The organism is Achromobacter sp. PD1 (assembly GCF_048541815.1).
Taxonomy (GTDB): domain Bacteria; phylum Pseudomonadota; class Gammaproteobacteria; order Burkholderiales; family Burkholderiaceae_B; genus Achromobacter; species Achromobacter bronchisepticus_A.
On the sequence record NZ_CP183349.1, the window covers coordinates 4,927,193 to 5,156,649 of the forward strand.

Genomic DNA, 229,457 nt, shown 5'->3' on the forward strand with positions numbered 1-229,457 from the left:
CTGCGGCCGTCGATGAGGTGGTGCGCCGCAACGAGTGGCTGACTTCCATCTTCGGAGAGCCTAGCTCCGATCACGGCCGCAACCAGGCGTGGTTTGAATTCTGCAGCCAACTCGGCGAGCTCCTGAACCTTGACCTTGTCGGCTTGCCCGTACGCAGTTGGGGAACCGCGGCAGGCCACGCCATAAGGATGGCGGCGCGTTTGACGGCACGCAGTGAGATCGTGGTCGTGCGCGCTATCGATCCCGAACGGCTCTCGGTCATCCGCAACTATTGTGAGCCCCCCGAGATGGCAAACCATATTGCCATCCGTCTCGTCGACTATGACCCCACCACCGGCGCCATCGACCTGGATGATCTGCGCGCCGCGGTCAATCACCAGACCGCCGCCGTTTATTTCGAGGTGCCCTCCTATCTTGGAGTGATCGAGCCTCAGGCGGCCGCCATTGCCGCTATCGCTCGCGCCGCAGGGGCTGAAACAATCGTCGGTGTCGATCCGATCTCGCTCGGCGTGCTCGCCTCGCCGGCCGACTACGGCGCCGATATCGTGGTGGGTACCATCCAGCCGCTGGGCGTTCACCTGCACGCGGGCGGCGGTCTCGGCGGCTTTATCGCATCGCGCGACGAACCACGCTACGCCGAAGCGTATCCCACTCTTTTCATCAGCATTTCCGAGACCTTGAAGCCGGGCGAATATGGCTTCGGCCTGGGACTTTTCCACCAGTCATCCTATGGCCTTCGCGACAAGGGTAACGACTGGACCGGACATTCGGTCTACATGTGGGCGATCGCCGCCACCACTTATATGGCGATGATGGGTCCGGAGGGGTTCGTCGAGGTCGGCAGACTGATTCTCCAGCGCGCCCATTATGCCGCGCAGCGTCTTTCCCAAATCGAAGGGATTCGCATCCATTTCCCATCGGGCTTCTTCAAAGAGTTCATCGTCAATGTCGACGGTACCGGAAAGACCGTCGCACAAATCAACCGGGCACTTCGCACATTGGGCATTTTCGGCGGCAAGGACCTGCAGGCGGATTTTCCGGAACTGGGCGAAAGCGCCCTCTTCAGTGTGACCGAGATCCATACCCTGTCCGACATTGAGCGCCTGGTCGGCGCCCTGAAAGAGGTAACCAAGAAATGAAAACCAAGCCGAAGGAATACCACGCTCCCGTCTGGAACGAGCCGGTCATTATGGAAATGGGCCACCCCGGACGTAGAGGAATGCTGTTTCCGCCGATCGAAGGTGAAATTCAGGACCAGGTCGGGGATGCTGACGACCTCATCCCGTTCGCGCTTCGTCGTCTGGACAAGCCTGCCCTTCCGGAAATGTCCGAGCCAGAGGTTTTGTACCACTATCTCCGACTCTCGCAGCAGACGCTCGGCATGATGGGCACCAGCCTATTCGGAACCTGCACGATGAAGTACAACGCGCAAATCAATGAACAGATGGCATGGCGCCCGGAGCTCACTCAACTACACCCACTCCAGCATGAAGACACCATGCAAGGCGCGTTGGAGATCGTGCACAACATGGATCTGATCTTGCGCGAGCTTTCGGGCATGGACCAGTTCGTATTTCAAGCAGGTGGCGGCGCCGAGGCGGCATTCACTCATTGCGCTGTGACGCGCGCCTACCATGCCTCTCGCGGGGAACTGGAACAGCGTGACGAGATCATCACGACAATCCAGACCCACCCCTGCAATCCGGCGACAGCGGCAGCAGCTGGATTCAAGGTCATCACGCTGATGCTGGATGAAAATGGCTATCCGTCGCTCGACGCGCTGAAAGCAGCAGTTTCCAACCGCACCGCCGCCCTGATGGTCAACAACCCCGACGACATGGGTGTCTACAACCCTGAGATAAAAGAATGGATCCGCATTGTGCACGAGGCCGGTGGCCTTGCCTTCTACGACGCTGCCAACTTCAACGGCACCATGTCGAAGGTTCGAGCCCGGGAAATCGGCTTCGACGCCTGCATGTTCATGCTGCATAAGACGTTCGGCGCACCGAAAAGCGGTGTCGGCGGCCCGGCCACCGGGGCCTATGGATGCACCGCCGAGTTGGCGCCCTTTCTTCCCAGGCCGCTGGTGACGCATGAAGGTGGCCGCTATCACCTCGATCATGATCGGCCTCAGAGCGTCGGCAAGATCCGTGAGTTCTGGGGCAACGTGCAGGTCATCCTGAAAGCCTACGCCTGGGCCCGTGCGATGGGCGCCGATGGAATAGCGCAAGCATCCGACATCTCGGTCCTGGCCAACAATTACATGGAGAAAGGACTCCTCGCGATACGCGGCGTCAACAGATCTCATTCTGAATCGAAGATACCGAGACTGGAAATGACGCGCTACACCCTGGAAGAGATGAAGGAGGACACCGGTGTCGACGTTCATGACGTCCAGAATCGAATGACCGATTTCGGTATCGACGCCATGTGGACCAGCCACGAGCCCTGGCTGCTGCCCGAACCATTCACGCCGGAGGCGGGCGAGATGTATGGCAAAGAGGCGCTGGACCGCTGGATTGCAGTTCTTGCCCAGATTTCTGAGGAAGCCTATTCCAATCCGCAAATCGTCAAGTCCGCGCCGCACAATCAGGCGATTCACCGCTTGAAGCCTGGCGAAACGGACGAGCCCGGCAAGCGCGCCATGACTTGGCGTGCATTCAAGAAGAAGCGCTCCCAGCCAAGTTGACATTCGGATTCCTTGCGCGCTGATCATGCTCGCTGCCATCCTCTCGGACCTTTGTTGCGCATGAGAGATCAGAGCGATGGCGCCGGGCGATCCCGGCGCCATCCAGGACGCTGGCATCCTTGACACCGACCATCTACCAATCTGAATCGAAATGAATCCTCGCAGATAGAGCCTGCCTTTGTGCCCCACGGATGGTTAAGAAAGCCACACCCATACTGAGTCGGGAATCTCTACTCCTGATCCGGGCTACTTCGCGGTTGAGATCACAACTCTACAGTTGCAAGAAACACGGGACGGTGCACGTTCCCATTGAAAACGAGATTGGCAGTGCTCGAGGGCAGGTTGTGTTGCGCAGGTACGCGATGCGAGCCAAACTGCTCGCGGCCTTTCAACGATTCACTTACGAGTTCGCCGAACTACAGTGGGTTGAGGAAGGCAACCCCGTCCGCTTTCGGCCAGAAGTAGCCCTTCGAGCTGACTGATCCTGGCCGACTGCGGACTTCCGTGGCCGTCTGCATAAGCAACCTTGACATCAATTCTGCAGAGCCGCAGGCTTTTGCAGCCAACAGCTTGAGTTAGAGGGTGCGGCAACCTCCCCCTCCCGCCCTGTTATAACTCGGCGCCTGCAGTTGGAGATTTTGAACCGGTTCGAATAGCGCTGGCTCGCGCGAGTTGGGGCTGGGCGGCCGCCAGGATAGACCTATCCTGCCATCTGCTCCCGCACGGCTGCCAGGATTTCTTCGGAAAGCGCCGGGTTGCCCGCCGCCGTGGCGCGGGCGAGGGTCAATGCGCCAACCATGCTGCAGAGGGTCGCGATTGCCTGCGTGCGCCTGGCCGGGTCATCTCCCTGGAGCTCACTCATGAAGCGTTGGAAGTTGCTTTCCACGCCCTGCGCAAAGACCTCTGACATTTCCGGCCCAGCCCTGGCAACGTCTGCCGCCAATGCCGCAACGGGGCACCCCTCTCCGGGGTGATCGCGGTGGAACGTGGAAAGATAGCCATATACCAGTGCGCGGAGTCCGCCTGCAGATGCGCCATCCGCCTCTGGAAACTCCGATCCCTCTTGCGGCGTAATCGTCCACTCAAACGCGCGCGTGCATGCCTCGCGAGCGAGGGCATCCCGGGACTCGAAGTGCCGGTACAGCCCGCCATGGGTCAACCCTGCATCGCGGGTGATCTCGGCCAGGCCCACGCCATCCAGGCCCTTTTCTCGATAGAGGCGTGCGGCGGCGTCCACGATTCCTTCGCGGTTCTTGGCGGCCTGTGTTTTGCTGACTTTCATGGGTTAGATGATACCCCTCATCAAAATTGATTTATGATTACGATCATCATCAATAAAATTACACTCAGCCCGTCGCAAGAGCTGGGTTCAATTGCGGAAGGTGCGGCATGGAACGTCGGGTAGTCATCACCGGTTTGGGCTTGGTGTCCCCTCTCGGATGCGAGGTAGAGCTGGCCTGGCAACGCTTGCTGGCAGGCCAGTCCGGAATACGCGCCTTGGATGCGGCGGTTGGCGAAGGCACCGGCGTTTCCATCGCTGGCCGGGTGCCAAGCCAGGAGGAAGATCCTCAAGCCGGGTGGAGCCCCGAAGTCGTCATCCCGGCGAAAGAGCTACGCCGCATGGACCGCTTCATCGCATTTGCGTTGGGCGCGGCGGATCAGGCCCTGGCACACGCACAGTGGCGCCATCCAACCGCCGAGCAGCAGGAGCGCGCAGCGACCATCATCGGCTCCGGTGTGGGCGGTTTCAGCACCATTGTCGAAGCAGTGCGAACCACGGATGGCAAGGGGCCGCAGCGCTTGTCGCCTTTTACCGTGCCGGCTTTCCTGGCCAATCTGGCGGCGGGACAGGTGTCGATCAGGCACCAGCTAAAGGGTCCGTTGGGAGCACCGGTGACGGCTTGTGCCGCCAGCATTCAGGCCATTGGCGACGCGGCACGCCTGATTCGGAATGACGAAGCCGACATGGCGCTCTGCGGCGGCAGCGAAGCCACCATCGACAAAGTGGCGTTAGGCAGCTTTGCGGCGGCCAAGGCGGTGAAGACCCATTGCGACGGCGAGCCCGCGAAGGCTTCCCGCCCGTTTGACCTGGCCCGAGACGGCTTTGTCATGGCCGAAGGCGCGGGACTAGTGGTGCTGGAAGCGCTGGATCATGCGTTGGCTCGCGGTGCGAAGCCGCTGGCGGAAGTCGTGGGCTACGGCACTTCCGCCGATGCCTATCATGTCACTTCCGGGCCGGAAGATGGATCCGGCGCCGCCCGATCGATGCGCGCGGCGTTGCGGCAGGCACGGTTGCAACCCCATGACATTCAACACCTGAATGCTCATGCAACATCCACGCTTGTCGGTGACCGAGGAGAGCTGGCGGCCATACGCCAAGTGTTTGGAGCAGGCTCTGGTCCCTCCATCACGGCCACGAAATCCGCCATGGGCCACATGCTTGGCGCCGCTGGCGCGGCCGCCGCGATTTTCACTATATTGGCCTTGCGTGACCAGATTGCGCCACACGTGCTCAACCTGGACCATCCAGATCCGTTGGCAGACGGCCTGGACCTGATCGCTGGAAGTGCGCGCGCTCATGCCATGGAGCATGCCATGCTCAACGGATTTGGCTTCGGTGGCGTCAATGCGTCGTTGGTTCTCAAGCGGTTTTCAGCCTGAGCCCTATCTCGCGGGCAGGCTCCCCTGCCCTGGATCACGCCCGCCTGGCGCACCCGCCCCAAGAAAGCTCAACGCCGCCCCGGCAGCATCCGCACCAGCGTGTTGTCCCGAAACACATAGTGATGCAACAGCGCCGCGGCGGCATGCAGCCCCACCAGGAAATACCCCACCGTAGCCAAGGTCTCATGCAGTTCCTTGACCTGATCCGCCAAGGCCTTGTCCGGGCTCACCAGCGCCGGCACCTCCAGGCCAAACAACGGAATGGGCTTGCCCCCGGCGCTGAGCGTCAGCCACCCCAGAATCGGCGTGACGATCATGAACGCATACAGCGCGTAATGCATCAGCCGGGAAAGCACGTCCTGCCATCTTGGCATCGGCGGACGCACGCTTGGCGCAGTACCCGCAGCCAGCCGGATGACCAGCCGCAGCACCACCAGCCCGATCACACACAGCCCGAGCGAGAAATGCAGGGCCTTGATGTTGTTGTACAGATCAGTGCCTTTGGTGGCCAGCCCGCGCAATTCCATACAGGCGTAGACTAGTGCCAGCACCACGAGCATGAGCCAGTGCATGGCGATCACGAGGCCTGCGTACTGAGTATCGGAGTTCTTGATTTTCATGTTTCTTCCTTGTCGTCAAAACGCCCTACGCACAGCCTGGTTCGAGATTCACCCTGCCCTCGGCGCCCTGCGTGGACGCGTCGGAAGGTCTCCAGGGATCAACATGGGTCATCACGTTCAGTACACGATGCCGCTGCATGACGCGCTGGCGCGCTTGCACGGCGATCTTGTGGCCTTCCTCGACAGTCAGCCCGGCGTAGATTTCCAGGTGAGCGTCGACCACGATCATATCCCCCATTTTTCGGGTGCGCAGATCGTGCACGCCTTGAATACCCGGGGTGTCCATCAGGGTGCGCTGGATCGCCGCGGCTTCGCCTTCGTCGATGGCACGGTCCAGCAGGTCGTGCAAGGCGTCCCAGCCGAAGCTCCAGCCCATTCGGGCCACCATGAAGCCCACGATGGCCGCGGCGATCGGGTCCAGTATCGGGTATCCCAGCAGGTTGCCGATGATGCCCAGGCCCACCACCAGCGACGAGGCCGCGTCGGAGCGCGCGTGCCAGGCGTTGGCCACCAGCATGCTGGACTTCACGCGCTTGGCCACGGCCAGCATGTAGCGGAACAAGACCTCTTTGATCACCAGGGCGCCACAGGCCACCCAGAGCGCGATTAAGTGGACCTGCGGGATCGCGTCGGGCTGCTCCAGCTTGGTCACGGCGGACCACAGCATGCCGCCGCCGACCACCAGCAACAGTACGCCAAGCGCCAGGGATGCCGCGGTCTCGTAGCGATAATGGCCGTAGGGGTGGTCCGTGTCGGCTTCTTTCTGGCCATGCCGGTTGGCCAGCAGCACGATGAAGTCGGCGATCAGATCGGAAGAAGAATGAATACCGTCCGCGATCAGGCCCTGGGACTTGGAGAAAATGCCGATGATGATCTGGGCGGTGGCGAGCACTACGTTCACCCCCACGCTCACCCAGGTGCTGCGGGCGGCGGCGGCGGCGCGTTCGGCCGGGCTGTGTTCATCGTCCTCCGGGTCGTCCGGCGGAGGCTGAAAGGCGGTCATGGTTCATGCTCCCGTTTTTGCAATCTAGCCTTGCGGCGTTCGGGCCAGAAGCATAAGCACCGAAACCTGAACGGATGATGAACGTGGGCTTCAATTTCGCGGCGGCGCCGGACGGGAGGCCCCACAACGGATTTGCCTTGACTTGCGCCCTAGCGCCCATTTCACTGCCTCGAGCCACAGCAAGCCCAGCACGGTCAGCCCTGCTGCCGACAGGAGTATCCACGGCGTTGGCTGCTCGAACACAAACAGGCGGCTCACGGGAGAGATGCCCAGCACGCGGGCCAGGAGCAGCACGGTGACCGCGCTGATCCGGGCGGCATAGCGGTTACCGGCATCTCCCGTGCGCCAGGAGGGGCCCGTCAGGTTGCGATTGGCGTAAATGAGCCCCAGGTTGGCAAGCACCAGTACCGTGAACACCATGGCGCGGGCCATGTCTTCGGAATTTGCCACCACTCGCGCGCCGGCATACAGGGCCAACAGTAGAACCAGCAGGCCGCACCCCTGCCACAAGCCATGGGTCAGTATGGCGCGGTCGAAAAGGCGGGCGTCCGCGCGGCGCGGCGGCTCGGTCATGGCATTCGCTCCAGCGGCTCGGCTTCAAATACAATCGCGCAGGCGGGGTCGATGATGAGCTGCAGAAATAGGATGTGCACCGGCATCAGCAGCATGGGCCACCCCAGCAATACCGGCACCAGCGACAGGCCCACGATGGGCACGTGCACTGCCACCCCGGACACAATGGCCTTGCGCAGCTTGGCGAACACGCGACGGCCATGGCGCACCGCGGTGACGATGGAGTCAAAGTCGTCGTTCATCAACACCAGATCGGCCGCCTCGCGCGCCACCTCGGTGCCGCGCGCGCGAAAGGCTTGTACCAGGCGTAGCTTCCGCGCGGGCTGCAGCCGTCAGAACACCCGGGTGGCGGACAAGCTCTCCCGCAGGGCGGCGTCGCCAAGGCTCGCCAGCTCTTGGCAGGTCATCGGCGGAGCGTTGGTGTCAGGGCCAGCCTGACGGGCGATGGCGACGGCAGTGGCCGGATGGTCTCCGGTCATCATCCCCCGCCGGATACCGGCTGCCTGGCAGGAAACGATGGCGCTTGGCGAGGAGAATCGCAAACGCTTCGTCCGGCACACACTCAAAGTTGATCGCGTAACCTTCCTTCGTGCTGATCATCATGTTGTTCGAGCAATACTTGGGCGTAGATGCAACTGCTTTGATGGCAAGTGCGAAATGTTCGCTATCGAGCACGCGTCGACGAATGAACGGGATGGGGATGCGGCCAAGAACCTGGCCGGCATACCCTACTCCCTCAAAGACAATATTGATGTGACGACTTGGCGGACGACCTGCCATTCGAGTGCCCGGCAAGATGTCGTCGCTGACAAAGACAATGACGTTTTCTCGGCCCTGCGTGCCGCTGCGGCGGTCCTGATCGGCAAGAACAGCCTGCACGAACTGGCCACTGGCGGACCTTCACTGGACCTGCCTTGGCCACCCGCGCGCAACCCCTGGGACTCGGCGAGACACCCGGGGTGGTTCCTCCAGCGGGTCAGCCGTCGCGGTGGCCGCTGGCATGGCCTACTTTGCCCTGGGTACGGATACCGGAGGGTCCGTGCGCCACCCGGCCAGTGCATGCGGCATATACGGCTTCAAGCCTACCTTCGAGGCTATCTCCACCACCGGCGTTGTTCCGCTCTCGGGAAGTTGCGACCACGTTGGCGTGCTCTGCCGGTCCGCGCACGATCTTCCTTTGATCACGGGCGAGATCGCGGCACGATCGGCCGAGCGGCAGGCCTATCAGGCGCTTACGCTGACTACATCGAGGGGATCACCGCGCGGAGCGGTGGTTGTCGCTGTAAAGCGTATGCATCGCTAATGCGGCAGTGGGAGGAGTGGACATCAGGCGCTCCGGATTGAAAATTCAGTAATGAGAATTACTAATATTTTTCCATCAAACATGCAGATTTTGGCAAGCCGCGCCTAAGTGGCCGCTATGGGCGAAGGTTATTTGAAAACGTGTACTGGTCAAAGCCGCCTGCAATCTAGATCTCCCAGATCGTCGCAGGAACGATTCTCTTGAGTTCGGCAAGGGGTTGAGGCCCTCGATCTCGCCAGTAAATCGCGCTTTCGCACAGCCTCAGGCAGTAGAGAGCATCGAAGAAAGCCGGCGTCCGGCCATAAACGGCTTATACCCCTGACCGTATCCCGCGTCGCCCCGGTTTCCCATATTCCCATGACATACGCGTGGGGAGTATTCACAGAAGAAAACTGCGCGAAGCCGCATCATCTGCGGTACTTGGTGCGCAGTTCATCTAACGACGCGGACACCTGACGCAATACCGACCCCCAGGCTCGCGGCGCTGGCTGGCGAAAAAGGCGCATAGTTGGATACCAAGGCGAATCGGCGCGGCCGCGCAGCCAGCGCCAGTCCGGCGCAAATGGCAGCAGCACCCATACGGGGCATCCGAGCGCGCCGGCTAGATGAGCGGGCGAAGAGTCCACGGTCACCAGCACATCTAGCAGCGTAATGATTGCCGCGGTGTCGTCGAAGTCGCGTATGTCTTCGCGCAGCCGCAACAGCGACATGACCGCAGGCGGCCAGCCGGTTTCGGCGGCCGCCGGGCCCATTTGCAGGCTAATGAAGCTCATGTCCGGTCGCGCCAGTGGCGCCAAATCGGCCAGCGTCATGGAGCGTTGCGCGTCATTGGGATGGCTGGGCCGGCCGGCCCACACCAGCCCGATCCAGGGCCGGGGCAACGCCGCCAGGCGCGCGCGCCAATGCGCTACCCGTTGCGGATCCGCGCGCAGATAGGCGATGCTGACGGGCAGATCGTGAAGGCGCAGTCCCAGGGCCAGCGGCAGGCTCATCAGCTCGCAGTGGCAATCGAATGCGGGCGGCACGGTGCCTGCGGGAATGATCAGGTCGAAACCGCCGCTGCGCGCGGCCAGCGCATGGCAGGCGGCGTTGACCTCCAGGATGACCCGGGCCCCGCTGCGCGCGCGAGCCAGGGCCACCAACCGCAGGAACTGGAACGTGTCGCCAAAGCCCTGTTCGTCGTGGATCAGCAAAGTCTGGCCCGCGATGGCCTGCCCTTCCCAACGCGGCTGCTGCATGGGGCGGCCCCGCATCACGGTATGCGGCATCTGATAGCGGAAGCGGTATTCGCGCCAGCCGGTCTCGAATTCGCCTTGCAGCAATAGCACTTCGGCCAGATCGAAACGGGCCCCCGCATCGCCTGGCGTGGCCGCCACTACCCTTTCCAGGATGACCCGCGCCTCATCGTCCCTGCCCAGCGCGCGCAGGGCCGCGATCCGTTGCCGCCAAAGCGCAATCGGACCGGTGCCGTCCGCCAGCGCCTGTTGCAGCAATGCGTCGGCGTCCGCGTGGCGCCCGGCCAGCAACAGGGTCTGAGCCTGCGCGTGCACGGCCTGAAAGGGCGCCAGCGCCGCCGGTTGCTGGGTGGCCGCGTACGTCGCTTCGAGGCTGGCGAGGATCTGGTGGGCTTGGGGCATCAGCGGGTCGACGTCGATGGCGCGCCGGACCGCGGCCAACGCCGCCTCATATTGGCCTTCGTCGCGCAGAAGCGCCGACAGGTTGCACAGCGCCAATACGTAGCGCGGGTTCAGCGCCAGTGCATGCTGGTAGTGTCGCAGCGCCCGCGCGTTGTCGCCCAGGAGCTTGCAGGTGTTGCCCAGATTGTTGTGGGCTTCGGCGCTCTCCGGCAGCAGCGCGGCAACGCGTTGCAGGCATTGCAGGCTGGCGGCCAGTTGGCCTGCTTCCTGAAGGATGATGCCCAGGTTGTTCCACCCCTCGGCCAGATACGGGTCCACCGCCACGGAGCGCCGCGCCGCCCTTTCCGCTTCGTCGAGCAGGCCTTGCTGACGGCACATTTCGGCCAGGTTGCTGCAATAGAGGGCTGGCGCGGATGCGGGCCGGCAGGCCACCCGCAGGTGCGCAATGGCCAGGTCGGCCAACCCATAGGCATGCGCGATCACCCCCAGCAGATGCCGTGCGTTGGGCTGGTCTGGCGCACCTTGGAGGATCCGCAGGCAAAGCTGCTCGGCTTGGGGCGCCTGGCCCGCATTCCAATGCGCGTGCGCAGCCTGCAACGCCGCCGACAGCGTCAGCGGGGGAACAGCCGGATCGTTATGCTTGCCCACGTAAACAGCTCCACGGCGCTCAGGCGCGGCCAGAAAAGCGCAATTATCGCCGTAGAGCGGCAACGTGGTGCCAGACGCAAGACGGTGGGGCGCCGTGCCCAGGAACAGCGTGCTGGCCGCCCGCGCCAGGGGAGGTCGCCCGGCAAAATCGCCGAAATAGGCGGCAAATTTCCCCGTTTTCTCTTGATCGACGGCATCGTAGACAAGTTACTAATTGACCCGGATTCACCCCACACATCAGCCGTCATTCCAGAAGCTTTGGTGCGCCTCTCTTGTGCAGGCGCGCTTTGGGGCCCGCGCTCGCCGCCGGCACACTGCCCGTGCACCCAGGAATGCCGCCATCGCCCCTGGAGAGCCCCGTTTTGAATCACACTTACCGGCTGGTATGGAATCGCAAGCTGCGCGTCTGGCAAGCGGCATCGGAATTGGCGGTGCAAGCGCGCGGCGGACGCTCGTCGTCGGGCGGGCGGGTCAGCGCGCGCGCGCCGCGCTATGCCTTGAGCGTGGCGCTGGCCATGGGGCTATCCAGCTTGAGCGCAGCGGTTCAGGCCACCTGTTCGCTGGTCGGCAGCAATGCCGTGTGCACCGGCGCCGCCAATCCGCTGTTTCCCGGCTACGCACTGGCTATCGACGGCACCGTCACGGTGGAGCAAGGCGCGACGGTAGGCGTTATACCGGGCGCAGGCGGCACGGCGATGAATCTGACCGGCAGCACCGTCACGCTGACCAACTCGGGCTGGATCGACCCGACCATCCTGGGCCCCTCTTCGGTCGTAGCGGCCGGGGTGGCCATGGGCAATGGTTCGGCCAACACCCTCAGCATCGTCAACACCGCGACGGGCACGATTGGGGGTGTCGTGGGGGGGGAAACCAGCCTGCCCGACCTGTCCAGCCTGGCCATCGCCGTGCACAACGGCGCGGGCGGCACTACCCGCCTGAGTAACGCAGGCTTGATCCGTAGCGACCCCCGCTCCGGACTGGGCATGGCACGCGCGGATATGCCGGTGATCGCCGCCTACGGCGGCGGCCAGGTGATGTTCGAGAACCTGGCCTCAGGAACCATCATCGGACGCATCGCGCTGGAAGCGGTCGCCACGTCCGGCCTGGGCCACAGCGTCGCCAATGCGGGCACGATCGTCGGGGGCATATCGTTCGGCCAGGGAAGCAACAACACTTTTACTGCCGTCTCGGGTTCGACGGTGTTGCGCGCATCGGGCACGGCGATGGCGGACCTGCCTGTGGACACAATTCCAGGGTTGGTCTTCGCACAGCCTGGCAGAGTCGATGGCGGCGCGGGGGCAAACAACACCCTGGTGCTGCAATCGGTGTTGCCGTCTGCCGGCACGGGCAGCGGCGCGGGCGGCTCCCCGACCGAAATCTCGGGGGACATGTACGTCAATTTCGACAATCTGGTAATCAATAGCGGCACCTGGAACCTGACCGGCCCCGCCGTGGTGGGCAGCGCCGTCACCCTGAACAGCGGCCTGGCCAATATCACCAACAACGACGTGCTTGGCAGCGCGCAGATCACGGCAAATGGCGGCACCATCACGGGCCCGGCCAGCGGCCTGCTCCTGGACAACGATTTTGTGCTTGGCGCCGGTGGCCTGACCCTGGCGGGCAACAACGACATACTGCTGGACGGCACGATTTCGGGCTCGGGCGGCTTGACCGTAGCAGGGCCGGCCGTGGTCGTCATGAATGGCGCCAACACGTACACCGGCCTGACCACCATCCAGTCCGGCTCGGCACTGGATACCGGCACGCAAAGCGTGCGGGGTGACATCCTCAACAATGGCTACCTGATGTTCCGGCAAGACACGAACGGCACGTATGCCGGAGACATCTCCGGCGCCGGCGGCTTGGGTAAGTCTGGAACCGGCACCGTGACCCTGACCGGCGCAAACTCTACCGGGACCTCAGTCTCCATCATGGCGGGCACGCTGGCGATCGGCACCGGGGGCAGCTTGAGCGCCCCGGCGGTCTCTCTGTCCATGGGTAGCACCCTGGACCTGTCCGCCGCAGGCAACCAGACCCTGGGCGCGCTCCAGGGCAATGGGGCCGTCCAGCTTGGCGCCAGCACGCTGACCTTGGGCAGCAACGCCAGCTACAGCTTCTCGGGGATCATATCTGGCGCGGGTTCGCTGATCAAAACCGGCACGGGCACGCAGACGCTGTCGGGGGCCAATACCTTCGGAGGCAGCGTGGCGATCAGCGGCGGCACCCTGGCGCTGGGCGCGGGAGGCAATCTGGCTCCGGCGGCAGGCGTTACGGTGAACGCGGGCGGCACGCTCGACCTGTCCGCCGGTGGTAACCGGGCCCTGGGATTGCTCTCGGGCTCGGGCACGGTTGCGCTGGGCGCCAATACGCTGACCCTACAAACGGGCAACTTCGCGGGCACGATCTCGGGCACTGGCGGCCTGGACAAGGCCGGGCCCGGCGCGCTGACCCTGTCGGGCATCAACACCTACACCGGCCTGACCCGGGTGCTGATGGGCGGCACCCTGATGGCGAATGGCACAATCGGCGGCAGCGTCGCGGTGCAGGACAACAGCACACTGAGTGGCTCGGGCCGCATCAACCAAAACGTCACGCTGACCGGCGGCGTGCTGCAAGCCACGCAAGGCCAGACGCTCACAATCGGCGGCAACCTCCTAATGGACGGCGCCAGCCGCGTCAACGTCAGCCTGGGCGCGGCCTCGACGGGCGCGCTCGTTCAGGTGGCTGGAGACCTTGGCCTGAACGGCACGCTGAACGTTGCCGACCAGGGCGGCTTCGGGGCGGGGGTGTACCGGCTGTTTGACTATAGCGGCACACTGACCGGCAACACCATGAGCGTCGGCGCCACGCCCAGCGGCATCGACGCGAGCGACCTGCGCCTTCAGACCGCCGTGGGCGGGCAGGTCAACCTGCTGTCGACCGCCGGCGCGACGCTGAGCTTCTGGGACGGCTCCAACGCGGCGCAGCGCGACAATGGCCTGATCGATGGCGGCACTGGCGCATGGCGCGCCGATGGCATGAACTGGACGGATGGCGATGGCGCGATCAACGGCCGGTTCCAGCCCAACCCGAACTTTGCGGTGTTTCAGGGCGCTGGAGGCACGGTGACGGTGGATGACACCGCGGGCGCCATCGGCGTGACGGGCATGCAGATCGCCACCGATGACTATCGCATCGAGGGCGACCCGATCGCGCTGCAGGGCGCGGGCGGCGAAAGCATTATCCGCGTGGGCACGGGCATGGCCGCGAGCGCCGGCATGCGCGGCACCATCGCCTCCAGCCTGAGCGGCGCCAGCACGCTGGTGAAGTCGGACTTCGGCACGCTGGTGCTGACCGGCAACAACACCTATACCGGCGGCACCGAAGTCCGCCAGGGCACGTTGTCCGTGTCCGCCGACGCCAATCTGGGTGCGACGGCCGGCAGCATCACGCTCAACGGCGGGACGCTGGCCACGACCGCCAGTTTCGACAGCGCGCGCGCGGTGTCGCTGCTACAGGACGGCGTCATCGATGTCGACGCGGGCACCACGCTGGGCCTGCAAGGCAACATCAGCGGCGCGGCCGACCTGCAAAAGCAAGGTGCCGGCACGCTGACGCTGTCCGGCGCCAACACCTACGGCAACACGCGCGTAGAGGCCGGCACGCTGGCGGGCAACGCCAGCGCCATCCGGGGCAATCTGCAGAACAATGGCACGGTCGTATTCGAAGAGGCCGCCGGCGCGTCTTACGCCGGTCAACTGACGGGCACGGGCAGCCTGGTAAAGATCGGCGCGGGCAAGCTGCAATTGCTGGGCGACAGCCAGGCATTCGCCGGCCAGACCCAGGTGGAGGCGGGCACGCTGCGCGTGGCCGACGCGCTGGGCGGCTCGGTCAGCGTCACGGGCGGACGCCTGCAAATCGATGGTCTGCTGCGCGGTAATGCGGCCGCCAGCGGCACCGGTGCCATCGCGGGCGCGGGCACCATCACGGGCAACGCCGCACTGACCGGCGGAGTGCTGGAAGGCGCACAAGGGCAGATGCTGACCATTGCGGGCGACTTGTCGCTGACCAACGCCAGCCAGGTCAATGTCGCACTGGGCAGCGCCCCAAGCGGTGGCCTCTTCAGTGTGGGCGGCGATCTCACCCTGGCCGGCAGCCTCAACGTCGCCGACCAGGGCGGCTTTGGCGCGGGCGTCTATCGCCTGTTCGACTATGCCGGCAGCTTGACCAACAACAACTTGGTCATCGGCAGCGCCCCTGCGGGCGTGGACGTCGATGCACTGACCGTGCAGACGGCCGTTGCCGGCCAGGTCAATCTGGCCTCGACCGCCGGCGCCGCGCTGGGCTTCTGGGATGGCGGCAACACCGCGCTGCATGACAACGCCGTCGTCGATGGAGGCGGGGGCACATGGCGCGCCGACACCCTCAACTGGACCAGCGTGGACGGCACGCTCAATGGCGTGTTCAAGCCGAACCCGACCTACGCCGTGTTCCAGGGGCAGGCCGGCACCGTGACGGTCGATGACACGGCGGGTGCCATCGGCGTGAGCGGCCTGCAGATCGCCACAGATGGCTATCGCATCCAGGGCGACTCGATCACGCTGCAAGGAGCGGGCGGCGTCAGCATCGTCCGCGTGGGGACGGGATCGATCGCGGATGCGGGCATGACCGGCACCATCGCGTCGTCGCTCGAGGGCCACAGCACGCTGACCAAGACCGATTTCGGCACGCTCGTCCTGGCGGCGGACAACACCTACACCGGCGGCACCGACATCCGCCAGGGCACGCTGTCCGTGTCGCGCGACGCCAACCTCGGCGCGGCCTCGGGCGGCCTGATGCTGAGCGGCGGCATGCTGACCACGACGGCCAGTTTCGACACCGCACGCGCCGTCAAGGTCTCTGCCGCCAGCGGCCTCGCGGTAAGCGCCGGCAGCACCCTGGGCCTGGGCGGGACCATCACCGGCAATGGCGAACTGACCAAGTCGGGCGCGGGCACCTTGCGCGTCTTTGGCAACGGCAGCGCGTACACCGGCAACCTGCTGGTCGAGGCAGGCACGTTGGACATCGAGTCGGCCGCCACGCTGGGGGGCTCCCTGGCGGTGTCCAGCGGCGCGCAACTGCAAGGCGCGGGCCAGGTCGGGTCCACCACCCTGCGCAGCGGCGCCATCCTGGCTCCAGGCAACTTGGGCGGCGTCCTGACGGTGGCGGGCGACCTGACCCTGCTGCCGGGCTCCATCTACCAGGTGGCGGCGGATCCCGCGTCGTCGGCCAGCGCGCGCGTGGCTGTCACGGGCGCCGCCAATCTGGCCGGCTCTGTCGTTCATATCGGCCCCGAGGGCGGTTTCGACAGCACGCGGCAATACACGATCCTGACGGCGGGCGCCATCAATGGCCAGTTCGACACCGTATCGTCCAAGTACGCCTATCTGGATCCCACGCTGCAATATGCCGCGCAAAACGTCACGCTGCAACTGGAGCGCAAGCAGGTGCCGGTCAATCCTGTCGACCCCGCCACGCCGCCACGCCCGATCTCCTTCGCGGATGCGGCGCAAAGCAGCAATCAACGCGCCGTGGCCAATGCGCTCGACAGCCTGCCCGCCGGCAACCCCTTGCATGAGTATGTCCTGACCTTGCCCGAAGGCGCGCCGCCCGCGGTCTTCAACAGCCTCTCTGGCGAAGCGCACGCCAGCGTGGCGTCCAGCCTTATGGGGGCCAGCGCCGCGACGCGCGCGCTGCCGCTGTCGCACCTGCGCGCCAACCTGAACGCCGGCATGCGTGCGGGCGCGCCCACGGCACAGGCCGGCGGCACCTTCCCCGCCTCCGCCCTGCCCTCATCCAACGCGCAGCCTGCCTGGGCCGAAGTGGTGGGCAATTGGCAAACGCTGCAAGGCGATGCCAACACGGCGCAGGTCCGGCAGCATACGGGTGGCGTCTTTGCGGGCGTCGATCACGCCGTGGGCAACGGCTGGCGCCTGGGAGGCGCGCTGGGCTACACAGACAGCAAGATCCGCGTCGATGGCCGCGCATCGCAAGCCGACGTGTCCGGCTACAGCGCCAGCGTGTACGGAGGCAAATCCTTCGCAGCCGGCGCGGGCAAACTCAACCTGCTGGCCGGCGCGGCCTACACCTGGCACGACGTCAGCACCGAACGCCATGCCACCGTGTCCGGCATCGAGCAGAAGCTAACCGCGGATTACGGTGCCAGCACGGCCCAGCTCTTCACCGAACTGGGTTACGCGATGCCGCTGTCCGAACGCGCCAGCATCGAACCATTCGCCGGCATTGCCTGGAGCAATCTGCGCTCGCGCAGCTTCTCGGAATCTGGTGGTTCAGCCGCGCTGCACGGCCAAAGTAGCAGCGACAAGCAGACCAGTTCCACGCTGGGTCTGCGCGCCCAGACGGCCTTCATGCTGGGCCGCGCCGAAGGCCGCTTGCACGGCACGCTGGGCTGGCGCCACGCCTTCGGCGACGTGGCGCCTCAGTCAACCCTGGCGTTCGACGGCGGTCAGGCCTTCACCGTGTCCGGCACACCCATCGCGCGCAACGCGGCGCTGGCCGAGCTGGGCGCCGAAGTGGCCATGTCCGCCAACGCCGCGCTGGGCCTTTTCTACAGCGGGCAATATGGCGGCGGCAATCGAGAACACACTGGTTCCTTGACCGTGCGCTGGCGCTATTGATTCAGGGGAAAGACAAGGAGAAAAGACACCAAGGGCGCCGTCCTTTGGCGGTCATCCATTGATCGAGGTGCGGCAAGGTTCAATCTTCGACTGAAGAAACGTTCCCCGTCGGGCCGGCAGCGATGGCCCAGATGCGCTTGTAGTCAGCATGCCGCGCGCCGTCAAGCCCCTTGCCGTTCTAGTGAATCGTCCCGGCTTTCGCGGAGGCCATTTGGATAAATTAAACCGGCCTCGTCGACAGGCTTGCCGAGTTGGTTGCAGCTCTTGGCCTAAGCCCCATTTGCAGGCCCACGCTAGTACCGCAATACTATTGCTAGCGTTATCGAAAGCGCGCACCATCGCCCTTCCGCCCACCATTCTTTTGGAGGAACGGCAATGCATCGTGATGACATCGAAAAGCTCGGAGCGCAAGCTGCTCGCGACGGCTTTACTTTGTAGGATTGCCCTTACTTACTATCGGGCAACCGAAATGCCTGCCCACACTGGCGAAACCATTCCGAAATGGCGAGAAAAGGTTCAGGCATGGGAACGCGGCTGGCGAAAGCGCAGCGCGGTCGTATTAGTGGCCGCCCAAGCGAGTGCATATTTCAGTCACCGCGCAGATCTCCCTGCAGATAATCCTCCGACCCGTGCCAGGGTCCGGCAAGCCGACGCCCCAACGCTAACCAGTCGGTCACACTCTTCCTCGCGCACTTTCGGTTTGACCGCCACGATGCAATCGGCGAACTCTGTTAACACCCTCCCCCAATCGTCAAGGTTGCAATAAGCAGTAGGCGACCATTTTTGCAAGAAGCTCGTCTCGTAGCATTACGAACACCTCTGAGTTGTCAACCATGCACACCGCGGCAATTCGGATGCCCGAGTACGTCGATATTCGACTGGCGTGCCCACATCGCTGCAGCGCCATGGTGCACGAGCACCTCTATTCATTAATGATTGGGAACAGCACTTGCTGAAAGACACGTTCTTACAAGGAGGATTCGCATGTCAGACGATCTAACGAACCGGGGCGGCCAGGACCGCGCGCGTATCAATGTGAACGAAGATCACGAACTACGCTACTGGACTAAAGAATTGGGGGTGAGTGAGCAGCGGTGGAAGGAGGCCGCCAACGCAGCTGGTGTTTCCGTCGAGGCCGTCAAGAAGCATCTCGGGAAATGACCCCTGGCGGCCAAAAGTGGGCAATCAGCAGGCAGACTGCCGTTCAGTAATCTACTCATCACCTTTTGTGCGCGAGACCAATCCGCCTCAATGCTTCTGCGTCCGGCCATTTCGGTGCCTCCCAATACCTGCGAAGTCGATTTCTTACGGAAGGTAGGGTGAGCGGCGCGTCGAACCTAAAATCGACCACTTCGACACCATTTTCCATACACAGCCGTCGCTTCAACTCGTCACGCGCAACGACACGAAGATGAGCTTCTTCTCCACCAAAAACAGACAGGGGTCGGTAGTGCTGTTCTCCCTGGTGCTCTATCGCGAGCCTAAGCTCTGGAAGATAGATGTCGATACGCATCCTTCCCAGCCACTCTGGCGATGCTTCTCGAAGTACCTGACTGTCGGGAAAGATTTCTCTGATGAGACCGTACAGAGCTGACTCACGTTGCCACCGACTCAAGCCAAGGATGTGCATAATTTCAGCTCTGGCGGTCCTCTCGTCCACGCCAAGATCGAACATAACCTGGTCGATGTAGCACTCGAAATTAGTCTCAACACTCGCACCATATCTCTCGTCTTCAGGTGCTACACGAGACACACAGAGGTGGCATAGACCCTCCTTGTATACGCATTCAGCGAAATAACGAGTCAAGAAAACACCGTCAGCATCAGATCGCGTCGCAGAGGCGGTGTGATAGGGCATTGAGCATGTGCACAGGAATCGCTTACCAGTAAGCATGTGATCGAATGAGACTGCTCGATGCCCCCTCGAGCCAGTTACTTGATCAAAATTTGCTATCAGAGGTTGAGGCGGAGTGTCCAGGGAGAGGCGGTCCAATATGGCTTGAGTCACCTCTTTTCCGAGCTTGATGTGATTGATCCTCAGCACGTGATTCATTTGGCGCTTCAGCTGTTTTTTTTTTGAGCAGGAAGATTCGCGAAATGCCACCACCGTAAATGATCGGCACCAGATCCATGCTCGACGAAGCAAGATCAACATCGTCAAAGCTGTCCTCTGGCCTCGTTGCGACTGTGATTTCTGGATACCAGGTCTCATGGTTCGTCCCCAGCAACGCTGGGAGCGAGGCGAATCGCTGCTTGAAGTACATCGAGTGAATTTTGACAGAAGGCGGCTTGATGAGAATGTCCGAAAAGGTCTCCATAAAGCACTGGCGTAGGAGAACCTCAAGCGCACGCTCAATAGCAAGAACTGGCGTCATCCCCGGCGTTCCCAGATCCTGTACAGCTGGATCAACTAGTCTCAATCCATCGAGCAAAACTCTTGCCATCGAATCGCCCCTAGTTTGGTAGATACTTTGGAGGCAAATTCTATCAAGTGAAAAAGAAATCCAACCTCCCCGCTTCTGATGGCTGATTTCGGTCTGTCGCCACAGGCAGCTTTGGGTCGCAATCCGTCTTTCGAAACCGCTCTACAAGACGCGGGCGAATCGCGCGCGACGATAATAAATTTGGGTTGAAATGGTCTATTGCTCATCGGTGCTCGCCGAAGCACCACGTAGCGCCTACATCCCATCGAAAATTGATCTGCTCATTGACTTTGATCAAGTCATTCGAATGCAATCGAGCCAAAGTGAACGGGGAAACTTGATATGGGGCCTTCTCACTTTTTTCCGCCCTTTAGGAGATATCAATGCCTACCCCGAATACGACTGCTGATTTCACTGAAAATAGCATCGGCCAGGACGTTGAAGGAATACTTCAACGCCTCGGAAACAGTGCGGACGAGCAATCAGAGATGCTGAAGACGAAAGCGCGCAGTGCGCTAACCACGTTAAGAGAACTCGAGCGCAGCACAGAAGCGCGGATTCAGGCGGCGGGCGAGCAGACTCAGAGATTTGTTCATGAGAAACCTTGGGTAGCTATCGCCGTGGCAGCCGCCACGGCATACGCCCTTGGCGCGCTATTTCGTCGACGCGGCTAAATGCATACCCAACCCCCTGAGTAACTCGGTCCACACCGATTTCACAGTATGTCCAGTGCGGCTACAGCACCGAGAGATCTACTCGGGAGATATGCATGCTTCGATCGATTAGCCGCATCGCCGATAGAGCCGTCGCGTACTTCTCAATGGAGATGGCTCTGAAAAAGGGAATGGCGACTTATGCAGGCGGGCTCGGCATCCTTGCCGGGGATGTCATGCGCTCGGCGGCGGATCTCAACCTGCCGATAGTCGGCGTGACGTTGGCCAACCGAGCGGGCTACTTCAAGCAACTTCTTGGGCCGTCAGGGCAACAACAGGAAGCTCCCGATGCATGGAGTCCGGAGCGGTATGCAACAGCGCTGGGGACCAAGGTCGTGGTCCAACTTGAGGAGAGGTCTGTATGGATAGGTGCATGGCTTTATCAGGTGGCCAGCCGTAGCGGCGCCAGCGTGCCGGTCATCCTGCTCGATACCAATCTGCCGGAGAACGGCATCGAAGACCGGACGTTGACTGATCGTTTGTACGGCGGCGATGCAGCCTACAGGCTAAAGCAGGAAGCGATCCTTGGAATTGGCGGAGTACGTATGCTGCGGGCGCTCGCGATGCACGTGGTCTGCTTTCATATGAACGAAGGTCATTCTGCCTTGCTGGGCCTAGAGTTGCGGCGCAGCAGGGAACGAGTGCGATGCGTATTCACCACCCATACGCCTGTTGACGCCGGGCATGACCGGTTCCCATATCCGCTCGTCAGCCAGGTACTCAAGGACTATTTTTCCCTTGATGAAATGAAGCAACTGGCAGGCAAGGATCAACTGAACATGACCCAACTGGCATTGTCGCTAGCCGATTATGTCAACGGAGTGGCGCGCAGGCATGCCGAAGTCTCGCAAGGGATGTTCCCCACCTACAAAATCCGTGCCATTACGAATGGCGTACATCCCTACACATGGACCAGCGAGCCGATGCGCAGTCTATACAATCACCACATTCCGGATTGGGATCAGCGTCCAGAGCGTCTCATGCACGCGGACCAGATCAAGTCAGCCGATCTGTGGGCAGCCCATTTGGCGGCCAAGGTAGCTTTGCTCCGCACCATCCGGGAGCGGGGTGGTCCGTCGATGAATCAGGATCTTCCGATCATAGGCTTTGCGCGCCGCATGACTGCATACAAGCGAACCACTCTCATTTTCCGCGAAGTCGATCGATTGAAGAGCATCGCCGCTAAGTATCCCTTCCAGATCGTGTGTGCGGGCAAGGCGCATCCTCGCGATACAGAAGGAAAACAAGACGTGGAGCAATTACACCGGCACGCTGCGGCCTTATCCGGCACGATAGACATCGCGTTTCTGGCAGACTATGACATGGATCTCGCCCTTACACTGGTTTCAGGTTCTGACCTGTGGCTGAATACACCACTACCGCCACTGGAGGCTTCAGGGACGAGTGGCATGAAGGCGGCATTCAATGGGGTTCCAAACTTGAGCGTGCTTGATGGTTGGTGGCAGGAGGGCTGCATCGAAGGCGTTACCGGCTGGGCAATCGGAGACAATACGGACACAAATGATGAAAGCCACGCCGCAGCTCTGTACGACAAACTTGAGCGCGTCGTCCTGCCGTTATGGCATGAGGATCGCGAGGGGTGGATTTCGGCAATGAAAGGCGCCATCGGGCGCAACGCCAACTACTTCAACAGCCACCGTATGATGCACCAGTACGCGGCGGAGGCCTATCTTCTTTGAGCCACGGCAGGCTGTGTCCCTTCGATAATTTTTAGCACGAACCGCTGAGCGTGCGGATCACGCGCTCGGACGGCAGCGAGAAGTCAACCTCAATGCCCAGGGCCTCGCGGTTGAAGTCGTCGATCACGTTGAATACGCGAATGCTGCGCCCATCGGCAAGCTGGTCTTGCATGAAGTCCATCGACCAGACCTGGTTCACGTTGGTCGGCACGGTCAGTGGCTCAGGCGTCTGCCTAACCAGCCGTTTGCGCGGCTTGATCCGCAGGTTCAGTTCGAGCTCTCGATAGATCTGATACACACTCCCATGGTTCCAGCCGAAGCCTCAAACATTGCGTAGGTACAGGAAGCACAGACCAAAGCCCCAGTTGCGATGGTTGTCCGTCAGACGTAGCAGCCAGTTGGCAATCTCCTCGTTCTCACCGTCCGCCTTGGCGACGTACCGAAAACAATTCTGGCTGACTCTGAACGCCTCGCAGGCCATCCGAATCGATACGCCGCGTTCCTGCACGGCGAGATGGCCTCACCACTTTTCTCCTAGCGCCTCCGTCACGATCTCGGCCTTGAGCTTCTCCTCGACGTACATCTTGCGCAGCCGAGCGTTCTCGGCCTCCAGCTCCTTCATGCGCGCCATCAGCGATACGTCCATGCCGCCATACTTCCAACGCCACTTGTAGAACGTAGCCGAGCTGATGCCCAACTCTCGGCACAGCTCTGGAACGGCAAGACCTGCCTCCACGCGCTTGATGGCTTCAATGATCTGGCTATCCGTAAATCTCGACTTCTTCAGGCGGTAGAACTCCTCCACGAGAAAATTCTACTTCTGACCTCATCGCTTTTGCGGGGGGATTACCAGGGCATTTAGGCGATTGGCGGTTTGAATCGCCCCAGTCCTCGAGGCTGGGGGGGCTTGTCGCCGCGTGCAGCACGATTACGTGCCCTTCAGAAGGCAGCGCCATCTCACGTACCAAAATAGCTGCACGCCAGGCGGCCTAGTATCGATACACTATTGCATCCACATGTAGGTGTTTCTACAATTCGCTTATCCACCTTTTGGAATGGTCGCGAGATGATCGATGATTTCCGAAAGCAGGGAGCAGAGGCCGCGCGAAACGGAGCGAGGTTGTTGGATTGCCCACTACTTAAGCCAGAAGCAATGCCGGGCCATACGGGAGAATCGCCGGTAATCTGGAGGTCTAAGTTTGAAGCCTGGCAAGCCGGATGGATCGCAGAAACCAAAAATCTACGGCGGGAGAGTCCCGAGTCACGTCGCTCGTAGGAAACACCACGCTACGGTGCAGCGAAGCGTCCCCCCACACCGACATCGCAACCTGCTTACCCTTGCATTCTTCTGGGAGAGTTCCGCCCCAGATGGCGCCTGCAGTCCGCCGTACGGCCTAGCTGAATCGCCCCGGGTTTCCTAGACACCAGAAGCAAACTCAGGCAGTCTAATTCGAAGATAGTCTTAGGCGATAGCCCTTGGTGCATTACGACGCGCCAGCTCAGCCAGGCAGTCGCGACGCCGCTAATCATCGCAAAGACACTGTAGAAAGGTTAGCCCAAGTCGCTAAACATGCTGGTTCCCTCTGACAACCGATCCAATCCGGATTCAAACGGACGCCCGGTGTATCGGTACTGATGTTGCGTAACAGTTCCGGCTCATGCCCCGCGGGCGGCGTATCGGCGAGATACAGTGCTGTGCCTAGCTCTATTTGATCGCACCGTATGAACTGCGCACGCCTATTTCATTTGTTCTTGAGCGGTCCAATCCCCCAAAAAAACAGCTGCTAATCTGTTGCCAGAATTGGAGCCATCCTGGAAGTGGTTTAGTAGTTCAGACAACTCGTGTTCGGACCCTGCGCCAAGCCTTAGCAGAAATTCATTTACCTCTATGCGTTGCGCCGACGCGGCTAGACTAGCGAATCTCCAACACTCCAACACCCATGCATCCTGAGCCTGAATCGCCGCCGCAGCATTGGGGGCAAGTCCGATCCGCGCGAATGCGACGCGACAGCATTCATGCTCCGCGCCCACTCGCTCTAAACCGCGACGAATGGCTGCTCCAAACCGACGATTCCAATCTTGCATATTGGGCCCCTGGAGTCGCTGAATATCGTAGCCAACCTTTCATTTATTTGCACATAGAAAATTCACCGGCATCCTGTAAAGCGACACACCGCGGCGCCCCCGGTTAGGTGGGACGACGCGATAAAGGTCTGTTACGAGAAGACTTCAACTGCTGGGAGCAAGTCAGAGTCAATAAATATTGGCCCCTTTGCGGCAATCCTTCTTGACTTTTATCAAGGCGAAATCGCTCTCCGCCCCAGATGTGCAGGCATCGCCGGCATTGCGGACCGTGGGTACGCTGTCGGCGGATTTGTCGCCTTCGCTGCGTTTCCGGAGGGCTTCGGCCAGCGCATGGCATTGTTGACTCCCGTCAATCACGGGGCGTTCCAACGCCTTAGACTGAAAACAGCGCCCAGCATCGCAATGGTCCCGAGGATCCTGCCATGACAAGCAAGAAAGGTCTGCCATGTCTATCGTCAATGCCGACATCGCCGCCGTTTTCAGTGAAATCGCCGATCTGCTCGAACTTCAGGGCGCCAATCCGTTCAGGGTCCGCGCCTATCGCAATGCGGCCCGCACATTGAGCGAGCTCGGCCAAAACGTCCGGACGATGCTGGAACGCGGCGACAAGCTCGACGAGCTGCCGGGCATAGGCCCTGACCTGGCAGGGAAGATCGCCGAAGTGGCGGCGTCCGGAAAATGCGCCCTGTTGGAACGCCTGCGCCGGGAATTGCCGCAAGGCATTACCCTTCTGCTGGAAATTCCTGGCCTTGGTCCCAAACGGGTGCGTACCCTGCACGACGAGTTGGGCATTGAAACGCTGGAGCAATTGCTCGCCGCCGCGCGTGAAGGCCGGATATGCACGGTGCACGGCTTCGGCGAAAAGACGCAAAAAATGATCCTGGAAGCAGCACAGCGGCACTTTGTGCAGGACCGCCGCTTCAGGCTGCCGATGGCTGCCCAGGTAGCCGAGGCGCTTCTGGCCGAGCTCAAGGCCGTTCCCGGCGTGAGCCAGGCGCAGGCGGCCGGCAGCCTGCGGCGCATGCGGGATACAGTGGGCGATCTGGATCTGCTGGTGGCGGCCAGCGCCGGCAGTCCGGTGATGCAGCGCTTTGCCGCCGGCAACGGCGTCGCACGTGTCCTATCCAAAGGGTCCACCCGAGCCAGCGTGGTCCTGGAAAACGGTCTGCAGGTGGACCTGCGCGCCGTGGCATCGGCGAGCTTCGGCGCCGCCTGGCTGTATTTCACCGGATCGAAGGCGCACAACATCGCGCTGCGGCGGCTGGCGCAGGACGCCGGTTTGAACCTCAATGAATACGGCCTGTTCCGTGACGGCAAACGCATCGCGGGATCCACCGAGACATCGGTGTACGAAGCCCTGGGCCTGGACTTCATCGAACCGGAGTTGCGCGAAGACCGTGGCGAGATCGAGGCGGCCCGCAAACATCGCCTCCCCAACCTGGTGCAATTGGCCGACCTGCGCGGAGACTTGCATACACACAGCAAAGCCAGCGATGGTATCGACTCGCTTGAACGCATGGCAAGCGCGGCGCGCGCCCATGGCCTGCAGTACCTGGCCGTGACCGAGCATTCCCAGCGCCTGGCGCTGGCGCACGGCCTGAATGCCGGACAGTTGGCACGCCAGATCGACCAGATCGACAGATTGAATTCCCGGCTGGAAGGCATCGTGCTGCTCAAGGGCGTGGAAGTCGATATTCTCGATGATGGGTCGCTCGACCTGCCCGATAGCATTCTTGGCCGGCTGGACCTGGTAGTCGGCGCGATCCATCATGGTTTCGACTTGCCCCGCGAGCGCCAGACCCGACGCCTGCTGAAGGCAATGGATCATCGCCATTTCAGCATCCTGGCGCATCCCACGGGCCGCCTCATCAACGAAAGGCCGGCGTGTGACATCGACCTGCCACGGGTGATCGCCAAGGCCCGCGACCGGGGTTGCTTCCTCGAATTGAACGCGCATCCGGCGCGACTGGACTTGGACGACGCCGCCTGCCAGATCGCCCGCGGCGAAGGTGTGCTGGTAAGCATAAATTCCGATGCCCACAGCGCCTTGGAGTACGACAACCTGGCATGGGGAATAGGACAAGCCCGGCGCGGCTGGCTAAGCGCAAAGGATGTCTTGAATACCCGAACGCTCGAGGAACTGCGCCCCTTGCTGGCAGCCACCATGGGGCGGAGCGCCTGACTTCACCCGTCAAGAAAACGGAGCACGAATGCCGCGGTTTCTTCGGCGGGGCCGCCAGCATCAATATGCGTCCAGCGCTTCACATCGCGTTGCCTGTCCAATTGTGTACGCACAATGCGCTCATTGGCGTCCGAAGGGTCATTCGTGCGCTGACTGACCCGGGTGAACAATTGGGCAGGCTGGGCTTCAAGCCAAAAGCCGCCAAACGGAACCATCGCGCGGGCCGCGCATTGTTCAATGCGCTCGCGGCAGTCCTCCCGCTCGAATACGGCGTCGGCGATCACCGCGCACCCGTCTCGCGCCAGATGCTCCGCGCGCGCGGCCTGCTCCGCATAAACCTGCTCGGACAGATCAGCCCGATAGGCTTCCTCCGGCAGCTTCGACTCCGCCGGCACGCCGCACAGGCGCTTGCGGATGCGGTCGCTGGACAATACGCGGGCGCCCGGCGCGGGACCAAGCGCGTGCGCGATAGCCGCTGCCAACGACGATTTTCCCGATCCGCTGAGCCCGCCAATGGCGACCAGCCTCCCTCTGCGTCGCTCCAGGCAGGAAAGCCCCGTATCGAGATACCCCAGGGTCTCAGCCAACAGAGACTCTCGCGTCCCTCCGGCGGACTCCGCAGCCTGAGCAGCCAGAACGTGGGCGCGGATGACGGCCCTCAAGGCCATGAACAACGGCATCAGGACCATTCCGCCTTCGTCATCGCTCACATCCAGATAACGGTTCAGCGCCAGGTTGGCATACCCCGGGAATCCCCGCGACCAGAGATCCATGATCAGGAAGGCCAGGTCATAAAGCACATCGATAGTGGCCAGCGCATCATCGAACTCGAGGCAGTCAAACAAGACCGGCGCCCCGTCGATCACGCAGATGTTGCGCAAATGCAGATCCCCGTGGCAATGCCGCACCTTTCCAGCCGCCGCGCGCCTTGCCAGCAACGGCGCCTGCTTCTTCAATTCGCTGCGTAGCCCAGCGCAAAGCGCCTCGATCTTCCCGCCAGGCAATGCGCCTGACCCGATGAGAAGCTTCTCGGTCACGGCCAGAACCTCGGCCAGCGCCGCAGGCGTATCCACGCCGCGCACTATTCGCGCACGATCATGGAATCCGGCAATCACGCCTGCGGCGCGTTCAGCCAGTGCTGCTGTCATCATTCCGCGCTGCACCACGCTCTCCAGCAGGGCGTCGTCCGGAAACCGCCGCATCTCCACCACGGCATCGATCATTTCTCCGGAGCCATCGAAGGCCAGATTCCCGTCGCGGTCCCGCATGATGCGCCGGACCGCCAGATACAACTCAGGCGCGGTGCGCCGGTTCAGTTCCAGTTCCCGCTGGCATGCCGCCAGGCGCCGCGACGCGGTGGACAGGTCAATGTACGGAAACCGCACGGCCCTCTTCAGCTTGTAGGCGCGTGCTCCGGCAAGCACAATGATGGAGATGTGGGTATGTATCGTGACGATATCGCCCGCCGGCACCCCGTGGACATGCGGACTTGTCAAGAAATCCAGCGTGGCGGCCTGGCTCTCAGCGTTCAACTCGACGCGCTCCCATGTCAGCCCCCCGTGGCAACGGTCTCGCCGCCCGACTGCAACTCCGCTTCGCTTCGCGGGTCGACATCGCTATAGCCCGGCAGGGAAAGTTTCCGGAGCTTCATCCAGATTCCAGATATCGCCCCATTCGAGCGGTTCTACCGCCCGCGTCTGGTCAAAATGCAGCACGCAGTCAAACTGCTGCGGCAGGCAAGCATAAAAGTAATGGCTGCTCCGTTCGGTTTCCGGCCGGTAGATGACGCCGATGGCGCGTTCCAGCCGGCGCCTGGACAGCGCCTGCGCCAGGTCCCTGTCTCCCTTGAAGGCCAACATGAAGCGTCCGATGCCCGTTTGGTGAAAGAGGGTTTCATGGCTGCCAGGAAGCGCCGGCAGCACGCGCTTTCGCTCGGCCGGCGCGTCCCAGTCGCTCGCGGCCGTCACGCTTCCCTGATAGGTCGTCATTCCCACCAGAAACGCCTGATCGCCATAGGACTCCCGCGCCAACTGTCCCACCGTCAACTCGCCCGCCAACCCGACATCCGTCGCGCGGGCATCGCCCACATGGGAATTGTGTTCCCAGACGACGATCCTGGCCGGCATGCCGTCCTCCGTCCGAGGCAAGTGCCGGGCGAGCGCGTCCAGGGTTTCCATCATGTGCCGGTCCCGCAAGTTCCAGGAAGACACGCGCCGGTCGAACATGGTGCGGTAGTACTGCTCGGCGTTCGTGACAAGGCGCGCATTCTGCTGCGCATAAAACAGCTCATCGCTCGCCGCGCGGCCGTCGCGTTTCACATACTCGGCGGCGCGCGCGTTGAGTTCGTGCATTTGCGCGATAACGGCATCCTGGCATGAGGCCGACAAGCCATAGCTTGTCGAGTATCCATAGCGCTCGCTGCTTCTGCCGAAATGGTCGAAACAGGCATAGCGCGCGCGAGCCTGGCGCGCGGCTTGCGGATCGACTTTATCAAGGTACCGCAGCACCTCCGAGATCGACGTAAACAGGCTATACAGATCCAGCCCATAGAAACCGACGGGTGGCAAGCGGGAGGGCAGGGATTCGTTGTAGCGCCGCAGCCACTCGATGAACCGGACGACTTCGGTGTTCCGCCACATCCAGGTCGGGAAGCGCTTGAAGCCCGCCAAGGCCTGTTCGCCGGACTTGTCTTCGCCCTGGCCGCGCAGGTACCGGTTGACACGATAGGCATCGGGCCAATCGGCCTCGACCGCGACGGCGGAAAATCCCTTCTCGGCGATCAGGCGTTGAGTAATGCGGGCGCGTTCTTCGTAGAACTCGTGGGTACCGTGGCTCGCTTCCCCGATCAGCACGAAGCGCGCGGCTCCGATCCTTTCGAGAAGGACGTCATAGTCCTCGATGCTTCCCGTAAGCGGCCGCGCCGCCGCCATGACCCAGGAAAGCGGGGAGGCATGCGCATCGGGTTTCGTTTCCATGACATCTGCCTTGGCCCCGATACGGGGCATCAATCGCTATGCGGTGCAGGCAGGGTCATCCATGCGGCCAGCGGATGGTTGCGTTCTGCCTCTTGCAACAGACGGATGACCTCGTCATCTTCGGTCTGCTCGAAATCCTCGTACCATTGCCCCACGCCATAGAAGGGCGATGGCGTGCTGATGCAAATCACTTCATCCGCCTCGCCCGTCAGCTCTTGCCGGGCCTCGGCCGCGGCCACCGGCGCCGCGACCACCACCCTTGCCGGCTTCTTCTTGCGCACGGACTTCAGGGCCACGCGCATGGTCGAACCCGTCGCCAGGCCGTCATCGACCAGGATGACAACCTTGCCCCCCAACTGCAACGGCGGCCGCCCGGCCCGATACAGCGACTCACGGCGCTCCAACTCCTTGCGCTCGCGCATGACGATAGGCTCGATAGCCCTTGGCGGAACTCCATATGCCTCGATAGCCTCATCCTGAAACACAGACTGATCGCTGCTGATCGCGCCTATGGCGTACTCAGGATAGCCGGGCATTCCGATCTTGCGCACCAGGACTACATCGATCGGAGCATTCAAGGCGGCGGCAACTTGAAACCCTACCGGCACGCCGCCACGCGGCAACGCCAGCACGATCACATCCGGACGGCCCGCATATCTCATCAACTGCCGAGCCAGCAACATTCCGGCCTCTTGCCGATTCTTGAAGCGAATGTTCATCGATGCACCTGCGTTGGATCATGGTGTTCATACCCTATCTCCAGCTTTCGACTGATGCTTGACCGGCTTTCGACACAGATTCGCGTACGAGCAACAAGGGAACGGCCACGCCGCGCGATATGTTCTGAGCCCGATAGTTCATGGGTATGCGGCGAACGTCGTGCAACCGGTGCGCCCCAATCACGATCAAATCTGCCCCCCAGGACCGTGCCTCGGCCGCCAGGCATTCCTCGAACGATCTTTCGCCTGCCTCGAAGAGAGCGCTGTCCACGGGAATGCAACTCGCGCGCACCCTTTTTGCCGCATTCCGAAGCATCTCTGCGGCATGCTCACGCGACAGCCTCCGGATTGCCGCCGGGGAGTGGCAATTGGTGCCAATTCCCAAAGACGATGGCAATGCTTCGACGATACAGATAAGCCGGATGACCGCGTCATGGATAAATGCCATGCGTACTGCCTCATTCAACCCCGATTCGGAAGTCGAACTGCCGTCGATAGATATGAGAATCCGTCTATACATGGCCGGAATGATCAGAGAATGAATCCAGGCGCCTGTGGGGTTGCGCATCGGTCTTCGCCGCTCTCAGTTGAAGAGCCCGCCGTTCCCAGCTTAAGACGACGAGGCGTCGCAGCATTGACTTCCGTCAATTAGGAGCGATCCCATTGGCGCATACTAATTCTTCATCGTGGAATCCGGGATCAGCATCATGAGAGCTCTATCCCCTGCCGAAGAATGCACGGCCAACGCACCCGTCGACGCCCGCAGTCCAGATCCATTTCTTCTGCCCAAGCCAGGAATCGAAGGCGGCATGACCTTGCGGGAGGCTCTGACGTTGCGCCGCTCGATCCGGAGCTACGCGGAAACGCCCCTGCCATTGCAGCAACTCTCCGATCTGCTCTGGGCCGCCTGCGGCGTGAATCGCGAGAGCGGCGAGCGCACTGCGCCATACTGGCGGCATCGCATCGTGCTGGACCTGTTTGTGCTGCAATCCGCCGGCGTATCCATTTACGACCCGCCGACGCATGCGTTGGCGCCCTACATGAAAGGTGATTTGCGCGCCCTGGCCGGGCAGCAGGATTTCGTCGGCCGCGCTCCACTGGAACTAGTGTATGTGGCTCGCGGCGAAAAAATGGTCGATATCACCGCCATCGAACGCCAGCTCTATGCTTCGGTCGATGCCGCGTTCATCGGCCAGAACGTCTATCTATTCTGCGCGTCGGCGGGATTGGCCACGGTGTTTCGCGGCGCCGTCGACAAGAGCCGGCTCGCCCGCGCGCTTCAATTACCCGACACCGACTTCGTGACATTTGCCCAAACAGTGGGCTTCAGCGATGGGAAGCCCCCGCCTCCATGAGGAAAATTCCATGAACGATCAATCCCAACATAGACAACCTATCGCCGTCATCGCCGTTGCCCCGAACGGCAGCACATACAGAATTGAACGGCGCAGCCAGTTTCGCTCGAACCGGGCTACGCCCGATACGTACTTCTACTGCTGCCTCCCAGACGGTCAGGTCGTCGACCAAATTGGGACAGGCATTTACCAACTTCCCGACGGGACCATCGTCAGAACGCGAAGGCGTAGAGGCACACATCCGGATGGGGCGTCACAGTAAATGGGCGATAGCAAGCGGACCCGAAACTTCCTTTAACGGTTGCCAATTTTGACGTGGCATTTACACGGGACAATCACTTAGAGAACCTCACAGTAGACGGCACGCCACACGGAACACGGCACTTTTCAAGTTATCTTTTCTTCCGATTGGAGATTAATCATGAAAGACGAAGATCTTCGCCATCAGGTCCTGGACGCGTTGGAATTCGACCCGCGCATCGATGCTACCGGCATCGGCGTGGCTGCATCCGACGGTGTTGTCACGCTAACCGGTCATGTCGGTACATTCAGCGAAAAATATGACGCCGAGAAAATTACGGCACACGTGAAGGGGGTCAAAGGGATCGCGCAGGAAATCGAAGTCCGAACGAAGTACGAGCAAGGTAATTCAGACGACGAGTTGGCTAAACGCGCCCTCAATAGCATTGGATGGAACTCCTCTATTCCCGACAACAAAGTGCAGGTTAAAGTACAACAGGGGTGGGTAACATTGAGCGGAGAGGTCAGCTGGAACTTCCAAAGGGCCGCCGCCGAAAGCGCCGTTCGACGCCTATCAGGGGTAAAAGGAGTCGCAAACCTGATCAAGCTGGATGGCAACGTGCGGATCAGCGATGTCAAAGAACGCATTCAGAATGCGCTGAAGCGCAGCGCTGAATTGGAGGCAAATGATATTCAGGTTGCCGTGCGCGAAAGGAAAGTCACATTGACTGGAAAGGTGAGAAGCTGGTCCGAAAGGCGCGCCGCCGAACAGGCGGCATGGAGCGCACCAAGCGTGATAGCAGTTGAGGACAAGCTCACAGTCAACTGACTATATGTTCTCCACCGGCACGGTCGGCCATCGCGCAGTAGCAGGCCGGCCGCAACCAGTCAGAGCCGTTATCTCGACGAACGCCAAGGAAGGTTCCGAGCGGATCGGCTTTAGGCATCGCTCCCTTTTTGTTTCTGCAATGCGGAGCCTGACCGGGTCGGCGCGAAGGACTTGCACCTCCTTCCGCCGCTACGCACAGCTTCGGATACGATCTGATGAATTCCCAGTCAAGGTCCATGTCGGCTTGGATTGTCACTGCTCAAATTGCACCAGGTCCACACCCCCGGCGCCCTACTGCTGGTCCGGAGGGGCGCAATGTCGTGAGCTTCCCTATACCGGGATGGAGATTTTTGATTGACTGCAATGGGTCGAATGCAGTCGACTAGAACACCCATCCTTCGAGCTCTGATCACCGGAAAAACCTAGCTGTCACTCCGCCTCCGGCAATTGCTTAGCAGTCTGGCTTGATATCGCACTCTTTCGACAAGTTCCGTTATGCTCAGCGAGAGAGAAGGACACCGTCGCTCCCCCATTTGATCGCCATGTTGCCTTGACGCAATGCCACGCAGCGCCATCGCTCCTCACTCTAACCACAACTCCGGAAACATGTATGAGCACCTCTCCCATGATGACAGCGGAAGAGCTTATGGAACGCTTCTCTTGGCAGTTCAAAGCGGGGCCCCGAATTTGTGGCAGCGTCCCACCGTCGTGGAACGGCGTACTGTTCGATCTCATGCTCGCAGTTGAGAACTTTCTTTCGCCCGATGAGCAAGAGCGATTCTGGTGGACCGACATCAAAGAGAAGCGCGGTGAGCTACGTGCCTACTATGTCAACGACAACGAGGAGGACAAAGAGAGGGAAGTTGCGTCTCTCGTGGAACATGCCGAGAACCGCGTGGAGCAGACTCTTCCGAAGGAGGGAATGCGTCTTTTCTCCCCCTATCGTTAGATCGCTTCTTTGAACGAAACACGCGATCGGAGCACAACCGCATTTTTGATCCTTAGTGCGCATTCACACATACCTAGCAACACCTCCTACTGCCCACGTCGCTGTTCCTCAAGAATGTCTTCTAGGGTTCGCCCATGCCCCCGTTTCACCACTTTTAGGTCGTAGCCGGCGGCCGCAAGTAGCCGAACCAGGACCATCACGCTCATATCCCCCCGCGCGACTGTTTCCATGCGAGTGACTGTCGTGCGTGCTACACCGGCGCGATCGGCGAGTTCGCTTTGCGATAAACCACAGTCCCTTCGGATAGTCTTCAACATATCCGCCACGTCACCTAATGTCGTCATTTTGTAGCCCCAGGGCATCAGAAATGAGCTACCTCCCTGCTTTTGTAGCCCAACAGGCACAAGTGCGTCGACCCGCCGCCGCCAATTTGGTGTCGAAACACGGTCCTTAGAAACTCCGGCGGTCTCGCCCCCGCCCGGGTATTCGGTAAATCAACACTGAAGACAGGCCAGCCGCATCATCCCGCGTACCAACTTAGACGGATTTTTCGTCATTTGCTTCAACTTAGATGATTCGGGCGCAGGCGTTTTCATCATTAGCGATTTCCAAAGTTCTCGGCATGGGCAAGCCCTTTTGGCCTGAATTTCTTTGTTTGCAAACTCCTTCTTGCATCAACCGGCCGAAGATCCGCTCCAGGCAGGCTTTTACACATTTGTTACGTTTCAAGTTCGTTGAGCAAACTTGCATCTTCAATGAACTTCTACAACTGTGTTGGCTCTTGAGGCACAAAGAGTTCCAAACTCAATGGCAGAAATTCCAAACTCAATGAAATTCGACAGCTACCCGCAAATATGTAACAGCCCTGCCCTCCCCCCTTGAACCCTAGAACATCATCCCTATAATTAGCACTCGACACCGGTGAGTGCTAACAAGCGTTCCCGGGCCTAACCGATCATTTCCTTCTCTTTTTTGCAACAGGAGTTCCTCATGGCCTTGCGTCCCCTGGGCGATCGCGTGATCGTCAAACGCCTCGAAAACGAGCGCAAGACTGCATCGGGCATCGTTATCCCCGACAGCGCCGCTGAAAAGCCCGATCAGGGTGAAGTCGTGGCCGTCGGCCCCGGCAAGAAGACCGAAGACGGCAAGATCCTGCCGGTCGACCTGAAGGCTGGCGACAAGGTGCTGTTCGGCAAGTACGCCGGCCAGTCCGTGAAGGTTGACGGCGAAGAGCTGCTCGTCATCCGCGAGGACGAAATCCTCGCCGTGGTCCAGTAAACCCCGCCTCAAACGAATTTTCGAAGGAAGCTAAGAAATGGCTGCCAAGCAAGTACTGTTCGGTGACGACGCCCGCGTGCGCATCGTCCGCGGCGTGAATGTTCTCGCCAATGCTGTCAAGACCACCCTGGGCCCCAAGGGTCGCAACGTCGTGCTGGAGCGCTCGTTCGGCGCCCCGACCGTGACCAAGGACGGCGTGTCCGTCGCCAAGGAAATCGAACTGAAGGACAAGTTCGAGAACATCGGCGCCCAGCTGGTCAAGGACGTTGCCTCCAAGACCTCCGACAACGCCGGTGACGGCACCACCACCGCCACCGTGCTGGCCCAGGCCATCGTCATGGAAGGCCTGAAGTACGTTGCCGCCGGTTTCAACCCGATCGACCTGAAGCGCGGCATCGACAAGGCTGTCGCCGCCGCCGTCGCTGAACTGAAGAAGCAATCCAAGCCGGTCACGACCAGCAAGGAAATCGCCCAGGTCGGCTCGATCTCCGCCAACAGCGACACCTCCATCGGCCAGATCATCGCTGACGCGATGGACAAGGTCGGCAAGGAAGGCGTCATCACCGTCGAAGACGGCAAGTCGCTGGAAAACGAGCTGGACGTCGTCGAAGGCATGCAATTCGACCGCGGCTACCTGTCGCCCTACTTCATCAACAACCCGGACAAGCAAGTTGCCGCTCTGGAAGATCCGTTTGTCCTGATTTTCGACAAGAAGATCAGCAACATCCGCGACCTGCTGCCCGTGCTGGAACAAGTTGCCAAGTCGAGCCGTCCGCTGCTGATCATCGCTGAAGACGTCGAAGGCGAAGCCCTGGCCACCCTGGTTGTGAACAACATCCGCGGCATCCTGAAGACGACCGCCGTCAAGGCTCCTGGCTTCGGCGACCGCCGCAAGGCCATGCTGGAAGACATCGCCATCCTGACGGGCGGCACGGTGATCTCCGAAGAAACCGGCATGTCGCTGGAAAAGGCCGGCCTGGCTGAACTGGGCCAAGCTAAGCGCATCGAAGTGGGCAAGGAAAACACGACCATCATCGACGGCGCTGGCGACAGCAAGTCGATCGAAGCTCGCGTCAAGCAAATCCGCGTCCAGATCGAAGAAGCCACGTCCGACTACGACCGTGAAAAGCTGCAAGAACGCGTGGCCAAGCTGGCCGGCGGCGTTGCCGTGATTCGCGTTGGCGCTGCCACCGAAGTCGAAATGAAGGAAAAGAAGGCTCGCGTCGAAGACGCCCTGCACGCCACCCGCGCTGCAGTGGAAGAAGGCGTTGTGGCTGGCGGCGGCGTTGCTCTGCTGCGCGCCAAGCAAGCCATCGCTGACCTGAAGGGCGACACGCCTGACCAGAACGCCGGCATCAAGCTGATCCTGCGTGCTGTGGAAGAGCCGCTGCGCACCATCGTCACCAACGCCGGCGAAGAAGCCAGCGTGGTCGTCAACACCGTGCTGAACGGCAAGGGCAACTACGGCTACAACGCCGCGACCGGCGAGTACACCGACCTGGTCGAGCAAGGCGTGCTGGATCCCACCAAGGTGACCCGCACCGCCCTGCAGAACGCCGCTTCCGTCGCCAGCCTGCTGCTGACCGCCGAAGCTGCCGTGGTCGAACTGGCCGAAGACAAGCCCGCTGCTCCGGCCATGCCCGGCGGCATGGGCGGCATGGGCGGCATGGACTTCTAAGTCCCGCCATCCTTGCAAGGCCTCCCCGGCTCCGGCCGGGGAATGCAGTATCCCGAAAAACCCCCGGTCCTTCGCCCCGGGGGTTTTTCTTTTTCCGCAACGCGGCCTCGCCAAAGAACACGTTTGCGCACAATCTGCGGGTTTCGCCGCAGCGCATGCGTCCCTACAATGAAGGCTCTCCCAGAACGAGCCGAGTCCCATGCGTTTGCCCCCGACCCTGTTGCGCGCCCTGCGTCCGTCCGAAATCGGCGGGCTGTTGATGGACTCGGCCAAACAGTGGTCCACCCATCGCGCGTCCAGCAAGGGCGCGGCGCTGGCGCTGTACATGGTGTTTTCGCTGGCGCCCATGCTGATCCTGGTGATCGCGGTGGCGGGCGCGTTTTTCGGCGAAGATGCGGTGCGCTCGGAGCTGTTCTCGCAGCTGCGCGACCTGACCGGCGAGCGCGGCGCGGAAGTCATCCAGACGGTGCTGGCCAGCGCCCATGAATCGGGCAAGGGCTGGATCGCCGCGCTGATCTCGATTTTCGTGCTGATATTCAGTGCCACCACGGCCTTCGCGGAACTGAAGGCCAGCCTGGACGAACTGTGGGAAGTCTCCGCGAACCAGAAAAGCGGGCTGCACAGCATGGTCCGCAGCCGCATGCTGTCGTTCGGCCTGGTGCTGGTGCTGGCGCTGTTCCTCTTGATATCGCTGACGGTGAACGCCGCTCTCGGGGCCGCGCGCGGCTATTACGGCGATCTATGGACGGCTTCGTCCTTCGCCCTGGTGGCGGAGTGGATCTCCAGCCTGTTTTCCTTCTCCATCGTGGTGGCGCTGTTCGCGGTCATCTACAAGCTGCTGCCCAGCGCGAAGATCTCGTGGCCAGACGTGATTCCGGGCGCCATCGTGACGGCGGCGCTGTTCCTGGTGGGCAAGTGGGGCATCGGCGTCTATCTCAGCCGGGGCGCGGCGGTGTCAGCCTATGGCGCGGCGGGATCGCTGATCGCGCTGTTGCTGTGGATCTACTATTCGGCGCAGATCTTTTTCTTCGGCGCGGTATTCACGCGCCAGTTCGCGCTGCGCTTCGGCCGGAAAAGCGCGCCCGCGGCGGAATCGACACCCGCAGCGGACGCCTGAACCCGACGCTCTCAGGCGGCGTCGTCCTGCGGCTCCAAGCCCGCCATCAGGCGCAGGCATTTCAAGAAGACCGGCCGCAGATCTTCTGGGATGGGCGCCAGCACCTCCGCCTCCACGGCGGCATCCTGCGGCAGGATGCGCGCCAACAGGGCAATGCCCTCTTCCGTGATCTCCAGCGCATAGGCGCGCCCGTCCTGGGCCGAACGCTTGCGGCGCACATAGCCCTTTTTGGTCATGCGCGCGATCATTTCAGCGAAGGAATTGCGGTCCAGCGCGATCAGTTCGGCGATGCGGTTCTGGGTCGCTCCCGGATTCTGGTAGACGGTGATCAACAACGCCTTCTGGCGCGGGGTCAGGTCTTCGTCGGGAAAGGCCTGGGCAAACAGGGCTTCGGCGCGGAAGTGGGCCCGGCGCAGCAGATGCGATGCAACCTGGGTCAGGTCGAATGCCTGCAGGGCCTGGGCTGCGGCCTGCTTGGCGGGGATACGTCGGGATGCAGCAGTCATCGGGCTTCCAAGGAATGGGTGTCAGCGGTCATGACATGGCGCCGCAATGCCATAAGATAGCTCACGCCCCTTTCAGACTTCATCATGTCCTGCCTTTCCGGTAGTCGGTCAACCCCACGCCGGTATGGCGCTTGAAGAACTTGCCCAAATAGGAGGCGTCGGCGAAATGCAGTTCCTCGGCAATCTGCTGCACGGATTTCCTGGGCTGGGTAAGGCGCTTTTTTATCTCCAGCACGACCTGCCTGTCGATCAGCGTTTTGGGCGCGTCATTGAAGAATCTCCTGCTCAACTGCGACAGGTAGTACGGAGTGATGTGCAGCAGTCCTGCATAGAATGCCACGCCGCGCTGTTGCACGCAGTGCTGCGAGATCAGCTCCCAGAATTTCCAGCAGACCGCTTCCGATCTGCTGAAGTCATTCCTCATGCCGGCCCCAAGGCCGTCTGTCTTTTCACAGATCCACAAGAACAGGTTCTGGACATGGTTGACGATCATGGTCCGCTGGTAGGTGACGCACTGCTCATGGATCAGCGCCGCCTGGCCTTCCCAGGCCTTTGAATACTCCGGCGACAGCTTTTCGGCAGCGAAGAACGGCGAACGGCTCAAGAAGGAAAACAGGCTGTTGGGCAGGGCGTGCGCAATCTCCGCAGCGATGGACCGGTTCATCAAATAGCAGGCGCATGAATAGTCATCCGACTTGCGTTTGATGAGCGCGATGGAATCTTCCGCCAAGACCAGCAGATCGTTTTTCTTCATCCGGTGCGGCTTGAAGTTCACTTCCCACTCGGCGCTGCCCTCGCGGCAGATCAACACCACCACATACGCCAACGCCAAGGGGTGACCCACCTGTGCGTCGAAGCTATTGAGGCCGATGGCCAGGTCTTCGATGCCTGTATCCGAGAGTTGAGAGAGTGTTTTCATTTACGCTGAAATATTAAATTGTCACCCATGAATTCCCGCAATTTTGTTTTCAAAATTACCTAATCTACTCAACTCTGTCTATTATCAGTTGCGCCCTCGGATCCTAGAATTGCAGCTGCTGTTTTCATTGCTGAAAGGAAGGGAAATCATGCTGCGCACCGAACGCCTCATCTTGCGGCCCTGGCACACCGACGACGCGCCGAGCCTGTTTGAGTATGCATGCGACGAACGGATCGGCCCCGCCGCGGGCTGGCCTGCTCATACAAGCGTCGAACATAGCCGGGAGATCATCCAGACGGTTTTTTCGCGGCCACTGGCCTATGCCTTGACAAAGAAGGAAGACAACACCGCCATAGGCCTGGTGGCGTTGCTCATGGGGAAGGACAGCAATTTCGACATTGCCGACGACGAAGCCGAAATCGCGTATTGGATCGGCGTACCGTTCTGGGGCCAGGGGTTGATTCCTGAAGCCGTCAGGGCACTGATGCGCCACGCGTTTGAAACGTTGAACTTCAACGCGCTATGGTGCGGCTATTTCGCCGACAACGAAAAATCGCGCAAAGCCCAGGAAAAGTGCGGCTTCAAGCACCATCACACCGAGGAGAACAAGTTCAATCAGTTCATGAACGACTATCGGACGGAGCATGTCAGCCGCATCGGCAAGGAAGAATGGCAGACCCTGACGGCTTCGGAATCGCATTGACTTGAGACGGGGCGCTGTCTATGATCCAAAATATAGTACGTATACGTATTTATTTTGCATCCCGACCTGGCCCTGCACATGACGATCCGACAATTGCGCAACTACATCGACGGCCGCTTTGAAGACGGCGCGTCCACCTTCGACAAGCACAGCCCGGTGGACGGGCGCCTGATCGCCCAGGTCCACGAAGCCAACCGCGATCAGGTCGACCGCGCGGTGGCGGCGGCGCACCGCGCCCTGCCCGCCTGGGCGGGACTGCCGGTAGCCGAGCGCACCGACCATCTGCTGGCGCTGGCCGACGGCATCGCGCGACGCTTCGACGATTTCCTGCAGGCCGAGATCGGCGACACCGGCAAGCCGGTGGGCTGGGCCGGCAAGATCGACATTCCGCGCGGCGCGGCCAATTTCCGCGCCTTCGCGGAACTGGCTCGCACGCTGGACATGGAAAGCTACATGACGGACACGCCGGATGGCCGCCAGGCGCTGAACTACGCCTACCGCAAGCCGCTGGGCGTGGTGGGCGTGATTTCACCCTGGAACCTGCCGCTGCTGTTGCTGACCTGGAAGGTGGCTCCGGCGCTGGCGTTCGGCAATACGGTGATCATGAAGCCGTCCGAAGTCACGCCTTCCACGGCCACGCTGCTGGCCGAAGTCGCGCATGAAGCCGGGCTGCCGGCCGGCGTGCTGAATCTGGCGCATGGTTTCGGCCCGGACTCGGCGGGCGAATTCATGACCACGCATCCGGATATCGACGGCATTACCTTCACCGGCGAATCCGCCACGGGCGCGGCCATCATGCGGGCGGTGGCGCCGGGCGTGAAGCCGGTGTCCTTCGAGCTGGGCGGCAAGAACGCGGCGCTGGTGTTCGCCGATGCGGATTTCGACGCCGCGGTGGACGGCGTGACGCAATCGGTGTTCGCCAATTGCGGCCAGGTCTGCCTGTGCACCGAGCGCGTCTACGTAGAACGCCCGATCTACGAGCGCTTCGTCGCCGCGCTGGCGGCGCGCGCCGACGCCTTGCGCATCGGCTGGCCGATGGATCCGGCCACCGAGATGGGACCGCTGGTGTCGCGCGAGCATCGCGACAAGGTGCTGTCGTACTTCGCCCTGGCGCGGGAGGAAGGCGCGACGGTGGTGGCCGGCGGCGGCGTGCCGGTATTCGGCGACGCGCGCGATGAAGGCGCCTACGTGCAGCCCACGATCTGGACCGGCCTGCCCGAGACCGCCCGTTGCATCAAGGAGGAAGTCTTCGGCCCGGTCTGCCACGTGGCGCCCTTCGACACAGAAGAAGAAGCCATCCGCCTGGCCAACGACACGCGCTACGGCCTGGCCGCGGCCGTCTGGACGCAGAATCTCACGCGCGGCCACCGCGTGGCGCAGGCCATGAAGGTTGGCCTGGCCTGGGTCAACTGCTGGTTCCTGCGCGACCTGCGCACGCCGTTCGGCGGCAGCGGCCTCTCGGGCATCGGCCGCGAAGGCGGCCGCCATTCGCTGCATTTCTATACCGAACCGACCAATGTCTGCATTAAGCTCTGACCCACCCCACGCAAAGGAAGATTCGATGAACCCACCCCAGCCCGGCGTCAGCGCCACCGTCGTCGCAGGCAAGGCCACGCCGCGCGGCAAGTATCCGCACATCAAGCGCGCCGGCGATTTCCTGTATGTCTCCGGCACCAGCTCGCGCCTGCCCGACAACCGCATCGCGGGCGCCGAGGTCGATGCGATGGGTACCGCCACGCTGGACATCCGGGCGCAGACGCGCGCCGTCATCGAAAACATCCGCGACATCCTGGCAACGGCCGATGCGACGCTGGCCGACGTGGTCGAGATCAGCACCTTCCTCGTCAACATGAACGATTTCGGCGGCTACAACCAGGTGTATGGCGAGTACTTCGACTCCGACGGCCCGGCCCGCACCACCGTCGCCGTGCATCAGCTGCCGCATCCGCAGCTGCTGATCGAGATCAAGGCGGTCGCCTACAAGCCGCAGGCGCGCTAGCGGCGCATGTCGGACTTCCGCATTACGCCCAACGCGCTCAGCCGCAAGCTGAAGCTGCACCAGTTGCAGGTGTTCGAGCGCGTGCTGGCGTGCCGTTCACTGTCGCGCGCCGCCAGCGAATTGCATCTGACCCAGCCCACCGTCACCAAGGCCATCCACGAACTGGAGACCTTCTTCGGCGCGTCCTTGTTCGACCGCTCCAACCGCGGCGTGACGCCGACGGAGCTGGCCGTGGTGCTGGGCCGCCGGGTCCAGGCCATGATGGCCGAGATCCGCTACATGGCCGACGACATCGATGCGGTGCTGGGCGGGGCCAGCGGCCATGTGGTGGTGGGCACGCTCATCGCCGCGTCGGCCAAGCTGTTGCCCGAGGCGATTGCGCGCCTGATGACTGCGCACCCCGGCATCCAGGTCAGCGTGCGCGAAGGGCCGACCTCCCAGCTGCTGCCAGCGCTGGCCACGGGCGATCTGGACATCGTGGTCGGCCGCTTGCCCGGCGCCGACATGGCATCGATCTCCGGCGTGGCGGTGGACCACCACAAGCTGTACCGGGAAGAGCTGTGCCTGGTGGCGCGCGCCGCCCATCCCCTGGCCGGCGCGCCGCCCGCGCCGCTGGCCGCGCTGACCGATCACATCTGGATCCTGCCCGCCTCCAGCTCGCCGCTGCGCGCCTCGATCGAGCGCAGCTTCCTGGACGCCGGCCTGCGCCTGCCGGCCAGGCATGTCGAATCGCTATCGCTCCTGACCAACATCGGCGTGCTCATGCACAGCGACGCGCTGGCGCTGCTGCCCTATGACGCGGCGGCGCCGTTCCTTGCGACGGGCATGCTGGCCCGCCTGCCCACCAACGCCTTCGGCGCATTCGGCGACGTGGGTTACTCGGTGCGTGCGGACCGCCCGCTGACGCCGGCCTGCCAGCGCCTCGTGGACCATCTGAAGCAGATCGCGGCGCAGCGCGCTGAAACCGTCGGCTGACAGGTGGATCAGGGTTATCCCGCCATAGACAAGCCGCATACCCAACGGCGTAATTTCTATTGTGCAGGCCCGCAAGGTCCCGCCTAGACTGCGGGCTATGGGGCAGCCCCGGTCCGCCCCCAGACTTCCGGAGATCCGCATGCCTGCCTATGGCCCGCCGTTGAATTTCCAGCGCTGGATAGACGACCACGCGCATCTGCTCAAGCCGCCGGTCGGCAACCAGCAGATCTGGCAGGACGCCGACTTCATCGTCACCGTGGTCGGCGGCCCGAACCACCGCACCGACTACCACGACGACCCGCTGGAAGAGTTCTTCTACCAGCTGCGCGGCAACGCCTGGCTGTCGCTGTGGGTGGACGGCAAGCCCGAACGCGTGGACCTGAAGGAAGGCGACATCTTCCTGCTGCCGCCGCACGTGCGGCATTCGCCGCAACGTCCGGAGACCGACAGCGCCTGCCTGGTCATCGAACGCCAGCGCCCGGAAGGCCTGCTGGACGGCTTCGAGTGGTATTGCCCGCAATGCCGCAGCCTGGTGCACCGCGTGGAGGTGCAGCTCAAGAGCATCGTGACCGACCTGCCACCGCTGTTCCAGGCCTTTTATTCCAGCACCGAGAAACGCACCTGTCCCAGTTGCGGCGAGATCCATCCGGGCAAGGGGCATGCGCCGTCCACGCAGGCGGCTCCGGCCTAGAGGCCATTTCAGCCAGCCCGATCTCGTGGCACGCCGCCGCACGCCCGACCGACTTTTTTCTTTCGCACATGACCCAAAAAATCGATATGCACGCGCACTTCTTCCCGCCGATCACCCGGCAGGAAGCGGCGGCGCTGGACCCCGTCAACGCGCCCTGGCTGCGTCTGGACGGCGGCGGCTCGACCGGCCAGATCATGGCGGGCGAACGCCCGTTCCGCCCGGTGGACGCCACCTTGTGGGACCCGGCCCTGCGCCTGCAGCAGATGGACCGCAACGGCGTGGACCTGCAGATCCTGTGCGCGACGCCCATCATGTTCGGCTATTCCTATCCCGCCCAGGCAGCGGCCGACTGGGCCGCCCGCATGAACGACCTGGCGCTGGAGCATTGCGCCCATGCGCCAGCGCGCCTGAAGGCGCTGGCGCAAGTGCCGCTGCAGGATCTGGAGCTGGCCTGCAAGGAAGCGTCGCGCGCCCGCGCCGCCGGCCACCTCGGCGTGCAGATCGGCAACCACGTCGGCCCGCGCGACCTGGACGACGAGACCCTGGTGCAGTTCCTGATCCACTGCGCCAACAACCACATCCCGGTGCTGGTGCATCCCTGGGACATGATGACCGACGGCCGCATGAAGAAATGGATGCTGCCGTGGCTGGTCGCCATGCCCGCCGAAACCCAGCTGGGCATCCTGTCGCTGATCCTGTCCGGCGCGTTCGAACGCATCCCGCGCAGCCTGAAGCTCTGTTTCGCGCACGGCGGCGGCAGCTTCGCCTTCCTGCTGGGCCGCGTGGACAATGCCTGGCGCCATCGCGACATCATCCGCCAGGACTGTCCGCAGCTGCCCTCTTCCTACACCGACCGCTTCTACACCGACAGCGCGGTGTTCGACCCGCGCGCGCTGCGCCTGCTGATCGACGTGATGGGCGAAGACCGGGTGCTGCTGGGTTCCGACTATCCCTATCCGCTGGGCGAGCAGGAAGTGGGCAAGCTGGTGACGCACGCCGGCCTGCCGCCGGAAGTGCAGCAGAAGATTCTGAGCCGCAACACGATGGAATTCTTCGGTCTGGTCCCCTGACGCTTCTTGCGTAGAGGGACGGCTGCGATCAAGCCTGGGCCTCCGCCGGCGTGAACGGCGGCGGAGCAAGCCCCAACCTGGCGCTCCATTCGGCCATTTCAGCCTTCAAGGCCGGCGGCACCGGAATCCCCGCGGCCTGGCGCTGCGCCTGCGAGGCCAGTTCCGGATCGCCCGGCATGCGTGGCGATCCGGGCTGTTCCGCCAGTTCGGCCGCCATGCCCGCCGCCACGGCGGCCAACGTCGCGCCGCCCGCAAACCGGGCGGGATCGATGACGATGAAGAACGCCCCGAGTTCGCGCGGACGATCCAGCTGCTCGTACATGGGACCGATGTGCGGTCCATGGGGATTGCCGTTGAGCGGCCCGCACAAGAGTTCGACCATCATCGCCAGGCCGTAGCCCTTGTGGCCGTAGTCGCCGCCCAGCGGCGACAAGGCGCGGACACGCTCCGCGTCGGTCACGTTCCGCCCCTCGGCATCCAGCGCCACGCCAGCGGGCAGTTCGGCGCCGTCGCGACGCGCGTTCATGACCCGGTTCCACGGGATTGAAGTCGTCGCCATGTCCAGGCACAGGGGCTCGCCATCCCGCCTGGGGAAAGCGAAGGAAATGGGATTGGTGCCGAAATATGGTTGCCGGCCGCCGAACGGCGCGGCAATGGCGTCGGAATGCGTGTAGGCCATGCCGATCAGCCCTTGCCGGGCGGCCGCGCGCGTGTACAGGCCGATGGCCCCGCAATGCGACGAATCGCTGACGCCGACCGCGCCCACGCCCGCCTCGCGCGCCAGCGCCATGGCCGTCTGGCTGGCGCGGTGCGCCACCACGATGCCGTGGCCCCTGCCGCCATGCACCTGCGCGGTGGCCGGCCCGCTCTGTTCGATACGGATTTGCGGCCGCGCCAGGATCGAGCCATGGACGACGCGGTTCAGATAGTGCGGCAGCCGCGCGATGCCATGGGAATCAATGCCCCACAAACTGGTCTGCGCCAGGCTGGATGCCAGGCAGCGGGCATCGTCTTCGTTGAAATCCAGACGCCTCAAGCACGCCTCGCCCCATTGCTGCCACTGCGCCGCGTCCACGCATTCCCGCCTTGCCATGCTGTGCTCCTTGTGGATGCCGGCGCGCCGCCAGCAGTCAAGCGGCCGGCACGGGCTGCGCGGAACCTTGCCGGGCCGCGTCCCGCTCCAGCGCCTCCAGCGCGCCCAGCACGCCGAGCGTCCGCAGACGTTCCAGCTGCAGGGCCAACGCCTCGACAAAGACGGGCTTGCTGCCCAGGTCGCCGAAAACAGGCCGGAATCCCGCCATCACCGTGGCGCGCCGATGCGCTGCCTGGGAGGGAGCCGAAGCCGTTGCGGCGACCTCGGCGCGCGCCAGCAATTTGGCAAGCGCGCCTGCCAGCGGATCCTGGATGGCATAGGCGTTGCCCTGCTCGTCGTATCCGCGCAAGTAATGCAGCCAGGCGGCCACGGACATCGCCAGCCGGTTGAAATCGTCGCCCCGCTGTTTGCGGTCGCGGATGGCGGCGAGCAGGCGCTGCGGCACCTTCTGCGAACCATCCATCGCGACCTGCCGGGTGAGGTGCGGCAGCGCCGGATTGGACACGCGCGCCAGGAAGCGCTGGCGATATTCATCCAACCCCGACTCCGGAACGCCGCGCAGCGTGGGCGCGAGTTCCAGCCGCATCATGTCGTCGACGTAGCGGCGCAACACCGGCGTGGCGGCGGCCTCGCTATTGGTGCGCAGGCCCAGCATCGAACCCAGGTACGCGAATGCGGAATGCGGCGCGTTGACCATGCGCAGCTTGAGGCGCTCGTAGGGCGCGGCGTTGCGTACGAAGCTCGCGCCGGCCGCGTCCCAGGCGGGCCGGCCGGCGGCAAACTTGTCCTCGATGACCCAGTTCAGGAAGGGTTCTCCCACCACCGGCCAGGCGTCCTCGAATCCCAGGCGCTGCGCCACGCGCGCGCGGTCTTCGTCCTGCGTGCCCGGCACGATGCGGTCCACCATGGAGTTCGGAAAGGTGCAGTGGTTGTCGATCCATGCGGTCAGGCCCACGTCGACCCGCAATGCGAACGCCAGCACCAGGCTGCGCAGCGTGTCGCCGTTGGCGTGCAGGTTGTCGCAAGACAGCAGCGTGACGGGAGGCAGGCTGCGTTCGCGCCGCAGCGCCAGGCCGTACACCAGCATGCCGATGGTGCTGCGCGGCCTGACCGGATGCGCGAGGTCGTGCACGATGTCCGGGTCGTCCCAACACAAGTGGCCGGTGGACGGTTCGTGGCTGTAGCCCTTCTCGGTGACGGTCAGGCTGACGATGCGGGTCTGGGCGGAGGCAATGCGCTCCAGCACCGCCTGGGGATCTTCCTCGGCCACCACCACCCGCAGCACCGACCCGATCACCCGCAGCTGTTCCCGCAACTGCCCGTCCGCGTCGGCGTCGCGCAGCGCCAGGGTGTACAGGCCGTCCTGCGGCGTCAGCGCGTCGCGCGTGGCCGGGCTGCGCAGCGAAACGCCCACGATGCCCCAACTCAAGTCCCCGCTGGCGGCCATGGCCAGGTCCGTCACCGCCGCCTGATGGGCGCGGTGGAAAGCGCCTATGCCCAGATGCACGATGCCGGGCGTGACCCGGCTGCGGTCATAGGCGGGAGATTCCACATCCTCGGGCAGATGCGCCAGGGACTCCGAGTTCAAGCGTTCGAGCATGGATTACCAGTGCCATAGTGCGCCATCATGCGCCTGCCGGTTGACCGGCAGGTAGGCGCGTTGGTAGGGATATCTGGCGGCGAGCTTTTCGTCGATGTCGACACCATGGCCCGGCGCGTCGCCAGGGTATAGCATGCCTTGGTTGAAGCTGTAAGCATGGGGAAACACCGCGTCCGTTTCGTCCGTGTGCCGCATGTACTCCTGGATGCCGAAATTCGGCACCCACAGGTCGAAGTGCAGCGCCGCGCCCATGCAGGCCGGCGACAGGTCGGTGGCGCCATGGCAGCCGGTCCGCACCTGATAGAGCGCGGCCAGATCGGCGATGCGGCGCAGATGCGTGATGCCGCCCGCATGCACCACCGTGGCGCGGATGTAGTCGATCAGCTGGTTCTCGATCAGGTCCTTGCAATCCCAGATGGTGTTGAAGACTTCGCCCACCGCGATCGGCGTGACCGTGTGCTGGCGGATAAGGCGGAAGGCTTCCTGGTTTTCCGCGGGCGTTGCGTCCTCCATCCAGAACAGGCGGTAAGGCTCCAGCGACTTGCCCAGGCGGCCGGCCTCAATGGGCGTGAGCCGGTGATGCACATCATGCAGCAGGTGGGTGTCCCAGCCCACCGCATCGCGCACCCGCTGGAACAGGCGCGGCGCGTGGTCCAGGTATTTTTCCGTGGACCAGTCATGTTCTGACGGCAGCGAGCCGTCGGCGGGTTCGTAGAACATGCGGCCGCGCCCCACCCCGTAGACCGAGTTCAGGCCCGGCACCCCGCTTTGCGCGCGGATGGCCAGGTAGCCCATTTCGCGGTAGCGCAGCACCTCGTCCACGGTTTCGTCGATGTCGCGGCCATTGGCGTGGCCGTAGACCATGACGCCCGAGCGGCTCTTGCCGCCCAGCAGCTGGTACAGCGGCATGTTGGCGGCCTTGGCCTTTATGTCCCACAAGGCCGTGTCCACGGCAGCGATGGCGGACATGGTGACCGGACCGCGCCGCCAATATGCGCCGCGGTACAGGTACTGCCAGATATCCTCGATCTGCTGCGGATCGCGGCCGATCAGGCAGGGAATCACGTGCTCGGTCAGGTAGGCCGCCACGGCCAGTTCGCGGCCGTTGAGCGTGGCATCGCCGATGCCGTACAGGCCTTCATCGGTTTCGATCTTCAAGGTGACGAAGTTGCGGCCGGGGCTGCAAACGATGACACGCGCTTGGGTAATCTTCATGGATGGTCCCGTGGAATGCTGGAAACTCCCGGACGGCGCCGGGCGCCTACATCACCGCGCCCAGTTGCCAGGGCACGAACTCGTTCTGGCCGTAGCCATGTTCCTCGCTGCGCGTGCGCCGGCCCGAGGCCGTTTCCAGCATCAGACGGAATATGCGCTCACCCATCCCGGCCACGCTTTGCGCGCCGTCAACCACTTCGCCGCAATTGATGTCGATATCGTCGGACTGCCGCTGCCACAGCGCCGTGTTGGTCGACAGCTTCAAGGACGGCGCGGGCGCACAGCCATAGGCCGAGCCGCGGCCGGTGGTGAAGCAGATCAGGTTGGCGCCGCCCGCAACCTGGCCGGTGGCGGACACCGGGTCGTAGCCCGGCGTATCCATGAACACCAGCCCGCGCGCGCGCACGGTTTCGGCGTATTCATACACGTCGGCCAGGCGGGTCGTGCCGCTCTTGGCGATGGCGCCCAGGGACTTTTCCAGGATGGTGGTCAGCCCGCCCGCCTTGTTGCCGGCCGAGGGGTTGTTGTCCATTTCCGCGTCGTTGCGGGCGCAGTACTCCTCCCACCAGCGCAGCCTGGCGAGCAGCTTGGCCGCGACTTCGGGCGTGGCGGCGCGCCGGGTCAGCAGGTGCTCGCCGCCGTAGATCTCCGGCGTCTCCGACAGGATGGCGCTGCCGCCATGGCGTACCAGCAGGTCCACCGCGGCGCCCAGCGCCGGGTTGGCGCTGATGCCCGAATAGCCGTCGGACCCGCCGCATTGCAGGCCCACGGTCAGCAGGCTTGCAGGCACGGGCTGGCGCTGGACGCGGTCGGCCTGCGCCAGCATGGCACGCACCAGTTCGATGCCATGCTCCACGGTCTTGCGCGTGCCGCCGGTCTCCTGGATGTTGAAGGTATGCAGCAAGCCGCTCTCGCGCAGTCCTTCCTGCTCCATCAGGCCGCCGATCTGGTTGGTTTCGCAACCCAGGCCCAGCACCAGCAGGCCCGCGAAATTGGGATGCCTGGCGTAGCCGCCCAGCGTGCGGCGCAAAAGGCGCAGGGGCTCGCCCTCGCTGCCCGTGGCGCAGCCGGCGCCATGCGTCAGCGCCACCACCCCGTCCACGTTGGGATAGGCGGCCAGCGCTTCCGGATGGATGTCGCGGCGGAAATGGTCGGCAATGGCGCGCGCGGCGGTAGCCGAACAGTTCACGCTGGTGAGGATGCCGATGTAGTTGCGCGTGGCAACGCGACCGTCGGCGCGCACGATGCCGTCGAACTGCGCGGGCGCGTCGACGTAGTCGGTGGCGCGCGCGTCGGCGCCCACGGCGTAATCGCGCTCGAAGTCGGAGAACTCCAGGTTATGCGTATGGACATGCGCGCCAGGCGCGATGTCGCAGCGCGCCACGCCGATGATCTGGTTGTAGCGCCGCACCGGCTCGCCTGCGGCGATGGCGCAAGTCGCCACCTTGTGCCCTGGCGGCACCAGGCCGCGCACGACGACGTCTTCGCCGGCCAGGCGCGTGCCGCCGGCCAGCTGGCGTCTGGCGATCACCACATTGTCCGCCGGGTGGATGCGTATGACCGCGGTATCGGTTTCAGACATGAATGCCTCCTGGCGTTCTCGCGCCGCTAGCCGTCGATCAGCGCAGGGTCCCAGGCGTGCACGCGCTGCCGCTGCTCGCCCAGGCCGGCAATGCCCAGTCGCATCTCGTCGCCGGCCTTCAAGTACACGGGCGCCGGTTTCTGGCCCATGCCCACGCCCGGCGGCGTGCCGGTGCTGATCAAGTCGCCCGGGTACAGGGTCATGAAGCGGCTGACGTAGGACACCAGCTGCGCCACGCCGAACACCATGGTGCGCGTGCTGCCGTTCTGATAGCGTTTGCCGTTGACGTCCAGCCACATGTCCAACGCCTGCGGGTCGGCGATCTCGTCGGCGGTGACCAGCCACGGGCCGACCGGGCCGAAGGTGTCGCAGCCCTTGCCCTTGTCCCAGGTGCCGCCGCGCTCGATCTGGTATTCACGTTCGGACACGTCATTCACCACGCAATAGCCGGCCACGTGGTTCATGGCGTCTGCCTCGCTGACGTAGCGGGCCCGCTCGCCGATCACCACGCCCAGTTCCACTTCCCAGTCGGTCTTGACGGACTCTTGCGGCAGCACCACCGGATCGTTGCAGCCGACCACGGCCGAGGTCGGTTTCATGAACACCACGGGCTCGGCCGGCACTGGCAGGCCCGACTCCGCTGCGTGGTCGGCGTAGTTCAGGCCGATGCAGATGAACTTGCCCATGCCGCTCCAGGGCGGCGCCAGGCGGCCCGGGCGATCCACCAGCGGCAGGCTGGCCGGGTCCAGCGCGCGCAGCGGCGCAAGGCCCGCGCGCGTGAGCGTGGCGGCGCCTATGTCCGGCAGGACCGCCGACAGGTCCCGCACCTGCCCGCGGGCGTCCAGCATTCCGGGCTTCTCCGCGCCCTTCGCACCATAGCGCAACAGTTTCATCGCATGTTCCTCATGTGTAGTGAATGTTCAGTTGGACCAGCCGCCGTCGATGACCTGGGCCGTGCCGGTGGTGAAGGCGGACTCGTCGCTGGCAAGGTACACCGCCAGCAGGGCGATTTCCTCCGCGCTGCCGATGCGGCCCATGGGTTGGCGGGCGACGAAAGCGGCCTCCACCGCGGCCAGCGTCTGCCCGCCGGCGCTGGCCTGCGCTTCGATGCGCTGGCGCAGCGAAGGCGATTCCACCGTGCCCGGGCAGATGGCGTTGCAGCGTATGCCCTGCCCGACGTAATCCGCCGCCACGGACTTGGTCAGCCCGATCACCGCCGCCTTGGTGGCGCCATAGACGCAGCGGTTGGGCGCACCCTTGATGCTGGACGCCACCGAGGCCATGTTGACGATGGAGCCGCCGCCACGCGCCAGCATGCCGGGCAGGCAGGCGCGGATCATGCGGTACATGGATTTCACGTTCAGTTCGAACGAGAAGTCCCAGGCTTTTTCGTCGCAGTCCAGGATGGTCCCGGCATGCACGAAACCGGCGCCGTTGAACAGCACGTCCACCGGTCCGGCCTCGGCGGCCAGCGCGCCGATGGCGGCGGCGTCGGTCACGTCCAGCGTGCGGCGCCGGCATCCCGCCAGCGTCTCCAGCGCGCCGCCGTTGATGTCCAGCGCCAGCACGTCGGCGCCTTCGCGGACGTAGGCCTCGGCCACGGCGCGGCCGATGCCTTGCCCTGCGGCGGTGACGATGGCGGTCTTGCCTTGCAGCCTTCCAGTCATGACGTCTTCCTTTTTACTTGGCCATGCCCATGACGCCGGGCAGCCAGAGCGTGATCTGAGGGATATAGGTAATGGCGATCAGCGCCACGAACAGCGGCACCAGCCACGGCAGGATCGCAACCGTGGTCCGTTCCACCGACAGCTTGGACACGCGCGCCAGCACGAACAGCACCATGCCCATGGGCGGATGCAGCAGGCCGATCATCAGGTTCAGCGTCATGATCAGGCCGAAATGGATCGGATCGATGCCCAGCTTGAGCACGATGGGCAGCAGGATCGGCACCAGGATGGTGATGGCGGCAATGGTGTCGATGAAGCAGCCCACGATCAGGATCAGGACGTTGGCCATCAGCAGGAACACCCACTTGTTCTGCGTCACGCTGAGAATGCCGTCGGTCAGCGCCTGGGCCGCCTGGGTGGTGGTCAGCAGCCACGCGAACACCGAGGCGGCGGTGACGATGAACAGCACCGAGGCCGTGGTCTCGATGGTGTCGAAAGTCGCTTTGGCCAGGGTCCGCAAGGTCATGGAGCGATAGCGCACCAAGCCCAGGAACAGCGCCCAGATCACCGCAGCAACGGCGGCCTCGGTGGGCGTGAACCAGCCCAGCGTCATGCCGCCGATCAGGATGACGGGGGCCATCAGCGCCATCACCGCCGAGAAGTTGTAGCGCCAGTCCAGCGCCAGCAGCACGGCAAAGGCGATGCCTGCGGCCAGGTTGGCCGACACGCCGGCCTCGGTCATCAGCCAGATCGCCAGCGGGAAGGCCAGCACGATGCCGACTTCCAGCCCGGCGGCGCCCAGCCGCTTCCAGTCGAAGGACACATCGCCGCCCCAGTTGTTGCGGCGCGCGTAATAGGCCACGGTCAGCATCATCAGCACGGTCAGGACCGCGCCGGGGATCAGGCCGGCCAGGAACAGCGAGCCGATCGACACGTTGGCCATCATGCCGTAGATGACGAAGGGCAGCGACGGCGGGATGATGGGCCCCAGCGTGGCCGAGGCAGCCGTCACGCCCACCGCGAACTCGGTCTCGTAGCCATGGTCCTTCATGGCCTTGATTTCGATGGTGCCCAGGCCCGCGGCGTCGGCGATGGCGGTGCCCGACATGCCCGCGAACACCACCGAACCGATGATGTTCACCTGCCCCAGGCCGCCGCGCATCCAGCCCACCAGCGCCACGGCGAAGTTGTAGATGCGGCCGGTAATGCCGGCGATGTTCATCAGGTTGCCGGCGAGGATGAAGAACGGCACGGCCAGCAGAGGAAAGGACTCCACCCCCGCGATCATGCGCTGCGCCACCACCACGTCGGGCACGCTGCCCGAAATCAGCACGAACAGCAGCGATGCGCCCGCCATGGCCACCGCCACCGGCAGGCCGAAGATCATCAACAGCAGAAAGGTTCCGATCAGTATGCCCATGTCTCGCTTCCGGTTGTCGTTGTCGGATTCCGGGGCTGCCCCGGCTAGTCCTGCGACTCGTAGGCCGCGGGGTTTTCCAGGATGGAGTAGCCCTGGCGCCAGTTGCAGACGGACACCTGCACCGAGCGCAGGAACATCAGGACGAATCCCGCCAGCGCCATCCAGTAGACATAGGCCTTGTTCCAGAACAGCGTGGTCATGGGCTCGTCGCCCACCAGTACGATGTAGCGGTAGGTGAGCCACACGGCATAGCCGAAGAACGCCGTGCGCAGCAGGTCGATGATGGTAGCCAGCGCGCGGCCGACGGGGCGCGGCAGGTAGCGGTACAGGAAGTCCACCTGGATGTGGCGGCAGGCGCGCACGCACATGGACGAGCCGATGAACACTACGCCGATCAGGCAATAGACGGCCAGTTCCTCGGTCCAGGCGTAGGAGTCGTTAAGCACATAGCGCGAAAAGAACTGCAGGAAGACCAGCAGCGCCATGACCCAGAATATGCCCAGGCAGATCCAGTCCTCGGGCTGGTAGCCCGCCAGGCTGACCTCGTGGCGGTCGGCTTCCTCGAAACTCTGGACGATCTCCTGCGCCGTGGCGGGCGGCTGGTGCCCCGCGGGATGGACAGGGTTGCTGCTGGCGGCCGCCATCACGGCGGCCTTGGCATCGGAATGCATGGCGTTCCCCTTGTGCGGAATCGGACGGGTCGATGCGGGGCCGCCCGGGCGGCCCCGGGCGCGCTTACTTCACGGCCTGGATCCGTTCCCAATCCGATTTTTCGTAGCCGTACTGCTTGAACGGCACTTTCTCCAGCACGGTGTCGCGGAAGTCCTGGACGTTCACCTCCGCCACGTTCAGGCCGCGCTTGCGGAACACTTCGACCATTTTCTTCTCGCTTTCGGCGACCTCGGCGGAAGCCTTCTCGGCCGCCTGCTGCGCCACTTCGGCGAAGATCTTCTTGTCCTCGTCGGACAGGCTCTTCCACAGCTTGCCCGAGATCACCGTGTTCAGGTGATCGACGATATGGCCCGTGAGGATGATGTTCTTCTGCACTTCGTAGAACTTCTTGGCCTCGATGGTGGTGAGCGGGTTCTCCTGCGCCTCCACGGTCCCGTTCTGCAAAGCCAGGTAGACCTCGGCGAAGGCGATCGGCGCGGTATTGGCGCCGCAGGCGCGCGGCATGGCCAGATAGGCGGCCACGTCAGGCACGCGGATCTTCAGGCCTTTCATTTCGGAACACTTGGTGAAGGGCCGGTTGGACGTGGTCTGGCGCGTGCCGTAGTAGGTGGTGGCGACGATGTGGTTGCCGCTTTTCTCGTCGTAGCCGCGCGTGAGTTCCTTGTAGATATCGCTCTTGGTGTAGGCGATCAGGTGCTCGGGATTGCGGAAGATGTAGGGATAGTAGGTGACGCCGATGCGGGGAAAGCTCTTGGCCGCGAAGCTGGAGCCCGAGATGATCATGTCCACCGTGCCCAGGGTCAGGCCCTGGTTGATGTCGTTTTCCTTGCCCAGCTGCGAGGCCGGGTATACGTCGATCTGGTAGCGGCCGTTGGTGCGCTTGCCGATTTCCTGCGCCGCCCAGACGGAGGCGGTATGGAAGGGTTCGGATGTTTCGTACACGTGGGCCCACTTGAGCTTGGTCTGCGCCATTGCGCTGCCGCTGGCGGCGAGCGCCAGGGCGGCGACCAGCGCCTTGACGGCGTTGCCTAGGTTCATGTCGTCTCCTCGTTGTTTTTTGAATGCCCGGCGTGGCGGCCCATGGTGAGCCGCCAGCGGGTCACGCTTCAACTACAAGTTGCACCTTGGTACTGCGACTGCGATCCGCCGCCAGCTCGAAGGCCTCGACCGCCTGCGACAACGGCAACTGCGCGCTCATCAGGGGCCGCACGTCCACCTTGCGCGTACGCAGATAGGAGACGGCCCAATCGAACTCCACGCCCGCGCGGAACGCGCCGACGTAGTCGAGCTCCCGCGCCATGATGTTGTTGGCCGGAAACGCGATGCCCTCGGCGGGCAGCGTTCCCACTTGCACAATGCGGCCGCCGCGCCGCGTCGCCGTCAGGCAGGTCGCCAGCGCCGCAGGGCTGCCGGCGGCCTCGATGCTGATGTCGGCGATATCGGCCAGGTCGGCGGGCGCGAGCTGGTCGCTGCGTACGGCCTCGTCGGCGCCGACCTGACGGGCCATGTCCAGCGGCCGGTCGGCCACGTCCGCCACCGTCACGTGGGCCGCGCCCGCCAGCCTGGCGGCGAGCACGGTCATGCAGCCTATGGTGCCGCCACCCGTGACCAGCACGCGCTTGCCCATCATCGGACCGGCCCGGTTGACGCCATGCAGTCCGATGGACAGCGGCTCGGCACAGGCGATCTCGCCCAGCGTGACGTCCGCTTCCGGCACCGGCGTGAGTTGGCGTTCGCCCATCACGAAGCGCTCGCGGAACATGCCTTGCACGTGCGGATAGATGCTGGCGCTGCCGAGAAAGCGCATGCTGCGGCACAGATTGTCGCGGCCGGCACGGCAGTAATCGCAGCCCCCGCAAGGGTGGGAAGGATTGATGGCGACCTTCATGCCCGGCGCTACCGACTTCACGGCATCGCCCGTGCGCAGCACCACCCCGGATGCCTCATGGCCGGGAATCAAGGGTTCGCGGATGACGAAGGCGCCCACGCGGCCATGCAGGAAATAGTGCAGGTCGGATCCGCAGATGCCGGCTGCGCCCAGCCTCAGCTCCACTTCGTGCGGCGCCAAGGGCGCGACTTCGTCCGGTTCCAGGCGCAAATCGCGCGCCCCGTGGATGCGACAGGCCAGCGTCATGACGACTTGCTCCTTGGCATTGCGGACGGCCGTAAGGCGCTCATGGTTCCGCCTGCTCCCGGCTGTCCAACGGCAGGCCGGACGCGTCCGCGCCGGGCCAGCTTGCGGTAAGGCGGTCATGCGAGCAGGCCAGATGGTGGTGCATGGCGGCGCGCGCGCCGCGGTCGTCGCCGGCGCGGATGGCGTCGATCACCTTGCGATGTTCGGCGATGGCGGCCTCCCAGCTGGAAGGATTCTCGAAATAGTCGCCCAACTTCACGGACAGCGGATTGTGGCGCTCGTCGAACAGTTCGCTCACCACGCGCACCAGCACGGCGTTGTTCGCCATTTCGGCGACACGCAGATGGAACAGCCGGTCTCCGCGGATCGGCACATTGCCGGCCAGCGCCTCGTCTTCCATGGTGCCGACGGCTTCGGCCAACCCGTCCACCAGAGCGGGCGTATTGCGCAACGCGGCCTGTGCGGCCAGTTCACCTTCGATCACCTGGCGGGCGCGTATGGTTTCCAGCGGGCTTTCGGCGGTCAGGCTGGCGCGCGGCCCGCCCGCCAGGCTTTGCACATAGACGCCCGAACCCATGCGGACTTCCACCCAGCCTTCGACCTCCAGCGCGATCAGCGCCTCGCGCACCGAAGGGCGCGATACGCCGAGCTTGAGCGCGAGATCGCGCTCGGGCGGCAAGCGCGCGCCGGCCGGAAACTCACCCGACTCGATCAGCAGGCGAAGCTGGTCGGCGATCTGGCGATACAGGCGGCGGGGTTCGATGGTCTGGATGGGCATGGACTGCGGGTGTACCGGTGGACAAGTCAGGCCAAAAGGTAAAGTGGCCTTACCAATTGACCAAATCTTGCGCCGGTCCCGGATGCGTCACAATTAGGGTTTGCCCAAAGATGCGCGCGATGGCTTCGCGGGCAATGCATATCTGTTAAAAAGCCGCCACACCCAGCCCATTTTCCGTACCCATGTCACAGAATCCGCATCATTCGCCCTACAAGAGCACCGGCGGCCTGCGCCGCATCCTGAATGCGCTGCGCTACTCCCTGCAGGGCCTGCAGGCGGCCATCAAGTACGAGGCGGCTTTCCGCCAGGAGCTGGCGCTGGCCGTCCTGATGATCCCGGCCGCGTTCTTCCTCGGCCGCACCACGGTTGAAGTGTTTTTCCTGGTGGGCACGGTGATCATGGTGCTGGCGGCGGAGCTGCTGAACTCCGCCATCGAGGCGCTGGCCGACGCGCTTTCCGTCGAATCGCACCCGCTCCTGGGGCGGGCCAAGGACCTGGGCAGCGCCGCCGTGATGTTGCTGCTGATCTTCGCCGGCACGGTCTGGGTCGGCGTGGCCATCAGCCGATTCGTCATGCATTGACACGGCTAGTCATCTCCTGGGAGATGCGCCGCTATTTATACTGGAAGCCATGATGCCTAGATCGACGCCCGACTCCTCTGAGCGCATTGTCATCGTCGGCGGCGGCGCCGGCGGCCTGGAATTGGCAGCCAAGCTGGGCCGCGTGCATGGCCGGCAGCACATCACGCTGGTCGACAGCCGCCCCTTCCATATCTGGAAGCCTTCGCTGCACGAAGCGGCCGCCGGCACGCTGGACATCCACCAGGAAGGCCTGTCCTATCTGATGCTGGCCCACATGAACGGGTTTTCGTTCGCGCAGGGCCGCCTCGAACACATAGACCGCGAGCAGCGCCGGATCACGGTGGACGCCGTGAACGACGCGCAAGGCCAGGAAGTCCTGCCGCGCCGCGAACTGGCCTACGACACGCTGGTGCTGGCCCTGGGCAGCACGTCCAATTTCTTCAATACCCCTGGCGCGGCGGAACACGCGGTCACGCTGGACTCCACCGAGAACGCGGAGCAGTTCCGCCTGACCATGCTCAAGGCCATGGCCCTGGTGGACCAGGCCAAGGTGCGCAATCCTTCGGCCCGGCTGGATCTGGTGATCGTGGGCGGCGGCGCCACGGGCGTCGAGCTGGCGGTGGAGCTGGTCGAGGCCAGCCACGTGGTCAGCGCCTACGGCCTGCCGAATTTCCGCGCCGAACGCGATCTGGCCATCACCCTCGTGGAAGGCGCCCCGCGCATCCTGTCGGCCCTGCCCGAGAAAATCTCGGTCGCGGCCACCAACCGCCTGACGGAACTGGGCATCCGGGTGGAAGCGTCCTGCCGGGTCTCGGAAGTCACCGCCGACAGCGTCAAGACGGCCGACGGCCGCGAATTCCCGGCCCAGCTATGCATGTGGGCGGCGGGCATCCAGGGCCCGGCCCTGTTGGCCGACCTGGACCTGCCGCTGAACAAGGTGGGCCAACTGGAAGTCAATGAACGGCTGGAAACCGCCGATCCGCACATCCTGGCGCTGGGCGACTGCTGCGCCGCGCCGTGGCGCGACGGCCGCAGCGTGCCGGCCCGCGCCCAGGCCGCGCATCAGCAGGCGGACTACCTGGCCAAGAAGCTCACCGCGCGCCTGCGCCATACGCCCGAGCCCACCGCGCCCTACGTCTACGAGGACCACGGTTCGCTGGTGTCGCTGGGCCAGGACGCCGGCGTCGGCAGCCTGATGGGCAAGCTCGCCGGACGAGGACTGTTCGTAAGCGGTACACTGGCACGCCTGATGTACATGAGCCTGCACCTGATGCACCACAAAGCGGTGCTCGGCATCTCGCGTACCGCCTCCCTTGCCCTGGCCCGCCTGCTCATGCGGCGCACGCGCCCGCGGGTCAAACTGCACTGAACTCCCATGAATTTCCTGCAAAAACTCGAACACGCCTGGACCACCAGCAACTCGCTCCTGCAAGTCGGGCTGGATCCCGATCCGCAGCGCTTCCCCCGCGAACTGCAGGACAAGCCGGACGCCATCTTCCAGTTCTGCCGCGACATCGTGGACGCCACCGCGCCCTATGCCTGCAGCTTCAAGCCGCAGATCGCCTACTTCGCCGCGCACCGCGCCGAAGACCAGCTGGAAGCGCTGTGCCAGCACATCCGCGAAAAGCATCCCGACCTGCCCATCGTGCTGGACGCCAAGCGCGGCGACATCGGCTCCACCGCCGAAAACTACGCCCGCGAAGCCTACGAGCGCTACCAGGCGCACGCGCTGACGGTCAGCCCCTACATGGGCCTGGACTCGGTCGAGCCCTATCTGGCGTGGCGCGACCGTGGCGTGATCGTGCTGTGCCGCACCTCCAACCCCGGCGGTTCGGACCTGCAATTCCTGAAGATGGACAATGGCGAGCCGCTGTACCTGCACGTCGCGGGCCTGGTCGCCGACAAATGGAATGCCAACGGCCAGTGCGGCCTGGTGGTGGGCGCGACCTTCCCGAATGAGCTGGCCGCGGTGCGCGCACGCATCGGCGACGCGGTGCCCCTGCTGGTGCCGGGCATCGGCGCCCAGGGCGGCGACATCACCGCCACCGTGAACGCGGGCGCCAACGCGGCCCGCAGCGGCATGATGATCAACTCGTCCCGCGCCATCATCTACGCCAGCGGCGGCGACGACTGGCGCGAGGCCGCCGGCACGGCGGCCAAGGGCCTGCGCGACGCGATCAACGCGGTGCGCTGATCCGGCACGGGGGCCTCGCGCCCCCAACCGCGCAAGCCCAGTCCTTCAGCGCCGGTTGACCGGCGCTCCCAACAATTCCAGCAGCCCGCGCAGCGCGTAGTCCACCGCCGCCTGGCGCACTTGCGCGCGGTCGCCCGGGAACACGTGTGTGACGGCGCGGCTGCTGATGCCTTCGCCCGAACGCTGCGCAAAGCCAAAGCACACCATGCCCACCGGCTTGCCCGGCGTCGCGCCGCCCGGCCCGGCGATGCCGGTCGTGGACACCGCCACATGCGCGGCGGGGGACGCCAGCAGCACGCCGTTGGCCATCTCCAGCGCCACCGGTTCGCTGACGGCGCCAAAGTGATGCAAGGCATCGGGCGACACGTCCAGTTCAGCAACCTTGGCTTCGTTGCTGTAGGTCACGAAGCCGCGCTCGAACCAGTCGCTGGAACCGGCCACCGCCGTCATCGCCCCGGCCAACAGGCCGCCGGTGCAGGATTCCGCCGTGCCCAGCATCCAACCCTTGCGCCGCAGCGTTTCGCCCAGCCGTTCGGCCAGCGCCAGCGAGGTGGCTTGCGCCAGCTGTTCGGCCGACAGATTGGGCCGGGTGCTTTCTTGTTGTCCGTTCATCCCAAGACTCCTGTGCGCACGACCAGCGCCATGATCAGCAGGGCATATCCGGCCGCCACGATATCGTCCCACATCACGCCGAAACCGCCCTTGATGTGGGCGTCGAAGAACTTGATGGGAGGCGGCTTGACGATGTCGAACGTGCGGAACAGCACGAACGCCAGCGCCTGCGGCAACCAGCCCGCGGGCGTCAGCCAGAGCACGAGCCAGAACGCCACCATCTCGTCCCAGACCATTCCGACATGATCCGACTGCTGGAGTTCACGGCCGACGCGATGGCAGGCCCAGCAGCCGTATAAAAATGCCAGCGCCAGGAATGCGCCGATCGCCCAGTCCGACGCGGCGGGTGCCGCGGCGACCCAGATTGCCCAGGCCAGCAGCGTGCCCCAGGTGCCGGAGGCCGGCCGGATCAGGCCGCTGCCGAAGCCGAACGCGATGAGCCGGCCCGGATCGCGGCAGACCCAGGACAAGGGCGGGTAGGCAGTCCGGGCGCGGTCGCGCATGGAGGTAGGACGGTTGTCGGTGGACGGCATGGGTATGCGGGTTGGGACGCGGCGGATCAGGCCGCGGGAAAATGATCGAAACCGGCCGGCAGGTCGTTCAGGGGCTGGCCCTGGCCGTCCAGCACGGACAGGCCCGGCTGCGCCTGGATCTGCCCCACGCGCGTCACGCGCGCGCCGGCCGCAGCCGCCGCCGCAAGCACGGCCTCGCGCCGGGAGGCGGGCGCGGTAAAGCATAGCTGGTAGACGTCGCCGCCACCCAGCACCGCGCGGCGCAGCGGCGCTTCTTGCAGGCCAGTCAGGGCGGGTGACACGGGCATTGCGGCGTAATGCAGCGTGGCGCCCACGCGGCTGGCAGCCAGGATATGGCCCAGGTCCTGCAGCAGTCCGTCGGAAATGTCGATGGCGGCGTGGGCGATGCCACGCAAGGCCAGGCCCAGCGCTACCTGAGGCTCAGGCCATTCCAGCGCGCCGCGCGTCGCCGCGAGCAGCGCCGCATCGGCAGGATACTGCCCGTCCAGCAGGCGGTAGGCCACGTCGGCCGCCCCCAGCTCTCCGGATACCCAGATGTCGTCGCCAGCCTGGGCGCCATCCCGGCGCAATGCCCGCCCGGCAGGCACGCCGCCGAACACGGTGACGCTGATGGCAAGGTCATGCGCGCTGCGCGTCGTGTCGCCGCCGATCAGCGGGCAGCCATGGGCGGCGGCCAGCGCGTGGAAGCCTTCGGCGAACGCCGCCAGCCAGGGCTCGTCCAGCCGCGGCAAGGCCAGGCCCAGCACGCAACCGATGGGGCGCGCGCCCATGGCGGCCAGGTCGGACAGGTTCACCGCCAGGGCCTTGTGCCCCAGCGACTTCGGATCGACATCGGGAAAGAAATGGCGGCCTTCCAGCAGCAGGTCCGTGCTGGTGGCCACCTGTTCGCCGGGAGGGACCGGAAACAGGGCGCAATCATCGCCCACGCCCAGCAGGCCGGCAGGAGCCGCGCGGGTGAAATAGCGCGCGATCAAATCAAATTCGGACGCCAAGGCAACTCCGCAGTCCGGCACGGCAGGCCGGCATTGAAACCCACGGGGGCTTGCCGCCCCCACAAATCATGCGGCGCGCCCCGCAACTCGGAAGAAACCCCAACCCACTCCTCGCGCGGCAAGACCTCGCGGCAAGAAACAGGTGCCCCCCCAATCCGGGCCGCGCGGATCCGGCTCCGCCGGTCCGCAGCGGCGCCCCCCTGGGGGGGAAGCGCGCAGCGCTTCGGGGGGGGGGGGAATTACCTCTTATTGACTTCGTGGGCGCGCACGTCGGCCGCCAGCTTGTCGAGCACGCCGTTGACGAACTTGAAACCGTCGGTGCCGCCGAACGATTTGGCCAGTTCGACAGCTTCATTGATGGCGACCTTGTACGGCACTTCGACATGATGGATCAGTTCGAAGCTGCCGATCAGCAGGATGCCATGCTCGACAGGCGACAGTTCGGCCAACGGACGGTCGACGTAGGGCGTGAAACGCTGGCGCAGCGCGGGCGCTTCGCGCAGCACGCCATGCAGCAAGGTCTTGAACCACTGCGCGTCGGCCTCGGAAAAATCCTCGGTGTCGCGCAGATGGGCGTCGATCTCGCCGGCGTCCTGCGTGCCCTCGCCGCCGCGCAGCAGCCACGCGTACACGCCCTGCAGGGCGAATTCGCGTGCACGGCGGCGCGCGCTGCGCGCGTTGGCGCGGGCCTGCGCCGCGCTATCAGCGCTGGTCGTCGTCTTCTTCGTCGTCAAAATCTTCGTCCTCGTCTTCGTCGTCTTCGTCTTCTTCCTCGGGCTCCAGGGCCGCCACCAGGTTGGCCATTTCAACGGCCACCTGGGCGCAATCGCGGCCCTTGCCGGCCGCGCGCGCCTGCGCCTGCTCGTCGGTATCGACGGTCAGCACGCCGTTGGCGACGGGGATGCCGGTTTCCAGGGAAATACGGGTGATTGCCGTGGCCATTTCATTGCTGACCACTTCAAAGTGATAGGTCTCGCCGCGGATGACCGCGCCCAGCGCGATCAGGGCGTCGAATTCAAACGTTTCGGCCATGTGGGACAGGGCCACGCCCAGTTCCAGGGCGCCCGGAACGGTGGCGACCATGACGTCGCGCTCGTCCACGCCCAGTTCGGCCAGTTCCTTCAGGCACGCTTCGAGTTCGGCCTGGCCGATTTCCTCGTTGAAGCGGGCGCGTACGATGCCGATGTGCAGCCCTTCGCCGTTCAGGTCGGGGGTAAGGATGTAAGGGTTCATAGGTCGGCCTTCAGTGTGTTGCGGGAGTATTCGGAGGGTCGCAATCGTAACCCGTAATGGTGAGCGAGAAGCCCGCCATGCTGGGCATCTTGCGCGGGCGGGCCAGCAGCTTCATCTGGCCCACGTGCAGGTCACGCAGAATCTGGGCGCCAATCCCGTAGGTACGCAGGCCGTAGCGGTCGGCATTGCCGGGGTTGGCCTGGGCCTTCGGATCGTTCCAGCCAGCGATCTGACCAAACAGGTGTTCCGTGGACGACTGGCAGTTCATCAGCACCAGCACCCCGGCGGGTGCGGCCGCGATGGCCTGCAAGGCCTGCGCCACGCCCCAGCTATGCGGGCTGGCGCCAGTGTCCAGCACGTCCAGCACGGAGGCCGGCTCGTGCACGCGCACCAGCGTCTCGGCGTCGGGAGTCACGTTACCATGCACCAGCGCCAAATGGGCGGAGCCGGTGGCGGCGTCTTCATAGGCCACGGCCTCGAATTCGCCCCAGGCGGTCTGCATCGTGCGCTTGCCCACCCGCTTGACGATGGATTCGTGTTCGCTGCGGTACTGGATCAGGTCGGCGATGGTGCCGATCTTCAGGCCGTGTTCGCGGGCGAACTGCACCAGGTCCGGCAGGCGGGCCATGGTGCCGTCGGGCTTGAGGATTTCGCAGATCACGGCGGCGGGCGTCAGGCCGGCCATGGCGGTCAGGTCGCAGCCCGCCTCGGTGTGGCCGGCGCGCACCAGCACGCCGCCGGGCACGGCGCGCACCGGGAAGATGTGGCCGGGCTGGACCAGGTCAGCCGGCTTGGCATCGCGCGCCACCGCCACCTGGATGGTGCGGGCGCGGTCAGCGGCCGAAATGCCGGTCTCGACGCCTTCGGCGGCCTCGATCGACTGGGTGAAGTTGGTGCCGTAGCGCGTCCCGTTGCGGGCCGCCATCAGGGGCAGATCGAGCTGGCGGCAGCGCTCTTCGGTCAAGGTCAGGCAGACCAGGCCGCGGCCGTGCGTCACCATGAAGTTGATCGCTTCGGGCGTGACGAATTCGGCGGCCATGACCAGGTCGCCCTCGTTTTCACGGTCTTCCTCGTCAACCAGGATGACGATGCGGCCGGCGCGCAGCTCGGCGATGATCTCGGCAACCGTAGCGATGCCGAAGGATTCCGGCTCGGAGCCGGGCAAAGGGGACAACTGGACGGACATGGCGGGCACGTAAACCAGGCGGGAAAGCCCGGATTTTACCGCTCCTGGAGGCGGAACCCCTATCCGGCCCTGCCAGCCCCGCCAGCCGGGGGTGTCCGGTAAACTTTCGCCCGGAGACCACCCCTTAAAAACCGAGCCAAGGAAACCCCACATGCAAGCCCTTGCGGCCATGCCTTTGACCGTCGCGGCGGCCGTCCGCGTCGTGCTGACCGACATCGACGACACGCTGACCACCGAAGGCCGCCTGCCGGCGGACGCCTATGCGGCGCTGGAACGCCTGGAACAGGCCGGCATCCAGGTCGTGCCCATCACCGGCCGCCCGGCCGGCTGGTGCGACCACATCGCCCGCATGTGGCCGGTGCGCGCCGTGGTCGGCGAAAACGGCGCCTTCTATTACGCCTACGACCGCCAGGCCCGCCGCATGACCACCCACTACTGGACCGACGCCGCCTCGCGCCAGGCCAGCCGCAGGAAGCTGGACGCCATCCGCGACCGCGTCCTGGCCGAAGTGCCCGGCGCCGCCGTGGCCAGCGACCAGGACTACCGCGTGGCCGACCTGGCCATCGATTTCTGCGAGGACGTGCCCGCCCTGCCCGATTCCGCCATCAGCCGGATCGTCCAGATCTTCGAGGAAGCCGGAGCCCAGGCCAAGGTCAGCTCCATCCACGTCAACGGCTGGTTCGGCGACTACGACAAGCTCACCATGACGCGCACCATGTTCCAGCGCGAGTTCGGCGCGGACGTGGCCGGCGCCCTGGACAGCACCCTGTTCATCGGCGACTCGCCCAACGACGAGCCCATGTTCGCCTACTTTCCGATTTCGGTCGGCGTGGCCAACATCCAGGCCCAACTGCACCGCCTGACCCACCGCCCCGCCTTCGTCGCCGCCCACCATGGCGGCGCGGGCTTCGTCGAAATGGCCGACCGGCTGCTCGCCGCGCGGTCCACCCAAGCACAGCCGGCCTGAGGTCCGCACACCGTGGCGACATCCCCTTCCGCTTCCTCCCCGGCCGCCAACGACGGCCGCCGCAGCATCCAGTCGATCGAGGTGGGCGTGCCGCTGCTGGCCGCCCTGGTCGACGCCGGCAAGCCCCTGACCCTGCGCGACCTGGCCGCGGGCGCCGGCATGACCTCGGCCAAGGCGCACCCCTACCTGGTCAGCTTCATCCGGGTCGGCCTGGTGCAGCAGGACGCCATCACCGGCCAGTACGAGCTCGGCCCCTTCGCCCTGCAGATGGGGCTGGTCAGCCTGCAACGCCTGGACCCGGTGCGCGTCGCCATGCCGGAGATCGCCAAGCTGCAATCGGAGATCGGCCACACCCTGGGCATTGCCGTGCTCGGCTCGCACGGCCCCACCATGATCCACATGACCGAGGCCAGCTACCCGGTCCACGTAAACATGCGCAAAGGCACGGTGATGTCCATGCTGCACACGGCCACCGGCCTGGTGTTCGCGGCCTGGCTGCCGCCCAAGGTCAGCGAACACTACATCGCGCGCGAGGAAGGCGACACCGCCGTCATCGCCAGCACGCCGCCCCCGCGCAAGGCCTCCCGCGCCAATATCGAGGCGCAGCTGGCGGACATCCGCGTGCACGGCATGGCGCGCGCGCTGGGCAACCCGCTGCCGGGCGTGGACGCGCTGTCGGTCCCGGTTTTCGACAACACCGGCAACATCGTCCTGGCCCTGACCAGCCTGGGTCCCACCGGGCTGTTCGACGTGGCATGGGACGGCGCCATCGCCCGGCCGCTGCTGGCCTGCGCGCAGGAAATCTCGCGCAAGCTCGGGCACCGGAGTTGACCGGATGAAATTCGCGCAAAAACGAACATAAATCGAACAAAGCGAACAAAAGCCGAAAAGAAACACAGGGACTTTCCCGAGTGCGTCCCCTCCTCTTCCATGTTTGAATTCAGGTTGAATTAAGTGACACGTCACACAAACAAAGAAAGAGGAGACACAAGATGCAAGCTCTGCGCCTGCTTCAAGCGGCTACGCTGGCCGCCTTCGCCCTGGGTGCGTCCGCCGCGCAAGCCGCCGACGCCTGCCCCAACCGCGGCGACCTGGACCAGATGTACTGCGACGCCAACAAGGACCTGGTGGCCGACACGCCCACCGATCCGGCCAAGCTGAAGACCCCGTCCACCCTGGTGTTCACCTACACCCCGGTGGAAGACCCGGCGGTCTACGAAGACATCTTCAAGCCCTTCACCAAGCACCTGTCCGAATGCACGGGCAAGCGCGTGGTGTTCTATCAGGTGCAAAGCAACGCCGCGGAAATCGAGGCCATGCGCTCGGGCCGCCTGCACGTGGGCGGCTTCTCGACCGGCCCCACCGCCTTCGCCGTGAATATCGCGGGCGCAGTGCCGTTCGCGGTCAAGGGCTATGCCGACGGCTTCCAGGGCTACAACCTGATTGTCATCGTCAAGAAGGACAGCCCCTACCAGAAGCTGACCGACCTCAAGGGCAAGAAGCTCGCGCACACCGCGCCGTCCTCGAACTCTGGCCACATGGCGCCGGTGGCGCTGTTCCCCAAGGAAGGCCTGACCCCCGACAAGGACTACAAGGTCATCTTCTCCGGCAAGCACGACCAGTCTGTCATGGGCGTGAACTCCGGCGACTACGACGCCGCGGCCGTGGCCTCGGACGTGTTCAAGCGCATGGTCGAGCGCGGCCAGGTCAAGGAAGCCGACTTCCGCGTGATCTACAAGAGCGAGAAGTTCCCGACCTCGTCGTTCGCCTACGCGCATGACCTGGAGCCCAAGTTCCGCGACCAGATGCTCAAGTGCTTCTACGACTACCGCTTCCCCGCGGAAATGTCCAAGGCCTTCGACGGCGCCGACCGCTTCTATCCGGTGACCTACGAGAAGGACTGGGCCATCGTGCGCCAGGTCGCCGAATCGGGCGGCGAAAGTTTCAACCGCGCTGCCTACGACCGCGAATCCGCCAAGAGCAAGAAGTAATTCCGTATGACGACGTCGCTACGCATTTCCGGCCTGGTGAAGGAATACCGGGCCGGCCGGCCGGTACTCAACGGCATCGACCTGCAGATCGCGGGACAGGGGCTGACCGCCATCATCGGCCCCTCGGGCACCGGTAAAAGCACGCTCCTGCGTTGCATCAACCGGCTGATCGAACCCACCAAGGGCGAGATCGTGCTGCAGTCGAAGGACGGGTCCGTGGACCTGGCCCGCGTGCGCGGCGCGTCGCTGCGCCGCGCGCGCCGCCGCATCGGCATGGTGTTCCAGGAATACAACCTGGTCGAACGCCTGACGGTCATGGAAAACCTCCTGACCGGACGGCTGGGCTACACCTCCGCCGTCAAGGCATGGATGCGCCGCTTCGAGCCCGAGGACATCCAGCACGCCTACAAGCTGCTGGACACCGTGGGCCTGGCGGGTTTCGCCGACCAGCGCGCCGATGCGTTGTCGGGCGGCCAGCGCCAGCGCGTGGGCATTGCCCGCGCGCTGATGCAGCGCCCGCAGCTGCTGCTGGCCGACGAGCCCACCTCCTCGCTGGATCCCAAGACCTCCGTCGAGATCATGGAACTGCTGTCCGAGCAGGGCAGCGCCACCGGCATTCCCGTCATCGTCAACATCCACGACGTCGAACTCGCCCGCCGCTATGCCACCCGCATCGTCGGCATGTCCGGCGGCCACGTGGTCTATGACGGCGACGGCCAGGGGCTGGACGCCGCCATGCTCAAGACCATCTACGGAGGCGAGTCTTGGCTGGAATGATCCAACCCAAGGGCGCCCGCCCCTTCGCCATGTCCGGGCGCGCCAAGGCCGGCGTGCTGTTGCTGCTGGCCTACACGCTGTACGCGGGCGCGCAACTGGACTTCAGCTGGGCGCGCTTTGAAACCGGCATGGGCCACGCGTCCACCTTTCTTGCGCGCATGTTTCCGCCCAACTTCGAAAAGCCCGCCACCTTGTGGAAGGGCATCGCGGAAAGCCTGGAGATCGCGGTACTGGCCTCGGTCCTGGGCATCATCATCGCCCTGCCCATCGGCTTGCTGGGCGCGCGCAACATGATGCCCACCTGGGTATCCTGGCCCGCCCGCGCCATCGTGGCCCTGTGCCGCGCGCTGCACCCGGTCATCGTCGCCATCCTGTTCGTCAAGGCGGTGGGCTTCGGCGCGCTGGCCGGCATTCTGGCGCTGACGGTGGCCTCGGTCGGCTTCATCGGCAAGCTGTTCACCGAAGCCATCGAAGAGATTTCGTTGAAGCAGGTGGAAGCCGTGCGCGCCACCGGCGCCTCGTTCGCCAACGTGATCATCTTCGGCGTGCTGCCGCAGGTGTTCGCCCGCTTCATCGGCTTTGCCACCTACCAGTTCGACTCCAACCTGCGCAACTCCACCATGGTGGGGATCGTGGGCGCGGGCGGCGTGGGCGGCACGCTGTTCTCGGCGTTCCAGCGTTTTGACTATGACTTCGTCAGCGCCATCCTGCTGACCCTGATCGCCATCATCATGCTGGGCGAAATCCTGGCCGGCTTCGTGCGCGCGGTGTTCCTGGACAACCTGGGTTTCGACCGCATCCTGCAAGGCCGCTTCGCGGGTGCGCGCGGCCTCGGGGGCAGCGCAACGCCGGTCAAGCGCCGTGCGGAGGTGGACGAATGAACGCCCACGCTTCCACCTTCAATCCGGCGGGTTCGCCGCGTGTCTGGCAGCGCTACAGCATGGGCCAGCGCCTGCTGCGCTTTGCGCTCTACCTGCTGGTGGTCGCGGCCATCGTGCAGGCGATCCGCGGCGTCGAGATCATCCCGGAGTTCCTGTACGACGCGCCCGAGCAGATGGCCGACCTGTTCCGGCGCATGTGGCCGATAGACTGGGCCTACTACCCGGAAGGCGTGCACGGCGCGCTGATCGAAACGCTGCACATCGCCACGCTAGGCACCATCCTGTCCGTGGTGATGGCGGTGCCGGTGGGCTTGCTCGCGGCCAACAATCTCACGCCCAGCAAAACCGTCAACATGCTGGCCAGGTTGATCCTGGTGTCCAGCCGTTCGGTCAACTCGCTGGTGTGGGCGCTGCTGTTCATCGCCATCTTCGGGCCGGGCGCGCTGGCCGGCACGCTGGCCATTGCGTTCCGTTCCATCGGCTTCGTCGGCAAGCTGGTCGGCGAAGCCATCGAGGAAGCGCAGCGCGGCCCGATCGAGGCCGTCACCGCCACCGGCGCCAGCAAGGCATCGGTGATCTGGTATGCCTACTGGCCGCAGATCCGCCCCGCCTTCTGGTCCATCGTGCTGCTGCGCTGGGACATCAATGTGCGCGAATCGGCCGTGCTCGGGCTGGTGGGCGCCGGCGGCATCGGCATGGCGCTGGACACCGCGCTGAACCTGTTCCAGTGGGACCGCGTGGCCCTGGTGCTGGCCGCCATCTTCGCCGTGGTCGTGGTGGCCGAAATCATCATCACCCAGGTCCGCAAACGCATTCTCTGACGCGTCCGCGGATCCCTACAGCGTTCCTTTGCTCCGCCCGGACACCGGGCGGTTTTTTTTGCGCCGACGAATCAGAACCGCACGCTCACCCCCGCCCTGACGCCGTGGTCCTGCGCCCCGCTTGCGAGCTGCCCTTGGTATGACAAATCGAACGACACCTTGCGCGACACCTGCACATCCAGCCCCGCCTCCAGCACGGCGCTGTTCTTGGCGATGGGCACGCCAGCCACGGTAAAGGCATCGCCAGCGGAGAATGCCTGGGTCGCTGTGGGCTTCAAATCACCGAAGGCGTAGCGCCAGCCCAGCGATCCCCGGGCCGTGGCTTGCGCGCCGCCCAGCTCGAACCCGGACATGACACGCGAGCCGAGCGTCGTGTAGGTGGTCTCGGTGGTCTGGCTGCTTGCGCGCAGCGCCGCTGCGCCGCCGCTCTCGTTGTAGCCGTCGGTCTTGAGATTGACGTAAGCCAGGTTGGCGAACGGCTCGAACGCGGCGACGCTAGTGTCGATGCGATAGCTGAGGTCGGCAAAAGCCTGGACCGTGCGGCCATCGTAATTGGCCTTGAGGCGGTCTGAGTAACCCGGCATGGAAACCGAGCGCCGGGTGGCGATGTCGTGCCAGCTATAGGCCAGCCCGCCGCGCAGGCCCAGCGCGCCCCATTGGCCGCCGCCATAGGCGCCGAGATGGTAGTTGTCGCTGTCGCCCGAAGACGCGCGGTCGCGCACATCGAAATCCGTGCGGGTGTAGCCCGCCATCAGGCCCAGCCGCCAGGCGTCGGACACTGGCGCATCCGCGCCCAGCAGAAAGCCACCGGTCGAGCTCTTGACCTGGGCGGCATTGCCGTCGCCATCGGTCTGGCGCCAGGAACCCAGGCCCTGTATCCAGCTGGCGGGTCCCATTGCTGTTGCCGGAGCCAGGCGGGCGCCGCCCCCGGCGGACGCCAGCACCGGCGCCGCCGAAGCGCCGACCGCGCCTGCGGCCGAACGCAGGCGCTCGTTGGCGGCGTCGCGCACGTAGCGGCTGTCCTCCAGCAGCACGGTCTTGGCCGATGCATGGATTTCGCCGGATAGCTGGTCGAAGCTGGAGCGCAGCAGGTCTTTGTCGTCCGGCAGCACGGCGATCGCATCGTATAGCCCATTGCCCGCCGCCATGCCGATGCTGTCGATGGCGCCCGCTGCGGCGTGCTGGTTGCGCGTGTTGGCGGCCGAAGCCATTGCGGTGCCGTTGCGCGTCAATTCCAGCGAGACGCGGCCGGCGCCGTAGTCATAGCCAAGTTTCGGCGTCAGGAAGGCATAGTCGGAGGTCACCGTGTCGAAGCGGCCGGACAAGGTGCCATCAGCCGCCAATATCGTGTAGACGGAACGCAGCCCGTAGCCGCCGCCGATGCCGATATGCGCGACGGAGCCGCCATTGATCGTGGCATTGCCGGTGACATGGATGAGATCGGCATCGGCGCCCTGCGGATTGGTTTCCACGGCGTAGCGCGCGCCATTCTCGATGACAAGATTGCCATCGACAGTCAGCGTGCCGATGGAATTGCCCGGCGCCAGCGTGCCGCCGGCCGCCACCGTCACCACCGAGCCGACGCCCGAGCCTATGGTCCCCCGACCTCCGAGCACGCCGCCCTGGCCGATGGTGAGCGCGCCGCCCAGCTTGCCGTTCAAGGCCAGCCGGCCGCCCAGCACCGTGGTGCTGCCGGTAAAGCCCGAGCTGTCGCCGGTCAGCCCCAGCGTGCCGGCGCCGTTCTTGACCAGCGCGCCGCCGCCGGAGATGGCGCCGCCGAACGTTGCATTCGCGCCTTGGTCGAACACCAGGGTGCCGTTGTTATCGACATTGCCCCGGATCGACCCGGCATTGCCGATCAGCGCGCCCTCCTGGATCTGGGTGTTGCCATAGGCGTTGCCCGCGTTGTCCAGCCGCAGCGTGCCAGCGCCGGTCTTGATCAGGTCGGCATTGCCCGAGACTGCGCCGACCAGCCCCAGCGTCGCGCCGCCAGCCACCTCGAAGCGTCCGGCCTGGGTCAGCGTCATGGTGCGCGCGGTATCGAATGACGCCGATGCCGCCAGCGTGCCGCCGCTGAAGGCCACACCGCCAGACGCTGCTCCCAGGTTCGCATCGCTTGCGACCTGCAAGGTGCCTGCGGCGATCGTAGTGCCGCCGCCATAGCTGTTGTTGCCGCTGAGAACCAGCGTACCGCCGCCGCTCTTGGCCAGCGCGCCTGCGCCCGAGACCGCGCCGGTCAGGCCCAGCGTGGCGCCCGTGGTCACGTCGAATCGCCCCGACTGCGCCAAGGCGACCGTGCGCGCGATGTCGAAGGTGGCCGTGGCCGCGAGCGTGCCGTCGCCGAAGGCCAGGCCGCCGGCCGTTGCCCCCAGGTTGGCGTCGCGGTCGATCTGCAGCGTGCCGCTGGCAATCGTCGTCCCCCCGCCGTGGCTATTATTGCCGCTCAAGACCATCGTGCCCGCGCCGCTCTTGACCAGGGCCCCCGCGCCCGACACCGCGCCGGTCAAGCCCAGCGTGGTGTCCGCCGCGACGTCGAAACGTCCGCTCTGCGCCAGCGTGACGGCGCGCGCGGAGTCGAAGCTGGCGGTGGTCGCCAGCGTGCCATCGCCGAAACGCAGCCCTCCGGCGGCAGCGCCCAGGTTGGCATCGCGATCGACCTGCAACGTGCCGCCTACGATGGCCGTGCCGCCGCTGTACGTGTTGGCGCCTTGCAGCACCAGCGTGCCAGCGCCGGCCTTGGTCAAGCTCTTGCCGTCCCAACCGGCGGCGGCATTGGCGGCCTGGTCGGAAAGCGGCACCCCCAGCGTGAACCGGTTCGACGCATCGGCCAGCGTGAAAGTGCCATGGGCCAGGTTGTTGTTGGCGGTCCAGCTCAGGCCGTAGGTGGCGAGGTACTGCTTGTTGTCCGCGGACTTATGCGCGTTGACGGTGAGATAGTCGACCTCTCCGGTAAAGCCGCCCACGTTGACGGCGCCGAAATCACCGTCGATACCGCCAGTGGGCGCCTCGATCAACACGGTGTTGAGCCCGCTCTTGTCGGCGATGCCGCTCAGCCTGAACACTACGCCATCGCCCAGCGTGACCTTGTTTGCCTGCAACAACGGGCTGCCCGTGCCGGCCATCAAGTCCAACACGGTGCCGTCGGCCATTTCCACGTCGCTCGTGACCGCCAGCGTGGCGCCCCGATGCACCGCCAGTGTGCTGCCGGCGCCTGAGACATTCAGGTTGCCGCTCAGGGTGTTGGCCGCGCCCGTGGCGCCATCGCCGTACTGCAAGACCCCGCCCGTGACAGCGGCCGAACCTCCCAACTGGCCCAGCACCACCAGCTTGCCACCCGACACCGTGGTCCTGCCCCGGAATGAGCCATTCGCGCCCGTCAGCAACGTGGTACCGGCGATCTGGTTCAGACTATGTGTACCGGCGCCTGTGCTCAACAGCGGCGTCGAAAACGTGTACGCGGGCTCGGTATGGTTGAAGTTCACGGTGGCAATGCCGGCGCCGAACTGGATCGCGCTGGCGTTGAGCGTGCCGGCGCCTACGGCCGGCTGCCCAGCCGCCGCGCCGATATTGATCGTGCCAGTGGTGGGAAAGATAAAAAACCGGTCCTGCGCCAGCGAAACGGTCCCCCCACCGTTCGCGCCGACGTTGACAGCGCCGCCTTGCGCGATCGTCAGGGTGCCCGCCCCCAATCCCGTACCGAACCCCAGGATCATCGCGCCGCTGTTGTCCCAGATGGAGCCGGCGCCACGGACAACGACGCTGCCGTTGCCACCCATGCTGCCCACATAGCTGTCTTTGTTCGAGACGAAGCCCCCCGCCTCGATACTCAGAATGCCCCGACCGTACACATCGCCCACCCTGAGCTCGCCGCTATTGGTCCAGGCCGAGCCGCGTCCCGACACCAGGAAGACGCCGCTGCCGTCCTCCTCGCGCCCGACGACGCCATCGACGCTGGTCACATACCCACCCGTCAGAATCGAAACGCTGCCCATCCCGCCTTCGGTGCCAACCAGCAGCGCCGCGCGATTGCTCCAGAGCGAACCGACATCGGAAACCGTCACTTTCGCCGCTCCGTTCTGCTGAGCAGCCACCGTTGCAAACTGGTTCGAGACCGTGCCGTTACTGGAGATGCTCAGCTCTCCGAGTCCGGCGCCGCCGACAAAAAGGTTGTCCGTCAGAGCCCAGGTCGAGCCGGGGCTGAACACGCTGACCCCAGCCGTGGCGCCGGGAGCTTGCCCGGCATCGATACGTCCTTCGGTGGTGCCCAGAATGTTGAGAATCTGCAGGTTCCCACCCGTGACCGTGGTGTTGCCGACGAAGCCTGAACTATTACCTGACAGCCGCGTGGAGCCAGCGTAGTGATTGAGCTGATGCGTGCCTGCATCCCTGCTGACCAGCGCCGCGCCGAAGTCGTGAAAACTGTTGGTGTTGAAGTTCAGCGTACCCGTGCCCGCGCCGAACTGGAGTAGCGACGTCGCCAGGAAGCCAGCGCCCACGGGTGCAGCGCCAGGAGCCGCGCCGATGTTGATCGTGCCTTGAGCCGAGGCCGAGTCGGCCAGAATCACCGTGTAGCCCGACGCTATCGTCACCTGGCCGCCGTCGGCGGCGGTCAATGTTCCTACACCGGATATGCCCACATATAGCGGGGCGAAGGCCACCAAATTTGGACCTGAGTAGTAGGGTGCGAAAGTAGTATCGCCGGTAAGGGTGACCATCGGCCCCGCCTGCGCTTGGCCGGCCGCGCCCAGGGCCGCCAGCAGCATCGCCATGAAGGGCAGGCGTCTGCGCGCGGATCTGCTTGCATGGCGGCCGCCCTTGCCTTGCCCACGGACGTGCTCGCTTACAACTTGCCACAAGCCCGCGCTACGGTTGAAGACAATGCGATACGTACGGTTCATGGCGCTCTTCTGTAATCGTGGCCCGCTCGGGCTGACGCCATGCGGACGCGTGTGGAATCGGATGGCGCGGGCCGCGTAACCCGCCGATTACAATTAGAAAAGCGATCCGTAACCATGCATATCACTGAAACTGGGTAATTTCAGAGTGCATATCCGCTCAAGCACACGCGGCCGCCAATGCGCCAGTCCGCTGCTCCGGCCCAGGATCCGCGCGCCCTTCGCCCCAGTTGTTGATGCGCCGCAAACGCGTCTATGCTCCATGTGAAATAAATATGACCGGTCATCAAATCGCCCTCCCCGTTTGATTAAGATCTCGGCTTTTGCCGTTGGACGCCCGCCGCCATGTCGGAACAGGAATTGAAACTGCACGTGCCCGCGGCTTCGCGCCAGGCGGTGCAGCGAGAGATCAAGCAGCTTGAGGCGACCCGCATCCGCCTGCACGCCATGTATTTCGATACGCCGGAACGCGAGCTTGCGCGTGCGCGCATCGCCATCCGGCTACGCCAGGAAGGCCGCGACTGGGTGCAGACGCTGAAGATGCCTGGCATCAACGCCATCACGCGCATCGAACTCAACCACCCACGGCCGGGTCCGGTGCTGGACCTGTCGGTGTATGCCGGCACCGAGGTCGAGGCCGCGCTGGCCGCCGTCAAGGGCGAACTGGGCCTGCGCTATGAAACCGACGTGCAGCGGCTGCTGCGCAAGGTCCGCACGCGCTACGGCACGGTGGAGCTGGCCTACGACACCGGCATCCTGCGCGCCGGCGCGTTGGAGCTGCCCATCTCCGAGCTGGAATTCGAATTGGTGTCGGGCCGTCCCGCCGCCATCTTCGCGGCGGCTCGCGGCTGGCAGCGGCGCCACAGCCTGGTGCTGGATCCGCGCAGCAAATCCGAACGCGGCGACGCGCTGGCCCAGCTGGCGCAGCGCCTGGCCGATGCCGACGCGATTCCCGGCGATGATCTCGAAGCCCGCCGCGCGCAAGCCATTGCGCAATTCTGGGCGCCGCGCGGCGCCGCTTCGGTCAAGCTGCGCGAAGACATGACCGCGCCCCAGGCCATGGCGCGCATCGCCGCGGAATGCCTGGACCAGATCGCGCGCAACGCCGCCGTGCTGGCCGAGGTCGACACCGAGGGCGTCTACCGCGCCGGCAACTCCGAACACGTGCATCAGTTGCGCGTGGGGGTGCGCCGCCTGCGTTCAGCCTGGAAGCTGTTCGACGGCTGGATCGCGCCGATTCCCGACGCTCTGCTGCAAGGCGTGCGCACGCACTTCGCCGCCTTCGGCGCCAACCGCGACCAGGACGTGCTGAACGAAACGGTGGCGCCCGCGCTGACGCGGGCGGGCATGCCTGTGATCCCCATGGAAGCCGCGCCCCCGGAACAGGACGCGCGCAGCATCGCCGGCGGCAAGGCCTTCCAGGCCTGGATGCTGGACCTGCTGGAATGGAGCCTGGACGTGCCGCCAGCCCTGCCCGCCGTGGACAACCAGGCCATCGCCAACGGCACGCCCAGCGATGCCGCGCCCGAACCCGCCATCAAGCTGGAGGGCGGCGTGGCCGGCCCCAGCGTCAGACCCACCATCATTCCGATGTTGGCGCCCGAGCCCGATCCGCAACGCCTGCACAAGCAGCTCGCGCGGCGCCTGCACCGCTGGCATAGCAAGGTGGCCGACCAGGGTACACAGTTCGCGACGCTGGACATCCCATCGCGCCACGAACTGCGCAAGCGCGGCAAGCGCTTGCGCTATAGCCTGGCGTTCGCCGAATCGCTGCTGCCCGCCGGCAAGCTGCGCGGCTATCGCAAGCTTCTGTCGCGCGTGCAGGACGTGCTGGGCGAAATCAACGACCTGGCGGTGGCCAAGGACTACTACGAGTCGTGTACCGCCACCCACCCGCAAGCCTGGTTCGCCCTGGGCTGGATCAGCGCGCGCCTGGAAGAACTGGCCGACGACGCGCAGAAAGCGTTCGACGACCTGGCCGCCAGCAAACCGTTCTGGAAGTGATGCGGGCTTGAATGCAAAAGGGACGGCATGCGCCGTCCCTTTGTTGTTTCCGGCGCATGCGCGCCGGGTCCCCGGGCCTCAATCCGCCAGCAAAGCCCCGGCAAATTCGTCGGCCACGAAGGGCTGCAGGTCTTCCAGGCTTTCGCCCACGCCGATCCAGTACACCGGGATCGGGCGCACGCCCTGGCTACCCGCGGCCACGGCGGCCAACGTGCCGCCCTTGGCGGTGCCGTCCAGCTTGGTCACGACCAGGCCGGTCAGATTGATGGCGGCATCGAAGGCGCGGATCTGCGCCAAGGCGTTCTGGCCGGTATTGCCGTCCACCACCAGCAGCACCTCGTGCGGCGCGGCGGCATCCGCCTTGCCGATGACGCGGCGGATCTTCTTCAGCTCTTCCATCAGGTGCAGCTGCGTGGGCAGGCGGCCTGCGGTATCCACCATCACCACGCCCATGCCGCGCGCGCGGCCGGCATTGACGGCATCGAAAGCGACAGCCGCCGGATCGCCGCCGTCCTGCGAGATCACCGTCACGTTGTTGCGGCTACCCCATTCGATGAGCTGCTCGCGCGCCGCGGCGCGGAAGGTGTCGCCCGCGGCCAGCAGCACGCTGGCCCCCTGGCGCTGGAAGGTGTGGGCCAGCTTGCCGATCGAAGTGGTCTTGCCGGCGCCGTTGACGCCGGCGATCATGACGACCAGGGGTTGCGTGCGCTTCAGATCGAAGGCGCGCTCCAGCGGACGCAGGTGGTCGGCCAGCAACTGGCGCAGCGCCGCCTTGACCTTGGCGGGGTCTTCGATGCGTTCCTTCTTGACTCGCGCGCGCAGCGCGGTCAGGAGCTTTTCGGTAGCCTCAAGGCCCGCATCGGCCATAATGAGCGCCGATTCGAGTTCCTCGAACAGGTTCTCGTCGACCTTCACGCCGATGAAGATGCCGCCGATGCTCTGGCCCGTACGCGACAGGCCTTGCTTCAGGCGGGACAGCCAGGAAGCCTTCTTGGGGGCTTCAGCGGCGGGCTCGACGGCGGGCATGGCCGGAGCCGCAACCGGCGCAGGCGCGGCGGCCGGGGCAGGCGTTGCCGCCACTGGCGCAGAAACCGCGACAGGCGCGGGAGCCGCTACCGGCGCAGGCGCTGGCGCCGAAACAGGTGCCGGTGACGCTGCCTGAGCGGGTGGCGGCGTAAACGCTGCGGGTGCAACCGGCGCGGGCGTTACTGCTGGAGCCTCGTGCGGCGCAGCAACTGGCGCAACAACCGGCGTTGCAGCCGGTGCGACGGCGGCCTGTTCGATGCTGGGTTCGCGACGCGGTTCGGCGGCCACGGGCGCCGACGGCGCGGGAGTGACCGGGACGGCGGCGGGCTCGGCAGGCGCGGCTACGGCGTCTGCGGCCTCCGGCGGCGGCGCGGGTTGGACCGGCGCGGCGGGCGGAGGGGATTTTTTCTTGAAGAAGCGGCTAAACATGGGTAACAAGTATATTCGTATCGTCGGGGGCCAATACAGACGCACCCCCATTGCCGTGCCCGACGTGGAGACGCTGCGCCCCACGCCCGACCGGGTGCGCGAGACGCTGTTCAACTGGCTCAATCACCTGTGGGGCGGCGAGTTTGCCGACAAGCAGGTGCTGGATCTGTTCGCCGGCAGCGGCGCCCTGGGCTTCGAGGCGGCCTCGCGCGGCGTGGCGCATGTGCAGATGGTCGAGCGGGACAAGACCGCTGCGTCCGCGCTGCGGACACTGCGCGACAAGCTCAAAGCCGACATGATACGCATCCATGTAGGCGACGCCATGCAGGTCGCTGAACGCATGGATGCGTCCCGATTTGACCTGATCCTGCTGGATCCGCCCTTCGGCCAAGGCTGGCTGCCGCGCCTGTGGCCGATTCTGCCGGGCATTCTGACCGAGCATGGGCTAGTCTACGTAGAGGCGGAAAATCCCATCGAAGCCCCCGAAGGATTCACGATCTTGCGGCAGGACAAGGCAGGCGCGGTCCACTACCACCTGCTGGAATTTGCTGCATTGCGCAAATAGGTCAATAATCCGAGCTTCGGAGGATGGTGTACACCACTTATAACGGTACGGAGCTCCTATGATCACCGCTGTATATCCCGGCACTTTCGACCCGCTGACCAGAGGCCACGAGGACCTGGTCCGCCGTGCCGCCACGCTTTTCGACAAAGTCGTGGTGGGGATCGCGATTAGCCGCAACAAGAAGCCCTTCTTCAGCATCGACGAGCGCGTGGAAATCGCGCGCGAAGTGCTGGGCCACTATCCCAACGTGGAAGTGCAAAGCTTCGGCGGCCTGCTCAAGGACTTCGTGCGCGACCAGGGCGGACGCGTGATCGTGCGCGGCCTGCGTGCCGTGTCCGACTTCGAGTACGAATTCCAGATGGCCGGCATGAACCGCCACCTGCTGCCCGACGTCGAAACGCTGTTCATGACGCCCTCGGACCAGTACCAGTTCATCTCCGGCACCATCGTGCGCGAAATCGCACAGCTGGGCGGCGACGTGAGCAAGTTCGTGTTTCCGTCGGTCGAGCGCTGGCTCCAGGAAAAAGCCAAGGAACGCCGCGAACAGTCCTGGCCGGGCTGAGCCCCGCCGGGCAGGTATTGCTCCACCCTCGAAGGGCGCGCAAAGCGCCCTTCTTGCGCTGCGCAGCCCGGGGCGGACGGCGGCGGTACAATGCGCTCAGCCCTACCCGCCCCATACCGCAGCCCGCCATGGCCCTGACCATCACCGAAGAATGCATCAATTGCGACGTTTGCGAGCCCCAGTGCCCGAACGAAGCAATCTCCATGGGCGAGGACTATTACGTCATCGACCCCGACCGGTGCACCGAATGCGTGGGCCATCACGACGAGCCTCAATGCAAGGTCGTGTGCCCCGTGGAGTGCATCGAGCTGCACCCGCAATGGAATGAAGGCCAGGAACAGCTCATGGCCAAGTACCGTCGGCTGACCGGTGCCGCATGAGCGACGCCGCGCAGTCCAGCATCAACCTCCCTCCTTCCCCCCACCACGCCCGCCGCGACCTGTCCGCATCGGCCATCGCCGCCGGCCTGGTCGCCGTGCTGGTCAGCTTCGGCGGCACCGCCGTGCTGATGGTGCAGGCTGGCCACACCGCGGGCCTGGATTCCGCGCACATCGGCTCCTGGATCGGCTCGCTCAGCCTGGCGTTCGGCCTGGGCGGCGCCTTGTACAGCCTGCGCACGGGCCTGCCCATCGTCATGGCCTGGTCTACTCCCGGCGCGGCCCTGCTGGTCACCGCGCTGGCCGGGGTTCCGTTCAATGAGGCCATCGGCGCCTTCATCCTGGCCGCCGCGCTGACGCTGGCCTGCGGCCTGTTCGGCTGGATCGACCCCATCCTGCGCCGCATCCCCGGCGAAATCGCCGCGGCCATGCTGGCGGGCGTGCTGCTCAATTTCGGCATGGGCGTCTTCAGCAACATCAAGCAGCAGCCGGCGCTGGTGCTGGCGATGTGCGCCGCCTATCTGCTGTGCCGGCGCTGGGCGCCGCGCTACGCGGTGCTGGTGGTCATGCTGGTGGCCATCGCCATCGCCTTCGGCCTGAACCTGATCCAGCTGGACCTGCTGGACTGGCGCCTGACCGAATTTGTCTGGACCACGCCCGCCTTCAGCGCGCAGGCCGCGGTCAGCCTGGGCATTCCGCTTTTCGTGGTCGCGATGGCCTCGCAAAACCTTCCTGGCCTGGCCATCCTGCAAGCGGCCGGCTACCAGCCGCCCGCCTCGCGCCTGGTGGCGGCCACCGGCCTGCTGGGCCTGCTGGCTGCGCCCTTCGGCGCGCACAGCGTCACGATGGGCGCCATCAGCGCGGCAATCTGCACCGGCCCCGAAGCGCATGCGGACCCGTCCAAGCGCTACATCGCCGCCGCCACCTATGGCCTGGGCTATGTCGTGCTGAGCGTCGTGGCCGGCGCCGTGGCCGTGTTCTTCCAGGCCTTGCCCGCCGCCTTGCTGGCCGCGCTGGCCGGGCTGGCGCTGCTGGGCACCATCATGGGCGGCATGGCTGCAGCCATGGCCAACCCGCAACGCCGCGAAGCCGCGCTCATCACGCTGCTGGCCACGGCATCGGGCTTCAGTTTCTGGGGTATCGGATCGGCCTTCTGGGGCCTGCTGGCAGGCCTGCTGGCCCACGCGGCGTTCGAATTCAAACGCTCTGGCGCAAAGGCCTGAGCGGCCCTTGCGCCCGGCCCCTTCAGGCCGGCCAAGCGGCCACGGGCGTGTCGGGGTGTACCTTCATGATGCGGCAAGGCACCTGCACGAAGTTGGAAATCCAGGCCGCGGCCAGCTCCCCTTCGTCGATCACATCGACTACCTGCTCGCCCACCTTCATGCTGTAGCGCACGCTGTCGTCGTCTTCGATGACGTCCAGCGGAATGTCCATGCGCAGCATGCCAGGCGCCTTCAGCACCAGATAGCCCAATCGCAACTCGACCGAGACCTCGGCCAGCCGCGGACACAGGGCGCGGTTCAGCCACTGCCCGGAATCGTTGGCGACCAGCCATTGCCGGTGATAGCCCGCGGCCTCGGCCTGCGCGGTCACGCCGCACTCGGCCACGGGTTGGAAGTTCTCGGCGTTCATTTGCCCAGCAATCCCTTCAAAGCCTTGTCGACGGCCGCGCCGCCCTTGCCCTTGCCCATCACCGCTTCGCGCAGCTTGTTTTCCAGGCTGCGCTGGAGTATGCCGCCTATGGCGTCCTTCCAGAGCACAGTGTAGGTCGGCTTGTCGAACGGCCCCTTGACGTGCACGGGGATGGTGACGTCCTTCAGGTCTATCAGCTCCTTGCCTTCCGGATCGGCAGCCGGATTGACGACGCGGGCGCGCGCCACCAGGTCCAGTTCGCTCTTGACGAAGTCTATGGTGGCCGGGTCGCCCTGCGTCACGCGCAACAGCGGTGACACCACGTTCAGGCGCTTGACCGCGGCCACGCCCTTGGCGAAGGCCAAATCGGCGTCCATCTCGGAGAATTCCGTCTGCTTGCTGGTGTCGGAGGCGACGGTTTCGTTCTGCGACTCAGGCTTGAAGGCGGCCTTCAGTTCGCGCAGCGTCTGCGTCAGGTTGATGCCCTTGACCGCGCCATCGCGCAGGCGCAATTGCATCGTGCCGCCCAGACCGCTCTTCATGGCATAGGCGTTGGCGCCCGCCGTCTTCAAATCCAGCGCCAGGCTGCCCGTGCCGCTCAACACGTTCTGGCGCGCCAGGTCCATCAGGAACGGTTCGATGGCAATGCCGGCCAGCGACATCTTGGTGGCCAGCTGGTTACCCTGCGCGGCATCCACCGACAGCGTGCCCGCCAGCTTGCCGCCGTACAGGCCGGCAGTCAGGCTGGAGATATCCAGCTTGCCCTTGTCCAGCTTGACCGCGGCGCCGACGTCATCGGCCTTCAGGCCGCGCACGACCAGCTTGCCGACCTTGATCGTGCCGTTGACGCTGGGGCCGATCAGCGCCGACAGGTCGATCGTATCGTCGGCAGGCTTGGCGGGCGCAGGAGCCGGCTGAGCCGGCTTGCCGTCTTCCTTCTTGGCTTCCGCAGGCTGCTTGGGCGCCGGCTGCGCAGGCGTTGCCGCCGCGGGAGGCACCAGCTTGTCCAGATCGAGCGTGTCCACCACCAGCGCAAAATTCACCTTCGGCGCATCGCTCAGCTTGGTGATGTCCGCGCTCAGATCGAACTTGCCGCCTTCCAGCACGGCGTTGATTTTGCTGGTGGCCTGATCCTTCAGCAGATCCACGGTCGCGCTGCCGATCACGGGAATCTGCAGGCTGCCCTTGGGCAGTCCCGGATCGGTAATGTTGACGTCGCCGCGCAGGCCGGACAAGCCGCCGCTGCGCTGCAGCAGGTTCAAGGACAGCGGCGAAGCGAAGTTCAGCTTGACGATCCGTTCCCCGTTCTTGGACGTGCTGTCCAGCTTGGCTTCCTTGATTTCCAGTTCGCCGGCATTGCCGCTGATGCCGTTCAGGCCGAAGCTCGCGTCCAGGCCGCTGATGCGCACACGGCCGGTCAGCGCCTCTCCCGTGGCCGAAGCCGGAGAGATGTTGAGCGCGGGCGCGTCCACGGCGAATTCGAAGGGACCGTCGGCCATGCCGCCCTTGGCGCGGATGGCGAGCTTTTCGATCTGCAGCTGGCTCTTGTGCGGGTCGATCGCCAACTTGGGGATGGCCACGCTGGCATCCACATTGGTCGCGCGCGCGGCGGGATCCGTGACGTCGCCCTGGAAGACGATTTCCAGACCGGCAATATCCAGTGCCGACTTCTGGCCGTTGAAGGCCAGGTTGCCGCGCATGGCCAGGCTCTTGGCCTCGGCGCCCGGCAGCTTGCCGTCCATGCGCAGGTCCAGCTTCTGCGCGGCGTAGCGCTTGGCGGACGGGTCCAGCGTCAGCAGGGCCTGACCGGTCAGATTGGCGTCCACGCGCGGATCGCCCCCTTCGACGCGCGCGGTCATGCGCACATCGAACGGCTGATTGAAGGTGACGCGGCCGGTGTTGGCGTTGATCTTGGTGACCGCCACCGCCATGCCCGAGATCTCGTCCTGCAACTGCACCTGGCCGTCCTTCAGGTCAAGCCCGGCGATGTCGATCTGCATGTTGTTGCGCGGCTGCGGTAGGTTGCCGTTGGCGATGGCCTGCACCGCGCTCTGCGCCGCGCCCGCCAAGGCTTCAGCCGGATTGGCCGGCGCCGCCGTGATCGGAGCGGTGCCGCCCACGAGATTGCTGAAATTGAAATGACCCTGCTTGTCCCGCACCACACGGGCCTTGAAACCGGTGATGGCCACATGGTCGACGACAAAGCTGTTGGACAGCAGTGGCCACACGGCGACCGCCAGCCTGGTGCTATCGATGGAGGCGAATGTCTCCGAGCTGTTCGGCTCGGACAGCGACACGCCCTGCACCGACAGCCCGATGCGCGGGAAGAGCGACAGCTCGATCTCGCCGTCGATCGTCAGCGTGCGTTGGTAGCGTTGCTGGACAAGCTCTTCCAGCTTGTACTTGTACGCGTTGGGGTCGAATGTCAGCAAGAAGATGGCCAGGCCAACGACGGCCACGACAACCAACACTACCAGGCCTATCAAAATGCGCTTGAACCACGTTTTCATTGCTGCCCCGTCGGTACCTCGACTGGAAATCCTTGAATGCCGTCCGCGGCGCGAGGCGCGCGGAAGGTGCTTTAGCTGCGGAAAAACCGCCAGGCCCATGTAGCCACGGCCTTTCAGGGCGTGCCCGCTCTCTTGCCGAGCCTGGGGCTGCGGCGCCAAAAATGGGATCTGCCAAGGAAGGCTTGATGAAGACGCCAGCCGAGCCAGCGTACAGATAGCGCTATCGTAACAAATCGGGCCGGCTTCGCGCAGATGGCCGGGCGAGGCAACACAAAATCAACACTATCGGCATCAATGCCGCGCGTCGAAATCCGGCCTCGGACCTGACAACTTTCTGTCTCGCGGATTGTAGGGCTAGAATGATTGATACATCAATCATTGATAGATCCAACAATGTCCGCCCCCGCTACAGGCACCCCTCACTCGCCCGGCCAGGTGCTTCCTTTCCGCCAAACCTTGCTTGCCATGCTGGGCATGTGCTTCGTCATGATGATGGTCGCCATCGATCAGACCGTGGTCGGCACCGCGCTTCCGACCATTGTGGCCGAACTCAAGGGCTTCGAACTGTATGCATGGGTAGCGACGTCTTACCTGCTTACCTCCGTCATCACCGTGCCCATCTTCGGCCGCCTGGGCGACTACTACGGGCGCAAACCATTCGTGGTGGCGGCCATCGTGCTGTTCACCCTGGCCTCGGCGCTATGCGGCGCGGCCGACAGCATGTTCACGCTGGTCCTGGCGCGGGCGCTGCAAGGCATAGGCGGCGGCATGCTGGTAGGCACGGCGTTCGCATCCATCCCCGACCTGTTTCCCGATCCCCACGTGCGGTTGCGCTGGCAGGTCATGCTCAGTTCCGCCTTCGGCATCGCCAATGCCATCGGCCCGACCCTGGGCGGCGCGCTGACCGAGCACTACGGCTGGCGCTCGGTGTTCTACGTCAACCTGCCCATCGGCATCCTCGGCCTCTGGTTCGTCGGACGCCATCTGCCGCACCTGCGCAACCACACGACCGGCCGCGTGCGGCTGGACTGGCAGGGCGCGCTGCTCATCGCGCTGGCGCTGGGCGGCCTGCAGCTACTGGTCGAGCTGCTGCCCAAGGAAGGACTGAGCGCATCCATCATGCTGCTGGGTGTGGGCAGCGCGGCGGCCTTCGCCCTGCTGTTCTGGTGGGAACGGCGCTGCCCGCACCCGCTACTGCCCCTGGATATGTTCCGCAATCGCGGCTTGGCCATGCTCTTCACGCTGGCCCTGCTGGTGGGCGTGACCATGTACTCGCTGCTGTTCTACGCGCCGCTGCTGCTACAGGGCGGCTTCGGGCTGTCGCCCCAGGACGCCGGACTGCTGATCACGCCGATGGTGGTTTTCATCACCGTGGGCAGCATCGTCAACGGCCGCATCATCACCCGCATCCGCAATCCCAACCGCATGCTGTACGCGGGTTTCATCCTGATGGCGCTCTCGTGTCTGGGCATTGTTACCACCCATAGCTATACGTCACATGCGCTCATCGCCGCATACATGCTGATGGCCGGGCTGGGCATGGGCTTCATCATGCCCAACCTGACGGTCTTCGCGCAGCAGACCGCCGGCCGCAGCCACCTGGGCATCGCCACCGCGCTGCTGCAGTCCCTGCGCATGATAGGCGGCATGCTGGGCACGGCGATCGTCGGCACCATGGTCAGCCACAGCTATTTCAGCGGCGTCGAATCCACGCTGCGCGGCGCTTCCGCGCGCTGGCTGCCCGAGCTGAACGATCCCCAGATGCTGGTCAATCCCGCGGCCCAGACGCAGTTCCTGGCACAATTGGCGCATCAAGGCCAGGACGGAACCTCGCTGATCGAGATCGCGCGCGTCGCGCTCGTCGGCGCCATCCACGAAGGGCAGCTCATTGCCCTGGCGGTTGCGGTGTTCGCGCTCTGGTGCGTGCGGCGCGTGCCGCCGGTCCAGTTGATCCGCCCCTCCAAACCAGAGCCGGCCGGCGTCGGAGAATAGCTTTTGCCCAAACAACAACAAGGCTTGCAGGTCATCCAGCACATGGGACAGGCCTACCGCGGCATGCAGAGCGCGTTCAGCAGCACGGTTGGCCACGCCCTGCCCCGCTGGCGCATCCTGCTGGCGCTGCATGAGTGCGGCCAATGTTCGCAGAAGCATCTGGCCGAACGCTGCCGGCTCGATCCGGCATCGCTCACACGGCAGCTGCAGGCCATGCAGAAGCTGGGCTGGATCGCGCGCGCAGTGGATCCGCAGGACAACCGTCTGACCAACGCCAGCCTCACGCCGGCCGGCCAGGCCGTGGTGGACGAAGCCTTGCCCAAGCGGGCGGCCTTCTTCGAAGAATCGCTCAAGGGGTTGTCGGCCGCGGATATCGATACGTTGAATCGCGTGCTGAGCGTGCTGGAGGCGAACTTCCTGCGGGCGGCGGATAAGACGCCGAACTAGAACCCACTGCGCCGCCATAAGAAGCGCGGTATCGGCCCATAGCAAAACGCGATTCGCGAGCCATCAGGATCATCCAGAATACAAGCCGTTTCCCGACATAAAAACAAAGAGGCGGCAATGGATTCCGTGTATTTGGTGGTCACCCTGGGCGCGGTCATCGCGGGCTTCGTGCAAGGTCTGTCAGGCTTTGCCTTCGGCCTGGTGGCGATGTCGTTCTGGGCCTGGGTGCTGGACCCGCGCCTGGCTGCGACGCTCGCGGTATTCGGCGCCCTGGTCGGACAGATCCTCGCCGCCATCACCGTGCGCCGCGGCTTCGATCTGCGACGATTGCTTCCCTTCGTGATCGGCGGTCTGTTCGGCATTCCGCTGGGTGTGGCGCTGCTGCCGCGCCTGGACATGGATTGGTTCAAGACCATACTCGGCATCCTGCTCGTGATCTGGTGCCCCGCCATGTTGTTGGCCAAGAATCTCCCGAAGATCACCGCAGGCGGGCGCGCCGCCGACGCGGCCGTCGGCATGGCTGGCGGCGTGCTGGGCGGCATCGGCGGCTTCACGGGCACGCTACCCACCTTGTGGTGCACCCTGCGCGGATTCGACAAAGACGCGCAACGCGCCATCATCCAGAACTTCAACCTGTCCATGCTGCTGGTGACCATGGGCACGTACTTGGCCAGCGGCATCGTCACGCGCTCCATGTTGCCCATGTTCGCCATCGTCGCCGCCGCCATGCTGGTGCCGGTGCTGCTGGGCGCCGAGCTTTACATAGGCGTCAGCGAGGCGCGCTTCCGGCAGATCGTGCTGGGCCTGCTGACGGCTTCCGGAGTCGCGTTGCTGGCCTCGGCGGTGCCGCGGCTGCTGGAGCGCATGGCATAGTTCCGTCCGTACCCGCAGCAATACGGACCCAACAATGCCCATGAAGCCCGACCGCCGCTACCTCGTCGTCCAGGCCCACGCCAGCGAGTTCCCCAACCCCATGCTGGTGCGCAAGGGCGATCGCGTCGCCGTCGGCGAACGGTACGATGGCCCCGAGGGCTGGCCCGACTGGTATCTGTGCACGCCAGCGGACCAGCAAGCCGGCTTCGTGCCGGCGCAATTCCTGGATCGCCACGCCGACGGCAGCGCCACGATGCTGGAGGATTTCACCAACAAGGAACTGGATGTCGCGCAAGGCGAAATACTGCGCGGAGAACGCGAATTGAATGGATGGGTGTGGGTGGTCAGGCTTATTGGTGAAGAGGCGGGCTGGGTGCCGCTTGAAAACCTGCGTCTGTGCGATCACACCATCTGCTGATGCGGTCCAACCCGGTCGCTGCCAGTCATCCCGCTATTCACCGCATGATTTGCGGCGAATAGCCAGCCTATTCGCCGCGACCGATCATTTCTCGTCCCTCATGCCGTTCTCGCAAAGCCCTTCCTGAAGCGGCGCGCATTGCTCTTGACGCCTCACCATGAAAAACACCCCAAAGATCGGACCAGGGTCCAATCTTTGGGGCGCTTCTCGGAATGTGCGGTTTCTCTTAGACGTTGAACAAGAAGTTCATCACGTCCCCATCCTGCACGATGTATTCCTTGCCCTCCGCGCGCATCTTGCCCGCTTCCTTGGCGCCCTGCTCACCCTTGTAAGTGATGTAGTCGTCGTAGGAAATGGTCTGGGCGCGGATGAAGCCGCGTTCGAAGTCGGTGTGGATGACGCCGGCGGCCTGGGGCGCGGTGGCGCCGATCGGCACGGTCCAGGCGCGCACTTCCTTCACGCCGGCGGTGAAGTAGGTCTGCAGGCCCAGCAGCTTGAAGGCGGCGCGGATCAGGCGGTTCAGGCCGGGCTCTTCCATGCCCATATCCGACAGGAAGGCCTGGCGGTCGGCGTCATCGAGGTCGACGATTTCGGATTCGATGGCGGCGCAGATGGCGACCACCGGCGCATTACGCGCGGCGGCGAATTCGGTCAGGCGGTCGAGCAGCGGATTGTTGGTGAAGCCGTCGTCGGCCACGTTGCCCACGTACATCGCGCGCTTGGCGGTGATGAAGCAGAGCTGGGCGATGTCGGCCTTTTCCTCGGTGGACAGGTCCAGCGCGCGGATCGGCTTGGCTTCGTTCAGCTGGGCCACGCACTTTTCCAGCACGGCCACGATGCGCTGCGATTCCTTGTCGCCCGAGCGCGCCGTCTTCTGGTGGCGTTGCAGCGCCTTTTCGGCGGTCTGCAGGTCGGCCAGGGCCAGTTCAGTTTCGATGACTTCGATGTCGGCGATGGGATCGACCTTGCCGGCCACGTGGATCACGTTGGGATCTTCGAAGCAGCGCACCACGTTGACGATGGCGTCGGTTTCGCGGATGTGCGAGAGGAACTGGTTGCCCAGGCCTTCGCCCTTGCTCGCGCCGGCCACCAGGCCAGCGATGTCGACGAATTCGACGGTGGCGGACAGGATGCGTTCGGGTTTGACGATTTCAGCCAGCTTCTGCAGACGCTGATCCGGCACTTCGACCACACCGACGTTGGGTTCGATGGTGCAGAACGGATAGTTCTCGGCGGCGATGCCGGCGCGGGTCAGAGCGTTGAAGAGGGTCGATTTGCCTACGTTGGGCAGGCCGACGATGCCGCATTGCAGAGCCATGGGAATCCTGTGTAAGTACGGTATTGATCGTTAACGTTCTAGTTTACCCCGGCTGGGCGCTCAAGCCCCGCCGGCCGCGCCGCCGTTGCGGCCCCGGTTAGGCTGCGGCGGCGGGACCCCAGCGCATGATGATCCAGATCATCAAAATGGGGCCGGCATTGAAAGCGGAATGCAGCAATATGGCTGCGCCGATGCCGCGGCGCACGCGCATCCAGCCCAGCACGAGGCCCGTGAGCCATTGCGGCAGCACCAACAGGGGCAGCAGCCAGTAAGGCGTCTTGCTGTAGACGAAGTTGGTCAGGTGCACCGCCGCGAAGGTCAGCGCGACCAGGTGGAACACCAGGCCGTAGTGCTTCAAGTAGTAGCGCCGCCAGGTCGTATCCCAGCCTTGCAGCGGTTCGGCGCGCTGACGCGCGCCCCAGCATGCAAGGATGACAAATGCGGCCAGCAGCAGAGCGGTCCAGACCTTGGGGCCCCATAGCACCACGGGCACCATCGCCGGAATCAGCCACAGTGTCTGCTTGGGGCGGCGCAGACCATAGCGGAACAACATTTCTTCGACCAACGGCGCCCAGATCACCGCGGTCAGCCAGGGGATGTTGGCGGGATCGAGCCGGTGCGTGACGCCGCCCAGCCCGGCCGCAGCCACGGCTACAGGCCCCAATGCAAACAGGTTCACGGCCCACAGCAGCGCGGCCCAGGCCAGCAGTCGGCCCGGCCCCATGCCCGGCCACCAGTCGGCCACGAGGCCGCTCGCGGCAGCACGCCCCGGCAGGCGCGAAGCCGGATGCGGATGGCGGATGAAGCGCCAGAAATCCGCGACTTCGCTGCGAAAGCGCAGCTTTCCGCCAGACACTGAAGCCGATTGCCGCTGGTCCGTCATCAGGCCTCGTTGCCGCTATGGAGTTGGCGTGTCGCCAGCGGGAAATCGCCAGCCAGCATGGCTGGCACCACGGCGCGGCACCGGTCGATGACCGCTTCGATCTCTTTCTGTTCCTCGCGGCGCGGCGGATGCAGCACGAAGTCCGCCACCTGCTGGGCCAGGCCCAGCGTGCGGGGATGGCCGATGCCGATGCGCAGGCGCCAGAAGTTGGGGCTGCCCAAGGCCGCCTGGATGTCCTTCAAGCCATTGTGGCCAGCGTGGCCGCCGCCCTGTTTCAATTTCACCTGCCCCGGCATCAAGTCCAGTTCGTCGTGCAGCACCAGCACCTGCTCCGGCGTCAGCTTATAGAAGCGGCCCAACGCGCCGACCGCCTGGCCGGAACGATTCATGTAGGTATTGGGCTTTAACAGCAGCACGTTGTCGGCGCCCAGGCGGGACTTGGCCACCATGCCGAAAAAGGACTTCTCCAGCGCAAAAGAAGCGCGCAAGTCGTCCGCCAGATGGTCGGCCAGCCAGAAGCCGGCGTTATGCCGGGTCGTTTCGTAGTCGGGGCCGGGATTACCCAGGCCGACGATGAGGCGTATAGGAGTAGACATGATGGGGGTGTTTAAACCAAAAAACCCTGCGCATGCAAATGCACACGCAGGGTTTCGGGTACCAGCCGCGGAAAGCCCGCAGGCTTTCCGGCGGAACTTAGGCGGCCGGAGCTTCGGCAGCGCCTTCGTCGGCGGCAGCGCCGCCCTTGACCACGGCCGTGGCGGCCAGCAGCGGGTTGGCGTCACCGCCGTGGGGCACGTACGTCACGCCCTTGGGCAGCTTGATGTCGGCCAGGTGGACCGATGCGCCAGGCAGCAGATCCTTCAGGTCCACTTCGATGAACTGGGGCAGCGCTGCCGGCAGGCAGGTGATTTCCAGTTCGGTCAGGACGTGGCTGATGATGGCGCCGCCCAGCTTCACGGCCGGCGAGACTTCAGCGTTGATGAAGTGGAACGGGACCTTGGTGTGCAGGGCCTGGTTGGCGTCCACGCGCTGGAAGTCCACGTGCAGGACTTGCGGCTTGTAGGCGTGCCATTGAACCGAACGCAGCAGGACTTGCTCTTCCTTGGCTGCGCCTTCCAGCGCCATTTGCAGAATCGACGCGTGGAATTCTTCCTTGCGCAGGGCGTGGTAGATCTCGTTGTGGTCGAGTTCGATGTTCAGGGGGGCAGCCGTACCGCCATAAACGATGGCGGGAACGCGGCCCGCGCGGCGCAGGCGGCGGCTCGCACTCGAACCCTGGACGCTACGCGCAGTGGCATTGAATTTCATGGAAAACTCCAAAAACAATAAATGGCGAAGAGGCTTCGCCGATTAATGCACGGCACGCGAAATGCGCGCCGTGTTGGTTGCCCCTTGCCGCGACCAGCAAGGCGCAAAACTCTGTATCCGGACTACCCGTCCGAGGGGACGCCGCGTCTTAATCGACGAACAGCGAGCTGACCGATTCCGCGTTCGAGATACGCAGGATGGTCTCGCCCAGCAGCGCGGCGCACGACAGCTGGCGGATCTTGCCGCTGGCCTGGCCTTGCTCGGAGAGCGGAATGGTGTCGGTGACGACCAGTTCGTCCAGTTCCGACGCTTCGATGCGGTCGATGGCCCCGCCCGACAGCACGGGGTGCGTGCAATAGGCGTAAACGGCGCCGGCGCCGCGGTCCTTCAGGGCCTGCGCCGCCTTGCACAGCGTGCCGGCGGTGTCGACCATGTCGTCCATGATGATGCAGGTGCGGCCGTCGACTTCACCGATGATGTTCATCACTTCCGACACGTTGGCGCGCGGACGGCGCTTGTCGATGATGGCCAGATCGGCTTCCAGCTGCTTGGCCAGCGCGCGGGCCCGCACCACGCCGCCGATGTCCGGCGACACGACGACCAGGTTCGAGAAATTGCGGCGCCAGATGTCGCCCAGCAGGATCGGACCCGCGTAGATGTTGTCCACGGGGATATCGAAGAAACCCTGGATCTGGTCAGCGTGCAGGTCCATCGTCAGGACGCGGTCGACGCCAGCCACTTGCAGCATGTTGGCCACGACCTTCGCCGAGATGGCCACGCGCGCCGAGCGCGGGCGGCGGTCCTGGCGGGCATAGCCGAAATACGGAATGGCGGCGGTGATGCGGCCAGCGGAAGCGCGGCGCAGGGCATCGACCATCACCATGATTTCCATCAGGTTGTCGTTGGTGGGAGCACAGGTGGGCTGCAGGACGAAGACGTCCTTGCCACGCACATTCTCGTTGATCTCGACCATCACTTCGCCGTCCGAGAAGCGACCGACGGTCATCTTGCCCAGGGACATATCGAGGTGGTTGACTACGTCCACGGCCAGCCGAGTGTTGGCGGTGCCCGTGAAAATCATGAAGCTATCGTTTGCCATGATGGATGATGCGATGGTCGTTTTAAGACACTAACGAGGTGATGCGAGGTGATGCACCAGCGGATCCGGAAAATAAAAAAGCTGCTGAACCCGGGCCAGTGTCTTACAGGCGTGTTCAACAGCTTTTTTATGTATTCGGTTGGCTGGGGAGGAAGGATTCGAACCTTCGCATGCCGGAATCAAAATCCGGTGCCTTAACCAGCTTGGCGACTCCCCAACTATCTTGCAATCCAATTCCGCAACGGATGTTCAGCTAACCCAGTACATGCCTGCACTAACCGAAACCGTGGATGCGTTTGGCTGAATGTTTTATCAGCGCCGCGCATTATAGCGGATATTTCTGCTTCTGCCAAAACGGCTTCGGAGAGTTCGGAAAATTCGGCGAATAAACACGCACCAGATCCCGACATGCGAACTGGGTTTCCATGAAGGACTCCCTGTTCAGCAAGCCACCGCGATGCCCCAAGCACTTCTGGGTAAAGACGGTAGACCACCGGCTCCAAATCATTCCTGCCGAAGCGGGAATTAGGCGAAGCAAGAAAGACCGCTATTGTGATGGAAGAAGAATCCCTTGTCAAATCGGGTGCGGAAAATATTTGTGGCGTGGGCACGCTGGCGTCCGGCTGCGCCACCAGATACGCGCAATCCGGCAGCGTCACCGCCGTCAGGTCTTCGCCGACGCCCTGGGCGAATGCGGACTGGCCGAAGACAAACACGGGTACATCGGCGCCCAGCGGCAGCGCAAGCGCCATGAGTTCGCGCCGCGACAGCCCGGTGCCCCACAACCTGTTCAGCGCTATCAGCACCGAGGCGGCATCGCTGGAGCCTCCGCCCAGCCCTCCGCCTTGCGGTATGCGCTTTTCCAGGCCGATCTGCACGCCCTGCTTCGTGCCCGTGGCCCGCTTGAGCGCATGCGCGGCGCGCAGGGTCAGGTCCAGTTCTTCCGGCACGCCCGGCAGTTCCTGGGCGCGGCTGATGACGCCATCGGCGCGCACATCGAAATGCAAGGTGTCGCACAGGTCGATAAAGCGGAAGGCGGTCTGCAGCAGGTGATAACCGTCGGCGCGCCGGCCTACGACGTGCAGGAACAGATTGAGCTTGGCGGGAGCGGGTACGTCGTAGAGAGTCACGGCTGAACGAACAAAAAAAAGCGGTCGCCCGATTTTACCGGGCGACCGCTGATTCCGGGCCACGACGGCCCGCTATTCAAGGCTGATTGACGACCAGGCGCAGCATGATGCGCCGGCCCGGCTCCAGGCGTTCCAGCACCAGCAATTGGGGACCTAGCGTGTCGTAGCGCGAGAGCCGCGCGCGCCAGCCGCCCTGCTCGAAAGCCGCCGGGCGGCCCAGTTCATCGCGCGACACTTCGGTCGCTTCGGGCGTGGCGGCCAGCTTGCCGCGCAACCAGTCGCGCAGCCCGGACACGGGCATGCTGCTGCCCAGCGCTTCCGCAGCCAGGGCATCAGGGTTGTCGGCGACCAGACGGGTGCCGTCGGCCTTGGTCAGACTGGCCGCGCCGGGCCGTCCTTCCACCCGCGCCTCGGTCGAGCCCAGGGGATTGGTCAAGTCCAGCACATAGTGGCGGCCATCGTCAGACCACGAGAAGCCGCCCTGCACGGCGTTCTGCTTGCCGCTTTCCTCGTTGACCGTGATGGCGAAGCGGCCGATGCGCGAGAACGCATCGGCGCTGGCGCCTTCAATCGGCTTGGGCGTGGTGCAGGCGGCCAGCGTCGCCGCCAGCATCGCCATCAGGAACCAGCGCAGCGGCGCGGCGGCGCCGAGCGCACGTTGAAACACTGCGGTCACAGGCTGATCCCCAGGCGCTTGGCAACGTCCTGAACGGTCTTGTTCTTGGGATCCTTGGACACCGCGGCGCGCAGCAATTCGACGGCCTGGTCGCGCTTGCCCTGGGTCCAGAGGACTTCAGCCAAGTGGGCGGCAATGTCGGCTTCCGGACGCACGCTGTAGGCGCGCCGCAGGTAGTCGGCGGCGGCCGCCGAATCGCCCATGCGGTACTTGACCCAGCCCATGCTGTCGAGGATGAACGGATCGTTGGGCGCAAGCTCCAGCGCTTGCGTGATCAGATCCAGGGCCTCGGGCAGGCGCTGGTTGTGGTCGGCCAGGGTGTAGCCCAGCGCGTTATAGGCATGCGCATGATCCGGGTCCAGCGCGATGACCTGCCGCAGCATGCGTTCCAGGTCAGCCAGGCGGTTCTGGCGCTCGTACAGCATGGCCAGTTCGTATTTGATCTCGACCGTGTCGGGGAGCGCCTGATCGGCCGCTTCCAACACCGACACCGCCTGCTGCACGCGGTCGGCGTCGCGCAGGATCTGGGCCTTGGTCAGCACGCCCAGCGTGCGCTCTTCCTCGTCCTGGGGACCGGCGGCGTCGATCATGGCGAGCGCGTCGTCCACGCGGCCGCTCTTGGCGCGCAAGGCAGCCTGGCGCATGCGCACCGAGTAGCGCAACGTCGGATCGTCGATGCGGCCCAATTCGGCAATGGCGTCGTCGTATTGCCCCTGGTCTTCGGCGATGCGGGCCAGCAGCACATGGGCATCGGCCGCGGCGGCGCCGGCGTCGGTCGCCCCCGGCACGGTAGCGCGCTGGCGCTGCTGCTGCACGTCCAGGTACTGCTGCAGCAGGTTCTTGGCCTGCGGCAGTTGCCCAGCCTTGTAGGCCAGCTGCGCCTGCATGAACAGGAGGTCGAAATCTTCCGGGGAACGGCGCGACATGGCCTGCAATTCAGACAACGCGCCGTTGTAGTCGCCGCTGTCGGCCAACTGGCCGGCCAGCATCAGGCGCACCTTGCGGGAGTTGGGGTTGCGGGCGATGTAGGCGCGCGCCTCGGTCTGCGCGCGCTGCGGGTCCACCTTGTAGCCGTATTCCAGCACGCGCAGAGCCGCGGGCTCCGACTTGGGATCCGCCGCCAGGGCCGCTCGGGACTCCTGCGCGGCGCGGGTGTAGTCGCCAGAGGCGGAAGCCACATCCGCCAACGCCAAGTGCGCGGCCGGCAGCTTGCGCACGTTGTCGCTCAACGATTCATCCAGGATGCGCAAGGCCAGGCGGCGGTCGTTCAACCGGCTCAACACGGCCAGCGCCTGGCCAATGGCGGCCGGCTTGTCGCGCGAGGAATCGATGCGGTTGCGCAAGGCCTGCGACAGACCCTTGGTCTGGCCGTTGGCCGCGGCCAGCGCCAGCTCGGTGGAACTGGCCTCGACGTCATTGGGAGACAGGCGCGCCCAGACCCGGGCCGCGTCCAACGCGCCCGGCAGGTTACCGCCGGCCAACTGGAATTCCAGGGCGCGGCGGGCCAGGCGTGGATCACCGGTATCCCGCGCCAGGCCCAGCATGGTGGTCGCCGCGGAACCGTACATACCGCGCTGCGCGGCGATCTCGGACGCGAGCACGCGATAAAAGATGTCCGCGGTCAGCGAGACATAGGGCAACTGCCCGGGGCGCAGCCGGATGACTTCGGTTTCAGGGTGGCGGCTCTGGGGCGCCATCCTGGGCCCGGTCGCATCGCGCGTCCGGCTGTCGGCGGCCTGGGCCGGCGGGGTCAATATTGCTGCCAGCGCAAGCGCTAGCGCGGCGATCCCGATATTTATAGGTTTGAAAGACGACTTCACGCGGCCCGTCCGGTTGATGGCACAATCTTCGTACACGCAATTAATGATCTTACACTGGCTCATGCCGGAACTGCCTGAAGTCGAAACCACGCGTCGGGGAATCGACGCCGTCATCACCGGCCGGACGCTGACGCGGCTGGTCATCCATGAATCCCGCATGCGCTGGCCGATCCCGCAGGATCTGCCTGCGCAGGTCGCCGGCCGCGCCGTGCTGGAATGCGCGCGCCGCGGCAAGTACCTGCTGCTGCGGTTCGAACACGGCACCCAGATCGTGCATCTGGGCATGTCGGGGTCGCTGCGCAGCGTCGCGTCTGGCGAATTCCTGCGCAAGCACGACCATGTCGAATGGGTCTTCGAGCAAGCGGTACTGCGCCTGCACGACCCGCGGCGCTTCGGCGCGGTGCTGTGGCACCCCGAATCCGACGGCCCCATAGAGGCCCATCCCCTGCTGGCCAAGCTGGGCATCGAACCCTTCGACCCGCGCTTCGACGGCGCCTGGCTGCACCGCCACTTCAAGAACCACGGCGCTGCCATCAAGCAGGTGCTGCTTGCCGGCATGGCGGTGGTGGGCGTGGGCAATATCTATGCGTCGGAAAGCCTGTTCCGCGCCCGCATCAATCCCAAGACGCCGGCCAACAAGCTGTCGCCGGCCCGCTGCGAACGCCTGGCCGAGATGGTGCGCGCCACCCTGGCCGATGCCCTGACCTCGGGCGGCAGCACGCTGCGCGACTATGTCGGGGCCACCGGCGAGCCGGGCGCCTACTTCGAGATCCACGCCGCCGTCTACGAACGCGAGGGTCAGCCCTGCCGGGTCTGCGCCACCCCGATACGGCGCATCGTCCAAGGGCAGCGTGCCACCTACTACTGCCCGAAATGCCAAAGGAATTGACCGCTGACACCGCTGAAATCCGCGGGAAATCCCTGTAAAAACAAGACCATTTGTTTATAGCAAACGTATTGCACGAAAACTAACGCCGGGCTATATTCCTTCCACACACCCTATTCCTATAAAAGTGGAAGGAGCCTCCATGAGCAAGCAATTCGCCTCGCACGCCGACCTGGACGACAAGGTCGTCTCGTTCGAAAAACTGTCCGACAACGCCTATGCCTACACGGCCGAAGGCGACCCCAACACGGGCGTGATCATCGGCGACGAGGCCGTCATGGTGGTCGACACCCAGGCCACCCCGGTCATGGCGCAAGACGTGATCCGCCGCATCCGCGAAGTCACGGACAAGCCCATCAAGTACATCCTGCTGTCGCACTATCACGCCGTGCGCGTGTTCGGCGCGTCGGCCTACAACGCCCAGGAAATCCTGGCCAGCCGCGACACCTACGACCTGATCGCCGAACGCGGCGAACAGGACAAGGCCAGCGAGATCGGCCGTTTCCCCCGCCTGTTCCGTAACGCCGAATCGATTCCGCCTGGCCTGGTCTGGCCGACGATGACGTTCAAGGGCGAAATGACCGTCAACCTGGGCAACCTGGAAGTCAAGCTGCTGCAAGTGGGTCGCGGCCACACCAAGGGCGACACCATCGCCTGGCTGCCCGAGCAGAAGATCCTGTTCGCCGGCGACCTGGTCGAATACCAGTCCACCCCCTACTGCGGCGACGCCTACTTCCGCGACTGGCCCAGCACGCTGGACGCGCTGTCGAGCTTCGAAGCCGAGAAGATGGTGCCGGGACGCGGCCCCGCCTTGAAGAACGCCACTGAAGTGCGTCAGGGCCTGGCCGGCACGCGCGCCTTCCTGACCGACCTGTACGGCGCGGTGAACCGCGGCGTGGCCGAAGGCAAGGACCTGAAGACCATCTACCGCGAGGTCTACGACTTCATGAAGCCGCGCTACAGCGACTGGGTGATCTTCGACCACTGCATGCCGTTCGACGTGTCGCGCGCCTATGACGAAGCCACCGGCTACACCCACCCGCGCATCTGGACCGACAAGCGCGACCTGGAAATGTGGGCGCAGCTGGAAGGCTGATCCCCGCCGGGCCGCCAACGGCCCATCCAAGCAGCAACCGTAATCGCGCGCCGCAAGGCGGCGCGCGGCTTCGCGACATAAAAACAATATGACCCACACAGGAGACAACAGTGGGAGACATCGACTTTCAGGCGATGGAATTCGCCTATGAAAAGCACGCCGACCAGGCCGCCAGCGAGCTGGCGCGCCATCAGGTGGTGGTGGTGGGAGCCGGCCCGGTCGGCCTGACCACGGCGCTGGACCTGGCGCGCCAGGGCGTGCGCGTGGTGGTGCTGGACGACGACTTCCGCCTGTCGACCGGCTCCCGCGCCATCTGCTTCTCCAAGCGCACGCTGGAGATCTGGGACCGCCTGGGCGTGGGTCAGCGCATGATCGACAAGGGCGTGTCCTGGAACGTGGGCAAGGTCTTTTTCCGCGAGCAGGAAGTCTGGCGCTTCGACCTGCTGCCCGAACCCGGCCACCGCCGCCCGGCGTTCATCAACCTGCAGCAGTACTACGCCGAAGGCTATCTGTACGAGCAGGCGCGCCAGGAACCCAATATCGATCTGCGCTGGAAGAACAAAGTTGTCGGCCTGGAACAGCGCGATGACGGCGTGGTCCTGAACGTGGAGACCCCGGACGGCGCGTATGCCTTGCATGCCGACTGGTTGATCGCCTGCGACGGCGCGCGTTCGCCGGTGCGCAAGCTGATCGGCCAGGAAAGCCATGGCCGCATCTTCCGCGACCGCTTCCTCATCGCCGACGTCAAGATGCAGGCGGACTTCCCGACCGAGCGCTGGTTCTGGTTCGACCCGCCCTTCCATCCCAACCAGTCCGTGCTGCTGCATCGCCAGCCCGACAATGTCTGGCGCATCGACTTCCAGCTGGGCTGGAACGCCGACCCGGTCGAGGCCGTCAAGCCTGAAAACGTGCTGCCACGCATCCGCGCACTACTGGGCCCCGACGCGCGCTTCGAGCTGGAATGGGTCAGCGTCTATACCTTCGCGTGCGAACGCATGGACAAGTTCCGCCACGGCCGTGTCGTCTTCGCCGGCGACTCCGCGCACCGCGTATCGCCGTTTGGCGCCCGCGGCGCCAACAGCGGCGTGCAGGACGCGGAGAACCTGGCCTGGAAACTGAAGCTGGTGCTGGCCGGCCAGGCGCCCGAGACGCTGATCGACAGCTACGCCGTCGAGCGCGAATACGCCGCCGACGAGAACATCCTGAACTCCTCGCGCGCCACCGACTTCATCACGCCCAAGAGCGACATCAGCCGCAACTTCCGCAACGCGGTGCTGAACCTGGCCAAGACCCATCCGTTCGCGCGCTCGCTGGTCAACAGCGGCCGCCTGTCGCTGCCCGCGACCTACGCCGGTTCACCGCTGAACACGCCGGACACCGACGCCTTCAGCGGCCGCATGGTGCCGGGCGCGGTCGCGCTGGACGCCCCCGTGAACGCGCAGGATTGGTGGCTGGCGCAGCTGGACGGCGAATTCGTGCTGGCGCTCTTCTGTGGCGACTCCCTGCCCGACCGCGAGACGTTGATCGCCCTGCAGGCCCTGCGCATGGCGCCCGTGCCGGTGAAGGCCGTGCTGGTCGCCAGCCCGCAATGCGACCTGTCCGCGCTGCCCAAGGAACTGGCTTGCGTCACGGACCGCGAAGGCTGCCTGGGCAAGCGCTATGACGCGCAAGCCGGCACGGCTTACCTGATCCGCCCCGACCAGCACATCACCGCCCGCTGGCGCGCTTTCGCCGCCGGCGCCGTCACCGCGGCCGTCAGCCGCGCCACGGGCCGCGCCTGAACTTCGAGATGACTCCATCATGCTGATTACCGAAACCAACCTGGTCTCGCCGGACGACTTCTACGAAGCGCTGATCGAGACCCACCGCGACCTCACCAACGAGCAGAGCCAGGAGCTCAATGCGGCGCTGATCCTGCTGCTGGCCAACCACCTGGGCGACATGGAAGTGCTGCGCGAGGCGCTGCGCCAGGCGCGGGCGTCGGTGGCGCCGTAGTTCCGTTCACGCCCCGACCGCGAACGTATTGACGATCAACGCGCGCAGCCACTGGTTGCCGCCATCCCGGTCCACCCGGCGCTGCCAGTACATATTGGTCTGCAGCGCCGGCACTCTTATCGGCGGCGTGATGTAGCGCAGGCCGAACGGCGACGCGGCGCTGGCGGCAAGTTTTTCGGGCACGGTCGCCAGCAGGTCGGTCGCGCTGACGATATAGGGCACGGCCGAAAAATGCGGCACGCTGAAGTGCTCAGCCAGTTCGACGCCGGCGCGTTCCATGGACTGATTGACCTGTCCATAAGGCGCCGCGCGCGACACGATGAGGTGGCGTTCGGCCCGGAAGGCTTTGAGGCTCATGCCGGCGTGCGCCGTCGGATGCGCCTGCCGGAACAAGGTCGCATAGCCCTGGCGGAACAGCATGCGCTGCAGCGTACCCGCCCCCATTTCATCAAAGGCGCCGATCGCCAGATCCACCCGCCCGGCCTCCATTTCCCGCGGCAGGTCCGGTCCCTGCACCCGCACTGAGTCGATACGCACCAGCGGCGCCACCTGCACGCAGACTTCCATCAGGCGTGGCATGAAGTGGATCTCGCCCACGTCCGTCATCGCCACCCGGAAGCGGCGCGTACTGGTGGCGGCATCGAAGACGTCCTGGTCCTTCAGAGCCTGCGACAACATGGTCAACGCCTCGCTGACCGGCCCCGCCAGGCGTTGCGCGCGCGGCGTGGGCAGCATGCCCTGCGCCGTGCGCACGAACAGATCGTCGCCGAATGCTTCGCGCAAGCGGCGCAGCGCGTTGCTGACAGCCGGTTGCGACAGGTCCATGCGCCGCGCCACGGCCGAAAGATTGCGGTCCTCCAGTAGATGCTGGAACAACAGCAGCAGGTTCAGATCGACATCGCGCAGCTCGGCCATACACCCCCCCTACTATTCACAAAATTTATAGTCTCTATTTTTACATTCCCATAGCCGTAGCGGGGATTTTTTCCGACAATGCCATATGGGCTCCGGACCCCTTCCGGACGAGCCACCCGCACCAGGCCGCGCGGCCAAGCACCGCGCCGCCGCTCAGGAGGAATCCATGGAACTGCAATACCAGACCGGCTTCGGCAACAGTTGCGCCACCGAAGCCCTGCCCGGCGCGCTACCGCTGGGCCGCAACTCGCCGCAGCAATGCCCCTATGGCCTGTACGCCGAGCAGTTGTCCGGCACCGCCTTCACCGCGCCGCGCAGCGAAAACCGCCGCTCCTGGCTCTACCGCATCCGCCCCGGCGCCCAACACAAGCCGTTCGAGGCCTTTGACGGCGCCGCCGGCTGGCAAAGTACCTTCGGCCAGGGACCCGTCACGCCCAACCAGCTACGCTGGAGCCCGCTGCCGATTCCCGCCGCCCCCACCGACTTCCTGGAAGGCGTGAAGACCTGGGGCGGCAACGGCGGCCCCGACGAACTGAGCGGCGTAGGCATCCACCTGTACGCGGCCAACCGCTCGATGCAAGGACGCTACTTCTACAACGCCGACGGCGAACTGCTGCTGGTGCCGCAGGAAGGCCGCCTGCGCCTGGCCACTGAACTGGGCCTGATCGACCTGGAACCCCTGGAAATCGCGGTCATCCCGCGCGGCGTGCGCTTCCGCGTCGAACTGCTGGACGGCAGCGCCCGCGGCTACATGCTGGAGAACTTCGGCGCGGCCATGCGTCTGCCGGAGCTGGGCCCCATCGGCTCGAACTGCCTGGCCAATGCCCGCGACTTCAAGACCCCGGTGGCCTGGTACGAAGACCTCGAAGGCGACTTCGAACTCATCGCCAAGTTCACGGGCGGCTTCTGGCGCGCATCCATCGACCATTCGCCGTTGAACGTGGTGGCCTGGCACGGCACGCACGCGCCGTACAAGTACGACCTGCGCAACTTCAACACCGTCGGCTCCATCAGCTACGACCATCCGGACCCCTCGATCTTCACCGTGCTGACCGCGCCGTCGGACACCCCGGGAACGGCCAACATGGATTTCGCGATCTTCCCGCCGCGCATCCTGGCCATGGAAAACACCTTCCGTCCGCCCTGGTTCCACCGCAACATCGCCAGCGAATTCATGGGCCTGATCCAGGGCGTCTACGACGCCAAGGCCGACGGCTTCGCACCGGGCGGCGCCAGCCTGCACAACTGCATGAGCGGCCACGGCCCCGACGCCGAGACCTTCGAAAAGGCCTCCCACGCCGACACCAGCAAAGCCCACTACATCCGTGACACGATGGCGTTCATGTTCGAGACGCGGCGCGTCATCCGCCCCACGGAACAGGCGCTGGCCTCGGTAGAATTGCAAGGCGACTACTACCGGTGCTGGCAGGGCATCGCCAAGCATTTCGACCCCAGCAAGGCGTGACGCGCAGACCTCCTGCTTTCCACGCCCGCGGCGATGAGCGCAAGCTCATCGCCGTTTGGCATTTGTAATTTCCGGCGCCTGGCGCCCGGCCACCGCATAACCACACTGAAAGAGACACGCAGCCATGACCACCATCAACGAAACCCACGACCCGTCCCTGAAGAGCTGGATCGCCAGCGCCAACACCGGCGAGTCGGATTTCCCGGTGCAGAACCTGCCCTATGCCACCTTCCGCCGCAAGGGCACGACGGAACCGTTCCGCCCCGGCGTGGCCATCGGCGACCAGATCCTGGACCTGGCCGCGCTGGCCGCCAAACAGCCCTTCGAAGGCCTGGCAGCCGAGGCCTTGGCAGCGTGCGCCACGGACAGCCTGAACGCCCTGATGGCCCTGGGCCAAGCCCACTGGAGCGCCCTGCGCCTGGCGCTGTCGCGCGCGCTGCGCGAAGGCGCTGCCCTGCGCGCCACGGTCGAGCCGCTGCTGGTTGCGCAAGCCGACGCCGAATACGCCACGCCCGCCCGCATCGGCGACTACACCGACTTCTATATCTCGGTGCACCACGCCACCGCCGTGGGCAAGCAATTCCGCCCCGACAACCCCTTGCTGCCGAACTACAAGTGGGTGCCCATCGGCTATCACGGCCGCGCCTCCAGCATCGGCGTGGACCAGAAATTCCCCCGCCCCGTCGGCCAGACTCGTCCCGCCAATGAGGGCGAGGCGCCGCAATTCGGCCCCTGCGCCCGCCTGGACTACGAACTGGAACTGGGCATCTTCGTCGGTACGGGCAACGCCCAGGGCGACCGCATCCCCCTGGCCGACGCCGAATCGCACGTGTTCGGCCTGTGCATCCTGAACGACTGGTCGGCGCGCGACATCCAGGCCTGGGAATACCAGCCCCTGGGCCCCTTCCTGGCCAAGAACTTCGCCTCCACGATCTCGCCCTGGGTCGTCACCATGGAAGCGCTGGAGCCGTTCCGCACGCAGTGGATGCGCGGCCCGTCCGAACCGCAGCCCCTGCCCTACCTGGCATCCGACGCCAACCGCGCCAAGGGCGCCTTCGACGTGCAGATGGAAGTGTTGCTGACCACCGAGAAATCGCGCGCCGACAAGCAGCCGCCCGCCTTCCTGTCGCGCAGCAACTTCCGCGATGCCTACTGGAACGTGGCGCAGCTGATCACGCATCACACCGTCAACGGCTGCAACCTGCAACCGGGCGACATGCTGGGCACCGGCACCCTGTCCGGCCCGCAACCCTCGGAAGCCGGCTCGCTGCTGGAACTGAGCAACGGCGGCAAGAACCCGATCGACCTGCCCTGGGGCGAAAAGCGCACCTTCCTGCAGGATGGCGACCAGGTCATCATCCGTGCCGAATGCGTGAAGGCGGGCTATCCGCGCATCGGCTTCGGCGCCTGCTCCGGCACGGTGCTGCCCGCCCGCGCCTAATCCGCGCCGGCGCCTGCCCTGGCGGGCGCCGTCAACGCCTCGATCTCATCGTCCTTGGCCTGCCACTGCTGGCCCAGCCAGTGGTGGAAGGTCGTGCGGAACGCCTTGTCGCCGGAGTAGTTGCCTTCGCAGAACTCCGGCGGCACCGGCAACTGCCGCATGCGCACCAGCACCCGCCCCGCACGGCCGCAGGCCAGATCCCAAAAGCTGGGCGCGCCCTCCGGATAGGCAATCGTCACGTCTATCATCGAGCGGAAACGCTTGCCCATCGCATTCAACGCCACCGCCAGCCCGCCCGCCTTGGGCTTGAGCAGATGCCGGTACGGCGATCCCTGCGCATCGCGCTTGGCAGGACTGAAACGCGTCCCTTCGGCGAACACCATCACGCTGGTCGGCACCAGTGAAAACTTCGCGCAGGCCCGCCGCGCGGTCTCCTGATCCTGCCGCCCCAGATCCGGATTGCGGCGCAACGCCGCCTTGCCGTGGCGCTTCATGAACGGAAAATCCAGCGCCCACCACGCCAGCCCGATCACCGGCACATAGATCAGTTGCTGCTTCAGGAAGAACTTCAGCAACGGAATACGCCGGTTCAGCGACTGCTGCAACACGAAGATATCCACCCAGGACTGATGATTGCAGTTCACCAGATACCAGTCCGCATAGCGCAGTCCGTCATTGCCCTGCACATCCCAGGACACATCCTGGATCCGCGCCAGCCATCCGGCGTTGCAGGACACCCAGGCCGTGGCGATACCGTTGAGCACGGGATCGATCCCCCGCCTGACCGCCGCGAACGGCAGCAGCAGCTTCAACAAGGCCAGCGGAAACAGAAGCAGGCACCAGAACACCGTGTTGAGCGCCAGCCAAACGGTACTGATCACACCCGTCACCCAGGCGAAACGCCCGCGCGGCAACGGCAGCACGCGGCGGCGCGGCAGCACGCGAATACTAGATTTGTTTGATTGGGCAGCCGCAGCACGGCCTGCCCCGGAAGACGATTCAGGAAAAGTCATGCGCCAGTTTCCTACCTTCACAAAAAATCCGACTTGCGCAGAATCAAGCCGCGGTCAGCGATCAGCGCACAGTCCCACCACCCAAAACAACACAGCGCAAGACGCCGCGTATGCTCGATTGGGCCGCCCGGGCGGCCTAATCGAGCGGGCACCGCAAGATCTTCCACCGCCCCGCCGCCCGCGGCAAGCATGCCAAGCACACCACCCGTCCCTGCGACCGTGAAGTTTCAAACACCGAAGCTTGGGGCGTTGGGGGCCTGGGGCGCGCGGGGCGTCGATAAGCCCAAGGGAATCCGTAGGGAGCCGAAGGCGTACGAGGATGACGCAGGGGAAGTCCGGAGCGAAGGCTCCGGACCGCAATCGTTGCCCCGCGCACCCCAGCCCCCCGACGCCCCAAGCGTCTTAAGAACCAGCATCATCCCGCATAAAGCGCCACCATCAAGGCAACCGATACCGCTCTTCCCGATACGCCCAACTAGCCCACAAAGCATGCGCCAAGGCCTCTTCCGAGAGCCGAGGATCCAAAGGCTCCACCGGCGCATAAACCTCATCCCGCCCCACAGGCGCCGCCTCATACCTGAACTGCCGCGGCGCCTTCGAAGGCTCCAGCACCAGCAACTGATCCCCCTGCAGATAGCCGAAATTATCCGCGTACTGCATCATCGCCCGATTCGGATCCCGCTGCGTCAGATCCACGCCCAGCATGGGATTCACGTTGTCCAGTCCCATCAAGGACAACATGGTAGGTGCCATGTCGATCTGGCTGACCAACCGTTCATCCTGCCGAGGCGCAATCCCCGCCCCCAGAATCAGCGCGGGAATCTGGAAATGCCGCACCGGCACCGGAATGGAGCCATAGACGCGCGAATCGTGATCCGCGATCACCAGGAAGACCGTGTTGTCCCAGTACGGCGCCTCGCGCGCCTTGTCGAAGAACTGCCCCAGCGCCCAGTCCGCGTAACGCACCGTGTTATCCACCGTGGCCGGATCTCCCACCGGCTTGATGCGCCCTTCCGGATACTCCCACGGCGAATGATTCGACACCGAGAACGCCAGCGTGAACACCGGCTTGTCGCCATCCGCCCGCAGCAGCCGGTCCACCTGGTTGAACATGTCCTCGTCCGAGGCGCCCCACGACCCTTCGAACACTGGATTCACGAACTTGGGACGGTCCACGATTTCGTTAAAGCCGTTACCCAGGAAAAAAGCCCGCATATTGTCGAAGTGCGACTCGCCCCCGTACACGAAGCGCGAATGGTAGCCATGCTTGCCCAGCACCTGCGCCAGCGTGAAGAAACCCGTCTGCGAACGCGGCAGCTTCACCACCGCGTCAGCCACGCTGGGCAGGAAGCCCGCCGTGACCGCCTCGATGCCCCGCACCGAGCGCGTGCCCGTCGCGTAGGCGCGGTGGAACATCCAGCCCTCCTTGCCCAGCCGGTCGATGTTGGGCGTGAGATCACGGCCGCCCAGGCTGCCCACATACTGCGCGCCCAGGCTTTCCTGCAGGATGATCACCAGGTTCAACGGCTTATCCGGGCGCGCCATCGCCTTCTGCTCATGCAAGCTGGGATACCGCGCGTCCAGCGGCGCGCCCGTCAGCCCGGCCTTCTCGCGCACGATGGCATTCATTTCGTCCACCGCCATCTTGGGATACATCGCTGCCGACGAACGCTCATCGCGCATGCGGTAGGCGGCGTCGAACACGCTATACAGCGAATTCAGCGCCAGCGCATTGACCATGGCGTCGGAACTGTAGGCGACCTTGGCCGGATTGATCGGACGATGCTCCAGCGTGCCGCGCGCGCCCAGGAACACCAGCGCCAGGATCACGAACGACGCCAGCGGCCGCTTCCACCACGACATGAACGGATCGCGGGCGCGGGTGGGAAACAGGCGGACCGACAGCCAGGCCGCCAGCGCCAACACGACAAAGGCCGCCAGCAGCACGCCCTTGTAGCCCTGCCACAGCATCGAACCGACTTCCTTCGGATTGAGCAGATAGATGAAATAGAGCCGGTTGGGCCGCGTGTCGTATTCCGCGATGAACTGCGGCGTGGAGACCTCCAGCAGCACATACAGCATCCACCAGACACGGAACCACCAGGCGGTGATGCGGGCGGCCAGCGGCCGATGGCCGAACCAGGGCGAAAACACCGCCGGCAGCGCGATCACCATGGACATCAGGCAGACGTCGATGCGCAGGCCGCCCAGCAGCAACGGCCCGAGCCCGCCTGCCGCCTCCACCCGATCCCACATCCAGAAGGCCAGCGCCAGCCGCGACAGCGTCAGCAGCGCCAGGACCGCAATGATGAACCGCAGAGTCAGACGGCGCATGCGTACACCCTCCCCTGGCGTCGCAACGCCTGTTCAGATGAAAGAATGCCGCTGTATATGCCGAGCAGAGCCATGCCGCCTCGTGGTTCGAAGTTTGAAAACGCGCAAAGGTTAACGCGGTTTGGGACGAGCCTTCGGCCGCGCTTACTGCGCGCGCCGCAGCCGTTCGCGGCTGTTGCTCAGATGCGTGCGCATGGCTGCGCGCGCGGCTTCCGCGTCCTGGCGCTGGATCGCGCCGTAGATGTCTTCGTGCTCGAGGTTCACCCGCGCCAGATAGGCGGCACGATCCTCGTGCGCAAACTTCGCCGAATTGATCCGGGTGCGCGGAATGATGGCCGAACCCAGATGCGACATCAGGTCCGCGAAGTAACGGTTGTCCGTGGCTTGCGCGACCAGCAGATGGAATTGGAAATCCGGCGTGACGGTGTCGCCGTCGTTCTCCAGTGCGCTCTTGAAGGCTTCCAGTGCGCGCCTCATCTCATGCAGCTGCTCCGGGCTGCGCCTGGCCGCGGCCAGGCCGGCAGCCTCGCTTTCCAGGCAGATACGCAGCTCCAGCAACACCAGCACGTCGCGCACCGTGGCGATGTCGGCGGGATCCACGCGGAAATCCCCGCCGCCGCGAGGCTCCAGCGCATACGTCCCCACGCCATGATGCGTCTCGACCAGGCCCGATGCCTGCAGCCGGGACAGGGCCTCGCGCACCACCGTACGGCTGACGCCGAACTGGCGCATGATCTCGGATTCCGTCGGCAACTTGTCGCCGGGCCTGATGTCCCCGCCACGGATACGCTCCGTGATGCTCTCGACCAGCCCCTGAGCCAGGTTCCGGGGACGACGCCGCGGCGTGACGGGAGTATCGGCGGGAACATTCATTGGCAAGGATCCGAAAGCAGTTGAGCGCGGCCCGGGACCGAGCGTCGCTGCCCATTGTACTTTGGGCCGGGTATCAGGCCCGCGCGCCAGAATAGCGCCAGCGACGCGCAGCGCGCCGATGTTTCGCCCGTACCAACCGACCCGGGCATCCCGCGACTAACGGTTCAAGCCCGCGGCGGTGGGACGGGCCACGATGAGGGGATAGAAAAACAGGGCCGCCAGGAACCACATCAAGGTAGCGGACCAAAGCGTCTGGCTGAGAAAATGGGCGCCTTGCAGGATACGCACCGTGGAAAAACCCACTCCCCCCGCGATACCCACTGCCAGCCCCCACCAGCGCCACGCCGGACGCCCCAACGCCCAGCCCACGAAATACAGGGTCAACATCGAATAGCCCGCGCCAGCATGACCGCTGGGCAAAGCGCCACCCCCCGCAGCCCGCACCCAGGTCCACCAGAACGACGGGTAAGGGGTATAGCCGCCCAGGGAGTCCAGATCATAAGGGCGGGGCAGCGTCGTGTAGTGCTTCAGTTGATTCACCAGCACCTGCCCCGTCAGGCAGGTTGCCGCCAGCGCCAGCGCCGGTCCGCGCCATGGCCGCCAGGCCGGAATGCGATAGCTTGCCGCCGCCACGCCCACCGCGGCCAGTCCTATCCCGATAGGCAGGGCCAGCACCATGCGATGCCCGATCAGATCCAGCCAACGGTTCAGGCGCAGCGGAAAATCGTCCAGCGCCGGATCGAACAGCGCGCGAGCGATTCGCATATCCAAGCCCGAGACATTGGCCCACCATGCCAGGCAGGCCAGCGCAAGCGTGATCGCAAAGACATGGCTCAACAGATACGAGGCCGGCGTCGGCTTGCGCAACGCGGGCGGCGATAGGGGCGGCATGGTGGCGACAGGAGGTCCGTCAGGCAAACGGGCAGCTTAGGCCGCCGACAGTCAAACTTTCGTCAAATTTGACCTTGCGCCCCGCCGGCCGCCGCCATCGCGTGTCCCTCATCGGCCTCGAAACGCAGCGTGAAACAGGTTCCGCGCTGCTCGCCTTGCCGCGAAGAATCGACCGTCAGCGACCAGCCCTGCATGTCGCAGACGCGCTTGGCGATCGCCAGCCCCAGCCCGCGCGCCGTTTCGTCGGGGCTGCCCGCGCCGGAATCCCGCATGCGGCCGCTGTAATAGCGGCGGAACAGGAAAGGCAAGTCGTCGGCGGCAATGCCCTTGCCATCGTCGCGCAGCTCCAGCGCGCCGTCGGCGGTCACGCTCGCGGTCAGCGTCGCCGGCGCGGCGTGCTCCACCGCGTTGCGGATCAGGTTGCGCAACACGGTCAGCAAGGCATAGCGATCCAGCATGCGAACCTGACCGGCGGCGATCCGGTTTTCGAAACCAAGCCCAGCCAACCCTGCCTGGGCTTCGTAGCCGCGCCAGGCGTTGTCCATGCATTCGCTGAGGTCGACGGACTCCGCCGGGCGCAGCTCATCCCGCGCCATGGAGCGTGCGCTCTCCAGCGACACGATCACATCGTCCACGTTGTCCACCACGCGGGTCAGGCGCTGGCGTTGGTCCGGGGTCAGTACCTGGGTCAGCAGCATCAACTCGCTATCCGAGCGGATCGCGGCCAAGGGCGTGCGCACCTCGTGGCTGAGATTGCCCGCGAATTCGCGCTCGCGCGCAATCGACCTGTCCACCTGGTTCTGCACCCGGTTGAAGGCCTCTATCAGCCGCCCTGCCTCATCGTCGCGCGTCACCGCCAAGTCGGGCGCCCCAGGCGCCCAAGTGGCCAGCCGGTCGGTCAGGTCCAGCAGCGGCCCGACCGCGATGGCGGCCACGCGCCGCGACAGCGCATAGGCGCCCACCACGCAAATGGCGCCCACGCCCAGCACGATCAGGCCGAAGTCGTGAACCCGCCCTTCGTTCTCGGTGGCGTCGTAAAGCAGGTACACCTTGCCTCGCGCCGTTTCGGCCACCATCACATGCCAGGTGTAGGCGCCCGGTTCGACCAGATGCAGGCCGCTATCCAGGGCATCGATTTCCTGGGGCATGCCAGTGGGCCGCTTGCCGTCCACACTGACCCAGGCGCGCATGGAGCCGCCCAGCTCGCGCACGCCTTCACGGGGCAGAAAACCGTCGCTGACCTGCGCATGCTGCACCAGCCGGTCCATTTCGGTATTCAGAATGTCGTTGACCAGATCGTCTTCCATCTGGTCGAAAGTGAGGTAGGCCAGCAGGGCCAGCGCCGTCACGAACAACGCCACGGTTCCGGTCAGCGCCCACACCACCCGCTGGGTTAGCGTACCCCCGACCGACGCCGCGGAAATGCCGCTCATCTGGCCGCTCCAGCTTCCAGCGTCAGGCGCCAGCCGGTCCCATGTATGGTTTCGATGCCATCGAAGCCGGCATCGGCCAAGGCGCGGCGCAACAGGTGCACCTGGCTGCGCAGCGCGTCCGAGGAAGGCGGTTCGTTGCCCCACAGCATGGACTCCAGCTCCTCGCGCGAGACCACCCTGCCAGGATCGCGCAACAGCGCTTCGATGATGAGGCCGGCCTTGCGCGTGAGATGCACGGGAGTGCCGTTGACCGACACCGCGCGGTTGCGGGTGTCGTAGGACAGCGGGCCGAAAGCCCGCACCGAATCCACCGTCGCCCCCTTGGAGCGCTGAATCAGCGCAATCAGGCGCGCCTCGACCTCAAGCAGCGCAAAAGGTTTGGTCAGATAATCATCAGCGCCATGCGAGAACCCGACCAGTTTGTCTTCCAGGCTGTCACGCGCCGTCAGCATCAGCACCGGAACGTCGGCGCGCATGTCGTTGCGCAGCGTATGCAACACGGCGTTGCCGTCCATGCCCGGCAGGCCGATGTCCAGGATCAGGGCATCGAAGCGCTGCTCCCTCAGCCGCTCCAGCGCGGCCGGCCCCGAATAGGCGGCATCGGGCAGGAAGCCGCGCGCTTCCAGGAAGGTGTACAGGTTGCCGGAGATCACCGGATCATCCTCGACGATCAATACCCTGCAATTCGCGCCCGCCGCGGGACTGGTTGCCATGGTTGCGATTCCCTTTCGTGCGCGGCGCCCTAGGCCCGCAATACCTTGCCCGGATTCATCAGCCCTTGCGGGTCCAGCGCTCGCTTTACTCTGCGCATCAGGTCCAGTTCGACAGCGCTCTTGTAGCGCGGCAGCTCGTCGATCTTGAGCTGGCCCACGCCATGCTCCGCGCTGATCGAGCCATGGTGCGCATGCACGCTGTCGTGCACCACGCCGTAGATATCGCTTTGCAACGCCAGCAGCTCGGCCTCGGTCTGCCCCGGCGCATGGGCCACGTTGTAATGCAGATTGCCGTCGCCCAGGTGGCCGAAGATCACGTGGCGCACACCCGGAAAACGCGCCTGCAGCAAGGCGTTGGTCTTGTGCACGAAGCCGGCGATGGCAGAGATCGGGATGGACACGTCATGCTTGACCGACTTGCCCAGCTCCGCCTCGGCCAGCGGGATGCTCTCGCGCAGGTGCCACAGCGCCTTGCTTTGCGTCACGTTCGCGGCGATGGCGGCATCGTTCACCAGCCCGCTTTCCATGGCCTCGCCCAACACGGTTTCGAATCGCTCACGGGCGTGCTCCTCGCTTTCACTGTCGGACAGTTCCAGCAGGGCGAACCACGGGGACGCGGCGGAATCTCCCTCGAACGGCAAGCGTTGTTGCGGGAAGAGCCGCACGACCGCCTGCAGGCATGCCCCGCTCATCAGCTCAAAGCCGGTCAGCGCGGCGCCAAAACCCGCGCGGGCGCGCGACAGCAGCTCGACCGCTTGGTCGATACCGTCCAGCGTCAGCAATGCCGTGCACGAAGCCACCGGCCTTGGAAACAGTTTGAGCGTGGCGGCGGTGATGATGCCCAGCGTGCCTTCGCTGCCGATGTACAGGTCGCGCAAGTCGTAGCCGGTGTTGTCCTTGCGCAAGCCACGCAGGCCGTGCCAGATCTCGCCTTCGGCGGTCACGACCTCCAGGCCCAATGTCAGTTCGCGCGTGTTGCCGTAGCGCAGCACCTGCGTGCCGCCCGCATTGGTCGCCAGGTTGCCGCCTATGGTGCAACTGCCTTCGGCGGCCAGGCTCAGCGGAAACAGCCGGCCGGCCGCGGCGGCAGCCTCCTGCACCGCTTGCAAGACGCAGCCCGCCTCCACGGTGATCGTGTCGTTGTCGGTATCCAGCGCGCGCACCGCCGTCAGGCGGGTGGTGGACAGGATCACCGCGCTGCCGGACAGGTCAGGCGTGGCGCCTCCGCACAAGCCTGTATTGCCGCCTTGCGGCACCACCGGCACGCCATGCCTGGCGCACAGCTTTACGGCCGCCGCCACTTCCTCGGTCGACCCGGGACGGATCACCGCCAGCGCGACGCCTCGATAGCGGCGGCGCCAGTCCAGCACGTAGGTGTCGGCGTCCGTGCCCGTCAGCACGTGGGAAGCGCCCAGAAGGGACTGTAGATCGCTCAGCAAGGTCATATGCGCGGCCAAGTAGAGCCTGGATGCATCCAGGCCAGGGATGTGCCGACTATTGTAGGGGTTGAAATGCCCCCGGGTCGCCACCAGGCGGACCCGCGCAGCCCGCCGCCAGGACAGATCAGCCGACCGCCTGATCCAGCCTCGCGCCCGTCAGCCCCGAGCAATAGGCCCGAGAGGCAATGCGGTTCATGAGAAAAGCGCGGTCGACGCCTGCGGGGCCGGGCATTTCCGATAGGGCGCGGTAGGCACGGCGCAGCACCTCGCCCCGGGTCGCGCCGCACACCAGCAAGCGCGTGCATGGCAGGCGACGGTCCACGCAGCCGTCGATGCGCACTTCCAGCGCATGGGCGGCGACGGGTTCGCAATCGGCTACGGCCGTGCCCGAATGGGCCTGCGCCTGGGCGTCGATCACGCGGAACACGCCGCTGCGATCGTCCAGCGCGAAAGCGACGGTACCCATGCCCTGCCAGCCGCGGTCCCGCGCCACGTCGGCGGCGACGGTGCGCAGCGCGCTTTCCATCGAAGCCGGCAGATGCGGCGCCGGGGATTCGGCGATCAGAACCCGGGCGTCGCGCCATACGCAACGTTCCCAGGCCCGGCCCGTGGCCAGGCCGCCCGCCTCGGAAACGAACACGTGGATGTCGAGCCGGCGCTCGCGGCCTGCGGCTGGTCCGGCGTGATCCGTGGGCGGACCCCGCCGGTTTGAGGCGCCCCTGGATGACATGACAGTAGAAACTTTGGCGCCCATGGCCCCTCCCGGTCTTTCTGCTTGCATAGCAAGCGTATCACCTTCGGACGACGAGCAAGTTTTATGCCACGCCCAGCCTCCCCTGCAAGCCCTGGAGCGCGGCCGGGCGCCGCACCGTAACCAGGCGTTGACGTCCGCGCAGGCACCAGATCAGGGCAGACGTCCCGCCGAGGTGCAAGGACGGAAAAAGCCCTACGCCGTCTGCCGGATGAAGGGGGAGCGCCAATGGGGGATAATTCCGGTTTAATCTCCTGCCAGCCGCCTTTTGGATACGAGGGTTTACCAGCAGACCCCGGCAGAATGAGCGCTGCAACTCTCATCAAGGAATCGCTGTGGGCGACAACACGCAATTTCCGGGCTCGGTGTTCAAAGCCTATGACATCCGCGGCACCGTGCCCGATCTGATCGACGCGCGCTTTGCCCGAGCCTTGGGCGTAGCGCTCGCCGCCCGTGCGCGCGACCAGGGCATACAGACCCTGGTCGTCGGCCGCGATGGCCGTCTGAGCAGCGAAATGCTGTCAATAGCGCTGCAGGAAGGCATGCTGGAAGGCGGCGTGGATACTCTGGACATCGGCATGGTACCCACCCCGCTGGTCTATTTCGCCGCCAACGTCATGCAGACGGGATCAGGCGTCGCCATCACCGGCAGCCACAACCCGCCCAAGTACAACGGCTTCAAGATGATGATGGGCGGCCGGGCGCTCTACGGCGAGGACGTGCAGGCGCTGGCCGCCAGCATGAACGGCCCCGCCAGCGCCCCGGCGGCGCGGCCCGGCGTGCGCCGTCAACTGGACCTGGTGGCGTCCTACATCGCTCGTGTCGCGTCCGGCATCAAGCTGGCGCGGCCCATGAAAATCGCGATCGATTGCGGCAACGGCGTGGCCGGCGCGGTCGCCCCGGCGCTGTTCCGCGCCCTGGGCTGCGAAGTCACCGAACTGTTCTGCGAGGTGGATGGCACCTTCCCCAACCACCATCCCGACCCCGCCGAACCCAAGAACCTGCAGGACCTGATCAAGTGCGTGGCCGAGACCGACTGCGAACTGGGCCTGGCTTTTGACGGCGACGGCGACCGCCTGGGCGTGGTGACGAAATCGGGCCAGATCGTCTGGCCGGACCGCCAACTGGTGCTGTTCGCCCGCGACGTGCTGGACCGCAATCCGGGCGCCACCATCATCTATGACGTGAAGTGCAGCCGCCACGTCGGCCTGTCGGTCGAAGCCGCCGGCGGCGTGCCGCTGATGTGGAAGACCGGCCATTCGCTGGTGAAGGCGAAGCTGGCCGAGACCGGGGCCCCGCTGGCCGGCGAAATGAGCGGCCACATCTTCTTCAAGGAGCGCTGGTACGGGTTCGATGACGGACTCTACACGGGTGCGCGCCTGCTGGAGATCGTGTCGCGCGACGCCGATCCCTGCGCCGTGCTGGAAGCCCTGCCGCAAGACGTTTCAACTCCAGAGTTGAAGCTGGAAATGGAAGAAGGCCAGCCTTTCACCCTGGTCCAGGCCTTGCAAGACCAAGGCCAATTCCCCGCTGCGAACCGCGTGATCACCATTGATGGCGTGCGTGCCGAGTATCCAGAGGGCTTCGGCTTGGCTCGCCCCTCGAACACCACCCCGGTCGTCGTGCTGCGATTCGAAGCGCAAACGTCTGCGGCGCTGGAGCGCATCCAAGCCGACTTCCGACGTGAGCTGAGCAAGCTCGCCCCGCAAGCCAAACTGCCTTTCTGAACTCCATGTCTCTATCGAACAGCCCCGCCTGGCAAGCGTTCATCACGGCCACGCGCTCCGCACCCAAGACCGGCGCCCAATTGCGCATCATCAATGCTCCCGGGTTGCGCCTGGACTTGAGCGCGCAGGCGTATTCGCCGGAGCTGGAGAATGCAGAGGCCGCGCTGCTGACACAACAAGGCTTCGAGGCGGCCCGGGCTTGCCTGTTCGACGGCGGCAACGCCAACTGGACCGAGGAACGCCCCGCCTGGCACACCGCCCTGCGTGCGGCCCAACCGCCCGCCAAGGTGGCCAAGGCCGTGCTGACCGAGCGTGAGCGGATGCGCGAATTCGTGCGGCAGGCCGACAAGGCCGGGCGCTATGGCTGCGTGCTGCACCTGGGCATAGGCGGCAGCGACTGGGGGCCGCGGCTGGTCACGCGCGCCCTGCGCCACGGCGGCGCGCGGCGCGAAGTGCGTTTCGCCTCCAACGTGGACTCGCATTCGGTCGCGGACGCGATGAGCCGCCTGGATCCGCACGATACCCTGGTCATCGTCGCATCCAAGTCGTTCACCACGACCGAGCCGCTGGCCAATGCCGAGGTCGCCATGAACTGGCTGCGCGATGCCGGCGTGGCGGATCCGATCAAGCAGGTCGTGGCGGTCACCGCCAACGTCGAGGCGGCCTTGAACCTGGGCATCCTGCCCGATCACATCTTCCAGATCTGGGATTGGGTGGGCGGACGCTATTCGCTTTGGTCCGCGATCAGCCTGCCGGTCGCGCTGGCGCTGGGCACCGACTGCTTTGACCAGCTACTGGCGGGCGCCGCCGCCATGGACGAGCATTTCCGCACCGCGCCCATCAAGGAAAACGCGCCCGTCCAGCTGGCGCTGGCCGGCGTCGTGAACCGCAGCGTGCTGGGCTACGACTCCCTGGCAATCACGCCCTACGATTCGCGGCTTTATCACATCGTGCCCTGGGCCCAGCAGCTGGAAATGGAATCGCTGGGCAAGGTCGCCACCGCCGATGGCAGCCCGGCCGGCGTGCCCACCGGCCCGGCCGTTTGGGGCATGTCGGGCACCGATTGCCAGCACACCTTCTTCCAGTGGCTGCACCAGGACACCCGGGGCGCCCCCGTCGACTTCATCCTGTGCGAAAAACCCGACCACGCCTACGCGCGGCACCACGAGCTGTTGATCGCCAACTGCCTGGCGCAGCGTTCCGCGCTGCTGCGCGGCAAGTCCTTCGAGGAAGCGCTGGCCGAAACCTCGGCTATTGAAAGCGACCCAGACCGCGCGCGGCTGCTGGCGCTGCACCGTGTCCATCCGGGCGGCCGGCCGTCCTCGCTCATCGTGCTGCCGCGCCTGGAGGCCTATACGCTGGGCGCGCTGCTGGCGCTGTACGAACACAAGGTGTTCACGCAGGGCGTGGTCTGGGGCATCAATCCCTTCGACCAATGGGGCGTTGAATTCGGCAAGGCCCTGGCCAAGGGCATCATGCATGAGTTGAATTCGCAGCAAGCCAGCCAGCAGGATCCTTCCACCCGCTACTGGATCGACGCGATCACGCGCCGTCCTTGAGCGCTAGCCGGCGCCTCCCCGGCGCCGGCGCTGCCGTATCAGGCGCTGAGCGCGTCGTAGATTTCCACGTGGATGCGCGCCACGCGCTCGATGTTGAACTCGCGCTCGGCCAGCGCCCTGCCTGCGGCGCCCATGGACTGCCGCAAGACCGGATCCTCGGCCAGACGCGCGATGGCGTCCGCCAACGCCTGCGCGTCGCGCACCGGCACCAGCAGTCCCGTCTCGCCGGGTTCGATCGCATCGCGGCAACCAGGCACATCGGTAGTCACGACCGCGCGCGCGCAGGCTGCCGCCTCGATCAGCGACTTGGGCAGACCTTCACGATAGGAAGGCAGCACGGCGATATGCGAGGCGGCGTACAGCGCGGCCACGTCGGAGCGTTCGCCCAATGCGCGCACGCAGCCTTCCCGCTGCCAGGCATCCACATCGTCCTGCGTCGCCGAGGCCGGATTGCCGGCGTCCACGCCGCCGACCAGCTGCATCGTGACAGGCAAGCCACGCTCGCGCAGCAGCCTGGCCGCCTGCACGAATTCCTGCACGCCCTTGTCGCGCAGCAATCGGGCCACCATGGTGACCACGACCGGCGGCGCCGGCGGTTCGGGCTGGGCCCGATACGCATTCAGGTCCACGCCCGCGCCCCGGATCATGACGACCTGGGCGTCGCGCACCGCACCCAGCGACTTGAGCAAATCGCGGTCGCTGGCGTTCTGGAAGATCACGCGGCTATTGGGATGGCCCAGCGCCAGCCGGTACAGGCGCGCGACCACGGCGCGCACCAGCTTCATCTTCAGGGAATTGGACAGGAACACAAAGCCCAGTCCGGAAATCGCCGCGACCATGCCCGGCACGCGCGTCAAGCGGGCAGCGATGCCGCCATAGAGCACGGGCTTGATCGTGACCAGATGCACGATCTGCGGCCGCAGGCGGCGGAACAGCCGTATCAGGGCCAGCAGCGTACCCAACTCCTGCAAGGGATGCTTGCCGCTGCGCGTCATGGGTATGGCGTGATGCGTTATGCCCAGCGCCTCGATGTCCGCCACGGCCGGACCGTCCATCGTGGCGACATGCACCTCGTAGCCCGCCTGTTGCGCGGCCAGCGCCACCGGCACGCGGTGCGACATGAAGAAGGCCGGATTGTTGACGACAAACAGCAGGCGGCGCCCTGCGCTCATGCTTTGACTCCTGAGATGCGGCGCCACACCGCGATATAGCTTTGCACCATGCGCGCCAGGTCGAAATTTTCCAGCACGCGGGCGCGGCCCGCCTCGCCTGCACGCGTACGGCCGCGCGAGGCCACTTCGCACAGGGCTGTTTCAATGCCGCGGGCTAGCGCCTCGGACTGCTCCGGCGGCACCACCACGCCGGCATCGCCAACGATAAAGGCCGCGTCGCCCACGTCCGTCACGACGCAGTAGACGCCGCAGGCCATGGCCTCGGCTACCACGTTGGGAAAGCCTTCCGCGCAGCTGGACAGGACATGCAGGTCCAGCCCGTTCATTGCGGCGGGCACGTCGTCGCTGGGACCCGCCAACACCAACCGGTCGCGCAGGGCCAGCCTGTCGATCAAGGCCGCCAGCTCGGTGTTTGCGGTGTCCATGCCGCGACCTATCAGCACGCAGCGCAGTCCCGCGTCGCGTCCATCGCGTACCAGCGCGGCGATGGCGCGCAGCAGGTTGGCGTGGTCCTTGAGTGGATCCCAGCGGGCCACGCAACCGATGGCCGGCACGTCCTGCGGCAAGCCCCATTGGGCGCGCACCCGCTGCCGGGCCTCGTCATTCGGCGCATAGCGCGACAAGTCATAGCCGTTGGCGATCACCACCATGCGTTCGCGGTCATAGCCTTTGTCGGCATGGCGCTGCGCCGACTTCTGGGCGGCGCATACGATGGCCTTGGGTATGCGGCCGGACAGCAGCGCGCACGCCCGCAGCACCAAGCGGGCCGAACGGCTGCTGCGCTCCAGGTGTTCGCCCGAATTGCGTATGCCCCAGGCGATGGCCCGCACGCCTGCCAGGCGCGCCGCCAGGCCGCCGATCAGATCGGCGTGGTACATCCAGGTCTGCACCGCGTCGGGACGCGTCGCGGCGATCAGCGAACGCAGCGCCATGAAACCGCCCAGGCTGACCCGCCCGCGTTTCATGCCCAGCGCATGCACCGCGACGCCTGCCGCGCACAGGCGCTCGCCATAGATGCCCTCGTCGGTCAGCGACACGATGACATGTTCCACATCCGCCCCGGGATAGGTCGCCAGGCGGAACAGCACGGATTCCGCCCCACCCTGCCCCAGGCCGGTGATGATGTGCAGGACACGCAGCGGCCGAGCGCTCATTGTCCCTCCCGCACGGCATCGAACAATTCATCCCATTCCGCCAGGACGCTGGCCAGCGCATAGCGCTGGCGCACCGCGGCGGCACCGCGCAAGCCCAGTTGCTGGCGCAGGGAGGCGTCTCCCAGCAGACGGCGCAGGGCCTCGCGCAGGTCATCTCGATTGCCGGCGGGCACCAGTAGAGCGTCCTCGCCGTTGCGCGTCATCTCGCGCGGCCCGCTGGGGCAATCGAACGCCACGCAGGGCAGGCCCAGCGACATGGCTTCCAGCAGCACATTGGGGAAGCCTTCCACCAGCGAACTCAGCACGAAGGCCTGGCCCCGCGCAAGTTCATCCCAAGGCGCCTCGGTGCGGCCAGGCAAGCTGATGCGCGACTGCAGGCCCAGGCGCGCGACCTGCTGCTCCAGCGCGCCGCGCTCGGGGCCTTCGCCCCAGATGCGCAGATTCCAGTCCGGGAAGTCGGGCGCCAATTGCGCGAACACGTCGATCAGCAGGTCAAACTGCTTGTCGGTGACCAGGCGTCCCATCGCCAGCAATTCGCGGGGACCGCCGTCTTCACGCTGCGGCACCAGCGGCGCATCCAGCAAGGGCGCCGGCAGCGGATTGGGAATCACGGCCAGGCGCTTGATGCCGGGCACCTGCCGGGCGAACGGGCCAGCGGTATCCTCCGCCTGCACCGTCACCATGTCGGCGCGGGGATACAGGATGCGACGCAGCTTGCGCCACACGGTTCCCGTCGTGGTTTCGGCCACCGGATTGGTACGCTCGCAAACAATCAGCGGCACCTTCAATCCCAGGGAAGCCAGTATGGCGGCCACATTGACGTTGGTCAGGAAGGACACCACCACGTCTGGCTTCGAATCGCGGATGTGTTTGCGCAGCGCTAGCAGACGCTTGAATGCGGCCTTAGCCCCCGATGCGCGCGTGCCTGCCAGATCCGCCAGCCAGGCCAGTTCGACCTTGTCCGACAGCGGATAGAAGCAGTTGCCCTTGGACGAGTAGGTGGGCGTCAGGATGACGGAATCCCCGCGCTCGGCCCATGCGTTGACCAGCGTGGCGGCGACCCGTTCGGCGCCGCCCGCGTGCATGGAACTGACCAGCATCAAGATTTTCATGCGTCAAAGACTCCCAACCGATCCTCCCTGCTCCTTGTCGCCGCGGTAGCGGTCAAGCCAGGCCTGCATCATCAACACGCCCCACAGATGACTGTCCCAATTGCGATGGCCCGACGTATGCTCGCGCCATTTGCGCAGAATGGGTTCGGGCTCGAACCAGCCCTCCTGGCGCAGGCGCGCCGGGTCCAGCAGCGCATCGGCCCATTCGCGCAGCGGGCCGCGCAGCCATGCGGCCAGCGGAACGGCGAAACCGCGCTTGGGGCGGTCCACCAACGCCTGCGGCACATGGCGGTGCAGCACCTGGCGCAGCAGCCACTTTCCCGTGTTGCCGCGCACCTTGTATTGGTGCGGCAGGCTCCAGGCGAACTCATATACGCGGTGATCGATCAGCGGCACGCGCGTTTCCAGGCTGACGGCCATGGCGGCGCGATCCACCTTGACCAGGATGTCGTCCGGCAGGTAAGTCACCGTGTCCAGCTTCATCATGGCTTCGAACGTGGAACCCTGCATCGCCCGGGCGAACTCGGACACCGGTTCCACGCCGCCCTTCACCACGCTGGAAGGATCGGCCCAATACGATACGAAATGGCGGTAGAACTCGCCGCGCGTATCGGTGCGCAGCAGTTCGCCCAGCTTGCCGACCTTGCCGCGCCAGGCGCCGCGCCCGGGGAGATGGGTGGACGCGCTCAACAGCGCGCCGGCGGGCTTGCGCAGCAGCGCCGGGACGCGCTCGCATTGCTGCCACCAGTTGTTCACGCGGAAATAACGCGAATAGCCGCCGAAAAGCTCATCGCCGCCATCGCCGGACAGCGCCACGGTGACGTGCTGGCGTGCCATGCGCGTGACCAGCGAGGTCGGAATCTGCGACGAATCCGCGAACGGCTCGTCGTACATGTCGGCCAGCGTGGGCACCACGGCCAGCGCATCTTCCGCCGTCACGTACAGTTCGGTATGGTCGGTGCCCAGATGCGTGGCCACCGCCTTGGCATGCTGCGCCTCGTCGTAGCCCTTCTCGTGAAAGCCGATAGCGAAGGTGCGCACGGGCTGCGAGCTCTGCGCCTGCATCAAGGCCACGATGGTGGACGAGTCGATGCCGCCGGACAGGAAGGCGCCCAGGCTCACGTCCGACAGCATCTGGCCGCCAACCGCCTTGGACAGCACGCCTTCCAGCGCGTCGGTCGCCTGCGCATCGGATTCGAACGACAGCAGCGATTGCGCCGAGGTGTCGGCGGCCTCGCGGGCCGACCAGTACACGCGCGGCTCGGGCATGCGGCGGCTGCGGGTATCGTCGGCCGTGAATTCGACCCAGGTACCCGGCGGCAGCTTGGCAATGCCCTGGTAAATCGACTGCGGCGCCGGAATGTAATTGTGCCGCATGAACGACGCCAGGGCGTTGCGGTTGAGCTCGCGGCCGAAACCGGGAATCGGCATCAAGCCCTTGAGTTCCGACGCGAACACCAGTTCGGCGCCTGAGTAGCCGTAGTACAGCGGCTTCTCGCCCATGCGGTCGCGCGCCAGCATCAGCTTGCGCGACGCGCGGTCCCACAGCGCGATGGCGAACATGCCCACGGCGGCCTGCAAGGTGGCTTCGATGCCCAGGGCGGTAAAGCCCGCCAGCAGCGTTTCCGTATCGGAATGGCCGCGCCAGGACGGCGCCAGCGCCGATTGCTCGAGCTGCTTGCGGATGTCCAGGTGGTTGTAGATTTCGCCGTTGAACACCATGACATAGCGGCCGCAGGCCGACGTCATGGGCTGATGGCCGGCCTCGGTCAGGTCCAGGATCGCCAGGCGCACATGCGCCAGCGCCAGTTCGGCCTCGGGGTCTTCCCAGAAACCATTGCTGTCCGGCCCGCGGTGGCGGATGCGGCGGCAGCTTTCCGCCAACACACGTTCCTTGTTCCCGACAGGGCCCCAAATCCCGACTATTCCGCACATGATGAAGTTCTCGTTGTCACTGTAGCAACAGCGTGACGCGCGGCCTCAACGGCCGGTTCCGCGCACGCCGTCAAAAAGTTCCTGCCATTTCTCCAGCACGCGCGCGGCCGAAAAACGGTCGCGCACGTCGATCGCCGCCTGCGCCATGCGCGCGCGGTCCGCGTCATTGCGCATGACGGCGTCCAACGCCTTGCACAACGCGGGCACGTCGCCATTGGGGCGCACCAGCACGCCGTCCACGCCTTCGCGGATGATCTCGCGCGGCCCCGTGTCGCAGTCGAACGATACGGCGGCCAGCCCGCTCGCCATGGATTCGAGCAGGGTATTGGACAGCCCTTCGAAGCGCGAGGTCAGCACGTACAGATCGGCGCTTTCATACCAGTCGCCAACGTTGCCCGCTCGCCCCGGCATGAAAACCCGCGACGCCAGACCAGCCTCGCGCACTTGCGCCTCCAGGGCGGGCCGCTCGTCGCCCTCGCCCAGGATAACCAGATCCCAACCGGGATGCGACGCCGCCAATTGCGCGTAGGCCTGGATCAGCAGGTCGAAACCCTTGTCGGCGTGCAGACGGCCCACCGCCAGCAGGCGCTTGCGGCCGTCGCCCGACACCGGGGTCAGAACCGGTTCGGCTCGCGGCAGGGGAAAGTGTACCGGGTTGGGAATGACGGCCAGCTTGCTGCCCGGCACGTGCTGCGCCAGCCAGTCGGCGGTGCCGCGGGTCAGCGCGACCACGCTGGCCGCTCGCGGATACGTCAGCCTTCGCAGGCGCTGCCAGAAGCCCGACAGCGTCTGCGAAGGCGGATGCGTATGTTCGGTGGCGATCACCCGGCAGGACAGGCCCGCGCAAGCCAACACCGACAGCACCGACGCCGTCGTCATCATGCCCAGCACGATGTCCGGGCGGAACGACTTGATCACGCGGCGCAAGGCGCGCACCCGTTGCACATTGCTCCAGATGCCGCGCAGACCACCGCCCTCGCCCGCCGTATGCAGGACCTCGCGGCGCACCTTGGGGTGCAGCGTGTAGACGTCGCCCTCTGCGCTGGCCTGCGTCACCACCATGACTTCCCGCCCCATGTCCGCCCAGTGCGCGCTCAGGTCCGCAGCCACGCGTTCCGCGCCGCCGCCATGCAGGGAATGTATGAACAACAGGACGCGCGGCGCCGGGCCGGTATCGGTCACGGGCATTCAATCGGCCTCTTTGGGTTCAACTTTGCGCATCGCCACCGCCAGGTAGCAGGCAAAGGACAACAGATACATGAGGCTGGTCGCCAGCATGATGCCGGCCGCGCCCATCCTGGGCGCCAGCACGGTGTTCAACACCGCCTTCAGGGCGAAATTGGCGACGGCGATGGCTGCCATCACACGATAGCGGTTCTGGCTGGCCAGCAGTTGCACCAGGATCAGCACGCCAAAATAGAACGGCAACTGCAGCAGCCCCCAGCGGAACACATGCGCCACGGCCTGGGTATTCTCGGCGGTGAAGGCGCCGCGCTGGAAAAGCACGGACACGCCCCACGGCGCCAGCATCCAGCCCACGGCGACGGCAACAGCGCCTGCGGCCACCATCAGCACCGACCATTTGAGAGCCATGCCGCGCGCACGAGCGGTATCGCCCCGCGCTTGCACATCGGCCAGCACCGGCAAGGCCGCGCGCCCCACTGACACGGCGCCGATCCCCAGCACCAGCGACAACAGCCGGCTGGCGTAGCCCAGCGTGGCGTTGGCGTTCGCTCCCAGATTGGCGGCGGCGTACTGGTCCAGCGGACCGACGAAACTCATGGCCACCTGGCCGATCAGCATCACGCCCGCGGCGCCCAGCAGTTCGGGCCAATGCGGCGATTGCAGCGTCAGCCGGGGCGCGCCCCAGAAACCGCCATCGGCGCGCGCCGCCAGCCAAGCCAGCCAGACGGTCTGGATCGCGTAGCCGACCAGCGTGCCCCACAGCAGCGGCCCGACGCCGTCGGCGCTGGCGGCCAGCATCACCCAGGCCAGCGTCGCCACGGCCGGCACGCTGTCCAGCAGGGTATTGACGTGTCTTTCCTGCGCCCGCAGCCGCGCAGCGCTGATGCCGGCGACGAGCAGCAGCGCCGACACCGGCGCGAACGCGGCAAGCAGCTGGCCTGTCATGTCGCTCACGCGGGCCGACAAGCCCTGGCCCAGCACGCCGACCACCTGCGGCCAGGCGAACCAGGTCAGCAGCGCCAGCGCAATGCCTGCGGCCGCCACCCAGCCCTGCAGTTCGCGGATGAACAGATTTCTTTCGGCGGCATCGGCGCGGCGCAGCCGCACGAGCACCGGGATCAGGACCACCGACAGCACGCCCACGATGGTGACCGGCAGCCAGGTAGCCATGGTCATCGTGAACTGGTAGGCGTCCACGGCGTCGCTGACGCCGTAGCGGTACGCCACCGCCATCTCCTTGATGGCGCCGGCGGCCTTGCCCAGCAGCAGAAACACCGCCACCCGGAAGGCGCCCTTGAAGATGCGCTGATGGTCCGGGTGGATGCTGCCGAGTTTTCTGACGAGTGCTTTCAAATCAACGCAGGAATTGCGTGTACCAGGGCATGGCCACTTCCAGGCCTTGCAGCACGGTGTGCGTCGGCTCGTAGCCCAGCAACCGGCCCGCCTTGCTGACGTCCGCCTGCGAATGGCGCACGTCGCCGGCGCGGAAGTCGGCGTAGACCGGCTTCTTGCCATAAGCCACGTCTTGATTGCCCAGGGCTTGTACCAGGAAGCCGAACAGTTGGTTCAAGGTGCTGCGGCCGCTGACCGCCACGTTGTAGACCTGGTTGCGGCCTTCCGGCGCGGCCATGGCCGCGAGAATGTTGGCCTGCACCGCGTTGTCCACGAAGCAGAAATCGCGGCTGGTCTCGCCGTCGCCGTTGATGGTGACGTCTTCGCCCTGGATCATCGCGGCCGTCCACTTGGGGATCACGGCCGCATAGGCGCCGTTGGGATCCTGCCGCTTGCCGAACACGTTGAAGTAGCGCAGGCCGACCGACTCGAAGCCGTAGGAGCGCGCGAAGACGTCCGCGTAGAGTTCATTGACGTACTTGGTGACCGCATACGGCGACAGGGGATTGCCAATGTTCTCCTCGACCTTGGGCAAGGCCGGGTGGTCGCCATAGGTCGAGCTCGAGGCCGCGTAGACGAAGGATTTGACTTCGGCATCGCGCGCCGCCACCAGCATGTTCAGGAAACCGCCGATGTTCACCTCGTTGGTGGTGATCGGATCCTTCAAAGAGCGCGGCACCGAACCCAGCGCGGCCTGGTGCAGCACGAAATCGACGCCCTGCGCCGCGCGGCGGCAGGCTTCCAGGTCACGGATGTCGCCTTCGATGAAGGTAAAGCGCGCCCACTGCTCGGGCGTGACCGAGTCGCGCACCTCGTCCAGGTTGTGCTGATGGCCGGTGGCGAAGTTGTCCAGGCCGGTCACGGTCTGGCCCAGCTTCAGCAGGGTCTCCAGCAGGTTCGACCCGATGAAACCGGCGCAGCCGGTCACCAGCCATTTGCGCGGCGCGGCCGACAGTTCCTTCTTGATGGTCTCAAAGCGTGTAGTCATGGGCAGTCCTTACAGGCGCAGATCGGATTCGGAAGGCGAAAGCACGTACTTCAGGTCATACAGGATGTGCTGCGCCTTGCCGAGCTTGCGGATGCCTTCCGCGCCCATCGCCTTGAACTGATTGTGCGCCACGCCCAGGATCACGGCGTCGTACTTGCCTTCGTCGGGCTTGGCCACCGGGGTCAGGCCGTATTCGTGCATGGCTTCTTCGGGATCGACCCACGGGTCGTACACGTCGACGTCGACGTTGTAGTCGCCCAGTTCCTTGACGATGTCCACGATGCGCGTGTTGCGCAGGTCGGGGCAGTTTTCCTTGAAGGCCAGGCCCATCACCAGCACACGGGCGCCCTGCACGTGGATGCGGCGCTTGGTCATGGCCTTGACCAGTTGCGACACCACGTAGCTGCCCATCGAGTCGTTCAGGCGGCGGCCCGCCAGGATGATCTCGGGGTGGTAGCCGATGGATTGCGCCTTGTGGGTCAGGTAGTACGGATCCACGCCGATGCAGTGGCCGCCGACCAGGCCCGGACGGAACGGCAGGAAGTTCCATTTGGTGCCGGCTGCCTGCAACACGGCTTCGGTGTCGATGCCCATCTTGTTGAAGATCAGGGCCAGCTCGTTGATCAGCGCGATGTTCACGTCACGCTGCGTGTTCTCGATGACCTTGGCAGCCTCGGCCACGCGGATGCTGGACGCCTTGTGCGTGCCGGCGGTGATGATCTGCTTGTACAGCTGGTCGACCAGCTCGGCCACTTCGGGCGTCGAGCCGGAGGTGACCTTCTTGATGGTGCTGACGCGGTGGTCCTTGTCGCCCGGATTGATACGCTCGGGGCTGTAGCCGGCATAGAAATCCACGTTGAACTTCAGGCCCGACACGCGCTCCAGCACCGGCACGCAGTCTTCTTCCGTGGCGCCAGGATAAACGGTGGATTCGTAGATGACGATGTCGCCGCGCTTGAGCACGGCGCCGATGGTCTCGCTGGCCTTGACCAGCGGGGTCAGGTCCGGCTGCTTGTATTCGTCGATGGGGGTCGGCACGGTCACGATGAACACGTTGGCCTGGCCCAGCACGCTGCGGTCCGCCGTGTAGCTCAGCTGGGTTGCTTCCTTCAGCTCTTCATCGCTGACTTCCAGCGTATGGTCGTGGCCCGCCTTGAGCGCGTCGATGCGACGCGTATTGATATCGAACCCGATGACCGAACGCTTCTTGCCGAACTCCACCGCCAGGGGCAGGCCGACATAGCCCAGGCCGACAACAGCGAGTTTCACATCCTGAATTCGCAACATAACTCTCCCTTCACCGTAGAACGATTACGGCATTTCAAATATGGTCGGGTAATTAAGAAAAGATTACCGAGCCCCCGGCGGCAGCCGCCGGGGCGCCCAAAACTAATCGGAAGTCCGCAAAACGGATGGCAGCAGCAGCCAGCCTGGCCGGCGCCAGGACACGAGCCGCGAATACAGCCAGATATAGACGGCGGCGAACACCACCAGGCTGGCGCAAAGCGCCCAGGCGTTGTCCCACCAGATGGTCGCGGGCACCAGGCCGATCAGGGCCAGCACCCACATGTAAGGCGAGGCCAGCGCATTGCACAGCGCGGGCACCGCATGCCGCCGGCCGCGGCTGAACGTGACCCGCACCAGACGGCGGAACACCAGTTGGTGCAAGTGCAGCGCATCCGGCTGGTCCACGGGCACGCCGCGCTTGAAGCGCCGGCGCCAGATCGAAAAACCGGTTTCGAAGACGGGATAGAACAATACGGCCAGCGCGTAGAACGGCGACACCGAAGGATTGCGCACCACCAGCAGCACGGCCAGCTCGGCCAGCATGAAGCCCAGGAAGTACGCGCCGCCATCGCCCAGGAACACGCGCCCGAATGGGAAGTTCCAGACCAGGAAGCCCAGCGTGGCCGAGGCCAGCGCCGCCGCCACCAGGAAAATCGGCACATCGCCCACTTGCAGCGCCACCAGGCTGATCGAGACGGCCATCAGCGTGGCCACCATGCCGGCCAGGCCGTTCATGCCGTCAACGATATTCAGCGCGTGCGTACAGCCGCCCACCGCGAACATGGTGAACAGCAGCGACACCGGCCAGAAGGACAGCACGTAATCCACCGGCGCCATCCCCACGCGGCTGACGCCGCCCAGCAGCCACCAGGCGATCGCGGCCGACAGGAAGGCAGCCAGCAGGCGCTTGCTGGCGCCGATGTCCTTGGTGATGTCTTCGAGCAGGCCTGCCACGAACACGGGCAGCGCCGCAACGAACAGCGCGGGCCACAGCCAGGTCAGCGTCATGTTGCTGGGTCCGAGGACCAGCAGGCCCGCCAGCGTACCCGCGAGCACGGCCAGCCCGCCGACGCGAGGCGTGGCGCGGGAATGGTTGGCTTGGGGCTTGTTGAGGTCGCTGTCGCCGGTGAAGGCGCCATGCCAGCGCTCCGACGCCACGATGAGTCCCCCCACCATGAATGCGACCACGCAAATGTACAGCCAGGTCACCGAGTCACCTCTGGTTGGTCTATCGAGACAGGCCCGCCATTATCGGTGGCAGGTGTAACGCCCATATATGGGAGGAATAAGGAAGTGCAATTCACCGGCACAGAACGTAACGCATTGCGCCATGTCGCCAGTCCCAGGCAGAAACTGTCATTTGGCAGGATCGCCAAGGCGAAACCGCGCAGGCGCGGAAATAGGGGTTTCATGGAACGATTGTAGAACTTTCCGCCCTGACGCACGCGAAATATCCAAGGGAAAACGCGAAGGCCGCCCTCTGACGGAAGTGCCAGGCAGGGCTACAGGCGATACTCCGCCACAGCTAAATGGGGACACATCAAAAACATCGAAAAAAAAGCCCGAGATCGTGAGATCTCGGGCTAAATCCACCAAAGGAGGAGGGTGGAGGAGACAACCGTGGCATGTTGGGAGCTGGCCTTCCGCTCGCTACGCTTTCGGGGTTTTGCACCGCGCCGACTGCGTTTCAACATCCGATGTATGAATAGTACCGAGGTTTTTTGTGCGATGCAAGAATTTTTTTAGCCTGTCGCGCAAGAGATTTTTCGCGTTGCAAATTTGCCGCAAAGTCCTGGACTCCCCTCTGGAAACCCGCGCCAATCAATGGCTATTCCAAAAACAGGGTTTTTGCCAAATGGGTAAACCCGCCCGGGGCTTACCCTAGCCTCTATCGGGTTATCCCGCTCTGGATTTTGCACCGAGATGGTGCGTCCGGCACCAACTTGCAGCTATTTTTGCGCATTGCAACATTTCACGTTTCAGGCGTATCAGACCCAGTAAGCGGTGGTCGTCATGACCTTCGACATGGCCCGCATCGCGGCCTTTACCGGCGCCGGCAAAGGAACACCGCCCGCCGCTTCCGCGCTGGCGCGATGCTGCGCCTCGTCCTCTTTCATCTTCTGCACGATCTGGCGCGAGCGCTCGTCCTGCACCGGCAAGGTGCGCAGATGTTCTTCCAGATGCGCTTCGACCTGCTTTTCGGTTTCCGCCATGAAACCCAGGTTGCGCGGCACGCCGGCGTAGCTGGCCAGCACGCCAAGTGCAAACGAACCCGCGTACCAAACCGGATTCAGCAGGCTGGGGCGGCTGCCCAGTTCCGTCAGCCGCTGATTGCACCAGGCCAGGTGGTCCACTTCCTCGGAGGCCGCGTTCAGCAGCAGGGCCCGGGGCGCGGGCTCTCGGCATACCGAAGCCTGGCCCCGGTACAGCGCCTGGGCGCAGACCTCGCCCACATGATTCACCCGCATCAGGCCGGCCGCGTGGCGCTTTTCCTGGGCCGACAGGGCTTGCGGCGCCTCGTCGGCAGTGGCCGGATACGGGCGGCCGGCAGTGGCGCTGCCGGACAGCACCCGCAACGCGCGGTCGGCCTCGGCCAGCAGCGCATCCACGGGGCTGATGCGGCGCAGGAAGGAAACGGGGCTGGGGCGGGACAGAGCGGTGGACATGGGGAAACTCCTCGGCAAGGCTGGCACGCACACCCCTGATGCGGGGCGGGGCTCTCATGCCCGGAATTGTACGCAACAGGTATCATCAGCCATTGACAGCGCTCAAGCTCAAGGACACGACAATATGGAATGCACGATCGACTGGGGCGGCCCGAACGGCATGCTCTTCACCGCCAGCACCGGCAGCGGCCACGTGGCCGTCATGGACGGCGCCGTGGACGGCGGCGGGCACAATCTGGCCCCCCGTCCCATGGAAATGCTGCTGGCCGGTACCGGCGGCTGCACCGCCTACGACGTGGTGCTGATCCTCAAGCGCGGACGCCACGCCGTCAGCGGCTGCAGCGTCAAGCTCCAGGCCGACCGCGCCGATGCCGACCCCAAGGTCTTCACCCGCATCCATTTCGCCTTCACCGTCACCGGCCGCAACCTGCCGCGCGCCGCGGTCGAACGCGCAGTGCAGCTGTCGCACGAAAAATACTGCTCGGCCTCGGCCATGCTGGAGAAAACCGCGGCGCTGACCTTCTCGGTCGAGATCGTCGACACGCAGGAAACGCCCGCCGCGGCCTGAACCGCGCCCGCGTGGTGTAATTCGTCTATCCGTAACTTATAAGAGCCGCCGCGATCCGTTCGCGGCGGCTGTCTGCGTCACCCGCCGGGCGAGCGTGCGCAAGGACCGCCATGAAACAATACCTGGACCTCGTTCAATCCATCCTGGACACCGGCGCGTGGCAGGAGAACCGCACGGGCATACGCACCCTGAGCATGCCGGGCGCGTCGCTGCGCTTCGACCTGCAGAAGGGCTTCCCCGCTGTCACCACCAAGAAGCTGGCCTTCAAGTCCGCCATCGGCGAAATGGTGGGTTTCTTGCGCGCCTCGCGCAGCGCGGCGGAATTCCGCGAGCTGGGCTGCAAGGTCTGGGACCAGAACGCCAACGAGAACAGCCAGTGGCTGGCCAACCCGTACCGCGAAGGTCCCGACGACCTGGGCCCGGTCTACGGCGTGCAATGGCGCCAGTGGCCGGCCTACAAGATGCTGGACGCCAGCCGCTCGGCGCAGATCGCCGACGCCCTGTCGCGCGGCTACGCCAAGGTCGCCGATCTGGAGGAAGGCGGCGCGCCCAAGGTGCTGCTCTACAAGGCGGTGGACCAGCTGCGGCAATGCCTGGACACCATCCACGAACGGCCGGGCGACCGCCGCATCCTGTTCCACGGCTGGAACTGGGCGCAGATCGAGGAAATGGCGCTGCCCCCCTGCCACCTGCTCTATCAATTCCTGCCGAACGCGACCACCCGCGAAATATCGCTGTGCCTGTACATCCGTTCCAACGACGTCGGTTTGGGTACGCCATTCAACCTCACGGAAGGCGCGGCCCTGCTGCATCTGGTTGGCCGACTGACCGGCTACACGCCGCGCTGGTTCACCTATTTCATCGGCGACGCGCACATCTACGAAAACCACCTGCCGATGCTGCGTGAGCAACTCACGCGCGAGCCCTACGAAGCGCCCACGCTGGTGCTGTCGGACCGCATTCCCGATTTTGCGGTCACCGGACGCTACGAGCCCGAATGGCTGGAGAAGGTGGAACCAGGCGACTTTTCGTTGTCGGGCTACACCCATCACGCCCCCCTCACCGCCGCCATGGCCGTGTAGACAGTGGCTGCCTGCGCGCCCTGGGCCGCAGGTGAAGATTGGTGAGCTTCTGGAAGCGCGTTTTCGGTATAACCCATCCCTTAGCCATGGGCGCGCGTCCAGAAATGCCCGCGCGCCATTGCTTCCGACCGGCACCTGCCGCGCCGTGCCTGTCGCTCGCAGCGAAACCGGGCCGTTTGCCCGGCAGCGCCGTCCGCAGGCGTTGCTCAGCCGCACTCCCCTTCCCAAAAAGAGAGCACGTGTATCACCAGCGTCGACCGCCGAATTCTGTCTTGCGACCGACTTGCAACCATAGACTACCAATTGAATTGATATGAAGCCCGCGCGGCGGCAGCATGCGCCAAGGACAGGACCCTACCAATGCTCGTCGGAACTTATAACCCTTCGCTCGTCCTCGTATCTCTAGGAGTCGCCATCCTGGCGTCCTACACGGCGTTGGGCATGGCCAACCGCGTCAGAGCCTCGAACGGGTTGCCCAGCGCGCGCTACTGGCTGGCGGGCGGCGCGTTCGCGATGGGCGTGGGCATCTGGTCCATGCATTTCGTGGGCATGCTGGCCTTCAGCCTGCCCATTCCCATGGGTTACGACCTGCCGCTGACCGTCCTGTCGCTGGTCATCGCCATCGGCTGCTCCGCCTTCGCCCTGTGGACCGTGAGCAAGGACGAGCTGCCGCGGCGGCGGCTGGTGATCGGCGCCCTGCTCATGGGCGCCGGCATCGCGGCGATGCATTACCTCGGCATGGCCGCCATGCTCATGGAGCCCGGCATTGTCTATGACGCCAAATGGTTCGCACTGTCCATCGTGATTGCCGTGGCCGCCTCCGGCGCGGCGCTATGGATCACCTACCGGCTGCGCCACGGCGGCTCCCGCGTGGTCTGGTCGCGGCCGCTGGCGGCAGCGATCATGGGCATCGCCATCGTCGGCATGCACTACACCGGCATGGCCGCCGCCGGCTTCCCCGCGGGCAGTATCTGCATGGCGGCCAACAGCGGCATTTCGGCCGGCTGGCTGGCCATCGCCGTGACCGCCGTGACTCTGAGCGTGCTGGCCATCGCCCTGCTGGTCGCGGTGCTGGACAACCGGCTGGAGGCGCGCACCTCGGCCCTGGCTTCATCGCTGGCCGAGGCCAATGAAGAACTGGTGCAACTGGCGCTGCACGACACGCTGACCAAGTTGCCCAACCGCATCCTGCTGGAAGACCGGCTGGAGCAGGCGATCGAAAGCGCCAGCCGGCGCAAGGGCTATTTCGCGGTGCTGTTCTTCGACCTGGACGGCTTCAAGGCGGTCAACGACGCGTACGGACACCACACCGGCGACGCCCTGCTGATCGACCTGGCGCAGCGCATCCGCCAGACCTTGCGCACACAGGACACGGTGGCGCGCCTGGGCGGCGACGAGTTCATCGTACTGAGCGAAGTGGTCGAACCCACCGACGCGGCCAATGTGGCCGACCGTCTCATCGACGCCATCGCCCGCCCCGTCACGGTCTACGGGCATGAGGTGATGGTGACCTCGAGCGTGGGCATCGCCATCTATCCCAACGACGGCCAGGACACCCACGCCCTGCTGACCAACGCCGACGCGGCGATGTACCACGCCAAGCGCCTGGGCGGCACTGGCTACAGTTTCTTCGAACCGTCCATGAACGCGGACGCGCACGAGCAGATCGAACTGCTGCACGACCTGCGCCTGGCGCAGGAACGCAACCAGCTCGTGCTGCACTACCAACCCAAGTACGAAGCGCCCGCAGGCCCGATCATCGGCGCCGAGGCGCTGCTGCGCTGGAACCATCCGACCCGCGGCCTGGTTGGCCCGGACCAGTTCATTCCCACGGCGGAAAAGACCGGCCTGATCCTGTCCATCGGCGAATGGGTGATCAACGAGGCCTGCCGCCAGATGCGTGAATGGATCAACGCTGGCCAGGGCCACTGGACCATCGCCGTCAATATTTCAGCGTTGCAGTTCGCCCACGCCAGCCTGGTGGAAACGGTGCGCTCGGCCTTGGAACGCCATGGCGTGCCGCCGGCCTGCCTGACCTTGGAAGTGACCGAATCCACCGCCATGCGCGACGCCGAAGCCAGCCTGGCGGTGCTCAAGCGCCTGTCGAACCTGGGCGTGACGATTTCGATCGACGACTTCGGCACCGGCTATTCCAGCCTGCTCTATCTGAAGCGGCTGCCGGCCACCGAGCTGAAGATCGACCGCGGCTTCGTCAACCAGCTGGAAAACGACAACGAAGACGCGGCCATCGTGTCGGCCATTGTCGCGCTGGCGCAGCAGCTCAACCTGCGCATCGTGGCGGAGGGCGTGGAAACGCCGGCGCAGCAGAAGTTCCTGACCGGCCTGGGCTGCGATTCGCTGCAGGGCTTCCTGCTGGGCAAACCCATGCCCGCCACCGAATTCCTGGAACACGCGGTCGACTGAGCGGCCGGCGCGGCGCAAGCCGCCGCGCAAATTTGCTACGCTTGCCGTAGCCAACCGGCCGAACCCCAACCGTCCCGACCCCGCATGCCCGCCAGCCTTACCCTCATCGTCGCCTATTCCACCAATCGCGCCATCGGGCGCGACAACGCCCTGCCCTGGAAACTGCCGGGCGATCTGGCGCATTTCAAGCGCAGCACCCTGGGCCACCCCATCATCATGGGCCGCAAGACCTGGGACTCGCTGGGCCGGCCGCTGCCCGGCCGCAGCAACATCGTGATCAGCCGCAATCCCGATTTCAGCGCCGCGGGCGCCATCGTGGCACCGTCGCTGGAAGCGGCGATCCAGGCCTGCGGCGACATCGACGCGGCCTATGTGATCGGCGGCGCGCAAATCTACGCGCAAGCCCTGCCGCTGGCGCAACGCGTGCTGGCCACCGAAGTCCGCGCCGAGGTCGAAGGCGACGCCTTCTTCCCCTTGCTGCCCGCCTTTCAATGGAAGGAAACGGCGCGCGAAGCGCAGCCGGCCGAAAACGGCTACGAATACGATTTCGTGACTTACGAGCGGCAGTGACTCAGGCGGCCGCCCCGGCGTTCCGCATGAAACGCCAAAGGGCCGGCGCTTCCGAATAGGCCACGTTGAAGCGCACCCAGGGCGTATCGGCCTCGTCCGCCTCGAAGTAAGACCCGGGCGCCAGCCAGATGCCGTCTTTCAGCGCCAGTTCCGCGAGTCCGTTGGCGCCGCGTTCGCGCCATTGTCCGGCCACCTTGGCCCACAGGAACAGGCCGCCTTGCGGCCTCCCATAGATCTCGAAACCATGCTGCGCCATCAGCTCGCCCACGCCAGCATGGGCCTCCGCCAGCCGTTCGCGGGTGCGGGCGATGTGGGCGCGGTAGCGGCCCTCGCGGATGACCTGGTGCACGATGCGCTCCATGATCTCCGGCGAGGTCAGGCCCACCGCCATCTTGGTGCGCGCGATGTCGCGCGCCAGATCGCGGTGCGCCACCACATAACCCACCCGCACCGACGGACTGATGACCTTGGAGTAGCCACCCAGGTAGACCACGCGCCGCGCCCCGTCCAGGGCGGCCAGCATGGGCGTTACGCCGGGCGCGAGCTCGCGCGAGATATCGTCTTCCACCACCCACAAGCCGTGCCGCTCAGCCGCCTGCAGGATGCGGAAGGCATTGGCCATGCTGATGCTGGCGCCCGACGGGTTCTGCAATGCGGTGTTGACGACCAGCGCCCTGGGCCGGTGGCGAGCCACCACCGCTTCCAGCGCCTCGCAGTCCAGCCCGTCCGGCGTGCGCGGCACGGACACCGCGCGCAAGCCGGCCAGACGCAGCATCTGCAGCAGATTGGCATAGGCGGGCTGCTCCACCACCACCGTGTCGCCTGGCCGCAGCAAGGTGCGTATCACCATGTCCAGCCCATGCGTCACGCCCTGGGTCAGCACGACCTGCGAGGCCTCGACCTCCATGCCCTGCGCGCTCAGGCTGGCCGCGATGGTCTCGCGCAGTGGCGCATAGCCATAAGGATGCCCGTAGTTCGCGATACGCATGGCCGGCACCCGCCCCATGTGACGCAGGGCCATGTGCAGCCCCTCCTCGTTCAGCCATTCGCCCGGCAGCCAGCCGCAGCCCGATTTGATCGGGATGGAATGGTCCGCGAAGATGTCCGACAGCAGCCAGCCGGCGTTCAGGCGCGGCGGCTCCCAGGACGGCGGCTGGACGGGGCGCGCCGGCGCGTCCGGCGTCGCGACCCGATAGCCCGCGCCCGGCCGCGCCGCCAGCCAGCCCAGCGATACCAGCCTGCTGTAGGCGCTGGCCACGGTGAAGGTGCTGACCTCGTAGAGGCGCGCAAACTCGCGCACCGAAGGTAGGGACATACCCGGACGCAGTGTCTGTTCTTCGATGGCGCGCAGGATGGCGGCGACCAGCTGCTCGACCAGGGTCGGCGCCTGTCCGCGGCCACGGGCGCGGTTGGGCTGGAAATCGATCACGGAGATAACTGTACAGTTGTGTCGTTCATAACTATACAGTTAGCCGCATTTGCGCGGATCGTATATTTTCATTCCCATCCGGACGCACCAGAATCGTTTCAATCCCGCTGGCTGCACAACCGTCGCCCAAGTCCAGCGCTTGTCCGTCCCCTGGAGCCGCCATGAACGCCCCCGACAAACTGCCCGACCTGTCCCACCTCTGGATGCCCTTCACTGCCAACAAGCAGTTCAAGGCGCACCCGCGCATGCTGGCGACCGCCAAGGGCATGTACTACACCTCGACCGACGGCCGCCAGATCCTGGACGGCACGGCCGGCCTGTGGTGCGTCAACGCCGGCCACGGCCGCGAGGAAATCGTCGCCGCGATCGCCAAACAGGCAGGCGTGATGGACTACGCGCCGGGCTTCCAGCTGGGCCACCCGCTGGCCTTCGAAGCCGCGACCGCCGTCGCCAGCCTGATGCCGCAGGGCCTGGACCGGGTCTTCTTCACGAACTCGGGATCCGAATCCGTCGACACCTGCCTGAAGATCGCCCTGGCCTATCACCGCGCCCGCGGCGAAGGCCAGCGCACCCGCCTGATCGGCCGCGAGCGCGGCTACCACGGCGTGGGCTTCGGCGGCATCTCGGTGGGCGGCATCTCGACCAACCGCAAGACCTTCTCCGGCGCGCTGCTGCCCGCCGTGGACCATCTGCCGCACACCCACAACATCGAGCAGAACGCCTATTCCAAGGGCCAGCCGGCCTGGGGCGCTCACCTGGCCGACGAACTGGAGCGCATCGTCGCGCTGCACGACCCGTCCACCATCGCCGCGGTCATCGTCGAACCGATGGCAGGTTCGACCGGCGTGCTGATCCCGCCCAAGGGCTATCTGGAAAAGCTGCGCGAAATCACCTCCAAGCACGGCATCCTGCTGATATTCGACGAAGTCATCACCGCCTATGGCCGCCTGGGCGCCGCCACGGCATCCGAGTTCTTCGGCGTCACGCCGGACATCATCGCCATGGCCAAGGGCGTGAGCAACGCCGCCGTGCCGGCCGGCGCGGTCGCGGTCAAGCGCGAAGTGCATGACGCCATCGTCAACGGCCCGGCCGGCGGCATCGAGTTCTTCCACGGCTACACCTATTCGGCGCACCCGCTGGCCGCCGCCGCCATCCTGGCCACGCTGGACATCTACCGCCGCGAAGACCTGTTCGGCCGCGCCCGCAAGCTGTCCGGCGCCTTCCAGGACGCCGCCCACAGCCTGAAGGGCGCGCCGCACGTCATCGACGTGCGCAATCTGGGTTTGGTCTGCGGCATCGAGCTGGCGCCGCGCGCCGGCGCTCCCGGCGCGCGCGCCGCCGAAGTCTTCCAGAAGTGCTTCGACAACGGCCTGATGGTGCGCTACACCGGCGACATCATCGCGATCTCGCCCCCGCTCATCATCGAAGAGGCGCAGATCGGCCAGATCTTCGAACAGATCGGCCGCATCCTGAAGGAAGTCGCCTGATCGTCCGCCGCCCCGCGAGGGGCGGTTTTTCGCCTGGGCGGCCGACGGCCGCCCTGTGGCATTTTTCAAAGCCCCAGATTCGAGCGTTCCCATGAAGAAGATCCCGCATTTCATCAATGGCCAGCACTACGACGGCCGCAGCAACCGCTACGCCGACGGCTTCAACCCCGCCACCGGCGAAGTCACCGCTTCCATTCCGCTGGCGTCGAACGACGAAGTCGCGCTGGCCGTGGCCGCTGCCAAGGCCGCGTTTCCGGCCTGGTCCGAAACGCCCGCGCTCAAGCGCGCGCGCATCCTGTTCAATTTCAAGGCGCTGCTGGACAAGCACCAGGACGAACTGGCCGAACTGATCACGCGCGAACATGGCAAGGTCTTCTCCGACGCCAAGGGCGAGGTCACGCGCGGCATCGAAATCGTCGAATTCGCCTGCGGCATTCCGCAGCTGATGAAAGGCCAATACTCCGACCAGATCGGCGGCGGCATCGACAACTGGAGCATGCGCCAGGCCCTGGGCGTGGTGGCCGGCATCACGCCGTTCAACTTCCCCATGATGGTGCCGTGCTGGATGTTCCCGGTGGCCATCGCTTGCGGCAACACCTTCGTGCTCAAGCCTTCCGAGCGCGATCCCTCGGCGTCCGTGCGCCTGGCCGAACTGCTGGCCGAAGCCGGCCTGCCTGAAGGCGTGTTCAACGTCGTGCACGGCGACAAGCAGGCGGTGGACGCGCTGATCGCGCATCCCGACGTCGAAGCCCTGTCCTTCGTCGGTTCGACGCCGATTGCCGAATACATCTATGCCGAAGGCACCCGTCGCGGCAAGCGCGTGCAGGCGCTGGGCGGCGCCAAGAACCACATGGTGGTCATGCCCGACGCCGACCTGGACCAGGTTACCGACGCGCTGATGGGCGCGGCCTACGGCTCGGCCGGTGAACGCTGCATGGCCATCTCGGTCGCCGTGGCGGTGGGCGACGTGGCCGACAAGGTCGTCGAACGCCTGACGCCTCGCGTCAAGGCGCTGGTGGTCAAGGACGGCATGCAGGGCGATGCCGAAATGGGCCCGCTCGTCACCTCGCAGCATCGCGGCAAGGTCGTGGGCTACATCGAGGACGGCATCGCCGCCGGCGCGACGCTGGTGGTCGACGGCCGCGGCCTGAAGGTGCCGGGCAACGAAAAGGGCTTCTTCCTCGGCGGCACGCTGTTCGACCACGTCAAGCCCGCGATGAACATCTACCGCGAAGAAATCTTCGGCCCGGTGCTGTGCGTGGTGCGCGTGCCGGACTTCGCCTCGGCGGTCGAACTGATCAACGCCCATGAATTCGGCAATGGCGTGGCCTGCTTCACGTCCGACGGCGGCGTGGCGCGCGCCTTCGCGCGCCAGATCAAGGTCGGCATGGTCGGCATCAACGTGCCGATTCCGGTGCCCATGGCCTGGCATTCGTTCGGCGGCTGGAAGCGCTCGCTGTTCGGCGACCATCACGCCTACGGCGAAGAAGGCATCCGCTTCTATTCCCGCTACAAGAGCGTGATGCAGCGCTGGCCCGACAGCATCGCCAAGGGTGCGGAATTCACGATGCCTGTGGCGAAGTGAGCCCACCCCCGAAGCGCTGCGCGCTTCCCCCTCAAGGGGGCGTCGCTGCGGACCGGCGGAGCCGGATCCGCGCGACCCCGCTTGGGACGATCTTGCCAGTTAGTTGCGTTGTGCCCGTTTGCAGCGGGAACTGAAATGGGCGCGGCGTAGCCGCGTCTTCCTCATATCAAAAACGACAAGGGGAATCCTGATGCGCATCGGGATAGGCGGCTTTCAGCATGAAACCAATACGTTCGCGCCTTCGCGCGCGGCGTGGGAAGATTTTGCCGAGAAAGGCGGCGGCTGGCCCAAGCTGGTCAGCGGGCCAGCGATGTTCCAGGCGGTGGCAGGCGCCAACATACCGGTGGCGGGCTTTATTGAAGCCATGGGACGGCACACCTTGCTGCCCACCACCTGGGCCGCGGCCAGTCCTTCGGGACCGGTCACCAAGGATGCGTTCGAACGCATCAGCGCGATGATCCTGCAAGGCCTGTCGCAGGCGCTGCCGCTGGATGGCGTCTACCTGGATCTGCACGGCGCCATGGTCACGGAGCACCTGGACGATGGCGAAGGCGAACTGCTCAAGCGCGTGCGCGAGCTGGTGGGTCCGGACGTCCCCGTCGTCGCCAGCCTGGACTTGCACGCCAACGTTACCCGCGCCATGGTGCGCCACGCCGACGCGCTGGTCTGCTACCGCACCTATCCTCACATCGACATGGCCGAAACCGGGCAGCGCGCAGCCGAATTGCTGGCCAGGCGGCTGGCAGGCGCGCCGCGGCCTTGCGTGGCCCTGCGCGCGCTGCCCTATCTGATTTCACTGTGCTGGCAGTCCACCGATATCGAACCCTCGCGCAGCCTGTACCAGATGGTGGGCGACATCGAAACGCGCGGCGCGCTCAGCCTGTCGTTCGCCACGGGTTTTCCCGCAGCCGACTTCCCCGAGTGCGCCCCCACGGTGTGGGCTTACGGCGCGACCCAAGCCGAAGCCGACGCCGCTGCCGACGAAATGGCGCGCGCCGTGCTCAACGCGGAACGCGACTTCGGCGGCAAGCTCTACACGCCCGACGAAGCCGTGCAGGAAGCCATGCGGCTGGCGCGCGACGCGCACAAGCCCGTGGTCATCGCCGACGCGCAGGACAACCCGGGCGCGGGCGGCAGCTCGGACACCACTGGCGTGTTGCGCGCCCTGATTCGGCACGATGCGCGCGACACCGCCATCGGCCTCATCGTCGACCCCGCGGCCGCGCTGGCCGCCCACCGCGCGGGCGCTGGAAACAAGGTACGCATTGCATTGGGTGGACACTCGGGTATTCCCGACGATGAGCCGCTGGACACCGAGTTCATCGTCGAGAAAACTTCGGATGGACGCTTCGATACGCACGGCGCCTTCTATCGCGGCTTCCATATGGACCTGGGCCCCAGCGCCTGTCTGCGGATCGGCGGCGTACGCATCATCGTCGCCTCCAACAAGGTGCAGATGGCCGACCAGGAGATGTTCCGCTTCGCCGGCGTGGAACCGCAGCGCGCAGCGATCCTGGTGGTCAAGAGCTCCGCCCACTTCCGCGCAGATTTCACTGGCATCGCGGAAAAGATCCTGGTGTGCGCGGCCCCGGGTTCCATGCTGATGGATGCGGCAAAACAACCATGGACACGGTTGCGTCCCGGCATCAGAATGGCGCCTTGCGGACCTGTCTTTTCCGGCGGGTCCGCTACCGCCTGAAGCTCGCACGCCGCCACCGCGCGGCGGACCAACGACGCAGCGGCGCGATGGCGCCGCTCACTACGCATCAAGGGGAACATTCATGCTGAAGTACGTCCGAGCGGCCGCGCTGGCCGGCGCCACCATGATGATGGCTCACGGCGCCTACGCCGAGACCGTCATCAAGTCGGTGATGCACTCGCCTCTGCGCCTGACCGACCCGCACGCCACCACCGCGTACATCACGACGTGGCACGGCTACATGATTTACGACACCCTGCTGGCTACCGACGCCGACAACAAGATCCAGCCGCAGATGCTGGAAAAGTGGGAAGTCTCCCCCGACGGCAAGACCTACACCATGACCTTGCGCGACGGCCAGAAATGGCATGACGGCAAGCCGGTGACGTCCGAGGACTGCGTCGCTTCGATCAAGCGCTGGGCCGCCGGCGACGGCATGGGCCGCACGCTGCTGAAGTTCACCGACAAGATCGAAGTCATCGACGACAAGAACTTCCGCATCGTCATGAAGGAACCCACGGACCTGGCGCTGCGCGCCCTGTCCAAGCCCACCGGCACCGCGCCGTTCATGATGCCCAAGCGCATCGCCGAACAGGCCATCGGCCAGCCCATCACCGACATGACCGGCTCGGGTCCGTTCAAGGTCATCGAATTCAAGCCGGGCGTGAAAACCGTCTACGCCAAGAACGCCGACTACGTGCCGCGCAAGGAGCCCGCCAGCGGCCTGGCCGGCGGCAAAGTCGTCAACGTCGACAAGGTCGAATGGGACGTCATGCCGGATGCGCTGACCACCGCCAACGCGCTGCTGGGCGGCGAGATCGACTTCGTCGAGCAGTTCCCCTATGACCTGCTGCCGATGATCGAAGGCAACAAGGATCTGAAGGAAGAGTCGCTCAGCCCGGTCGGCTACTTCACGATGTACCGCTTCAACTTCAAGTACCCGCCCTTCAACAACAAGAAGGTGCGCCAGGCCGCGATGTACGCCATCGGCCAGGAAGACGTCATGAAGGCGCTGGTCGGCAATCCGAAATACTGGAAGACCTGCGCCTCGCTGTGGGGTTGCGGCACGCCGCTGGAAAGCGACATCGGCAAGGACATGGTGGTGCCGTCCAACATCGAGAAGGCCAAGGCGCTGCTGAAGGAAGCGGGCTACGACAATACGCCCATCCTGGTCATGCACGCGACCGACGTCGGCACGCTGTCGGCCCAGCCGGTGGTGATGGCGCAGGCGCTGCGCAAGGCTGGCTTCAACGTCAACCTGGCCGCGATGGACTGGCAGAGCGTCGCGACGCGCCGCGCCTCGAAGGCTGCGCCCGCGGAAGGCGGCTGGAACATCCACAACACCAACTGGTACGCCACGGACGTGATGGACCCGGTCCGTTCCGCCCCGGCCGCGGCCAACGGCGACAACGCCTGGTTCGGCTGGCCCGACTTCCCGCAGATCGAAGAGTTGCGCACGAAGATGGCGCTGACCTCCGACCCCGCGGAACAGAAGAAGATCGCCGAGGAAGTGCAGCGCATCGGCATCGATGAAGGCCTGTACGTGCCGCTGGGCCAGATGTCCGTGCCCACCGTCTACTCGACCAAGCTCTCGGGCCTGGTGCACGCGCCGGTGTTCGCGTTCTGGAACGTCAAGAAAGCCCCTTGATGGGCAAGTAGTTCAGGGGGAAATACATGCTGGCATTTGTCTCACGCCGGCTCCTCGCGACCATCCCCGTTCTGGTGATGGTCGCGGTGGTGGTCTTCGCGATATTGCGTTTCAGCCCGGGAGATCCGGCCATCATCATGGCGGGCGACGGCGCCACGCCCGAGCGCATCGTCCAGATACGCCAGACGATGGGCCTGGACCAGCCGGTCATCAAACAGTTCTTCATCTGGGGCGGCAAGCTCCTGCAAGGCGACCTGGGCACCTCGCTCATGTCCGGCGTGCCGGTCACCAAGCTGATCGGCCAGCGCCTGGAACCGTCGCTCAGCCTGGCGGTGCTGACCTTGGTGTTCACCCTGCTCGTCGCCATTCCGCTGGGCGTGCTGGCCGCATGGCGCCAGGGCAAGCTGCTGGACCGCGCCGTGATGGGCTTCTCGGTGCTGGGATTCTCCGTGCCGGTCTTCGTCACGGGCTACGTGCTGATCTGGCTCTTCGCCATCAAGCTGGGCTGGTTCAACGTGCAGGGCTACGCGCCGCTGGCCAAGGGTTTCTGGCCTTACCTGCACCGCCTCATCCTGCCGTCGCTGGCGCTGTCCACGGTCTACGTGGCTCTGATCGCGCGCATCACGCGCACCAGCGTCATCGAGGTCATGGGCGAGGATTTCATCCGCACGGCGCGCTCCAAGGGCCTGGGCGAAACCGGCGTGCTGCTGGGCCACGCCCTGCGCAACGCCGCCGTGCCCATCGCCACGGTGGTGGGCCTGGGCATCGCGCTGCTGATCAGCGGCGTGGTCGTGACGGAATCGGTGTTCAACATCCCCGGCCTGGGCCGGCTGGTGGTGGAAGCCGTGCTCGCGCGCGACTACCCCGTCATCCAGGGCCTGACGCTCTTCTTCGCGTTCGTCTACGTGTTCATCAATCTGGTTGTCGATTGCGCCTACACGGTGTTCGACCCGCGAATCAGGTATTAACGCCATGCAAACGCCAACCGATGCCGCCGCGCAAGCGGCCGCCGATCTCCCCGGAGGCGGCACGCCCCAGGCTACCGCCTGGCGCCAGATCCGCCAGGGACTCAAGAGCTGGCCCGTGATGCTGGCGCTGATCGTGCTGGTGGCGGTCGTCGCCATCGCGCTGTTCGCGCCGCTGCTGGGTACGGTCGACCCCACTTCCATCAACCCCGGCGCGCGCCTGAAGCCGCCCTTCTCCGACTACTTGCTGGGCACCGACGCCTTTGGCCGCGACGTCTGGTCGCGCGTGGCCTACGGCGCGCGCATCTCGCTGATCGCGGGCCTGGGCGCGGCGCTGGTCAGCGTCGCCATCGGCCTGGTCATCGGCGTGATCGCCGGCTGGTTCCGTTCGCTGGACGGGCTGATCATGCGCACCATGGACGCCATCATGGCCATCCCCGGCATCCTGCTGGCGATCGCCCTGGTGTCGGTCACGGGCGCCAGCATCACCACCGTGCTGGTCGCCATCACCATCCCGGAAATTCCGCGGGTGGTGCGGCTGGTGCGCGGCCAAATCCTGACCGTGCGCGGCGAACCCTATGTCGAAGCCGCGCTGGCCCTGGGCACGCCGCTGCCGCTGCTGCTGTGGCGCCACATGGTGCCCAGCACGATCGCGCCGCTGACGGTGCAGGGTACCTATGTGTTCGCCTCCGCCATGCTCACCGAAGCCATCCTGAGCTTCCTGGGCGCGGGCATCCCGCCCGAGATCGCCTCCTGGGGCAACATCATGTCCGAAGGACGCATGTACTTCCGCATGCTGCCCGGCCTGATCCTGTTCCCCGGCCTGTTCCTGTCGCTGACCGTGCTCAGCGTGAACATCCTGGGCGACGCCTTGCGCGACGCGCTGGACCCGAAAATGGTGCGCAGGATCTGATGCCGATGACCTATTCCCCCACTCCTCCCGCAGGCGATACCTCCACCGCCATCCTGGCCATCCGCAACCTCTCGGTGGAAGTCGCCGGCGCCGGCAACCGCGTCGTGCGCAACCTGAGCCTGGACGTGCACGCCGGCGAAACGGTATGCGTGGTCGGCGAGTCCGGCTCGGGCAAATCCGTCACCTCGCTGGCCGTCATGGGCCTGCTGCCGCCCGGCGTGCTGGGCGTCAGCGCCGGCTCCATCCGCGTGGAAGGCGAAGACGTGGTCACCGCCACGCAGCGCCGCCTGCGCGAGATGCGCGCCACGCGCATGGCCATGGTGTTCCAGGAGCCCATGACCGCCCTGAACCCCGTGCACACCGTGGGCAAGCAAGTCGACGAGGTGCTGCGCCTGCACCGCAAGCAGATGTCGGCCGCGGACCGCCGCGCCAAAGTGCTGGACATGTTCCGGTCGGTGCACCTGCCCGACGTCGAGCGCATCTTCGAGGCCTATCCGCACCAGCTGTCGGGCGGCCAGCGCCAGCGCATCGTCATCGCGATGGCGCTGATCCTGGAACCCAAGCTGCTGATCGCGGACGAGCCGACCACGGCGCTGGACGTCACCACGCAGAAGCAGATCCTGGCGCTCATCAAGGAACTGCAGGTCAAGCACCAGACCGCCGTACTGTTCATCACCCACGACTTCGGCGTGGTGGCCGAGATCTCCGACCGCATCGTGGTGATGAACCGCGGCGACCTGATCGAAAGCGGCACGCGCAACGAGATCCTGGCCGAGCCCAAGCAGTCCTATACCCGCCGGCTGGTGTCGTCGGTACCCAGCCTGGTGCCCTCGCGCCGCGAGGCGCCGGCCGGCATGCCGGTGCTGCACGTCAAGGGCCTGGGCCGCACCTACGGCACCAAGAGTTCGCTGTTTTCGCGCCAGGCTGCGCGCAACGTGATCGCGGCCGCCGACGTCAACCTGACGCTGCGCAAGGGCGAGATCCTGGGCATCGTGGGCGAGTCCGGCTCGGGCAAATCCACCGTGGCGCGCTGCATCGTGCGCCTGATCGAACCCACCGCGGGCCACATGATGATGGGCGGCGAAGACCTCAGCACCTTGTCCGGCTCGGCGCTGCGCCCGGTGCGCCGCCGCATCCAGATCGTGTTCCAGGATCCGTACCGTTCGCTGAATCCGCGCCGCACCGTCGGCGAATCCATCATCGAGGGCCTCTTGAACTTTGGCGTGGCCCGCGAGCAAGCGCTCAAGCGCGCCGGCGAAACGCTAAGCGTCGTGGGCCTGAGTCCCGACGCGATGAACCGCTATCCCCACCAGTTCTCCGGCGGCCAGCGCCAGCGCATCTGCATCGCGCGCGCCCTGGTCATGGACCCCGAGATCCTGGTGGCCGACGAGGCCGTGTCCGCCCTGGACGTATCGGTGCAGGCGCAGGTACTGGAATTGCTGGAACAGGTGCGCCAGCGCACCGGCGTGGGCGTGCTGTTCATCACCCACGACTTGCGCGTGGCCGCGCAGATCTGCGACACCATCATGGTGATGCAGCGGGGCAAGGTCGTCGAGACCGGCTCCGCCGAAACCGTGCTGACCGAACCGCGCCACGAATACACACGGGCCCTGATCGACGCCGCCCCCGGACGCGACTGGGACTTCCGCAACTTCCGGCCGGTCGCGGCCGGCCTGGGCCACGCCGCCGCGCCCTGAAACGCGCGCAGCCTGTACACACACTGGAACCGCAATGCCGCAACCGCATGAACTGTCCGCCGTGGAGCTGCTCCAGGCCTACCGCGACAAGACGCTCTCGCCCGTCGAGGTCACCCGATCCGTGCTGGACCACATCGCGCGCTGGGAACCGCAGCTGAAGGCCACCTACGCGCTGGATGCGGACGGCGCTCTGGCGCAGGCCCGCGCCTCCGAAGCCCGCTGGATGAAAGGCGAGCCGCTGGCGACCGGCGGGCACACGCTGGACGGCGTTCCCGCCACCATCAAGGAAAACATCGCCACGCGCGGCGTGCCGGTGCCGCTGGGCACGGCAGCGACGGAATTGAAGCCTGCCGCCGCCGATGCGCCGCCAGCCGCCCGCATGCGCGAGGCCGGCGCCGTGCTGCTGGGCAAGACCACCATGCCCGACTTCGGCATGCTGTCCTCGGGCCTGTCCAGCTTCCATGAACTGACCCGCAACCCCTGGGATCTGACCAAGAACCCGGGCGGCTCCAGCGCCGGCGCGGGCGCCGCGGCGGCCGCCGGTTACGGCCCGCTGCATATCGGCACCGACATCGGCGGCTCCGTGCGCCTGCCGGCGGCCTGGTGCGGCATCGCCACGCTCAAGCCCAGCCTGGGCCGCATCCCCATCGACCCGCCTTTCATGGGCCGCTGCGCCGGCCCCATGACGCGTACCGTCGCCGACTCGGCGCTCATGATGGGCGTGCTGTCGCAGCCCGACGCGCGCGACCATATGAGCCTGCCTTACCAGGACTTCGACTGGCTGGACCTGGAACTCGACCTGCGCGGCCTGCGCATCGGCCTGCTGATGGACGCGGGCTGCGGCCTGCCGCTGGATCCCGAGATCCGCGCCGCGGTCGAGGCCGCAGCCCGCGCCTTCGAAGCCGCCGGCGCCATCGTCACGCCGATGCAGCCCTGGATGACGCCGGACATGCTGGAAGGCGTGGACCGCTTCTGGCGCACGCGCTCGGCCGTCGACCTGTCGGCCTTGCCGCAGGCGCGCCGCGACAAGATTCTGCCCTTCATCCGCACCTGGGCGGAAAGCGGCGGCGGCCAGTCCGGCGAGGCCGTGTTCCGCAGCTATTACGAAACCATGAACGTGCGCGCCAAGACGGTAGCGGCTTGCGCGCCCTACGACTACGTGCTTTCGCCCGTGGCCCCGGTGGTCGCCTACAACGCCGAATGGCCGTCGCCCACCAACGAGGTCGCGACCACCATGCACCACATCGGATTCACGCTGCCCTACAACATGAGCGAGCAGCCCGCGGCGTCCGTCAATTGCGGCTATACCAAGGCCGGCCTGCCCATCGGCCTGCAGATCGCGGGCGCGCGCTTTGACGACCTGGGCGTGCTGCGCATGGCGCGCGCCTGGGAAGCCATGCGGCCTGAACAACACCCCTGGCCCCAGCCGCCGCGCGCGGCCTGACCGATCCTCAACAGCAAACCCACAGGAATTCCCATGCGTTGGCTTTTGGCAATGATCAAGCACGAGACGAATACGTTTTCGCCCGTGCCTACCCCGCTTGAACGCTTCTTCCGCGGCAATCCCGAGATCCTGGCCGGCGAACGCGCCATCAAGGCCTACGAGAACACCGACAGCGGCCTGGGCGGCTATATCGAAGTGGCGCGGCGCGAAGGCGCCGAGATGGTCGTGCCCGTGGCGGCCGAGTCCTGGCCCAGCGGCCCCGCCAGCGCCGAAACCCACGAACGGCTATGCAAGCTGGTCCTGGACGAGGTCCAGCGCGGCGGCTACGACGCCATCCTGCTCGACCTGCACGGCGCCATGGTCGCCGAAGGCGTGGAGGACGCCGAGGGCGACCTGCTGCGCCGCCTGCGCGAGATCGATCCGCACACGCCCGTGGCGGTGACGCTGGACATGCACGCCAACATCTACGACGACATCGTCAAACACGCCACGGTCATCACGGGCTTCCATACCTATCCGCACGTGGACATCCGCGCGGCCGGCCTGCGCGCCGCGAACGTGATCGCGCGCACCCTCAAGGGCGAGATCAAGCCGGTCATGTCCTGGGCCAACAAACCCATGCTGCCGCACATCATGTGCCAGGGCACCCACGCGGCGCCCAACCAGCCGCTACAGGAACGCTGCAAGGCAATGGAAGCCGGCGGCGTCCTGGCCGCTTCCGTCTTCGTGGGATTTCCGCACGCCGACATTCGCGAAGCCGGCCTGAGCGCCGTGGTCTGTACCGACGGCAACCTGGCCGAGGCGCAGCGCCACCGCGACGAGCTGCTGGACCAAGCCTGGAACGGCCGCGCCGACTGGGTGTTCCACCCGGAGCCGCTGGCGCCCACCATTGCCCGCGCCAAGGCCATCGAACAAGGCCCGGTCGTGCTGCTGGACCACTACGACAATACCGGTTCCGGCGGCACCATGGACACCACCGCCGTGCTGGCGGAAGTGCTGCGCCAGGAACTGGAGAACGTGGTCTTCTACGCCATTTGCGACCCGCAGGCCGCACTCGAGGCGGCTGCCGCAGGCGTGGGCCAGACCATCACGATCCAGCTCGGCGGCAAGCTGGCCATGCCCGCCATCAAGGAACCCAGCGAGCCGCTGGAGGTCACCGGCCGCGTCAAGCTGGTGTTCGACGGCGTCTACCTGAACCGCGGCCCCATGTACCGCGGCGTGCGCAACGACACCGGCCTGACGGTCGTGATCGACACGGGCCGCGTGGAAATCGTGGTGGTTTCCCGTCACCAGGAGCCGTTCGACATCAATTGCCTGCTGTCGGCCGGCATCGATCCGCTGCAAAAGCGCTATGTCGTGCTCAAGAGCCGCGTGCACTGGCGCGCGGGCTTTTCCGACATGGCGACGCAGGTCATCGAATGCACCGGCGTGGGGGTGACCACCTCGGACTACGGCCAGCTTGATTTCAAGCACGTGCGCCGGCCCATCTATCCCCTCGATCCGATGTAGACCCGGCCGCAGCGCCCACCCCAGAAAGCCGGCGCAACTGCGCCGGCTTTCATTTTGAAATCTTCTGTAACGGTGAGCGCCCTCAGATGACCATCGGCCTCGGTATACTCGCCGCGGGCCTTACAGGCCGATGAATACGTGTATTCCGATGGCGGGCGTCAACGTCCGGCGGCCATAAGCAGCCGCGGTTCACCGGATATGACTCGATAATCAACGATACAAGCAGAACGATGAAAAAGAGCGTAGCGATCACCCTGGGCGTGGTCATAGTGGGAGCGGGAAGCTGGGTCGGGGCCACGTGGTACACCGGCAAGCGCATCGAGGAAAGCTCGCAGCGCCACCTGGCGGAAGCCAACGAAAAGCTGGCCAAGATCACGCCTCTGTTCGGTCTGCGCATCGATCAGCTGAAGTACGAGCGCGGCCTGTTCTCGACGCAGGCGCGTTATGGCGTGTCGCTGGTCAAGGGCGACAAGGTCGCCGAAGACCTGCCCAAGGGCATGATCGAGTTCGACGCATCCATCGAACACGGCCCCTTCCCCAAGAGCGCGCTGGCGCGCGGCGCCATCGCGCCCAAGCTGGCGTTCACGCACGCCGAGCTCGCCAAGACCGAAAACATCAAGGAGCTGTTCGAGCTGACCAAGGGCGTCGCGCCCCTGAGCGCCGACACGATCATCAGTTTCGGCGGCTTCGCCACCTCCACCGCCAATATCGCCCCCGTGCAGATCACGCACGAAGGCAACGCCGTCAATTTCAGCGGCATGGCGATCAACGGCACCTTCGACCGCGCGCTGCAGGCCGTCACGGCGCACGCCCTGATGGAAACGCTGTCGGTGGATGGCGAAAAATCGGACGATCCCATCAAGATGCTGGTGTCCGGCCTGACGATGGACGTCAACAGCCGCATGGGCAAGTTCGGCCTGTCCATTGGCGACTCCAGCGTCAAGCTCAAGCGCATCGACGTCACCCGCCCTGGCGACGACGTCAAGGTCTCGCTGGACAACCTGGGCTACGGCGTCAAGCTGGCCGAAGACGACAAGAACGTCAACGTCGAAGCCACCTACCAGACCGGCAACATCACTCTGAATGACGTGGCCTTGGGCAACGGCCAGGCCGTGATCAAGCTCGCCAAGCTGGACGGCGCCGCCATCAAGCAGCTGTCGGACACCTACAACCAGATCGTGCGCCAGTACATGCTGGGCGCCAGCGACGAAGGCCTGAAGGACGAGCAGTTCGACGCCGTGCTGGAAAACGCCGGCAAGCTGCTCAACGGCAACCCCACGTTCAGCATCGACCCGATCAGCTGGAAGACCGACAAGGGCGAAAGCAAGCTGACCTTCGCCCTGGACCTGACCAATCCGCCCAACGTCAAAGACCTGACGCCCCAGGAGATCATGGTCAAGGCCATCAAGCAGATCGATGCCACCCTGGTCATCTCCAAGCCCATGGTGCGCGACCTGATCGTACAGTACGCCGTCAAGAAGCAAGGCTTGACCGCGGAGAAGGCCGCCGAGGAAGCCGACGACCAGATGCGCTCGATGTCCGGCATGGCTGAAATGCTCAACGTCGGCAAGAACGACGGCGACAACATCATCGGCAAGTTCCACTACGCCGATGGCATGGGCGACCTGAACGGCCAGAAGATCCCCGCCGACGAACTGTTCTCGGGCCTGCTGGGCGCGACCGGCATGGACGACGACATGGACGGCATGGAAGAGGAAGGCGAACCGGCCGAAGGCACGGAACTTGCCGCGCCCTCCGACACCGCGTCCGTGGCCGGCTACATGCAGGACTTCGACGTGGACACCGTGACGACCATGCTGGACGACATGGTCTACAACCCGCGCAAGCAGGACGGCGACGAAGGTCCCGTCCTGATCCTGGATCCCCGCGACACCGGCGCCAGCGAGCTGCGCGTCGACTTCCTGTGCAACGACTTCACCGAGAAGTGCCATGACCTCGTCGTGACCGCGACCTACAGCAGCAAGAAGCCGGTCTCGCTCAAGGCCATCAACGCCTGGAACCAGGAATACCGCTGGACCCGCGCCTACCTGGACGACAAGAACCGGGCCGTGCTGCAGATGGACATGAACTCGGAAGGCGGCATCGGCAAGGAAAACCTGCAGATCATGCTCAACACGTTCTTCAGCATCGCGGAAGACTTCTCGGTGGCCAGCAAGGCCGCGCCGGCGAAGTAAGCCTCGGCTGACGCAAGACAAAAAAATCCCCCATCTTTCGGATGGGGGATTTTTTTTGCCTAGGGGCCCGGCTCTCGCCGGGACTCGCGGCCCACGCTCAGGCGTAGGCTTCGATCGGCAAGCAGGCGCAGACCAGGTTGCGGTCGCCGTAGGCGTTGTCCACGCGGGCAACCGGCGGCCAGTACTTGGCGTCGCGCAGCGAAGCCACCGGGTAAGCGGCCTGCTGGCGCGGGTAGTCGTGCAGCCATTCCTCGGCCAGCAGCATCTGCGCGGTGTGCGGCGCGTTCTTCAGGACGTTGTCCTCGGCATCGCGCTCGCCGCGCTCGACCTGGGCGATTTCTTCGCGGATCGAGATCATCGCGTCGATGAAGCGGTCCAGTTCGGCGACGCCTTCCGATTCGGTCGGCTCGACCATCAGCGTGCCGGCAACCGGGAAGCTCATGGTGGGCGCATGGAAGCCGTAGTCCATCAGGCGCTTGGCGATGTCTTCGGCGCTGATGCCGCTGGTTTCCTTGAGCGGACGCACATCGAGGATGCACTCGTGCGCCACGCGGCCATTGCGGCCCGCATACAGGACCGGATAGTGGTCGCGCAGGCGGGTCGCGATGTAGTTGGCGTTGAGGATGGCGACTTCGGTGGCGCGGCGCAGGCCGTCGGCGCCCATCAGCGAGATGTACACGAACGGAATCGGCAGGATGCCGGCCGAGCCGAACGGCGCGGCCGACACCGGGCCGACCTTGGCGTCGCCGGGCAGCTTGCCCTGCTCGTTCACCACGCCCGGCAGGTACGGCGCCAGGTGCGCGCGCACCGCCACGGGACCCACGCCGGGGCCGCCGCCGCCGTGCGGAATGCAGAAGGTCTTGTGCAGGTTCAGGTGGGACACGTCCGAACCGAACTTGCCCGGCTGGGCCACGCCCACCATCGCGTTCATGTTGGCGCCGTCCAGGTAGACCTGGCCGCCGGCCTGGTGCACCAGATCGCAGATCTCGGTGACGGCTTCCTCGAACACGCCATGGGTCGACGGATACGTGATCATCAAAGCGGCCAGCTTGTCGCCGACCTGTTCGATCTTGGCGCGCAGATCAACCAGATCGACGTTGCCGTTGGCGTCCGACGCCACCACCACCACGTCCATGCCGGCCAGCTGCGCCGAGGCCGGGTTGGTGCCGTGCGCCGACGACGGGATCAGGCAGATGTTGCGCTGATGCTGGCCGTTGGCCTGATGGTAGCCGCGGATCGCCAGAAGGCCCGCGTACTCGCCCTGCGCGCCCGAGTTGGGCTGCAGGCTGATGTTGTCGTAGCCGGTGATCTCGCACAGCGCGGCCGACAGGCGGTCGATCAGTTCGTTGTAGCCCTGGCTTTGCGAAGCCGGCGCGAACGGGTGGATCAGCGCGAACTCGGGCCAGGTGATGGGGATCATCTCGGCGGTCGCGTTGAGCTTCATGGTGCACGAGCCCAGCGGGATCATGGTGCGATCCAGCGCCAGATCCTTGTCGGCCAGCTTGCGCAGGTAGCGCAGCATGTCGGTTTCCGACTGCACGCTGGAGAACACCGGGTGCGTCAGGATCGCGCTTTCGCGCGCCACGCCGGCGGGAATGCCGCTGGCGGCGGCCGCGTCCAGGGCGTCGATGTCGAGCTCGACGTCGTCACGTTCCAGGCCGGCGGCGAAGACATTGACCAGCGCTTGCAGGTCGGCCACGGTCACGGTCTCGTCCAGCGACACCGCCAGGCGGGCGCCGTCGACGCGGCGCAGGTTGATGTGCGCGCAATCGGCGGCGGTCAGGATGGCCGGCGTCGCCGCGCCGGTTTCCAGCAGCAGCGTATCGAAGAAGGTGTCGTTGACGACGTTCACGCCCAGCTTGACCAGCTCGGCGCGCAGGATGGCGGTGCTGCGCTGCACGCGCTCGGCGATGCGGCGGATGCCGGCCGGACCGTGCCACACGGCGTACATGCCGGCCATCACGGCCAGCAGCACTTGTGCGGTGCAGATGTTGGAGGTGGCTTTTTCGCGGCGGATGTGCTGTTCGCGCGTCTGCAGCGCCAGCCGCATGGCCGGGTTGCCCTGCGCGTCCTTGGACACGCCGACCAGGCGGCCAGCCATGTTGCGCTTGAAGGCGTCCTTGCAGGCCATGAAGCCGGCATGCGGGCCGCCGAAGCCGAACGGCACGCCGAAACGCTGGGCCGAACCGATGGCGATATCCGCGCCCCATTCGCCGGGCGCGGCCAGCAAGGCCAGCGCCAGCAGGTCGGTGGCGACGGCCACGATGGCGCCTTGCGCATGCGCGGCTTCAGCCAGCTTGCGGTAGTCGGCGACGGAGCCGGTGCTGTGCGGGTATTGCAGCAGCACGCCGAAGCACTCCGGCAGGCCTTCGGCCTCGTCGCCGATGGTGATTTCAATGTCCAGGCCTTCGGCGCGCGTGCGCACGACTTCGATGGTCTGGGGATGCACGTGGCGCGAAATGAAGAACACCGGGCTCTTCGACTTGGCGCTGCGGCGTGCCAGCGTCATCGCTTCGGCGGCGGCGGTGCTTTCGTCCAGCAGCGAGGCGTTGGAGATGTCCAGCCCGGTCAGGTCGGCGACCATGGTCTGGTAGTTCAGCAGGGCTTCGAGGCGCCCCTGCGAGATCTCGGGCTGGTAAGGCGTGTAGGCCGTATACCAGGCGGGATTCTCAAGAATGTTGCGCAACACCACGTTGGGCGTCTGCGTGCCGTAATACCCCTGGCCGATGTAGCTGCGGCAGACCTTGTTGCGGCCGGCGATCTGCTTCAGTTCGGCCAGCACGTCGGTTTCGCTGCGCGAGGCGGGCAGCGCCAGCGGGGCCTGGCTGCGGATCTTGGGCGGCACGACTTCTTCGATCAGGGCGTCCAGGCTGGCGCTGCCGATGACGGCAAGCATGGCGGCCTGGTCGGCGTCGGAAGGGCCGATGTGGCGGGGAATGAAGTCGGTGTGGGTGTCTAGGGCGCGCGACATGGAGAGGTCTCGGGATAGCGGGTGTCGTCGGAGGACGGACGGTATTGCATCTTGCGGAACGGGCGCGTGGCTGGCGCCTGCGCGCCCGTTCCGGCCAGGCGGCTTAGCCGTTGGCGACGGCTTCGTAGCCGGCGGCGTCGAGCAGCTTGTCGGCGTCGGCGGCGTTGACCGGCTTGATCTTGAAGATCCAGGCGGTGAAGGCCGATTCGTTGATCAGGTTGGGATTGTTTTCCAGCTCTTCGTTGAACGCGACGATTTCGCCGGCCACGGGAGCGTAGATGTCCGAAGCGGCCTTGACCGATTCGACCACGCCAGCGGTTTCACCGGCGTTCAGCTTGGCGCCGACCTTCACGTCGCCAACGAAGACCAGGTCGCCCAATTGATCCTGGGCGGTATCGGTGATGCCGACGACGAACACGTCGCCTTCGGCTTTGACCCATTCATGGGACTCGGTGTACTTGCGATCGGTGGGCAGACTCATGGGAACTCCTGAGGGAATGCGGGTAGATGAATGGTGTTGCGCGCCTCGCGCGGGCGGCCGTCGCCCCAGGGGCCGGCGGCTCGCGCGAAGCTTCGAGTTTACGAGTGTTCGACCGCTTTGCCGTTACGCACGAACGGCAATTTGCAAGCCAGGGCGGGCACCCATTTGCCGCGGATGTCGACCTCGACCGTGTCGCCCGGCTTGACGCCTTGCGGCAGGCGGGCAAAGCCGATCGACACGCCCAGCGTCGGCGACATGGTGCCGCTGGTGAGCTCGCCCGTGCCTTCCTTGGTGCGCACGGCCATATGCGCGCGCATCACGCCGCGCTCTTGCAGCTTCAGGCCGATGAAGGTGGCGGGCGTGGCGAATTGTTCCAGCGCGTCGCGGCCGATGAAGCGGCGCTCGGCGTTCTTCAGGGACACGGTCCAGGTCAGGCCGGCCTGGTCGGGCTGGGTCAGCTCGTCCATGTCCTGGCCGTAGAGATTCATGCCGGCTTCCAGGCGCAGCGTGTCGCGCGCGCCCAGGCCGCAGGGACGCACGCCCTGGGCGACCAGGTCGCGCCACAGTTGCACCACGTCCGCGGCGGGCAGCACGATTTCAAAACCGTCCTCGCCGGTGTAGCCGGTACGGGCCACCAAGGTGTCGTCACCCACGCGGGCGGCCACGAAGGGCGTCAGCGGCTCGCTGGCGGCCTGCCAGGCCGGGCGCGCGGCCCAGACCTTGGCGCGGGCGTTCGGGCCTTGCACGGCCACCATGGCCAGGTCGCGGCGCGGGTTGATGGCGACGTCGAACTGGCCGGCCTGCTTGACGCGCTGCATCCAGGCGACGTCCTTGTCGGCCGTGCCGGCATTGACCACGACGCGCCATTCGTCGGCGGCGAAGAAATAGATGATCAGGTCGTCGATCACGCCGCCTTGCGGGTTCAGCATGCAGCTGTACAGCGCCTTGCCGGGCACGGTCAGCTTGGACACGTCGTTGGCGACCAGACGCTGCAGGAAGGCGAACGCGTCCGGACCGGCCACGTCGACGTTCAGCATGTGCGACACGTCGAACATGCCGGCGTCCTGCCGCACCGCGTGGTGCTCTTCCAGTTGCGAACCGTAGGCCAGCGGCATGTCCCAGCCGCCGAAGTCGACCATGCGAGCGCCAGAGGCGATGTGTTCTTCAGCCAGCGGGGTGCGTTTGAGGGTTGCGGACATGCGCGGAAACTCCGGGGCGGCAGTGTTGCCAGGGTTACGGAATGCCAGTGGTGCCAAGCGGGTTGCGCTTGTACAACGGCTGAATCTTCCGCCCCTCTGTCCTTTTGCCTGAGAGTTGCCCCGCATGGCGGGTTTGCACCTTCGGCGCCTGGGCTGCTCGCTATGTCCCTAGTTCAGGGGCGGCGCCAGGTCTCTCCAGAGTACTGTTTTGCCGCGTCCGCGCGGTAAAAAAACCGGGACAGGGCAAGCATGGGCGGTATGGGTTACCTGAGCGATTCCGGGCGAATTGCGCCTTCGGCGGCGGCCGGACGTACAGGCCGCTCTCTCCCGCAACATGCGTGACAGCGGCGCAAGCATACAACGAAAGCCGCAGCCAGGGAATGCCTGCGGCGGCCTCAGCCCAGCGCCGTGTCCAACAACATCATCAGCACGAAACCCAGCATCAGCCCGCAGGTCGCGTAGACCTCATGCCCCTTGCGGTGCGATTCGGGGATGATCTCGTGGCTGATCACGAACAGCATGGCGCCCGCGGCAAAACCCAGGCCCCAGGGCAGGAGCGGCTCGGACCAGCCCACCACGGCGGCGCCCAGGACCGCGCCCAGCGGCTCGACCAGGCCGGACAGCATGCCCAGCGCCACGGCAAACGCGCGCTGGTAGCCCGCCGCCAGCAGCGCCACCGCCACCACCAGCCCTTCGGGAATGTCCTGGATAGCAATGCCGGTGGCCAGCGCGGTGCCGCGCATGGCGTCGTTGCCCGCATAGCCGACGCCAATGGCCAGGCCCTCCGGCAGGTTATGCAGGGTGATGGCGAAAACGAACAGCCAGGTACGGCGCAGGCGGTGCGCCTCGATGCCTTCCCGGCCCTTGATGAAATGCTCGTGCGGCAGGGTACGGTCCATGAGCAGCAGCACCGCCGCGCCCAGCAACACGGCAGCGCCCACCGTCAAGCCGGCGCCCCAGGGGCCATAACCCAGGTCGCGACCCGCCGCGATGCCCGGCGCCACCAGCGAAAAGGCGCTGGCGGCCAGCATCACGCCGGCGCCGAAGCCGAACATGCTGTCCTGCATTTTCTGGGGGATGGTCCGGGCGAACAGGATGGGCAAGGTGCCCAGGGCGGTAGCGCCAGCTGCGACCAGTCCGCCCAGAAGGGCATCGCCCACGTGCGGCGCACGCACGTCCAGATAGACCCACAGCTGGTGCAGGCCCAGGCAGGCCACCAATACGGCCAGGGTCCACACGCTGATGCTGGTGGCCGCCGGCCGCACGCGATGACGGCTGAAGGTATTCATGTGCCGCTGCCCTCCTTGCGAGAGATGCGCTCAGCGCTGGGCCGCCGCGTAGCGGCGCGCCACTTCAGGCCAGTTCACGACATTGTAAAAGGCGCCGATGTACTCGGGCCTGCGGTTCTGGTACTTCAGGTAGTAGGCGTGCTCCCACACGTCCAGCCCCAGGATGGGCGAGTTTCCGTGCATCAGGGGGCTGTCCTGGTTGGCGCTGCTTTCCACCACCAGCTTGCCGGCCGGTGTGACCGAGAGCCAGGCCCAACCGCTGCCAAAGCGGGTCAGCGCGGCCTTGGTGAACGCATCGCGGAAGGCGGCCTGCCCGCCCAGTTCGGAGTCAATGGCCGACGCCAACGCGCCATCCGGCTCGCCCCCGCCCTCGGGCGACATGACCGACCAGAACAGGCTGTGGTTCGCGTGGCCGCCGCCATGGTTGCGCACGGCGCCGCGTATGGCTTCGGGCAACTGCTCCAGCCGCGCCACCAGGGACTCGACCGGCTCGTTGGTGACGATGCCCGCGCCTTCCAGCGCGGCGTTCAGGCTGTTGACGTAGGTCTGATGGTGCTTGCTGTAGTGGATCTCCATCGTCATCGCGTCGATGTGGGGTTCCAGGGCGTCGTAGGCATACGGCAGGGGCGGGAGGGTATAGGCCATGCATGTCTCCGTGAGATCCGCCCCCGATTCAGGGCTTGGATCCATATCGAAAACATAAATGATAAGTATTTTTATTTGATATAACAATGGCAGGTTTCCAATACCTGCCATAGCGCCGGCCTATCGGCGCCCTGTCCCGCCTGGGGAAGCTAGAGCGCCTTGCCGCAGGCCACGCCCGAGGCCCAGGCCCACTGGAAGTTGTAGCCGCCCAGCCAGCCTGTGACGTCCACGGCTTCGCCGATGAAATAAAGACCGGCGACGGTCTTGGCCTGCATGGACTTCTGGTCCAGGCCGCGCGTGTCCACGCCGCCGCGCATGACTTCGGCCTTCTTGTAGCCAGCGGTGCCGCTGGGCACCAGGCTCCACTGATGGATGTCCTGCGCCAGCGCGCGCAGGGTCTTGTCCGGCGCGTCGGCCAGGCGCAGCGCCGCCAGACCCGACTTGCCGCCCTGCTCCGCCAGGTGCAGCCAGCGGTCGGCCAGGCGCTTGGGCCAGAGGCCCGCCAGCACGGTATGCAGCTGCTGCCGGTTGCCCGACTTCGACGCCAACAGTTCTTCCGCCAGATCGCGGCCAGGCGCCAGATCGATCACGATGGGTTCGCCAGGCTTCCAGTAGCTGGATATCTGCAGAATGGCGGGGCCGGACAGGCCACGATGGGTGAACAGCAGGTCTTCGAGGAACTCGCCGCGCGCCTTGCCCTGCCCCGTGTGCAGATTGACCTCCAGCGCCACGCCGGACAATTCGGACAGGGACCGCCATTGCTCGGCATCGAAGGTCAGCGGCACCAGGGCGGGCCGCGGTTCCACGACCTTCAGGCCGAACTGCCGCGCGATCTTCAGGCCGAAATCGGTGGCGCCCAGTTGGGGAATGGCCATGCCGCCGGTGGCGATCACCAGTTTCGCGGCGCGGATCGGGCCTTGGCTGGTGCGCAGCTCGTAGCCCTGCTCGCCATGGCCGATCTCGGCCACCGAGCATCCCATGCGCCACTGCACCCTGCCCGCGTCGCACTCGGCGCGCAGCATTTCGATGATGGATTCGCTGGAATCGTCGCAGAACAGCTGGCCGCGATGCTTCTCGTGCCAGGCGATGTGGTGGCGCTTCATCAGCGCCAGGAAATCCTGCGGCGTGTAACCCGCCAAGGCCGAACGGCAGAAGTGCGGGTTGTCGGAGAGGAAGTTGGCGGGGCCGGCGCCGATATTGGTGAAGTTGCAGCGGCCGCCGCCGGAAATGCGGATCTTCTCCGCCAGGCGCTCGGCGTGGTCGACCAGCACCACGCGCAAGCCGCGCTGGCCGGCGACCGCGGCACACATCATGCCCGCGGCGCCGGCGCCGAGTACTGCTACATCGAACATCAGTCTTCGATCAGGCAGTCGACGTAGTAGCGCTTTTCGCCGTCCGGACCCACTTCGTCGGCCAGGCCGTGGATGTAGGTTTCGAAGCCCGGGAAGCGCTGGTTGAACTCGCGCGCGAACTGCAGATACTGAACGATGGTGCGGTTGAAGCGTTCGCCCGGGATCAGCAGGGGGATGCCCGGAGGATACGGCGTCAGCAGCACGCCAGTGACGCGGCCTTCGAGCTTGTCGATGTCGACGCGCTCGACCTCGCGGTGCGCCATGCGGGCAAAGGCGTCCGACGGCTTGAGGGCCGGCACCATGTCGCTCAGGTACATCTCGGTGGTCAGGCGGGCCACGTCGCGGGCGCGGTAGGCTTCGTGGATCTCCTGGCACAGGTCGCGCAGGCCCATGCGCTCGTAGCGGCGATGGTCGCGGCAGAATTCCGGCAGGATGCGCCACAGCGGCTGATTACGGTCGTAGTCGTCCTTGAATTGCTGCAAGGCGGTCAGCAGCGTGTTCCAGCGGCCCTTGGTGATGCCGATGGTGAACAGGATGAAGAACGAATACAGGCCGGTCTTCTCGACCACCACGCCATGCTCGGTCAGGTACTTGGAGACCAGCGCGGCGGGAATGCCGGTTTCGCCGAAGCTGCCCGACATGTCCAGGCCCGGGGTGATGATCGTGGCCTTGATCGGATCCAGCATGTTGAAGCCTTCGGCCATTTCGCCGAAGCCATGCCAGTGATCGTTGGATTCCAGGATCCATTCGTCGCGGTTGCCGATGCCTTCGGAAACCAGGCGATTCGGGCCCCAGACCTTGAACCACCAGTCGTTCTTGCCGAACTCGGACTCCACCTTGCGCATGGCGCGGCGGAAGTCCAGGGCTTCGCGGATGCTCTCCTCGACCAGCGCGGTGCCTCCCGGCGGTTCCATCATGGCGGCGGCCACGTCGCAGGACGCGATGATCGCGTACTGGGGCGAGGTGGACGTGTGCATCAGATAGGCTTCGTTGAAGACGTTGCGGTCCAGCTTGCGGGTCTCGGACTCCTGCACGATGATCTGCGAGGCCTGCGAGATGCCGGCCAGCAGCTTGTGCGTGGAGTGGGTGGCGAACACCATCGCGTCCTGGCTGCGCGGGCGGTCCTGGCCGATGGCGTGCATGTCCTGGTAGTACTCGTGGAACGAGGCGTGCGGCAGCCAGGCTTCGTCGAAGTGCAGCGTGTCGACATAGCTGCCCAACTGCTTCTTGATCATTTCGACGTTGTAGATGACGCCGTCGTAGGTGCTCTGCGTCAGCGTCAGGATGCGCGGATTCTTGTTCACCGCTTCGCGCGCGAAGGGGTTGGCCTCGATCTTCTTGCGGATATTGTCCGGGTGGAACTCTTCCAGCGGGATCGGGCCGATGATGCCCAGGTGGTTGCGCGTGGGACGCAGGAACACCGGGATCGCGCCCGTCATCGTAATGGCGTGCAGGATCGACTTGTGGCAGTTGCGGTCCACCACCACCACGTCGCCCGCGGCCACGTTGGCATGCCACACCACCTTGTTGGAGGTGGAGGTGCCGTTGGTCACGAAGAAGCAGTGGTCGGCGTGGAAGATGCGCGCGGCGTTCAGTTCGGATTCGGCCACGGGGCCGGTGTGGTCCAGCAGCTGACCCAGTTCGTCCACGGCGTTGCAGACGTCGGCGCGCAGCATGTTCTCGCCGAAGAACTGGTGGAACATCTGGCCCACCGGGCTCTTCAGGAACGCCACGCCGCCGGAGTGGCCGGGGCAGTGCCAGGAGTACGAGCCGTCCTGCGCGTACTTGACCAGTTCGCGGAAAAACGGCGGCGGCAGGCTGTCGACGTAGCTGCGGGCTTCGCGGATGATGTGGCGCGCCACGAATTCGGGGGTGTCCTCGAACATGTGGATGAAGCCGTGCAGTTCGCGCAGGATGTCGTTGGGAATGTGCTCGGAAGTGCGCGTCTCGCCGTACAGGTAGATGGGGATGTCGGCGTTGCGGAAACGCAGCTCGCCGATGAAGGCGCGCAGGTTCTTGATGGCGCTGGCCACGTCCTCGGGCGAATCCACGTCGAACTCTTCGTCGTCGATCGACAGAATGAAGGCGCTGGCGCGGCTCTGCTGCTGGGCGAACGAACTCAGGTCGCCATAACTGGTCACCCCGATCACCTCGACGCCCTCGGCCTCGATCGCCGCGGACAAGGCGCGGATACCCAGACCGGACGCGTTCTCGGAACGGTAGTCTTCGTCGATGATGAAAATGGGGAAGCGGAATTTCATGCAGGCGCTCCTGGGGGCAAGGCGCGTTCGGACGCGTAACGCGGCGCGAGTGTACTTCTAGTAAAAATCCGCCTGATGACAGACGGCGCGAGCACCCGCCAGGGCGGCGGGAATGGCCGAATTGTAGGGCTGTTTTTCTTACAGTCCTAAGGGAAATCCCGGAATGGCCCGGACGGCCGTTGTCATCGCGCCAAAAGCGGACGTTTTCAGCACAGAGAGCCGGGCCGCGCCGGGGAGCAAACCGGGCGCCCGAAGCGCCGGGACGCTAGCGGATGGTGCGGGCTTCGCCCGCCTGCAAGGCCATCAGGAACTGTTCGAAATAGGGCGGGATGGCCTCGGCGGAGCCGTAGCGGATGCGCCTTTCGACCTTGGCGATGGCGCCGAAGCAGACCTCGGCTTCGGGTTCGCCGCAGACCAGCACCACCGGGTCCTCGTCGTCGCACACTTCGTAGAGACCGCCATACGCGCGGCGTCCCACCTCGTAGAGGTAGGCGGCGGCGCCGACGGTCTGCATGGGAGTGAGAGGCAAGGTCCCGAGATGGGCGGCCTCCAGCGCCTCGTCCAGCGCATGGACGCTGGACGGCGTGTAATCCAGCACGGCGCCGGCCGATCCGGCTGCCTGGACGAAGTCCTGCGCAGCACCCGCCACGCGCGCCACGAACTCTTCCTGGACTTCGTCGCGCTTGGCGTCCTGGTTTGTCTTGAGGAAACCGAACATCATTGGCTCCTTTGTGAAAACCGCAAGCGGCGTTAGGACCATTATAGGCAGCGTGTCCCCCTATACTGCCCAATCCACCGCCGAACGTTCCCTATTCCCAACACTTGCCGACCATGTCCCCGATCTCCGTCCGACGCCTTGTTCCCGCCGACGCCGCGCCGCTGCGTCAATTGCGCCTGGACGCCCTGGTGGAAACCCCTGAATCGTTCGGATCGAGTTACGAAGAGGAACACACGCTGACATTGGAGGATATCCGCGGCTGGATCCAGCCTTCGGACGACAGCGCAATGTTTGGCGTGTTCTGCGGCGAGACCCTGGCCGGCATGGTCGGCGTGGGCCGCCAGCGCAAACTGAAGATGCGCCACAAGGCGCACATCTGGAGCATGTACGTGGCGCCGGCGCAGCGCGGCCAGGGCCTGGCGCGGCAACTGATGCAGGCGGCGATCGCCCATGCAGCAGGCATGCGCGGCATCCGCCAGGTGCAGCTGAGCGTGACCGCCAACAATCAGGCCGCCACCGCGCTGTACCTGAGCCTGGGCTTTGCCGAATACGGACGCGAGCGAGAAGCGCTGTGCGTGAACGGTGAACTCTACGACGAAGCGCTGATGGCGCTGCCGCTGGCCGGCAAGTAGCGGCGCCGCCTCAGCCCGCGCCAGCCCGCCGCCGCGTGCCGTAGGCCCGCACCAGATTGCGGCCTTCGTCCTTGGCCTTGTAGAGCGCCTGATCCGCCGCCTTGATCACCGCTTCGGGCGCGCGCAGGGCGTCGCTGCGTTCGGCTACGCCTATGCTGACCGTCACCCGCAGCGGCCGCGCATTGCGCACATCGCGCCCGCCACGGCGGCGCAGGCCGATCTGGTCGGCCTTGGGGCGCACCGGCTTGTCGCGCAGCCGCATCTGGTAGGCCTCGATGGAGCGCCTGACGCTTTCCAGGTGCGGCATGCTTTCCGCCGCGGTCTTGCCCGGGAACACCAGCGTGAATTCCTCGCCGCCGTAGCGGTAGGCCCGGCCGCCGCCCGGCACGCGCCGCAACTGGGCCGCCACCATGCGCAGAACCTGGTCGCCCACGTCATGGCCGTGGGTGTCGTTGAAAGCCTTGAAGTTGTCGACGTCGGCCATCGCCAGCGTATAGACGCGGCCCATGCGCTGCAGCCGTTCGTTCAGCGCGCGCCGGCCCGGCAAGCCGGTGAGCTCGTCGCGGAACGCCATGTGGAAACCTTCATGGGCCAGCGAGATGCAAAGGGCCGTCAGCGCGGCGGTGGACATCAGCGCCAGTTCGACGGGATGTTCCGCCCCGCGCGGCAAGGCCCACGCCATGCACACGAAGCCCAGCCACTGCCCCGCCTGTTGCGGACGCCCATAGCGCAATAGCAGCAGGGTCAGCGTCAGGCCCGTGGCCAGCAGCGCAATCAACCCTTCGATCGGCACGCTCAGGTGCGCCAACCTGCCTTGCACGGACAGCATGCCGAACAGATCGGACACGCCGTCCTTGCCGGCCAGCGCGATCGCGGCCGCGCCAGCGGCGATCAGGCCGATGCGAGCGGCCAGGTCCAGCAGCATGCTGGAGCGTTCGGACCACAGGGCGTTGATGGTGTAAGCCAGCGACCACCACGCCAGCGCCGGTCCGACGGCCCAGGGTGCTTCCGTGGCCAGCGCCGGCCAAGCCGCCGTGGCGGCCAGCACGCTGAGCATCAGCACCATGGTCTGCGCGCGCTGGTACATCAGGCACACGGCCACGCCGATCAACGCCATCACCCAAGGCACGAACGGCACGATCTGCGTCAAGGCCGGCGGCCATTCGCGCCACAGCAGCAGCCCCACCGCGGCGGCCACCGGCAGCGCAGGATAGAACAACAAAGGCAGCCAGGGGATATGGGGGTAACGCACGGGTCGGGGCTTTTTTACGCTTGCGGAGATGACGTCGCCAAATCGGCAAACACATGTACTGTCATTTACGGACGCGGCGGCGATGTTCTTTAGCGGATTTGCAAGTAACACCGGGCGCCGCGGCCATGATATGTTTTTCGCCTTCACTCAGCAGACGGATCCCCAATGCGCATCCTGGTCAACATCGACGTGCCCGATCTCGAACACGCCATCGACTTCTATCACCGCGCTTTTGGCCTGACACTGCGACGCCGGCTGGGACCGAAAGCGGCCGAGATGCTTGGGGCCGAGGCGCCCATCTATCTGCTGGAAAAGGCTGCGGGCACGCCAGCCGCCGGCGCCATGCGCCAGCCGCGCGACTATGCGCGGCACTGGACGCCAGTGCATCTGGACGTGGTGGTGGAGGACGCGGACCGCGCGGTCGCACAGGCGGTGGCCGCCGGCGCGCGCCTGGAAGATCCAGCCGTCTCGCATGCCTGGGGCCGCATCGCCCACCTGAGCGATCCCTACGGACACGGCATCTGCATCCTGCAGTTCCTGGGCCGGGGCTACGACGAGTTCGCCACGCCGCCGCTGCAATACTCGCCGGTCTCGGAAGCCGATTTCGAAGACCTGCTGGCGCTGCGCATCGAAGCCATGCGTGAAAGCCTGGAGCGCCTGGGGCGTTTCGACCCGGCGCGCGCGCGCTCGCGGCTGCGCAGCACGTTCCGGCCGGAACATACCTGGTCCATCGAGCAGGACGGCCAACGTATCGGGTTTTACGCGCTGCGCCCGGAGGGCGACGGCTTGCGCCTGGATCATCTGTACATCCGCCCCACCGCCCAGGGTTCGGGGCTGGGCGGACAGGTCATGCGCAAGATCCTGCTGGAGGCCGACCGCCTGGGCCTGGCGGTAAGCCTGGGCGCGCTGCGCGGCAGCGACTCGAACCGCTTCTACCGCCGGCACGGGTTCGTGCAGACGGGCGAAAGCGAGTGGGATATCGACTACCTGCGCCCGGTATCCGGGCGCGCAGGCTGAGGCCTCAGGTGCGCGGCAGGGTCACGCCGCGCTGACCCTGGTACTTGCCGCCGCGGTCGCGGTAAGAGGTCTCGCAGACTTCGTCGCTTTCCAGGAACAGCATCTGCGCGCAGCCTTCGCCGGCATAGATCTTGGCCGGCAGCGGCGTGGTATTCGAGAATTCCAGCGTCACGTGCCCTTCCCATTCGGGTTCCAGCGGCGTGACGTTGACGATGATGCCGCAACGCGCATAGGTGCTCTTGCCCAGGCAGACAGTCAGGACGCTGCGCGGGATGCGGAAATACTCGACCGTGCGGGCCAGCGCGAAGGAGTTGGGCGGAATGATGCAGACGTCGCCCTTGAAATCCACGAACGAGCCTTCGTCGAAATTCTTGGGGTCGACGATGGTGGAATTGATGTTGGTGAAGATCTTGAATTCGTCCGCGCAGCGCACGTCGTAGCCGTAGCTGCTGGTGCCGTAGCTGACGATGCGCCCGCCATTGGCCGTGCGGACCTGCCCTGCTTCGAAGGGTTCGATCATGCCGGCTTCGGCCTGGCGGCGGATCCAGCGGTCGCTTTTGATGCTCATGGTGGGAATGGTGCTAGGGAATGGAGTGGACGCCATTTTATCCCGAGTGCGGATGCGCCACCGGCGAGGGGCCGGGCGGGACCGTGCGTGCCGCCCGATTCCGCCTCAGTTCCCCCAGAAGGTCCGGTAGACCAGCGCGATGCCGTTGACCGCCCCGCCCTTCAGGTCCACCGACAGGCCGCGCGCCAGCCGGTAGCTGGCCCGGCCCACGGTGTCGGTGCCGGAAAGCGCCTGCTCCACGCTCAGCGTGATGCCGTTGGCGAAGGTCTTGCTGGCCACCAGGAATTGCGTGGCCAGCTGGCTGTCGCTGTCCCGGTTGACGTCGCCGGCCACCGTGCGGTCCGGCAGGATGCTGCCGGAGCTGCCGATGTTGCCCGTCTTGATGCTGACGTCGTCCAACCCGAACTGCTTGTAGAACGGCTGCCCGCCGCCCAGCAGCGCGGTACCCACCGACATCAGCAGCGCCGCGTCGCCGCCGCTTTCGTCAGGACCTCGGCCCAGCAGCAGCCAGGACAGCTTTTCCACGTCGCTGACGTCCGGGTACGACACCAGATCGATGCGCGGCCGCTGCGCCGTGCCGACCACCTTGACGCCCGCCTCGACCTGTTCGCCCGTGCGCAGCGCCTCGATATCCAGCAAGGGGTTGTCCAGACGGCCCTGGAAGGTCAGCGTGCCGCGGCTCAGGCGCAGCTTCTGGCCGTAGGCCTCGATGCCGCCGCCGCGGGTGCGCAGCGCGCCCACGCCGGTCAGGCGCCCATCGTTCAGCATGATCTGGATGGAGCCCAGCAGGCCGGCGTCCAGCCCCATGCCGGTGATGTAGAAGCGCGGCCCCATGTCGAACTTCAGGTTCATGCTGGTCTGCAGCGGCGTGGAGACCGTGCCGGGGTCGTCGCCCGGGCGGCGCACCTTGACGTCGTCGTCCAGCGACGGCACGCCCTGCAGGATTTCCAGGCTGAACCAGCCCGCGTCCGCCTTCAGGTCGCCCACGATGTCGATGCGCGGCATGGCAGCCTTCACGTCGATGACCCCGGAAACCATGGCGTAGCGGTCCGAGCGCTGCAGCGCCGGGAAGCGGTACAGGGTCAGCCGGATATCGCCGCCGCCGTCGATGAAATTCCATTGTCCCTTGGCCTCGGCGTAGCCGCCCTTGGCCTCGGGATTGGTGGTGATCCACTCCTTGGTGCGCCATTCGGCCGGCATCACCCGCAGGGAAGCCGGGAAGCGCAGGCTTTCCAGCACCACCCGGTCGCCCTCCAGGCGCGCGGACAAAGTGCCGTCGATCAGCCGCACGCCGTCGTCGATGCGCACCACGCGCAGCTTGTCGCCGCGGATGTTGCCGCTGGCCGACCATTTGCCCGCCAGGGTGCCCTGGGCTTCCAGATTGGCCTTGACCGTGCCGCCGACTTCCATCGAGTCGCCCACGAACAGGCCGACCCAGGCCAGGTCGGCGATATCGGCGTCCAGCTTGGCGCGCAGCGGCTGGCGCGGGTCCAGCGCCATGCCGCCCTTGGCATCCACCACCAGCACGGCGGTGCCGGTGCCGTTGATGAGGCCCATCTTATCGGTGGCCAGGTTGACCTTGGCGTCCAGGCGGCTGGCATTGGCGGAGGTCGGCGTGGCGGTCAGGTCCAGCACCAGCGCCTTCAGGCCGAGCGGAATGGGAGGATCGCCCGGTATCAGCAGGTCGCCCTCGCGGCGCGCGATGCGCGCGCGGCCGCCCAGCCGGCCGTCGAACTTCAGGTCCCACAACACGTCCAGCGCGATGCGACGCTGGCCCTCGGGCACCATCGCGTTCACGCGGCCGGGCCGCTTGCCCAGCTTGGCCGCAGCCTCGGGATCGACGGCGCCTATCACCTGGCGCGCCATGGCGGCCGTGATCACCAGGTTGTCGGCCTGCCCGGCGGTTTCCCAACGCTTGCCGCCGCCTCGCGACCCCTGGTGCGCCAGGACCACGCGTTCCTTGCCGGGCAGGGTCAGGCTCAGCGCCGTCTGCCCCACCTGCCATTGCCATTGCGGTTCCACGGCGGACGGCACGAAAGCCAGCGTGACCGGCCGGTCCACGGCCACTGCGAAGCCGGCGGTCTCGGCCGTCAGCCGCGAAAACGTGCCGCGCCATCCCGGCAGAGCGGCATCCGGCGTGCCCGCAGGACCCTTGCCCCAGGCGCCGGTAAAAACGATGTTGGCCTTGGCGGGCGCCTCGCCCAGTACGCCCGCGCGCGGCTTGGGCGGCGTGTAGCCGGCCGCAAGCTCGCCGCGATGCGCAGCCGGCGTGCCCGTCAGCTTGCCCTTCAATTCCGCGCCGCCGGGAATGCCCGGCCAGAACGCGTCGAGCTGGGGCGCCTGGGCGTCCAGCGACAGCGCGCCGTCCTTGGCGTCCAGCTCTCCCTTGGCCTGGACTCGGTTGCGGCCCAGCTTCAGGTCCACGTCCAGGCCGTGGATGCGCAGCCCGGCCAGAGGATCGGCCTCGGGCGCGGCGGCGGCGTTCGGCGCGGCGGCGGGTCCCCCGCTATCGGTCGCCGCCGCGATATCCACCTGGGCCTTGAGCGCGCCGGTCAGGGGCTGCTTGTTCCAGCGCGTGCCCTCTTCGAAGCGCAGATCGACCGCGGCATGACGCAGCTGGCTCAGGTTCTCGATGTCGGCTTGCACGTCGCCGCGCACGGTCAGCACCGCAGGCGGAATATCCTTGCCCAGCCAGGGTGACAGGTCCAGGCGCTGGGCGCTTATCGTGCCCGCGATGCGGTCGCGGCCCGAGCCTTGCGTGGTATCGGATTGCAGGTCGAGCTGCGCGGTCAGGGTCGATTTGTCTGGCAATTGCGCCTGCGCCCGGGCGCTGCGCAGCACCAGCGCCGTGCGCGGGGCCAGGTCGGCGGTCAAGTCCAGCAGCAGGCCGGAGCCCTCGCCGTCCACCTTGGCCTGGATACCATCCAGGGAACCGGCGGCATCGGCGCGCAGCACCACCTGGCAAGCGGGCCGGGGCGGCTCGGAAGGCGCGGCCTTGGGATCCGCCTTGGCCCCGGCTTTGGATTCGTCCTTCGATTCGGCCTTGGGGTTGGTCTTGGCGCCTGGCTTGGGTTCCGGCTTCCTGGCAGCTTCCGCCTGACGCTCATACACGCCGCTCAGCTTGTCGGCTTCGCACAGCGGAGAATCGGGGCCGGTCCCGCGCGCGGTCACGTCCAGGCGAGCGGCGAACGGCCACGGATCGGCCATGCCTTGCAGCTCGGCCTGCCCGGAGATGTCCGCTTGCGCAGCCTCGTGTCCCACCCTCAGGCTGGCGATGCGTAGCTGCGCGCCCTGCTTGCCCGCGGCAAAGGTGGCGTCCAGATTGCCCAGGGTCACGGGCAAGGGCGCGCCGTCCTGTTCCAGCTGGAAGTCGCCCAGCGCCAGCCGGTCCACGGCGATGTCCACCGGCAGTTCGGGCAACGAGAACGGCTCGCCGTTGTCCTCCGCCGGCGTCGTCTCGGACGACGCGGCCAGGCCGATGTACACCGAACCCGCCGAGACATCGCGCACGTGCAGCAGGCGGTCGCCCAGGGCGCGCCAGTTCACGTCGAGGTGCAGGTCCGTGATGTCGACGCGGGTGCCGCCCGCGTCCAGGTCCAGCTTGCCCACCGACACGCCACGCAGCAGCGAACCGCTCACGTCCAGCGCCTGGCCGTTCAGTTGCTGGGCGGCCGTGGTCAGGAGCAGCCGCGTGCCGTTCTGCGAGCCGACCAGCCAAAACAGGAATCCGCCGGCCAGCACAGCCAGCATGGCCAGGCCAGGCAACCACCACACCAGCACATGGCGCAGGAATTTGCGCAGGCCCTTCAAAACGCGATCCCCAAGGAAAAGTGCAGACGCAGGTCGCGGTCGCGCTGGCCGTAGGCCACATCCAGGAACAAGGGCCCGGCCGGCGTGCGCACGCGGGCGCCTACGCCGTAGCCCACCGCCATCGACATGGCGCCGAACGATTCCGCGGCGTCGCCCGCGTCCACGAACACGCCCATGCCCCAGCGCTCATTGAAATAGTGGTCGTACTCGATGCTGCCGACCAGCAGCGTGGGCGCGCCCACCACGGCGTCATCCTGCTGCACGCCTATGCTCTGGTACTTGTAGCCGCGGATCGAACGCGCGCCGCCGGTGCGGAAACCGAAATCATCCGGCACCCGCACCTTGCTGTTGGACCACACCCGGCCGACTTCGCCACGCACGGTCAGCACGTCCAGCTTGCCGATGGGCCACCATTTCTGGGCCCGCAGCCGGGCGCGGGTATAGGGTTCGCCGGAGTCCAGCGTCACGCCCACGCCGCCGCCCACCGCGATCAGATTGCCTTCGCGCGGGTCGTACTTGTTGTCCACATCGCGGCGCAGCCATTCGGCCGTGGCGGTCAGGGTCGGCAGCTTGTATTGGTCGCCGCCGTCGATCTTCACGTGATCCTCTGCCAGCAGCAGGCCCCAGCGGGTTTCGTATTCGACCCGGCTGTTGCCCGCGCCCTTGCGCTCCTGCAGGCGCGTCGCGCCCAACGCGTAGCGCGTCACATCCAGCCCCTGGATGTCGGAGTGGTCGTACAGCACACCGAACGAATCCTTGTAGCCGCGCTGATTCGGCGGCAACAGGAAGTCCGCGTAGACGCGCTGCTGCAACCGGTCCACGCTGAAGCCCGTCTCCATGGTGAGCGGCTGGCCGAAGACCACGTTCTGCCGGTACAGCGATTCCACGCGCAGGCCGGCCTCGTCGTCCACGCCTATCGAGCCGGTGAACCGCTTGGGCGGCGCTTCCACCACCCGCACCTGCACCGGCAGGGTCACTTCGCCGTTCGAGTCGTAGGCGGGCGCTGGCGGCGGCATGCCGCCGGACACGGAAGGATCTCCTGCCGGCGTGGAGGCGGCCAGATCGGTCGAGCCCGGCGCGCGTGCGCGGTCGGCGTTGGGTCCTGGCGTCGGCTGCGCCTGGCCCGGCTGCTCCAGCGATACGAACGCGCCGCGGAAGAACGCGGTCGATTGCAGGTCCTGCTGCCAGGTGTCCAGCTTGTCCTGGTCATAGGCAGCGCCCGGCGAGTAGCGCACATAGCGCTCCACCAGCTTCTCGGGCACCCGCTTCAGGCCTTCGGTGGTGAGTTCGCCCATGCGGACCTGGGGACCGCTGTCTATCGTGACGCGCAGGGCGGCCGACGCCGTATCGGCCTCGATTTCCGCCTGCGACGCGGTCATGCGCGCCAGCATGAAGTCGCGCGATGACACCGCGTCCAGCAGGCTCGACTTGGCTTTGTTCCAGTCGCTGTTGATGAAGGGCTGGCCCGTCTTCAACTGCCAGTCGTCGCGCAGCTTCTGCACCCGGGCAGCGAACTCGGGCCGGGTAATGCGGCCGGTGAAATTCAGGTCCACGGATGCGACGGTGGTGCGCTTGCCCGAGACGATGCTGATGTCCCAGGTTTCTCCGCCGATATCGGTGCCGGCCTCGAGCTTCACGGTGGGCGAGAAATAGCCCTGGGTGGCCAGGGCCGCCAGCGTCGCGTCGCGCGCGCGGCGGCGCAGGCGGTTGATTTCACCGCCGTCCTGGTCCTCCGCCAGCCGCGCGATCGCATCGACGGCTTCGGTAATCGCCTGCAGGGCGGCCGGCGGCACGCCGCCGGGGTCCACAATGATTTCCGGGCGCTTGGCCAATGCCTCGCCCGTCATCACCACAAGTCCTGCCAAGAAGGCGCGGGCTGCCCACCGCATGCGTCAGGTCGGTTGCTGCACGACGATGGACGGGAATTTCCCAGCCATGTCGCGGGGAAGCGCCGCCACGCCAGCCGCCAGCTTACGGGCAATGCCGCGGTACAGCGCCGCGGCTTCGCTGCCCGGATCCGACACCACGGTCGGCGAGCCAGCATCGGTCTGTTCGCGGATCGCCAGGGTCAGCGGCAGGCTGCCCAGCCAGGGCGTTTGGTATTGCTCGGCCATGCGCTGGCCGCCGCCCTCGCCGAAGATATGCTCGGCATGGCCGCATTGCGAGCAGATGTGGATGGCCATGTTCTCGACCACGCCCAGGATCGGCACCTCAACCTTCTGGAACATGCGCAAGCCCTTGCGCGCGTCCAGCAGCGCCACGTCCTGCGGCGTGGTGACAATGACGGCGCCCACTACCGGCACCTTCTGCGCCAAGGTCAGCGCCACGTCGCCCGTGCCGGGAGGCATGTCGACGATCAGGTAATCGAGGTCGCGCCAATTGGTCTGGCGCAGCAGTTGCTCCAGCGCCTGCGTCACCATCGGGCCGCGCCAGATGGCGGGCGAGTCGGCGTCGATCAGGAAGCCGATGGAGTTGGCCTGCAGGCCGTGGCCCGTGAGCGGCTCCATGCTCTTGTTGTCCAGGCTTTCGGGACGGCCCGAGATACCCAGCATGGTCGGCACGCTGGGGCCGTAGATGTCGGCGTCCAGCACACCCACCTTGGCGCCTTCCGCCGCCAGGGCCAGGGCCAGGTTCACTGCCGTGGTGCTCTTGCCCACGCCGCCCTTGCCAGATGCCACTGCAATAATGTTGCGCACATTGGGCAAGGGCTTCAGGCCTTTCTGCACCGCATGGGCGGCGACCTTCCAGCTCACCTCGACCTGGGCATCGGCCACGCCGGCCGCGGCCAGCGCCGCCACGGCGATGTCGCGGACCTGGGCGCGCGCGGCGTCGGCGGGATACCCCAGCTCCAGCGCCAGCGAAACCCGTCCGCCTTCCAGCTTGATGTCACGATCTTTTACAGAAACACCCAAATCCATACCGGTATTCGGGTCCTGCGCGGCGCGCAGCGCGGCGCGAATTTGTTCTATCGTTATACTCATGTCACTATGGTTCCGTAGGCAGCGCGGCTTCTGCGGCCCGCCATCCCCTAAAGGATAGCGGATACCCGGGAACCTTTCCCTGCGTTTTGCATCCGATCTTCATGACCAACACACTTATCCGCTTCTTTCGTGCCGTCCTATTCGCCGCCCTGGCCTTGATCGGCATGGCGATGGCGCTGGTGTTCATGCTTTCCACGGCGATCGCCGTGGCGATCCTGTACGTGGTCGCCAAGGTGCGCGGCAAACCTTTCGGCGTGCGCGCCTATTGGAGCCAGCGCCAAGGCGCCCGCCCGGGACCGTTCCAGTCCGCCACCGCCCCCTTCGCCACGCAGCCGCGCGGCGACGTGATCGACGTCGAAGCCCGCGAAATCCGCTGACGGCGGCTTTCCCGCATGCTTGCGCCGCGCGCGGCGCAAGCGGGCCATGGGTTTGTGCGTCCGCACGGCGGAATTGCCGGACGGCCGGCTCCCCTGTATTGGCGCCCATTCCCGCATTCTTTCGCAACCCGCCTGATTCGCCTGCCGCGAAGGGCGGGTTGAGCCATTGATGGGCCGCTGTCCGGCAAGTCTGCGCGGTTGCCCTAAAATGGCCGGCCTACCCCTTTTTTCCCTCAACCTCCAAAGACAACCATGTCTCGCACCCTTTTTGTCACCACAGCGCTGCCCTACGCCAACGGATCTTTCCACATCGGCCACATCATGGAGTACATCCAGGCCGATATCTGGGTTCGTTCGATGCGAATGGCGGGCCACACGGTGCACTTCGTGGGTGCGGACGACGCGCACGGCGCGCCGATCATGCTGAAGGCGGAAAAGGAAGGCATCACGCCGCAGGCCCTGGTGGCGCGCTACGCCGCCGAGCGCCCGCAGTACCTGAACGGCTTCCACATCCGCTTCGACCACTGGCACTCGACCGATTCGGCCGAGAACGTCGCGCTGTCGCAGGACATCTACCGCGCGCTCAAGGCCCAGGACCTGATCGAAACCCGCTCCATCGAGCAGTTCTACGATCCGGTCAAGGGCATGTTCCTGGCCGACCGCTACATCAAGGGCGAATGCCCCAAGTGCCACGCCAAGGACCAGTACGGTGATTCCTGCGAGGTCTGCGGCGCGGTCTACGCGCCCACCGAGCTGATCAACCCATACTCGGCCCTGACCGGCGCCACGCCGGTGCTGAAGTCCTCGGACCACTTCTTCTTCAAGCTGTCCGATCCGCGCTGCGTGGAATTCCTGCAGCAATGGACCACCGGCTCCAACGCCGCCGGCGGCAAGCACCTGCAGCCTGAAATGCTGGCCAAGACGCGCGAATGGCTGGGCTCGGACGATGGCGAGGCCAAGCTGGGCGACTGGGACATTTCCCGCGACGCGCCCTACTTCGGCATCGAGATCCCGGACGCGCCGGGCAAGTACTTCTACGTCTGGCTGGATGCGCCCGTGGGCTACCTGGCCTCGCTGAAGTCGTATTGCGCGGTCAAGGGCATGGACTTCGACGCGCTGCTCGATCCTGCCGGCCCCACCGAACAGGTCCACTTCATCGGCAAGGACATCGTGTATTTCCACGCGCTGTTCTGGCCCGCGATGCTGAAGTTCGCCGGGCGCAAGACGCCTGACGCCGTGAACGTGCACGGCTTCATCACTGTCAGCGGCGAAAAGATGTCCAAAAGCCGCGGCACCGGCATTTCGCCGCTGCGCTACCTGGAACTCGGCATGAACGCCGAATGGATGCGCTACTACATCGCCGCCAAGCTGAACGCCCGGGTCGAAGACATGGACTTCAACCCCGAGGACTTCATCGCCCGCGTCAACAGCGACCTGATCGGCAAGTACGTCAACATCGCCAGCCGCGCCGCCAGCTTCATCACCAAGCATTTCGATGGAGTCCTCGGCTATTCGGGCGACACCTCGGCGCTGGCCGCGGAGTACGCCGAACAGGCGGAGTCCATCCGCGCCGCGTTCGAGGCGCGCGAATACAACCGCGCCATCCGCGAAATCATGGCCTACGCCGATCGCATCAACCAGGCGTTCGACACGGCCCAGCCCTGGGTGCTGGCCAAGGGCATCGCCACCGCCGATGACGCGCAGAAGGCCGCCCTGCAGGACATCTGCTCGCGCTCGTTGGCGGGCTTCAAGGCGCTGTCCGTGATGCTGGCCCCGGTCTTGCCCGAACTGGCCGAACGCGTGGCCCTGGAATTGTTCGGCGCGCAGGCGCCCTTCACCTGGGCCGATGCCGCCGTGCTGCCGCAGCGCGTGGCGCCCTTCAAGCACCTGATGCAGCGCGTCGAACCGCAGATGCTGGAAGACCTGTTCGAGCCGCCCGCCGCCCCCGTGGTGGTGCCTGGCGGCGAGCCCATCGCCGAGACCATCTCCATCGACGACTTCGCGCGCGTCGACCTGCGTATCGCGCAGATCGTCAATTGCGAACACGTGGAAGGCTCGACCAAGCTGCTGCGCCTGACGCTGGACGCGGGCGAAGGCCGCCACCGCAACGTGTTCTCGGGCATCAAGTCCGCCTACAAGCCGGAAGACCTGATCGGCAAGCTGACCGTCCTGGTGGCCAATCTGGCCCCGCGCAAGATGAAGTTCGGCGTATCCGAAGGCATGGTGCTGGCCGCCAGCCATGCGGATGAGTCCGTGGACGCCGGCATCTACGTGCTGGAACCGTTCCCCGGCGCCAAGCCCGGCATGCGCGTGCGCTGATCCCGCGCCCCGCTGAATGCAAAAAGCCCGCCAGTTCAAATCGGCGGGCTTTTTGTCATTGAGCGCGGTACATCAGGCCTTGCTGGGCGCCAGCGCCGGATCCAGCGAAATGCGCTCATCGAAGACGAAGCATTTGCCGTCATAGCCGGGACCGCCGGTTTCCTCGAAGTACTTGAGGATGCCGCCGTCGAGCTGGTAGACGTGTTCGATGCCGGCCTCGTTCATGTAGATCGCGGCCTTTTCGCAGCGGATGCCGCCGGTGCAGAAGCTGACCACGGTCTTGCCTTCCAGCTCGGCGCGGTGCGCCTGTACCGCAGCGGGAAACTGGGTGAAGCGTTCGATGCGCCAGTCGATGGCGTTCGTGAAGGTGCCCTCGTCGACCTCGAAAGCGTTGCGCGTATCCAGCATGACCACGGGCCGTCCGGCGTCGTCCACGCCGGCCTCCAGCCAACGCGCCAGCGTCTTCGCATCGACGCCGGGCGCGCGGCCCGCTTCCGGGCGGATCGCCGGATGATCCATGCGGATGATCTCGCGCTTGATCTTCACCAGCAGCTTGCGGAACGGCACTGCCGCGCTATGGCTGAACTTGACTTCCAGGTCGGCGAAGCGCGGATCGGCGCGCAGCGTGCGCAGAAACGCGTCTATGCCATCCGCCGAACCCGCCAGGAACAGGTTGATGCCCTCTTCGGCCAACAGGATGGTGCCCTTGAGCGCGGCCTGGCCGGCCTCGTCCAGAAGGCGGGCGCGCAACTCGGGCAGGGCATCCAGCGAAACGAATTTGTAAGCGGCGATATTGACGACGGAAGTCATGGAAACGCGGAAAAAAGCGGGCGACGAAAGGCGTAATAGTAAACGCTGGGCGGTTTTTACCACCCGCCGCCCCGCTTGATCCCGCTCAACGATTGACGATTTCCTGCTCGACTACCGCGTCCAGCACCCATTGCACCGTCGACGCATCGGCCGGCGGATTCGGGTTGCGGACCTCGACCACGCGCAGGCGGTAACGCACGCCAGGCTGGAAGTTGAAGCCCGTGATTTCGCCGTACCAGAGCTGCCAGGGCTGCCCGGCGCTGTCGCGCACCTGGTAGCACATGGCGCGGCCCGCGCCGGCGGTGCAAGGCACGCGCTCCGAGTTCACGTAGACCAGCTTGGTCGGCCCCTGCTGGCCGCCCGCGATGGGGTCGGTGCGACGCCCGAAGTCCAGCCGGTCGCCCGAGCTGAGCACCCAGGTCATGCGCTGCGGATTGTTGGCGTTGTCCACCGACGAGGCGGTGATGCTGGTGAGCGCGGCCAGGAAATCCTGCTCCAGCTTCATGTTCTGCGGCGCGCAGGCCATCCTGGTCGACACCGGACGTCCCTGCACGATCAGCAAGCCGTTGGCGACGGTGTAGGAACCGTTGTACTGGTTGCAGCCGGAGAAACCGGAGATGCGCGGCGAGCCCTGGTCATGGATGAAGCTCGCCGTAAGCGGACGCGAATTGGAGGACGGGTGCGGAATCTGCCGCAAGCCGCCGCCCGGCAAGGTCCAGCGCGCCAGGTCCCAACTGGTCTGCGCCAGCATGTCGGATGCGGAAGCGGGCTGGAAGCGCGGATCCTGGCCATCCGCGGCGCGCTGAGGCGGCGCGGAGCAGGCGGCCAGGCCGATGGACAACAGGCAAGGCGCCAGCCAGCGCAAAGACGCGGAAAAGGGCATGAGAATCTCCCGGGAAAAAGCGAGGAATGCAGCGCCCGCGCAAGGCAGCGGGCCGGACCACGCCATTGTAGGCTTGCCCCGGCACCGTTATTCACGGCTTAACACTCTTTGATGCGCGCCCCGCCGGCCGCGTCAGGGGGTGGGCGGGTCCTGGCGCCGCGCGAACTCCAGCACGTCGCCGCCGCGCAGATTGAAGGTCAGGTGCCGCGGCGCGCCGCCGTTGTCCAGCGTGAACGTGTCGATGGACGCCAGGCCGCGCAGATAGTCCGCCTCGAGACGGGCGCGTTCCTGCGCGGGGCAGGCCATGCGCGTGGCGGCTGGGGCGTCGATGTAGAGCTTGCCGCCTTCGAGCTTGTAGGTGCCCATGTAGCGATTGCAGCCGGAAAAGCCATTGACGCGGTACTGCTTGCCTTGCGCCAGGAACGTCAGGCGCACGGGTTCGCCGTTGTCGCCATGGGGAATGTCGCGCAGCGCGCCGCCCGCCTGGGTCCAACGCACCAGTTCCCAACTGGTCTGGGCCAGCGAATCCGCGCTGCTGGCGGCGTTGGCCGCAGCCGCGCCTTGCGGGCGTGCGCCGCCAGTCGATCCGGCGCAACCCGCCAGGGCCGCGGCCAGCAGAGCCGGGGCAATCAGGCGGCAGCGCGTGGACAAGAGCTTGGACATGTACGGGACTCCATCAATTACACATCCCTCGACTGTAACCGGCCTTGTGGTCCCGCATGCGTGTTCTCAGCCCATAAGCGGTATCCAAAAGCAGCACGGCGTTGCGGGACCACGCTCCAATTGCATGGCCTTGCTGCATCGAACGCCCCATGGCGGCGGCGCACATCGACGCGCAGAATCAGTACAGATCGCCATCCGTGCCAGGCCGGCATGCAAGCGCGGAAGCCGATCGCAACGACCGCAGGCGCAGGTGTCCGGCTCCTCACGGGGGCCAAAAATAAGATCAATCCGGGGAGACACGGCGATGGGCTTTTTGAGAACCTTGTTGGCATTGTCGGTGGTGCTGGACCATCTGGGCGCAGGCGCCACCGATCATCTGGTGGGCGGCCGTCTCGCGGTACAGCTGTTCTACGTCATTTCAGGCTTCCTGATTTCCTATGTACTCACCGCCACCGACCACTATCAAGGCGCGGTGGGCAAGTTCTATGCAAACCGCTTCCTGCGGCTGTTCCCGATCTATCTTGCCGTTGCGGCGTTGACGCTGGCTGCGCACGTGATGAGCGGCGGCGCATTCTTCCGCATCTACGACGCGCTGCCCTTCAGCGCCGAGCTGTTCCTGGTGCTCTCCAACATTTTCATCATGGGTCAGGACTGGCTGATGTTCTTCGGCATCGAACATTCAGCGCTGAAGTTCACCGGCAGCTTCGCGCACAGCGAAGTTCCGCTTTACGAAGGACTGCTGGTGCCGCAGGCATGGACGCTGGGCGTGGAGATGAGCTTCTATCTGGTCGCTCCCTTCATCCTGCATTCGCCGCGCCGGCTGCTGGCATTGCTGGCCGCATCGCTGGCGTTGCGCGGCGTGCTGATCGCCACGGGCATAGGCTTGAGCGATCCCTGGACGTATCGGTTCTTCCCGACGGAACTCGCTCTGTTCCTGCTCGGTTCGCTGTCGCACCAGGTGCTGTTGCCGCGCTACAAGGCCTGGACGCAGCGGATCAAGCGCCTGCCGGAAATCGGCACGGCCGTGCTGGCGGCCTACTGTGTGCTGCATTTCTCGATCGCCATGAACCACAATGTGCGCGACGGTCTGGCCGTGCTGCTGTTCGCGGCGTTGCTGCCGCTGGCCTTCCTGTTCCAGTCGCGCCACAGGCTCGACAAGGCGATAGGCGAGTTGAGCTACCCGATCTACATCTGCCATTCGCTGGTGATCATGTTCTTTAAGTGGCTGCTTGAAGAAGCGCATCTGGATCAGCCGCTGCTGTTCATGGCCCTGGTGATCACGAGCACCATCGCATTCTCGGCCCTGCTCAACAGCGTGATTGCGGACCCCATCGAACGCCTGCGCAGCCGCCTGCGCACCGACGACCGCGATCCAGCGCCTGCGTCCGACGCCAGGCGGCGCCCCGCTGGCGCCCCCGCGCAGCCCCTCGGGTCTATTCGCCGCGTGCCTTGATGTAGGCGGCCAGCACTTGTTCGATCTGCCGCTTTTCCTGGGAACTCAGGCGCGCATAGGTGGCATAGGAGATGGATTCGAACGGCCAGGCGGCAGGGAGCGCCACACGCTCCGCGCCCGCCTGGATGGCGCCCGGCTCCGGGTTCAGCATCGGCCCTTCGCCGGTGCTGAGCCACATGGGATTGACGCATAGCGCACGGGTCAGCTTGATGAGGGCGTCGCTGGACGGCCGCCGGCGCTGCCCGCTCTCGTAGTTGCCGATAGCGCTTTGCGACAGGTTGCTTGCGACCGCCAAGTCCTTTTGAGTCCATCCCTGAAGCATTCTTGCGTTGCGCAGACGATGGCTAAACGTGTCCAATCGATCAACCTGAGACATTAATAAGAATTTATTTTTTGATTAAAACATCTCAATACTGGCGCCAAATAAACGGATTGCACCCCAATTGCGGGGCTAATCCGTAAATCGCGCCTTGCGGCCGCCTGCGCACGCATCAAGCCGGTTCCAAGCGCCTGGCAGAAGGCCGAGGCGGCATCAAAAAGACCATATCTATCATTGGCTTGCATAGGCCAACCAGTATCACGACGCGGCGGCGCCCCTCGGCCTGCAAGCGCACTGCAGGGGCAAAAGCCTGGCGAGTTTATGGCGTTTCACGTATTCAAAATCGAAAATAATGTATCGGCGATACATAATGCGTTAACACCCGCGTCCCAAAACAAACAGTATTTCAAGCGTTTCCATGGCGCAGCCCCCACGCTTTCTGTTACTGTCAGAAACTACAGAAACGTATCTTCACAAAAAAACACGCCCGTGTTTAAATGAAACACGGGCGTGACTTCCAAGCAGCATCGAAGCATGGGCGGCCATCGGCATAAGCACGAAACCAGGGGCAATCCCCCCGGCCTCGCGCCCATCCGAACAACACCGCCCGGCGCTCTCGCGCCTCGGCGCGCAGCACAGGGAGACGGGCATGACACGCAGCGCCACGCCTAGGCATCAGGCACAGCCGCCCAGGCCGGTCTCCTCATTGGAAGCATCAATGAACAACACGCTGGATGTCATATTTCTGGGTCACGACGACGCGCGGCATGCGGGGCTCATCGAAGCCCTCTCGCACCTGGGTTTCAACGTGCGCCGCTGCCACGACCTGGCCGACGTCTACGACAGATACTCGCGCCGCCCCTGCCCGCTGGTGGTGCTGAAGGCGCCGCTGCCCGACATCCACAATGCCGCAGTCCGGCTGCGCGCCGTGGACCGCGGCCTGGGCATCGTCGCCATCGCCGCATTCGCCGATGCCGAAAGCCGCATCCGCACATTGCTCTGCGGCGCGGATGCCTGCCTGCCGCCGGACGTATCCGGGCTGGAGCTGGCGGCGGCGCTGCAGGCGCTGGTGCGCCGCGCGGTCGGCCTGGACGGCGCGGACTCCGCAGCCGACGGACACACGCCGGATGAATCCGCGCACGACACCTGGCGCCTTGCGAACAAAGGCTGGACCCTGATCAGCCCCGCGGGCCGCACGCTGGGGCTGACCACCGGCGAGCGCGACTTCCTGTCGCGGCTGGTGAACGCGCCCGACCGCAAGGTCAGCCGCGATGCCTTCTACGCGGATGGTGCGGACGACGCCGACAACGGCATCTCGCGGCGCCGTTTCGTGGACGTCATGATCAGCCGCTTGCGGCGCAAGGCGACGGCCAACCAGATGACGCTGCCGATCCGCGCCGTGCACGGCTGGGGCTACATGTTCGCAGCGGACATCGCGCTGGACCTGGATTTTCGGATAACCGGGGAAGAAAGCCGCCTGGAGGCCCAGGGCGACTGGCGCCGCGAAACGGCGGACGCGAACGCGTCCATCTGAGGTCCGGCCCGCAACGGGCCTGGACGAAAAAAACGCGGCGCTGCCTCGAAAGGCTAAGACGCCGCGCTAAAACAACACGTGAGCCTGGAGTCATCAGCCGGCACTGATGCCTACTACCTGGATCACGCGATTCCAACATTCGTGCCTCATACTCACGTACGGTCAGACCGTGAACCTGGGCCGGGTCTCTAGTCCCTGCACAGGCTGCAACGTGATCAACGCCTGGCGATTCGTCCGCTTGCTAAAACAGCGGGCGTCCCGCCCTTATCAGCGGCGTTCCTCATGGATAGCCGCTTGATGCACGAAGTTTAGGACCTCGGACAGGTTTCCAGTAATTCTTTGTTGATAGCCTTCCATACATATCTGATATAGCGCGGCACGCCCCCTACAATGCCGGCAAAGGACTTGGGACCCGTTCCCGCCAACGCCATGCCCACACTGCCCGTTCCTCTCAAGCACCGCCTGCGCAAACTGCTGGCGCTGTTTCCGCCCAACTGGTGCCTGGCCATCCTGGTGGCGCTGGACGGCTATGCCTTCATGCATCCGGTGCTGCGCGAGGTGCGGGCGCGCGAGTACGGATTCTGGCTCGCCATCGACAACTGGCATGAGGTCATGCGCGTGGTGGGCCTGCTGGAGATACCGCGCCTGGTGTTGGGCGTGGGGCTGCAGGTCATTGCGCTGGGGCTGATCCTCAAGGCGCGCATCGCCTGGGCGTTCTCGCTGGTGCTGCTGATCGGCGTGGGCACCTTCGCCATCATGGGAGACAGCGGCCGCGCCGGCCTGGGCATCTATACGCTGGTCCTCGTCATCGCGTTGATCGCCTACTGGCGCCGCTTCGACCGCGCCAGCGTGACCGCCGGTTCGCTGTTCGCCCTGGTCAGCATGCTGTCGCTGCTGATCTACGCGGTCTTCGGCACGCTCTATCTGGGCAACGAATTCAATCCGCCCATCACGGACGCCACCACCGCGCTCTACTTCTCCATCGTATCCATGTCCACGGTCGGTTATGGCGACATCACCCCGCACACCGGAACCGCGCGGCTGTTCACCGCGTCGATTATCATCCTGGGCATCACCATCTTCGCCACCTCCATCAGCGCGATCGCCGGGCCGGTGATCGGCGGCAATCTGAAACGGCTGGTCAAAGGCAGGTTCTCCACCGCCATGCGCAAAAACCACATCATCATCGCGGGCGCGACGCCCCTGGCCATGAGCGTCTACGACGGCCTGCGCCGCCGCGGCGACGAAGTCACCGTCATCGTGCCTCCCGGCGTGCCGCAGGAATATCCGGCGGCCACGGACCTGATCGAAGGCGACCCGTCCAGCGTGGACGTGCTGCACAACGCCGGCGTGACGCGCGCGCGCTACGTGCTGGCGCTGCGCGACGACGACGCCGAGAACGCCTTCATCGTGCTGGCAGCAAAGGAAGCTTGCGGTGAAAACGGCGCCAAGACGGTCGCGCTGGTCAACACCAGCAAGCACCTGGAAAAGATCCGCCGGGTGAACCCCGACCTGGTGTTCTCCGTGCAACTGCTGGGCGCCGAGCTGCTGGCCCGCGCCATCAACGGCGAGCCCATGGACAGCCAGAGCATCACCGACCTGTTCTTCGCCAAGGCCGCCCCCAACGGCAAGGCCGCCTGAGGACTATGCGTCGCCGGGCTGTTCATGCCCGGCGTACCAGCGCACGAATTCGGCCGACGGCATCGGCCGCGCGAACAGATAGCCCTGGATGAACGCCACGCCGCGCGCCTTCAGGTAGTCGAATTGATAGGGCGTTTCGACGCCTTCCGCCACGACCGACAGCCCCAGACGATGCGCCAGCGTGATGATGGCGTCCAGCACGGGCGCTTCTTCGCCCGCGGGTCCGATGGCCTGCACGAAGCCCTGGTCGACTTTCAGGTAGTCCACCGGAAATTTCTGCAGGTACGACAGCGAACAGTGGCCGGTGCCGAAATCGTCGATCGCCACGCGCAGGCCCTGGGCGCGCAAGGCATCGATGTTGCGTCGTGCCTGCCCGTTGTCCGTGATCAAGCTGCGTTCGGTGATCTCCAGCACCACCAGCGGATGCCGCGCCGCGACCTGGGCCGCAAAGGACTGCACGTCGGACAGCAGTTCCGCGCTGGACAAGTGCTCGGCCGCGATGTTCACGCCGATGTGGAAATCCGGCGGCGTGGGCCAGGTCCGCATGTCGCGCTCGATCAGCGTGAGCAGGTGCTGGGTCAGCGGAATGATCATGCCCTCGGCTTCGGCCTCGGCGATGAAGACATCCGGACGTACCGGCCCGATACCCGGCCGCTGCCAGCGCATCAACGCCTCCACACCCTCGCAGCGGCCCGTGGCCTGCCCATACACGGGCTGGTAGTGCACCAGGAACTCGCCGGCCGCCATGGCGCGGCGCAGCCGTTCCCTGACCGAACGCCTGCTGACCTGCAGCCGGTGCGTGGCCACGGCCAGGCCCAGGCCGAGCAGCAGCGCCACCGGCAGATACGTCGTCATGGACCGCGACCACGCGCGCACCAGGGTTTCGGGCGGCGCCAGGACGTTGACCCTGAGGCCCGTCGCGGTGGCGTCGTCCCCGTCGCGCAGCGGCACCGCGCGCGCCGCCGCGCCACCCCAGGAATCGCTGCGTATCGGCGCGCCGTTCCTGCCGACGACCAGTTCCAGCTGCAGGTCGTCCATGGTGGCCACGGCATTCACCAGGTCCTGCACGTATCGGCCATCCACCACCACGATGCCGCCATGGCCGTCGGCGCCGGACTTGCCTATCAGGATGGCCGGACGCTCCGGCGCCAAGGGGGTGCCAGCCACCGAGATCTGCCAGTGATCCGACACGACGTTGATTATCCATTTGCTGAAATCGTCGAGCGACGCGTCCACGGCGCCTACCGCCGATGAGCAGTAGACGCGCTGGTCGCGCACCAGGACCAGGGAACGGAAATACGGATTCAGGGCGCCCCAGCGTTGCAGCATGGGCAGCACCTCGTCGCAAGGCTTGCCAGCCTGTTCCGCCACCCGCCCCAACATGTCCTGGGATTGGATGAGGATGCTCTCGGCCTGGGCGCGCACGATGCGCGCGGCGGTCTCGCCTTCGAGCCGCTGCGCGTTGTGCGCCTGCAGCCAGGTCCAGCCGACACAGGCCAGGATGGGTAGCACCAAAGCCAGGGCCACTGGCAGATAACGCCAGGACGGTGTGTCGCCGGTCACTCCCGATGTCGCCATGTCACCTCGCCGCGTAGGTCGTGCATGGCCGCCGCGCGACCACTCTGGATAGGACACCAAGCCGGGCGCAGCGTCAAGGAACTCGGTATCGCTCCGTCAGGCGGGTCCCTGGCGCAGAAGTTCGCAGATCAGCGCCACATGCGCCTGCCGCCGTTCGGGCAGGTCGATGCGCTCGTCAGGCCCCATCAGCGCGGACATGACCAGCGTATGAACAATGGGCGACAGCAGCAGCCAGGGATGCTTGAGCGCCACGCAATCGGCGCACAGACCGCGGTCGCGTGCGCGCTCCAGCAGCCGCGCGATGTCGGTTTGATGCGCCTGCGCGGTCTCCTGCCGCCAGCGCGCGGCCAGATGGGGCACGCGCCCGCTTTCGGCCAACAGCAGCCGCATGGTGCTGATCATGGCCGGATTTCCGAGGCTGACGTAGAGATGGTTGACGATGCGTTCGGCCAGATGGCGCGGCGACTGCGCGCCATCCACCACCGCGTCGATGTCGAGCCGCGAGGGGCTCAGGTGGCGCGCCAGCAGGGCTTCGAAGACCGCTTCCTTGCTCTCGAAATGCGCATAGAGCCCGCCCTTGGACAGGCCAGCGCGCAGCGCGATGTCATCCATCCTGGCGCCGGCATAGCCCGCCTGCGAGAACTCCTGCAGCGCGGCGTCGAGGATCTGCCCGACCCGTACCGCCGGAGGAAGACGACGGCGCTGCATGACCATCCCTCTGCTCCCTGTACATGTGCAATTCATTAAAAACCGACCAGTCAGTCGCTACTTTGATTCTGATCAAGGAATGCGCAGCCGCCGCACTGCACAATATCTGCAAGCACGAACCCGGTATCGGGTCCGCCCCGAAGGCGGCGCCATAAGCCTGCCCTGGGACGCGCCCGGCCCCTGCGCTGGAGAGACCCCGCATGACACTCCGCCCGTTTCCGGCCACGATCGCCACGCGCCTCGTTCCCGCAGCCCTGCTGACGCTGCTGGCCAGCGGCTGCGTGTCCATGGCGCCCGACTACGAGCGCCCCGCCCTGCCCGTGCCCGCCGCGTATTCAACCCCCGGGCCTGAAGCGACAGCGGCCCACGCCGCGGCCGCCGCCGAAATCGGCTGGCGGACCTACTTCCCCGATCAGGCGCTGCAGACGCTGATATCCACCGCTCTGGACAACAACCGCGACTTGCGCCGCGCCCTGCTGCGCGTGGAAGAAGCGCGCGCGCTGTACGGCATCCAGCGCGCCGACCAGTTCCCCACCATAGGCGTGCAAGCGGACGGCTCCCGCGCCCGCGTGCCGGGCGACCTGAACCTCACGGGACAGCCGCTGGTCTCCAGCCAATACCAGGTGGGTCTGGGCATGGCCAGCTGGGAACTGGACTTCTGGGGCCGCGTACGCAGCCTGAAGGATGCCGCCTTGCAGAACTACCTGGCCTCCGATGCGGCCGCGCGGGCCGCGACGCTGAGCCTGATCGCCGAAGTGGCGGACAGCTACCTGTCCCTGCGCGAACTGGACGAACGCCTGGCGCTGACCCGCGAGACCATCGCCTCGCGCGAAGAGTCGCTGCGCATCTTCCGCCGCCGCTTCGAGGAAGGCGCGATCTCCAAGCTGGACCTGACCCAGGTCGAAACGCTATGGCAGCAGGCCAAGGCGCTGGGCGCGGACCTGGAACAGACCCGCGCCGCCCAGGCCAGCGCGCTGGAGCTGCTGGTGGGCGCGCCGTTGAACCTGCCCAAGCTGCCCACGCATCTGGATGACGACGCAGTCATGCGCGAGCTGCCGGCGGGCCTGCCCTCGGACCTGCTGGTCAACCGCCCCGACATCGTCGCCGCCGAGCATCAGCTCCAGGCCGCCAACGCCAATATCGGCGCGGCCCGCGCCGCCTTCCTGCCGACCATTACCCTGACCGGCGCGTTCGGCACCGCCAGCAGCGAGCTGGACGGCCTGTTCTCGGGCGGCAGCCGCGCCTGGAACTTCGCGCCCAGCATCAGCCTGCCGATCTTCGACGCCGGCCGCCGTTCGGCCAACCTGGACCTGACCGAAGCGCGCCGAGACCAGGCCGTGGCCGCCTACGAACAGACCATACAGACCGCCTTCAAGGACGTGTCCGACGCGCTGTCCGCGCGCTACTGGCTGGCCGAACAGGTGGACGTGCTGCGCGCCACCGTGGCGGCGCAGAGCGAACGCGCCCGCCTTGCGCAACTGCGCTACGACCATGGCGCCTCGCCTTACCTGGAGGTGCTGGACGCGCAGCGCGATCTGCTGGCCGCCCAGCAGAAGCTCGCGCAGACGCGCCGCGCCCTGCTGTCCAGCCGCGTCCGCCTGTACGCGGCGCTGGGCGGCGGCACGCAAGCGGCGCCCGCGGCGCAGACCGCCTCGACTCCCGCCCCAGCCGCCAGCCCCCGATAAACCAATAACCAAGGATCCCCGATGCGCCTGCCTACCCGAAAACTGGTCCCTGTCCTGATCGCCCTGGCGGTCGCCGCCGGCGGCTACTACGGCTGGCGGCTGCTGTCCGACCGCGGCCCGGGCGAAGGATTCATCAGCGGCAACGGCCGCATCGAGGCCACCGAAATCGACGTGGCCGCCAAGCTGGCCGGCCGGGTGCAGGAAGTGCTGGCGGTCGAAGGCGACTTCGTCTCCGCCGGCCAGCCGCTGGCGCGCATGCAGATCGATACCCTGCAGGCGCAGCGCGAGGAAGCGCGCGCCCAGCACCAGCAGGCCGTCAACGGCGCCGCCAGCGCCAGCGCGCAGGTCGCCCAACGCGAAAGCGACAAGCTGGCCGCCGAGGCCGTGGTGGTGCAGCGTGAAAGCGAGCTGGATGCCGCGCGCCGCCGCCTGGCCCGTTCCGAGACGCTATCCAAGGAAGGCGCCTCGTCCATCCAGGAGCTGGACGATGACCGCGCCCGCGTGCGCAGCGCGCAGGCCTCGGTGCACGCCGCGCGCGCGCAGGTGAAGGCAGCGCAGGCCGCCATCGATGCCGCGCGCGCCGCCGAGGTCGGCGCCCGATCCGCCGTCACCGCCGCACTGGCCACCATCGCCCGCATCGAGGCCGACATTGCCGACAGCGAGCTGCGCGCGCCGCGCGACGGCCGCGTGCAGTACCGCGTGGCGCAGCCCGGCGAAGTGCTGGGCGCGGGCGGCAAGGTGCTGAACATGGTGGACCTGACCGATGTCTACATGACCTTCTTCCTGCCCGAGCAGGCGGCCGGCCGCGTGGCGCTGGGCCAGGACGTGCGCATCATCCTCGACGCCGCGCCGCAATACGTCATCCCCGCCAAGGTGTCCTTCGTGGCCAGCACCGCGCAGTTCACGCCCAAGACGGTGGAAACGGCCAGCGAACGGCAGAAGCTGATGTTCCGCGTCAAGGCCCAGATCAGCCCCGAGCTGCTGCGGCGGCACCTGAAGCAGGTCAAGACCGGCCTGCCGGGCGTGGCCTGGCTGAAGCTCGATGCCGACGCGCAATGGCCCGCCAACCTTGAAGTCAAGGTGCCTTGATGGCCTCCCCGGACACCGCGCCCGTGGTGACGCTGTCCGGCGTCAGCCTGCGCTATGGCAAGACGGTGGCGCTGGACGGCATCACCCTGGACATTCCCGCGGGCCGCATGGTCGGGCTGATCGGCCCGGACGGCGTCGGCAAATCCAGCCTGCTGGCCTTGATCGCGGGTTCGCGCGCGGTGCAGGAAGGCAAGGTGGACGTGCTGGACGGCGACATGGCCAGCCGCCGCCACCGCGACGACGTATGCCCGCGCATCGCCTACATGCCGCAGGGCCTGGGCAAGAATCTCTATCCCACCCTGTCGGTCGAAGAGAACCTGCAGTTCTTCGGCCGCCTGTTCGGCCATGACGAAGCCGAGCGCCGCCGGCGCATCGACAGCCTGACGCGCAGCACCGGCATGTCGGCCTTCCTGTCGCGCCCGGCCGGCAAGCTGTCCGGCGGCATGAAGCAGAAGCTGGGGCTGTGCTGCGCCCTGATCCACGACCCCGACCTGCTGATCCTGGACGAGCCGACCACCGGCGTGGATCCGCTGGCGCGCGCGCAGTTCTGGGACCTGATCAACGAGATCCGGCGCGAACGCAGCGGCATGAGCGTGATCGTGGCCACGGCCTACATGGACGAGGCGCAGCGCTTCGACTGGCTGATCGCCATGGACGAAGGCCGCGTGCTGGCCACCGGCACGCCCGCAGAACTGCAGCAGCGCACCGGCGCGGACTCGCTGGAAGCCGCCTTCATCGCCCTGCTGCCGGAAGAAAAGCGCCGCGGCCACAAGCCGGTGGAGATCGTGCCGCTGGCCATCGACGAGGACGCCGAGATCGCCATCGAGGCGCGCGACCTGACCATGCGCTTCGGCGACTTCGTCGCGGTGGACCACGTCAACTTCCGCATCCGCAAGGGCGAGATCTTCGGCTTCCTGGGATCGAACGGCTGCGGCAAGTCCACCACCATGAAAATGCTGACCGGCCTGCTGCCGGCAAGCGAAGGACAGGCCTGGCTGTTCGGCGCCGAGGTCGATCCGCGCAACATCGATACCCGCCGCCGCGTGGGCTACATGTCGCAGGCGTTTTCGCTGTACGGCGAACTGACCGTGATGCAGAACCTGGTGCTGCATGCGCGCCTGTTCCACGTACCGGAGGCCGAGATTCCCGCGCGCGTGGACGAGATGGTGCAGCGCTTCGACCTGGGCGAAGTGCTGGACACCTTGCCCGAGAACCTGCCCATGGGCGTGCGCCAGCGCCTGTCGCTGGCCGTGGCCATGGTGCACAAGCCCGAGCTGCTGATCCTGGACGAACCGACCTCGGGCGTGGACCCCGTCGCGCGCGACAACTTCTGGCGGCTGCTGATCGCGCTGGCGCGGCAGGACCAGGTCACCATCTTCATTTCCACCCATTTCATGAACGAGGCGCAGCGCTGCGACCGCATGTCGCTGATGCATGCGGGCAAGGTGCTGGTCAGTGCATCTCCGGACGAGATCACGCGCATGCGCGGCGCGCAAACGCTGGAAGAGGCTTTCATCGCCTACCTGATTGACGCGGGCGCCGGCACCAAACCTGAAGACGCTGACGCGCAGGCCGCTCCCGCCTTGGCATCCAGCCCGGCCGAAGCGCCGGAGCACCGCGGCTTCAGCCTGCAGCGCATGCTGAGTTACATGTGGCGTGAATCGCTGGAGCTGCGCCGCGATCCGGTGCGCGCCACGCTGGCCCTGGCCGGGTCGCTGCTGCTGATGTTCGTGATGGGCTTTGGCATCAGCCTGGACGTGGAGGACCTGCGCTATGCGGTGATGGACCGCGACCAGACCGGCCTGAGCCACAACTACAGCCTGAACCTGGCGGGTTCGCGCTACTTCATCGAGCATGCGCCCATTTCGAGCTACGAGGAGATGGATGCGCGCATGCGCAGCGGCGAACTGTCGCTGGCCATCGAGATTCCGCAAGGCTTCGCGCGCGACGCGGAGCGCGGCAACGGCGCGCAGATCGGCGTCTGGATCGACGGCGCCATGCCGCAGCGCGCCGAGACCATTCGCGGCTATGTGCTGGGCATGCACCAGGGCTGGCTGATGCAGCAGGCGCGCGAACGCCTGGGCGCGGACGCGACCCTGCCCGTCGGCATAGAGACGCGCTTTCGCTACAACCCGGACGTGCGCAGCCTGCCCGCCATGGTGCCCGCCGTAATTCCGCTGCTGCTCTTGATGATGCCGGCGATGCTGACGGCGCTGGCGGTGGTGCGCGAAAAGGAGCTGGGTTCCATCATCAACCTGTACGTCACGCCCGTGACGCGGCTGGAATTCCTGCTGGGCAAGCAGGCGCCCTACGTGGCGCTGGCCATGCTGAATTTCCTGCTGATGACGCTGCTGGCCGTGACGCTGTTCGGCGTACCCATCACCGGCAGCTTCCTGACCCTGCTTGCCGCCGCGCTGATCTACAACGTGGTGGCCACCGCCATCGGCCTTTTGGCCTCCACCTTCACCCGCAGCCAAATCGCGGCGCTGTTCTTCACCATGATAGGCACGCTGGTGCCCGCGGTGCAGTTCGCCGGCCTGCTCAACCCGGTGTCGTCGCTGGAAGGCGCCGGCCGCCTGATCGGCCAGGTCTACCCCGCCACGCACATGCTGACCATCAGCCGCGGCGTCTTCAGCAAGGCCCTGGACTTCTCCAACCTGCAAGGCTCGTTCTGGCCGCTGCTGATCGCCATTCCCGTCATCCTGGGCGCCTCCGCGCTGCTGCTGAAGAAACAGGAGACCTGAGATGCGGCACCTGGCCAATATCTACCGCCTGGGCGTGAAGGAGCTGTGGAGCCTGGCGCGCGATCCGATGATGCTGATCCTGATCCTCGTGTCGTTCACGCTGATGATCTACACCGCCGCCACGGCCGTGCCGGAAACCCTGCACAACGCCCCCATCGCCGTGGTCGACGAGGACGTATCGCCCCTGTCCGCGCGCATCACGTCGGCCTTTTATCCGCCGCACTTCACGCCGCCGGAGGTGACGACTTCGGCCGAGGCCGATGCCGGCATGGACGCGGGGCGCTACACCTTCTCGGTCAACATTCCGCCTAATTTCCAGCGCGACGTGCTGGCCGGGCGGCCCGCCGAAATCCAGCTCAACGTGGACGCGACCCGCATGAGCCAGGCGTTCACGGGTAGCAGCTACATCCAGCAGATCATCAGCGACGAGATCAACGAGTTCGTCAAACGCTACCGCGCGCCCACCGAACTGCCGGTGGAGCTGGCGGTGCGCATGCGCTTCAACCCCAATCTGACCCAGGCCTGGTTCGGCGCGCTGATGGAGATCATCAACAACGTCACCATGCTGTCCATCATCCTGACCGGCGCCGCGCTGATCCGCGAACGCGAGCACGGCACCATCGAGCACCTGCTGGTCATGCCGGTGACGCCGACCGAGATCATGGTCGCCAAGGTCTGGTCAATGGGGCTGGTGGTGTTGGCGTCTGCTGGGCTATCGTTGACTTTCGTGGTACGCGGCTTGCTGCAAGTACCGATCGAGGGATCGGTGGCGCTGTTCCTGGTCGGGGCGGCGCTGCACCTGTTCGCGACCACCTCCATGGGCATATTCATGGCCACGCTTGCGCGCAGCATGCCGCAGTTCGGCATGTTGCTGGTACTAGTGCTGCTGCCCCTGCAAATGCTGTCGGGCGGCACCACGCCGCGCGAAAGCATGCCGCAGTTCGTGCAGGACATCATGCTGGCTGCCCCCACCACGCACTTCGTGGAACTCGGCCAGGCCATTCTCTACCGCGGCGCAGGCTTGAGCGTCGTGTGGCAACCCTTCCTGGCGCTGGCGCTGATAGGCTCGGTCCTGTTCGCGTTCTCGCTGGCGCGCTTTCGCAAGACCCTCAGCCAGATGGCTTGAGGCCTGTGTGTTCGTTACCCCTTACCACTCTCTTAGAAGGACGGATGATGAAGAAAACCACTGCCTCCACGCCTCAGGGCCTCGCCAGCGCCAATGCCGCCTACTGCCAGCGCATGGCGCAGCTTGCGCAGGAAAGCCAGCAGCGCTGGGTTGAACTGGGCCGCCGCCTGGCCGGCGGCAACGCGGAACAATACATGGCCGCGCTGGCGCCTCTGCAACAATCCGGCAACTGGCAAGAAATCGCCCCCGCGCTGGGCGAGATGACGCGCAAGCAATGGCAAAGCCAGCTTGAAGCCAGCCAGGCCATCACCCACGCGCTGCTCGAAGAACAAGCCACCCTGGCCGCCGGCATGAGCGAAGCGATGCGCGGCTGGCTGAAACAGGCCACCGGCGGCGCCATGGGTATCGAAGACACGCCCATGGCGCAGATCTGGAAGACGCTGTCGAACCAGATGGCCTCGGCGTGCTCGGCCATGCGCGACGCCAGCCAACCGGGGTCCCATCATGACGGCTGAACGCACTGCGCTCGTCACCGGCGGGGCCGGCTGCCTTGGACAGGCCATCGCGCGCGCCCTGCACGATGCCGGCCACCAAGTCATCATCACCTACCACTCCAACGAAGACGCCGCGCGGGCGTGGGTGGACGCGGAGGCGGCCCAGGGTCGCCGCTACGCCATGTACAAGGTGGACGTGGCCGACTACGACTCGTGCCAGGCGCTGGCGCGGCGCCTTGAGGAAGACGGCCGCCAGATCGACATCCTGATCAACAACGCCGGCCTCACCCGCGATGCCAGCCTGCGCAAGATGAGCTACGAAAACTGGACGGACGTGCTGCGCGGCAACCTGGATTCCATGTTCAACATGACGCAGCCGCTATGCGGCGCCATGGCGGACCGGGGCTGGGGCCGCATCGTCAACATCTCGTCGGTCAACGGCAGCAAGGGCGCGTTCGGCCAGACCAACTACGCGGCCTCCAAGGCCGGCATCCACGGCTTCACCAAATCCCTGGCGCTGGAGCTGGCCAGGAAAGGCGTGACCGTGAACACCGTGTCGCCCGGCTACCTGGCGACGCGCATGGTGGAGGCCGTGCCCGAAGAGGTGTTGAAGGAGAAGATCCTGCCGCAGATCCCGCTGGGCCGGCTCGGCCGCCCGGAAGAGATCGGCGCGCTGGTCGCCTTCATCTGCAGCGACGCCGCGGCGTTCATGACCGGTAGCAATGTCGCCATGAACGGCGGCCAGCACATGTATTGATGCGGCAAGGGGCCGCCGCGGCTCATTCCCGCGGCGCGCCCAGCTCTTCCAGCAGGAAATCGACGAAGGCGCGAACCTTGGCCACCATGTGGCGGCGCGACGGATACACCGCGTACACGTAGGTCTCGTCGGGTTTCCAGTCCTGCAGCACGGCCTGCAGCGCGCCGCTGTCCAGGTCCTGCTGCACGTACACGCGCGGCACCAGGCTGACGCCGAAGCCGGCGCGCAAGGCATCGCGCACCGCCAGGCTGGAGCTCACCCTGTAGCGCCCCCGCACCGGCACGCGTTCGGTCTCCCCCGCGCGCTTGAAGGTCCATTCGTCCGCGTGGCCAGACAACGTGAACTGCACTCGCTCCATGTTGCGCAGCGCCAGCGGCGAGGCCGGCACGCCATGGCGCTGGAAGTAGGCCGGCGCGCCGCAAAGCACGTGGTCCAGCGTCATCAGCTTGCGCGCCACCAGGCTGGAATCCTCCAGCCGGTCGGTGCCGCGGATCGCCAGGTCGTAGCCTTCCTTGACGATGTCGATGCGCCGGTCCTCCAGGTTGAGGTCCAGCGATACCTGCGGATAACGCTGCAGGAAGCGCGGCATGGCGGCCGACAGCCGGACCAGGCTCAGCGACATGGGCGCGCTGACCCGCAAGGTGCCCGACGGCGCCTGCTGCAAGGGTCCCAGCGATTGCTCGGCTTCGCTCAGGTCGTCCAGGATGCGCGCCACCTGTTCGTAGTAGCGCGCACCGGCTTCGGTCAGGCTCATGCGGCGGGTAGTGCGGTTGAGCAGGCGCGCCGCCAGGTGGGCTTCCAGTTCGGCGATGTTCTTGCTGACGGCGGCGGGCGACAGGCCCATCTGCCGCGACGCCGCGGCGAAGCCGCCCCGCTCCACCACTTGCCGGAAGACCCTGAGCGCGGTCAGATGATCCATAGATTATTCACTATTGGTGAATGATATTGCCATTGAATTGGATATTATCGCCAAAGAAGGATTCAATTAGCCTGTGGACATGGAGACGGCGCGCATGTGGCGAGCCGGCAATCTCAGCAAATCCCAAGGATGGCATCCATGAACCACGCCCTGACCGACGCAATCGCGCAACGCATTTCCGCCAACTTCTTCGACCCCGCCCGCGGCGTGGACGACGACAACATCCATACCCTGATTGCCTGGGCCACGCGCGCCCCCACCGCCTTCAATCTGCAGAACTGGCGCTTTATCGCCGTGCGCAGCCAGGAGGGCAAGCGCCGGCTGCGCGAACTGGCGTGGAACCAGCCCAAGGTGAGCGAATCGGCGGTGACGTTCATCGTGCTGGGCGTGCTGCCCCAGGCCGCCTGGATGGCGGACCGCCTGCAACCGTCGGTGGACGCGGGCTTCATGCCGGCGGCCATGGTGCCGTCCTGGGAAGCCGCGGCCAGCCGCCTCTACGCCGACTCGCCGCAGACCCGGCGCGACGAGGCCGTGCGCAGCGCCACCTTCGGCGCCTCCACCCTGATGCTGGCGGGACAGGCCCAAGGCCTGGCCGCCAGCCCGATGACCGGCTTTGACGCCGCCGGCGTGGCCCGAGCCTTCGGCTTGCGCCAGGAGGAGGTGCCGGTCATGCTGGTCGCCATGGGCTACGCGCAGGAAGGCAATTGGCCGCAGAAGCCGCGCCGCCCCGTCCGCGACGTGCTCGAACTTGCCTGAACCCTTGCCGGAGCATGACCATGAACCGCGGTTCCGATCTGCTGTTGACTGCCCTGGCGCCCGCCATCTGGGGCAGCACCTATGTCGTCACCACCCTGATGCTGCCGCAGGACTACCCGCTGACGGTCGCCATGCTGCGCGCGCTGCCGGCCGGCTTCCTGCTGCTGCTGATCGTGCGCCAGCTGCCGCAAGGCATCTGGTGGCTGCGCGCCTTCATCCTGGGCGCGCTGAACTTCTCCCTCTTCTGGGCCCTGCTGTTCGTGGCGGCCTACCGCCTGCCTGGCGGCGTGGCCGCCACGCTGGGCGCGATCCAGCCGCTGGTGGTGATCCTGCTGGCGCGCAGCCTGCTGGGCACGCCCGTGCGCGGCCTGTCGGTGCTGGCGGCGCTGGGCGGCCTGGGCGGGGTGGCGCTGCTGGTGCTGACGCCCAAGGCCGCGCTGGACCCGGTGGGCATTGCGGCCGGACTGATCAGCGCCGCCTCGATGGCGTTGGGCACGGTGCTCAGCCGCCGCTGGCAGCCGCCGGTGTCCGCGCTCACCTTCACGTCCTGGCAACTGACGGCGGGCGGCATCCTGCTGGCGCCGCTGGCGTTCGCCGCCGAACCCGCCCTGCCGCCGCTCACCGCGCTGAACGTGGCCGGCATCGCCTACCTGGGCTTGATCGGCGCGGCGCTGACCTATGTGCTTTGGTTCCGGGGCGTGGCGCGGCTGGAACCCGCCGTGGTGTCGTCGCTGGGTTTTCTCAGCCCCATTACCGCCGTGCTGCTGGGCTGGGGCATCCTGGGGCAGCAACTGAGCGCCGCGCAGATCGCCGGCATGATGATCGTGGTCGCCAGCGTGTGGCTGAGCCAGCGCGCCCAGCGCCCGGCCGCCATCGCGCCCGCCCCGCGTCCGCTGTAACCGCGCTGGAAACGCTGCAAAAAAATGTGGCGGCGGCGGCTGGGCCGGCGCATGATCGTTGCTCCATTCCGAGGAAGGAGCCGCATCATGAGCAGCAAACCCAGCATCATTCTTGTGCACGGTTTCTGGGGCGGCGCCGCCCACTGGAGCCGCGTCATCCTGGAACTGGCGCGCAAGGGCTATCAAGACCTGCACGCCGTCGACATGCCGCTGGCCTCCCTGGCCGGCGACGCCGAACGCACGCGCAAGATGATCGCGCAGCAGAAAGGCCCCGTGCTGCTGGTGGGCCATTCGTACGGCGGCGCTGTCATCACGGAAGCCGGCAACCAGCCCAACGTGGCCGGCCTGGTGTACATCGCCGCCTTCGCCCCGGACGCGGGGGAAAGCCCCGGCGGCATCACGCAGGAAATGCTGCCCGCGGCCGCGCCCAACCTGGCGCCCGACAGCGACGGCTATCTCTGGCTGCGCGCCGACAAGTTCCATGAGAGCTTCTGCCAGGACCTGTCCGCCGACGAGGGCCTGGTCATGGCCGTCACGCAAAAGGCGCCCCTGGCCAGCGCCTTCGGCGAAACGGTGTCCGTCCCCGCATGGCGCAGCAAGCCGTCCTGGTACCAGATATCCAGCCAGGACCGGATGATCGCCCCCGAAAACCAGACGCGCATGGCCGCGCGCCTGAACACTCGCAAGACCATCACGCTGGACGCCAGCCATGCCTCGCTCGCGTCGCGCGCCGGCGAAGTGGCCGGCCTGATCGACGAAGCGGCGCGCGCCTGCGCGTCCTAGGCGCCGGCCTGGCGGGCTGCGTACTCGGAACGAGCGTATCAGGGGACGCACCCGCCTTTTCTGCGCTGCTTTTTTTGTAACTTCACGGCCTTCGCATGACTTGCAGCACAGTTATTTTCCCTATGAAAAGCGGGTTTTTTTCCTGCAAGCCACCCAAACTGATCCGCTTTTTTCTTCACTCTCTGAATCTGTACTGATTCAAGCTGCGGCTCTAACTTCACGGTGTAGGTCAAACACCCGTCAGCGCACGCCGTCTTGTGGCGGTTGAGGCGCGCTGGCGAAGAAGTCAGGAATACCGCCATGGATAGCGACGCGCTATTGCTTGCCCGAATACAGTTCGGCTTCACCATCTCGTTTCACATCATCTTCCCCGCCATCACCATCGGCCTGGCCAGCTACCTCGCCGTGCTGGAAGGCCTGTGGCTGCGCACGCGCAATACCGTCTACCGCGACCTCTACCATTTCTGGACCAAGATCTTCGCCGTCAACTTCGGCATGGGCGTGGTGTCCGGCCTGGTGATGGCGTATCAGTTCGGCACCAACTGGAGCTTCTTCTCCGATTTCGCCGGCAGCGTCACCGGGCCCCTGCTGGCCTACGAAGTGCTGACCGCCTTCTTCCTGGAAGCCGGCTTCCTGGGCGTGATGCTGTTCGGCTGGTCGCGCGTGGGGCCGGGCCTGCACTTTTTCTCGACCGTGATGGTCGCGCTGGGCACGCTGGTGTCGGCCACCTGGATCCTGGCGTCCAACAGCTGGATGCAGACGCCCGCCGGCTACGAAATCCTGGACGGCCGCGTGGTGCCCACGGACTGGCTGGCCGTGATCTTCAATCCGTCCTTCCCCTACCGCCTGGCGCACATGGGCATCGCCGCCTTCCTGGCGACCGCGCTGATGGTGGGCGCCTCGGGCGCCTGGCACATGCTGCGCGGCGATCGCAGCCCCGCCGTGAAGAAGATGTTCGCGATGGCGATGGGCATGCTGCTGCTGGTGGCCCCGCTGCAAGCCGTGGTGGGCGACTTCCACGGCCTGAACACGCTCAAGCACCAGCCCGCCAAGATCGCGGCCATCGAAGGCCATTGGGAAAACGAGCCCGGCGCGGGCGTGCCGCTGACGCTGTTCGGCATCCCCGACATGGAGCGCGAGGAAACGCGCTACGCGGTCAATATCCCGCGCCTGGGCAGCCTGATCCTCACGCACAGCTGGGACGGCCAGTTCCCCGGCCTGAAGTCCTATCCGCCCGAAGACCGGCCCAACGCCACGGCCGTGTTCTGGTCGTTCCGCGTAATGGCGGGCCTGGGCATGCTGATGATCGCGCTGGCCCTCTGGGCGGCCTGGTCGCGCTGGCGCGGCCGGCTGTACGAATCGCGCTGGCTGCACCGCTTCGCGTTGTGGATGGGACCGTCCGGGCTGATCGCCATCCTGGCTGGCTGGTACGTGACGGAAATCGGCCGCCAGCCCTGGGTGGTGTATGGCGTCATGCGCACCGCCGACGCCGCCACCCCGCACGGCCTGGGCGAACTGACGCTGACGCTGGCGCTGTTCGTGGTGGTGTACCTGCTGGTGTTCGGCGCCGGCGTCTCGTACATGCTGCGCCTGATCCGCATGGGCCCCAGCCCCGCCCCCGGCCACGCGCCGCTGTCGGGCGGCCCGGGCGAACCGCGCCAACCGTCGCGGCCGCTGTCGGCCGCCTCCACCCTGGCGGGCATCGAGCCCGCGCAACGCAAGCATTCGGGAGTCTGAGGCCATGGGCATCGACCTTGCACTGGTATGGGCCGTCATCATCCTGTTCGGCGTGATGATGTACGTGATCATGGATGGCTTCGATCTGGGCATCGGCATCCTCTTTCCGCTGATCTCCGACCGCGAGGAACGCGACGTCATGGTCAACACCGTGGCGCCCGTGTGGGACGGCAACGAGACCTGGCTGGTGCTGGGCGGCGCCGGCCTGATGGCGGCGTTCCCTCTGGCCTATTCGGTGATCCTGAGCGCGCTGCACCTGCCGCTGGTGTTCATGCTGCTGGGCCTGATCTTCCGCGGCGTGGCATTCGAATTCCGCTTCAAGGCGGACGAGCATCACCGCCCGCTGTGGGACCGCGCCTTCGTGCTCGGCTCCGTGTGCGCCACGTTCTTCCAGGGCGTGACGCTGGGCGCCTACATCGAAGGCATCCCGGTGGTGGACCGCGCTTACCAGGGCGGCGCCTGGGACTGGATCAGCCCCTTCTCGCTCTTCACCGGCGCGGGACTGGTCGTGGCCTACGCGCTGCTAGGCTGCACCTGGCTCATCATGAAGACCGAGGGCCGCCTGCACCGCCACATGTGCGACATCGCCCGTCCGCTCACGCTGCTGCTGTTGGCCGTGATCGCGGCGCTCAGCGTCTGGACGCCCTTGGCGCAACCGCAGATCGCGCAGCGCTGGTTCAGCCTGCCCAATATGTTCTGGTTCCTGCCGGTGCCGCTGCTGGTCGCCGTGGCCGGCTTCGATCTCATCCGCCGCGTCAAGGGCATGCCCAATGCCGGCCCCTTCGTGCTGTCGCTGGCGCTGCTGTTCCTGGGCTACAGCGGCCTGGGCATCAGCATCTGGCCCGCCATCATCCCGCCTGACGTATCCATCTGGACCGCGTCCGCGCCGCCACAAAGCCTGGGCTTCGCGCTGGTGGGAGCGCTGGCGATCATTCCGATTATTCTCATGTACACCGCCTGGTCGTACTACGTGTTCCGGGGCAAGGTGCGTCTCGGCGAGGAGTTCCACTGATGAACGGCTCCCAACCCTCCCTGCCCACGTGGCGCAGCCGGCTGCTCTGGCTGGCGATGATCTGGGCATGCAGTGTCGCGGCCCTGGGCGTGGCGGCCTACGCGCTGCGCCTGGTGATGAGATCCATCGGCATGTCGACCTGAAACGACCCACGCAAACGGACCCGCCCCATGAAGCGCTATGAACGGCTGACAGAAGAAATCACCGCCTCGATCCGATCGGGCCTGCTGCAGGCGGGCGACCGCCTGCCCTCGGTACGGCAGACCAGCGCCAGCCGCGGGGTCAGCCCGTCGACGGTGTTCAAGGCCTATTACCTGCTGGAAGCGCGCGGCCTGATCCGCGCGCGCGACCGCTCCGGCTACTACGTGCTGCGCGCGCCGCACGCCACGCTGCCGGAGCTGGACGGCCTGTCCAGCGCCAGCGCAGGACGCCATCCAGTGGACGTCAGCGACAACGTGCTGCAGGTGCTTAACGCCACCCTGCGCCGCGACATGCTGCCCTTCGGCTCGGCCTTTCCCAACCCCTCGCTGCTGCCCTACGGACGCCTGGCGAAGTTCATGGCAGCCACGGTGCAGCGCCTGGATCCCTGGGGCTCGATCGACGACCTCAGTCCGGGCGATGCCGCCCTGCGCCGCGCCATCGCCCTGCGCTACCTGGCCGATGGCATGTCGGTGCCGGTGGACGACATCATCATCACCAACGGCGCGCTGGACGCGCTGAACCTGAGCCTGGCGGCAGTGACCGAGCCCGGCGACGCGGTCATCGTGGAATCTCCCACCTTCTACGCCGCGCTGCAATCGCTGGAACGCAATCACCTGCACGCCATCGAGGTGGCCACGCATCCGCGCGAAGGCATAGACCTGCAAGCGCTGGAGCAGGCCATCCTGCGCCACCGCCCCAAAGCCTGCTGGCTCATGACCACGTTCCAGAACCCGCTGGGCAGCCTCATGCCCGACGACAAAAAGGAAGCGCTGGTGCGGCTGCTGGCCAGCCACGACGTGGCGCTGATCGAAGACGATGTCTACGGCGAGCTGTATTTCGGCGAACAACGCCCGCGGCCGGCCAAGGCCTACGACCGCGACGGCATCGTCATGCACTGCTCTTCGTTCTCCAAGACCCTGGCGCCGGGCTACCGGGTGGGCTGGGTGGCCGCCGGCCGCTACACGCGCCGCATCATGCGCAACAAGCTCACCACCAGCCTGGCGACCGCCGCGCCGACCCAGGCGGCCATTGCCGCCTATCTGGAAAAAGGCGGCTTCGACCGCCACCTGCGGCAATTCCGCCAGGCGCTGGCCCAGCAGCAAGGAGAACTGCTGCAAGCCATCGCCCGCTACTTCCCCAAGGGCACGCGCGCCACGCGGCCGCTGGGCGGCTACTTTGTGTGGGTGGAGCTGCCCGCGCACATCGACACGCTCAAGGTCCATCGCGCCGCGCTGGGACACGGCATCAGCATCGCGCCGGGCCCGCTGTTCTCGGCATCCGGCGGCTTCGGTAATTTTCTGCGTCTGAACGGCGGACATCCCTGGAATCCGGAGATGGAGCAAGGCATGGCGACGCTGGGCAAGCTGCTGGCGGGCGGCTGATCCGCGAGCGTCGCTCAGCGCTTTCTCGCGGCCTCCAGATCGCTGCGCAAGGACGCGGCGTCCCGCCGCAGGGGCAGCGCCAGGGCGCCCTTGCGGTCGATGGCGCCCCAATCGCCGCCGACCATCACGGAATGCTCGCCATCCGGCACGCCGACGCAATGGCTGCAGACTGCGGCCAGGCCGCCGCTGAAAGGCTCGGCCCACGCATAGGAAGTGGCCAGCGCCAGGTTCAGCTGCTTGTCGTAGTAAGCCATGCCTTCCGGCCTGCGCCCGCGCGCAAGCCCCTCCTCGAACTCGTCCGGGCCGTTGTCGTAGGTGATCACGGACACCGACCGGCCATCCGGCCGCACCCAACGCCAGCCGGCAACAGCCGCGGGCGCCAGGCCATCGGCGCCGAACCGCATGCGGCGCAGGATTTCGGGATTGAAGACGATGCCGCCGCCTTCCTCGCGGGCGCAATGTTCCGCGGTGTCAAACACGCCTTCGTCGGTCTTGTCCGCATAGAAGCAGGAAAGTTCGAAGGCGGCCGCGTTACCCGTTGCCAGGGCCAGCGTGGTGAGCAGGGCAGTCATAAGCATGCGCCATTCTAGGACACGCCCCGTGCTACACCCCCGGCATCAGTTGGCCGTGGCGCCCGAATCCTTGACCGCCTTGGCCCAGGCCGCGATCTCGCTCTGGATGAAGGCGCCGAACGCCGCCGTATGCAGGCTGGAGGCCTGCGCGCCCTCTTCCATCAGGCGTTGCTTGACGGCCGGAGCGGCCAGCGCACCGCTCAGCGCCTGGTTCAGCGTGGCGACCACCGCGTCCGGCGTGCCGGCCGGCGCAACGATGCCGTGCCAGGACACGGCCTGAAAGCCGGGCAGGCCCGATTCCGCCATGGTGGGAATATCCGGCATGGCGGGCGAACGTTGCGGCGAGGTGGCCGCCAGCGCGCGCAGCGTGCCGGCCTTCACGTGCGGCAGCACGCCGGGAATGGTGGTGAACATGAAGTCGATCTGCCCGCCGATCAGGTCTGTGATGGCGGGGCTGCCGCCCTTGTAGGGGATGTGCGTGAACTGGAGCTTGGCGGCGCTCTTGAACATCTCGCCGGCCAGATGGCCGGGGGTGCCCGCGCCGGCCGAGCCCATGTTGATCTTGTCGCCCTGCGACTGGATGTAGGACACCAGCTCCTGCACATTGGCGGCTTGCACCTGCTTGCCCACCACCAGTACGTTGGGCACCGTGGCCAGCAGCGTCACGGGCGTGAAGTCCTTCACCGCATCATAGGAAATCCGCGAATACAAGGACGGATTGATTCCGTGCGTGCTGGCGGTGGCCAAGAGCAGCGTGTAGCCGTCCGGCGCGGACGTGGCCACCTGCTTGGCGGCGATGGTGCCGTTGGCGCCGCCCTTGTTGTCGATGACGATAGTCTGGCCCAAGGTCTTGGCGGCCTCGGCCGCAACGGTGCGTGCCAGGATGTCCGAAGTGCCGCCCGCGGAGTGCGGCACCACCAACGTGATCGGCTTCGAGGGGAAAGACTGGGCGTGCGCCGCCGGCAAGGCCGGCAGCAGACAGGCGGCCAGCGCGGCGCGCGCCAGCAAGGAAGTGCGGAACATTGAAGTCTCCTGGATGTTGTCGGTCGCGGCGCCGTCGACGGGCGCCGTCATGGCCGCGCGGCTGCGCGGTGCTTCAATCCGAGCCCAGCTGCAGTTTGTTGGGCTGGCGTTTCTCGATGGCCCATTTCAGCAGCGCGGCCGAACGGTAGATGCCGTGAGCGAACTTGCCGTAAGGCAGCGTCAGGAACAGCGCCATCACCACGCCCAGGTGGATGGCCAGCAGCAGCGCCATCGCGCCGCCGTCGCGGCCGGCCAGCAAGGCCAGGCCCGTTGCGCTGGTCAGCAACAGCAGCGCGATGAAGCCGCGGTCCATGGGCTTTTGCGCCGCGTCGCCCTGCTGCGGATGGCGCTTGAGATTCAGCCACAGCAAGCCCGCCGGTCCGATCAGCAGGCCGATGCCGCCCGCCGTGCCCAGCAGCACCGGCGCGCTCCAGAACGGATACGGCGCCTGCAGGCCCAACGCATAGTGGTACAGCGTGGCCACGCTGGTGGCGGCAAAACACAGCATGAAGCCGTAGAAGGTGAAGTGATGGAAGCGCCGGCGCCACAAGGTGAAGGCGTCGTCCGCGTTGTTGCAGCCCTTGCCATGCCCGCCATCCAGATAGCGCAGCCGCAGCGCGTCATGCGCCGCCTCCGCCACCGCAGCGCCTGTAGCCGCTCCCGGGCTGACATTGCGCCAGAAGCGCGTCACGCCCACGCCCAGCGCCAGCATCGCGAAGCCGAACACCACGCCAAACATCAGCGCCAGCGTGTTGTGCGGGAACACCGCGTAGAAGTTGCCGGCCATGGGCTCATGGAACAGGCCGCCCGCCATCAGCACGGCCAGCGTCAGAAACAGCGCCAGGCCCGCAGCGGCAGCCAGCGACACGGTCAGGCCATTGCGCTTATACAGGGCGCCCAGCGCCGCGGGCCAGGCGTAATCGGTGTACGTCTGCATCCGGACGCGGGCCATGGCCTGCGGCACGTTCACCGCGAACTCATGCGGCGGCGCGTACTGGCAGGCGTGCAGACAGGCGCCGCAGTTGTGGCACAGGTTGGCCAGGTAGTTCAGGTCGGCCTTGCCGAATTCCAGGCGGCGGGTCATGGCGGGAAACACCGCGCAGAATCCTTCGCAATAGCGGCAGGCGTTGCAGATCTGCATGACGCGGGCGACTTCGGTTTCATCGCCCGTCAGCAGATCCGTCTGGAGTTCGGCCTGTTTGGCATGCCAGCGCACCGGCTGCTCTGCCATGACGGATGCTGCCTCGCCATGCGGCGTGGAAAAGGACTGGGCCTCGCGGGCCAGGGCTTCAAGCTGCTTCATGTCGTGCTTCCGCGTTGTGCCGGGCGCGCGCGGCTGCCGCGGCCCGGGTGCCGGCGATGCGGCCGAAGGCCGTGCCGATGGACATGCCCACCCCGGCCGTATAGCCTTTGCCCAGCACGTTGCCGGCCATCATTTCGCCCGCGACGAACAGGTTGTCGCTAGGCACGTCGTTGAACCGGACCGCGGCGGTGTCGTCCACCTTCAGGCCCAGGTAGGTAAAGGTGATGCCGGGCCGCAAGGCATAGCCATAGAACGGCGCCGTGTCGATGGGCCTCGCCCAGTGCGTCTTGGCCGGCGCCAGGCCCTCGGTATGGCAGTCGTCCAGCGCGGTATGGTCGAACTTGCCGACACGACAGGCCACGTTGTAGTCGCTCAGGGTTTGCTCGAAGACCGCCGGATCCAGGCCCAGCTTCACGGCCAGTTCGGGCAAGGTGTCGGCCTGCACGCCGGGAAACACCGGCGGCATGAAGCGGCCCACGGCCTTGGCGTCGATGATGGAATAGGCGATCTGGCCCGGCTGCATGGCCGTCAGGCGGCCCCAGATGGCATAGCGCTTGGGCCAGAAGTCCTCGCCCTCGTCGTAGAAGCGCCGCGCCTCGCGGTTGACCACCACGCCCAGGGACACGCAATCGATGCGCGTGCAGATGCCGCCGTCGTACAGCGGCGCGCGCGCGTCGATGGCCACGCAATGCGACTGCGACGGATCGCCGATGCTGTCCGCGCCGGCGTCCAGCATGAACTTCAGCAGCACGCCCATGTTGTAGCGCGTGCCGCGGATCAGGAAATTGTCGGCCGGCCATTCGCCGCGCTCGTTCTGGCCCCAGGCCTCGCGCAGCCACTCGCGGTTGGACTCGAAGCCGCCGGCCGCCAGCACACAGGCGCGCGCCTCGATGCGCTCATCGCCGATGCGCGCCGCCACGAAACGCCCGCCATCCAGCTCCAGCGAGTCGACCGGCGCGTCGTAGCGGATCCGCACGCCCAGCGCCTCGGCGCTGCGGTAGTAGGCGTTGACCAGGGCCTTGCCGCCGCCCATGAAGAACGCGTTGGTGCGCGCCACGTGCAGCGCGCCCGACAGCGGTGGCTGGAAGTTCACGCCATGGCGGCGCATCCAGTCGCGACAGGTGGAGGACTCGCGGATGACCAGCCGCGCCAGATGCTCGTTGGTCAGCCCGCCCGTCACCTTGAGCAGGTCCTGCCAGTATTCTTCCTCGGGATAGGCCTCGACCAGCACGTCCTGCGGCGCATCGTGCATGCAGCGCAGATTGCGCGTGTGCTGCGAATTGCCGCCGCGCCATTCGCGCGGCGCCGCTTCCAGCAGCAGCACGCTGGCGCCGGCCTCGCGCGCCATCAGGGCCGCGCACAGCGCCGCGTTACCCCCTCCCACCACCAAGACGTCGACCATGCCATCGTTCCTCTTCCAAGGAACGAACTGTAGCGAGCGCGAGCGCCCGCCGATATCAGCCAGCCGTCAACAGGTCTTCATGAATCGTGAAGGGCCACCACCGGCCATTTGCCCTCGCGCGCCAGCCTGCGCGACACATCGGCCAGCACCAGGCGCGCGGCCAGCGCCGCGGGCGACAGCTCGTCCTCGGACAGGCTGGCCAAAAGATTGGGGCGGTACAGGTGCGCGTCGTCGATGCGCGCCATGTGCAGTTGGCCCGGCGCGATCCGCGCCATGGCGGAACTGGGCTGGATGGTGGCCACGTGCCCCAGCTGCACCACGTCCATCAGCACCGGCAGGCCGTCCACTTCCACCGCCACCAGCGGCGTGCGGCCCGACTGCTGATACGCGTTGTTGACCAGCGCCCGCAGCCCGTGGCGTCCGCTGGGCAGCACCAGCGGCAAATGCGCGATGGCCTCGATCCGCGTGCTCTCGCCCGCAGGCAAACCCGCCATGTCCGGCCGCGCCAGCAGGAACAGCGGCTCGTCCAGCAAGGGCGTCACGCGCAAGCGGCGCGCGGATTCGGCCTGGAACACGATGGCCAGGTCCAGCATGCGGCCATTGAGCATGTCGCTCAGATGGCCCGACAGCGCCTCGACCAGATGCAGGCGGATGTCGGGATAGCGCTCGTTCATGGCCTGCACGAAGGGCGCGCCGAGGATGGCGGCGGTGGTGGAAGGCAGGCCCACGCTGACGTGGCCCGCCAGCCTGGCCTGCTGCGCCGCGTGCACGGCATCGTCGGCGTGGCGCAGCGCCAGTTGCGCCTGGCGGAAGAACGCCAGGCCCGCATCGGTGGGCTCCACGCCGCTGGCGCTGCGCCGCAGCAGCCGCGTCGACAGCTCGCCCTCCAGCCGGCTGATCTGCTGGCTGAGCGCCGACGTCACCATGCCGATGGACTGGGCGGCGCGGCCGATGCTGCCCGCCTCCACGACGCGGACGAAGTAACGCAGTTGGCGCAGTTCCATGGGCGGCCCCGGCTTTCCGTAAGGGATGACAGGGCCGATTGTAGAGGCTGGGCCGCAACGCTTCAGTAGCGCGCGTCCTTCGGCTTCTTGCCCTGCGGCCAGTCCTTGTCCTTGCCGGCGAAGTCGGGGCGTGGCATGTGCGTGAAGTACTCGGCCACGTCCACCGCATCCTGGTCGGACAGCACACCGCCCTCGCCCCAGCTGCCATGCGTATTCAAGCCCATCGGCATGCTGTTGCGGATGAAGGCAGCCGCCTTGTAGGTGCGCGCCAGGCCCGCGCCGATGTTGAAGGACTCTTCGCCCCACAGGGGCGGGAACGCAATGTCGCCGGAACGGTCGCGCTTGCCTTCGCCGTTGGCGCCGTGGCAGGACGCGCATTGGGCCGCGTACAGGCTCTTGCCGCGCACCGGGTCGGGCACCAGCCTGGTGTCTATCGGCCAGGCGTTCTCGATCTGCACCTTTGCGCCGTGCGGCACATCCTGGGCCAGCCACTTCATGTAGGCGATCATGGCCTTCATCTCGGCCGAGTCCTTTTCCAGCGGCTTGCCGTTCATCGAACGCATGAAGCAGCCGTTGATGCGGTCCTCCAGCGTCACCACCCGGTTGGCGCGCGGATTGAACTGCGGGAACGAATTGACCGTGTTGATGTAAGGCGCGCCCAGGGGCTTCTTGCCGCCCTGCACATGGCAGCTGTTGCAGTTCAGGCTGGCGCCCGTGTTCTGCGGCAACAGCCGACGCGTCTCGGTCAGCAGGCGCTTGCCGTAGTTGATCTGCTCGGCGTTGGGCTGCGCGGCGATCTGGGTGTCGGGCGGGATGGTGTAGTCCGGCAGCCGCTTGCCGTCCTTGTCGAGCACCGGAAAGGTACTGCGCGCGCCTGGTGCCGCGGCCTCGGGTTCGGCAGTGGCGGCCGTCCAGCCGCCCACGGCGACCGCTGCCGCCAGCAGGGCGGCGATCCTGATGTGCTTACTCATGCTTGCCTCCGCCGATGTTCGGCTTCTTGCTGGCCAGGAATTCGCGGATATGCGCGACATCCTTCTCGCCGATCGCGGGCGCCTGGTTGGTCCAACCGGTGCGGATTAAATTGATCACGTCCGTGATATCGCGGTCGCTCAGATGCTTGAAGCCCGGCATCGCGAACGTCATGGCATCCATGTCGTTGGACGGCATTCTGCCGCCCTCCAGCGTGATCTGGATGATGGATTGCGGGTTCTGCGCAAACACCGCCGAATTGCCGGCCAGCGCCGGGAAGATGCGCGGCATGCCCTGCCCGTCGGCGCGATGGCACACGACGCATTGCTCCATGTAGATGACCGCGCCGCGCGAATCGTAGCGGCCGTCGCGCAGGGACGCGGTGGTGCCGTCGGCCTTGGGCGGGAAGGCGGCGAGCTTGCCGCCGGCCGCGGGCAATTGTTTCAGGTAGGCCGCGATGCTGGCGAGGTCGCCATCGGTGAAATGGCGGGTGCTGTGCTCGACCACGTCGGCCATCGCGCCGAATGCCGCCACCTTGTCGGTGCGGCCGGTCTTCAGGAACAGCTCGATGTCCTGCGCGCTCCAGGATTGCAGGCCCTGGGCCTCGCCGCGCAGGCTCTTGGCGCGCCAGCCGTCGATCACGGCGCCCGACAGGAAGGCGTCGCCGTCCGCCAGGGACAGCGCCTGCTCCTGGTAGGCCAGGCCGCGCGGCGTGTGGCAGGCGCCGCAATGGCCGGGGCCTTCGACCAGATAGGCGCCGCGCACCAGCTTTTCATCGGCGCCGGCCGGGGCCGCGAACTCGCGCTTGCCCGCGAACAGCAGTTGCCACCAGGCCATGGGCCAACGCATGTTCAGCGGCCACGGAATCGTGGAATCCGCGCTGGGTTGGTTGACCGGTTCGACCTGCGACATGAAGTAGGCGTACAGCGCCTGGACGTCAGTGTCCGGCATGATGGCGTACGAGGGATACGGCATGGCCGGATACAGGGGCGTGCCGTCCTTGCGGATGCCGTGCTGCACCGCGTTCTTGAAATCCGCGTAGCTATAGCCGCCGATGCCCGTCTGCTTGTCGGGCGTGATGTTCGACGAATAGATGGTGCCCACCGGCGTCTGCATCGCCAGGCCGCCCGCGAAGGGCTTGCCATTGGGCACGCTGTGACAGGCCACGCAATCGCCCGTGCGCGCAATGTAGGCGCCGGCTTCGGCCAGCCGCCTGTCGTTGATGTCGACGGACGCCGCCACGTCGGCCTTGCGATTTGCCGTCAGCAGCTGCGCGCCGCCGATGGCCAGGCCCGCAGCCGCCAGCAGACCCACCGCGACCTTGATCCCGATCCTCTTCATTACTGCCCTCCGTTGCACGCTGGGCAGCATGCACGTCGGGGTGTTCGTACGGCCTGTCCAGCTTATGGAGGAAGCTTACGCCTTTCAGTAATAAGTTAATGACCGAAAAGCATATAACTTGCGGGCTTGTTTGATTTGCCGCAAGCCCGCCGGCTGCGGGCTTGCCGAGGCCCGCAGCCGCCCTGACGGCGGCCGCGCAGCCTGCATCGCCTACGCCGGTATCGTCAGGCCCCGGGCCACCGCCGGACGGGCCACGAAGGCTTCCAGCACCCGGGCGACATTCTTGAAGCGCGAGAACTCCACCAGGTCGCCCGCGCCGTAGAAACCCACCAGGTTGCGCACCCAGGGCAGGATAGCGATGTCGGCGATGGTGTACTCGTCGCCCATCACCCAGTCGCGGCCTTCCAGGCGCTGGTCCAGCACGTTCAAGAGGCGCTTGGACTCCTCCGCGTAGCGGTCGCGCGGACGCTTGTCTTCGTAGTCCTTGCCCGCAAACTTGTGGAAGAAGCCCAACTGGCCGAACATCGGGCCGATGCCGCCCATCTGGAACATGACCCATTGCAGCGTCTCATAGCGCCCCGCCGTGTCCGCCGGCAGGAACTTGCCCGCCTTGCTGGCCAGGTAGATCAGGATGGCGCCGGACTCGAACAGGCCCAGCGGCTTACCTTCGGGGCCGTTGGGATCGAGGATGGCCGGGATCTTGTTGTTCGGGCTGAGCGACAGGAATTCGGGCGAAAACTGGTCTTTGGCGTCGAAGCTGACCCGGTGGACCTCGTAGGGCAGCCCGGTTTCCTCCAGCAGGATCGACACCTTCACGCCGTTGGGCGTGGGCAGCGAATACAACTGGATGCGGTCGGGGTGCCGGGCGGGCCACTTCTTGGTGATGGGAAAGGCGCTGAGGTCGGTCATGCGGGGGGCTCCAGGGGGAGGGGCGGAAAGGTCGGGGTAATCCTAGCGCAAATCCGGGCGGCCGCGCCGCCCGATGAAATCCCCTAGCGCGAGTACGCGGGATTCATCGAGGCATCTTGCACATACTCGTCCTCCGGCTCTGGCTGCAGCGTGGCCTCGATTTCCGGCGGAAACGTCGGCACCTTGCTGGTGTGCATCACCGCCCAGCGCATGATGGCGTGGAGAAGATTGAACGGCATCATCAGCAGGGACAGGATGCCAGGACCTTGCGCATCCTCGGCAAAGGCGCGCTGCCTGGATAGGGCGAAGGTCTCCGGCTTGCCGTCGGCCGGCACGCAATGCAAGACCGCGTCCTGCACGACTTGCGGCCCGTCCTCCATGTAGCGGCGCAGAAACTCCCAATGGGAATAGGCATCTTCGGCCCGGTACGTGACCGAGCTGAACGCGAATGTCTCCCTGACCGTCACGCCGTCCGGATCCAGGATCAGGCCGCGGACATCCCAGGTCCGGTGCTGAAACCCGTCGACCCCTCCTCCAAGCGTGAAGTAGAGCTTGTTCCACTTCGCCGTCAGCACCGTTCCGTCCAGCCGGAACACGTGTACCAGCTTGTGCTTGCGGTCCAAGGCGATGGGATAGTAGGTCCACCGGAACATCTCCTTGCCCGCGACCCAAGCGCCCGCCGCCGCCAACGCAGCGCCCATCGCCATGCTGATGAAAACCGCCGTCCAAAGCCCGTTCTCATTGGGCAGCCCGTCCACCAGGGCCCAAGCCAACTCCCGGATCATGCCCACGCCGAAGGCCACGCCGACAAGCCCCATCAGCGCCAGCATGCCCCGGTAGGCGTACCAGCGGTCCACCAAGACCAAAGCATTGGAATTCATCTTCACCACGCAGCCCTCGGCCGCCAGCGGTACGTCCAGCCGTTTCTTCTGCTGCAAGCGGTGTTCGCGGTCGAAGTCCCCAAGCGGCCGGTCGTTGGGGAATTTGCGTATCAACCCCGTGTAATCCATTCAACGCTCCAGAACTCGCCGGCTCGGTTGCGGCGCGACCGGTATCAGCCCGTGGATAGGCCTGCGCAATTTCTTCAGGGCATTTCCCTCGTCAGTATCTGAAATAGCGCAGGCCGTAGTCCTTGCCATCGCCCTGCCGCCGCTTTGTTTTGGATATTGCGCGCAGATTGATCCCAGTGGGATTGCTCCAACCGAATCCCTTGAAGATCATTTCCGCGACATGCGCGAAGCCTTCCGTCTTGCGCCCCGCCCGCCAGGCCAGGAAGCCGAACACGACGAGCAAGGCCGGCAACAGGTACATGGCATAAATGCCATAGGCCTCAAGCTGCCCCGCGATGCTGAACTTGCCTTTGAACAAGGCAAACACCGCATCCAGGCACATCATGAATCCAAAAATCACCGCGACGATGATGCCCCAGAACCGGAACGTGGACAGATAGTGGGATCTGCGCCCTTCAAAGCAGTGGGGATACACCGCCACCAAGGAATCCGATTCGCGCCTGACGCCATAGGCGCTCCAGGCGCCCTCGCCACGTTCGGCGACCAGCTCCACGTCGTCCCCTTCTTGAAAGGGGAAGCGCCAGAACCAACCCTGAACGGGTTCGCCGTTCAGTGAAAACTCCACGAAGTCGGCGCTCTCCGAACTATCGATCGAGGCAATCGCGATACCCGCCCCTCCCATGCCTGCCAGCGCGGCGGATACCGCGGACGCTCCGACGTCACCGCCAATCTGGCTCAGGACAAAGTCCCGATTACGACGGGACTTCTTCAGCTCCGTGATCTTTCCGGAGATCTTTCGGACATTTCCATTGAGCTCATTGGTCATTCCATTCCTCACATCAAATCACGTCACATCAGCAAGAGCAGCGACGAAGCCTTCCTCCTGCTTCTTCGGTTCGTCCTGAGGTTTGCCGAAAGTACGACGGCCAAACGCGCTGGTTTCACACCACTCTTCCAGTGCATTCGGCGTGAAGTACCAGACCAGCAGCTGAATACCCACCAACACTATCGCGATCTCCCAGCCCACCAGGATACCAAGCACACGAGCGAATGAAGCTATCGCCATCCGCGACGCAACCACATCCACAGCCACCACCATCACATTCATACCTGCGCGCCGTCCCACGATCTTCAGCAACGAGGCAGAAGTCGATATTGCCGTGATCACCGCGGCCCCGCCTGCGACAAAGCCTATGGCCGACTTGATGCCGACCAGCACCATCAGCGTGTACTGCTTCTTTTCCCTGCGCTCCATGGCTTCGTTGAAATCTATGGATGCACCGATAAAACTCGCGCCGGCGCCCAACATCCCCCCGACCAATTTCCATTTCTGGAATCCGTATGCTTTTTTCCCCGCCAATTGATACGGCACGATAGCGATATCAATCACGGCGGCGCTCAAGGTGGCCGTAGACGCGACCAGCTTTGCATAGGTCGTAGCCGTCTTGTCGGTCGCCGAAATGAGCTTCTTGAAGTTCCAAATTTCAATCAATCCCACCACCACCGTAATGCGCATGGTGGTAGCCCCGTTGCGCCCAGTAGCCGGCCGCATCTTGCCCCACATGTCCCGCAGCACTTTGTGGCTGGGTTCCTTGGCGATGGCCTCGTTGGCTTCCAGGAAAGTGCGCGCAGTCCGCAATCGCTGTAGCGCGACCTGACGCGCCACGCCTTCGGACCGGGCCTGTTCTCTCACCAGCGCCAAGGCGTCGGCGTCGCTGATGCCCGTGGACAACAAAAAGAGATTCTGGACGATCTTCTCACCGACGAAATCGCTTACGCGGTTCAGCTGCAACCAGCGGAAAGCCGTATCGCCCACCGTCATCATCAGCTTGTCGATGCCGGCATTTTTCAAAGCGCGCGGCAATGGCCCCAGCTTTTCCACCTTGCTTTCACCAACCAGGGACACCGCCCTCTTGTAATACCCCGAGAAGGTTTTCAGGTTGCTGAGCACTCGTTCGACGACACCGAGACCCGTAGGCAATGGCGTTTCCTTGCCCTTCACGGCTTCATCGAGGGCGCTCGTCACCGCAGGCTTGAGCTGCTTCTGGTTTGCGGCGATTGCGCGCCAGAACAGGGACTTCCTGTCCCCTGCGTCACGCCGTTCTTCCACCAAGGTTTTGAGATACTGGGCTCCCGCCGCGCTGGATCCGATGCCTTCGATCAGGTCGCCGACCACTTCAATGAACTCGTGGCCGTCATCCTCGACTTCCTCGCTATAGTCCTCCAGCGTATCGAACAGAAGGCCCCATTCCAGCCATTTGATGAGTTCCACTGTCCTGGTATTTGCCAGCGTAGTCGCCATCTCCTGGAACTTCTCGTAGTTGCTCTTGAAGCGATTCAGCTTGTCCCAATCGACATTGTCGGTGTAGCGATCCCAGGCATGCGCGACCTGGTCCTTGCGATAATTTTCCAGATTCCGGGCGCGCGTCTCGTCCGCCTGCACGATCTCCGCGTCATAGGCGTTGAAATCCGCCTCTGCCTGCGCCCTATTGGCCGCCGGGACATACTGGTCCAGCAGCACGCGACGGCGGCTGTGGTACTCGGCGTCCGTTATCACGCCATTGGACCGCTCGTTCTCCAGCCCGGCGAATGCCTGCTTGCCCTTCATGTCCGGCACGTGCTGATTGATGACCTGGTTGCGGCGCATCACCTCGTAGTGCCGGTTGCCGCCCCGCTGCCCCAGTTGCACGGCCTCGGCCGTGCGCCTTGCGGCGTCGTCGGCCTTGTTCTCCAGCGCCGCCTTGGCGCCTTCGATGTTGCTGGCCGCGGTAATCTGCAACGCGCGTTCCTCGCCATACCGCGCCATCGCGCCCAGCGCGTCATTGCAGTATCCGTTGAGCTCGTCGGCGATGCCGATGGCGTCCCACAGCGCCAAGCTCATCGGCCAATAGCTGACGCCCATCGTGGGATCGCCGCATTTATCCAGCATCTGCGCCAGCAAAAGCTCAAGCGTCTTATCCACAAGGCCGCCGAGCGGCCGGTTGCGCGGATACCAGGGCGTCTTCGTGAATTGCTCTTTCAGCGTTGTTTCGTCGAAAGACCCGTCGACATTGCTCAACTTGCGCTGGCGATCGAGGCCGGTGTACGGAAGCCAGGGCGGCTCGCCCGTCAAACCGCTGAACTGGTGGTCTCCGTATTCCAGGATCTTCTTGAAGTTCGACTCGACGGCCAGTATGGATTGGTGATTCTTGGCCTCGCAGCGGCCCTGCGCCCAGACGGCGGGCTCGATCGCCTGCATCCGCGATGCGCGGTGCTCCTGCTTTTCATAGCGAGCGCGGGTCTGCGGGCTCCATTTATGTTCGCTATAGGCCAGCCACACCTTGCCGCACTGCGCTGGCTTCTCTATCACGATGTAATGCATGCGCAGCCCATTGTGCCCCTGGTTCGCGCATTTCATCGCGGGCTGCAACCGGGCGCTGTCCGCGTCGTCGCAACGCCAGAGCATGCCGTCGGCCGTCACGGAATAGACTTCCCAGTAGTTGGCGCCCTGCGGGCCTTTCTCGTAGAACAGGTAGAGAAAGCCCATGCGCAGCGTGCGGGTCACGTACTTGTACTGTTCGCTATCCAGCGGCACGTCCTTCACGCGTTCGCCGCTTACGCCGTCCAGCGCATGCGCCGGAAACCCCGCGGGCACCACGGCGTAACGCGTCGGCAGTATCGGCAGGCCGCCTGCCTTGCACACATTGCAAGCCGTACTCATTCTTCTTCCCTAACTTGGTGATGCGCCGGGCGCGACTGCCGGCAATCGCGGGCGATCGCCGTCCAGTCCGCCTCGGTCAAATCCATGACGAGCCTGGCAAAGCCGACATCCGGCTCGCGGGCATCCAGTAGCGCGGCCAGCCTGGGATGCTGATCGAATGCAGGGTGCGCCGTCAGCGCGCGGATGGCCATGGCCTCCCAGTCGCGCGGGTCCAGCAAGCCCCTGGCCGCCCCGCGCCGCACGCATGCCGCCGCCTGCGCCAATGTTTCGTCTGAAATGGCCGCAGCCTGTCCAGCCACCACGCGCCACGCGCGGTTGATGGCGGCAGAGGTCTCAATGCGGCTCCATTGGTCTGAGTCGAACTGAAGCGGACCGATATCCCGAAGGCCGGGCACCGGCTCAGCGCCGTTGCCATAGCTTGCCAGGCGCGCCCACCGGTCGACCGTCACCCACAGGTGCATCGGCCCCAGCAATGCCTGGCGCTGCCCTGGAGTCGCCAGGTTCCATACCAGATCCAGGACAGCGGGATCCTGCAAGCGCAACAGGGAGCGGCCTCCATCCGGCCGCGATTGCAGCATGGCCCGGCCCAGGTGGTGCGCCAAGGCCGCAGCATCCGTTGCGCCAAACATCCAGCCGCCGATGCGGCGCCCCAGGCCTAGCCGCAAGGATTCCGGCGTCCAATCCCGGATCGCCATGCCTGCCGCCACCCGGCTGATATCGGCGTCGCAGGCGCGCGCCAGATCCAGCGATACGAGCCGCGGCCAAGCCTTGGAATCGACATTCCGATGCGCAAGCCGGACCGAAGTGGTCCGCGCATCGAGTTCATCGGCCAGGCCCAGCCATTCGGAATCTTCCTCAGGCGGCCGCAACAGCGGATCAAGCAGCAAGCAGCAGCGCGACTCCCCATGGGACGCCGCCAGCCGTTGCAGCGCCTCTCCCAGTTGAATGTCCGATGTGAATGGCCCCATATCTGTCCGCCCCTGGCCGCTACAGTTCAACCGCCGCCGCGCCCGAAGCCGCCGCGCTCTGCATTCTCAGCTGGCATCCTTCGAAGTCGCCCTCCGGCAGCCCCAGCTGCAAGGGCGCGCTTTGCGGCCCCGCCCAGTTATGCACACCCGCCTTCAACTCAACCTTCCCCGGCGCGTGCAGCTGGATCCCGCCGCCTTCCACCCGCAAATAGGCGCCGCCCGCGGTCGCCAAGACGCGTTTGGCGGCCTGCACCTTCACGGCAGCTTGCGCCGAGGCAAAGGTCACCGCCTTTTCAGCGGACAGCGTCATCTTGGCGTCCTGGCTATGCAAGCGCAGCTTGCCGCCCGCCGCATGCAGCAGCAGTCCCTGGCCTTGCACCGGGCTGTCGCCAGACGCCTTGCGGCCCAGCGTGAACAACACCGCGCCGCCGACTACCCCTACCGCCAGGTTGGCGCTGCTGATCCAGTTGACGTCCGGCGCCACCTGCGACAGCGTCGCGCCGGCCGCCAGGAATGCGTCGGCGGGTGTGTATTGGCCGATGCCGCTGGGCGCGCTCACCTGGAGCTGCGGTTCGCTGTAGGCGGCAACTGGCTTGCCCTCGGGCGCGTCCTGCTTGGCGTCGATCACCTCCAGGACGTGCTTCAGGGCGTCCTGCGCCGGCAGCGTTTGCGGATCGCCTTCCAACACGGCCTTCTGGCGCGTTGCCGCTTGCGCCAGTTCCTCCGCTGAACGCGTCGCCCGCTCAATCTGCTTGGCCGCTTCCGAGCTGTCCAGCAGCGCGCCCTCGGCGTTCCCGCGCAGGTCGGCGCTGATCAATAGCCCGGAACCGCCGCGCACCGCCACGGCCTCGCGAGTCGACAGTTCCGCACCGTGACCCAGGTCCTGCAGTCTTTCGTTGTCGCGCTGCTGCTTGATATGGCCCAGGTTCAGGCGGCTTTCGGCCTGCGTGGTCGACGCCGTCAGGCGCGACTGTCCGGGCGTGTCGTCATGCACCAGCTGGTTGTAGCCGCCGGTGCCCTGGCCGCTGCTGGCCAGCGCCTGCGTCTTGAAGCCGGACATCACCACATTGTGCGCATGGCCGTCGGCGCCGCCCGCGAACCAGGCGGGCGCGTTGCCGGTGGCGTTGGCGGCGCCGCCCTGCACCTGGTTGTGCGCGGCGTCCTCGGCGCCTGCGCCGTTGTAGAGCGCGCCCACCACCACGGGGCGGTCGATGTCGCCGTGCAGGAACTCGACCAGCACTTCCTGGCCGACGCGCGGCACGAAATTCCCGCCCCAGTCGCCGCCCGCCACGGACTCCGCCACCCGCACCCACGTGCCAAGTTCGTCCTTGGCGGGCGCGTTCTCGTCACCCGAAGGATGTTCCAGGCGGCTGCTGGAGGCCTTGCCGCGCTGCCAATGGAACTGGACCTTGACGCGGTGGTCGCGGTCGGTATGCACCGGCGCCTCGGCGCCCACCACCAGCGCGGTCTGCGCGCCGTACACGGTGGGCCGCGGATGCAGGCGCTCGCCGTGCCCGTCGCGCGTGGCCTTGCGGAATTCCGTGTCGATGCCGATGCAGGTAAAGGTATTGCGGTAGAAGTCGGCGTCGGCTGCCTGCGGACCGGTCTCGCCCAGCGCGTCGCGCACGGCGCGGCCCAGGTCCTCGTCGAAGTTGTTGCGGGCCTCGTGCCGCACGGTGATCGCCACATAGGCGGCCCCGCCCTGCTGGTAGTGCCCGGTCAGCTCGAAGCGCTGGCCCGGCGCCAGCGTGCGCACGGTGCCCGCGCCTTCGCAGCTATCCTGACCCGCGCGCAGCGCGGCCAGCGCGATGTGCGCCAGGCGCTCGCCCTGCGCGCTGTCCTCGTAGGCGTACTGGCCGGGATAGTCGTTGACGACCAGATCCATCGCGCCCTTCGCGGCGCCGCCATCGACCTGCGCCGCCACCGGCCTGGCCTGGGCGCTGCGGTAGTCCCAGCTGGCCATGCGCACCGCATTGGTCTGCCAGCGCGCGCGCCGGCTCCATTGCTGGATGCTGTCCTCGGTCTCCGTGACGTCGGCGCGCGCAAAGCGCACGCTGGCCTGCGGGCCGGGCTGGAAGGCGCCGTTGTGGTCGGCAATGATCAACGTATGGCTGCCGTCGCCTTCGCCGGCCTCGTGCTCAACCCAGTAGAACAGGCCCTCTTCAGCCAGCAGGCGCTCGACGAAGGCATGATCGGTTTCGCGGTACTGCACGGTGAGGCTGCGCTTGGGGTAGGCGGCGCGGTCCTTCACGACCCAACGCCATTGCAGCGCCAGCCCCCCCTGGTCCTTGTAGTCGCCGAAGACGCTGTCGACGATCTCAATGACCGTCTTGTCCTGATAGGCGAAGCTGTCGCGGCGCGCGCGCAGAAAGGCGAGCCAGGGCTCCAGCGTCAGCCCATAGCGCGCCAGGCCGCCGTTGGCGCCCTGGAACTCGGCCGCCATGATGTAGCCATTCCAGACACGGGGCTGTTCGCGGCCCAGCGCGGTCTGCAGACGCAGCGTCGCCGGCTTGCCCAACAGTTCAGACAAGGGGATGCCGGCATCGTCCGACAGCGCCGTCAGTTCCAGCCGGAACGCGCCGTCCGACAGGGTTTCCGTGGCGGACAGCGTTTCCGCGACGAGCCGGTTCGCGCCCAGCGGCGTGCGCAGGTCCAGCAAACGGTTGGCCTGGTCTACCGACGCGATCGACATTCGGGAAAGGCCGGCATTATCCATGGGCATGTCGGGCTCCGGCGTCAGGCAAGGCGATAACGGAAATCGCCGTTCTTGCCGGCGGTCACGCGGATGCGGGCGATGGCCTCGCCCTGCGCCATGCGGCCCAGCACCTGTTCAGCGATCTGCGGCAACAGCGTGCCGTTCAGGATGTGGTCGACGTTGCGCGCGCCGGTATCCACCTCGGTGCAGCGCGCCAGCACGGCCTCCACCAGCGCCTCGTCCCATTCGAACACGGCGCGGTGGTTGGCCTGGACGCGCTGCGCGATGCGGCCGAGCTTCAGTGCGATGATGCGGGCCAGCGCGTCGTCGTCCACCGGGTAGTAGGCGATGGTCTTCATGCGGCCCAGGAAGGCGGGCTTGAAGGCCTTGTACAGCTGCGGCGCCAACAGTTCCTGCAAGGCCTCGGGGTCGGGCCGTTCCTCGGCGCTCTTGTTCAGGCAGGCCTGCATGATGGCCGACGATCCGACGTTGGAGGTCAGGATGATGAGCGTGTTGCGGAAATCGATCTCGCGGCCTTCCGCGTCGTCCATCACGCCCTTGTCGAACACCTGGAAGAACAGCTCCAGCACGTCGGGATGGGCTTTTTCGATCTCGTCCAGGAGCACCACGCTGTAGGGCTGGCGGCGCACCGCCTCGGTCAGCACGCCACCCTCGCCGTAGCCCACGTAGCCCGGCGGCGAGCCCTTCAGGCCCGATACGCTGTGGGCCTCCTGGTACTCGCTCATATTGATGGTGACCAGCTTGCGTTCGCCGCCATACAGCATGTCGGCCACGGCCAGCGCGGTTTCGGTCTTGCCCACGCCCGACGGGCCAATGAAGAGGAACACGCCCTTGGGCTTGTTGGGGTCTTCCAGGCCGGCGCGCGCGGTGCGCACGCGTTGCGCAATGGCGTGCAAGGCATGGTCCTGGCCGATGACGCGTTCGGCCAGCAAGGGCTGCAGTTCCAGCACCGTACGGATTTCGTCATTGACCATGCGGCCCAGCGGGATGCCGGTCCAGGCGGACACGATCTCGGCGATGACCTGCGCGTCCACGAAGGCCGGCACCAGCGGCGCCTCGCCCTGCAAGGCGCGTAGTTGCTGTTGCAGTTCGGCCAATTGCGCCTGTCCTGGCGTGGCGGCTGGCTCGGCCGCCTTGCCCGAGCGGCGCTTGCCGGCGGGCTCCGGCGCGGCTTCCACACCCGCCGCCTCCAATTCCTCGCGCAGCGCGTGGATCTGCCTGACCAGCTCGCTTTCCTGCGCCAGCCGCGATTCCGCTTCCGTCAATGCGGCACGCGTGGCGTCCATTTCCTGATCCAGCTCGCGCAGGCGCGCGGATTGCGCCGCGCCCGCCGCGGCTTCGCGGCGCAAGGCGGCGCGCTCGGTCTCAAGGCGCGCGAGGCGATGACGCGCGTCGTCGATCAGCGCCGGCGTAGCGCTGCGGCCCAGGGCCACGCGCGCGCAGGCCGTATCCAGCACGCTGACGGCCTTGTCCGGCAGTTGGCGGCCGCTGATATAGCGGTGCGACAAGCGCGCCGCGGCCACGATGGCCTCATCCAGCACGCGCACGCCGAAATGCTGTTCCATCAGCGGCGCGATGCCGCGCAGCATGCTCGCGGCCAGCTCCTCGCTGGGTTCTTCCACCTTCACGACCTGGAAGCGGCGCGCCAGCGCGGCGTCCTTCTCGAAGTACTTCTTGTACTCGCTCCAGGTGGTGGCGGCGATGGTGCGCAGCTCGCCGCGGGCCAATGCCGGCTTGAGCAGGTTGGCCGCATCGTTCTGCCCGGCCTGCCCGCCCGCGCCTATCATGGTGTGGGCTTCGTCGATGAACAGGATGATGGGCGTGGAGCTCTGCTTGACCTCGTCGATCACGTTCTTCAGGCGGTTCTCGAATTCGCCCTTGACGCTGGCGCCGGCCTGCAAGAGGCCCATATCCAGCGTGCGCAACGCCACGCCCGCCAGCGCCGGCGGCACGTCGCCCGCCACGATGCGCAGCGCCAGCCCCTCGACCACCGCGGTCTTGCCCACGCCAGCCTCGCCGGTCAGGATGGGATTGTTCTGGCGGCGGCGCGTCAGGATGTCGATCATCTGGCGGATCTCGGCATCGCGGCCGATCACCGGATCAATCTTGCCTTCGCGCGCGCGCTCGGTCAGGTTGGCGGTGTATTGGTCCAGCGCCGGCGTCTTGGAGAGGCCGGCAGCGGGAGCCGCGCCATCCTGCCCTGCGTCGCCCGCCGGACTGTCGCCCAACGCCACCGACTGGCCCGCCTCTTCCGAGCCGGCCGTCAACGCGGTGAAATCATGCTTCAGTTCATCCAGCCTGAACGATTCGAACAAACGCGACCCGCGGCGCGCCAACTGGGCCAGGTCGGGCTCGGTCAGCAGGGCCAGCAGCAGATGGCCGGAGCGGATGCGCGTGGTGTGCGTGTCCAGCGAAGCGATCAGCCAGCCATGTTCGAACAACCGCGGCAGATGCGGCGAGAACACCGGCGTGCGCGTGTTGCCATTCTTGAAGCCGCGGATCTCGGCATTCAGGTCCGCTTCCAGCACCGAAGCCTCGATACCGCTGCGCCGCGCCACGATGCTGAAATCGCTGGCGGGCTTTTCCAGCAGCGCCAGGAACAGGTGCTCCAGGTCCACCTCATAGTGCCCCTGGGCCATGCACAGGCTGGCGGCGCGCTCGGCCGCCTGGCGGCAGGTCTGGTTGAGCTTTCCAATCAGGGTCTTCAAGGGTGTGGCCATATTCCAGGTCGTCTAGTCTCAATGGATGGTGTGCAATTCGTAGCTGGCGTCATCGCGGTCCGACGCCACCGGCTCGGTGCAAAGAAAGGAGTTCCAGCCCAGGCGCGCGCCGCCGCCTTCGCCCAGCACGCTGCCGCCCACGTCTTCCTTGGCCATCACCAGCCGCACTTCGTACTCGAAGCTCATGCCGCCGAACATGGTCAGGAGTTTCTCCAGCGCCTGAGCGCGCGCACCGCCGGGCAGGAAATCAGTGAAAGCGTCCTTGGACAAAGGGCCGATCCACAGCCGGATGCGCATGTCGCGCTGCCAGATGCGGTCGCCGGCCATGGCCGACACGCCCAGCACCGCGCCGGGCATGCCCAGCTGCGTGCGGTTCTGCGGCGGCACGTGATACCAACGCCCGACGAACTGCTCCACCCGCAGCGGCACCTGGAAGTAATCCGCCAGCACGCGCTGCAGGTAGGCCGCCGATACCGGCCGCTGGCGCGCGGCCGCGGCATAGTGCGCCAGCGATTCGTCGAACACCCGGCCCTGCCCTGACTGCAGGCGGTCGCGCAGCGCTGGATGGCCGATGCCGCCCAGCGCCAGCAGCAGTGGCAGATAGTGATGGTCCTGTTCGGTCTCGTGCCGCACGGGCATGCGGTACTTCTTCCAGGCCGCATAGAACAGCGCCGCCGCCCGGTTTGAGAAGATGTCGAAGAAGGCGCGTGCGCCGCGGTCGCGCCGCGAGCTCTCGCGCGTGCTCAGGATCTCGGTGTAGTGCAACGGCATGGCGCCCTGCGCGCCCAACAGGCCAAAGAAGGCTGGCTCGATCTCCACCCGCCCCAGGTTGCCGGCAGCCAGCGCCGCCAGCCGCGCTTCGGTGTCTTCCAGCGCCTGGCCCTGCTTGTCATAGGCTGTCAGCGCGGCGATCTCGCTGGCGGGAAAGCCCAGCGAAGACGAATTCAGGAAGCGCAGGTGCGCAGGCACCGCATTGCGCGCGCGGCTGCCTTCCTGCCGCGCGAACCACGATTCCAGCACCCGCACGGCCTGGAAGAACTTGAAGCGCTGCGGCTCGGCCAGCAGCGATTCGATTACGCTAGGATCGCGTCGCCGTTGCATGGAGCGCACCGTAGGATTTCTTCCGCGCCGCGGCGCGACAGCACGACCAGCTGCACGAAGCTGTTGGCATGCACGTATAGGCCAAAGAAGCGGTTGATCACCGCCACGAAGGCATGCAGGCTGGTGCCGACGAAGTTGTCTTCGTTGATGGTCAGCCGGATCTCGATGCCGCGCACGAAGGTTGCGAATGGCTCGCCGGGCATCCAGTGCGTGGCAGGCTTGTAGTCCAGGCCGACCAGCCCTTCTATCTGGCGCGCCGCCACCGCGGAATGCGACAGGTCATACAGCCGCAGCGTCTCTTTCAACGCCGGCAGGCCGCTGTGGACCAGCGACAGGTGGTTCAGCGCCAGATGCGAAATAAGGCGCCAATGCGCCGCCCGCCCCTGCTGGAAGCGATGGGTGTGCGTCGGCCGGCGCAGCATGCGGATCTCGCGCGCGATCGAGCCGCCCTCCAGGAACAAGTCTCCGCCCGGCTGCCCCACCGCCAGATGCGAAGGCAGATCGCGATTGGTGCAGGTCAGTTCCAGGCTCAAGGTCTCGGTCTGCGGCAGCGAGGGATCGAAATCGATGTCGACGATGGACAGTTCCATCTCGTAGCCCGGACTGCGCTCGGCCACCATCGCATTGCGGCGCGCCGTCCAGTAGTGACCAGCCCCTTCCGGCGTCTCGCCATGGTGCAGCGAATAGAACGGCCGGAACTCCACCACCGAATCGCCCTGCGCGTTCTGCCGCACCTGGCGCACGCGGTCGATCGAATAGATCTCGTAGCCATAGGCGCGGCGCGCGTCGGCCACCACCGGATAGGACGCCTGCGCATGGGTGACGCGGATGGGATCGGCGCGCTGCGCGAACAGGTTGACCACGGGGGTGCAGCCCAACCGGAAATTGTCTGCGGAGGCCGACTCCAGCAGGCGCGCCGTGTTCGAATCCGCGCGCACGCCCTTCAAGGCCAGATGCAAGGTGATTTCACGCACCGGACCCGCCGCGCGCCTGAGCGCCGCGAGATCGATGTCCACGAAATTGAATTTCTCGGAGAACGCGAAGTACTCGGCCAACAGCCGGTAGGCAGGGTGCGAGCTGGCCGGGAAGTCGATCAGGGCTTCGTCCTCGGACAGCCCCACCTCCGCCAGCGGTACGTCCTGCATGCGATTCCAGCGGCCCGGCTGCGTTTCCAGGTAGGCCGCCGCGGTGCGCAGGAACAGGCAATCCCGCAGCGCAGCCACGAACGAGGGCTCGCCGTGCAGGTAGACGCGCAAGCGGTCCACCGCCAGGGTGGAGAAATTTTGGGTTTCAGCCAGGCAGGCCAATGTCAGCGACAGCCGGCCCGTCACGCCCGCAGGCAGGCTGGCCGCGGATGGCGCGTTGGCCGTGGCCGCAAATACGGCCTGGCGGATGCTCACCGGCGCCAAAGTCACGTCGTACGCCGTACGGAAACGGCAGGCCACGCCGCGCACGGGATGCGATTTCAGTTCCGTGCCGCGCGCCATGCGCACCGGCGCGGTCAGCTGCGAGGCCATGCCGCCCATGTCGAACTGCGCCACCGAGCACGACGGGAACGGGCGCAAGTAGTGCGGGTACATGACCTCGAACAACGCTTCCGTGAATTCCGGATAGTCGTCGTCCAGTTTCTTGTTGATGCGCGCGCCCAGCAGCGCGAACGATTCGATCATCCGCTCGACATGCGGATCCTCGCAGGTTTCGCCAGACAGCCCGAGCCGCGCGGCGATCTTGGGATAGCGCTGCGCAAAATCGCGCGACGAACCGCGCAGAAAGCCCAGTTCGCGTTCGTAGTAAGGCAGCAGTTCTTCCATCTTTCCCTTCTTCGCCGGCGGCGTGCCGCCGGCGCCCGCGTGCATGGTTTGTTATCAGGCGGCCGCCGCGGCCTTGGCCCGGCCCTTGCTTACCGAGTACTGCAAGGTGGACGGCTGCAGCGTCGCGTCGAACGTGACCGGCTCATGCGCAGGCCCCACGTCCAGCATCGCGGTAATCGCGAAATACAGCACCGAGGTCGCGCGGCTGTCCACCTGCAGCAACACCCGCACGTGCGTCAGGCGCGGCTCATGGCGGGCGATCGCCTGCTCCAGCGACCGGCAGATGAACTCGCGGTCATAGTGACTGGCCAGGCTCAGGCCGGAAAAATCCGACAAACCGTAGGTCAGGATGGACCGCTGGCAGTTCGGGAAACGCTTGAGCGAGTCTTCGGTGAAGACCATGCGCGTGTTGAGCAGGGCCTCGATGTCGCGCGCGACCGTTTCCTTGATTTCTTCCACCGACAGGCGTCGCAACGCATGCGGTGTCTGCCCGTCGCCGTCGAACAACTTGTCGAACAGGCTGGGTTCGAATCCCTTCATCGCGGCCTCATTGAGCAAAGGCGCCGGACCAGCCGGGGCCTTTGCCGTTCATGCGGTCAGGTTCAGACCGAGTACGTCTTGTCGTTCTTGGTGAGGCTCCACGCACCTTGGGCATTCCCGCCCTGGTTGCCGCCCACCTTCTGCTGCGTGTACTTCCACTGCACGGCGGCGTACTTGAGCGAGAACGACTCGTGCGGCAGGCCTTCGCTGACGACTTCCGGCGCCACGCGCGAGATGATCACGTACTTGAGCTTGATTTCCAGGTACTTGACGCGGTTGCCTTCGCCGTCGGCGCGCAGGAAATCGATGGTCACTTCGTCGAACGTCGTGCCGCCGGATGCGTGCTGGTACAGCAGCGGGCTGACCACGTCCAGGTCCTTGGTGAAGACCATCTCGCCATGCTCGGTGCGTTCGGCGGTGTGGCCACCGGAGGTGGAGGCCGTAGCCGAACGCGGCTGGATGATTTCATGGCGCCACGATCCGACTTCGATCCAGTCCGGATGGTCCTTGTCCTGCGACTCGCCCTTGAGCGCGGGGTTGCCGAATTTGACGTAGATGTCCTTCATTAATAGCCTCTCTGGTTAAAAATCGTCGAATCCGACGGTGGTCACGATTTCTGGGCTTGGGCCGGGAGTTCCGCAACCAGGCGCAACGAAATCGAAAGCTCATCGAGCTGAAAATGAGGCCGCAAAAACGCCACGGCCCGGAACACGCCGGGACGTCCCGGCACCTCGGCAACCTGCACCGATGCTTCCCGCAAGGGGAACTGCGCCTTCTGCTCCTGGCTCGCGTTGTCGTCCAGCAGCACGTACTGCGAGACCCAGCGGTTCAGGAAGCTCTCGACAGATTGCGCGGAGGCAAAGCTGCCGATCTTGTCTCGCATCATGGCTTTCAGGTAGTGCGCCACGCGCGATACCGAAAAGATGTACTGCAGCTGCGCCGACAGCACCGCGTTGGCGTTGGCGCTGTCGGTGTTGTACTTCTTGGCCTTTTGCACCGATTGCGCGCCGAAGAACGCGGCGTAGTCCGAGTTCTTGCAATGCACCAGCGGGATCAGGCCGAGGTCGCTCAGTTCCTTTTCGCGCCGGTCGGTGATGGCGATTTCCGTCGGGCACTTCAGGGCGATTTCGCCGTCGTCGGTCTTGAAGGTGTGGGTCGGCAGGTTTTCGACCAGGCCGCCGCCTTCCACGCCGCGGATCGCCGCGCACCAGCCGAAGTCGGCAAAGGCCGCGGTCAGGCGCGCGCCAAAGGCCCAGGCGGCGTTGCACCACAGGTACTTGGCATGGTCGGTGCCGTCCACTTCCTCGACGAAGTTGAAGCCTTCCACCGAGGTGCCTTCCTTCGGGTCGTAGGGCAGGCGGCCCAGGAAGCGCGGCATGGTCAGGCCCACGTAACGCGAATCTTCCGAATCGCGGAAGCTGCGCCACTTGGTGTATTCCACGGTGTCGAACACCTTGGCCAGGTCGCGCGGACGGCCCAGGTCGGCAAAGCTGTCCAGGCCCAGCAATTCGGGCGAGGCCGACGCGATGAAAGGCGCGTGCGAGGCCGCGGCCACGTGCGACATCTGCTCGATGAAGTACATGTCCTCGGGTTGGCGCGTGATCTCGAAGTTGCCCAGCAGCGCGCCGAACGGCGAACCGCCAAACGTGCCGAACTCTTCTTCGTAGACCTTCTTGAACATCAGGCTCTGGTCGAAGTCGATGGCGGTCTGGAAGTCGCGCACCAGATCGCGCTTGGTGACATTGAGCACCTTGATCTTCAGCATCGGGCCGGTGTTGCTCTCCTGGCACAGGTAATGCAGGCCGCGCCAGGTGCTTTCCAGCTTCTGGAACTCGGCGCCATGCATCACTTCGCTCAGCTGGGCCGAGATCAGGCGGTCCAGCTCGGCCACGCGGGCGTCTAGCATCGCGGACAGGTTGTCCGAGACCACGACGGTGCCCTTCATGACTTCGCGGGCCAGCTCGCCGATGAGGTCCTTGGCGCGGTCGTGTTCCGCCGTGGACTTGGCCACGCGGCTCTGTTCGACGATCTGATCCAGCAGGCCCGAGTCGGCCTCGGCGGCGGGCGCGGATACGTTCTGCGCGGCGGCGGAATTACTCATTGCTGCCTCCCTTGCCGTTCTTGCCGGCTTCGCTGGTCAGTTGCTGCAGTTTTTCCGTGCTGCTGAGCACTTCGCCCAACAGGTCTTCCAGCTTGTCGTTGCCCGCCAGCTTGTTGCGCAGGTCGGCCAGCTTGGTGCGGATGTCCAGGAGTTCCTTGAGCGGCTCGATCTGCTGCACCACGGCTTCGGGACGGAAATCCTCGACCGAGCGGAACTTGAGATCCACGCCGAAGGTGCCGCCTTCGTCGGTCAGGCGGTTCTTCACGCGGTAGGCTGCGCGCGGCTCCAGGCCGCGCATCACGTCGTCGAAGTTGTCGACGTCGATGTTGACGAACTTGCGGTCCTTCAAGCGCGGCAGCTCGGCTTCGGACTGCGCGCTGAAGTCGCCGACCACGCCCACGACAAACGGCAGTTCCTTCTGCTCGATCGCGTCGCCCTTCTCGACGTCATAGGTCAGCTGCACGCGCGGCGGACGTACTTTCTGGAGTCTTTTCTGAACGCTTTCTTTCTTAGCCATGGGGGCTCCAAGCGAAGTGCATTGTGAAGAGGCCGTGGGCCCGATCAGGGTTTGAGGAGGTTGCCGAACGGATCCGGCGCGCGGCCGGCCGGCGCGGCGCCGGAAGCCGCGGGGGCCGTGGCCGGCGTGGCGGCAGGAGCCGTCGCAGCGTTCGCCGCGGGGTTTGCAGCGGGCGTTGCGGGCGTCGCAGCCTGCGTCGCTGCCGTGTTGGCGGCGGGCTTGGCCTGCTGCGCGGCCGCGCCCTGCGCGTCGTTGCGCCGCGGCTGGCGCGGGCGCGGCGGCTTGTAGCCCTCGGGGAACAGCACGTCCTGGCCCAGGGTTTCACGCATGGCGGCGGCCAGCGCCACCGCATCGGTACGGGCGTTGCCGGCGAGCAGCGCATTGGCGCGCAGGTCGGCCAGCGACTGCATGGCCACGCGCAGGCCGCCCACCGCGCGCACGGTCTTGGCGGTGAAGTCTTCGGGGTCGCGGTTCAGCGCTTCGTCGGCCGCCACGATGGCCTCGCCATACTTCTGCTCGTCGAAGCGGATCTTCGCGATGTAAGACCACGGTTCACCGCGCGCGGGATTGAGCAAAGCGATTTCCTGGAACTCGGCGACCGCCTGGTCGTTGCCCTTGGCAGCCAAGGTCTGCGTGGCGTGCGTCATCGACTGCTTGTATTCGGCGTCGGTCTGCGGCTTGGGGGACGTGGCGCAGCCCGCGAGGAAGGCCATCATTGCGCCGATGAGGAGAACCCGGGATATGTGCATATTTTTGGTATGTAGGAGGGTGTAACCAAGGCCGCGTATTTCAACAACCTTTTGTTAGCGCAGCACTACAGTGCATTACTTCATGTAACTCCACGCCAAACTTCGCTCATCGTGCCGTGATCTGTATGTTGTCGCAGGCTTCCGGTATAAAGAGCCATGTCAAAACATCTCTATTTTTCTCGGTGCATGGCAGCGGCGGCCATCATCGCGGCAAGCCCCGTAATCAGCGGTTGCGCAGCGGTTTCAGCGATTGGAGCGGTGGCTGGAATGACTGGCGGCGTGATGGATATGACGGGCCTGAAGAAGGACCCGAATGCGCCTGTGGATGTGAAACTGGCGATACACGCAGGAGAAAATTTGAATGCGAGTAGCGGCCAGCCCATGGCTGTGGTTACGAAAATATACTATTTGAAGAATGCCGAGGCATTTCAGCGCGCACCGCTCACGCAATTGGTTGATACTGACGCCGAAAAGGCGGCGTTGGGTGACAGCATCATCGCTGCACGCGAAGTCACACTGACGCCGGGACAGCGCTACGAGCACCTGGAAAAAGTGCCGAAAACCGCTGCCTACATCGCTGTCGCGGGCTTGTTCTACGCGCCCGCGCCGCAGCGCTGGAAATACGTTTTCGAAGTAAAGACCGCCGAGGACAGCGGCATCGTCATGGGCGCCCATGCCTGCGCGATGACCGTGGTCACCGGACAAATAGTGTTGCCGCCGGGCGTACCCGGCTTCGACCCGGCCCGCCTCGGCTCGGTGCAATGCCCGAACTGAACGCGAGCCAACTGCGTCTAGCCGACCGCGTCTCGCCGACCACGTCTCGCCGCAGTCATGCACGCCCTATCCATATAAGAAGCAAGAGCCAGCAAACGTGAGCCATTCAGCGAAGATACTGTGGGGAGAGGGGCTGTTTCTGCGGCCCCAGCATTTCCAACGCCAAGACGCCTACCACGAGGCCCGCCTCGCGGAAATGAGCCGCGCGCTGCATCCCTACGCATGGGGCCTGCGCGCGGCGCGCTTCGACGCCGCGGCGCTTGCCAACGGCATGCTGCGCGCCACCGAGCTATCCGCGATCTTCCCCGACGGCGAGATCTACAGCGCCCCCCATAACGACGACCTGCCGCCCGCGGTCGCGCTGGACGGACTGGACGGCGCCAGCACGGCGGTGTTCTACCTGGCGCTGCATCCGATGAAGGACATCGGCGGCAACTATCGCGATACGCGCCAGGAACAGGGTTTCGATGCGCGCTATGCGCACCAGGACAGCCCCGCGCCCGATCTCTATACCAACGCCAGCACGGCCGAGCTTGCCTTCCTGCGCAAGAACGTGCGCCTGCTGTCGGAGCACGAGCCGCGCGACGCGCTGCTGACCATTCCTGTAGCGCGCGTGCGCCGCACCGCCAGCGCCGGCTACGAACTGGACACCAGTTTCGTTGCCCCCAGCGTCACGGTGCAGGCGTGCAGCGCGCTGTTCGAGCAGCTGCGCCGGCTGCTGGACGCCCTGCAGGCCAAGGTCAACGCGCTCTATGGATTCCATCGCGAACCGAACAAGAACATCATCGAGTTCCGTTCGGGCGACGTGGCCTCGTTCTGGCTGCTGCACACCTGCAACGAAGCCTATTCGGCGCTCTCGCACCTGTTCCACAACCCGCAGCTGCATCCCGAGCGCCTGTTCCAGGAAATGCTGCGGCTGGCCGGCGCGCTCATGACGTTCTCCAAGGTGCATACGCTGGCGGACCTGCCGGCCTATCAGCACGACGCGCCGGGCGCGGCCTTCGCGCAGTTGGACGAGATCCTGCGCGACCTGCTCGACACCGTCATCTCCACCCGCTACTTCTCCATCGTGCTGGAAGAGCTGCGCCCCTCGTTCCACGTCGGCCGGCTGGATTCCGGCAAGCTCGACGAAACCACCGCGCTCTACCTGTCGGTGTCCGCCGCCACGCCAGCCAGCGAACTGGCCGAGACCGTGCCGCTGCGCTTCAAGGTCGGCGCGCCCGACGACGTGGAAAAGCTGGTGCTCTCTGCCATGCCTGGCGTGCAGCTCGTCTACACGCCGCAGGTTCCGCCCGCCGTGCCCGTCAAGCCGGGCGCCTGCTACTTCACCCTGCAGACCCGCGGCTCGCTGTACGACCGCATGCTGCAGGCGCGCAGCATCGCCATCTATGCCCCCTCGGGCATACCCGACCTGAAACTGGACCTCATCGCCGTCACCCGCTAGAGCCTGCCCATGACCGCCGCCGCGCCCACCCTGATGCCCGGAGCCTCGCTCCCTCCCCGAGCCGCCGATTTCTATGGCTCGCGCCCCGCGAAGTCCCTGCTGGACCTGCTGTACGACGGCTTCCTGATGCTGTTCCTGCTGAAAAGCGGCCAAGAGCCCGTCGACGCCGCCTCGTTCTCGGCGCGCGTGCAGCAGTTCCTGGCGGACTTCGAGCGCAGCGCGAAGAAGATGGACATCCCGGCCGAGGACGTCTACGCCACCAAATACGCGTTCTGCGCCGCGGTGGACGAGACCGTGCTGAACTCCGGCTTTTCCATCCGCGATGCCTGGATGCTGCAGCCGCTGCAACTGACCCTGTTCGGCGAGCAGCTCGCCGGCGAGAACTTCTTTGCGCGCCTGGAAGACCTGCGCGCGCAGGGCGCGCCGCGCCTGCAATCGCTGGAAGTGTTCTATATGTGCCTGCTGCTGGGTTTCCAGGGCAAGTACATGATCGAGGGCCAGGAAAAGCTGGGCTATCTCACGGCGCGGCTGGGCGATGAAATCACGCTGCTGCGCGGCAAGCGCGCGGGCTTCGCGCCGCACTGGCCCCTGCCCGACAAGATCGCCCACACGCTCAAGCGCGACGTGCCGCTGTGGAGCATCGGCGCGTTGTTCGCGCTGCTGGGGCTGCTGGCCTATCTGGGCATGAGCCACTTCCTTAACCGCGACATGCAGACCGCCATGGCTCCGTACCATGACATCGTCAAGATCGGCCCGCGCGCCGCGCACCTGACCATCTCGCTACCCTGACGGCCTCAGGCCGCCCCTCAGCACCATGACCGACCGTTCCCAAGCGCCCGCCGGGTTCAGCAGCCTGGATGTAGCCGCCCTCTCCCAGAACGCCCGCATGCTGCAGGTGCGCACGCCCCTGGATGCGGCGCTCGCGGTAGAGCGCATGAATCTGCGCGAAGGCGTCTCCGAACTGTTTGCCCTGACGCTGGACTGCCTGGCGTCCTCCGCCGAACTGGATGTGCAAGCCCTGCTGGGCCGCGAGATCAGCGTCAGCCTGCTGCTGGCCGACGGCAACAGGCGCCAATGGCATGCGGTGGTGGAAGGCGTGGACGCGCTGGGCGCGGACGGCGGCCTGGCGCGCTACCGGCTGCACGCCGCGCCCTGGCTGGCGGCCCTGGGCCTGCGCCGCGACAGCTTTCTGTTCCAGGACAAGTCGGTCACCGACATCCTGAGCGATATCTTCGCCGACTATCCGCAGGCGGCCTACTCGTTCGACATCGCCGAACCGCCCGCTCCGCGCGCGCTGCGCACGCAGTACCGC

General features: G+C 65.6%; 193 protein-coding genes, 1 tRNA gene, 2 pseudogenes and 2 riboswitches (2 of these 198 running past the window's edge). Of the genes and pseudogenes, 88 read left to right on the forward strand and 108 right to left on the reverse strand.

The annotated features are described in order from the left end of the window. Both gcvPA and gcvPB read left to right on the forward strand, forming a co-directional pair. Positions 1–1,139, forward strand: partial view of an aminomethyl-transferring glycine dehydrogenase subunit GcvPA gene (gene gcvPA, locus ACM1PE_RS23260; protein WP_059371404.1) — the 3' portion only. It extends 265 nt beyond the left edge of the window; the window shows 1,139 of its 1,404 coding nt (coding positions 266–1,404); the start codon falls outside the window, past its left edge; the stop codon is at positions 1,137–1,139. Further along, positions 1,136–2,689 (forward strand): aminomethyl-transferring glycine dehydrogenase subunit GcvPB, encoded by a 1,554-nt coding sequence (gcvPB, locus tag ACM1PE_RS23265; RefSeq protein WP_059371403.1) that lies wholly within the window; start codon positions 1,136–1,138, stop codon positions 2,687–2,689. The genes gcvPA and gcvPB overlap by 4 nt, the downstream gene beginning before the upstream one ends. 700 nt (positions 2,690–3,389) lie before the next feature. Here gcvPB and ACM1PE_RS23270 read toward each other — a convergent pair. Continuing rightward, a complete protein-coding gene (locus tag ACM1PE_RS23270) occupies positions 3,390–3,971 on the reverse strand; it encodes a TetR/AcrR family transcriptional regulator (protein WP_059371402.1) in 582 nt (193 codons plus the stop codon). A 107-nt stretch (positions 3,972–4,078) separates the two neighbouring features. Here ACM1PE_RS23270 and fabF point away from each other — a divergent pair, with 107 nt between their 5' ends. Next, the gene (gene fabF / locus ACM1PE_RS23275; RefSeq protein WP_419341102.1) at positions 4,079–5,350 is read left to right on the forward strand and encodes a beta-ketoacyl-ACP synthase II; all 1,272 of its coding nucleotides are present in this window, start codon (positions 4,079–4,081) and stop codon (positions 5,348–5,350) included. A gap of 68 nt (positions 5,351–5,418) precedes the next feature. Here fabF and ACM1PE_RS23280 read toward each other — a convergent pair whose 3' ends face one another. From ACM1PE_RS23280 to ACM1PE_RS23295, 4 genes are all read right to left on the reverse strand, one after another. Next, entirely contained in the window at positions 5,419–5,970 is a 552-nt protein-coding gene (locus ACM1PE_RS23280) for a cytochrome b (RefSeq protein ID WP_059371400.1), read from the reverse strand. 25 nt (positions 5,971–5,995) lie between these two features. Beyond that, positions 5,996–6,973 (reverse strand): cation diffusion facilitator family transporter, encoded by a 978-nt coding sequence (locus ACM1PE_RS23285; protein WP_059371399.1) that lies wholly within the window; start codon positions 6,971–6,973, stop codon positions 5,996–5,998. A 90-nt stretch (positions 6,974–7,063) separates the two neighbouring features. Beyond that, positions 7,064–7,546, reverse strand: a complete 483-nt coding sequence (locus tag ACM1PE_RS23290; RefSeq protein ID WP_059371398.1) for a cation-translocating P-type ATPase C-terminal domain-containing protein — start codon at positions 7,544–7,546, stop codon at positions 7,064–7,066. Further along, a complete protein-coding gene (locus ACM1PE_RS23295; protein WP_419341105.1) occupies positions 7,543–7,788 on the reverse strand; it encodes a hypothetical protein in 246 nt (81 codons plus the stop codon). Before ACM1PE_RS23295 ends, ACM1PE_RS23290 begins: the two co-directional genes overlap by 4 nt. A 415-nt stretch (positions 7,789–8,203) precedes the next feature. Between ACM1PE_RS23295 and ACM1PE_RS23300 the strand changes: the two are divergent. Together ACM1PE_RS23300 and ACM1PE_RS23305 are read left to right on the forward strand one after the other, a co-directional pair. Then, positions 8,204–8,419: pseudogene (locus ACM1PE_RS23300) on the forward strand (amidase family protein); the annotation flags it as partial. Positions 8,420–8,435: 16 nt separating this feature from the next. Next, a complete protein-coding gene (locus ACM1PE_RS23305) occupies positions 8,436–8,849 on the forward strand; it encodes an amidase family protein (RefSeq protein ID WP_419343857.1) in 414 nt (137 codons plus the stop codon). Positions 8,850–9,256: 407 nt separating this feature from the next. Here ACM1PE_RS23305 and ACM1PE_RS23310 read toward each other — a convergent pair whose 3' ends face one another. Continuing rightward, positions 9,257–11,134, reverse strand: coding sequence for a tetratricopeptide repeat protein (locus tag ACM1PE_RS23310; protein WP_419341107.1), 1,878 nt, complete (start codon positions 11,132–11,134; stop codon positions 9,257–9,259). A gap of 362 nt (positions 11,135–11,496) precedes the next feature. Here ACM1PE_RS23310 and ACM1PE_RS23315 point away from each other — a divergent pair, with 362 nt between their 5' ends. The 3 genes from ACM1PE_RS23315 (at position 11,497) to ACM1PE_RS23325 (ending at position 18,951) form a co-directional block, all read left to right on the forward strand. Next, positions 11,497–17,790, forward strand: a complete 6,294-nt coding sequence (locus tag ACM1PE_RS23315) for an autotransporter domain-containing protein (protein WP_419341109.1) — start codon at positions 11,497–11,499, stop codon at positions 17,788–17,790. 469 nt (positions 17,791–18,259) lie between these two features. After that, positions 18,260–18,556 carry a CrpP-related protein gene (locus ACM1PE_RS23320; RefSeq protein ID WP_419343858.1) on the forward strand — a complete coding sequence of 99 codons (297 nt, stop codon included), beginning with the start codon at positions 18,260–18,262 and terminating at the stop codon, positions 18,554–18,556. Positions 18,557–18,774: 218 nt separating this feature from the next. After that, positions 18,775–18,951, forward strand: coding sequence for a DUF3606 domain-containing protein (locus ACM1PE_RS23325; protein WP_419341110.1), 177 nt, complete (start codon positions 18,775–18,777; stop codon positions 18,949–18,951). Positions 18,952–19,009: 58 nt separating this feature from the next. Here the strand turns inward: ACM1PE_RS23325 and ACM1PE_RS23330 are convergent, their stop codons facing one another. Together ACM1PE_RS23330 and ACM1PE_RS23335 are read right to left on the reverse strand one after the other, a co-directional pair. Further along, entirely contained in the window at positions 19,010–19,465 is a 456-nt protein-coding gene (locus ACM1PE_RS23330; protein ID WP_419341111.1) for a hypothetical protein, read from the reverse strand. A 265-nt stretch (positions 19,466–19,730) separates the two neighbouring features. Next, positions 19,731–20,234 carry a hypothetical protein gene (locus ACM1PE_RS23335; RefSeq protein WP_419341112.1) on the reverse strand — a complete coding sequence of 168 codons (504 nt, stop codon included), beginning with the start codon at positions 20,232–20,234 and terminating at the stop codon, positions 19,731–19,733. Between the two features lie 362 nt (positions 20,235–20,596). Here ACM1PE_RS23335 and ACM1PE_RS23340 point away from each other — a divergent pair, with 362 nt between their 5' ends. Together ACM1PE_RS23340 and glgP are read left to right on the forward strand one after the other, a co-directional pair. Continuing rightward, positions 20,597–20,887 (forward strand): glycine zipper domain-containing protein, encoded by a 291-nt coding sequence (locus ACM1PE_RS23340; RefSeq protein ID WP_059371394.1) that lies wholly within the window; start codon positions 20,597–20,599, stop codon positions 20,885–20,887. Between the two features lie 95 nt (positions 20,888–20,982). Next, positions 20,983–22,626 (forward strand): alpha-glucan family phosphorylase, encoded by a 1,644-nt coding sequence (gene glgP, locus ACM1PE_RS23345; protein WP_059371393.1) that lies wholly within the window; start codon positions 20,983–20,985, stop codon positions 22,624–22,626. A 46-nt stretch (positions 22,627–22,672) separates the two neighbouring features. On the opposite strand, the pseudogene ACM1PE_RS23350 reads toward glgP, so the two are convergent. Beyond that, positions 22,673–23,413: pseudogene (locus ACM1PE_RS23350) on the reverse strand (transposase); the annotation flags it as partial. Positions 23,414–23,692: 279 nt separating this feature from the next. On the opposite strand from ACM1PE_RS23350, the gene ACM1PE_RS23355 reads away from it, so the two are divergent. Further along, positions 23,693–23,902, forward strand: coding sequence for a CrpP-related protein (locus ACM1PE_RS23355; protein ID WP_419341113.1), 210 nt, complete (start codon positions 23,693–23,695; stop codon positions 23,900–23,902). A gap of 977 nt (positions 23,903–24,879) precedes the next feature. Here the strand turns inward: ACM1PE_RS23355 and ACM1PE_RS23360 are convergent. Continuing rightward, positions 24,880–25,068 carry a hypothetical protein gene (locus ACM1PE_RS23360; protein ID WP_419341114.1) on the reverse strand — a complete coding sequence of 63 codons (189 nt, stop codon included), beginning with the start codon at positions 25,066–25,068 and terminating at the stop codon, positions 24,880–24,882. An 88-nt stretch (positions 25,069–25,156) separates the two neighbouring features. On the opposite strand from ACM1PE_RS23360, the gene polX reads away from it, so the two are divergent. Next, the gene (polX, locus tag ACM1PE_RS23365; protein ID WP_419341115.1) at positions 25,157–26,893 is read left to right on the forward strand and encodes a DNA polymerase/3'-5' exonuclease PolX; all 1,737 of its coding nucleotides are present in this window, start codon (positions 25,157–25,159) and stop codon (positions 26,891–26,893) included. Positions 26,894–26,895: 2 nt separating this feature from the next. Here polX and ACM1PE_RS23370 read toward each other — a convergent pair whose 3' ends face one another. The 4 genes from ACM1PE_RS23370 to ACM1PE_RS23385 all read right to left on the reverse strand — a co-directional run bounded on the left by ACM1PE_RS23370 (position 26,896) and on the right by ACM1PE_RS23385 (position 31,155). Further along, complete coding sequence (locus tag ACM1PE_RS23370) at positions 26,896–28,425, reverse strand: AAA family ATPase (RefSeq protein ID WP_059371390.1); 1,530 nt, start codon at positions 28,423–28,425, stop codon at positions 26,896–26,898. Positions 28,426–28,509: 84 nt separating this feature from the next. Beyond that, positions 28,510–29,868: an erythromycin esterase family protein gene (locus ACM1PE_RS23375; RefSeq protein ID WP_419341116.1), complete on the reverse strand. Its 1,359-nt coding sequence runs from the start codon at positions 29,866–29,868 to the stop codon at positions 28,510–28,512. A 29-nt stretch (positions 29,869–29,897) separates the two neighbouring features. Further along, positions 29,898–30,587 (reverse strand): phosphoribosyltransferase family protein, encoded by a 690-nt coding sequence (locus ACM1PE_RS23380; RefSeq protein ID WP_059371389.1) that lies wholly within the window; start codon positions 30,585–30,587, stop codon positions 29,898–29,900. Between the two features lie 34 nt (positions 30,588–30,621). Beyond that, positions 30,622–31,155, reverse strand: coding sequence for a universal stress protein (locus ACM1PE_RS23385; RefSeq protein WP_419341117.1), 534 nt, complete (start codon positions 31,153–31,155; stop codon positions 30,622–30,624). 139 nt (positions 31,156–31,294) lie between these two features. Between ACM1PE_RS23385 and ACM1PE_RS23390 the strand changes: the two genes are divergently transcribed. From ACM1PE_RS23390 to ACM1PE_RS23400, 3 genes are all read left to right on the forward strand, one after another. Beyond that, positions 31,295–31,942 carry a nitroreductase family protein gene (locus tag ACM1PE_RS23390; protein ID WP_419341118.1) on the forward strand — a complete coding sequence of 216 codons (648 nt, stop codon included), beginning with the start codon at positions 31,295–31,297 and terminating at the stop codon, positions 31,940–31,942. A 421-nt stretch (positions 31,943–32,363) separates the two neighbouring features. Continuing rightward, the gene (locus tag ACM1PE_RS23395; protein WP_059371388.1) at positions 32,364–33,011 is read left to right on the forward strand and encodes a BON domain-containing protein; all 648 of its coding nucleotides are present in this window, start codon (positions 32,364–32,366) and stop codon (positions 33,009–33,011) included. Positions 33,012–33,621: 610 nt separating this feature from the next. Next, complete coding sequence (locus ACM1PE_RS23400) at positions 33,622–33,960, forward strand: hypothetical protein (RefSeq protein ID WP_419341119.1); 339 nt, start codon at positions 33,622–33,624, stop codon at positions 33,958–33,960. An 86-nt stretch (positions 33,961–34,046) separates the two neighbouring features. Here the strand turns inward: ACM1PE_RS23400 and ACM1PE_RS23405 are convergent, their stop codons facing one another. After that, positions 34,047–34,304: a helix-turn-helix domain-containing protein gene (locus ACM1PE_RS23405; RefSeq protein WP_059371497.1), complete on the reverse strand. Its 258-nt coding sequence runs from the start codon at positions 34,302–34,304 to the stop codon at positions 34,047–34,049. Positions 34,305–34,950: 646 nt separating this feature from the next. On the opposite strand from ACM1PE_RS23405, the gene groES reads away from it, so the two are divergent. The 3 genes from groES to ACM1PE_RS23420 all read left to right on the forward strand — a co-directional run bounded on the left by groES (position 34,951) and on the right by ACM1PE_RS23420 (position 38,033). Continuing rightward, a complete protein-coding gene (groES, locus tag ACM1PE_RS23410) occupies positions 34,951–35,238 on the forward strand; it encodes a co-chaperone GroES (protein ID WP_006221616.1) in 288 nt (95 codons plus the stop codon). Between the two features lie 37 nt (positions 35,239–35,275). After that, positions 35,276–36,916 carry a chaperonin GroEL gene (gene groL / locus ACM1PE_RS23415; protein ID WP_054451905.1) on the forward strand — a complete coding sequence of 547 codons (1,641 nt, stop codon included), beginning with the start codon at positions 35,276–35,278 and terminating at the stop codon, positions 36,914–36,916. A 199-nt stretch (positions 36,917–37,115) separates the two neighbouring features. After that, complete coding sequence (locus ACM1PE_RS23420) at positions 37,116–38,033, forward strand: YihY/virulence factor BrkB family protein (protein ID WP_059371386.1); 918 nt, start codon at positions 37,116–37,118, stop codon at positions 38,031–38,033. Positions 38,034–38,044: 11 nt separating this feature from the next. On the opposite strand, the gene ACM1PE_RS23425 is transcribed toward ACM1PE_RS23420, so the two are convergent. Then, positions 38,045–38,539, reverse strand: a complete 495-nt coding sequence (locus ACM1PE_RS23425) for a MarR family winged helix-turn-helix transcriptional regulator (RefSeq protein ID WP_059371385.1) — start codon at positions 38,537–38,539, stop codon at positions 38,045–38,047. 82 nt (positions 38,540–38,621) lie between these two features. Further along, positions 38,622–39,458, reverse strand: a complete 837-nt coding sequence (locus ACM1PE_RS23430; RefSeq protein WP_059371384.1) for a helix-turn-helix domain-containing protein — start codon at positions 39,456–39,458, stop codon at positions 38,622–38,624. 148 nt (positions 39,459–39,606) lie between these two features. Here ACM1PE_RS23430 and ACM1PE_RS23435 point away from each other — a divergent pair, with 148 nt between their 5' ends. From ACM1PE_RS23435 to ACM1PE_RS23460, 6 genes are all read left to right on the forward strand, one after another. Continuing rightward, positions 39,607–40,161, forward strand: a complete 555-nt coding sequence (locus ACM1PE_RS23435) for a GNAT family N-acetyltransferase (protein ID WP_280014554.1) — start codon at positions 39,607–39,609, stop codon at positions 40,159–40,161. Between the two features lie 78 nt (positions 40,162–40,239). After that, positions 40,240–41,697 (forward strand): 2-hydroxymuconic semialdehyde dehydrogenase, encoded by a 1,458-nt coding sequence (locus ACM1PE_RS23440; RefSeq protein ID WP_059371495.1) that lies wholly within the window; start codon positions 40,240–40,242, stop codon positions 41,695–41,697. Positions 41,698–41,722: 25 nt separating this feature from the next. Further along, entirely contained in the window at positions 41,723–42,160 is a 438-nt protein-coding gene (locus tag ACM1PE_RS23445; RefSeq protein ID WP_059371383.1) for a RidA family protein, read from the forward strand. Positions 42,161–42,166: 6 nt separating this feature from the next. Continuing rightward, on the forward strand, positions 42,167–43,135 hold the full coding sequence (locus ACM1PE_RS23450) for a LysR substrate-binding domain-containing protein (protein ID WP_059371382.1): 969 nt from the start codon (positions 42,167–42,169) through the stop codon (positions 43,133–43,135). A 139-nt stretch (positions 43,136–43,274) separates the two neighbouring features. Then, positions 43,275–43,826, forward strand: coding sequence for a 3-hydroxyanthranilate 3,4-dioxygenase (locus ACM1PE_RS23455; protein WP_059371381.1), 552 nt, complete (start codon positions 43,275–43,277; stop codon positions 43,824–43,826). Between the two features lie 68 nt (positions 43,827–43,894). After that, positions 43,895–44,896 (forward strand): amidohydrolase family protein, encoded by a 1,002-nt coding sequence (locus ACM1PE_RS23460; protein WP_059371380.1) that lies wholly within the window; start codon positions 43,895–43,897, stop codon positions 44,894–44,896. Positions 44,897–44,924: 28 nt separating this feature from the next. Here ACM1PE_RS23460 and ACM1PE_RS23465 read toward each other — a convergent pair whose 3' ends face one another. The 11 genes from ACM1PE_RS23465 to ACM1PE_RS23515 all read right to left on the reverse strand — a co-directional run bounded on the left by ACM1PE_RS23465 (position 44,925) and on the right by ACM1PE_RS23515 (position 57,057). Further along, a complete protein-coding gene (locus tag ACM1PE_RS23465; RefSeq protein ID WP_419341122.1) occupies positions 44,925–45,989 on the reverse strand; it encodes an Ldh family oxidoreductase in 1,065 nt (354 codons plus the stop codon). A 37-nt stretch (positions 45,990–46,026) separates the two neighbouring features. After that, a complete protein-coding gene (locus tag ACM1PE_RS23470; RefSeq protein WP_419341123.1) occupies positions 46,027–47,589 on the reverse strand; it encodes a mannitol dehydrogenase family protein in 1,563 nt (520 codons plus the stop codon). Between the two features lie 3 nt (positions 47,590–47,592). Further along, complete coding sequence (gene manD, locus ACM1PE_RS23475; RefSeq protein WP_059371377.1) at positions 47,593–48,804, reverse strand: D-mannonate dehydratase ManD; 1,212 nt, start codon at positions 48,802–48,804, stop codon at positions 47,593–47,595. 46 nt (positions 48,805–48,850) lie between these two features. Then, positions 48,851–50,386 carry a UxaA family hydrolase gene (locus tag ACM1PE_RS23480; protein ID WP_118931348.1) on the reverse strand — a complete coding sequence of 512 codons (1,536 nt, stop codon included), beginning with the start codon at positions 50,384–50,386 and terminating at the stop codon, positions 48,851–48,853. Between the two features lie 26 nt (positions 50,387–50,412). After that, positions 50,413–51,279: a fumarylacetoacetate hydrolase family protein gene (locus ACM1PE_RS23485; RefSeq protein WP_419341124.1), complete on the reverse strand. Its 867-nt coding sequence runs from the start codon at positions 51,277–51,279 to the stop codon at positions 50,413–50,415. 27 nt (positions 51,280–51,306) lie between these two features. Further along, positions 51,307–52,053: an SDR family oxidoreductase gene (locus ACM1PE_RS23490; RefSeq protein ID WP_306635550.1), complete on the reverse strand. Its 747-nt coding sequence runs from the start codon at positions 52,051–52,053 to the stop codon at positions 51,307–51,309. A gap of 13 nt (positions 52,054–52,066) precedes the next feature. Further along, positions 52,067–53,473 (reverse strand): TRAP transporter large permease, encoded by a 1,407-nt coding sequence (locus ACM1PE_RS23495; protein WP_059371373.1) that lies wholly within the window; start codon positions 53,471–53,473, stop codon positions 52,067–52,069. Positions 53,474–53,517: 44 nt separating this feature from the next. Then, positions 53,518–54,144, reverse strand: coding sequence for a TRAP transporter small permease (locus ACM1PE_RS23500; protein WP_205736580.1), 627 nt, complete (start codon positions 54,142–54,144; stop codon positions 53,518–53,520). A gap of 64 nt (positions 54,145–54,208) precedes the next feature. Beyond that, positions 54,209–55,183: a sialic acid TRAP transporter substrate-binding protein SiaP gene (locus ACM1PE_RS23505; RefSeq protein ID WP_059371372.1), complete on the reverse strand. Its 975-nt coding sequence runs from the start codon at positions 55,181–55,183 to the stop codon at positions 54,209–54,211. A gap of 61 nt (positions 55,184–55,244) precedes the next feature. Next, the gene (locus tag ACM1PE_RS23510) at positions 55,245–56,279 is read right to left on the reverse strand and encodes an L-idonate 5-dehydrogenase (protein WP_306635548.1); all 1,035 of its coding nucleotides are present in this window, start codon (positions 56,277–56,279) and stop codon (positions 55,245–55,247) included. A 40-nt stretch (positions 56,280–56,319) separates the two neighbouring features. Further along, positions 56,320–57,057 carry a FadR/GntR family transcriptional regulator gene (locus tag ACM1PE_RS23515; RefSeq protein WP_059371370.1) on the reverse strand — a complete coding sequence of 246 codons (738 nt, stop codon included), beginning with the start codon at positions 57,055–57,057 and terminating at the stop codon, positions 56,320–56,322. Positions 57,058–57,239: 182 nt separating this feature from the next. On the opposite strand from ACM1PE_RS23515, the gene ACM1PE_RS23520 reads away from it, so the two are divergent. Genes ACM1PE_RS23520 through pyrF form a run of 3 tightly spaced genes read left to right on the forward strand, consistent with a single transcriptional unit; the run spans position 57,240 to position 59,832 of the window. Then, complete coding sequence (locus tag ACM1PE_RS23520) at positions 57,240–57,638, forward strand: diacylglycerol kinase (RefSeq protein ID WP_054451923.1); 399 nt, start codon at positions 57,240–57,242, stop codon at positions 57,636–57,638. 49 nt (positions 57,639–57,687) lie between these two features. Next, positions 57,688–59,007, forward strand: coding sequence for an NAD(P)/FAD-dependent oxidoreductase (locus tag ACM1PE_RS23525; protein ID WP_118931353.1), 1,320 nt, complete (start codon positions 57,688–57,690; stop codon positions 59,005–59,007). Between the two features lie 6 nt (positions 59,008–59,013). Beyond that, positions 59,014–59,832 carry an orotidine-5'-phosphate decarboxylase gene (pyrF, locus tag ACM1PE_RS23530; protein ID WP_054451925.1) on the forward strand — a complete coding sequence of 273 codons (819 nt, stop codon included), beginning with the start codon at positions 59,014–59,016 and terminating at the stop codon, positions 59,830–59,832. Between the two features lie 45 nt (positions 59,833–59,877). Here pyrF and ACM1PE_RS23535 read toward each other — a convergent pair whose 3' ends face one another. From ACM1PE_RS23535 to ribBA, 6 genes are all read right to left on the reverse strand, one after another. Next, positions 59,878–60,444: a CinA family protein gene (locus ACM1PE_RS23535; RefSeq protein WP_059371368.1), complete on the reverse strand. Its 567-nt coding sequence runs from the start codon at positions 60,442–60,444 to the stop codon at positions 59,878–59,880. Further along, entirely contained in the window at positions 60,441–60,947 is a 507-nt protein-coding gene (locus ACM1PE_RS23540) for a phosphatidylglycerophosphatase A (RefSeq protein ID WP_059371493.1), read from the reverse strand. Before ACM1PE_RS23540 ends, ACM1PE_RS23535 begins: the two co-directional genes overlap by 4 nt. A 56-nt stretch (positions 60,948–61,003) precedes the next feature. After that, positions 61,004–61,969: a thiamine-phosphate kinase gene (thiL, locus tag ACM1PE_RS23545; RefSeq protein WP_118931354.1), complete on the reverse strand. Its 966-nt coding sequence runs from the start codon at positions 61,967–61,969 to the stop codon at positions 61,004–61,006. Between the two features lie 239 nt (positions 61,970–62,208). Beyond that, positions 62,209–62,703, reverse strand: a complete 495-nt coding sequence (gene nusB, locus ACM1PE_RS23550; RefSeq protein WP_059371366.1) for a transcription antitermination factor NusB — start codon at positions 62,701–62,703, stop codon at positions 62,209–62,211. Further along, positions 62,672–63,202: a 6,7-dimethyl-8-ribityllumazine synthase gene (ribH, locus tag ACM1PE_RS23555; RefSeq protein WP_006391339.1), complete on the reverse strand. Its 531-nt coding sequence runs from the start codon at positions 63,200–63,202 to the stop codon at positions 62,672–62,674. Before ribH ends, nusB begins: the two co-directional genes overlap by 32 nt. Before the next feature lie 10 nt (positions 63,203–63,212). Then, on the reverse strand, positions 63,213–64,388 hold the full coding sequence (gene ribBA, locus ACM1PE_RS23560) for a bifunctional 3,4-dihydroxy-2-butanone-4-phosphate synthase/GTP cyclohydrolase II (protein WP_118931430.1): 1,176 nt from the start codon (positions 64,386–64,388) through the stop codon (positions 63,213–63,215). Between the two features lie 151 nt (positions 64,389–64,539). Between ribBA and ACM1PE_RS23565 the strand changes: the two genes are divergently transcribed. From ACM1PE_RS23565 to phnE (ACM1PE_RS23590), 6 genes are all read left to right on the forward strand, one after another. Next, the gene (locus ACM1PE_RS23565; protein ID WP_059371365.1) at positions 64,540–65,355 is read left to right on the forward strand and encodes an HAD-IIB family hydrolase; all 816 of its coding nucleotides are present in this window, start codon (positions 64,540–64,542) and stop codon (positions 65,353–65,355) included. A 12-nt stretch (positions 65,356–65,367) separates the two neighbouring features. Beyond that, a complete protein-coding gene (locus tag ACM1PE_RS23570) occupies positions 65,368–66,186 on the forward strand; it encodes an IclR family transcriptional regulator (protein WP_059371364.1) in 819 nt (272 codons plus the stop codon). A gap of 161 nt (positions 66,187–66,347) precedes the next feature. Then, entirely contained in the window at positions 66,348–67,346 is a 999-nt protein-coding gene (phnD, locus tag ACM1PE_RS23575; RefSeq protein WP_059371363.1) for a phosphate/phosphite/phosphonate ABC transporter substrate-binding protein, read from the forward strand. A 6-nt stretch (positions 67,347–67,352) separates the two neighbouring features. Then, positions 67,353–68,123, forward strand: a complete 771-nt coding sequence (phnC, locus tag ACM1PE_RS23580) for a phosphonate ABC transporter ATP-binding protein (protein WP_054451933.1) — start codon at positions 67,353–67,355, stop codon at positions 68,121–68,123. After that, positions 68,120–69,004: a phosphonate ABC transporter, permease protein PhnE gene (gene phnE / locus ACM1PE_RS23585; protein ID WP_118931355.1), complete on the forward strand. Its 885-nt coding sequence runs from the start codon at positions 68,120–68,122 to the stop codon at positions 69,002–69,004. The genes phnC and phnE (ACM1PE_RS23585) overlap by 4 nt, the downstream gene beginning before the upstream one ends. After that, positions 69,001–69,825 carry a phosphonate ABC transporter, permease protein PhnE gene (phnE, locus tag ACM1PE_RS23590; RefSeq protein ID WP_251879234.1) on the forward strand — a complete coding sequence of 275 codons (825 nt, stop codon included), beginning with the start codon at positions 69,001–69,003 and terminating at the stop codon, positions 69,823–69,825. The genes phnE (ACM1PE_RS23585) and phnE (ACM1PE_RS23590) overlap by 4 nt, the downstream gene beginning before the upstream one ends. 71 nt (positions 69,826–69,896) lie before the next feature. Here the strand turns inward: phnE (ACM1PE_RS23590) and ACM1PE_RS23595 are convergent, their stop codons facing one another. Beyond that, positions 69,897–74,723, reverse strand: coding sequence for an autotransporter domain-containing protein (locus ACM1PE_RS23595; protein ID WP_419341129.1), 4,827 nt, complete (start codon positions 74,721–74,723; stop codon positions 69,897–69,899). Positions 74,724–75,065: 342 nt separating this feature from the next. Here ACM1PE_RS23595 and ACM1PE_RS23600 point away from each other — a divergent pair, with 342 nt between their 5' ends. Then, positions 75,066–76,724, forward strand: coding sequence for a CYTH and CHAD domain-containing protein (locus ACM1PE_RS23600; RefSeq protein ID WP_059371360.1), 1,659 nt, complete (start codon positions 75,066–75,068; stop codon positions 76,722–76,724). A gap of 78 nt (positions 76,725–76,802) precedes the next feature. Here the strand turns inward: ACM1PE_RS23600 and ftsY are convergent, their stop codons facing one another. Beyond that, entirely contained in the window at positions 76,803–77,750 is a 948-nt protein-coding gene (ftsY, locus tag ACM1PE_RS23605; protein ID WP_410469170.1) for a signal recognition particle-docking protein FtsY, read from the reverse strand. Positions 77,751–78,177: 427 nt separating this feature from the next. Here ftsY and rsmD point away from each other — a divergent pair, with 427 nt between their 5' ends. From rsmD to ACM1PE_RS23625, 4 genes are all read left to right on the forward strand, one after another. Then, the gene (gene rsmD / locus ACM1PE_RS23610) at positions 78,178–78,744 is read left to right on the forward strand and encodes a 16S rRNA (guanine(966)-N(2))-methyltransferase RsmD (RefSeq protein WP_059371359.1); all 567 of its coding nucleotides are present in this window, start codon (positions 78,178–78,180) and stop codon (positions 78,742–78,744) included. Positions 78,745–78,802: 58 nt separating this feature from the next. Continuing rightward, entirely contained in the window at positions 78,803–79,306 is a 504-nt protein-coding gene (coaD, locus tag ACM1PE_RS23615; protein WP_013396175.1) for a pantetheine-phosphate adenylyltransferase, read from the forward strand. A gap of 128 nt (positions 79,307–79,434) precedes the next feature. Then, positions 79,435–79,686 carry a YfhL family 4Fe-4S dicluster ferredoxin gene (locus ACM1PE_RS23620; RefSeq protein WP_042795127.1) on the forward strand — a complete coding sequence of 84 codons (252 nt, stop codon included), beginning with the start codon at positions 79,435–79,437 and terminating at the stop codon, positions 79,684–79,686. Further along, entirely contained in the window at positions 79,683–80,906 is a 1,224-nt protein-coding gene (locus ACM1PE_RS23625) for a benzoate/H(+) symporter BenE family transporter (protein WP_059371358.1), read from the forward strand. The genes ACM1PE_RS23620 and ACM1PE_RS23625 overlap by 4 nt, the downstream gene beginning before the upstream one ends. 22 nt (positions 80,907–80,928) lie before the next feature. Here the strand turns inward: ACM1PE_RS23625 and ACM1PE_RS23630 are convergent, their stop codons facing one another. Beyond that, entirely contained in the window at positions 80,929–81,315 is a 387-nt protein-coding gene (locus ACM1PE_RS23630) for an MOSC N-terminal beta barrel domain-containing protein (protein ID WP_059371357.1), read from the reverse strand. After that, positions 81,312–83,825 carry an AsmA family protein gene (locus ACM1PE_RS23635; RefSeq protein WP_419341130.1) on the reverse strand — a complete coding sequence of 838 codons (2,514 nt, stop codon included), beginning with the start codon at positions 83,823–83,825 and terminating at the stop codon, positions 81,312–81,314. Before ACM1PE_RS23635 ends, ACM1PE_RS23630 begins: the two co-directional genes overlap by 4 nt. 393 nt (positions 83,826–84,218) lie before the next feature. Here ACM1PE_RS23635 and ACM1PE_RS23640 point away from each other — a divergent pair, with 393 nt between their 5' ends. The 4 genes from ACM1PE_RS23640 to ACM1PE_RS23655 all read left to right on the forward strand — a co-directional run bounded on the left by ACM1PE_RS23640 (position 84,219) and on the right by ACM1PE_RS23655 (position 87,555). Continuing rightward, entirely contained in the window at positions 84,219–85,817 is a 1,599-nt protein-coding gene (locus ACM1PE_RS23640; protein WP_419341131.1) for an MDR family MFS transporter, read from the forward strand. A gap of 3 nt (positions 85,818–85,820) precedes the next feature. Further along, the gene (locus ACM1PE_RS23645; protein WP_059371354.1) at positions 85,821–86,264 is read left to right on the forward strand and encodes a MarR family winged helix-turn-helix transcriptional regulator; all 444 of its coding nucleotides are present in this window, start codon (positions 85,821–85,823) and stop codon (positions 86,262–86,264) included. Positions 86,265–86,381: 117 nt separating this feature from the next. Next, positions 86,382–87,137: a sulfite exporter TauE/SafE family protein gene (locus ACM1PE_RS23650; protein ID WP_419341132.1), complete on the forward strand. Its 756-nt coding sequence runs from the start codon at positions 86,382–86,384 to the stop codon at positions 87,135–87,137. 34 nt (positions 87,138–87,171) lie between these two features. After that, the gene (locus ACM1PE_RS23655) at positions 87,172–87,555 is read left to right on the forward strand and encodes a ligand-binding protein SH3 (protein WP_419341133.1); all 384 of its coding nucleotides are present in this window, start codon (positions 87,172–87,174) and stop codon (positions 87,553–87,555) included. Between the two features lie 226 nt (positions 87,556–87,781). Here ACM1PE_RS23655 and ychF read toward each other — a convergent pair whose 3' ends face one another. The 9 genes from ychF to ACM1PE_RS23700 form a co-directional block, all read right to left on the reverse strand. Continuing rightward, positions 87,782–88,873, reverse strand: coding sequence for a redox-regulated ATPase YchF (ychF, locus tag ACM1PE_RS23660; protein ID WP_054451948.1), 1,092 nt, complete (start codon positions 88,871–88,873; stop codon positions 87,782–87,784). A gap of 97 nt (positions 88,874–88,970) precedes the next feature. After that, the gene (locus ACM1PE_RS23665) at positions 88,971–89,756 is read right to left on the reverse strand and encodes a type II CAAX prenyl endopeptidase Rce1 family protein (protein ID WP_419341135.1); all 786 of its coding nucleotides are present in this window, start codon (positions 89,754–89,756) and stop codon (positions 88,971–88,973) included. Then, positions 89,756–90,352, reverse strand: a complete 597-nt coding sequence (pth, locus tag ACM1PE_RS23670; RefSeq protein WP_419341137.1) for an aminoacyl-tRNA hydrolase — start codon at positions 90,350–90,352, stop codon at positions 89,756–89,758. The genes ACM1PE_RS23665 and pth overlap by 1 nt, the downstream gene beginning before the upstream one ends. A gap of 97 nt (positions 90,353–90,449) precedes the next feature. Beyond that, positions 90,450–91,064, reverse strand: coding sequence for a 50S ribosomal protein L25/general stress protein Ctc (locus ACM1PE_RS23675; RefSeq protein ID WP_042797362.1), 615 nt, complete (start codon positions 91,062–91,064; stop codon positions 90,450–90,452). A gap of 148 nt (positions 91,065–91,212) precedes the next feature. Continuing rightward, the gene (locus ACM1PE_RS23680; RefSeq protein WP_006227587.1) at positions 91,213–92,163 is read right to left on the reverse strand and encodes a ribose-phosphate pyrophosphokinase; all 951 of its coding nucleotides are present in this window, start codon (positions 92,161–92,163) and stop codon (positions 91,213–91,215) included. 140 nt (positions 92,164–92,303) lie between these two features. Continuing rightward, a tRNA-Gln gene (locus ACM1PE_RS23685) sits at positions 92,304–92,380 on the reverse strand. A 1-nt stretch (position 92,381) separates the two neighbouring features. Next, the gene (gene ispE, locus ACM1PE_RS23690) at positions 92,382–93,293 is read right to left on the reverse strand and encodes a 4-(cytidine 5'-diphospho)-2-C-methyl-D-erythritol kinase (RefSeq protein ID WP_419341139.1); all 912 of its coding nucleotides are present in this window, start codon (positions 93,291–93,293) and stop codon (positions 92,382–92,384) included. Positions 93,294–93,369: 76 nt separating this feature from the next. Next, the gene (gene lolB, locus ACM1PE_RS23695) at positions 93,370–93,912 is read right to left on the reverse strand and encodes a lipoprotein insertase outer membrane protein LolB (RefSeq protein WP_059371488.1); all 543 of its coding nucleotides are present in this window, start codon (positions 93,910–93,912) and stop codon (positions 93,370–93,372) included. Between the two features lie 53 nt (positions 93,913–93,965). Next, positions 93,966–95,852, reverse strand: a complete 1,887-nt coding sequence (locus tag ACM1PE_RS23700; RefSeq protein WP_059371350.1) for a tetratricopeptide repeat protein — start codon at positions 95,850–95,852, stop codon at positions 93,966–93,968. Between ACM1PE_RS23700 and mutM the strand changes: the two genes are divergently transcribed. The 4 genes from mutM (at position 95,851) to ACM1PE_RS23720 (ending at position 99,766) form a co-directional block, all read left to right on the forward strand. After that, positions 95,851–96,678: a bifunctional DNA-formamidopyrimidine glycosylase/DNA-(apurinic or apyrimidinic site) lyase gene (gene mutM / locus ACM1PE_RS23705; RefSeq protein WP_419341140.1), complete on the forward strand. Its 828-nt coding sequence runs from the start codon at positions 95,851–95,853 to the stop codon at positions 96,676–96,678. The two genes, ACM1PE_RS23700 and mutM, sit on opposite strands and share 2 nt — an antisense overlap. 139 nt (positions 96,679–96,817) lie before the next feature. Next, the gene (locus ACM1PE_RS23710; RefSeq protein ID WP_059371348.1) at positions 96,818–97,771 is read left to right on the forward strand and encodes an MBL fold metallo-hydrolase; all 954 of its coding nucleotides are present in this window, start codon (positions 96,818–96,820) and stop codon (positions 97,769–97,771) included. A 110-nt stretch (positions 97,772–97,881) separates the two neighbouring features. Next, positions 97,882–99,552, forward strand: coding sequence for an FAD-dependent oxidoreductase (locus ACM1PE_RS23715; RefSeq protein ID WP_419341141.1), 1,671 nt, complete (start codon positions 97,882–97,884; stop codon positions 99,550–99,552). Between the two features lie 19 nt (positions 99,553–99,571). Next, positions 99,572–99,766, forward strand: a complete 195-nt coding sequence (locus ACM1PE_RS23720) for a DUF2783 domain-containing protein (RefSeq protein ID WP_054451956.1) — start codon at positions 99,572–99,574, stop codon at positions 99,764–99,766. Between the two features lie 6 nt (positions 99,767–99,772). On the opposite strand, the gene ACM1PE_RS23725 is transcribed toward ACM1PE_RS23720, so the two are convergent. After that, a complete protein-coding gene (locus ACM1PE_RS23725; RefSeq protein ID WP_059371346.1) occupies positions 99,773–100,681 on the reverse strand; it encodes a LysR family transcriptional regulator in 909 nt (302 codons plus the stop codon). Positions 100,682–100,847: 166 nt separating this feature from the next. On the opposite strand from ACM1PE_RS23725, the gene hmgA reads away from it, so the two are divergent. Continuing rightward, positions 100,848–102,146, forward strand: a complete 1,299-nt coding sequence (hmgA, locus tag ACM1PE_RS23730; RefSeq protein ID WP_088142609.1) for a homogentisate 1,2-dioxygenase — start codon at positions 100,848–100,850, stop codon at positions 102,144–102,146. A 124-nt stretch (positions 102,147–102,270) separates the two neighbouring features. Continuing rightward, a complete protein-coding gene (gene fahA / locus ACM1PE_RS23735) occupies positions 102,271–103,587 on the forward strand; it encodes a fumarylacetoacetase (RefSeq protein ID WP_419341142.1) in 1,317 nt (438 codons plus the stop codon). Here fahA and ACM1PE_RS23740 read toward each other — a convergent pair. From ACM1PE_RS23740 to ACM1PE_RS23775, 8 genes are all read right to left on the reverse strand, one after another. Further along, entirely contained in the window at positions 103,584–104,501 is a 918-nt protein-coding gene (locus ACM1PE_RS23740) for an acyltransferase (protein WP_059371487.1), read from the reverse strand. The two genes, fahA and ACM1PE_RS23740, sit on opposite strands and share 4 nt — an antisense overlap. Before the next feature lie 537 nt (positions 104,502–105,038). Further along, complete coding sequence (locus ACM1PE_RS23745) at positions 105,039–106,934, reverse strand: LTA synthase family protein (protein WP_419341143.1); 1,896 nt, start codon at positions 106,932–106,934, stop codon at positions 105,039–105,041. A gap of 144 nt (positions 106,935–107,078) precedes the next feature. Then, positions 107,079–107,807, reverse strand: coding sequence for a FadR/GntR family transcriptional regulator (locus tag ACM1PE_RS23750; RefSeq protein WP_419341144.1), 729 nt, complete (start codon positions 107,805–107,807; stop codon positions 107,079–107,081). A gap of 156 nt (positions 107,808–107,963) precedes the next feature. Next, a complete protein-coding gene (locus ACM1PE_RS23755; RefSeq protein WP_419341145.1) occupies positions 107,964–108,698 on the reverse strand; it encodes a phosphatase PAP2 family protein in 735 nt (244 codons plus the stop codon). A gap of 62 nt (positions 108,699–108,760) precedes the next feature. Further along, positions 108,761–110,131 (reverse strand): sensor histidine kinase, encoded by a 1,371-nt coding sequence (locus tag ACM1PE_RS23760; RefSeq protein WP_419341146.1) that lies wholly within the window; start codon positions 110,129–110,131, stop codon positions 108,761–108,763. After that, positions 110,128–110,844, reverse strand: coding sequence for a response regulator transcription factor (locus ACM1PE_RS23765; protein ID WP_059371339.1), 717 nt, complete (start codon positions 110,842–110,844; stop codon positions 110,128–110,130). Before ACM1PE_RS23765 ends, ACM1PE_RS23760 begins: the two co-directional genes overlap by 4 nt. A gap of 29 nt (positions 110,845–110,873) precedes the next feature. After that, positions 110,874–112,289, reverse strand: coding sequence for an FAD-binding oxidoreductase (locus ACM1PE_RS23770; RefSeq protein ID WP_059371338.1), 1,416 nt, complete (start codon positions 112,287–112,289; stop codon positions 110,874–110,876). Between the two features lie 118 nt (positions 112,290–112,407). Beyond that, on the reverse strand, positions 112,408–113,037 hold the full coding sequence (locus ACM1PE_RS23775) for a BPTD_3102 family carboxylase-like protein (protein WP_059371337.1): 630 nt from the start codon (positions 113,035–113,037) through the stop codon (positions 112,408–112,410). A 332-nt stretch (positions 113,038–113,369) separates the two neighbouring features. Between ACM1PE_RS23775 and ACM1PE_RS23780 the strand changes: the two genes are divergently transcribed. Continuing rightward, positions 113,370–114,761 carry a phosphomannomutase/phosphoglucomutase gene (locus ACM1PE_RS23780; RefSeq protein ID WP_419341147.1) on the forward strand — a complete coding sequence of 464 codons (1,392 nt, stop codon included), beginning with the start codon at positions 113,370–113,372 and terminating at the stop codon, positions 114,759–114,761. 5 nt (positions 114,762–114,766) lie between these two features. Continuing rightward, a complete protein-coding gene (gene pgi / locus ACM1PE_RS23785; protein ID WP_419341148.1) occupies positions 114,767–116,320 on the forward strand; it encodes a glucose-6-phosphate isomerase in 1,554 nt (517 codons plus the stop codon). Positions 116,321–116,358: 38 nt separating this feature from the next. On the opposite strand, the gene ACM1PE_RS23790 is transcribed toward pgi, so the two are convergent. The 10 genes from ACM1PE_RS23790 to coq7 all read right to left on the reverse strand — a co-directional run bounded on the left by ACM1PE_RS23790 (position 116,359) and on the right by coq7 (position 129,211). Then, complete coding sequence (locus ACM1PE_RS23790) at positions 116,359–117,492, reverse strand: glycosyltransferase family 4 protein (protein WP_419341150.1); 1,134 nt, start codon at positions 117,490–117,492, stop codon at positions 116,359–116,361. After that, positions 117,489–118,646: a glycosyltransferase family 4 protein gene (locus ACM1PE_RS23795; RefSeq protein WP_419341151.1), complete on the reverse strand. Its 1,158-nt coding sequence runs from the start codon at positions 118,644–118,646 to the stop codon at positions 117,489–117,491. The genes ACM1PE_RS23790 and ACM1PE_RS23795 overlap by 4 nt, the downstream gene beginning before the upstream one ends. Beyond that, positions 118,643–119,758: a glycosyltransferase family 4 protein gene (locus ACM1PE_RS23800; protein WP_059371332.1), complete on the reverse strand. Its 1,116-nt coding sequence runs from the start codon at positions 119,756–119,758 to the stop codon at positions 118,643–118,645. Before ACM1PE_RS23800 ends, ACM1PE_RS23795 begins: the two co-directional genes overlap by 4 nt. Before the next feature lie 3 nt (positions 119,759–119,761). Beyond that, on the reverse strand, positions 119,762–121,693 hold the full coding sequence (asnB, locus tag ACM1PE_RS23805; RefSeq protein WP_118931376.1) for an asparagine synthase (glutamine-hydrolyzing): 1,932 nt from the start codon (positions 121,691–121,693) through the stop codon (positions 119,762–119,764). Between the two features lie 45 nt (positions 121,694–121,738). Then, positions 121,739–122,881 carry a glycosyltransferase family 4 protein gene (locus ACM1PE_RS23810; protein WP_419341152.1) on the reverse strand — a complete coding sequence of 381 codons (1,143 nt, stop codon included), beginning with the start codon at positions 122,879–122,881 and terminating at the stop codon, positions 121,739–121,741. After that, a complete protein-coding gene (gene murJ, locus ACM1PE_RS23815) occupies positions 122,882–124,231 on the reverse strand; it encodes a murein biosynthesis integral membrane protein MurJ (RefSeq protein WP_059371329.1) in 1,350 nt (449 codons plus the stop codon). Between the two features lies 1 nt (position 124,232). Beyond that, positions 124,233–125,258, reverse strand: coding sequence for an SDR family oxidoreductase (locus ACM1PE_RS23820; RefSeq protein ID WP_059371328.1), 1,026 nt, complete (start codon positions 125,256–125,258; stop codon positions 124,233–124,235). 9 nt (positions 125,259–125,267) lie between these two features. Further along, positions 125,268–126,545, reverse strand: coding sequence for a Vi polysaccharide biosynthesis UDP-N-acetylglucosamine C-6 dehydrogenase TviB (gene tviB, locus ACM1PE_RS23825; protein ID WP_280015802.1), 1,278 nt, complete (start codon positions 126,543–126,545; stop codon positions 125,268–125,270). Between the two features lie 102 nt (positions 126,546–126,647). Then, positions 126,648–127,754, reverse strand: a complete 1,107-nt coding sequence (locus ACM1PE_RS23830; RefSeq protein ID WP_013396215.1) for an MraY family glycosyltransferase — start codon at positions 127,752–127,754, stop codon at positions 126,648–126,650. Positions 127,755–128,533: 779 nt separating this feature from the next. Continuing rightward, on the reverse strand, positions 128,534–129,211 hold the full coding sequence (gene coq7 / locus ACM1PE_RS23835) for a 2-polyprenyl-3-methyl-6-methoxy-1,4-benzoquinone monooxygenase (protein ID WP_013396216.1): 678 nt from the start codon (positions 129,209–129,211) through the stop codon (positions 128,534–128,536). Positions 129,212–129,335: 124 nt separating this feature from the next. Between coq7 and ACM1PE_RS23840 the strand changes: the two genes are divergently transcribed. The 4 genes from ACM1PE_RS23840 to ACM1PE_RS23855 all read left to right on the forward strand — a co-directional run bounded on the left by ACM1PE_RS23840 (position 129,336) and on the right by ACM1PE_RS23855 (position 133,855). Beyond that, a complete protein-coding gene (locus ACM1PE_RS23840; protein WP_088142589.1) occupies positions 129,336–129,779 on the forward strand; it encodes an OsmC family protein in 444 nt (147 codons plus the stop codon). A gap of 110 nt (positions 129,780–129,889) precedes the next feature. Further along, on the forward strand, positions 129,890–130,861 hold the full coding sequence (locus ACM1PE_RS23845; RefSeq protein ID WP_059371324.1) for a thymidylate synthase: 972 nt from the start codon (positions 129,890–129,892) through the stop codon (positions 130,859–130,861). 360 nt (positions 130,862–131,221) lie between these two features. Further along, positions 131,222–133,285, forward strand: coding sequence for a bifunctional diguanylate cyclase/phosphodiesterase (locus ACM1PE_RS23850; protein ID WP_059371323.1), 2,064 nt, complete (start codon positions 131,222–131,224; stop codon positions 133,283–133,285). A gap of 84 nt (positions 133,286–133,369) precedes the next feature. Beyond that, positions 133,370–133,855, forward strand: coding sequence for a dihydrofolate reductase (locus ACM1PE_RS23855; RefSeq protein WP_059371322.1), 486 nt, complete (start codon positions 133,370–133,372; stop codon positions 133,853–133,855). 1 nt (position 133,856) lies between these two features. On the opposite strand, the gene ACM1PE_RS23860 is transcribed toward ACM1PE_RS23855, so the two are convergent. Then, entirely contained in the window at positions 133,857–135,284 is a 1,428-nt protein-coding gene (locus tag ACM1PE_RS23860) for a PLP-dependent aminotransferase family protein (RefSeq protein ID WP_118931382.1), read from the reverse strand. A gap of 161 nt (positions 135,285–135,445) precedes the next feature. Between ACM1PE_RS23860 and ACM1PE_RS23865 the strand changes: the two genes are divergently transcribed. From ACM1PE_RS23865 to ACM1PE_RS23910, 10 genes are all read left to right on the forward strand, one after another. Then, on the forward strand, positions 135,446–136,771 hold the full coding sequence (locus ACM1PE_RS23865; protein ID WP_059371320.1) for an aspartate aminotransferase family protein: 1,326 nt from the start codon (positions 135,446–135,448) through the stop codon (positions 136,769–136,771). A 91-nt stretch (positions 136,772–136,862) separates the two neighbouring features. Further along, positions 136,863–138,356, forward strand: a complete 1,494-nt coding sequence (locus ACM1PE_RS23870) for a CoA-acylating methylmalonate-semialdehyde dehydrogenase (protein ID WP_059371319.1) — start codon at positions 136,863–136,865, stop codon at positions 138,354–138,356. 190 nt (positions 138,357–138,546) lie between these two features. Further along, positions 138,547–140,055 (forward strand): M81 family metallopeptidase, encoded by a 1,509-nt coding sequence (locus ACM1PE_RS23875; protein ID WP_251879168.1) that lies wholly within the window; start codon positions 138,547–138,549, stop codon positions 140,053–140,055. An 82-nt stretch (positions 140,056–140,137) separates the two neighbouring features. Further along, complete coding sequence (locus ACM1PE_RS23880) at positions 140,138–141,703, forward strand: ABC transporter substrate-binding protein (protein ID WP_054451985.1); 1,566 nt, start codon at positions 140,138–140,140, stop codon at positions 141,701–141,703. Positions 141,704–141,729: 26 nt separating this feature from the next. Beyond that, positions 141,730–142,671: an ABC transporter permease gene (locus tag ACM1PE_RS23885; RefSeq protein ID WP_059371317.1), complete on the forward strand. Its 942-nt coding sequence runs from the start codon at positions 141,730–141,732 to the stop codon at positions 142,669–142,671. A 4-nt stretch (positions 142,672–142,675) separates the two neighbouring features. Beyond that, positions 142,676–143,581, forward strand: a complete 906-nt coding sequence (locus ACM1PE_RS23890) for an ABC transporter permease (RefSeq protein WP_059371316.1) — start codon at positions 142,676–142,678, stop codon at positions 143,579–143,581. A 5-nt stretch (positions 143,582–143,586) separates the two neighbouring features. After that, on the forward strand, positions 143,587–145,278 hold the full coding sequence (locus ACM1PE_RS23895) for an ABC transporter ATP-binding protein (RefSeq protein WP_251879166.1): 1,692 nt from the start codon (positions 143,587–143,589) through the stop codon (positions 145,276–145,278). A 34-nt stretch (positions 145,279–145,312) separates the two neighbouring features. Next, positions 145,313–146,722, forward strand: coding sequence for an amidase (locus ACM1PE_RS23900; protein WP_419341155.1), 1,410 nt, complete (start codon positions 145,313–145,315; stop codon positions 146,720–146,722). A 33-nt stretch (positions 146,723–146,755) separates the two neighbouring features. Then, positions 146,756–148,231 carry a M81 family metallopeptidase gene (locus ACM1PE_RS23905; protein ID WP_059371313.1) on the forward strand — a complete coding sequence of 492 codons (1,476 nt, stop codon included), beginning with the start codon at positions 146,756–146,758 and terminating at the stop codon, positions 148,229–148,231. A 230-nt stretch (positions 148,232–148,461) separates the two neighbouring features. Further along, positions 148,462–150,426 carry a DUF945 family protein gene (locus tag ACM1PE_RS23910; RefSeq protein WP_059371312.1) on the forward strand — a complete coding sequence of 655 codons (1,965 nt, stop codon included), beginning with the start codon at positions 148,462–148,464 and terminating at the stop codon, positions 150,424–150,426. A 97-nt stretch (positions 150,427–150,523) separates the two neighbouring features. Here the strand turns inward: ACM1PE_RS23910 and gcvP are convergent, their stop codons facing one another. The 8 genes from gcvP to ACM1PE_RS23950 form a co-directional block, all read right to left on the reverse strand. After that, complete coding sequence (gene gcvP / locus ACM1PE_RS23915; protein WP_419341157.1) at positions 150,524–153,397, reverse strand: aminomethyl-transferring glycine dehydrogenase; 2,874 nt, start codon at positions 153,395–153,397, stop codon at positions 150,524–150,526. Between the two features lie 103 nt (positions 153,398–153,500). Beyond that, positions 153,501–153,878: a glycine cleavage system protein GcvH gene (gene gcvH, locus ACM1PE_RS23920; RefSeq protein WP_042795177.1), complete on the reverse strand. Its 378-nt coding sequence runs from the start codon at positions 153,876–153,878 to the stop codon at positions 153,501–153,503. Positions 153,879–153,976: 98 nt separating this feature from the next. Next, positions 153,977–155,077: a glycine cleavage system aminomethyltransferase GcvT gene (gene gcvT, locus ACM1PE_RS23925; protein WP_118931389.1), complete on the reverse strand. Its 1,101-nt coding sequence runs from the start codon at positions 155,075–155,077 to the stop codon at positions 153,977–153,979. An 86-nt stretch (positions 155,078–155,163) separates the two neighbouring features. After that, positions 155,164–155,286, reverse strand: a riboswitch (glycine riboswitch). 35 nt (positions 155,287–155,321) lie between these two features. Further along, a riboswitch (glycine riboswitch) is annotated at positions 155,322–155,417 on the reverse strand. Positions 155,418–155,472: 55 nt separating this feature from the next. Then, positions 155,473–156,366: a ZIP family metal transporter gene (locus ACM1PE_RS23930; protein WP_059371309.1), complete on the reverse strand. Its 894-nt coding sequence runs from the start codon at positions 156,364–156,366 to the stop codon at positions 155,473–155,475. A 30-nt stretch (positions 156,367–156,396) separates the two neighbouring features. Next, positions 156,397–157,011 carry a superoxide dismutase gene (locus ACM1PE_RS23935; RefSeq protein ID WP_118931390.1) on the reverse strand — a complete coding sequence of 205 codons (615 nt, stop codon included), beginning with the start codon at positions 157,009–157,011 and terminating at the stop codon, positions 156,397–156,399. Positions 157,012–157,160: 149 nt separating this feature from the next. Next, complete coding sequence (locus tag ACM1PE_RS23940; protein WP_419341159.1) at positions 157,161–158,363, reverse strand: NAD(P)/FAD-dependent oxidoreductase; 1,203 nt, start codon at positions 158,361–158,363, stop codon at positions 157,161–157,163. After that, positions 158,363–160,624, reverse strand: a complete 2,262-nt coding sequence (locus tag ACM1PE_RS23945; protein ID WP_054451997.1) for an arginine/lysine/ornithine decarboxylase — start codon at positions 160,622–160,624, stop codon at positions 158,363–158,365. Before ACM1PE_RS23945 ends, ACM1PE_RS23940 begins: the two co-directional genes overlap by 1 nt. Positions 160,625–160,889: 265 nt before the next feature. Further along, positions 160,890–161,342 carry a hypothetical protein gene (locus ACM1PE_RS23950; RefSeq protein WP_059371486.1) on the reverse strand — a complete coding sequence of 151 codons (453 nt, stop codon included), beginning with the start codon at positions 161,340–161,342 and terminating at the stop codon, positions 160,890–160,892. Between the two features lie 113 nt (positions 161,343–161,455). Here ACM1PE_RS23950 and ACM1PE_RS23955 point away from each other — a divergent pair, with 113 nt between their 5' ends. Then, positions 161,456–161,974 (forward strand): GNAT family N-acetyltransferase, encoded by a 519-nt coding sequence (locus tag ACM1PE_RS23955; protein WP_059371306.1) that lies wholly within the window; start codon positions 161,456–161,458, stop codon positions 161,972–161,974. Between the two features lie 10 nt (positions 161,975–161,984). Here ACM1PE_RS23955 and ACM1PE_RS23960 read toward each other — a convergent pair whose 3' ends face one another. Continuing rightward, a complete protein-coding gene (locus tag ACM1PE_RS23960) occupies positions 161,985–163,226 on the reverse strand; it encodes a sensor domain-containing diguanylate cyclase (RefSeq protein WP_059371305.1) in 1,242 nt (413 codons plus the stop codon). 165 nt (positions 163,227–163,391) lie between these two features. On the opposite strand from ACM1PE_RS23960, the gene ACM1PE_RS23965 reads away from it, so the two are divergent. Beyond that, on the forward strand, positions 163,392–164,243 hold the full coding sequence (locus tag ACM1PE_RS23965) for a GNAT family N-acetyltransferase (RefSeq protein WP_419341160.1): 852 nt from the start codon (positions 163,392–163,394) through the stop codon (positions 164,241–164,243). A gap of 4 nt (positions 164,244–164,247) precedes the next feature. Here ACM1PE_RS23965 and dcd read toward each other — a convergent pair whose 3' ends face one another. From dcd to apbC, 4 genes are all read right to left on the reverse strand, one after another. Next, on the reverse strand, positions 164,248–164,811 hold the full coding sequence (dcd, locus tag ACM1PE_RS23970) for a dCTP deaminase (RefSeq protein WP_041654363.1): 564 nt from the start codon (positions 164,809–164,811) through the stop codon (positions 164,248–164,250). A 105-nt stretch (positions 164,812–164,916) separates the two neighbouring features. Continuing rightward, a complete protein-coding gene (locus ACM1PE_RS23975) occupies positions 164,917–168,621 on the reverse strand; it encodes a translocation/assembly module TamB domain-containing protein (protein ID WP_419341161.1) in 3,705 nt (1,234 codons plus the stop codon). After that, the gene (locus ACM1PE_RS23980; RefSeq protein WP_419341162.1) at positions 168,618–170,510 is read right to left on the reverse strand and encodes an autotransporter assembly complex protein TamA; all 1,893 of its coding nucleotides are present in this window, start codon (positions 170,508–170,510) and stop codon (positions 168,618–168,620) included. The genes ACM1PE_RS23975 and ACM1PE_RS23980 overlap by 4 nt, the downstream gene beginning before the upstream one ends. 3 nt (positions 170,511–170,513) lie before the next feature. After that, positions 170,514–171,602, reverse strand: a complete 1,089-nt coding sequence (gene apbC, locus ACM1PE_RS23985) for an iron-sulfur cluster carrier protein ApbC (protein ID WP_059371302.1) — start codon at positions 171,600–171,602, stop codon at positions 170,514–170,516. A 101-nt stretch (positions 171,603–171,703) separates the two neighbouring features. Between apbC and ACM1PE_RS23990 the strand changes: the two genes are divergently transcribed. Beyond that, on the forward strand, positions 171,704–171,979 hold the full coding sequence (locus tag ACM1PE_RS23990) for a hypothetical protein (protein WP_006226181.1): 276 nt from the start codon (positions 171,704–171,706) through the stop codon (positions 171,977–171,979). A 252-nt stretch (positions 171,980–172,231) separates the two neighbouring features. Further along, the gene (metG, locus tag ACM1PE_RS23995; protein WP_059371301.1) at positions 172,232–174,298 is read left to right on the forward strand and encodes a methionine--tRNA ligase; all 2,067 of its coding nucleotides are present in this window, start codon (positions 172,232–172,234) and stop codon (positions 174,296–174,298) included. Positions 174,299–174,370: 72 nt separating this feature from the next. Here the strand turns inward: metG and ACM1PE_RS24000 are convergent, their stop codons facing one another. The 3 genes from ACM1PE_RS24000 to ACM1PE_RS24010 form a co-directional block, all read right to left on the reverse strand. After that, the gene (locus ACM1PE_RS24000; RefSeq protein ID WP_059371300.1) at positions 174,371–175,108 is read right to left on the reverse strand and encodes a sulfurtransferase; all 738 of its coding nucleotides are present in this window, start codon (positions 175,106–175,108) and stop codon (positions 174,371–174,373) included. A gap of 85 nt (positions 175,109–175,193) precedes the next feature. Next, positions 175,194–175,991: an META and DUF4377 domain-containing protein gene (locus ACM1PE_RS24005; protein ID WP_118931394.1), complete on the reverse strand. Its 798-nt coding sequence runs from the start codon at positions 175,989–175,991 to the stop codon at positions 175,194–175,196. 132 nt (positions 175,992–176,123) lie between these two features. Continuing rightward, positions 176,124–176,654: an META domain-containing protein gene (locus ACM1PE_RS24010; RefSeq protein ID WP_419341163.1), complete on the reverse strand. Its 531-nt coding sequence runs from the start codon at positions 176,652–176,654 to the stop codon at positions 176,124–176,126. Positions 176,655–176,958: 304 nt separating this feature from the next. Between ACM1PE_RS24010 and ACM1PE_RS24015 the strand changes: the two genes are divergently transcribed. Next, on the forward strand, positions 176,959–178,107 hold the full coding sequence (locus tag ACM1PE_RS24015) for an acyltransferase family protein (RefSeq protein ID WP_059371297.1): 1,149 nt from the start codon (positions 176,959–176,961) through the stop codon (positions 178,105–178,107). Here the strand turns inward: ACM1PE_RS24015 and ACM1PE_RS24020 are convergent. After that, on the reverse strand, positions 178,088–178,483 hold the full coding sequence (locus ACM1PE_RS24020; RefSeq protein WP_118931395.1) for a helix-turn-helix domain-containing protein: 396 nt from the start codon (positions 178,481–178,483) through the stop codon (positions 178,088–178,090). The two genes, ACM1PE_RS24015 and ACM1PE_RS24020, sit on opposite strands and share 20 nt — an antisense overlap. A gap of 661 nt (positions 178,484–179,144) precedes the next feature. On the opposite strand from ACM1PE_RS24020, the gene ACM1PE_RS24025 reads away from it, so the two are divergent. Continuing rightward, entirely contained in the window at positions 179,145–179,960 is an 816-nt protein-coding gene (locus tag ACM1PE_RS24025) for a response regulator transcription factor (RefSeq protein WP_419341165.1), read from the forward strand. Between the two features lie 429 nt (positions 179,961–180,389). After that, the gene (kch, locus tag ACM1PE_RS24030) at positions 180,390–181,601 is read left to right on the forward strand and encodes a voltage-gated potassium channel protein (RefSeq protein WP_054452010.1); all 1,212 of its coding nucleotides are present in this window, start codon (positions 180,390–180,392) and stop codon (positions 181,599–181,601) included. A gap of 3 nt (positions 181,602–181,604) precedes the next feature. Here the strand turns inward: kch and ACM1PE_RS24035 are convergent, their stop codons facing one another. Then, positions 181,605–183,179 (reverse strand): cyclic diguanylate phosphodiesterase, encoded by a 1,575-nt coding sequence (locus tag ACM1PE_RS24035; RefSeq protein WP_118931397.1) that lies wholly within the window; start codon positions 183,177–183,179, stop codon positions 181,605–181,607. 96 nt (positions 183,180–183,275) lie between these two features. Continuing rightward, complete coding sequence (locus ACM1PE_RS24040; protein WP_059371293.1) at positions 183,276–183,893, reverse strand: TetR/AcrR family transcriptional regulator; 618 nt, start codon at positions 183,891–183,893, stop codon at positions 183,276–183,278. A gap of 194 nt (positions 183,894–184,087) precedes the next feature. Between ACM1PE_RS24040 and ACM1PE_RS24045 the strand changes: the two genes are divergently transcribed. From ACM1PE_RS24045 to phbB, 6 genes are read left to right on the forward strand one after another with little or no spacing between them, the layout of a single operon-like run. After that, positions 184,088–185,572 carry an efflux transporter outer membrane subunit gene (locus tag ACM1PE_RS24045; protein WP_419341168.1) on the forward strand — a complete coding sequence of 495 codons (1,485 nt, stop codon included), beginning with the start codon at positions 184,088–184,090 and terminating at the stop codon, positions 185,570–185,572. 21 nt (positions 185,573–185,593) lie between these two features. Next, entirely contained in the window at positions 185,594–186,661 is a 1,068-nt protein-coding gene (locus ACM1PE_RS24050; RefSeq protein ID WP_059371291.1) for an HlyD family secretion protein, read from the forward strand. Beyond that, on the forward strand, positions 186,661–189,405 hold the full coding sequence (gene rbbA, locus ACM1PE_RS24055; RefSeq protein WP_059371290.1) for a ribosome-associated ATPase/putative transporter RbbA: 2,745 nt from the start codon (positions 186,661–186,663) through the stop codon (positions 189,403–189,405). Before ACM1PE_RS24050 ends, rbbA begins: the two co-directional genes overlap by 1 nt. Before the next feature lies 1 nt (position 189,406). Next, the gene (locus ACM1PE_RS24060) at positions 189,407–190,531 is read left to right on the forward strand and encodes an ABC transporter permease (protein ID WP_059371289.1); all 1,125 of its coding nucleotides are present in this window, start codon (positions 189,407–189,409) and stop codon (positions 190,529–190,531) included. A 47-nt stretch (positions 190,532–190,578) separates the two neighbouring features. Continuing rightward, complete coding sequence (locus tag ACM1PE_RS24065) at positions 190,579–191,046, forward strand: hypothetical protein (protein WP_306635455.1); 468 nt, start codon at positions 190,579–190,581, stop codon at positions 191,044–191,046. After that, a complete protein-coding gene (gene phbB / locus ACM1PE_RS24070) occupies positions 191,036–191,782 on the forward strand; it encodes an acetoacetyl-CoA reductase (protein ID WP_059371287.1) in 747 nt (248 codons plus the stop codon). Before ACM1PE_RS24065 ends, phbB begins: the two co-directional genes overlap by 11 nt. Before the next feature lie 22 nt (positions 191,783–191,804). On the opposite strand, the gene ACM1PE_RS24075 is transcribed toward phbB, so the two are convergent. Continuing rightward, positions 191,805–192,701, reverse strand: coding sequence for a LysR family transcriptional regulator (locus ACM1PE_RS24075; RefSeq protein ID WP_059371286.1), 897 nt, complete (start codon positions 192,699–192,701; stop codon positions 191,805–191,807). Positions 192,702–192,839: 138 nt separating this feature from the next. Here ACM1PE_RS24075 and ACM1PE_RS24080 point away from each other — a divergent pair, with 138 nt between their 5' ends. From ACM1PE_RS24080 to ACM1PE_RS24110, 7 genes are all read left to right on the forward strand, one after another. Continuing rightward, positions 192,840–193,457 carry a nitroreductase family protein gene (locus ACM1PE_RS24080; RefSeq protein ID WP_187523952.1) on the forward strand — a complete coding sequence of 206 codons (618 nt, stop codon included), beginning with the start codon at positions 192,840–192,842 and terminating at the stop codon, positions 193,455–193,457. A gap of 20 nt (positions 193,458–193,477) precedes the next feature. After that, complete coding sequence (locus ACM1PE_RS24085) at positions 193,478–194,356, forward strand: EamA family transporter (protein ID WP_419341171.1); 879 nt, start codon at positions 193,478–193,480, stop codon at positions 194,354–194,356. Between the two features lie 87 nt (positions 194,357–194,443). Beyond that, positions 194,444–195,139: an alpha/beta hydrolase gene (locus tag ACM1PE_RS24090; RefSeq protein WP_059371283.1), complete on the forward strand. Its 696-nt coding sequence runs from the start codon at positions 194,444–194,446 to the stop codon at positions 195,137–195,139. 300 nt (positions 195,140–195,439) lie between these two features. After that, a complete protein-coding gene (locus tag ACM1PE_RS24095) occupies positions 195,440–196,876 on the forward strand; it encodes a cytochrome ubiquinol oxidase subunit I (RefSeq protein ID WP_054452023.1) in 1,437 nt (478 codons plus the stop codon). Positions 196,877–196,880: 4 nt separating this feature from the next. After that, positions 196,881–197,888 (forward strand): cytochrome d ubiquinol oxidase subunit II, encoded by a 1,008-nt coding sequence (gene cydB, locus ACM1PE_RS24100; RefSeq protein ID WP_059371281.1) that lies wholly within the window; start codon positions 196,881–196,883, stop codon positions 197,886–197,888. After that, positions 197,888–198,031: a DUF2474 domain-containing protein gene (locus tag ACM1PE_RS24105; protein WP_118931402.1), complete on the forward strand. Its 144-nt coding sequence runs from the start codon at positions 197,888–197,890 to the stop codon at positions 198,029–198,031. The genes cydB and ACM1PE_RS24105 overlap by 1 nt, the downstream gene beginning before the upstream one ends. A 27-nt stretch (positions 198,032–198,058) precedes the next feature. Then, a complete protein-coding gene (locus ACM1PE_RS24110) occupies positions 198,059–199,471 on the forward strand; it encodes a PLP-dependent aminotransferase family protein (protein ID WP_419341172.1) in 1,413 nt (470 codons plus the stop codon). Between the two features lie 14 nt (positions 199,472–199,485). Here the strand turns inward: ACM1PE_RS24110 and ACM1PE_RS24115 are convergent, their stop codons facing one another. The 21 genes from ACM1PE_RS24115 to ACM1PE_RS24215 all read right to left on the reverse strand — a co-directional run bounded on the left by ACM1PE_RS24115 (position 199,486) and on the right by ACM1PE_RS24215 (position 225,894). After that, on the reverse strand, positions 199,486–200,049 hold the full coding sequence (locus ACM1PE_RS24115) for a hypothetical protein (protein WP_419341174.1): 564 nt from the start codon (positions 200,047–200,049) through the stop codon (positions 199,486–199,488). Between the two features lie 39 nt (positions 200,050–200,088). Next, on the reverse strand, positions 200,089–201,066 hold the full coding sequence (locus ACM1PE_RS24120; RefSeq protein ID WP_419341175.1) for a Bug family tripartite tricarboxylate transporter substrate binding protein: 978 nt from the start codon (positions 201,064–201,066) through the stop codon (positions 200,089–200,091). 73 nt (positions 201,067–201,139) lie between these two features. Beyond that, a complete protein-coding gene (gene tcuB / locus ACM1PE_RS24125; RefSeq protein WP_419341176.1) occupies positions 201,140–202,369 on the reverse strand; it encodes a tricarballylate utilization 4Fe-4S protein TcuB in 1,230 nt (409 codons plus the stop codon). Then, the gene (tcuA, locus tag ACM1PE_RS24130; RefSeq protein ID WP_419341178.1) at positions 202,356–203,771 is read right to left on the reverse strand and encodes an FAD-dependent tricarballylate dehydrogenase TcuA; all 1,416 of its coding nucleotides are present in this window, start codon (positions 203,769–203,771) and stop codon (positions 202,356–202,358) included. The genes tcuB and tcuA overlap by 14 nt, the downstream gene beginning before the upstream one ends. Before the next feature lie 77 nt (positions 203,772–203,848). Continuing rightward, on the reverse strand, positions 203,849–204,775 hold the full coding sequence (locus ACM1PE_RS24135) for a LysR family transcriptional regulator (RefSeq protein WP_059371274.1): 927 nt from the start codon (positions 204,773–204,775) through the stop codon (positions 203,849–203,851). 62 nt (positions 204,776–204,837) lie between these two features. After that, on the reverse strand, positions 204,838–205,746 hold the full coding sequence (locus ACM1PE_RS24140) for a c-type cytochrome (RefSeq protein ID WP_419341180.1): 909 nt from the start codon (positions 205,744–205,746) through the stop codon (positions 204,838–204,840). Beyond that, entirely contained in the window at positions 205,739–207,085 is a 1,347-nt protein-coding gene (locus tag ACM1PE_RS24145) for a c-type cytochrome (protein WP_419341181.1), read from the reverse strand. Before ACM1PE_RS24145 ends, ACM1PE_RS24140 begins: the two co-directional genes overlap by 8 nt. A 210-nt stretch (positions 207,086–207,295) precedes the next feature. Continuing rightward, positions 207,296–207,994 carry a glutathione S-transferase N-terminal domain-containing protein gene (locus ACM1PE_RS24150; protein ID WP_118931408.1) on the reverse strand — a complete coding sequence of 233 codons (699 nt, stop codon included), beginning with the start codon at positions 207,992–207,994 and terminating at the stop codon, positions 207,296–207,298. A gap of 83 nt (positions 207,995–208,077) precedes the next feature. Next, the gene (locus ACM1PE_RS24155; RefSeq protein ID WP_419341182.1) at positions 208,078–209,004 is read right to left on the reverse strand and encodes a DUF6708 domain-containing protein; all 927 of its coding nucleotides are present in this window, start codon (positions 209,002–209,004) and stop codon (positions 208,078–208,080) included. A gap of 91 nt (positions 209,005–209,095) precedes the next feature. Then, positions 209,096–209,830, reverse strand: coding sequence for a putative type VI secretion system effector (locus ACM1PE_RS24160; protein WP_124260332.1), 735 nt, complete (start codon positions 209,828–209,830; stop codon positions 209,096–209,098). Positions 209,831–209,848: 18 nt separating this feature from the next. Beyond that, on the reverse strand, positions 209,849–212,704 hold the full coding sequence (locus ACM1PE_RS24165) for a T6SS effector BTH_I2691 family protein (protein WP_419341183.1): 2,856 nt from the start codon (positions 212,702–212,704) through the stop codon (positions 209,849–209,851). Further along, positions 212,701–213,672, reverse strand: a complete 972-nt coding sequence (locus ACM1PE_RS24170; RefSeq protein ID WP_118931412.1) for a DUF4123 domain-containing protein — start codon at positions 213,670–213,672, stop codon at positions 212,701–212,703. Before ACM1PE_RS24170 ends, ACM1PE_RS24165 begins: the two co-directional genes overlap by 4 nt. 19 nt (positions 213,673–213,691) lie before the next feature. Beyond that, a complete protein-coding gene (locus ACM1PE_RS24175) occupies positions 213,692–216,394 on the reverse strand; it encodes a type VI secretion system Vgr family protein (protein WP_419341184.1) in 2,703 nt (900 codons plus the stop codon). 14 nt (positions 216,395–216,408) lie between these two features. Next, positions 216,409–219,108, reverse strand: coding sequence for a type VI secretion system ATPase TssH (gene tssH, locus ACM1PE_RS24180; RefSeq protein ID WP_419341186.1), 2,700 nt, complete (start codon positions 219,106–219,108; stop codon positions 216,409–216,411). A gap of 18 nt (positions 219,109–219,126) precedes the next feature. After that, positions 219,127–220,218 carry a type VI secretion system baseplate subunit TssG gene (tssG, locus tag ACM1PE_RS24185; protein WP_165867759.1) on the reverse strand — a complete coding sequence of 364 codons (1,092 nt, stop codon included), beginning with the start codon at positions 220,216–220,218 and terminating at the stop codon, positions 219,127–219,129. Then, positions 220,182–222,020 carry a type VI secretion system baseplate subunit TssF gene (gene tssF / locus ACM1PE_RS24190; protein ID WP_059371481.1) on the reverse strand — a complete coding sequence of 613 codons (1,839 nt, stop codon included), beginning with the start codon at positions 222,018–222,020 and terminating at the stop codon, positions 220,182–220,184. The genes tssG and tssF overlap by 37 nt, the downstream gene beginning before the upstream one ends. A 54-nt stretch (positions 222,021–222,074) precedes the next feature. Then, positions 222,075–222,560 (reverse strand): type VI secretion system baseplate subunit TssE, encoded by a 486-nt coding sequence (gene tssE / locus ACM1PE_RS24195; RefSeq protein ID WP_054452040.1) that lies wholly within the window; start codon positions 222,558–222,560, stop codon positions 222,075–222,077. Between the two features lie 62 nt (positions 222,561–222,622). After that, complete coding sequence (locus ACM1PE_RS24200; protein ID WP_006395404.1) at positions 222,623–223,126, reverse strand: Hcp family type VI secretion system effector; 504 nt, start codon at positions 223,124–223,126, stop codon at positions 222,623–222,625. Positions 223,127–223,167: 41 nt separating this feature from the next. Continuing rightward, positions 223,168–224,661: a type VI secretion system contractile sheath large subunit gene (gene tssC / locus ACM1PE_RS24205; protein WP_059371264.1), complete on the reverse strand. Its 1,494-nt coding sequence runs from the start codon at positions 224,659–224,661 to the stop codon at positions 223,168–223,170. Beyond that, on the reverse strand, positions 224,654–225,178 hold the full coding sequence (tssB, locus tag ACM1PE_RS24210) for a type VI secretion system contractile sheath small subunit (RefSeq protein WP_013396290.1): 525 nt from the start codon (positions 225,176–225,178) through the stop codon (positions 224,654–224,656). Before tssB ends, tssC begins: the two co-directional genes overlap by 8 nt. A gap of 44 nt (positions 225,179–225,222) precedes the next feature. Continuing rightward, complete coding sequence (locus ACM1PE_RS24215; protein ID WP_059371263.1) at positions 225,223–225,894, reverse strand: hypothetical protein; 672 nt, start codon at positions 225,892–225,894, stop codon at positions 225,223–225,225. A gap of 189 nt (positions 225,895–226,083) precedes the next feature. Here ACM1PE_RS24215 and tssJ point away from each other — a divergent pair, with 189 nt between their 5' ends. From tssJ to tssI, 4 genes are all read left to right on the forward strand, one after another. Then, positions 226,084–226,701 (forward strand): type VI secretion system lipoprotein TssJ, encoded by a 618-nt coding sequence (gene tssJ / locus ACM1PE_RS24220; protein ID WP_223283521.1) that lies wholly within the window; start codon positions 226,084–226,086, stop codon positions 226,699–226,701. Positions 226,702–226,798: 97 nt separating this feature from the next. After that, entirely contained in the window at positions 226,799–228,145 is a 1,347-nt protein-coding gene (gene tssK / locus ACM1PE_RS24225) for a type VI secretion system baseplate subunit TssK (RefSeq protein WP_059371262.1), read from the forward strand. A 33-nt stretch (positions 228,146–228,178) separates the two neighbouring features. Continuing rightward, the gene (icmH, locus tag ACM1PE_RS24230; protein ID WP_223283522.1) at positions 228,179–228,934 is read left to right on the forward strand and encodes a type IVB secretion system protein IcmH/DotU; all 756 of its coding nucleotides are present in this window, start codon (positions 228,179–228,181) and stop codon (positions 228,932–228,934) included. A gap of 25 nt (positions 228,935–228,959) precedes the next feature. After that, positions 228,960–229,457, forward strand: partial view of a type VI secretion system tip protein TssI/VgrG gene (gene tssI, locus ACM1PE_RS24235; RefSeq protein WP_419341190.1) — the 5' portion only. The gene runs 4,587 nt beyond the window's last position; the window shows 498 of its 5,085 coding nt (coding positions 1–498); it begins with the start codon at positions 228,960–228,962; the stop codon falls past the right edge of the window.

Excerpts from the sequence above, each read along its gene's own strand:
- gcvPB (WP_059371403.1), top strand. The coding sequence starts at position 1,136 with ATGAAAACCAAGCCGAAGGAATACCACGCTCCCGTCTGGAACGAGCCG.
- ACM1PE_RS23270 (WP_059371402.1), bottom strand. The coding sequence starts at position 3,971 with ATGAAAGTCAGCAAAACACAGGCCGCCAAGAACCGCGAAGGAATCGTG.
- fabF (WP_419341102.1), top strand. The coding sequence starts at position 4,079 with ATGGAACGTCGGGTAGTCATCACCGGTTTGGGCTTGGTGTCCCCTCTC.
- ACM1PE_RS23280 (WP_059371400.1), bottom strand. The coding sequence starts at position 5,970 with ATGAAAATCAAGAACTCCGATACTCAGTACGCAGGCCTCGTGATCGCC.
- ACM1PE_RS23285 (WP_059371399.1), bottom strand. The coding sequence starts at position 6,973 with ATGACCGCCTTTCAGCCTCCGCCGGACGACCCGGAGGACGATGAACAC.
- ACM1PE_RS23290 (WP_059371398.1), bottom strand. The coding sequence starts at position 7,546 with ATGACCGAGCCGCCGCGCCGCGCGGACGCCCGCCTTTTCGACCGCGCC.
- ACM1PE_RS23295 (WP_419341105.1), bottom strand. The coding sequence starts at position 7,788 with ATGAACGACGACTTTGACTCCATCGTCACCGCGGTGCGCCATGGCCGT.
- ACM1PE_RS23320 (WP_419343858.1), top strand. The coding sequence starts at position 18,260 with ATGCCTGCCCACACTGGCGAAACCATTCCGAAATGGCGAGAAAAGGTT.
- ACM1PE_RS23325 (WP_419341110.1), top strand. The coding sequence starts at position 18,775 with ATGTCAGACGATCTAACGAACCGGGGCGGCCAGGACCGCGCGCGTATC.
- ACM1PE_RS23330 (WP_419341111.1), bottom strand. The coding sequence starts at position 19,465 with ATGTTCGATCTTGGCGTGGACGAGAGGACCGCCAGAGCTGAAATTATG.
- ACM1PE_RS23335 (WP_419341112.1), bottom strand. The coding sequence starts at position 20,234 with ATGGCAAGAGTTTTGCTCGATGGATTGAGACTAGTTGATCCAGCTGTA.
- ACM1PE_RS23340 (WP_059371394.1), top strand. The coding sequence starts at position 20,597 with ATGCCTACCCCGAATACGACTGCTGATTTCACTGAAAATAGCATCGGC.
- glgP (WP_059371393.1), top strand. The coding sequence starts at position 20,983 with ATGCTTCGATCGATTAGCCGCATCGCCGATAGAGCCGTCGCGTACTTC.
- ACM1PE_RS23355 (WP_419341113.1), top strand. The coding sequence starts at position 23,693 with ATGATCGATGATTTCCGAAAGCAGGGAGCAGAGGCCGCGCGAAACGGA.
- polX (WP_419341115.1), top strand. The coding sequence starts at position 25,157 with ATGTCTATCGTCAATGCCGACATCGCCGCCGTTTTCAGTGAAATCGCC.
- ACM1PE_RS23375 (WP_419341116.1), bottom strand. The coding sequence starts at position 29,868 with ATGGAAACGAAACCCGATGCGCATGCCTCCCCGCTTTCCTGGGTCATG.
- ACM1PE_RS23380 (WP_059371389.1), bottom strand. The coding sequence starts at position 30,587 with ATGAACATTCGCTTCAAGAATCGGCAAGAGGCCGGAATGTTGCTGGCT.
- ACM1PE_RS23385 (WP_419341117.1), bottom strand. The coding sequence starts at position 31,155 with ATGCGCAACCCCACAGGCGCCTGGATTCATTCTCTGATCATTCCGGCC.
- ACM1PE_RS23390 (WP_419341118.1), top strand. The coding sequence starts at position 31,295 with ATGAGAGCTCTATCCCCTGCCGAAGAATGCACGGCCAACGCACCCGTC.
- ACM1PE_RS23395 (WP_059371388.1), top strand. The coding sequence starts at position 32,364 with ATGAAAGACGAAGATCTTCGCCATCAGGTCCTGGACGCGTTGGAATTC.
- ACM1PE_RS23400 (WP_419341119.1), top strand. The coding sequence starts at position 33,622 with ATGAGCACCTCTCCCATGATGACAGCGGAAGAGCTTATGGAACGCTTC.
- ACM1PE_RS23405 (WP_059371497.1), bottom strand. The coding sequence starts at position 34,304 with ATGACGACATTAGGTGACGTGGCGGATATGTTGAAGACTATCCGAAGG.
- groES (WP_006221616.1), top strand. The coding sequence starts at position 34,951 with ATGGCCTTGCGTCCCCTGGGCGATCGCGTGATCGTCAAACGCCTCGAA.
- groL (WP_054451905.1), top strand. The coding sequence starts at position 35,276 with ATGGCTGCCAAGCAAGTACTGTTCGGTGACGACGCCCGCGTGCGCATC.
- ACM1PE_RS23420 (WP_059371386.1), top strand. The coding sequence starts at position 37,116 with ATGCGTTTGCCCCCGACCCTGTTGCGCGCCCTGCGTCCGTCCGAAATC.
- ACM1PE_RS23425 (WP_059371385.1), bottom strand. The coding sequence starts at position 38,539 with ATGACTGCTGCATCCCGACGTATCCCCGCCAAGCAGGCCGCAGCCCAG.
- ACM1PE_RS23430 (WP_059371384.1), bottom strand. The coding sequence starts at position 39,458 with ATGAAAACACTCTCTCAACTCTCGGATACAGGCATCGAAGACCTGGCC.
- ACM1PE_RS23435 (WP_280014554.1), top strand. The coding sequence starts at position 39,607 with ATGCTGCGCACCGAACGCCTCATCTTGCGGCCCTGGCACACCGACGAC.
- ACM1PE_RS23440 (WP_059371495.1), top strand. The coding sequence starts at position 40,240 with ATGACGATCCGACAATTGCGCAACTACATCGACGGCCGCTTTGAAGAC.
- ACM1PE_RS23445 (WP_059371383.1), top strand. The coding sequence starts at position 41,723 with ATGAACCCACCCCAGCCCGGCGTCAGCGCCACCGTCGTCGCAGGCAAG.
- ACM1PE_RS23450 (WP_059371382.1), top strand. The coding sequence starts at position 42,167 with ATGTCGGACTTCCGCATTACGCCCAACGCGCTCAGCCGCAAGCTGAAG.
- ACM1PE_RS23455 (WP_059371381.1), top strand. The coding sequence starts at position 43,275 with ATGCCTGCCTATGGCCCGCCGTTGAATTTCCAGCGCTGGATAGACGAC.
- ACM1PE_RS23460 (WP_059371380.1), top strand. The coding sequence starts at position 43,895 with ATGACCCAAAAAATCGATATGCACGCGCACTTCTTCCCGCCGATCACC.
- ACM1PE_RS23465 (WP_419341122.1), bottom strand. The coding sequence starts at position 45,989 with ATGGCAAGGCGGGAATGCGTGGACGCGGCGCAGTGGCAGCAATGGGGC.
- ACM1PE_RS23470 (WP_419341123.1), bottom strand. The coding sequence starts at position 47,589 with ATGCTCGAACGCTTGAACTCGGAGTCCCTGGCGCATCTGCCCGAGGAT.
- manD (WP_059371377.1), bottom strand. The coding sequence starts at position 48,804 with ATGAAGATTACCCAAGCGCGTGTCATCGTTTGCAGCCCCGGCCGCAAC.
- ACM1PE_RS23480 (WP_118931348.1), bottom strand. The coding sequence starts at position 50,386 with ATGTCTGAAACCGATACCGCGGTCATACGCATCCACCCGGCGGACAAT.
- ACM1PE_RS23485 (WP_419341124.1), bottom strand. The coding sequence starts at position 51,279 with ATGAAACTGTTGCGCTATGGTGCGAAGGGCGCGGAGAAGCCCGGAATG.
- ACM1PE_RS23490 (WP_306635550.1), bottom strand. The coding sequence starts at position 52,053 with ATGACTGGAAGGCTGCAAGGCAAGACCGCCATCGTCACCGCCGCAGGG.
- ACM1PE_RS23495 (WP_059371373.1), bottom strand. The coding sequence starts at position 53,473 with ATGGGCATACTGATCGGAACCTTTCTGCTGTTGATGATCTTCGGCCTG.
- ACM1PE_RS23500 (WP_205736580.1), bottom strand. The coding sequence starts at position 54,144 with ATGCATTCCGATGCCAAGGCCGCCGTGATGGCGGCCGCCAGCAGCAAC.
- ACM1PE_RS23505 (WP_059371372.1), bottom strand. The coding sequence starts at position 55,183 with ATGAACCTAGGCAACGCCGTCAAGGCGCTGGTCGCCGCCCTGGCGCTC.
- ACM1PE_RS23510 (WP_306635548.1), bottom strand. The coding sequence starts at position 56,279 with ATGACGCTGGCCTGTCGCATCCACGGGGCGCGCGATTTGCGCCTGGAA.
- ACM1PE_RS23515 (WP_059371370.1), bottom strand. The coding sequence starts at position 57,057 with ATGCCCATCCAGACCATCGAACCCCGCCGCCTGTATCGCCAGATCGCC.
- ACM1PE_RS23520 (WP_054451923.1), top strand. The coding sequence starts at position 57,240 with ATGTCACAGAATCCGCATCATTCGCCCTACAAGAGCACCGGCGGCCTG.
- ACM1PE_RS23525 (WP_118931353.1), top strand. The coding sequence starts at position 57,688 with ATGATGCCTAGATCGACGCCCGACTCCTCTGAGCGCATTGTCATCGTC.
- pyrF (WP_054451925.1), top strand. The coding sequence starts at position 59,014 with ATGAATTTCCTGCAAAAACTCGAACACGCCTGGACCACCAGCAACTCG.
- ACM1PE_RS23535 (WP_059371368.1), bottom strand. The coding sequence starts at position 60,444 with ATGAACGGACAACAAGAAAGCACCCGGCCCAATCTGTCGGCCGAACAG.
- ACM1PE_RS23540 (WP_059371493.1), bottom strand. The coding sequence starts at position 60,947 with ATGCGCGACCGCGCCCGGACTGCCTACCCGCCCTTGTCCTGGGTCTGC.
- ribH (WP_006391339.1), bottom strand. The coding sequence starts at position 63,202 with ATGAACCCTTACATCCTTACCCCCGACCTGAACGGCGAAGGGCTGCAC.
- ribBA (WP_118931430.1), bottom strand. The coding sequence starts at position 64,388 with ATGTCCGTCCAGTTGTCCCCTTTGCCCGGCTCCGAGCCGGAATCCTTC.
- ACM1PE_RS23565 (WP_059371365.1), top strand. The coding sequence starts at position 64,540 with ATGCAAGCCCTTGCGGCCATGCCTTTGACCGTCGCGGCGGCCGTCCGC.
- phnD (WP_059371363.1), top strand. The coding sequence starts at position 66,348 with ATGCAAGCTCTGCGCCTGCTTCAAGCGGCTACGCTGGCCGCCTTCGCC.
- phnC (WP_054451933.1), top strand. The coding sequence starts at position 67,353 with ATGACGACGTCGCTACGCATTTCCGGCCTGGTGAAGGAATACCGGGCC.
- phnE (WP_118931355.1), top strand. The coding sequence starts at position 68,120 with ATGATCCAACCCAAGGGCGCCCGCCCCTTCGCCATGTCCGGGCGCGCC.
- phnE (WP_251879234.1), top strand. The coding sequence starts at position 69,001 with ATGAACGCCCACGCTTCCACCTTCAATCCGGCGGGTTCGCCGCGTGTC.
- ACM1PE_RS23595 (WP_419341129.1), bottom strand. The coding sequence starts at position 74,723 with ATGAACCGTACGTATCGCATTGTCTTCAACCGTAGCGCGGGCTTGTGG.
- ACM1PE_RS23600 (WP_059371360.1), top strand. The coding sequence starts at position 75,066 with ATGTCGGAACAGGAATTGAAACTGCACGTGCCCGCGGCTTCGCGCCAG.
- ftsY (WP_410469170.1), bottom strand. The coding sequence starts at position 77,750 with ATGCCCGCCGTCGAGCCCGCCGCTGAAGCCCCCAAGAAGGCTTCCTGG.
- rsmD (WP_059371359.1), top strand. The coding sequence starts at position 78,178 with ATGGGTAACAAGTATATTCGTATCGTCGGGGGCCAATACAGACGCACC.
- coaD (WP_013396175.1), top strand. The coding sequence starts at position 78,803 with ATGATCACCGCTGTATATCCCGGCACTTTCGACCCGCTGACCAGAGGC.
- ACM1PE_RS23620 (WP_042795127.1), top strand. The coding sequence starts at position 79,435 with ATGGCCCTGACCATCACCGAAGAATGCATCAATTGCGACGTTTGCGAG.
- ACM1PE_RS23625 (WP_059371358.1), top strand. The coding sequence starts at position 79,683 with ATGAGCGACGCCGCGCAGTCCAGCATCAACCTCCCTCCTTCCCCCCAC.
- ACM1PE_RS23630 (WP_059371357.1), bottom strand. The coding sequence starts at position 81,315 with ATGAACGCCGAGAACTTCCAACCCGTGGCCGAGTGCGGCGTGACCGCG.
- ACM1PE_RS23635 (WP_419341130.1), bottom strand. The coding sequence starts at position 83,825 with ATGAAAACGTGGTTCAAGCGCATTTTGATAGGCCTGGTAGTGTTGGTT.
- ACM1PE_RS23640 (WP_419341131.1), top strand. The coding sequence starts at position 84,219 with ATGTCCGCCCCCGCTACAGGCACCCCTCACTCGCCCGGCCAGGTGCTT.
- ACM1PE_RS23650 (WP_419341132.1), top strand. The coding sequence starts at position 86,382 with ATGGATTCCGTGTATTTGGTGGTCACCCTGGGCGCGGTCATCGCGGGC.
- ACM1PE_RS23655 (WP_419341133.1), top strand. The coding sequence starts at position 87,172 with ATGCCCATGAAGCCCGACCGCCGCTACCTCGTCGTCCAGGCCCACGCC.
- ychF (WP_054451948.1), bottom strand. The coding sequence starts at position 88,873 with ATGGCTCTGCAATGCGGCATCGTCGGCCTGCCCAACGTAGGCAAATCG.
- ACM1PE_RS23665 (WP_419341135.1), bottom strand. The coding sequence starts at position 89,756 with ATGACGGACCAGCGGCAATCGGCTTCAGTGTCTGGCGGAAAGCTGCGC.
- pth (WP_419341137.1), bottom strand. The coding sequence starts at position 90,352 with ATGTCTACTCCTATACGCCTCATCGTCGGCCTGGGTAATCCCGGCCCC.
- ACM1PE_RS23675 (WP_042797362.1), bottom strand. The coding sequence starts at position 91,064 with ATGAAATTCAATGCCACTGCGCGTAGCGTCCAGGGTTCGAGTGCGAGC.
- ACM1PE_RS23680 (WP_006227587.1), bottom strand. The coding sequence starts at position 92,163 with ATGGCAAACGATAGCTTCATGATTTTCACGGGCACCGCCAACACTCGG.
- lolB (WP_059371488.1), bottom strand. The coding sequence starts at position 93,912 with ATGGCGATGCTGGCGGCGACGCTGGCCGCCTGCACCACGCCCAAGCCG.
- mutM (WP_419341140.1), top strand. The coding sequence starts at position 95,851 with ATGCCGGAACTGCCTGAAGTCGAAACCACGCGTCGGGGAATCGACGCC.
- ACM1PE_RS23700 (WP_059371350.1), bottom strand. The coding sequence starts at position 95,852 with ATGAGCCAGTGTAAGATCATTAATTGCGTGTACGAAGATTGTGCCATC.
- ACM1PE_RS23710 (WP_059371348.1), top strand. The coding sequence starts at position 96,818 with ATGAGCAAGCAATTCGCCTCGCACGCCGACCTGGACGACAAGGTCGTC.
- ACM1PE_RS23720 (WP_054451956.1), top strand. The coding sequence starts at position 99,572 with ATGCTGATTACCGAAACCAACCTGGTCTCGCCGGACGACTTCTACGAA.
- ACM1PE_RS23725 (WP_059371346.1), bottom strand. The coding sequence starts at position 100,681 with ATGGCCGAGCTGCGCGATGTCGATCTGAACCTGCTGCTGTTGTTCCAG.
- hmgA (WP_088142609.1), top strand. The coding sequence starts at position 100,848 with ATGGAACTGCAATACCAGACCGGCTTCGGCAACAGTTGCGCCACCGAA.
- fahA (WP_419341142.1), top strand. The coding sequence starts at position 102,271 with ATGACCACCATCAACGAAACCCACGACCCGTCCCTGAAGAGCTGGATC.
- ACM1PE_RS23745 (WP_419341143.1), bottom strand. The coding sequence starts at position 106,934 with ATGCGCCGTCTGACTCTGCGGTTCATCATTGCGGTCCTGGCGCTGCTG.
- ACM1PE_RS23750 (WP_419341144.1), bottom strand. The coding sequence starts at position 107,807 with ATGAATGTTCCCGCCGATACTCCCGTCACGCCGCGGCGTCGTCCCCGG.
- ACM1PE_RS23755 (WP_419341145.1), bottom strand. The coding sequence starts at position 108,698 with ATGCCGCCCCTATCGCCGCCCGCGTTGCGCAAGCCGACGCCGGCCTCG.
- ACM1PE_RS23760 (WP_419341146.1), bottom strand. The coding sequence starts at position 110,131 with ATGAGCGGCATTTCCGCGGCGTCGGTCGGGGGTACGCTAACCCAGCGG.
- ACM1PE_RS23765 (WP_059371339.1), bottom strand. The coding sequence starts at position 110,844 with ATGGCAACCAGTCCCGCGGCGGGCGCGAATTGCAGGGTATTGATCGTC.
- ACM1PE_RS23770 (WP_059371338.1), bottom strand. The coding sequence starts at position 112,289 with ATGACCTTGCTGAGCGATCTACAGTCCCTTCTGGGCGCTTCCCACGTG.
- ACM1PE_RS23775 (WP_059371337.1), bottom strand. The coding sequence starts at position 113,037 with ATGGGCGCCAAAGTTTCTACTGTCATGTCATCCAGGGGCGCCTCAAAC.
- pgi (WP_419341148.1), top strand. The coding sequence starts at position 114,767 with ATGTCTCTATCGAACAGCCCCGCCTGGCAAGCGTTCATCACGGCCACG.
- ACM1PE_RS23790 (WP_419341150.1), bottom strand. The coding sequence starts at position 117,492 with ATGAGCGCAGGGCGCCGCCTGCTGTTTGTCGTCAACAATCCGGCCTTC.
- ACM1PE_RS23795 (WP_419341151.1), bottom strand. The coding sequence starts at position 118,646 with ATGAGCGCTCGGCCGCTGCGTGTCCTGCACATCATCACCGGCCTGGGG.
- ACM1PE_RS23800 (WP_059371332.1), bottom strand. The coding sequence starts at position 119,758 with ATGAAAATCTTGATGCTGGTCAGTTCCATGCACGCGGGCGGCGCCGAA.
- asnB (WP_118931376.1), bottom strand. The coding sequence starts at position 121,693 with ATGTGCGGAATAGTCGGGATTTGGGGCCCTGTCGGGAACAAGGAACGT.
- ACM1PE_RS23810 (WP_419341152.1), bottom strand. The coding sequence starts at position 122,881 with ATGCCCGTGACCGATACCGGCCCGGCGCCGCGCGTCCTGTTGTTCATA.
- ACM1PE_RS23820 (WP_059371328.1), bottom strand. The coding sequence starts at position 125,258 with ATGACTACACGCTTTGAGACCATCAAGAAGGAACTGTCGGCCGCGCCG.
- tviB (WP_280015802.1), bottom strand. The coding sequence starts at position 126,545 with ATGTTGCGAATTCAGGATGTGAAACTCGCTGTTGTCGGCCTGGGCTAT.
- coq7 (WP_013396216.1), bottom strand. The coding sequence starts at position 129,211 with ATGTCCACCGCTCTGTCCCGCCCCAGCCCCGTTTCCTTCCTGCGCCGC.
- ACM1PE_RS23840 (WP_088142589.1), top strand. The coding sequence starts at position 129,336 with ATGGAATGCACGATCGACTGGGGCGGCCCGAACGGCATGCTCTTCACC.
- ACM1PE_RS23845 (WP_059371324.1), top strand. The coding sequence starts at position 129,890 with ATGAAACAATACCTGGACCTCGTTCAATCCATCCTGGACACCGGCGCG.
- ACM1PE_RS23850 (WP_059371323.1), top strand. The coding sequence starts at position 131,222 with ATGCTCGTCGGAACTTATAACCCTTCGCTCGTCCTCGTATCTCTAGGA.
- ACM1PE_RS23855 (WP_059371322.1), top strand. The coding sequence starts at position 133,370 with ATGCCCGCCAGCCTTACCCTCATCGTCGCCTATTCCACCAATCGCGCC.
- ACM1PE_RS23865 (WP_059371320.1), top strand. The coding sequence starts at position 135,446 with ATGAACGCCCCCGACAAACTGCCCGACCTGTCCCACCTCTGGATGCCC.
- ACM1PE_RS23870 (WP_059371319.1), top strand. The coding sequence starts at position 136,863 with ATGAAGAAGATCCCGCATTTCATCAATGGCCAGCACTACGACGGCCGC.
- ACM1PE_RS23875 (WP_251879168.1), top strand. The coding sequence starts at position 138,547 with ATGCGCATCGGGATAGGCGGCTTTCAGCATGAAACCAATACGTTCGCG.
- ACM1PE_RS23880 (WP_054451985.1), top strand. The coding sequence starts at position 140,138 with ATGCTGAAGTACGTCCGAGCGGCCGCGCTGGCCGGCGCCACCATGATG.
- ACM1PE_RS23885 (WP_059371317.1), top strand. The coding sequence starts at position 141,730 with ATGCTGGCATTTGTCTCACGCCGGCTCCTCGCGACCATCCCCGTTCTG.
- ACM1PE_RS23890 (WP_059371316.1), top strand. The coding sequence starts at position 142,676 with ATGCAAACGCCAACCGATGCCGCCGCGCAAGCGGCCGCCGATCTCCCC.
- ACM1PE_RS23895 (WP_251879166.1), top strand. The coding sequence starts at position 143,587 with ATGACCTATTCCCCCACTCCTCCCGCAGGCGATACCTCCACCGCCATC.
- ACM1PE_RS23900 (WP_419341155.1), top strand. The coding sequence starts at position 145,313 with ATGCCGCAACCGCATGAACTGTCCGCCGTGGAGCTGCTCCAGGCCTAC.
- ACM1PE_RS23905 (WP_059371313.1), top strand. The coding sequence starts at position 146,756 with ATGCGTTGGCTTTTGGCAATGATCAAGCACGAGACGAATACGTTTTCG.
- ACM1PE_RS23910 (WP_059371312.1), top strand. The coding sequence starts at position 148,462 with ATGAAAAAGAGCGTAGCGATCACCCTGGGCGTGGTCATAGTGGGAGCG.
- gcvP (WP_419341157.1), bottom strand. The coding sequence starts at position 153,397 with ATGTCGCGCGCCCTAGACACCCACACCGACTTCATTCCCCGCCACATC.
- gcvH (WP_042795177.1), bottom strand. The coding sequence starts at position 153,878 with ATGAGTCTGCCCACCGATCGCAAGTACACCGAGTCCCATGAATGGGTC.
- gcvT (WP_118931389.1), bottom strand. The coding sequence starts at position 155,077 with ATGTCCGCAACCCTCAAACGCACCCCGCTGGCTGAAGAACACATCGCC.
- ACM1PE_RS23930 (WP_059371309.1), bottom strand. The coding sequence starts at position 156,366 with ATGAATACCTTCAGCCGTCATCGCGTGCGGCCGGCGGCCACCAGCATC.
- ACM1PE_RS23935 (WP_118931390.1), bottom strand. The coding sequence starts at position 157,011 with ATGGCCTATACCCTCCCGCCCCTGCCGTATGCCTACGACGCCCTGGAA.
- ACM1PE_RS23940 (WP_419341159.1), bottom strand. The coding sequence starts at position 158,363 with ATGTTCGATGTAGCAGTACTCGGCGCCGGCGCCGCGGGCATGATGTGT.
- ACM1PE_RS23945 (WP_054451997.1), bottom strand. The coding sequence starts at position 160,624 with ATGAAATTCCGCTTCCCCATTTTCATCATCGACGAAGACTACCGTTCC.
- ACM1PE_RS23950 (WP_059371486.1), bottom strand. The coding sequence starts at position 161,342 with ATGTTCGGTTTCCTCAAGACAAACCAGGACGCCAAGCGCGACGAAGTC.
- ACM1PE_RS23955 (WP_059371306.1), top strand. The coding sequence starts at position 161,456 with ATGTCCCCGATCTCCGTCCGACGCCTTGTTCCCGCCGACGCCGCGCCG.
- ACM1PE_RS23965 (WP_419341160.1), top strand. The coding sequence starts at position 163,392 with ATGCGCATCCTGGTCAACATCGACGTGCCCGATCTCGAACACGCCATC.
- dcd (WP_041654363.1), bottom strand. The coding sequence starts at position 164,811 with ATGAGCATCAAAAGCGACCGCTGGATCCGCCGCCAGGCCGAAGCCGGC.
- ACM1PE_RS23980 (WP_419341162.1), bottom strand. The coding sequence starts at position 170,510 with ATGCGGTGGGCAGCCCGCGCCTTCTTGGCAGGACTTGTGGTGATGACG.
- apbC (WP_059371302.1), bottom strand. The coding sequence starts at position 171,602 with ATGAGTATAACGATAGAACAAATTCGCGCCGCGCTGCGCGCCGCGCAG.
- ACM1PE_RS23990 (WP_006226181.1), top strand. The coding sequence starts at position 171,704 with ATGACCAACACACTTATCCGCTTCTTTCGTGCCGTCCTATTCGCCGCC.
- metG (WP_059371301.1), top strand. The coding sequence starts at position 172,232 with ATGTCTCGCACCCTTTTTGTCACCACAGCGCTGCCCTACGCCAACGGA.
- ACM1PE_RS24000 (WP_059371300.1), bottom strand. The coding sequence starts at position 175,108 with ATGACTTCCGTCGTCAATATCGCCGCTTACAAATTCGTTTCGCTGGAT.
- ACM1PE_RS24005 (WP_118931394.1), bottom strand. The coding sequence starts at position 175,991 with ATGCCCTTTTCCGCGTCTTTGCGCTGGCTGGCGCCTTGCCTGTTGTCC.
- ACM1PE_RS24010 (WP_419341163.1), bottom strand. The coding sequence starts at position 176,654 with ATGTCCAAGCTCTTGTCCACGCGCTGCCGCCTGATTGCCCCGGCTCTG.
- ACM1PE_RS24015 (WP_059371297.1), top strand. The coding sequence starts at position 176,959 with ATGGGCTTTTTGAGAACCTTGTTGGCATTGTCGGTGGTGCTGGACCAT.
- ACM1PE_RS24020 (WP_118931395.1), bottom strand. The coding sequence starts at position 178,483 with ATGTCTCAGGTTGATCGATTGGACACGTTTAGCCATCGTCTGCGCAAC.
- ACM1PE_RS24025 (WP_419341165.1), top strand. The coding sequence starts at position 179,145 with ATGAACAACACGCTGGATGTCATATTTCTGGGTCACGACGACGCGCGG.
- kch (WP_054452010.1), top strand. The coding sequence starts at position 180,390 with ATGCCCACACTGCCCGTTCCTCTCAAGCACCGCCTGCGCAAACTGCTG.
- ACM1PE_RS24035 (WP_118931397.1), bottom strand. The coding sequence starts at position 183,179 with ATGGCGACATCGGGAGTGACCGGCGACACACCGTCCTGGCGTTATCTG.
- ACM1PE_RS24040 (WP_059371293.1), bottom strand. The coding sequence starts at position 183,893 with ATGGTCATGCAGCGCCGTCGTCTTCCTCCGGCGGTACGGGTCGGGCAG.
- ACM1PE_RS24045 (WP_419341168.1), top strand. The coding sequence starts at position 184,088 with ATGACACTCCGCCCGTTTCCGGCCACGATCGCCACGCGCCTCGTTCCC.
- ACM1PE_RS24050 (WP_059371291.1), top strand. The coding sequence starts at position 185,594 with ATGCGCCTGCCTACCCGAAAACTGGTCCCTGTCCTGATCGCCCTGGCG.
- rbbA (WP_059371290.1), top strand. The coding sequence starts at position 186,661 with ATGGCCTCCCCGGACACCGCGCCCGTGGTGACGCTGTCCGGCGTCAGC.
- ACM1PE_RS24060 (WP_059371289.1), top strand. The coding sequence starts at position 189,407 with ATGCGGCACCTGGCCAATATCTACCGCCTGGGCGTGAAGGAGCTGTGG.
- ACM1PE_RS24065 (WP_306635455.1), top strand. The coding sequence starts at position 190,579 with ATGAAGAAAACCACTGCCTCCACGCCTCAGGGCCTCGCCAGCGCCAAT.
- phbB (WP_059371287.1), top strand. The coding sequence starts at position 191,036 with ATGACGGCTGAACGCACTGCGCTCGTCACCGGCGGGGCCGGCTGCCTT.
- ACM1PE_RS24075 (WP_059371286.1), bottom strand. The coding sequence starts at position 192,701 with ATGGATCATCTGACCGCGCTCAGGGTCTTCCGGCAAGTGGTGGAGCGG.
- ACM1PE_RS24080 (WP_187523952.1), top strand. The coding sequence starts at position 192,840 with ATGAACCACGCCCTGACCGACGCAATCGCGCAACGCATTTCCGCCAAC.
- ACM1PE_RS24085 (WP_419341171.1), top strand. The coding sequence starts at position 193,478 with ATGAACCGCGGTTCCGATCTGCTGTTGACTGCCCTGGCGCCCGCCATC.
- ACM1PE_RS24090 (WP_059371283.1), top strand. The coding sequence starts at position 194,444 with ATGAGCAGCAAACCCAGCATCATTCTTGTGCACGGTTTCTGGGGCGGC.
- ACM1PE_RS24095 (WP_054452023.1), top strand. The coding sequence starts at position 195,440 with ATGGATAGCGACGCGCTATTGCTTGCCCGAATACAGTTCGGCTTCACC.
- cydB (WP_059371281.1), top strand. The coding sequence starts at position 196,881 with ATGGGCATCGACCTTGCACTGGTATGGGCCGTCATCATCCTGTTCGGC.
- ACM1PE_RS24105 (WP_118931402.1), top strand. The coding sequence starts at position 197,888 with ATGAACGGCTCCCAACCCTCCCTGCCCACGTGGCGCAGCCGGCTGCTC.
- ACM1PE_RS24110 (WP_419341172.1), top strand. The coding sequence starts at position 198,059 with ATGAAGCGCTATGAACGGCTGACAGAAGAAATCACCGCCTCGATCCGA.
- ACM1PE_RS24115 (WP_419341174.1), bottom strand. The coding sequence starts at position 200,049 with ATGCTTATGACTGCCCTGCTCACCACGCTGGCCCTGGCAACGGGTAAC.
- ACM1PE_RS24120 (WP_419341175.1), bottom strand. The coding sequence starts at position 201,066 with ATGTTCCGCACTTCCTTGCTGGCGCGCGCCGCGCTGGCCGCCTGTCTG.
- tcuB (WP_419341176.1), bottom strand. The coding sequence starts at position 202,369 with ATGAAGCAGCTTGAAGCCCTGGCCCGCGAGGCCCAGTCCTTTTCCACG.
- tcuA (WP_419341178.1), bottom strand. The coding sequence starts at position 203,771 with ATGGTCGACGTCTTGGTGGTGGGAGGGGGTAACGCGGCGCTGTGCGCG.
- ACM1PE_RS24135 (WP_059371274.1), bottom strand. The coding sequence starts at position 204,775 with ATGGAACTGCGCCAACTGCGTTACTTCGTCCGCGTCGTGGAGGCGGGC.
- ACM1PE_RS24140 (WP_419341180.1), bottom strand. The coding sequence starts at position 205,746 with ATGAGTAAGCACATCAGGATCGCCGCCCTGCTGGCGGCAGCGGTCGCC.
- ACM1PE_RS24145 (WP_419341181.1), bottom strand. The coding sequence starts at position 207,085 with ATGAAGAGGATCGGGATCAAGGTCGCGGTGGGTCTGCTGGCGGCTGCG.
- ACM1PE_RS24150 (WP_118931408.1), bottom strand. The coding sequence starts at position 207,994 with ATGACCGACCTCAGCGCCTTTCCCATCACCAAGAAGTGGCCCGCCCGG.
- ACM1PE_RS24155 (WP_419341182.1), bottom strand. The coding sequence starts at position 209,004 with ATGGATTACACGGGGTTGATACGCAAATTCCCCAACGACCGGCCGCTT.
- ACM1PE_RS24160 (WP_124260332.1), bottom strand. The coding sequence starts at position 209,830 with ATGACCAATGAGCTCAATGGAAATGTCCGAAAGATCTCCGGAAAGATC.
- ACM1PE_RS24165 (WP_419341183.1), bottom strand. The coding sequence starts at position 212,704 with ATGAGTACGGCTTGCAATGTGTGCAAGGCAGGCGGCCTGCCGATACTG.
- ACM1PE_RS24170 (WP_118931412.1), bottom strand. The coding sequence starts at position 213,672 with ATGGGGCCATTCACATCGGACATTCAACTGGGAGAGGCGCTGCAACGG.
- ACM1PE_RS24175 (WP_419341184.1), bottom strand. The coding sequence starts at position 216,394 with ATGCCCATGGATAATGCCGGCCTTTCCCGAATGTCGATCGCGTCGGTA.
- tssH (WP_419341186.1), bottom strand. The coding sequence starts at position 219,108 with ATGGCCACACCCTTGAAGACCCTGATTGGAAAGCTCAACCAGACCTGC.
- tssF (WP_059371481.1), bottom strand. The coding sequence starts at position 222,020 with ATGGAAGAACTGCTGCCTTACTACGAACGCGAACTGGGCTTTCTGCGC.
- tssE (WP_054452040.1), bottom strand. The coding sequence starts at position 222,560 with ATGAAGGGATTCGAACCCAGCCTGTTCGACAAGTTGTTCGACGGCGAC.
- ACM1PE_RS24200 (WP_006395404.1), bottom strand. The coding sequence starts at position 223,126 with ATGAAGGACATCTACGTCAAATTCGGCAACCCCGCGCTCAAGGGCGAG.
- tssC (WP_059371264.1), bottom strand. The coding sequence starts at position 224,661 with ATGAGTAATTCCGCCGCCGCGCAGAACGTATCCGCGCCCGCCGCCGAG.
- tssB (WP_013396290.1), bottom strand. The coding sequence starts at position 225,178 with ATGGCTAAGAAAGAAAGCGTTCAGAAAAGACTCCAGAAAGTACGTCCG.
- ACM1PE_RS24215 (WP_059371263.1), bottom strand. The coding sequence starts at position 225,894 with ATGATGGCCTTCCTCGCGGGCTGCGCCACGTCCCCCAAGCCGCAGACC.
- tssJ (WP_223283521.1), top strand. The coding sequence starts at position 226,084 with ATGTCAAAACATCTCTATTTTTCTCGGTGCATGGCAGCGGCGGCCATC.
- icmH (WP_223283522.1), top strand. The coding sequence starts at position 228,179 with ATGCCCGGAGCCTCGCTCCCTCCCCGAGCCGCCGATTTCTATGGCTCG.